Annotated in this window: 235 protein-coding genes and 1 tRNA gene (1 of these 236 only partly in view); 125 read left to right on the forward strand and 111 right to left on the reverse strand. The window is 66.6% G+C overall.

The features are described 5' to 3' along the window. Positions 1-172: 172 nt before the first annotated feature. Genes LH19_RS23090 through LH19_RS23105 form a run of 4 tightly spaced genes read left to right on the forward strand, consistent with a single transcriptional unit; the run spans position 173 to position 4,055 of the window. Positions 173-499: a hypothetical protein gene (locus tag LH19_RS23090; RefSeq protein ID WP_145923578.1), complete on the forward strand. Its 327-nt coding sequence runs from the start codon at positions 173-175 to the stop codon at positions 497-499. Positions 500-541: 42 nt separating this feature from the next. After that, complete coding sequence (locus LH19_RS23095; protein ID WP_158514475.1) at positions 542-1,786, forward strand: radical SAM protein; 1,245 nt, start codon at positions 542-544, stop codon at positions 1,784-1,786. Further along, a complete protein-coding gene (locus LH19_RS23100) occupies positions 1,783-2,973 on the forward strand; it encodes a cupin domain-containing protein (RefSeq protein ID WP_054732033.1) in 1,191 nt (396 codons plus the stop codon). Before LH19_RS23095 ends, LH19_RS23100 begins: the two co-directional genes overlap by 4 nt. A gap of 32 nt (positions 2,974-3,005) precedes the next feature. After that, on the forward strand, positions 3,006-4,055 hold the full coding sequence (locus tag LH19_RS23105; RefSeq protein ID WP_054732034.1) for a sulfotransferase family protein: 1,050 nt from the start codon (positions 3,006-3,008) through the stop codon (positions 4,053-4,055). Positions 4,056-4,061: 6 nt separating this feature from the next. On the opposite strand, the gene LH19_RS23110 is transcribed toward LH19_RS23105, so the two are convergent. Genes LH19_RS23110 through LH19_RS23120 form a run of 3 tightly spaced genes read right to left on the reverse strand, consistent with a single transcriptional unit; the run spans position 4,062 to position 8,362 of the window. Further along, on the reverse strand, positions 4,062-5,018 hold the full coding sequence (locus tag LH19_RS23110; protein WP_054732035.1) for an alpha/beta hydrolase: 957 nt from the start codon (positions 5,016-5,018) through the stop codon (positions 4,062-4,064). Continuing rightward, complete coding sequence (locus tag LH19_RS23115; protein ID WP_054732036.1) at positions 5,012-6,100, reverse strand: DUF2817 domain-containing protein; 1,089 nt, start codon at positions 6,098-6,100, stop codon at positions 5,012-5,014. Before LH19_RS23115 ends, LH19_RS23110 begins: the two co-directional genes overlap by 7 nt. A gap of 3 nt (positions 6,101-6,103) precedes the next feature. Beyond that, the gene (locus LH19_RS23120; protein WP_082396081.1) at positions 6,104-8,362 is read right to left on the reverse strand and encodes a TonB-dependent receptor; all 2,259 of its coding nucleotides are present in this window, start codon (positions 8,360-8,362) and stop codon (positions 6,104-6,106) included. Positions 8,363-8,536: 174 nt separating this feature from the next. Between LH19_RS23120 and LH19_RS23125 the strand changes: the two genes are divergently transcribed. Together LH19_RS23125 and LH19_RS23130 are read left to right on the forward strand one after the other, a co-directional pair. Next, positions 8,537-9,457 carry an alpha/beta hydrolase gene (locus tag LH19_RS23125; protein ID WP_054732038.1) on the forward strand — a complete coding sequence of 307 codons (921 nt, stop codon included), beginning with the start codon at positions 8,537-8,539 and terminating at the stop codon, positions 9,455-9,457. 65 nt (positions 9,458-9,522) lie between these two features. After that, a complete protein-coding gene (locus LH19_RS23130) occupies positions 9,523-10,182 on the forward strand; it encodes a TetR/AcrR family transcriptional regulator (protein WP_054732039.1) in 660 nt (219 codons plus the stop codon). On the opposite strand, the gene LH19_RS23135 is transcribed toward LH19_RS23130, so the two are convergent. Beyond that, the gene (locus LH19_RS23135) at positions 10,179-11,027 is read right to left on the reverse strand and encodes an alpha/beta fold hydrolase (protein ID WP_158514476.1); all 849 of its coding nucleotides are present in this window, start codon (positions 11,025-11,027) and stop codon (positions 10,179-10,181) included. The genes LH19_RS23130 and LH19_RS23135 overlap by 4 nt on opposite strands. 227 nt (positions 11,028-11,254) lie before the next feature. Continuing rightward, the gene (locus tag LH19_RS23140; RefSeq protein ID WP_054734191.1) at positions 11,255-12,616 is read right to left on the reverse strand and encodes an oxygenase MpaB family protein; all 1,362 of its coding nucleotides are present in this window, start codon (positions 12,614-12,616) and stop codon (positions 11,255-11,257) included. Between the two features lie 70 nt (positions 12,617-12,686). Between LH19_RS23140 and LH19_RS23145 the strand changes: the two genes are divergently transcribed. After that, positions 12,687-13,373: a CerR family C-terminal domain-containing protein gene (locus LH19_RS23145; protein ID WP_054732041.1), complete on the forward strand. Its 687-nt coding sequence runs from the start codon at positions 12,687-12,689 to the stop codon at positions 13,371-13,373. 87 nt (positions 13,374-13,460) lie between these two features. On the opposite strand, the gene LH19_RS23150 is transcribed toward LH19_RS23145, so the two are convergent. Next, a tRNA-Arg gene (locus tag LH19_RS23150) sits at positions 13,461-13,537 on the reverse strand. A 106-nt stretch (positions 13,538-13,643) separates the two neighbouring features. On the opposite strand from LH19_RS23150, the gene LH19_RS23155 reads away from it, so the two are divergent. Then, positions 13,644-14,705 (forward strand): YeiH family protein, encoded by a 1,062-nt coding sequence (locus tag LH19_RS23155; protein ID WP_082396085.1) that lies wholly within the window; start codon positions 13,644-13,646, stop codon positions 14,703-14,705. Positions 14,706-14,734: 29 nt separating this feature from the next. Here the strand turns inward: LH19_RS23155 and LH19_RS23160 are convergent, their stop codons facing one another. Next, positions 14,735-15,529, reverse strand: a complete 795-nt coding sequence (locus LH19_RS23160; RefSeq protein ID WP_054732043.1) for a zinc-ribbon domain-containing protein — start codon at positions 15,527-15,529, stop codon at positions 14,735-14,737. Between the two features lie 169 nt (positions 15,530-15,698). Here LH19_RS23160 and ftsE point away from each other — a divergent pair, with 169 nt between their 5' ends. Genes ftsE through LH19_RS23180 form a run of 4 tightly spaced genes read left to right on the forward strand, consistent with a single transcriptional unit; the run spans position 15,699 to position 18,610 of the window. Beyond that, entirely contained in the window at positions 15,699-16,427 is a 729-nt protein-coding gene (gene ftsE, locus LH19_RS23165) for a cell division ATP-binding protein FtsE (RefSeq protein ID WP_054732044.1), read from the forward strand. Continuing rightward, entirely contained in the window at positions 16,424-17,341 is a 918-nt protein-coding gene (locus LH19_RS23170) for a cell division protein FtsX (RefSeq protein ID WP_054732045.1), read from the forward strand. The genes ftsE and LH19_RS23170 overlap by 4 nt, the downstream gene beginning before the upstream one ends. Further along, positions 17,338-17,868 carry a YdcF family protein gene (locus LH19_RS23175; protein ID WP_054732046.1) on the forward strand — a complete coding sequence of 177 codons (531 nt, stop codon included), beginning with the start codon at positions 17,338-17,340 and terminating at the stop codon, positions 17,866-17,868. The genes LH19_RS23170 and LH19_RS23175 overlap by 4 nt, the downstream gene beginning before the upstream one ends. Positions 17,869-17,878: 10 nt before the next feature. Beyond that, positions 17,879-18,610, forward strand: coding sequence for a lysophospholipid acyltransferase family protein (locus tag LH19_RS23180; protein WP_082396088.1), 732 nt, complete (start codon positions 17,879-17,881; stop codon positions 18,608-18,610). Positions 18,611-18,617: 7 nt separating this feature from the next. Here LH19_RS23180 and LH19_RS23185 read toward each other — a convergent pair whose 3' ends face one another. Both LH19_RS23185 and hisC read right to left on the reverse strand, forming a co-directional pair. Then, complete coding sequence (locus tag LH19_RS23185) at positions 18,618-19,523, reverse strand: prephenate/arogenate dehydrogenase family protein (RefSeq protein ID WP_054732047.1); 906 nt, start codon at positions 19,521-19,523, stop codon at positions 18,618-18,620. Next, complete coding sequence (hisC, locus tag LH19_RS23190; protein ID WP_054732048.1) at positions 19,520-20,635, reverse strand: histidinol-phosphate transaminase; 1,116 nt, start codon at positions 20,633-20,635, stop codon at positions 19,520-19,522. Before hisC ends, LH19_RS23185 begins: the two co-directional genes overlap by 4 nt. A gap of 79 nt (positions 20,636-20,714) precedes the next feature. Here hisC and metX point away from each other — a divergent pair, with 79 nt between their 5' ends. Together metX and metW are read left to right on the forward strand one after the other, a co-directional pair. Then, complete coding sequence (gene metX / locus LH19_RS23195) at positions 20,715-21,836, forward strand: homoserine O-acetyltransferase MetX (protein WP_054732049.1); 1,122 nt, start codon at positions 20,715-20,717, stop codon at positions 21,834-21,836. Position 21,837: 1 nt separating this feature from the next. Next, positions 21,838-22,425 carry a methionine biosynthesis protein MetW gene (gene metW / locus LH19_RS23200; protein WP_054732050.1) on the forward strand — a complete coding sequence of 196 codons (588 nt, stop codon included), beginning with the start codon at positions 21,838-21,840 and terminating at the stop codon, positions 22,423-22,425. 123 nt (positions 22,426-22,548) lie between these two features. Here metW and LH19_RS23205 read toward each other — a convergent pair whose 3' ends face one another. Next, positions 22,549-23,190: a TetR/AcrR family transcriptional regulator gene (locus tag LH19_RS23205; protein ID WP_054732051.1), complete on the reverse strand. Its 642-nt coding sequence runs from the start codon at positions 23,188-23,190 to the stop codon at positions 22,549-22,551. 203 nt (positions 23,191-23,393) lie between these two features. Between LH19_RS23205 and LH19_RS23210 the strand changes: the two genes are divergently transcribed. Next, positions 23,394-25,682, forward strand: coding sequence for a TonB-dependent receptor (locus LH19_RS23210; protein WP_054732052.1), 2,289 nt, complete (start codon positions 23,394-23,396; stop codon positions 25,680-25,682). 60 nt (positions 25,683-25,742) lie between these two features. Here the strand turns inward: LH19_RS23210 and LH19_RS23215 are convergent, their stop codons facing one another. Genes LH19_RS23215 through hemC form a run of 5 tightly spaced genes read right to left on the reverse strand, consistent with a single transcriptional unit; the run spans position 25,743 to position 30,701 of the window. Then, the gene (locus LH19_RS23215; RefSeq protein ID WP_054732053.1) at positions 25,743-26,873 is read right to left on the reverse strand and encodes a CaiB/BaiF CoA transferase family protein; all 1,131 of its coding nucleotides are present in this window, start codon (positions 26,871-26,873) and stop codon (positions 25,743-25,745) included. 1 nt (position 26,874) lies between these two features. Continuing rightward, entirely contained in the window at positions 26,875-28,077 is a 1,203-nt protein-coding gene (locus LH19_RS23220; RefSeq protein WP_054732054.1) for an acyl-CoA dehydrogenase, read from the reverse strand. Between the two features lie 47 nt (positions 28,078-28,124). After that, positions 28,125-29,042, reverse strand: a complete 918-nt coding sequence (locus LH19_RS23225) for a mitofilin family membrane protein (RefSeq protein WP_054732055.1) — start codon at positions 29,040-29,042, stop codon at positions 28,125-28,127. 19 nt (positions 29,043-29,061) lie between these two features. Further along, positions 29,062-29,751 (reverse strand): uroporphyrinogen-III synthase, encoded by a 690-nt coding sequence (locus LH19_RS23230; protein WP_054732056.1) that lies wholly within the window; start codon positions 29,749-29,751, stop codon positions 29,062-29,064. After that, entirely contained in the window at positions 29,748-30,701 is a 954-nt protein-coding gene (gene hemC / locus LH19_RS23235) for a hydroxymethylbilane synthase (protein ID WP_054732057.1), read from the reverse strand. Before hemC ends, LH19_RS23230 begins: the two co-directional genes overlap by 4 nt. 114 nt (positions 30,702-30,815) lie before the next feature. Here hemC and tsaD point away from each other — a divergent pair, with 114 nt between their 5' ends. The 3 genes from tsaD (at position 30,816) to LH19_RS23250 (ending at position 34,442) form a co-directional block, all read left to right on the forward strand. Next, entirely contained in the window at positions 30,816-31,850 is a 1,035-nt protein-coding gene (tsaD, locus tag LH19_RS23240; protein WP_054732058.1) for a tRNA (adenosine(37)-N6)-threonylcarbamoyltransferase complex transferase subunit TsaD, read from the forward strand. Then, positions 31,847-32,839, forward strand: coding sequence for an NAD(P)H-dependent glycerol-3-phosphate dehydrogenase (locus tag LH19_RS23245; RefSeq protein WP_054732059.1), 993 nt, complete (start codon positions 31,847-31,849; stop codon positions 32,837-32,839). The genes tsaD and LH19_RS23245 overlap by 4 nt, the downstream gene beginning before the upstream one ends. Before the next feature lie 76 nt (positions 32,840-32,915). After that, positions 32,916-34,442: a lipopolysaccharide biosynthesis protein gene (locus LH19_RS23250; protein WP_054732060.1), complete on the forward strand. Its 1,527-nt coding sequence runs from the start codon at positions 32,916-32,918 to the stop codon at positions 34,440-34,442. Here LH19_RS23250 and LH19_RS23255 read toward each other — a convergent pair whose 3' ends face one another. Together LH19_RS23255 and LH19_RS23260 are read right to left on the reverse strand one after the other, a co-directional pair. Beyond that, positions 34,443-34,700, reverse strand: a complete 258-nt coding sequence (locus LH19_RS23255) for a hypothetical protein (RefSeq protein ID WP_054589641.1) — start codon at positions 34,698-34,700, stop codon at positions 34,443-34,445. 55 nt (positions 34,701-34,755) lie between these two features. After that, positions 34,756-35,754, reverse strand: coding sequence for an adenosine kinase (locus tag LH19_RS23260; RefSeq protein ID WP_054732061.1), 999 nt, complete (start codon positions 35,752-35,754; stop codon positions 34,756-34,758). A 109-nt stretch (positions 35,755-35,863) separates the two neighbouring features. On the opposite strand from LH19_RS23260, the gene LH19_RS23265 reads away from it, so the two are divergent. After that, positions 35,864-36,547, forward strand: a complete 684-nt coding sequence (locus LH19_RS23265) for an EI24 domain-containing protein (RefSeq protein WP_082396090.1) — start codon at positions 35,864-35,866, stop codon at positions 36,545-36,547. Then, on the forward strand, positions 36,544-36,924 hold the full coding sequence (locus LH19_RS23270) for a hypothetical protein (protein ID WP_054732062.1): 381 nt from the start codon (positions 36,544-36,546) through the stop codon (positions 36,922-36,924). The genes LH19_RS23265 and LH19_RS23270 overlap by 4 nt, the downstream gene beginning before the upstream one ends. A gap of 13 nt (positions 36,925-36,937) precedes the next feature. On the opposite strand, the gene queG is transcribed toward LH19_RS23270, so the two are convergent. Beyond that, complete coding sequence (gene queG, locus LH19_RS23275; protein ID WP_054732063.1) at positions 36,938-37,990, reverse strand: tRNA epoxyqueuosine(34) reductase QueG; 1,053 nt, start codon at positions 37,988-37,990, stop codon at positions 36,938-36,940. Positions 37,991-38,057: 67 nt separating this feature from the next. Between queG and LH19_RS23280 the strand changes: the two genes are divergently transcribed. The 6 genes from LH19_RS23280 to map all read left to right on the forward strand — a co-directional run bounded on the left by LH19_RS23280 (position 38,058) and on the right by map (position 43,204). Further along, positions 38,058-39,008 carry an ABC transporter ATP-binding protein gene (locus LH19_RS23280; protein WP_082396093.1) on the forward strand — a complete coding sequence of 317 codons (951 nt, stop codon included), beginning with the start codon at positions 38,058-38,060 and terminating at the stop codon, positions 39,006-39,008. After that, positions 39,005-40,279 carry an ABC transporter permease gene (locus LH19_RS23285; protein ID WP_054732066.1) on the forward strand — a complete coding sequence of 425 codons (1,275 nt, stop codon included), beginning with the start codon at positions 39,005-39,007 and terminating at the stop codon, positions 40,277-40,279. The genes LH19_RS23280 and LH19_RS23285 overlap by 4 nt, the downstream gene beginning before the upstream one ends. A 72-nt stretch (positions 40,280-40,351) precedes the next feature. Next, positions 40,352-41,608 carry a cytochrome P450 gene (locus LH19_RS23290; RefSeq protein ID WP_054732068.1) on the forward strand — a complete coding sequence of 419 codons (1,257 nt, stop codon included), beginning with the start codon at positions 40,352-40,354 and terminating at the stop codon, positions 41,606-41,608. Between the two features lie 58 nt (positions 41,609-41,666). Continuing rightward, positions 41,667-42,155, forward strand: coding sequence for a peptide-methionine (R)-S-oxide reductase MsrB (msrB, locus tag LH19_RS23295; protein WP_145923579.1), 489 nt, complete (start codon positions 41,667-41,669; stop codon positions 42,153-42,155). 70 nt (positions 42,156-42,225) lie between these two features. Beyond that, positions 42,226-42,432, forward strand: coding sequence for a ParD-like family protein (locus LH19_RS23300; RefSeq protein ID WP_054732072.1), 207 nt, complete (start codon positions 42,226-42,228; stop codon positions 42,430-42,432). 1 nt (position 42,433) lies between these two features. Further along, entirely contained in the window at positions 42,434-43,204 is a 771-nt protein-coding gene (gene map / locus LH19_RS23305; RefSeq protein WP_054732074.1) for a type I methionyl aminopeptidase, read from the forward strand. 207 nt (positions 43,205-43,411) lie between these two features. Here map and LH19_RS23310 read toward each other — a convergent pair whose 3' ends face one another. From LH19_RS23310 to LH19_RS23350, 9 genes are all read right to left on the reverse strand, one after another. Then, positions 43,412-46,186, reverse strand: coding sequence for an MSCRAMM family protein (locus LH19_RS23310; RefSeq protein ID WP_054732076.1), 2,775 nt, complete (start codon positions 46,184-46,186; stop codon positions 43,412-43,414). Between the two features lie 30 nt (positions 46,187-46,216). Beyond that, positions 46,217-47,044, reverse strand: coding sequence for a fimbrial biogenesis chaperone (locus tag LH19_RS23315; RefSeq protein ID WP_054732079.1), 828 nt, complete (start codon positions 47,042-47,044; stop codon positions 46,217-46,219). A 201-nt stretch (positions 47,045-47,245) separates the two neighbouring features. Then, positions 47,246-47,743, reverse strand: coding sequence for a DUF4402 domain-containing protein (locus LH19_RS23320; protein WP_054589656.1), 498 nt, complete (start codon positions 47,741-47,743; stop codon positions 47,246-47,248). Positions 47,744-48,004: 261 nt separating this feature from the next. Beyond that, on the reverse strand, positions 48,005-48,967 hold the full coding sequence (locus LH19_RS23325) for a ParB/RepB/Spo0J family partition protein (RefSeq protein ID WP_054732080.1): 963 nt from the start codon (positions 48,965-48,967) through the stop codon (positions 48,005-48,007). Next, entirely contained in the window at positions 48,968-49,750 is a 783-nt protein-coding gene (locus LH19_RS23330) for a ParA family protein (RefSeq protein ID WP_054732082.1), read from the reverse strand. Beyond that, complete coding sequence (gene rsmG, locus LH19_RS23335) at positions 49,747-50,418, reverse strand: 16S rRNA (guanine(527)-N(7))-methyltransferase RsmG (protein WP_234716013.1); 672 nt, start codon at positions 50,416-50,418, stop codon at positions 49,747-49,749. Before rsmG ends, LH19_RS23330 begins: the two co-directional genes overlap by 4 nt. Continuing rightward, positions 50,415-52,286 carry a tRNA uridine-5-carboxymethylaminomethyl(34) synthesis enzyme MnmG gene (mnmG, locus tag LH19_RS23340; RefSeq protein ID WP_054732084.1) on the reverse strand — a complete coding sequence of 624 codons (1,872 nt, stop codon included), beginning with the start codon at positions 52,284-52,286 and terminating at the stop codon, positions 50,415-50,417. The genes rsmG and mnmG overlap by 4 nt, the downstream gene beginning before the upstream one ends. 75 nt (positions 52,287-52,361) lie before the next feature. Continuing rightward, entirely contained in the window at positions 52,362-53,681 is a 1,320-nt protein-coding gene (mnmE, locus tag LH19_RS23345; protein WP_054732086.1) for a tRNA uridine-5-carboxymethylaminomethyl(34) synthesis GTPase MnmE, read from the reverse strand. 8 nt (positions 53,682-53,689) lie between these two features. Next, a complete protein-coding gene (locus LH19_RS23350) occupies positions 53,690-53,989 on the reverse strand; it encodes a DUF6489 family protein (protein ID WP_054732088.1) in 300 nt (99 codons plus the stop codon). A gap of 105 nt (positions 53,990-54,094) precedes the next feature. On the opposite strand from LH19_RS23350, the gene LH19_RS23355 reads away from it, so the two are divergent. From LH19_RS23355 to LH19_RS23365, 3 genes are read left to right on the forward strand one after another with little or no spacing between them, the layout of a single operon-like run. Beyond that, positions 54,095-54,802 carry a dienelactone hydrolase family protein gene (locus tag LH19_RS23355; protein WP_054732090.1) on the forward strand — a complete coding sequence of 236 codons (708 nt, stop codon included), beginning with the start codon at positions 54,095-54,097 and terminating at the stop codon, positions 54,800-54,802. Next, entirely contained in the window at positions 54,799-55,197 is a 399-nt protein-coding gene (locus LH19_RS23360) for a nuclear transport factor 2 family protein (RefSeq protein ID WP_054732092.1), read from the forward strand. Before LH19_RS23355 ends, LH19_RS23360 begins: the two co-directional genes overlap by 4 nt. 9 nt (positions 55,198-55,206) lie before the next feature. Next, complete coding sequence (locus LH19_RS23365; RefSeq protein ID WP_054732094.1) at positions 55,207-56,784, forward strand: FMN-binding glutamate synthase family protein; 1,578 nt, start codon at positions 55,207-55,209, stop codon at positions 56,782-56,784. Here the strand turns inward: LH19_RS23365 and LH19_RS23370 are convergent. The 6 genes from LH19_RS23370 to hemE all read right to left on the reverse strand — a co-directional run bounded on the left by LH19_RS23370 (position 56,781) and on the right by hemE (position 61,219). Then, positions 56,781-57,182 (reverse strand): DUF1489 family protein, encoded by a 402-nt coding sequence (locus LH19_RS23370; RefSeq protein ID WP_054734203.1) that lies wholly within the window; start codon positions 57,180-57,182, stop codon positions 56,781-56,783. The two genes, LH19_RS23365 and LH19_RS23370, sit on opposite strands and share 4 nt — an antisense overlap. A gap of 77 nt (positions 57,183-57,259) precedes the next feature. Continuing rightward, the gene (locus LH19_RS23375; protein ID WP_082396369.1) at positions 57,260-57,922 is read right to left on the reverse strand and encodes a TerC family protein; all 663 of its coding nucleotides are present in this window, start codon (positions 57,920-57,922) and stop codon (positions 57,260-57,262) included. Positions 57,923-57,981: 59 nt separating this feature from the next. Further along, positions 57,982-58,275, reverse strand: a complete 294-nt coding sequence (locus LH19_RS23380) for an antibiotic biosynthesis monooxygenase family protein (protein WP_054732096.1) — start codon at positions 58,273-58,275, stop codon at positions 57,982-57,984. A 9-nt stretch (positions 58,276-58,284) separates the two neighbouring features. Continuing rightward, positions 58,285-59,541, reverse strand: coding sequence for a transcription termination factor Rho (rho, locus tag LH19_RS23385; protein ID WP_037557490.1), 1,257 nt, complete (start codon positions 59,539-59,541; stop codon positions 58,285-58,287). A 198-nt stretch (positions 59,542-59,739) separates the two neighbouring features. Continuing rightward, on the reverse strand, positions 59,740-60,189 hold the full coding sequence (locus LH19_RS23390) for a CopD family protein (RefSeq protein ID WP_054732098.1): 450 nt from the start codon (positions 60,187-60,189) through the stop codon (positions 59,740-59,742). Between the two features lies 1 nt (position 60,190). Beyond that, positions 60,191-61,219, reverse strand: coding sequence for a uroporphyrinogen decarboxylase (gene hemE, locus LH19_RS23395; protein ID WP_082396095.1), 1,029 nt, complete (start codon positions 61,217-61,219; stop codon positions 60,191-60,193). 351 nt (positions 61,220-61,570) lie between these two features. On the opposite strand from hemE, the gene LH19_RS23400 reads away from it, so the two are divergent. The 12 genes from LH19_RS23400 to LH19_RS23455 all read left to right on the forward strand — a co-directional run bounded on the left by LH19_RS23400 (position 61,571) and on the right by LH19_RS23455 (position 70,026). Further along, positions 61,571-62,383, forward strand: a complete 813-nt coding sequence (locus LH19_RS23400; protein ID WP_054589669.1) for a pyruvate, water dikinase regulatory protein — start codon at positions 61,571-61,573, stop codon at positions 62,381-62,383. Then, positions 62,380-62,979, forward strand: coding sequence for a Maf family protein (locus LH19_RS23405; RefSeq protein WP_054732100.1), 600 nt, complete (start codon positions 62,380-62,382; stop codon positions 62,977-62,979). The genes LH19_RS23400 and LH19_RS23405 overlap by 4 nt, the downstream gene beginning before the upstream one ends. Beyond that, positions 62,976-63,791, forward strand: a complete 816-nt coding sequence (gene aroE, locus LH19_RS23410; RefSeq protein WP_054734211.1) for a shikimate dehydrogenase — start codon at positions 62,976-62,978, stop codon at positions 63,789-63,791. Before LH19_RS23405 ends, aroE begins: the two co-directional genes overlap by 4 nt. After that, the gene (gene coaE, locus LH19_RS23415) at positions 63,788-64,411 is read left to right on the forward strand and encodes a dephospho-CoA kinase (protein ID WP_054589670.1); all 624 of its coding nucleotides are present in this window, start codon (positions 63,788-63,790) and stop codon (positions 64,409-64,411) included. The genes aroE and coaE overlap by 4 nt, the downstream gene beginning before the upstream one ends. A 19-nt stretch (positions 64,412-64,430) precedes the next feature. After that, complete coding sequence (gene dnaQ, locus LH19_RS23420; protein ID WP_054732102.1) at positions 64,431-65,129, forward strand: DNA polymerase III subunit epsilon; 699 nt, start codon at positions 64,431-64,433, stop codon at positions 65,127-65,129. A gap of 47 nt (positions 65,130-65,176) precedes the next feature. Continuing rightward, entirely contained in the window at positions 65,177-65,749 is a 573-nt protein-coding gene (gene hpf, locus LH19_RS23425; protein WP_054589672.1) for a ribosome hibernation-promoting factor, HPF/YfiA family, read from the forward strand. Positions 65,750-65,902: 153 nt separating this feature from the next. Next, entirely contained in the window at positions 65,903-66,367 is a 465-nt protein-coding gene (locus LH19_RS23430) for a PTS sugar transporter subunit IIA (protein ID WP_054589673.1), read from the forward strand. A 139-nt stretch (positions 66,368-66,506) separates the two neighbouring features. Further along, entirely contained in the window at positions 66,507-66,842 is a 336-nt protein-coding gene (locus LH19_RS23435; protein WP_054732104.1) for a DUF1491 family protein, read from the forward strand. A 196-nt stretch (positions 66,843-67,038) separates the two neighbouring features. Continuing rightward, positions 67,039-67,707, forward strand: a complete 669-nt coding sequence (locus LH19_RS23440; protein ID WP_054732107.1) for a cell wall hydrolase — start codon at positions 67,039-67,041, stop codon at positions 67,705-67,707. A 92-nt stretch (positions 67,708-67,799) separates the two neighbouring features. Beyond that, entirely contained in the window at positions 67,800-68,444 is a 645-nt protein-coding gene (locus tag LH19_RS23445; RefSeq protein WP_054732108.1) for a DUF4136 domain-containing protein, read from the forward strand. Further along, positions 68,441-69,550 (forward strand): M14 family metallopeptidase, encoded by a 1,110-nt coding sequence (locus LH19_RS23450; protein WP_054732110.1) that lies wholly within the window; start codon positions 68,441-68,443, stop codon positions 69,548-69,550. Before LH19_RS23445 ends, LH19_RS23450 begins: the two co-directional genes overlap by 4 nt. Continuing rightward, complete coding sequence (locus LH19_RS23455; RefSeq protein WP_054732112.1) at positions 69,547-70,026, forward strand: GNAT family N-acetyltransferase; 480 nt, start codon at positions 69,547-69,549, stop codon at positions 70,024-70,026. Before LH19_RS23450 ends, LH19_RS23455 begins: the two co-directional genes overlap by 4 nt. Before the next feature lie 74 nt (positions 70,027-70,100). Here the strand turns inward: LH19_RS23455 and LH19_RS23460 are convergent, their stop codons facing one another. Next, a complete protein-coding gene (locus LH19_RS23460) occupies positions 70,101-70,562 on the reverse strand; it encodes an Hsp20 family protein (protein ID WP_201258395.1) in 462 nt (153 codons plus the stop codon). A 188-nt stretch (positions 70,563-70,750) separates the two neighbouring features. Between LH19_RS23460 and gpmA the strand changes: the two genes are divergently transcribed. Next, complete coding sequence (gene gpmA, locus LH19_RS23465; protein WP_054732114.1) at positions 70,751-71,437, forward strand: 2,3-diphosphoglycerate-dependent phosphoglycerate mutase; 687 nt, start codon at positions 70,751-70,753, stop codon at positions 71,435-71,437. A 133-nt stretch (positions 71,438-71,570) separates the two neighbouring features. On the opposite strand, the gene LH19_RS23470 is transcribed toward gpmA, so the two are convergent. Then, complete coding sequence (locus tag LH19_RS23470) at positions 71,571-73,661, reverse strand: TonB-dependent receptor (RefSeq protein WP_145923581.1); 2,091 nt, start codon at positions 73,659-73,661, stop codon at positions 71,571-71,573. Positions 73,662-73,892: 231 nt separating this feature from the next. Between LH19_RS23470 and LH19_RS29535 the strand changes: the two genes are divergently transcribed. After that, entirely contained in the window at positions 73,893-74,756 is an 864-nt protein-coding gene (locus tag LH19_RS29535) for a DUF3857 domain-containing protein (protein WP_234716015.1), read from the forward strand. Between the two features lie 138 nt (positions 74,757-74,894). Continuing rightward, the gene (locus tag LH19_RS29540; RefSeq protein ID WP_234716016.1) at positions 74,895-75,926 is read left to right on the forward strand and encodes a hypothetical protein; all 1,032 of its coding nucleotides are present in this window, start codon (positions 74,895-74,897) and stop codon (positions 75,924-75,926) included. 9 nt (positions 75,927-75,935) lie between these two features. On the opposite strand, the gene dapD is transcribed toward LH19_RS29540, so the two are convergent. Both dapD and LH19_RS23485 read right to left on the reverse strand, forming a co-directional pair. Continuing rightward, positions 75,936-76,778: a 2,3,4,5-tetrahydropyridine-2,6-dicarboxylate N-succinyltransferase gene (gene dapD / locus LH19_RS23480; protein ID WP_054732117.1), complete on the reverse strand. Its 843-nt coding sequence runs from the start codon at positions 76,776-76,778 to the stop codon at positions 75,936-75,938. After that, complete coding sequence (locus LH19_RS23485) at positions 76,775-77,452, reverse strand: pyrimidine 5'-nucleotidase (protein ID WP_054732119.1); 678 nt, start codon at positions 77,450-77,452, stop codon at positions 76,775-76,777. The genes dapD and LH19_RS23485 overlap by 4 nt, the downstream gene beginning before the upstream one ends. Positions 77,453-77,601: 149 nt before the next feature. Here LH19_RS23485 and LH19_RS23490 point away from each other — a divergent pair, with 149 nt between their 5' ends. Next, positions 77,602-78,900: a metal-dependent hydrolase family protein gene (locus LH19_RS23490; RefSeq protein ID WP_054732121.1), complete on the forward strand. Its 1,299-nt coding sequence runs from the start codon at positions 77,602-77,604 to the stop codon at positions 78,898-78,900. On the opposite strand, the gene LH19_RS23495 is transcribed toward LH19_RS23490, so the two are convergent. Then, a complete protein-coding gene (locus tag LH19_RS23495; RefSeq protein ID WP_054732123.1) occupies positions 78,901-79,401 on the reverse strand; it encodes a DNA-deoxyinosine glycosylase in 501 nt (166 codons plus the stop codon). Between the two features lie 304 nt (positions 79,402-79,705). Between LH19_RS23495 and rpsL the strand changes: the two genes are divergently transcribed. The 29 genes from rpsL to LH19_RS23640 all read left to right on the forward strand — a co-directional run bounded on the left by rpsL (position 79,706) and on the right by LH19_RS23640 (position 97,454). Next, on the forward strand, positions 79,706-80,077 hold the full coding sequence (gene rpsL / locus LH19_RS23500) for a 30S ribosomal protein S12 (protein ID WP_037515637.1): 372 nt from the start codon (positions 79,706-79,708) through the stop codon (positions 80,075-80,077). Between the two features lie 73 nt (positions 80,078-80,150). Beyond that, positions 80,151-80,621 (forward strand): 30S ribosomal protein S7, encoded by a 471-nt coding sequence (gene rpsG, locus LH19_RS23505; protein WP_033074359.1) that lies wholly within the window; start codon positions 80,151-80,153, stop codon positions 80,619-80,621. 93 nt (positions 80,622-80,714) lie between these two features. After that, complete coding sequence (gene fusA, locus LH19_RS23510) at positions 80,715-82,808, forward strand: elongation factor G (RefSeq protein WP_054589685.1); 2,094 nt, start codon at positions 80,715-80,717, stop codon at positions 82,806-82,808. Positions 82,809-82,926: 118 nt separating this feature from the next. Next, a complete protein-coding gene (gene tuf / locus LH19_RS23515; protein WP_054732125.1) occupies positions 82,927-84,120 on the forward strand; it encodes an elongation factor Tu in 1,194 nt (397 codons plus the stop codon). A gap of 147 nt (positions 84,121-84,267) precedes the next feature. Next, the gene (rpsJ, locus tag LH19_RS23520) at positions 84,268-84,579 is read left to right on the forward strand and encodes a 30S ribosomal protein S10 (protein WP_003042199.1); all 312 of its coding nucleotides are present in this window, start codon (positions 84,268-84,270) and stop codon (positions 84,577-84,579) included. Positions 84,580-84,854: 275 nt separating this feature from the next. Further along, positions 84,855-85,628, forward strand: a complete 774-nt coding sequence (rplC, locus tag LH19_RS23525) for a 50S ribosomal protein L3 (RefSeq protein WP_054590453.1) — start codon at positions 84,855-84,857, stop codon at positions 85,626-85,628. A 2-nt stretch (positions 85,629-85,630) separates the two neighbouring features. Beyond that, positions 85,631-86,257, forward strand: coding sequence for a 50S ribosomal protein L4 (gene rplD, locus LH19_RS23530; RefSeq protein WP_054589687.1), 627 nt, complete (start codon positions 85,631-85,633; stop codon positions 86,255-86,257). Next, entirely contained in the window at positions 86,250-86,558 is a 309-nt protein-coding gene (locus LH19_RS23535) for a 50S ribosomal protein L23 (protein ID WP_054589688.1), read from the forward strand. The genes rplD and LH19_RS23535 overlap by 8 nt, the downstream gene beginning before the upstream one ends. Positions 86,559-86,579: 21 nt before the next feature. Beyond that, positions 86,580-87,416: a 50S ribosomal protein L2 gene (gene rplB, locus LH19_RS23540; RefSeq protein ID WP_054589689.1), complete on the forward strand. Its 837-nt coding sequence runs from the start codon at positions 86,580-86,582 to the stop codon at positions 87,414-87,416. 3 nt (positions 87,417-87,419) lie between these two features. Further along, the gene (gene rpsS, locus LH19_RS23545; protein ID WP_037556370.1) at positions 87,420-87,695 is read left to right on the forward strand and encodes a 30S ribosomal protein S19; all 276 of its coding nucleotides are present in this window, start codon (positions 87,420-87,422) and stop codon (positions 87,693-87,695) included. After that, a complete protein-coding gene (rplV, locus tag LH19_RS23550; RefSeq protein ID WP_054589690.1) occupies positions 87,695-88,075 on the forward strand; it encodes a 50S ribosomal protein L22 in 381 nt (126 codons plus the stop codon). The genes rpsS and rplV overlap by 1 nt, the downstream gene beginning before the upstream one ends. A gap of 1 nt (position 88,076) precedes the next feature. Next, the gene (gene rpsC, locus LH19_RS23555) at positions 88,077-88,784 is read left to right on the forward strand and encodes a 30S ribosomal protein S3 (protein WP_054589691.1); all 708 of its coding nucleotides are present in this window, start codon (positions 88,077-88,079) and stop codon (positions 88,782-88,784) included. A gap of 11 nt (positions 88,785-88,795) precedes the next feature. Beyond that, a complete protein-coding gene (gene rplP, locus LH19_RS23560; RefSeq protein WP_054589692.1) occupies positions 88,796-89,227 on the forward strand; it encodes a 50S ribosomal protein L16 in 432 nt (143 codons plus the stop codon). Between the two features lie 4 nt (positions 89,228-89,231). Further along, positions 89,232-89,435 carry a 50S ribosomal protein L29 gene (rpmC, locus tag LH19_RS23565; protein WP_054589693.1) on the forward strand — a complete coding sequence of 68 codons (204 nt, stop codon included), beginning with the start codon at positions 89,232-89,234 and terminating at the stop codon, positions 89,433-89,435. 11 nt (positions 89,436-89,446) lie between these two features. Further along, on the forward strand, positions 89,447-89,737 hold the full coding sequence (rpsQ, locus tag LH19_RS23570) for a 30S ribosomal protein S17 (RefSeq protein WP_037556374.1): 291 nt from the start codon (positions 89,447-89,449) through the stop codon (positions 89,735-89,737). A gap of 58 nt (positions 89,738-89,795) precedes the next feature. Further along, a complete protein-coding gene (gene rplN / locus LH19_RS23575; protein WP_011543078.1) occupies positions 89,796-90,164 on the forward strand; it encodes a 50S ribosomal protein L14 in 369 nt (122 codons plus the stop codon). Positions 90,165-90,166: 2 nt separating this feature from the next. Then, on the forward strand, positions 90,167-90,484 hold the full coding sequence (gene rplX / locus LH19_RS23580) for a 50S ribosomal protein L24 (protein ID WP_054589694.1): 318 nt from the start codon (positions 90,167-90,169) through the stop codon (positions 90,482-90,484). Continuing rightward, entirely contained in the window at positions 90,477-91,055 is a 579-nt protein-coding gene (gene rplE, locus LH19_RS23585) for a 50S ribosomal protein L5 (protein ID WP_054589695.1), read from the forward strand. The genes rplX and rplE overlap by 8 nt, the downstream gene beginning before the upstream one ends. A 49-nt stretch (positions 91,056-91,104) precedes the next feature. Then, complete coding sequence (gene rpsN / locus LH19_RS23590) at positions 91,105-91,410, forward strand: 30S ribosomal protein S14 (protein ID WP_054589696.1); 306 nt, start codon at positions 91,105-91,107, stop codon at positions 91,408-91,410. 12 nt (positions 91,411-91,422) lie between these two features. Further along, positions 91,423-91,827, forward strand: coding sequence for a 30S ribosomal protein S8 (rpsH, locus tag LH19_RS23595; RefSeq protein ID WP_054589697.1), 405 nt, complete (start codon positions 91,423-91,425; stop codon positions 91,825-91,827). Beyond that, positions 91,827-92,360, forward strand: coding sequence for a 50S ribosomal protein L6 (gene rplF, locus LH19_RS23600; RefSeq protein WP_054589698.1), 534 nt, complete (start codon positions 91,827-91,829; stop codon positions 92,358-92,360). The genes rpsH and rplF overlap by 1 nt, the downstream gene beginning before the upstream one ends. Positions 92,361-92,363: 3 nt before the next feature. Further along, positions 92,364-92,717 carry a 50S ribosomal protein L18 gene (gene rplR / locus LH19_RS23605; RefSeq protein ID WP_054589699.1) on the forward strand — a complete coding sequence of 118 codons (354 nt, stop codon included), beginning with the start codon at positions 92,364-92,366 and terminating at the stop codon, positions 92,715-92,717. A gap of 2 nt (positions 92,718-92,719) precedes the next feature. Next, on the forward strand, positions 92,720-93,418 hold the full coding sequence (gene rpsE, locus LH19_RS23610) for a 30S ribosomal protein S5 (RefSeq protein ID WP_082396098.1): 699 nt from the start codon (positions 92,720-92,722) through the stop codon (positions 93,416-93,418). Between the two features lie 4 nt (positions 93,419-93,422). Then, the gene (gene rpmD / locus LH19_RS23615; RefSeq protein ID WP_054589700.1) at positions 93,423-93,608 is read left to right on the forward strand and encodes a 50S ribosomal protein L30; all 186 of its coding nucleotides are present in this window, start codon (positions 93,423-93,425) and stop codon (positions 93,606-93,608) included. Positions 93,609-93,615: 7 nt separating this feature from the next. Continuing rightward, on the forward strand, positions 93,616-93,822 hold the full coding sequence (locus LH19_RS23620) for a DUF1737 domain-containing protein (RefSeq protein ID WP_054589701.1): 207 nt from the start codon (positions 93,616-93,618) through the stop codon (positions 93,820-93,822). Positions 93,823-93,868: 46 nt separating this feature from the next. After that, positions 93,869-94,393 (forward strand): 50S ribosomal protein L15, encoded by a 525-nt coding sequence (gene rplO, locus LH19_RS23625; RefSeq protein ID WP_082396100.1) that lies wholly within the window; start codon positions 93,869-93,871, stop codon positions 94,391-94,393. A gap of 215 nt (positions 94,394-94,608) precedes the next feature. Continuing rightward, positions 94,609-95,982: a preprotein translocase subunit SecY gene (gene secY, locus LH19_RS23630; RefSeq protein ID WP_054732127.1), complete on the forward strand. Its 1,374-nt coding sequence runs from the start codon at positions 94,609-94,611 to the stop codon at positions 95,980-95,982. 60 nt (positions 95,983-96,042) lie between these two features. Then, complete coding sequence (locus LH19_RS23635) at positions 96,043-96,702, forward strand: adenylate kinase (RefSeq protein ID WP_054732129.1); 660 nt, start codon at positions 96,043-96,045, stop codon at positions 96,700-96,702. Positions 96,703-96,761: 59 nt separating this feature from the next. After that, positions 96,762-97,454, forward strand: a complete 693-nt coding sequence (locus LH19_RS23640) for an SRPBCC family protein (protein ID WP_054732131.1) — start codon at positions 96,762-96,764, stop codon at positions 97,452-97,454. A gap of 7 nt (positions 97,455-97,461) precedes the next feature. On the opposite strand, the gene LH19_RS23645 is transcribed toward LH19_RS23640, so the two are convergent. Beyond that, positions 97,462-97,989 (reverse strand): YceD family protein, encoded by a 528-nt coding sequence (locus LH19_RS23645; RefSeq protein ID WP_054732133.1) that lies wholly within the window; start codon positions 97,987-97,989, stop codon positions 97,462-97,464. Then, the gene (locus LH19_RS23650; RefSeq protein ID WP_054732135.1) at positions 97,986-98,516 is read right to left on the reverse strand and encodes a ubiquinol-cytochrome C chaperone family protein; all 531 of its coding nucleotides are present in this window, start codon (positions 98,514-98,516) and stop codon (positions 97,986-97,988) included. Before LH19_RS23650 ends, LH19_RS23645 begins: the two co-directional genes overlap by 4 nt. A gap of 449 nt (positions 98,517-98,965) precedes the next feature. Here LH19_RS23650 and LH19_RS23655 point away from each other — a divergent pair, with 449 nt between their 5' ends. Further along, the gene (locus LH19_RS23655; RefSeq protein WP_145923667.1) at positions 98,966-99,439 is read left to right on the forward strand and encodes an outer membrane protein assembly factor BamE; all 474 of its coding nucleotides are present in this window, start codon (positions 98,966-98,968) and stop codon (positions 99,437-99,439) included. A gap of 90 nt (positions 99,440-99,529) precedes the next feature. On the opposite strand, the gene LH19_RS23660 is transcribed toward LH19_RS23655, so the two are convergent. Continuing rightward, positions 99,530-101,794, reverse strand: a complete 2,265-nt coding sequence (locus tag LH19_RS23660) for an NADP-dependent malic enzyme (RefSeq protein ID WP_054732139.1) — start codon at positions 101,792-101,794, stop codon at positions 99,530-99,532. 280 nt (positions 101,795-102,074) lie between these two features. On the opposite strand from LH19_RS23660, the gene mutS reads away from it, so the two are divergent. From mutS to LH19_RS23675, 3 genes are all read left to right on the forward strand, one after another. Next, positions 102,075-104,675 carry a DNA mismatch repair protein MutS gene (mutS, locus tag LH19_RS23665; RefSeq protein WP_054734223.1) on the forward strand — a complete coding sequence of 867 codons (2,601 nt, stop codon included), beginning with the start codon at positions 102,075-102,077 and terminating at the stop codon, positions 104,673-104,675. Continuing rightward, on the forward strand, positions 104,672-107,431 hold the full coding sequence (locus LH19_RS23670; RefSeq protein WP_054732141.1) for a [protein-PII] uridylyltransferase: 2,760 nt from the start codon (positions 104,672-104,674) through the stop codon (positions 107,429-107,431). Before mutS ends, LH19_RS23670 begins: the two co-directional genes overlap by 4 nt. Positions 107,432-107,532: 101 nt before the next feature. Next, positions 107,533-108,660 carry a dipeptidase gene (locus tag LH19_RS23675; RefSeq protein ID WP_054732144.1) on the forward strand — a complete coding sequence of 376 codons (1,128 nt, stop codon included), beginning with the start codon at positions 107,533-107,535 and terminating at the stop codon, positions 108,658-108,660. 74 nt (positions 108,661-108,734) lie between these two features. Here LH19_RS23675 and pheT read toward each other — a convergent pair whose 3' ends face one another. From pheT to LH19_RS23690, 3 genes are all read right to left on the reverse strand, one after another. Next, complete coding sequence (gene pheT / locus LH19_RS23680) at positions 108,735-111,131, reverse strand: phenylalanine--tRNA ligase subunit beta (RefSeq protein WP_054732146.1); 2,397 nt, start codon at positions 111,129-111,131, stop codon at positions 108,735-108,737. Then, the gene (gene pheS, locus LH19_RS23685) at positions 111,128-112,228 is read right to left on the reverse strand and encodes a phenylalanine--tRNA ligase subunit alpha (RefSeq protein WP_054732148.1); all 1,101 of its coding nucleotides are present in this window, start codon (positions 112,226-112,228) and stop codon (positions 111,128-111,130) included. The genes pheT and pheS overlap by 4 nt, the downstream gene beginning before the upstream one ends. A gap of 143 nt (positions 112,229-112,371) precedes the next feature. Continuing rightward, positions 112,372-113,283 carry a helix-turn-helix domain-containing protein gene (locus tag LH19_RS23690; protein ID WP_234716017.1) on the reverse strand — a complete coding sequence of 304 codons (912 nt, stop codon included), beginning with the start codon at positions 113,281-113,283 and terminating at the stop codon, positions 112,372-112,374. 377 nt (positions 113,284-113,660) lie between these two features. On the opposite strand from LH19_RS23690, the gene LH19_RS23695 reads away from it, so the two are divergent. Beyond that, on the forward strand, positions 113,661-114,185 hold the full coding sequence (locus LH19_RS23695; protein ID WP_145923582.1) for a hypothetical protein: 525 nt from the start codon (positions 113,661-113,663) through the stop codon (positions 114,183-114,185). A gap of 81 nt (positions 114,186-114,266) precedes the next feature. Here the strand turns inward: LH19_RS23695 and rplT are convergent, their stop codons facing one another. The 5 genes from rplT to LH19_RS23720 all read right to left on the reverse strand — a co-directional run bounded on the left by rplT (position 114,267) and on the right by LH19_RS23720 (position 117,059). Further along, positions 114,267-114,632: a 50S ribosomal protein L20 gene (gene rplT, locus LH19_RS23700; protein ID WP_054589714.1), complete on the reverse strand. Its 366-nt coding sequence runs from the start codon at positions 114,630-114,632 to the stop codon at positions 114,267-114,269. Positions 114,633-114,645: 13 nt separating this feature from the next. Beyond that, positions 114,646-114,849, reverse strand: coding sequence for a 50S ribosomal protein L35 (gene rpmI / locus LH19_RS23705; RefSeq protein WP_037555449.1), 204 nt, complete (start codon positions 114,847-114,849; stop codon positions 114,646-114,648). Positions 114,850-114,965: 116 nt separating this feature from the next. Then, positions 114,966-115,316: a GFA family protein gene (locus LH19_RS23710; protein WP_054732153.1), complete on the reverse strand. Its 351-nt coding sequence runs from the start codon at positions 115,314-115,316 to the stop codon at positions 114,966-114,968. A gap of 20 nt (positions 115,317-115,336) precedes the next feature. Further along, positions 115,337-116,119, reverse strand: coding sequence for a histidinol-phosphatase (gene hisN, locus LH19_RS23715; protein ID WP_054732155.1), 783 nt, complete (start codon positions 116,117-116,119; stop codon positions 115,337-115,339). Between the two features lie 4 nt (positions 116,120-116,123). Further along, the gene (locus LH19_RS23720; protein WP_054732157.1) at positions 116,124-117,059 is read right to left on the reverse strand and encodes a ribose-phosphate pyrophosphokinase; all 936 of its coding nucleotides are present in this window, start codon (positions 117,057-117,059) and stop codon (positions 116,124-116,126) included. A 145-nt stretch (positions 117,060-117,204) separates the two neighbouring features. On the opposite strand from LH19_RS23720, the gene LH19_RS23725 reads away from it, so the two are divergent. From LH19_RS23725 to rpmG, 4 genes are all read left to right on the forward strand, one after another. Continuing rightward, entirely contained in the window at positions 117,205-118,869 is a 1,665-nt protein-coding gene (locus LH19_RS23725) for an NAD+ synthase (RefSeq protein ID WP_054732159.1), read from the forward strand. A 35-nt stretch (positions 118,870-118,904) separates the two neighbouring features. Further along, entirely contained in the window at positions 118,905-120,215 is a 1,311-nt protein-coding gene (locus LH19_RS23730) for a glutamate--tRNA ligase (protein ID WP_054732160.1), read from the forward strand. Positions 120,216-120,360: 145 nt separating this feature from the next. Then, complete coding sequence (locus tag LH19_RS23735; protein WP_054732162.1) at positions 120,361-121,095, forward strand: energy transducer TonB; 735 nt, start codon at positions 120,361-120,363, stop codon at positions 121,093-121,095. 218 nt (positions 121,096-121,313) lie between these two features. Beyond that, the gene (gene rpmG, locus LH19_RS23740; protein ID WP_003042331.1) at positions 121,314-121,481 is read left to right on the forward strand and encodes a 50S ribosomal protein L33; all 168 of its coding nucleotides are present in this window, start codon (positions 121,314-121,316) and stop codon (positions 121,479-121,481) included. Between the two features lie 261 nt (positions 121,482-121,742). Here rpmG and LH19_RS23745 read toward each other — a convergent pair whose 3' ends face one another. Then, complete coding sequence (locus LH19_RS23745) at positions 121,743-122,705, reverse strand: patatin-like phospholipase family protein (protein WP_054732164.1); 963 nt, start codon at positions 122,703-122,705, stop codon at positions 121,743-121,745. Positions 122,706-122,987: 282 nt separating this feature from the next. Between LH19_RS23745 and LH19_RS23750 the strand changes: the two genes are divergently transcribed. Both LH19_RS23750 and LH19_RS23755 read left to right on the forward strand, forming a co-directional pair. Next, the gene (locus LH19_RS23750) at positions 122,988-123,326 is read left to right on the forward strand and encodes a P-II family nitrogen regulator (protein WP_054590471.1); all 339 of its coding nucleotides are present in this window, start codon (positions 122,988-122,990) and stop codon (positions 123,324-123,326) included. Between the two features lie 17 nt (positions 123,327-123,343). Next, complete coding sequence (locus LH19_RS23755; RefSeq protein ID WP_054734228.1) at positions 123,344-124,681, forward strand: ammonium transporter; 1,338 nt, start codon at positions 123,344-123,346, stop codon at positions 124,679-124,681. A 343-nt stretch (positions 124,682-125,024) separates the two neighbouring features. Here LH19_RS23755 and LH19_RS23760 read toward each other — a convergent pair whose 3' ends face one another. Continuing rightward, positions 125,025-125,501, reverse strand: a complete 477-nt coding sequence (locus tag LH19_RS23760) for a hypothetical protein (protein WP_054732166.1) — start codon at positions 125,499-125,501, stop codon at positions 125,025-125,027. After that, on the reverse strand, positions 125,498-125,872 hold the full coding sequence (locus LH19_RS23765; protein ID WP_054732169.1) for a VOC family protein: 375 nt from the start codon (positions 125,870-125,872) through the stop codon (positions 125,498-125,500). Before LH19_RS23765 ends, LH19_RS23760 begins: the two co-directional genes overlap by 4 nt. A gap of 97 nt (positions 125,873-125,969) precedes the next feature. Between LH19_RS23765 and LH19_RS23770 the strand changes: the two genes are divergently transcribed. After that, entirely contained in the window at positions 125,970-126,512 is a 543-nt protein-coding gene (locus LH19_RS23770) for a winged helix-turn-helix transcriptional regulator (RefSeq protein WP_054732171.1), read from the forward strand. Here the strand turns inward: LH19_RS23770 and LH19_RS23775 are convergent. The 11 genes from LH19_RS23775 to LH19_RS23820 form a co-directional block, all read right to left on the reverse strand. Then, positions 126,509-128,095 carry a GMC family oxidoreductase gene (locus LH19_RS23775; protein WP_054732173.1) on the reverse strand — a complete coding sequence of 529 codons (1,587 nt, stop codon included), beginning with the start codon at positions 128,093-128,095 and terminating at the stop codon, positions 126,509-126,511. The two genes, LH19_RS23770 and LH19_RS23775, sit on opposite strands and share 4 nt — an antisense overlap. Positions 128,096-128,283: 188 nt before the next feature. After that, the gene (locus LH19_RS23780; protein ID WP_054732175.1) at positions 128,284-129,198 is read right to left on the reverse strand and encodes a sterol desaturase family protein; all 915 of its coding nucleotides are present in this window, start codon (positions 129,196-129,198) and stop codon (positions 128,284-128,286) included. Continuing rightward, the gene (locus LH19_RS23785; RefSeq protein ID WP_234716018.1) at positions 129,191-129,757 is read right to left on the reverse strand and encodes a hypothetical protein; all 567 of its coding nucleotides are present in this window, start codon (positions 129,755-129,757) and stop codon (positions 129,191-129,193) included. The genes LH19_RS23780 and LH19_RS23785 overlap by 8 nt, the downstream gene beginning before the upstream one ends. Then, complete coding sequence (locus LH19_RS23790) at positions 129,754-130,188, reverse strand: TIGR01244 family sulfur transferase (protein ID WP_054732177.1); 435 nt, start codon at positions 130,186-130,188, stop codon at positions 129,754-129,756. Before LH19_RS23790 ends, LH19_RS23785 begins: the two co-directional genes overlap by 4 nt. Before the next feature lie 68 nt (positions 130,189-130,256). Then, the gene (recQ, locus tag LH19_RS23795; RefSeq protein WP_054732179.1) at positions 130,257-132,032 is read right to left on the reverse strand and encodes a DNA helicase RecQ; all 1,776 of its coding nucleotides are present in this window, start codon (positions 132,030-132,032) and stop codon (positions 130,257-130,259) included. Positions 132,033-132,205: 173 nt separating this feature from the next. Further along, positions 132,206-133,846 (reverse strand): YbaL family putative K(+) efflux transporter, encoded by a 1,641-nt coding sequence (ybaL, locus tag LH19_RS23800; protein ID WP_054732181.1) that lies wholly within the window; start codon positions 133,844-133,846, stop codon positions 132,206-132,208. 98 nt (positions 133,847-133,944) lie between these two features. Continuing rightward, positions 133,945-135,759 carry an ABCB family ABC transporter ATP-binding protein/permease gene (locus LH19_RS23805; protein WP_054732183.1) on the reverse strand — a complete coding sequence of 605 codons (1,815 nt, stop codon included), beginning with the start codon at positions 135,757-135,759 and terminating at the stop codon, positions 133,945-133,947. 48 nt (positions 135,760-135,807) lie between these two features. Next, positions 135,808-135,957: a hypothetical protein gene (locus LH19_RS28875; RefSeq protein WP_156344061.1), complete on the reverse strand. Its 150-nt coding sequence runs from the start codon at positions 135,955-135,957 to the stop codon at positions 135,808-135,810. Positions 135,958-136,064: 107 nt separating this feature from the next. Then, positions 136,065-136,640, reverse strand: a complete 576-nt coding sequence (locus LH19_RS23810; RefSeq protein ID WP_145923583.1) for an LptA/OstA family protein — start codon at positions 136,638-136,640, stop codon at positions 136,065-136,067. After that, positions 136,637-137,275: an LPS export ABC transporter periplasmic protein LptC gene (gene lptC / locus LH19_RS23815; protein ID WP_054732186.1), complete on the reverse strand. Its 639-nt coding sequence runs from the start codon at positions 137,273-137,275 to the stop codon at positions 136,637-136,639. Before lptC ends, LH19_RS23810 begins: the two co-directional genes overlap by 4 nt. Before the next feature lie 15 nt (positions 137,276-137,290). Next, positions 137,291-137,908, reverse strand: a complete 618-nt coding sequence (locus LH19_RS23820) for a ribonuclease D (protein WP_054732187.1) — start codon at positions 137,906-137,908, stop codon at positions 137,291-137,293. A 261-nt stretch (positions 137,909-138,169) separates the two neighbouring features. Here LH19_RS23820 and LH19_RS29725 point away from each other — a divergent pair, with 261 nt between their 5' ends. The 5 genes from LH19_RS29725 to LH19_RS23845 all read left to right on the forward strand — a co-directional run bounded on the left by LH19_RS29725 (position 138,170) and on the right by LH19_RS23845 (position 146,000). After that, positions 138,170-138,961, forward strand: a complete 792-nt coding sequence (locus LH19_RS29725) for a cold-shock protein (protein WP_054732189.1) — start codon at positions 138,170-138,172, stop codon at positions 138,959-138,961. A gap of 332 nt (positions 138,962-139,293) precedes the next feature. Next, a complete protein-coding gene (locus tag LH19_RS23830) occupies positions 139,294-140,352 on the forward strand; it encodes a retroviral-like aspartic protease family protein (protein ID WP_054732191.1) in 1,059 nt (352 codons plus the stop codon). A gap of 18 nt (positions 140,353-140,370) precedes the next feature. Further along, a complete protein-coding gene (pdeM, locus tag LH19_RS23835) occupies positions 140,371-141,087 on the forward strand; it encodes a ligase-associated DNA damage response endonuclease PdeM (protein ID WP_054732193.1) in 717 nt (238 codons plus the stop codon). Positions 141,088-141,247: 160 nt separating this feature from the next. Further along, positions 141,248-144,064, forward strand: a complete 2,817-nt coding sequence (locus LH19_RS23840; RefSeq protein ID WP_054732196.1) for a TonB-dependent receptor — start codon at positions 141,248-141,250, stop codon at positions 144,062-144,064. Positions 144,065-144,176: 112 nt separating this feature from the next. Beyond that, positions 144,177-146,000: a cation:proton antiporter gene (locus LH19_RS23845; protein WP_054732198.1), complete on the forward strand. Its 1,824-nt coding sequence runs from the start codon at positions 144,177-144,179 to the stop codon at positions 145,998-146,000. On the opposite strand, the gene holA is transcribed toward LH19_RS23845, so the two are convergent. The 4 genes from holA to LH19_RS23865 all read right to left on the reverse strand — a co-directional run bounded on the left by holA (position 145,997) and on the right by LH19_RS23865 (position 150,776). Further along, positions 145,997-147,028 (reverse strand): DNA polymerase III subunit delta, encoded by a 1,032-nt coding sequence (gene holA, locus LH19_RS23850; RefSeq protein ID WP_054732200.1) that lies wholly within the window; start codon positions 147,026-147,028, stop codon positions 145,997-145,999. The genes LH19_RS23845 and holA overlap by 4 nt on opposite strands. A gap of 6 nt (positions 147,029-147,034) precedes the next feature. After that, a complete protein-coding gene (gene lptE / locus LH19_RS23855; protein WP_054732202.1) occupies positions 147,035-147,583 on the reverse strand; it encodes an LPS assembly lipoprotein LptE in 549 nt (182 codons plus the stop codon). Positions 147,584-147,712: 129 nt separating this feature from the next. Next, positions 147,713-150,262 (reverse strand): leucine--tRNA ligase, encoded by a 2,550-nt coding sequence (leuS, locus tag LH19_RS23860; protein WP_054732204.1) that lies wholly within the window; start codon positions 150,260-150,262, stop codon positions 147,713-147,715. A 49-nt stretch (positions 150,263-150,311) separates the two neighbouring features. Then, positions 150,312-150,776 (reverse strand): DUF3576 domain-containing protein, encoded by a 465-nt coding sequence (locus tag LH19_RS23865; protein ID WP_054590468.1) that lies wholly within the window; start codon positions 150,774-150,776, stop codon positions 150,312-150,314. 277 nt (positions 150,777-151,053) lie between these two features. Between LH19_RS23865 and LH19_RS23870 the strand changes: the two genes are divergently transcribed. Next, positions 151,054-151,767, forward strand: a complete 714-nt coding sequence (locus tag LH19_RS23870; protein WP_054589755.1) for a hypothetical protein — start codon at positions 151,054-151,056, stop codon at positions 151,765-151,767. Here LH19_RS23870 and LH19_RS23875 read toward each other — a convergent pair. Further along, a complete protein-coding gene (locus LH19_RS23875; RefSeq protein WP_054732207.1) occupies positions 151,764-152,348 on the reverse strand; it encodes a thiamine phosphate synthase in 585 nt (194 codons plus the stop codon). The two genes, LH19_RS23870 and LH19_RS23875, sit on opposite strands and share 4 nt — an antisense overlap. 59 nt (positions 152,349-152,407) lie before the next feature. Here LH19_RS23875 and LH19_RS23880 point away from each other — a divergent pair, with 59 nt between their 5' ends. Next, positions 152,408-153,070: a YggS family pyridoxal phosphate-dependent enzyme gene (locus LH19_RS23880; RefSeq protein ID WP_054732208.1), complete on the forward strand. Its 663-nt coding sequence runs from the start codon at positions 152,408-152,410 to the stop codon at positions 153,068-153,070. Positions 153,071-153,074: 4 nt separating this feature from the next. Here the strand turns inward: LH19_RS23880 and chrA are convergent, their stop codons facing one another. Further along, on the reverse strand, positions 153,075-154,268 hold the full coding sequence (chrA, locus tag LH19_RS23885) for a chromate efflux transporter (protein WP_054732211.1): 1,194 nt from the start codon (positions 154,266-154,268) through the stop codon (positions 153,075-153,077). A gap of 133 nt (positions 154,269-154,401) precedes the next feature. Beyond that, entirely contained in the window at positions 154,402-154,908 is a 507-nt protein-coding gene (locus LH19_RS23890) for a DUF4402 domain-containing protein (RefSeq protein ID WP_054732213.1), read from the reverse strand. Between the two features lie 101 nt (positions 154,909-155,009). On the opposite strand from LH19_RS23890, the gene LH19_RS23895 reads away from it, so the two are divergent. The 5 genes from LH19_RS23895 to LH19_RS23915 all read left to right on the forward strand — a co-directional run bounded on the left by LH19_RS23895 (position 155,010) and on the right by LH19_RS23915 (position 160,663). Further along, positions 155,010-156,083: a type III polyketide synthase gene (locus LH19_RS23895; protein ID WP_054732215.1), complete on the forward strand. Its 1,074-nt coding sequence runs from the start codon at positions 155,010-155,012 to the stop codon at positions 156,081-156,083. Then, the gene (locus LH19_RS23900; protein ID WP_054732217.1) at positions 156,080-156,793 is read left to right on the forward strand and encodes a methyltransferase domain-containing protein; all 714 of its coding nucleotides are present in this window, start codon (positions 156,080-156,082) and stop codon (positions 156,791-156,793) included. Before LH19_RS23895 ends, LH19_RS23900 begins: the two co-directional genes overlap by 4 nt. Beyond that, complete coding sequence (locus tag LH19_RS23905) at positions 156,790-157,887, forward strand: NAD(P)/FAD-dependent oxidoreductase (protein WP_145923584.1); 1,098 nt, start codon at positions 156,790-156,792, stop codon at positions 157,885-157,887. The genes LH19_RS23900 and LH19_RS23905 overlap by 4 nt, the downstream gene beginning before the upstream one ends. 91 nt (positions 157,888-157,978) lie before the next feature. Then, positions 157,979-158,386, forward strand: coding sequence for a peptide-methionine (R)-S-oxide reductase MsrB (msrB, locus tag LH19_RS23910; RefSeq protein WP_054732219.1), 408 nt, complete (start codon positions 157,979-157,981; stop codon positions 158,384-158,386). A 171-nt stretch (positions 158,387-158,557) separates the two neighbouring features. Beyond that, on the forward strand, positions 158,558-160,663 hold the full coding sequence (locus LH19_RS23915; RefSeq protein WP_082396106.1) for a transglycosylase domain-containing protein: 2,106 nt from the start codon (positions 158,558-158,560) through the stop codon (positions 160,661-160,663). Here LH19_RS23915 and LH19_RS23920 read toward each other — a convergent pair. Genes LH19_RS23920 through LH19_RS23930 form a run of 3 tightly spaced genes read right to left on the reverse strand, consistent with a single transcriptional unit; the run spans position 160,660 to position 162,468 of the window. Beyond that, positions 160,660-161,391: a M48 family metallopeptidase gene (locus tag LH19_RS23920; RefSeq protein WP_234716019.1), complete on the reverse strand. Its 732-nt coding sequence runs from the start codon at positions 161,389-161,391 to the stop codon at positions 160,660-160,662. The two genes, LH19_RS23915 and LH19_RS23920, sit on opposite strands and share 4 nt — an antisense overlap. Beyond that, the gene (locus LH19_RS23925) at positions 161,372-161,818 is read right to left on the reverse strand and encodes a YcgN family cysteine cluster protein (protein ID WP_054732223.1); all 447 of its coding nucleotides are present in this window, start codon (positions 161,816-161,818) and stop codon (positions 161,372-161,374) included. The genes LH19_RS23920 and LH19_RS23925 overlap by 20 nt, the downstream gene beginning before the upstream one ends. Positions 161,819-161,820: 2 nt before the next feature. After that, the gene (locus LH19_RS23930; protein ID WP_054589746.1) at positions 161,821-162,468 is read right to left on the reverse strand and encodes an SCO family protein; all 648 of its coding nucleotides are present in this window, start codon (positions 162,466-162,468) and stop codon (positions 161,821-161,823) included. 81 nt (positions 162,469-162,549) lie between these two features. Here LH19_RS23930 and LH19_RS23935 point away from each other — a divergent pair, with 81 nt between their 5' ends. From LH19_RS23935 to LH19_RS23950, 4 genes are read left to right on the forward strand one after another with little or no spacing between them, the layout of a single operon-like run. After that, positions 162,550-163,173 carry an ankyrin repeat domain-containing protein gene (locus tag LH19_RS23935; RefSeq protein WP_054732225.1) on the forward strand — a complete coding sequence of 208 codons (624 nt, stop codon included), beginning with the start codon at positions 162,550-162,552 and terminating at the stop codon, positions 163,171-163,173. Between the two features lie 57 nt (positions 163,174-163,230). Continuing rightward, positions 163,231-164,508 (forward strand): 3,4-dihydroxy-2-butanone-4-phosphate synthase, encoded by a 1,278-nt coding sequence (gene ribB / locus LH19_RS23940; protein ID WP_054732227.1) that lies wholly within the window; start codon positions 163,231-163,233, stop codon positions 164,506-164,508. After that, complete coding sequence (gene ribH, locus LH19_RS23945) at positions 164,508-164,933, forward strand: 6,7-dimethyl-8-ribityllumazine synthase (RefSeq protein WP_054732229.1); 426 nt, start codon at positions 164,508-164,510, stop codon at positions 164,931-164,933. Before ribB ends, ribH begins: the two co-directional genes overlap by 1 nt. Then, positions 164,926-165,555: a hypothetical protein gene (locus LH19_RS23950; RefSeq protein ID WP_054732231.1), complete on the forward strand. Its 630-nt coding sequence runs from the start codon at positions 164,926-164,928 to the stop codon at positions 165,553-165,555. The genes ribH and LH19_RS23950 overlap by 8 nt, the downstream gene beginning before the upstream one ends. Before the next feature lie 41 nt (positions 165,556-165,596). Here the strand turns inward: LH19_RS23950 and LH19_RS23955 are convergent, their stop codons facing one another. Beyond that, the gene (locus tag LH19_RS23955) at positions 165,597-166,682 is read right to left on the reverse strand and encodes an alkene reductase (RefSeq protein WP_054732233.1); all 1,086 of its coding nucleotides are present in this window, start codon (positions 166,680-166,682) and stop codon (positions 165,597-165,599) included. Between the two features lie 112 nt (positions 166,683-166,794). On the opposite strand from LH19_RS23955, the gene LH19_RS23960 reads away from it, so the two are divergent. From LH19_RS23960 to LH19_RS23985, 6 genes are read left to right on the forward strand one after another with little or no spacing between them, the layout of a single operon-like run. Beyond that, positions 166,795-167,706, forward strand: coding sequence for a DMT family transporter (locus LH19_RS23960; protein ID WP_082396111.1), 912 nt, complete (start codon positions 166,795-166,797; stop codon positions 167,704-167,706). Next, complete coding sequence (locus LH19_RS23965; protein ID WP_054732236.1) at positions 167,706-168,377, forward strand: COQ9 family protein; 672 nt, start codon at positions 167,706-167,708, stop codon at positions 168,375-168,377. Before LH19_RS23960 ends, LH19_RS23965 begins: the two co-directional genes overlap by 1 nt. A 54-nt stretch (positions 168,378-168,431) precedes the next feature. Next, positions 168,432-168,713 carry a FeoA family protein gene (locus tag LH19_RS23970; RefSeq protein ID WP_082396114.1) on the forward strand — a complete coding sequence of 94 codons (282 nt, stop codon included), beginning with the start codon at positions 168,432-168,434 and terminating at the stop codon, positions 168,711-168,713. Then, entirely contained in the window at positions 168,710-170,575 is a 1,866-nt protein-coding gene (gene feoB / locus LH19_RS23975) for a ferrous iron transporter B (RefSeq protein ID WP_054732239.1), read from the forward strand. The genes LH19_RS23970 and feoB overlap by 4 nt, the downstream gene beginning before the upstream one ends. 32 nt (positions 170,576-170,607) lie before the next feature. After that, positions 170,608-171,159, forward strand: coding sequence for a single-stranded DNA-binding protein (gene ssb / locus LH19_RS23980; RefSeq protein ID WP_054732242.1), 552 nt, complete (start codon positions 170,608-170,610; stop codon positions 171,157-171,159). A 13-nt stretch (positions 171,160-171,172) separates the two neighbouring features. Continuing rightward, positions 171,173-171,643, forward strand: coding sequence for an MmcB family DNA repair protein (locus LH19_RS23985; protein WP_054732246.1), 471 nt, complete (start codon positions 171,173-171,175; stop codon positions 171,641-171,643). Positions 171,644-171,649: 6 nt separating this feature from the next. Here LH19_RS23985 and LH19_RS23990 read toward each other — a convergent pair whose 3' ends face one another. From LH19_RS23990 to LH19_RS24015, 6 genes are all read right to left on the reverse strand, one after another. Further along, entirely contained in the window at positions 171,650-172,006 is a 357-nt protein-coding gene (locus tag LH19_RS23990) for a hypothetical protein (protein WP_054732249.1), read from the reverse strand. Next, positions 172,003-172,629, reverse strand: a complete 627-nt coding sequence (locus LH19_RS23995) for a riboflavin synthase (protein ID WP_054732252.1) — start codon at positions 172,627-172,629, stop codon at positions 172,003-172,005. Before LH19_RS23995 ends, LH19_RS23990 begins: the two co-directional genes overlap by 4 nt. A 7-nt stretch (positions 172,630-172,636) precedes the next feature. Further along, positions 172,637-173,581 carry a bifunctional diaminohydroxyphosphoribosylaminopyrimidine deaminase/5-amino-6-(5-phosphoribosylamino)uracil reductase RibD gene (ribD, locus tag LH19_RS24000; protein ID WP_054734247.1) on the reverse strand — a complete coding sequence of 315 codons (945 nt, stop codon included), beginning with the start codon at positions 173,579-173,581 and terminating at the stop codon, positions 172,637-172,639. Between the two features lie 29 nt (positions 173,582-173,610). Beyond that, a complete protein-coding gene (locus LH19_RS24005) occupies positions 173,611-174,084 on the reverse strand; it encodes a hypothetical protein (protein ID WP_234716020.1) in 474 nt (157 codons plus the stop codon). Positions 174,085-174,340: 256 nt separating this feature from the next. Then, a complete protein-coding gene (locus LH19_RS24010) occupies positions 174,341-174,802 on the reverse strand; it encodes an acyl-CoA thioesterase (RefSeq protein WP_054590460.1) in 462 nt (153 codons plus the stop codon). Positions 174,803-174,811: 9 nt separating this feature from the next. Beyond that, a complete protein-coding gene (locus tag LH19_RS24015; protein ID WP_054732257.1) occupies positions 174,812-176,650 on the reverse strand; it encodes an aminopeptidase P family protein in 1,839 nt (612 codons plus the stop codon). 81 nt (positions 176,651-176,731) lie between these two features. Here LH19_RS24015 and LH19_RS24020 point away from each other — a divergent pair, with 81 nt between their 5' ends. The 3 genes from LH19_RS24020 to LH19_RS24030 all read left to right on the forward strand — a co-directional run bounded on the left by LH19_RS24020 (position 176,732) and on the right by LH19_RS24030 (position 180,423). Further along, a complete protein-coding gene (locus tag LH19_RS24020; RefSeq protein ID WP_082396116.1) occupies positions 176,732-178,882 on the forward strand; it encodes a S9 family peptidase in 2,151 nt (716 codons plus the stop codon). 141 nt (positions 178,883-179,023) lie between these two features. Beyond that, positions 179,024-179,443 carry a helix-turn-helix domain-containing protein gene (locus LH19_RS28880; RefSeq protein ID WP_158514477.1) on the forward strand — a complete coding sequence of 140 codons (420 nt, stop codon included), beginning with the start codon at positions 179,024-179,026 and terminating at the stop codon, positions 179,441-179,443. Continuing rightward, positions 179,440-180,423: a S41 family peptidase gene (locus LH19_RS24030; protein ID WP_054732266.1), complete on the forward strand. Its 984-nt coding sequence runs from the start codon at positions 179,440-179,442 to the stop codon at positions 180,421-180,423. Before LH19_RS28880 ends, LH19_RS24030 begins: the two co-directional genes overlap by 4 nt. On the opposite strand, the gene LH19_RS24035 is transcribed toward LH19_RS24030, so the two are convergent. The 6 genes from LH19_RS24035 to LH19_RS24060 form a co-directional block, all read right to left on the reverse strand. Next, entirely contained in the window at positions 180,411-181,019 is a 609-nt protein-coding gene (locus LH19_RS24035) for an HAD family hydrolase (RefSeq protein WP_054732269.1), read from the reverse strand. The two genes, LH19_RS24030 and LH19_RS24035, sit on opposite strands and share 13 nt — an antisense overlap. Before the next feature lie 97 nt (positions 181,020-181,116). Then, positions 181,117-181,242, reverse strand: coding sequence for a type B 50S ribosomal protein L36 (gene ykgO / locus LH19_RS24040; protein WP_003046794.1), 126 nt, complete (start codon positions 181,240-181,242; stop codon positions 181,117-181,119). Positions 181,243-181,438: 196 nt separating this feature from the next. Then, positions 181,439-182,908 carry an RNA polymerase factor sigma-54 gene (gene rpoN / locus LH19_RS24045; protein WP_054732272.1) on the reverse strand — a complete coding sequence of 490 codons (1,470 nt, stop codon included), beginning with the start codon at positions 182,906-182,908 and terminating at the stop codon, positions 181,439-181,441. Positions 182,909-182,922: 14 nt separating this feature from the next. Further along, positions 182,923-183,735 carry an LPS export ABC transporter ATP-binding protein gene (gene lptB / locus LH19_RS24050; RefSeq protein WP_054732275.1) on the reverse strand — a complete coding sequence of 271 codons (813 nt, stop codon included), beginning with the start codon at positions 183,733-183,735 and terminating at the stop codon, positions 182,923-182,925. Positions 183,736-183,850: 115 nt separating this feature from the next. Next, complete coding sequence (gene pgmG / locus LH19_RS24055) at positions 183,851-185,233, reverse strand: phosphoglucomutase/phosphomannomutase PgmG (RefSeq protein ID WP_054732278.1); 1,383 nt, start codon at positions 185,231-185,233, stop codon at positions 183,851-183,853. A gap of 19 nt (positions 185,234-185,252) precedes the next feature. After that, complete coding sequence (locus LH19_RS24060) at positions 185,253-186,074, reverse strand: division plane positioning ATPase MipZ (protein ID WP_054732281.1); 822 nt, start codon at positions 186,072-186,074, stop codon at positions 185,253-185,255. A gap of 86 nt (positions 186,075-186,160) precedes the next feature. On the opposite strand from LH19_RS24060, the gene panC reads away from it, so the two are divergent. Further along, positions 186,161-187,003, forward strand: coding sequence for a pantoate--beta-alanine ligase (gene panC, locus LH19_RS24065; RefSeq protein ID WP_054732285.1), 843 nt, complete (start codon positions 186,161-186,163; stop codon positions 187,001-187,003). Between the two features lie 137 nt (positions 187,004-187,140). Beyond that, positions 187,141-187,455 (forward strand): SEL1-like repeat protein, encoded by a 315-nt coding sequence (locus tag LH19_RS24070; protein ID WP_054589726.1) that lies wholly within the window; start codon positions 187,141-187,143, stop codon positions 187,453-187,455. On the opposite strand, the gene LH19_RS24075 is transcribed toward LH19_RS24070, so the two are convergent. Genes LH19_RS24075 through LH19_RS24090 form a run of 4 tightly spaced genes read right to left on the reverse strand, consistent with a single transcriptional unit; the run spans position 187,452 to position 189,997 of the window. Next, positions 187,452-188,600 carry a GNAT family N-acetyltransferase gene (locus LH19_RS24075; RefSeq protein ID WP_054732288.1) on the reverse strand — a complete coding sequence of 383 codons (1,149 nt, stop codon included), beginning with the start codon at positions 188,598-188,600 and terminating at the stop codon, positions 187,452-187,454. The genes LH19_RS24070 and LH19_RS24075 overlap by 4 nt on opposite strands. Before the next feature lie 8 nt (positions 188,601-188,608). Next, positions 188,609-189,073: a RidA family protein gene (locus LH19_RS24080; RefSeq protein ID WP_054589724.1), complete on the reverse strand. Its 465-nt coding sequence runs from the start codon at positions 189,071-189,073 to the stop codon at positions 188,609-188,611. Positions 189,074-189,086: 13 nt separating this feature from the next. Beyond that, on the reverse strand, positions 189,087-189,728 hold the full coding sequence (locus tag LH19_RS24085) for a hypothetical protein (RefSeq protein ID WP_054732292.1): 642 nt from the start codon (positions 189,726-189,728) through the stop codon (positions 189,087-189,089). Next, the gene (locus tag LH19_RS24090) at positions 189,725-189,997 is read right to left on the reverse strand and encodes a DUF3572 family protein (RefSeq protein ID WP_054732294.1); all 273 of its coding nucleotides are present in this window, start codon (positions 189,995-189,997) and stop codon (positions 189,725-189,727) included. The genes LH19_RS24085 and LH19_RS24090 overlap by 4 nt, the downstream gene beginning before the upstream one ends. An 89-nt stretch (positions 189,998-190,086) precedes the next feature. On the opposite strand from LH19_RS24090, the gene LH19_RS24095 reads away from it, so the two are divergent. Then, positions 190,087-190,449: a response regulator gene (locus LH19_RS24095; RefSeq protein WP_054732297.1), complete on the forward strand. Its 363-nt coding sequence runs from the start codon at positions 190,087-190,089 to the stop codon at positions 190,447-190,449. A 97-nt stretch (positions 190,450-190,546) separates the two neighbouring features. On the opposite strand, the gene LH19_RS24100 is transcribed toward LH19_RS24095, so the two are convergent. The 11 genes from LH19_RS24100 to LH19_RS24150 all read right to left on the reverse strand — a co-directional run bounded on the left by LH19_RS24100 (position 190,547) and on the right by LH19_RS24150 (position 198,232). Further along, positions 190,547-191,248: an endonuclease/exonuclease/phosphatase family protein gene (locus LH19_RS24100; protein ID WP_054732300.1), complete on the reverse strand. Its 702-nt coding sequence runs from the start codon at positions 191,246-191,248 to the stop codon at positions 190,547-190,549. A gap of 69 nt (positions 191,249-191,317) precedes the next feature. Next, positions 191,318-191,530, reverse strand: coding sequence for a putative signal transducing protein (locus LH19_RS24105; RefSeq protein ID WP_054732304.1), 213 nt, complete (start codon positions 191,528-191,530; stop codon positions 191,318-191,320). Then, positions 191,530-192,096, reverse strand: coding sequence for a pyridoxamine 5'-phosphate oxidase family protein (locus LH19_RS24110; protein WP_054732307.1), 567 nt, complete (start codon positions 192,094-192,096; stop codon positions 191,530-191,532). Before LH19_RS24110 ends, LH19_RS24105 begins: the two co-directional genes overlap by 1 nt. Positions 192,097-192,130: 34 nt before the next feature. Then, positions 192,131-192,697, reverse strand: a complete 567-nt coding sequence (locus LH19_RS24115) for a DUF924 family protein (RefSeq protein ID WP_054732309.1) — start codon at positions 192,695-192,697, stop codon at positions 192,131-192,133. 120 nt (positions 192,698-192,817) lie between these two features. After that, positions 192,818-193,222 carry a hypothetical protein gene (locus LH19_RS24120; RefSeq protein WP_054732314.1) on the reverse strand — a complete coding sequence of 135 codons (405 nt, stop codon included), beginning with the start codon at positions 193,220-193,222 and terminating at the stop codon, positions 192,818-192,820. 93 nt (positions 193,223-193,315) lie between these two features. Next, positions 193,316-194,530 carry a hypothetical protein gene (locus tag LH19_RS24125; protein ID WP_054732317.1) on the reverse strand — a complete coding sequence of 405 codons (1,215 nt, stop codon included), beginning with the start codon at positions 194,528-194,530 and terminating at the stop codon, positions 193,316-193,318. A 71-nt stretch (positions 194,531-194,601) separates the two neighbouring features. Then, positions 194,602-194,973 (reverse strand): hypothetical protein, encoded by a 372-nt coding sequence (locus LH19_RS24130; protein WP_054732320.1) that lies wholly within the window; start codon positions 194,971-194,973, stop codon positions 194,602-194,604. 1 nt (position 194,974) lies between these two features. Then, the gene (tldD, locus tag LH19_RS24135) at positions 194,975-196,417 is read right to left on the reverse strand and encodes a metalloprotease TldD (RefSeq protein ID WP_054732323.1); all 1,443 of its coding nucleotides are present in this window, start codon (positions 196,415-196,417) and stop codon (positions 194,975-194,977) included. 237 nt (positions 196,418-196,654) lie between these two features. Continuing rightward, entirely contained in the window at positions 196,655-197,209 is a 555-nt protein-coding gene (locus tag LH19_RS24140) for a DUF4402 domain-containing protein (RefSeq protein WP_158514478.1), read from the reverse strand. 82 nt (positions 197,210-197,291) lie between these two features. Further along, the gene (locus tag LH19_RS24145) at positions 197,292-197,726 is read right to left on the reverse strand and encodes a hypothetical protein (RefSeq protein WP_145923587.1); all 435 of its coding nucleotides are present in this window, start codon (positions 197,724-197,726) and stop codon (positions 197,292-197,294) included. Positions 197,727-198,028: 302 nt separating this feature from the next. Further along, positions 198,029-198,232, reverse strand: a complete 204-nt coding sequence (locus tag LH19_RS24150; protein WP_054589786.1) for a zinc-finger domain-containing protein — start codon at positions 198,230-198,232, stop codon at positions 198,029-198,031. 131 nt (positions 198,233-198,363) lie between these two features. Between LH19_RS24150 and ku the strand changes: the two genes are divergently transcribed. Together ku and ligD are read left to right on the forward strand one after the other, a co-directional pair. After that, complete coding sequence (ku, locus tag LH19_RS24155) at positions 198,364-199,254, forward strand: non-homologous end joining protein Ku (RefSeq protein ID WP_054732335.1); 891 nt, start codon at positions 198,364-198,366, stop codon at positions 199,252-199,254. A 146-nt stretch (positions 199,255-199,400) separates the two neighbouring features. Then, positions 199,401-201,917, forward strand: coding sequence for a DNA ligase D (gene ligD / locus LH19_RS24160; RefSeq protein ID WP_054732337.1), 2,517 nt, complete (start codon positions 199,401-199,403; stop codon positions 201,915-201,917). A 200-nt stretch (positions 201,918-202,117) separates the two neighbouring features. Here ligD and LH19_RS24165 read toward each other — a convergent pair whose 3' ends face one another. The 4 genes from LH19_RS24165 to LH19_RS24180 all read right to left on the reverse strand — a co-directional run bounded on the left by LH19_RS24165 (position 202,118) and on the right by LH19_RS24180 (position 205,849). Then, on the reverse strand, positions 202,118-202,480 hold the full coding sequence (locus tag LH19_RS24165; RefSeq protein WP_054732340.1) for a DUF779 domain-containing protein: 363 nt from the start codon (positions 202,478-202,480) through the stop codon (positions 202,118-202,120). Between the two features lie 53 nt (positions 202,481-202,533). Continuing rightward, positions 202,534-204,057, reverse strand: coding sequence for an aldehyde dehydrogenase (gene adh / locus LH19_RS24170; protein ID WP_054732343.1), 1,524 nt, complete (start codon positions 204,055-204,057; stop codon positions 202,534-202,536). 142 nt (positions 204,058-204,199) lie between these two features. Next, entirely contained in the window at positions 204,200-205,153 is a 954-nt protein-coding gene (locus LH19_RS24175) for a GAF domain-containing protein (RefSeq protein ID WP_054734253.1), read from the reverse strand. Between the two features lie 180 nt (positions 205,154-205,333). Further along, positions 205,334-205,849 (reverse strand): helix-turn-helix transcriptional regulator, encoded by a 516-nt coding sequence (locus tag LH19_RS24180; RefSeq protein WP_145923588.1) that lies wholly within the window; start codon positions 205,847-205,849, stop codon positions 205,334-205,336. Positions 205,850-205,981: 132 nt separating this feature from the next. On the opposite strand from LH19_RS24180, the gene LH19_RS24185 reads away from it, so the two are divergent. After that, positions 205,982-206,725 (forward strand): COG4705 family protein, encoded by a 744-nt coding sequence (locus LH19_RS24185; RefSeq protein ID WP_054734256.1) that lies wholly within the window; start codon positions 205,982-205,984, stop codon positions 206,723-206,725. Further along, on the forward strand, positions 206,715-207,482 hold the full coding sequence (locus LH19_RS24190; protein ID WP_054732349.1) for a transporter: 768 nt from the start codon (positions 206,715-206,717) through the stop codon (positions 207,480-207,482). The genes LH19_RS24185 and LH19_RS24190 overlap by 11 nt, the downstream gene beginning before the upstream one ends. A gap of 10 nt (positions 207,483-207,492) precedes the next feature. On the opposite strand, the gene LH19_RS24195 is transcribed toward LH19_RS24190, so the two are convergent. From LH19_RS24195 to typA, 3 genes are all read right to left on the reverse strand, one after another. Then, the gene (locus LH19_RS24195; RefSeq protein WP_054732352.1) at positions 207,493-208,047 is read right to left on the reverse strand and encodes a pseudouridine synthase; all 555 of its coding nucleotides are present in this window, start codon (positions 208,045-208,047) and stop codon (positions 207,493-207,495) included. Next, positions 208,044-209,657 (reverse strand): NAD(P)/FAD-dependent oxidoreductase, encoded by a 1,614-nt coding sequence (locus LH19_RS24200; RefSeq protein ID WP_054732355.1) that lies wholly within the window; start codon positions 209,655-209,657, stop codon positions 208,044-208,046. Before LH19_RS24200 ends, LH19_RS24195 begins: the two co-directional genes overlap by 4 nt. 84 nt (positions 209,658-209,741) lie before the next feature. Next, a complete protein-coding gene (typA, locus tag LH19_RS24205) occupies positions 209,742-211,574 on the reverse strand; it encodes a translational GTPase TypA (RefSeq protein ID WP_054732358.1) in 1,833 nt (610 codons plus the stop codon). Positions 211,575-211,759: 185 nt separating this feature from the next. Here typA and LH19_RS24210 point away from each other — a divergent pair, with 185 nt between their 5' ends. Genes LH19_RS24210 through LH19_RS24220 form a run of 3 tightly spaced genes read left to right on the forward strand, consistent with a single transcriptional unit; the run spans position 211,760 to position 214,759 of the window. Next, positions 211,760-212,383: a GbsR/MarR family transcriptional regulator gene (locus tag LH19_RS24210; protein ID WP_234716021.1), complete on the forward strand. Its 624-nt coding sequence runs from the start codon at positions 211,760-211,762 to the stop codon at positions 212,381-212,383. Beyond that, a complete protein-coding gene (locus tag LH19_RS24215) occupies positions 212,370-213,755 on the forward strand; it encodes a cytochrome ubiquinol oxidase subunit I (protein WP_201258396.1) in 1,386 nt (461 codons plus the stop codon). Before LH19_RS24210 ends, LH19_RS24215 begins: the two co-directional genes overlap by 14 nt. Then, the gene (locus LH19_RS24220; RefSeq protein WP_054732364.1) at positions 213,752-214,759 is read left to right on the forward strand and encodes a cytochrome d ubiquinol oxidase subunit II; all 1,008 of its coding nucleotides are present in this window, start codon (positions 213,752-213,754) and stop codon (positions 214,757-214,759) included. The genes LH19_RS24215 and LH19_RS24220 overlap by 4 nt, the downstream gene beginning before the upstream one ends. Positions 214,760-214,939: 180 nt before the next feature. On the opposite strand, the gene LH19_RS24225 is transcribed toward LH19_RS24220, so the two are convergent. Next, the gene (locus LH19_RS24225) at positions 214,940-215,590 is read right to left on the reverse strand and encodes a 5'-methylthioadenosine/S-adenosylhomocysteine nucleosidase family protein (protein WP_054732367.1); all 651 of its coding nucleotides are present in this window, start codon (positions 215,588-215,590) and stop codon (positions 214,940-214,942) included. Between LH19_RS24225 and LH19_RS24230 the strand changes: the two genes are divergently transcribed. The 3 genes from LH19_RS24230 to LH19_RS24240 all read left to right on the forward strand — a co-directional run bounded on the left by LH19_RS24230 (position 215,580) and on the right by LH19_RS24240 (position 218,649). Further along, positions 215,580-216,614 (forward strand): bile acid:sodium symporter family protein, encoded by a 1,035-nt coding sequence (locus LH19_RS24230; RefSeq protein ID WP_234716022.1) that lies wholly within the window; start codon positions 215,580-215,582, stop codon positions 216,612-216,614. The two genes, LH19_RS24225 and LH19_RS24230, sit on opposite strands and share 11 nt — an antisense overlap. A 77-nt stretch (positions 216,615-216,691) precedes the next feature. After that, entirely contained in the window at positions 216,692-217,903 is a 1,212-nt protein-coding gene (locus LH19_RS24235; RefSeq protein ID WP_054732370.1) for a toxic anion resistance protein, read from the forward strand. A gap of 14 nt (positions 217,904-217,917) precedes the next feature. Beyond that, positions 217,918-218,649, forward strand: coding sequence for a hypothetical protein (locus LH19_RS24240; RefSeq protein WP_234716023.1), 732 nt, complete (start codon positions 217,918-217,920; stop codon positions 218,647-218,649). Here the strand turns inward: LH19_RS24240 and LH19_RS24245 are convergent. Then, positions 218,646-220,049, reverse strand: coding sequence for an FAD/NAD(P)-binding protein (locus LH19_RS24245; RefSeq protein WP_234716024.1), 1,404 nt, complete (start codon positions 220,047-220,049; stop codon positions 218,646-218,648). The two genes, LH19_RS24240 and LH19_RS24245, sit on opposite strands and share 4 nt — an antisense overlap. After that, positions 220,046-220,939 (reverse strand): TauD/TfdA dioxygenase family protein, encoded by an 894-nt coding sequence (locus tag LH19_RS24250; protein ID WP_054732378.1) that lies wholly within the window; start codon positions 220,937-220,939, stop codon positions 220,046-220,048. The genes LH19_RS24245 and LH19_RS24250 overlap by 4 nt, the downstream gene beginning before the upstream one ends. A 319-nt stretch (positions 220,940-221,258) precedes the next feature. On the opposite strand from LH19_RS24250, the gene LH19_RS24255 reads away from it, so the two are divergent. Then, positions 221,259-221,918 carry the 5' portion of a DNA alkylation repair protein gene (locus tag LH19_RS24255; RefSeq protein WP_054732382.1) on the forward strand. The gene runs 447 nt beyond the window's last position, so the window shows 660 of its 1,107 coding nt (coding positions 1-660); the start codon lies at positions 221,259-221,261; the stop codon falls past the right edge of the window.

Raw genomic sequence — 221,918 nt, forward strand, 5'->3', positions numbered from 1 at the left:
CGACAACAGATACGGCACAGGCTGGCCGGCGCCCGATCGATAGGGACGCCAGCGATCCCGCGCCCGCATCGTCGGCCGAATAACCGCTGTCCGCTACCCAAGCAAAACCCGCCGTCTGTCGACGCGTGCCCTTTCGCGCGCGGGCAAATCCCTATGCACAAGGAGAATGGAAATGGCTGGAAAACATGACGCCGACAAGCTCAAGACATTGGCATCGGTCTCGACCGAGCGCCGCAAGCTGATCGGCCAGGCGATTATCGACGGGCTGATCTCGCCCGGCGAAGCCGCCTTCTCGCCCGTCGCTGCCGACCCCGATTATAATCAGGGTCAGGGCGGCTACACCCAGAAGGGCGGCGACCACAAGCAGGGCGGCGGCGACTATAACCAGTCGCAGGCGCTCACCAACATCCGCGATCTCGTCACCAACGTCATCCAGCCGGGCAATGTCGTTCAGCCCGGCAATGTCGCAGGCGGCGTGACGCGCGGCGGCGGCGGCTGATCGCGCTCGCTCCCATGATCTCAAGACGATGAAGGATTGCTCGTGAACCAGCAACTCGGCATCGCTCCGGCGGCGGACACCCTTGTCCGTCGCCGCGAGTGGCGGGCCAGCCAGCCCGATTCGATCGACGCGCTTCAGGTCGTCTACAAGGTGGCCGAGCGCTGCAACATCAACTGCAGCTATTGCTATTATTTCCATATGGGCGACGAAACGCCGCTCGAACGCCCCGCCTATGCGCCGCATGCGGTGACCGAGCGGCTGGCGCACTGGATGGCCGACGGCTGCGCCGAACTGCGCATCCCGCACGCCAAGCTCGCCTTCCACGGCGGCGAGCCGGCGATGATCGGCGCCGACGCGTTCGGCAAGGCGTGCCGGACGCTGCGCGACGTGATCGAACCCGTCGCGACGCTGTCGCTCGCGATCCAGACCAACGGCGTGCTGCTCGACGAACGCTGGACCGACAGGTTCATCGAACATGCCGTCGGCGTCGGGATCAGCATCGACGGCCCGCAAGCCGCCAACGACCGTTTTCGGCTCGACAAGCGCGGCCGGTCGACCTTTCAGCGCAGCGAGGATGCGATCCGCCGCCTCGTCGCCGCGCGCCCCTATGGCGCGCCGCTGCCCTCGACGATCAGCGTGCTGCACAGCGCCAACGACTATCGCGACATCTATCATTATCTGCGCGATCTGGGGGTCGAGGAACTCAATTTCCTGCTCCCCGACCGCAATGTCGACGATACCGCCTTCCGCGCCTCGGACGAAGCGGCCGACTATGGCCGCTGCCTGTCCGAAATCTTCGACGCCTGGCTCGCCGAGGACAATCAGGCGGTGCGCATCAAGTTCATCGACCAGACGATGGTCCATTTCCGCGCCAACGTGACGCCGGGCGCGATCTTTCGCCGCGGCCGCAAGAGCAATCAGGTGGTGATCGCGCGCAGCGACGGCACGGTGGCGATCGACGACAGCTATATCCCGGCGCTCGACTGGTACAGCCGCGCCCCGGTGCGGCCGATGGCAACGCATTCGCTGCGCGATTTCCTGGGCAATCCGATCTTTCAGGAGATCGAGACGACTGCGAACAGTATCCCCACCGGCTGCCGCGACTGCCGCTGGCGCGACATGTGCCGCGGCGGCGACCTCGAAAATCGTTTCTCGGCCGCGAGCGGCTTCGACAATCCGTCGGTCTATTGCGGCGCGTACAAGGGCCTGTACGCGACGGTTTGCCAGCGGCTCGTCGAAGGCGGCTATCCCGCCCATCTCGTCACAGAAAAATTCGGTGCCCTATGATCCACGACCAGACCGCGGCATGGCTGTTCCATCCGCTTTCGACCGACCGCTTCCTGTCCGACTTCTGGGCGAAGGAGCATCATGTCGTCCGCCGGGGCGACCCCGGCTATTTCGCCGGGCTGTTCAGCGCGCAGGCGCTCGAGGAGTTCCTCGAATATGGCCGCCCCGACCCCGCCGGTGTCCGGCTGGTCAAGGGCAAGGAGAAAAAGGAGCTCGCCGCCTATCGCCTCGGCAACGGCGCGATCGACATGGTTGCGCTGCGCAACGATTTCGCGGCGGGCTTCACGATCATCCTTAACGGGCTCGAACGCTATGTCGGCGCGGTCGCGGCGCTGGCGCGCTCGCTGGAGGTCGAACTCAACTTCGAAACGCAGGTCAACGCCTATATCACCCCGCCCGGATCGCAGGGGTTCCTGCCGCATTATGACGATCATGACGTCATCATCCTGCAGATCGAGGGGTCGAAGCGCTGGCATATCTATGAGCAGGAAGGCGACGTGCCCGCCAGCGAGTTGCAGCAGCGCGAGCTGTTCGTCGGCGAAGACCTGTCGCCCGCGACGCAATTGATCCTTCGCGCCGGCGACGTGCTCTACGTCCCCCGCGGCCGCGTCCATGCCGCCGAAACGCTCGACGAGACGTCGATTCACCTGACGCTCGGCATCCATCCGCCGAACATGCTCGAACTCGTCAAGGCGGCGCTCGACACGATGGCGATCCGCGACGACCGGGTGCTCGAACGGCTGCCGCCGCGCTATCTCAACGATCCGGCGCAGCGCGCCCGCCTTGCCGGGCTGGCGCGCGAGCTGGCGGCGATGATCGACGACCGCGCGATCGGCGATGCGGTCGGCGCGATCGAAGACAGCCTACTCCGCCGCGGACGCTGTCCCCCCGCCGGCCGGCTGGTCGACGACGTCACTGGCAGCGGCAGCATCACCGAGGCGAGCCGACTCGCGCGCAACCAGCCGCTCTATGCCCGCGTCATGGCGCTGCCCGGCGGGGTCGGGCTGCAATTCGCGCAGACTCTCGTCACCGCAGACAGCAACCACCGCGATGCGATGCTGTTCCTGTCGCGACAGAAAGAGCCGTTCCGCGTTGCCGAGATCCCGGGCATATCGGCGGGCGAACGGACGGACCTTGCGCGCAAGCTGCTGGTCGACGGGTTCCTCGTCCAGATGCCTGCGGACTGACGATGCACGGGCTCGCATCGTCATCCCGAGCCATGATCGGTGATAGGGCGGCGATCGATATCGGTCTTCTGCTCGCCGGCCTCGCGGGCGAGGCGGAGACGGCGGCGCGGCTCGGGATTCACCCGGCGGAATTGCGCGAACTGCTCGACGGATCGGCATTGTCGCGCTGCACGATGATGCCGGTCGGGGTCGGCGATAATCTCGATATCCGTTTCCTCGATATGGCGGGCGAAGCGTTCGATGCACCGACCTTCGACGACAGCGTCGGCCGCGCAAGGTCGCGGGCCGGTGGGCGCCGGACGTTCAGCCTGCCGGCCAACGCCATCGCTGGCGCCGAGCCGCCGCGTGCCGCCCCGGACGGCATCATCCTCCACGTCGGCCGCTGCGGCTCGACCCTCCTTTGCAATCTGCTGGCGAGCGGCGGCGACTGGGTCGCGCTGCGCGAACCCGAATGTCTGAACAGCCTCTTCCTTGCCCGCGCCGCGACGCGCGATCCGGCCGCGATCGATCGAATCGACACGCTGGCCGGGCAGTTGGCGGGCTGCCTCGCCCACGCCGTGCGCCCACGCAAATCGCTCGTGAAGCTCAGTTCGTGGACGACCCCGCTCGCCGCGCCGCTGCTGGCGCGCTTCCCCGGCACCCCGGTCATCGTCGTCGTTCGCGACCCCTGGCAAACGGTCGCCTCCTTCCTTGCCGAACCGCCGCACTGGTATGGTCCCGCCAGCGCGCAGCTCGCGGCAAGCGAAAGGGCCGGCGCGGTCCGGTTCTTCGCCGAAGCCTGGCGAAGCACGGTCACGGCCGCGCGGTGCCTGCCCGGCAAGCGCATCATGTTCGTCGATTATGAGGATATCGTCGGCAACCCCGCTGCAACCCTCGCCAAGCTCCGCAGCCATCTGGGCGACGATGGCCCGCCGCTCGCCCCGGCCGCGCTGGAAGCGACGCTGGCATCCTATTCCAAGGCCGCGTCGGCCGAGGTGTTCGACCCGTCGGGAAAGCACCGGCGCGCGGTTCTGGCCCCCGATCTCGCCGAAATCGTGACCGCGGTCACCGCCGGCGAATCGCTTGGCTGTCGATGCCGCTGAAGACACTCATCCGGGATCGCAATCCGGCGTGGCGGCGGATCCTGCGGCAACGTCGGCCGTCACTTGCCGATATATGCCGGGCCGGACGCGGTGCACCGATCGCAAGCCGGCCGAAATTGCCCGCGCCGCGATGGACACATGATCTTCGTTGTTCATGATCTCGCAGTCGAACCGCGTGCCCGGCCACTGCCGCAGCGCCAGTTGCTCCGCACACCATGTCACCGCGCTGCCGAAGCCGCAAAGCGCATTGTCGCGGCTCGTGCCGACCTCCTCCTTCCCGGCGCAGATGAAAATGTCCGCCGCCAGATCGCCATGCACCGAAGCAAATTCGGCCTCGGCGCGTTCGATCGATCCGGGCGCGGTCCTGAGGCTCGGGCTGATCGCAACATAGCGCGAGAAGGGCGAACCCGCGTCGAAGAGCGCGCGCAAAGCGAAATGTCCGCCAGCCGAATCGCCGATCAACGTGTGGCGCGCGGCCAGATCGACCGGATAGTGCGCCGCCAGACCAGGCAACAGGTCGTCGCGCAGAAACGCCAAGAAACGCTCGTAACCACCGGCCCGCATCCGCAGATCGCCCCGGCCCTCGACCGATTTGAGGTGCCCGAAAATCTCGTGCAGCCGCAGACCGAGGTCGTCGGTCATGTCCCACGGGCCATGAAAATCGAAGTTGCGGCGCGCATAGAAGCTCGCGAAACCCTCCTGCTCCGGATAGCCGACACCCACGACGATCGACGGCGGCAGCGGGCTGGCGACGCTCGCGAAGCGGCCGTGGACGACCGTTTGCACGATGTCGAACAGCAGGTTGCCGTCCACCGCGAGGATGACCGGCAGGCGCGCGTCGTCCGGCACATTCGCCGGCATCGATACGTCGATCGCATAATCGCCGAGGCCCGCCGCCTCGACCGTGAACTGGTCGTGCCGCTGCGGAACGAATGGACACGGGTCGATGGCGGATATCACCATGCCAGCAACCCGGCGAGCATCTGCGCCTGCGCCGCGCAGCCGTTGGCGACCGCCCGGCTGCGCCAGACCGGATCGGCCGGGCAGAGCCGGTCCATCATCACCGCACGCAACGCTTCGCGCTGCTCCGCCGATCCCTTGCCGAACTTCAACCAGCGGTCGATCCGCAGCGCGTCCGTCACCTTTTCATTGTCGTATGTGCCGACCTCGATCGCGAGCCCCGCGCATTCGGCCCACGGCACGGCACCGGGTAGCCAGGCCGAGAAGAGCCCGGTGTAGGACGGGGTGACCCCCGCAGCGCCATCGAACGCCGCCGCCATCGTCGCGCGCGCCTCTTCCCCGAGCCAGTCGAACACCCGCGCATGGTGCGGCGAGGCGGGATCGTGGACACAGATGTGGCAAAGCTCGCCATAGGCGCCGAGGCCGGTGTGCCATTCGGCGAACGCCAGCTTTCGCGTGTTCCGGAGCATCTGCGGCAACAGCTCCGACACCGCCTCGTTCGACCAGGCCGGCGCTTGTCCGCCGAAGTTCATGCCCTGCGGATTTTCGAACTGCCCGCCGGTAAAGCCGCTCAGAAAATCCGCCCAGCCATGTTCGGCGACGATGCGGTCGCGCATCGCGGTCCAATCGATCGTCGCCTCGTTCCAGTCGTCGGGGCACAAGGCCTGGTGCAATTTCCGGTAGACCGGGTTCGCGGGAAGCCCCGCGGCGAAATCACGGAAATTGCGGTTGAGATCGATATTGGCCTCGTCGGTGCGCGACAGGTGCGAAAAGCCCCACGGGTTGAGCGCGTGGAGCAGGACGATATTGGCACCCGCCGGAACATCCAGATTGTCCAGATATGCGAGCTGGATCGCCGATCCCGTATAGCCTTCCTGTCCGTGCGTCCCCGATATCAGCAGCAGCGTCCGCGCGGCGTCGGGGTCGCCGAACACGGCAAGGTCCATCGCCAGCGCCTCGCCGCTCACGCCCGTCCGCGAGGGATGCGCCCGTGAAAGCAGGCGCGCGCCGCGACGTTGGGCAAGCGTCAGAAACTTGCCGCGCGCCTCGGCATAGCTCGCGCTGAAGGCCTGACTGGCGTCCATCGATCAAAAACGCTTGCTGATAGCGGCGCCGATCGTCCGGGGGCGCTGGACGGCCACCAGATTACTCGCCAGCGTCGTGGCGCCGAGTTGCGCGCGCTCGTCGCCGAGGTTGCGGACGAAGAGGCTGAACTCCCAGTCGTCGACCCGCACCCCGCCACGCAGGTTGACCAGCGTGTAGGACGGCAGGACATATTGCGCATAGACGAGGCTGCTCTGGAAACCCGAATAGCGTTTGCCGACGAAATTCGCGGACGCGCCGACGAAACCTTCCGCATCGCCCATCGGCCATTCGTAATCCGCCGACAAAGAACCGCTCCATTTGGGGTTCATCGGCATCGGGTCGCCCTTGGTGCCCAGCCCGCCTGGGATCGTTTCGTTGAGCTTGGCATCCGAATAGGCGAAGCTGCCCGACAGCGTCAGTCCGTCGGCGGGCTCGAGGCGCAGCGACGCCTCGACGCCGCGGCTCGTCGCGCTGCCGCCGTTGGTCTGCCCGTTGATTCCGTTCGCGATCGTCAGGATCTGGATATTCTTCCAGTCGATATTGTAGAGGCTGAGGTCGAAAAAGCCGCGCCCCTCCCAAAAGCTCGTCTTGACCCCCAGCTCGTAATCATAGGTCGTGTCAGGCTCGAAGGTCGTCGGCAGGCCGGGCACGATGATGTTCGGGCCGCCGGGGCGGAAGCCCGTCGCGAAGCGCGCATAAACCATGCTGCGCGGCGAGAATTTATAGCGGACGCTGGCAAGGTAGGTGACGACGCTGTCGCTGTCCTTCGCCAGGCCGGAGTCGGCAGGGGTCGGCGAGAAGCCGAAGTCGCCGAACAACGCGTTGAGCGCCGCCGCGTCGCTGCCCGAATAGAGCTGACGATAATCCTGATCGATGAACTGCACCCGGATGCCGCCGGTGATGTCGAGTTTGGGGGTGGGCGACCAGGTCGCGTTCCCGAAGCCCGCATATTCGGTGTAGTGCGTCAGCAGGTCATAGCGGACCAACGGCGAGAGATTGCCGGGACGCGGCCGGCCATTTTCGTCGTAGGACGAGACGACCTGCGCGTTCTGCGATTTCTCATGATTGTAGAACAGGCCGACGACCCATTTGAACGAGCCGTCGTCGGGCGAGGTCAGGCGCAGTTCCTGCGTGATCTTGTCGGTACCGAGTTCGACCGACACCGCCGGATTGGCCGGGGTCGGCAGCGTCACCCCGCCATAAAGCGGCAGGAAGTTCACGACGATGGCGCCCAGCCGTGCGGCGGTGAAGTCGACCAGATTGCGCGAATCCAGATTCTGGTAGCTGGTGATCGACGACAGGGTTGCCCAGTGCAGATCGGCGTCGACGTTCAGCGCGACCATGTTGAGCTTGCTGTTGTAGACCGGCAGTACGGCATCGTTGTTGACGAGATCGCCAGCCGCCGGCCGCTGCGTCGCCGGGTTGTAGACGACCAGATCCTGTTTTGATTCGACGCGCGAATAGAGGTCCGAAATCGTGACCCTGAGATCGGGCGTAAGCTCTGCCGCGAGCGCGATCCGGCCGCCGTAGGATTTGCGGTTGTTGAAATCCTCCCGGCCCGCCGCGACATTGTCGACGAAACCGCCGAGCGCGCTACCGAAGCCCCCAATCTGGAGCGCGACGCGGTCGGTCGCGAGCGGCGTGTTGACCATGGCGCGGAGCGTGCCGCCGAGTTCGCCTTTGCGTGTCGTCATGCCCTCGGCAAAGAAGCTGCCTTCGGTCTCGCCAAGATTTGGCTGTTTCAGGACATAATTCACGATGCCGCCGAGCGTGCTCGATCCATAGAGCGTGCCTTGCGGGCCGCGCAGCACCTCGACCTGCGTCAGCAGCGAGGGATCGAGTTCGGGCATATAGGAGCCGCCCGCGGCGCCGAACGCCGCCGGGCCGACCGGCGCGCCGTCGATCTGCAGCCCGACGGTCGAATTGCCGTCGTTGCCCGAGGTGATCCCGCGAATCGTCAGCGAGCCCGACCCGATGCCGCCCGCAATCTGCAGGCCGGGCGCCGACGCGCTCAAATCGCGGAGCGTGACCGCGCCGGCGGCCTGGAGTTGGTCGGCGCTCACGGCGGTGACGGCGACCGGGACGTCGCTCAATTTCTCCGAGCGCTTCTGCGCCGTCACGACGATTTCGCTGTCGTCGTCCGCCGATGCCGCAGAACCGGCGGACCTATCCTGCGCCCACGCAGCGCCGCCGGCCGCAAGCGCCGCCAAAGCGGCGCCGCAGCCGAACATGGTTTTCCACATAGCTGTCCGAACGATCATCTTGCGAGCTCCCTCCACCCGATCGGCGCTCGAGCCCGGATATTCACCCGCCCTGGCACCGAATCCATCCTATGCCCGCCGATTCTCTCGACTGCACAATTGTGCACTACACGATTGTGCATATTTTGCAAGCGGTCTATTCGAGTCGGGCAACAGACCGAAAGGCAATCCGACATGAGCGAATATTGGCACTCCTCCTCGCTGCCCGCGGCAACCGTTCCGATGAGCGGCCAGATCGACTTCCGCTCGGGGCTCAATGGGCGCGATTATTGCGTGCAGATCGCCTTCCCGGCCGGGGCGCCGCCCGAAGGCGGATATCCCGTGCTCTATGTTGTCGACGGCGACATGCACTTTCCGGCCTTTGTCTCCACCGCACGCATCCGCAGCCATACGCTCGAACTCGAACCGGCCGTTGTCGTCGGCATCGGCTATCCCGAATCGCGATCCGACCTCCTCGCCTGCCTCCAGCGCCGCAATGCCGATCTGACGCCGACGCAGGCGAGCAGCGAAGAGCAGGCGGGCATTTCCCGTCAGCTTGGCGGGCTCGCCGTCGATCGCTTCGGCGAGGCTGACATTTTCCTCGACATCATCGAAACCGAGATCAAACCGCGCGTCAGCGAACTGGTCCCGGTCGCGGCCGGACGCGACATACTGTTCGGACACTCGCTCGGCGGCATGTTCACGCTTCACGCACTTTTCACACGCCCGGCAATGTTCTCGACCTTTCTCGCCCTCAGCCCGTCAATCTGGTGGGACGGACAAGCGGTGCTGAAGGGCGAAGCCGGTTTCGTGCACCGGGTCCGCACGGGCGAAGCTGCCCCGAGGGTGTTCGTCGGCGTCGGCGAGCATGAGCAAGACCCCTCCTACATTCCCCAGATGCCGGCCGAAGCCGTGCTCCAGGCAGCGATGGTCGACAACGCGCAAAGCCTTGCCGAACGACTGGCGGCGGTCGAAGGTGCGGCGGGATATCGAGTCGAATCCAGGCTGTTCGCAGGCGAAACCCACACCGCCGTCGCAACGACCGCCATCAATGCGCTGCTCGACTTCGCCTTGCCCGGCCCGACGCCCAGGGCCCGCGCCGCGCTGGCAGCCTGAGGCTTGTGCCGGCGCGGCTCCGGTGCGAAAGCCGCAACACAAGACGAGAGAGGAATTGTCCGCCCGTGCCTGCGCTGCCTGCCGAGAACGCCCCGATCGACGATGCGGCCCAGCCGCTTTCGAAGGGCAAGGAGCGGCTGCTCGAAGCCGCGATCGAATTATTCGGCCGCGACGGGTTCGACGGCACCTCGGTTCGCGCGGTTGCCGACCGTGCGGGCGTCTCCTTTGCACTGATCCGCGTCGCCTTTGGATCGAAGGAAGGCCTCCGTGACGCGGCAGAAAAGATGGTCTTCGACGAGATATTCCGCCTCTCGACCTTCACCGGTTTCGTCAGCTCGTCGGACGAGGTGATCGGCTTTATCCGCGATCAGGCCGAACAATTCCGGCAGCTCAAGCCGAAGCTCGCCTTCATCCGGCGCTGCATCCTCGAGCAGCGGCCGGCGGCGAACGACTATATCCGCCGGATGATCGATCATCTGCGGGAGAACGGCATCTATCGCCTCAACCAGCAGCTTCCGGAGGATAGCTGGCTGCAGGATCCGATCCGCATGATCATGATCCGGCTCGGCTATTTCCTGCTGTCGCCCAATATCGAGCAACTGATGGGCGTCGACCTGATGTCGATGGAAGAAATTGAGCGCACTAACAGGGGCGAGGTGCGCCTGTGGCAGCTTATCGAAGCAGGCCTCCAGTTCGAGGCGATGCAGGCGAAAGGCAAAGCCTAGGCAGCGAGGAACGCCCGCATCGCCTTATCGGCCCCGTCGGGATCGTCGCGGTGCACGCCGTGCCCCGCATTGTCGAACACCAGCAACTGCGCCAGCCCGGCCGGGATTGCCGCCGCCATATCCTCACTGCACGGCACCGGCGTGATCGGGTCGTGCCGCCCCGCGAGAATGAGCGTCGGGCAGGCGATGCGCGCAAGAGCCGGCAATTGGTCCATCGTCCGCATCTCGCCGAGAAAGAAATGGCGCGCGACCTCGTGCCGGATGATCGCGCGGTCGCGGGCCGCCGCTGCGTCGGGATCGGCGGTGGTATTATAGAGCGGGATGCAGACGGAACGATATTCCTCCATCGCCGCATCGTCGGCTGTCGCAAACACGCGCTCCGCCACCTCCCGCGCATGGGCGCCGCCACGTTCCTCCATGATCGCATAGGTCGCGCGCAGGTCGAGCTTCGCCGCAGTCGAGGACAGGATCAGTTTTGCCGGATGATCGGGAAACTGGATGGCATAGGACATCGCGACCATCCCGCCGAACGAGACCCCGAATATGACGGGCTTTTCGATCCCGAGCGCTTCGCAGAAGGATTTCACATCCCTGCCCCACTGCCGCAATGTCCAGCTATCGGGCGCCCCGCTCGACCGTCCGTTGCCGCGATGATCGAGATAGACGACCTGATGCGTATCCGCATAGCGATCGAAATAGGGTCGCATCGGCGAATGATCGAAACCCGGCCCGCCGTGCAGCACGATCAAGGTGGGGCGCGCCTCCATCCGGCCTGCGGCGGCGTGTAACCCGGGCCCGGCGACATCGAAGAAAAGTCGGGCGCCTTCCACATTGACAATCATCATCACCTCCAATCGCTGCCGAAAAACCATATGCACAATTGTGCATAATGGCTAGCAAATTGTGGAGGTACTATCCGCGGGGGCGCCGAATGGCGCGAAGCCGGCAGGGCGTTTGCGAAGGAATGGCGGGCTCAGTCGCTTCCCCAAGCCGACGCCGATCCGGCGAAGAAGGCTCGCATTGGCGGTAAAGATATCGATGGCTGCAAAGATCGAAGCCGTTCCCCAGGCCCTTACAGTGGGGAAGGGTCGGCGGCGAGATCGCCTGCCCCCTGCCGCGAGCGATAGCTTGTGGCATCTGTCGTGAAGTGCGCCTTGCCATAACCGGCGAGCTGTTTTTCGATTTTCGCCACCAGCCGCCGGTCGGCAATATCGCGCAATCCCGGCAGCCGCGATGCCAGAGCGAAGAGCCCGATGCGGGCCGCCACGAAAGCTCCGGCAGCGCCAGCCACGATCAGGTCGCCGACGCCGATATCGACGCCGATCGCTGCGGCCTTGGCCCGGTCACCGCCCATGAAGCTCCGCAGGAAAAAGAGCTTCGCCATCGCCCGCTCGAAGAAGGCATGCACCGTTTCGGCGAGGCTATCGCTCGCCCGGAGGTCCGCGGCCATCGTCGCCCGCAAAAGCTCGCCGCAAATATTGTCGTCATAGTCCTGGCGCAGCGTCGCGGCACGGGTCGACATCAAGTCGACGATGCCCTGAGGGGTATCGGCAAGCAGTTCTTCGGGAAGGCCGAGCAGGAAGCAGCGATAACGGGCAAGCTCGACACGCGCGCGCTCTTCGCGGGTAAATTCGGTCCGCCCCTCGGCAATCATCTTGTACGACAGCAGAAAAATCGGAATCAGTCCGGCGGGCATCTGGTCGACCTGCGGAATCGGGAAGCCGTAGACGCGTTGGTCCCAGTCCCCGGGCCGCCGCAAGATGTTGGCCCGCACCATCGAATGCATCAGACGCACCATCGCGGCCGCCTTGAACCCCGGCCCGTACCGCTCCAGCGCGCCCGGAAGGACCGATGTCGAGAAGAAGGTGGCGGTCTCCTTGACCCGCCGGCCGGCGGTCTCGCTCGACAATGTGTTGGTGATCGCCATCGGCAGCGCCGAATATTTGTTCATGAACGTCGCAATGAAGGCGCCGCGAATGATGAAGGGCCCGAAATTGGCGGCGGAGTTCCGGTCTATCCGCGCGCCCTCCTCCACCAGTGCCATGTCGACCCAGTCGGGCTTGCGCTCCATGTCGGCGATAAAGGCAGCGAGTTCGGGCGGTGCCCCGGCCACGCTTTCGACGCCGCTGTCGCAAGCCTGGACGAGCATGTCGACGAGCGCGCGAAAGCCATATTGGCGCATCAGCGCGGCATAGGCGTCGGCGACCAGGTCGCCCATCATCGAATAGGCGCGGATCACCTCGACGCGCTCGCGATTCGACAGGATGGCCTGACGCTGCTTCTCGGTCGCCTCGCCAAGCTGCGTCACGTCGCCCGGCTGGTCGGCGAAGCGCTCCGGCACGACGGTAAAATCGAAGGAGCCGTACATGCCGGGATTCACGGCCTTCTGCGATTCCACTTTTGCCCAGAGGCTTTCCGTCGCAAGCTCGCTCATCGAGATTCGTCCTTCCATTCGGTTCCCGGATGATATGTATCATTTGATAGAAATTCAAGCAGGTTCAGCAATGCCACCCTCGACCGGGAAAAATACCCAGAAAACTGCCCCCATACGTTCGACCGACGGTGGCTATCGCAAGGGCGAGGAAACGCGGGTGCGCATTCTGCACGCGGCGCTCGCGGCATTCGGCAGCAAGGGATTTGCGGCTGTGACGACGCGCCAGATTGCCGAATCGGCCGGTACCAACCTGCCCGGACTCACTTATTATTTCGGCAACAAGGAAGGGCTCTATCTCGCCTGCGCGCATGAAATCGTCGCCTCTTTCCGCCGCGGCATCGGCGCCGTCGGCGAGGCGGCCGGCGGCGCATTGGCGCGGCCATTGGCGCGCGAGGACGCGGCAGGGCATCTCAAACAACTCTTCGCGGCGCTCGCGCATTTCCTCTTGTCCGAAGCGGGAGCCGAGGATCGCGCGATGTTCGTCCAGCGCGAAATGACCAGCCCCGGGCCGGCGTTCGAAATCCTCTACGCCGATCTATGGCAGCCGGGCATCGAACTCGCGGCGGCCCTTTTGGAGCGCGCTGCGGGAGGGCGCCTCTCGACCACGGACAGCAGGGTTCGCGCCGTGATGATGATCGCCAGCCTGACCGGTTTCCGCTCGGGACAGCGCGTCGTTGCCCGGACCGCGGGCGACGATGATCACGTCGCGCAAATCACGGCCGCTCTCAACGAGCAGATCGACGCGTTCTGCCGTTAGAATAGCGCTTGGCGAAACGCAGGGCAGCGAATTCGAACCCCGAGCCTGCTGCCGAGAGCCATTTAAAGCAATAAAATACCGAGGTAATGGCGCACCCGAAGGGATTCGAACCCCTGGCCTCTGCCTTCGGAGGGCAGCGCTCTATCCAGCTGAGCTACGGGTGCCGGTAGAGCGCGGCCTCTAGCAAGCCTGCAGCGCGCCAGCAATGGCCTATCGACCGGACCGCACAGATGTGCCAAGCCGAGCCGCGAAACGGGACCCGGAACGCGCGTGAAAGCATCCGAACAGCATTGGCCGATGGCCGCCGACCTGTATGGCGAGATGCAGCTCGAAGCGCATCCGCCCGCACGCCATCGTTGGCGCGACTATCTGCCCGGAGTGCTCGTCACCGCGATCGCCGCGCTCGCCGCCGCCTGGCTTGCCGATCATTATGCCGCGCCGATCGTGCTGATGGGACTGCTGATCGGGCTCGCGCTCAGTTTCCTGTCGCAGGATGCACGCACCCACGCCGGGCTCGACCTGATGTCGCAAACCGCGTTGCGGATCGGCATCGTTCTGGTCGGCGCACGCGTCACCGCGCAGCAGCTTGCCGAACTCGGGCCGCTGCCCTTCGCGCTGCTCCTCATCATCATGCTCGCGGTGATCGTCGTTACCGTCTCGACCGCGCGGCTGTTCGCGCAGGACCGCCATGCCGCGCTGCTGGCGGGCGGCGCCACCGCGATCTGCGGCGCGTCGGCGGCGCTCGCGCTTTATTCGCTGATCGGCGACAAGCGCGTCGATCAGGCGCGCTTCACGCTGACGCTGGTCGGGATCACCGTCGCGAGCGCGCTGGCGATGACGCTCTATCCGGTGCTCGCGGCGCAGCTTGGCCTGACCGATGCACAGGCGGGTTTCCTGATCGGCGCCTCGATCCACGACGTGGCGCAGGCGATCGGCGGCGGCTTCTCCTTCTCGCCGCAAGCGGGCGAGGTCGCGACGATCGTCAAGCTCGCGCGCGTCGCGCTGCTCGCGCCGATGCTGATGCTCGTCGCGCTATGGCTCGGCCGCAGCGGCGAAAGCGACGGAAAGATCCGTATCCCGCTACGCCTCCCGTGGTTCATTGTCGGCTTTCTCGCCGTCGCCGCGGTCAATTCGCTCGTCGCGATCCCGAAACCGGTGCAGGGCGCCGCCGCCACCGGCGCGCAGGCGCTGCTCCTGCTCGCGATCGTCGCCACCGCGATGAAGGCGCGGCTGCACCTGCTGCTCGATCAGGGATGGCGCAGTTTCGCGCCGATCATCGTCGCGACGCTGACCAGCTTCCTGCTCTCGCTCGCCGCGGCGCTCAGCCTGTGACGCCGCGACGTCACACTAAATAGCGGAAATCATTCTTTCGGGAGCGCCCAGCTTACCGTGAGCTGCGTTGCCCGGCGCGGGATGTCGAGCTTGGCCTCGCTGAAATTGACCTTCTCGTTCGGCGGCAGCATGCGCACCGGCGGCTTGATCGTCCAGCTATAGACGATCGTCCCCTGCGCATCGCGCAGCTCGGCGAGGATCGGCGGCACGCGCTGTTCGCGGTCGGTCGGGTTGATGATCACCCCCGACGCGGCGAAATAGATCGTCCCGTCGGCGAGTTCGCGATGGTCCTGATTGGGCGGGAGCTCGATCACGAGGTCGGGCTCGTCAGCCATGCCCGGAATGCCGAGCCCCTGTGCCCAGCCCGGCAGCCCGAACCAATAGAGCGCGCCGGTGGCGGCGATCATCAGCACCGCGGCACTCGCGGCGATCAGCGTCCAGCGCTTCGCCGGATTGCGCCGCGGGCGCCGGAAAGGCAGGGGCGCCTCGCTCGCAGCAACCGCCGGGGCGGGCCGCGGCGCGGGTTCGGCGGCAAAGGCCTCGGGCGGCGGCGCCGGAGCCGGTTCGACGACCGGGGTGGGCGCGGGGGGCGGAGGCTCGACCGGGGGAGGAGAAGCCGGAGCTGCCGGGGCCGGCGCCGATGCAGTAGGCGCGGCTTCAGCCGGCGTCGCACTCGTGACCGGCGGTGCCACCGTCGCCGCGGCGGCGGGTTCCTGGAACCAGCTATGCCGGCAATTGGCGCATCGGACGGTGCGGCCATTGGGTCCGATTGCCGTATCGGGCACGACATACCGCGTATGACAGGACGGGCAGGCAAGGATCATGCGTCACTCTAAACACGCTGATTCGCACCGTTGCAAGCGCCGCGTCGCGACAGCGAGGTTACTCCCCACTTTACCTCGCCCGGCAGCCGTGTAACAGGCAGCGAATGAGCGCCGCAGCGCCCCCGAACCTTATTCCGACGCCCGCGCGGCCTGACGCGCGCGTGACGCCATGACCGACGCCCTCAGCCCGCGCCCGGGCGGCGCGATGGTCGAATTCAACGGTGTCGGGCTACGCTACGGTCCCGATGCCGAAGTGCTTTCGGACATCAGCTTCAACCTTCAGCCGGGCAGCTTCTATTTCCTCACCGGCGCTTCGGGCGCGGGCAAGACCTCGCTGCTCAAGATGCTCTATCTCGCGCAGCGGCCGAGCCGCGGCATCGTGCGGCTGTTCGGCGAGGATCTGGTCAGCATGCCGCGCCACCGCCTGCCCGGCTTTCGCCGCCGTATCGGCGTCGTCTTCCAGGACTTCCGCCTGATCCCCCATCTGTCGGCGCGCGACAATATCGCGCTGCCGCTGCGCATCGCGGGGGTGAGCGAAGAGGATCTGTCGGGACCGGTTGGCGAGATGCTGAGCTGGATCGGCCTCGACGAACGCGCCGATGCGCGCCCCGCGACGCTGTCGGGCGGTGAGCAACAGCGCGTCGCGATCGCGCGCGCGGTGATCGCGCGGCCGCAATTGCTGGTCGCCGACGAACCGACGGGTAACGTCGATCCCGACATGGCGATGCGCCTGCTCGGGCTGTTCGAGGCATTGAACCGCCTCGGCACGACCGTCGTCGTCGCGACCCACGATATCCATCTGATCAGCCGTATCGACAATGCGCAGATGATGCGGCTCGAAAAGGGGCGGCTCGCCGATCCGACCGGCGCGCTGCGCTATCCGCCGAATCGCGCATGATCATCCCCCGCGTTCCCGTCCAGCACCGCCGCCTGCTCCCCGACCGCCGCCTGTCGGGACCGACGCCGTGGGTCATCGCGATATTGATGATGCTGACCCTGCTTGCCGCCGCCGCCGGGGTCGGCCTCGCGCGCTCGGCAAATGCGATCGGCAGTGCGATCGCCGGCCGGGTGACGGTGCAGATCGTTACCGCCAATCCGGTGGCCCGCGCCGAACAGGCGGCGGCGCTCCGCCGCCGCGCCGCCGCGCAATCCTTTGTCCGCTCGGCGCGCAGCGTCGACCAGCAGGAACTGCGGGCGACGCTCGGCCAGTGGTTCGGCGGCGAGGACGGCGGCGCGGGGGGCGACGACCCGGTGCTGCGTTCGCTGCCCCTGCCCGCATTGGTCGATATCGACTTCGTCGGCGAGGATCGCGCCGGGCATATGGAAGCGCTACGCACGCTCGTCGCCCAGGAAGCCCCCGGTGCGCGCATCATCCCGCACGCGGAATGGCTGGGGCCCGTCGCGCGGCTGATCCGCAGCCTCGCGTGGGTCGCGGGCGCCCTCGTGCTGCTAATGACACTCGCGAGCGCCGCCGTCGTGATCATGACCGCGCGCGCCGCGCTCGGCACCCATTATGCGACTATCGAGATGCTGCACCTGATCGGCGCGACCGACCGCCAGATCACCCGCCTGTTCCAGCGCCGCATCGCGATCGACACCGCTTACGGGATCGCGCTTGGCAGTGTCGTCGCGGCGGCGATCTTGCTGTTGATCGGCTGGCAATGGTCGGGGGTCACGTCGGGGCTCGCCGCGACCGCGTCGCTGGGTCCGGCGGGCTGGGCGCTCTTGCTGGCGTTGCCGCTATTGGCTATCGCGCTCGCAGCCCTGACGGCGCGCCAGACCCTGCTCGCCGCGCTCAAGAAGATTTTATGATCAAGCGCCTGCTTTCCCTCCTGTTCCTGGCCTGGGTGCTCGGCTTCGCATGGTTCGCGCTGCTGCTGCCGCTCCCCGCCAAGGCCGAAAAGACCGACGCCATCGTCGTCCTCACCGGCGGCCCGGGCCGGATCGACCGCGCGCTCGAGCGGCTCGAGGCGGGCGACGCCAAGCGCCTGTTGATCAGCGGCGTTGCGCGCGAGGTGAAGCCCAGGGAGCTCGCCGCCGAATATAAGCGCCCCGAAGAATTGTTCGATTGCTGCATCGCACTGGGTTTCGAGGCCGAAGACACGCGGTCGAACGCGACCGAAGTGGCGACATGGGTTGCACGGCGGGGCTACAAGAGCATCCGCCTGATCACCACCGACTGGCATATGCGCCGCGCCGAATATGAGATCGGCCGCGCGATCGGCGACAAGGTGACGATCCTTCCCGATGCGGTACGCAGCCAGCCCAATTTCGCGACATTGTTCCGCGAATATCATAAATATCTCGCGGGGCTGGCGGGCGGGCTGCTCGGCCTGTAAACGCCCTTTCGTGCGCTACACCATCGCCCTCCTCCGCTCGATCCTGTTCTGGCTGCTGTTCGTCCTGATGAGCAGCTTCAGCTCGATCGGCGCGGTGATCTCGCTGCCGGTCTCGCACAAGGCGACGATCTGGTTCGTGCGCATCTGGGCGCAGTTCCACCGGCTGATCTGCCGCTTCGTGCTTGGCCACAAGATCGTCGTCGATGGCGAGATGCCCGACATTCCCGTCCTCTATGTCTTCAAGCATGAAGGCGCGTTCGAGACGATCGAGCAGCCGGGACTCTTCAGGCATCCTGCGGTGTTCGCCAAGGAACAATTGTTCAATATTCCCGTCTGGGGGCAGGCGGCGCATTTCTATGGCCTGATTCCGGTCGACCGCGACGGCGGCGGCAAGGCGATGCGCGCCATGCTGAACGCTGCCAAGGCCGCGCTCGCCAAGGGCCGCCCGCTGGTGCTGTTCGCCGAAGGAACACGCATTCCGCATGGCGAAGCGCCGCCGCTGCGCTCGGGCTTCGCGGGCATCTACCGCCTGCTCGGCGTGCCGGTGATCCCCGTCGCGGTGAACAGTGGCATCGCCTATCCGCCGCGCCGCTGGGTCAAATGGCCGGGGACGATCACCTACAAGATCGGTGAAACCATCCCCGCCGGCCTGCCGCGCGAGGAGGCCGAGGACCGCGTGTGGCGCGCGATCAATGCGCTGAACCCGCCCGAAGCGCTGCTGGCGGGCAAGGCTTCGGCCTGAATCGCCCTTAGTGTTTCCGCCCGAAGTCGGGCGCGGCGTCATCCTGTCCCTGCTCGATGATCGAACGGCGGATCGCGCGCGTCCGCGTGAACCAGTCCTCGAGCTTGCCGGCATCGCCGCGGCGGATCGCCTGCTGGAGCACGGTCAGATCCTCGTTGAAGCGCTGCAGCGTCGCGAGCACCGCTTCCTTGTTGGCGAGGAAGACGTCGCGCCACATCACGGGATCGCTCGCCGCGATGCGCGTGAAGTCGCGGAAACCGCCCGCCGAATATTTGATCACCTCGCTCTCGGTCACTTCCTCGAGCTCGCTGGCCGTGCCGACGATCGTATAGGCGATGAGGTGCGGCAGGTGGCTGGTCACCGCGAGCACCATGTCGTGGTGCGCCGCGTCCATCGTCTCGACCCGGGCACCGAGCGCCTGCCAGAAACCGGCGAGCGCCGCGACGGCATCCTCGGGCGCACCGGCGCCCGGGGTGACGATGCACCAGCGGCCCTCGAACAGGCTCGCGAACCCCGCTGCCGGACCGCTGTTCTCGGTCCCTGCGACCGGGTGCGCCGGAATGACGATATGGCCGGGCAGCGCGGCGCCGAGCGCGGCGGCAACCCCCGCCTTCGACGAACCGACGTCCGAAATGATCACGCCGTCGCGGAGGCCCGGCGCCACCGCGCGCGCCGCATCGGCCATGCCGCCGACGGGGACGGCAAAGATGACGAGGTCGGCGTCGGCGACCGCAGCGGCCGGCGCATCGGCGATTATGTCACAGAAGCCGAGTTCGCGTGCGATGTCGCGCACCTCGGCCTTGGCGTCATGGCCGACGACCGTCACCTGCGGCAACCGCTCCTTGACGGCGCGCGCGACCGAGGAGCCGATCAGGCCCAACCCGACGATGGCGACGCGCTCTATCGCCATCAGCCGTTCAGCGCGGCGCGGATCGCCGCCGCGAGCCCGCGCGTTTCATCCTCGGTGCCGATCGTCATGCGCAGCGCCTGCGGAATTCCCTGCCCCGGCAACCAGCGGACGATATAGCCCGCCTCCATCAGCCGGTTATAGACGGTCTCGGCGCTCGTCTCGCCCTCGAACAGCACGAGCAGGAAATTGCATGCCGACGGCACGACGCGAATCCCGTGATTGCCGAGGCTTTCGAGCTCGCCGGTCAACCACGCCCGCCACTTCGCATTATGCTCGCGGCTGTGCGTCACGAAGTCGTCGTCGCCGAGCGCCGCGACCGCCGCGGCCTGTCCGGCGCGCGTGACGTTGAACGGCAGGCGGATCCGGTGCAGCGCCGAAATCACCTCCGCCGCCGCATAGCCCCAGCCGATGCGCTCGGCGGCAAGCCCGTGAATCTTGGAAAAGGTGCGCGTGACGAACACATTGGGCTGCGTCTTCGCGAGCTCGAGCCCGCCATCGTCCTCGGCCTCCGACAGATATTCGCTATAGGCCTGATCGATCACGAACAGGACATTCTTCGGCAACCCGGCATAGAGGCGCGCGACCTCTTCGCGCGTCGCGAGCGTGCCCGTCGGATTGTTCGGGTTGGCAAGATAGACGACGCGCGTCTTGTCGGTCACCGCGGCGAGCAGCGCGTCGACGTCGGTCGCATAATCGCGGTCGTCGGCCTCGACCGGCACCGCGCCGACCCGGCGCGCAGCGATCTCGTAGACCGCAAAGCCGTAACGGACATAGAGGATCTCGTCCCCCGCCCCGGCATAGGTTCCCGCGGCGAGGTGGAGCAGTTCGTCCGACCCGTTGCCGCAGATCACCCGCTCCGGGTCGAGCCCGAATTTCGCCGCGATCGTCTCGCGCAACTGGGCCGAACCCGGATCGGGATAACGCGACAGCGCGTCGGAAGCCGCCTGCGCCGCCGCGAAAGCGGCGCGCGCCTTTTCGCCAGTGCCGAGCGGATTTTCGTTCGCCGAAAGCTTGATGAGGGGACGACCGTCGGCACCCGCCGACTTGCCCGGCACATAGGGCGCGATACCGCTGATCCACGGCTTGGGGGTGAGGATGGCGCTGCTGTCGGTCATGCGGCGCCGTTTAGCGGCTGCACGCGCCAAGTCCAGCGCATTGACAGCACTCCCGCACCCGCTTAGCCCCGCGCCTGTCATGGCGAGCCTGCTCCACCAGATCCAGCACCAGAGCGTGACGATTGCCGCGCCGCTGCCGCTCGACAGCGGACAGATCTTGCCGTCGGTGACGATCGCCTATCAAAGCTATGGCACGCTCGCCGCCGACCGGGCGAATGCGGTGCTCGTCTGCCACGCGCTCACCGGCGACCAATATGTCGCGAGCGACCATCCCGCGACGGGCAAGCCCGGCTGGTGGGCGCGCATGGTCGGCCCCGGCAAGCCGATCGACACCGACCGCTATTTCGTCCTCTGCGCCAATGTGCTCGGCAGTTGCATGGGGTCGAGCGGCCCCGCGAGCCCCGATGCGGCGACCGGCGCGCCGCTCGGCATGCATTTCCCCGTCATCACTATCGCCGACATGGTGCGCGCGCAGGCGATGCTGCTCGATCATCTCGGCATCGACCGCCTGCATGCGGTCGTCGGCGGCTCGATGGGCGGGATGCAGGCGCTCGCGTGGACCGCCCATTATCCCGAACGCCTAGGCTCGGCGATCGTCATCGCCAGCGCGGCACGCCATTCGGCGCAGAACATCGCGTTCCACGAAGTCGGGCGGCAGGCGATCATGGCCGACCCCGACTGGCAGGACGGCCAATATTACGGCAGCCGCCGCGCCCCGGCCAAGGGCCTCGCGGTCGCCCGGATGGCGGCGCATATCACCTATCTTTCCGAAGCGGGGCTGACCGAGAAGTTCGGCCGCCGCCTGCAGGCGCGCGACATCAAGAGCTTCGGCTTCGACGCCGATTTCCAGATCGAATCCTATCTGCGGCACCAGGGGCTCGCCTTTACCGACCGCTTCGACGCCAACGCCTATCTCTATATCACGCGCGCGATGGACTATTTCGACCTCGCCGACGCGCACGACGGGCGGCTCGCCGGTGCCTTCACCGGCGCGAAGGATGTGCGCTTCACACTCGTCAGCTTCGACACCGACTGGCTCTATCCGACCGCCGAATCGCGCCGCATTGTCCAGGCGCTGCAAAGCGTCGGCGCGGCGGCGAGCTTCGTCGAGCTGTCGGCGCCGTTCGGGCACGACTCGTTCCTCCTCGACGTCCCCGCGCTCGACCGGCTCGTCGCCGGCGCCCTCGGCAGCGGCGGCTGACATGGCGCTGCGCCCCGACCTTGCGATCATCGCCGGCGCCGTGCCGTCCGGCGCGCGCGCGCTCGACATCGGTTGCGGCGACGGCGAGCTGATGGCGGCGCTGCGCGACAAGGGCGTCGACGCGCGCGGGCTCGAAATCGACCCCGCGAACGTCACCGCGGCGATCGCGCGGGGCCAGTCGGTCGTGCAGGGCGACGCCAACCGCGACCTCGCCGACTATCCGGGCGACGCGTTCGACTATGCGATCCTGTCGCAGACGCTGCAGACGACCGAGCGTCCCGACCGCGTCGTCGACGAGCTGCTGCGCATCGCGCCGCGCGCCTTCGTCAGCTTTCCTAATTTCGCGCACTGGCGCATCCGCCTCGCGCTTTTGTGGGGCGGACGCATGCCGGTGACGCGGCTGATCCCGGTCGCCTGGTATGCGACCCCCAATATCCACCATGTCACGGTCAGCGATTTTCGCGACCTGCTGCGCGAAAAGGGCATCGCGGTCGAGGCGGCATGGTATCTGTCGGGCGACAAGCCGACGAGCGACGCCGCCGCAAGCTGGCGCGCGGAACATGCGATTTTCCTGATTTCGCGTACTTAAATCCCCTTCCGCTTGCGGGAGGGGCAGCGAGGCTTGCGAGCTTGCTCGCTCGTCGCAGCGGGGCGGGCGAATGCGACGTCGCTGCCCACCCCTAACCCCTCCCGCAAGCGGGAGGGGAACAATCTAATCCTGCTTCTTCAGCCCATTCGCGAGCAGGTCGTTCGCTATGCGCGCGATCTCGGCGATGTCGGCGTCGGCGTCCCACAATCCGTAGCGCATCCCGAGAAAGACGTTCATGCCGCCGATCGCCCAGGCATGGACCTCGCCGACGTCGGCGCGAATCTCGCCGCGCGCGGCGCCGTCCTCCAGCCGCTGGCGGACGCGCGCCACGGTCGTTTCATAATGGCGGCGATAGCTGGCGTAATCGACGAACTCGGCCTCGTCGATGATCCGGTAGATTTCCTTGTGCTCGCGCACGAAGCCAAGGAAGGATTCGAGCCCGATGCGTTCGGCGCTGATCTCGTCGGGTGCCGCCTGCACCAGCGGCGTGACATGGTCGCGCAACTGTTCGCTCATATAGCGGACCAGCGCCTGGAAGATTTCGTCCTTCGAATCGAAATAGGTGTAGAAGCTGCCGAGCGCGGTCCCGGCACGGCGGGTGATCGCGCTGATCGAGGCATCGTGAAAGCCGCGCTCGCCGAACTCTATCGCCGCAGCGTCGAGCAGCTTGCGCAAGGTGCGCCGCCCGCGTTCGGTGCGCGGCGTCTTGTCCGGATTGCCCGCCTCGGCTGCGGTATCGCCTGTCGCGACATGCGGCTGATCCATCTGCCTCGGTCCTTCCCCGCTCTTCCGCCCCGCTTCGCCATCGTGGCTTTTCCGCACCAGTGGCAAGCAAAAAACGCGCGATCGACATTCCAAGTTGAAACTTGGTTCATGTTTCATTATTGGCTGGCGCGCGGCTTGGCAAGACCGGGCACGATAAAAGCAAGCGGGTGGCGAGGGGTCACCCCCGACATGGGAGAGTTTTCATGCGTCCTTTCGCCCGCGGCCTGCGCAGCGCCGTCCTCGCCTCGACCACGCTTTCGATGCTCGCCTTCGTCCCGGCCGCTTTCGCGCAGGACGCCGCCGATGACAGCGCGACCGCCGATGTCGGCGGCGAAGAGATCGTCGTAACTGCCCGCCGCACCGAAGAACGGCTCGAAACCGTTCCCGTTTCGGTATCGGCCTTCTCCGAACGCGCGCTCGACCGCATCCAGGCGTCGGACACCACCGGGCTGCAGGGCGCCGTCCCCAATCTCAACGTCGTGCAGGGCCGCGGTTCGTCGAACGCGACCAACATCTATATCCGCGGCATCGGCCAGCCCGACGCGCTGCAGACCTTCGATCCCGCGGTCGGCGTCTATGTCGACGATGTCTATTACAGCCGCATCCGCGGCACCCAGCTCGACCTGCTCGACCTCGAACGCGTCGAGGTGCTGCGCGGGCCGCAGGGCACGCTCTATGGCAAGAACACGATCGGCGGCGCGCTGAAAGTCGTCACCCGCAAACCCGGCCAGACCTTCCGTGGCGGCGTTTCGGCCGCCTACGGCTCCTACGACCAGTTCGAGATCAAGGCGTCGGCTTCGGGTCCCGTTTCGGACACGCTCGCCGCCGGCTTCGCGGTGATGCGGGCGAAGCGCGACGGCTATGTCGAGGATGCGGTGCTCGACCGCGATTATAACGACAAGGACACGATCGCCGCGCGCGGGGCGCTGGCCTTCACCCCCAGCGCCGATTTCCGCCTCGACGTCTCGCTCGACTATACGCGCGACGACGCGTCGCTGACCGTCGGCCAGCCGCTCAATTCGCTGACCTATCTGATCGGCGGTGGCACCGCCCTTGCGCTGCCGACCAACCCCGATCCCAAGGACTATGACTTCACCGGCCGCACGACGCCCAGCCTGCCCAATTCGACCAAGCTGCGCCACTGGGGCACCAGCGCGGCCGCCGCGTGGAACGTGACCGACGATCTCCAGCTGAAGTCGATCACCGCCTATCGCCGGCTCGTCACCAAGGATTATGTCGATATCGACGCGACCGAGCTTGAGATGGGCGACGTGTTCGTCGGCGTCTGGCAGAAACAGTTCAGCCAGGAATTGCAGCTCAACTATACCGGCGAGCGGCTGCAGGCGGTCGGCGGGCTCTATTATCTGAAAGAAGATATCGCGTCGCATCAGGAGGCCTATGCCGACGACCTGATCGGGCCGCTGCTCGGCAACCCGACTTTCCTGCGGACGATCGACGATACGCTGACGACGAAAAGCTACGCCGCCTATGCCAATGCCAGCTTCGCGGTCACCGATGCGCTGCGCATCTCGGCGGGCCTCCGCTATACCGACGAGAAGAAGGATTACTGGCGCACCACCTCGACCTTCTCGACCAGCCCGCTGCTGACCAGCGTCGTGCCCTATGTGTTCGCGCGCAAGCAGAGCTGGGACGACTGGTCGCCGATGGCCTCGATCGACTATCGCTTCACCGACAATCTGATGTTCTATGCGCGCGCCGCCAAGGGCTTCAAATCGGGCGGCTTTAACGGCCGCGCGAACAGCGCCGCCGAATCGACCGCCTATGCGCCCGAGAAAGTCTGGTCGTACGAGGCTGGGTTCAAGGGATCGGTCGCCGACATCGCGCGCTTCAGCATCGCGGTGTTCCACAACGACTATAAGGATTTCCAGGCGCGTGTGTCAGGCATCGACACCGACCCGAACACGGGGCTGCCGGTGCCGGTGCTGAGCGTGCTCAACGCGGGCAAGCTGCAGATCCGCGGCGCCGAACTCGAACTCGCGCTCACTCCGGCGACCGGGCTGCTGCTCGACACCCAGATCGGCTATCTCGACGCCGAGTACAAGGAATTCGACGACGCGCGCTTCCCCGACGGCAGCCGCGCCTTCCAGCGCCCCGCCTTCGCGCCGAAATGGACGATGCGCTTCGGGGCGCAATATGAGGCCGATCTCGGCGGGTCGGGTTTCCTGACGGTCGGCGGCCAGACGCGCTATCGCTCGACCACGGCGCTCGCGGTCGACAACACCTATATCGTCGGCACCGTCGGCACGACGACCGAGATCGAGGGGCTGTTCCAGCGCGGCTACTGGCTCCACGACGCCCGCATCGTCTGGGAAGACGAGGCGCGCAAGTTCAGCCTTGGCCTCTATGGCCAGAACCTCTCGGACAAGCGCTACAAGACCGATGGACAGGATTTCTCCAGCATCGGCAGCATCCGCACCGTCTATTACGGCGCGCCGCGCACCTTCACCGTGCGCGCCGGCGTCAAATTCTGATCGACCGGAAAAAGGGAACGGAAAAAAGGGGAAAGGGGCGTCCGTAACGGCGCCCCTTTTTTATGTGCCGAGCCGCGGCGCGCCGGTGGCCGCAACCATACGCTCGCCGTCGATGACGATCGGGCTCGCGACGCCGTCGATCGACGCGCCTTCGGGACGGAAGCGCAGACCGCGCGCGACGACCTGCGGATCGGCGAAGACCCCCGCCATGTCGTTGATCGGTCCCGACGGCACGCCCTCGGCCTCGAGCGCCAGCGACAGCGGCTGCGCGTCCCACGCGGCGATCTTTGCCGCGAGCAGCGGGATCAACTCGGCACGGTTGGCGAGCCGCGCGGCATTATTGGCAAAACGCGGGTCGTCGCCCCACTCGGGCACCCCCAGGATTGCGCAAAGCTTGCGATACTGGCTGTCGTTGCCGACCGCGATGACGAGCTGGCCGTCGGCGGTCGCAAACACCTGGTAGGGCACGACATTGACGTGGCCGTTGCCCATCCGCTTGGGCACCACGCCGCTCGCCAGATAATTGGCGGCCTGATTCGCGAGCACCGCGACCTGACTATCGAGCAGCGCCATGTCGATATGCGCGCCGCCCCCGTCGCTATCGCCCGCGACGTCACGGCGTCGCAGCGCGGCGAGGATCGCGACCGTCGCATACATGCCGGTGAAGATGTCGGCATAGGCGATACCCGCCTTTTGCGGCGCGCCGTCGGGTTCGCCGGTCAGCGACATGAAGCCGCTCATCGCCTGGACGATATAGTCGTAGCCGGCGCGATGCGCATAAGGGCCGGTCTGCCCGAAACCGGTGATCGAGCAGATAATCAGCCGCGGAAAATCGGCACGCAGCCGCGCCGGGTCGAGCCCGTATTTGACGAGCCCGCCGACCTTGTAATTCTCGATCACGACATCGGCATCGGCGAGCAGCGCGCGCACCTCGGCCTGCCCCTCGGGACTGGCGATGTCGATCGCGACGCTCCGCTTGCCGCGGTTGCAGCTATGATAATAGGCCGCGCCAAGCGCTTCGCCGTCCGGTCCGGTCACGAAGGGCGGCCCCCATTCGCGCGTATCGTCGCCGGCGCCCGGCCGCTCGACCTTGGTCACCTCGGCGCCGAGGTCGGCGAGCAGTTGACCGCACCATGGCCCGGCAAGCACGCGCGCCAGCTCAACGACGCGCAGACCTTCCAGCGGCTTCATCTCAGGAAAAAGCGGCGATGCCGGTGATCGCGCGACCGAGAATCAGCGCATGGACGTCGTGCGTGCCCTCATAGGTGTTCACCGTCTCGAGGTTCACCGCGTGGCGGATGACGTGATAGTCGGCCGAAATGCCGTTGCCGCCGTGCATGTCACGCGCGACGCGCGCGATATCGAGTGCCTTGCCGCAATTGTTGCGCTTCAAAAGGCTGATCGCGTCGGGGACGAGCCGCCCGTCGTCGATCAGCCGGCCGACGCGCAGCGCCGCCTGCAGCCCGAGCGAGATTTCGGTGAGCATATTGGCCAGTTTCAACTGGACGATCTGGTTTGCCGCGAGCGGGCGACCGAACTGCTTGCGCTCCAGCGTGTAGTTACGCGCGGCTTCATAGCAGAATTCGGCGGCGCCCATCGCGCCCCAGCCGATGCCGTAGCGCGCGCGGTTGAGACAGCCGAAGGGACCCTTGAGACCCGAGACATGCGGCAGCAGCGCGTCCTCGCCGACCTCGACCCCGTCCATCACGATCTCGCCGGTGATCGAGGCGCGCAGGCTCACCTTGCCCTCGATCTTCGGCGCCGACAGACCCTTCATGCCCTTTTCGAGGACGAAGCCGCGGATCGCGCCGTCATGCGCTTCCGACTTCGCCCAGACGACGAAGACGTCGGCGATCGGCGAATTGGTGATCCACATCTTCGCGCCCTTGAGGCGATAGCCGCCTTCGATCTTCTCGGCGCGGGTGCGCATGCTGCCGGGGTCGCTGCCCGCGTCGGGCTCGGTCAGGCCGAAGCAGCCGACCAGCTCGCCCGAGGTGAGTCCGGGCAGATATTTGCGCTTCTGTTCCTCGCTGCCATAGGCATTGATCGGGTGGATGACGAGCGAGCTCTGCACCGAGCAGGCCGAGCGATAGCCCGAATCGACGCGTTCGACTTCGCGGGCGATCAGGCCGTAGCTGACATAATTCAGCCCCGCGCCGCCATATTCGGGGTCGATCGTCGCCCCGAGCAGGCCGAGCGCGCCCATTTCGGACATGATCTCGCGGTCGAACCGCTCGTCGAGGAAGGCCGAGGTGACGCGCGGCAGCAATTCACCTTCGGCATAGGCGCGCGCGGCGTCGCGGATCATCCGCTCCTCTTCGCTCAGCTGGTCGTCGAGCTGGAGCGGGTCGAACGGGTCGAGCGCCTCGATGCGCTGCGGATCAGCCAAGGCCATGGTCACGGGCTTTCTTCAGAAGGCGAGCCGCCCTGCCGGGCGACGCACTAGGGGGTTTCGGTCGGTGCCGGTTTGCGCCCGGCCATCGCAGCAGCCGGGCTGTCGCGCGGCTCCAATATCGCTGCGGTCTCGATGAGGTCAAGCGCGCGACGCGCCTCGTGATAACGGCGCGCGTCGATCAGCCACTCGCCTGCAGCCTCGGCACCCGGCATCGCCTCGACCTCGGCGATCGCCTTGTCGACCTGCCCGGCCGCCAGATAGCGGCGCGCGCGATCGAGCCGTTCGGAGGCGCGCGTCGATTGCGTTCCCGCCGGCCGCACCGTGAACAACTCGCTGATCTCGCGGCGAAACCCGGTCCACAGGCTGCCGTCGCCGTCGCTGCGTCCGACAAGCTGCGGGGCGAGCGTGTCGAGATCGCTGCGCAACTGCTCCAGCGTCACCGGCTCGCGCGAGGTGTCGATGATCGTCTTGACAGCATTGGGCTGATCGTCGCCGAAGCGCAGGCGGAGCTGCGCGTCGAGATAGCCGAGCGACAGACCGCGATCGAGCGCCCGGCGGACGGCAAAGGCGACAAGCAGCCCTTCGGCCCGCGACGCATTGCCCGATGCCGATTCGGCTTCGAGCGTGATCCGCGACAGCCGCTGTTCGAGTTCGGCAACCCGCGCTGCCAAGGCATTCGCGCCGTCGACCGGCGCCACCACCATCGCCGGCTGCCCGGCCGCCGCTTCGGCCTCGGCCTGCTCGGCAAGCCCCAACGCGCCGGCCACCGCCGGCGTGTCGATCACCTTCGTCAGCGGCGTCTTGTCCTTGCCGTCGGCGAGCAGGCGATTCATCGCCCAGCCGCCGCCGACCACGCCGATCAGGAGCAGGATGAACGCGCCGATGGCGAGCGTCCGGAACGATAGCCGTCTCACCGGAGCCTCGCCGCCGATCGGCGAGGACGTGTCGATGCTGTCGATTGCCATGTGTCTCTTTCGAACGACCCTATTTGCCCCCCTTGTGGCACAAAGCATGCGCCTCTGCCAACATCGCGGCGTCATCGGGGCGCCCGGCAACGGCAATTTCCGCCCACCCGCTTCCCGCTGCGGCGGCCGCTTTCGCGCTGATCGCTACCAGTTTCAAATGCTTATGCGCCGCGCCGGCCAGATTAGCGATCCGCGCCGCGCCGCGCGCCGAATGGGCGAGCAGCACCGCCGGCGCCGCGAGCAGCGCATCCCATCCGGGCGGCGGCGGCACCGGATCGACGGCATAGCAGGGAACAGGCACCAGCGCCGCGCCACGCGCGTCGAACGCCGAACGGTCGCGGCCGCAAAGCCACAGAATGCGGGTAATGCCCTCCGATACCATGGCGTCCAGCAGATGCTGCGCGTCGCTGTCGCCCGCCGCCGCGACCGACAATCCTGCCGCTTCGGCCGCCTGCGCGGTGGCGGCGCCGACGGCATGGACGGGCAACGTCGCAAGGCGGGCGAGTTCGGGACCGGCAAGCCGCACCGCCTGCGCGCTGGTCACCAGCATGGCATCGAAATCCGCCACGTCCGGCGCCGTCCAGGCCAACGCATGCGCCTCGAACAGCGGCATAGGCCGCGCATCGAGTCCCAGCGCCCGCGCCCGTTCCACCGTCGCCGCGCCGCCCGGATCGGGCCGTGTAACAAGCAGCGGCAGGCCCGCCGTCATGCCGCGAACAGACTCCGCACCGCCTCGGGCGCTTCGTCGAGCAGCCGGCGCGCCAGATCCGCGGCGGCTGCGGCATCGCTGACCAGCGCGTGCCCGGCGACATGCTCGGCGCCGTCTTCCGAATAGATTTCGGCGTCGAGCCGTAGCGTGCCGTCGTGCCGCCAATGCGCATGCGCCGCCACCGGCGAGCGACAATCGCCGCCAAGCCCGGCCAGAAACGCCCGCTCGGCAGCGACTGCCGCGTGTGTCGCCGCATGGTCGACCGCCGCAAGCAGCGCGCGGGTCGCGGCATCGTCGGCGCGGCATTCGATCCCGATCGCGCCCTGCGACGCCGCGGGCAGCAAGAGGTCGATCGGTATCACCTGGCCGACTTCGTACATCCCCAGCCGGTCGAGCCCCGCCGCCGCGAGCAAGGTCGCATCGACGTCACCCGCCGCGAGCTTGCCGAGCCGCGTCGCGACATTGCCGCGCAGCAGCGTCGTTTCGATATCGGGGCGTAGCCGCCGGACCTGCGCCGCGCGGCGCGGGCTGCTTGTCCCCAGCCGCGCGCCCTGCGGCAGCTCGGCGATCGCCGTCCCATCGATCCCGTCGCGGACGACGAGCCGGTCGCGCGGATCGGCGCGCTCGAGCATCGCGATAAGGGCAAAGCGCGGATCGCGCAGCGTCTCGACATCCTTCAGCGAGTGTACCGCTATGTCGATCTCGCCCGCGTCGAGCGCGGCGTCTAGTTCGCGCGTCCACAGCGCCTTGCCGCCGACCTCGGCGAGCGCGCGGTCCTGAATCCGGTCGCCGGTCGCGGTCATCGGCACGATTTCGAGCGCCGCGAGGTCGAGGCCGTGTGCGGCGACCAGCGCGGCGGCGGCCATATTCGCCTGCGCCAGCGCGAGCGGCGAGGCGCGCGTGCCGATGCGCAGCGGGCGGGCGGGGGTGGGAAGCGGGATCGAAGCCATATCCCCCGCTAGAGCATTTCCCGAAAAAGTGGGAACCGGTTTTTGGGCAGGAAATGCTCCGGAGGCTTCACTTGCCCTCGCGACAAAGGGGCGGGTAAAGGGACGCGCGACAATATGACCCTGATCCTCGGCCTCGAATCGAGCTGCGACGAAACCGCGGCAGCGCTCGTCGACAGCGACCGGCGCATATTGGCGCACCGTGTCGCGGGACAGGAGGCCGATCACGCGCCCTATGGCGGCGTCGTGCCCGAGATTGCGGCGCGCGCGCATGTCGTCCGGCTCGCGCCGATCGTCGCCGGCGTGCTGAAGGACGCCGGCGTCACCCTCGCCGACATCGACGCGGTCGCCGCGACCGCCGGGCCGGGGCTGATCGGCGGGGTGATGGTCGGCCTCGTCACGGGCAAGGCGCTGGCGCATGCCGCGAACAAGCCGCTGATCGCGGTCAATCATCTCGAAGGCCATGCGCTGAGCCCGCGCCTCGCCGATCCGGCGCTCGAATTTCCCTATCTGCTGCTGCTCGTCTCGGGCGGCCATTGCCAACTCCTGCTCGTCAAGGGCGTCGGCGATTACCGCCGGCTTGCGACGACGATCGACGACGCCGCCGGCGAAGCCTTCGACAAGACCGCCAAGCTGCTCGGCCTCGGTTATCCCGGCGGGCCCGCGGTCGAACGCGTCGCAAGGGATGGCAACCGCCAAGCCGTACCGCTGCCGCGCCCGCTCGTCGGCAGCGCCGAGCCGCACTTCTCCTTCGCCGGGCTCAAGAGCGCGGTCGCGCGCGCCGCCGCATCCGGCGCGCACAGCGTCCCCGACCTCGCCGCCTCCTTCCAGCAGGCGGTGGTCGACTGCCTCGTCGATCGCAGCCGCATCGCGCTGGGCGCCTGCCCCGAAGCGACCGCCTTCGTCGTCGCCGGCGGCGTCGCCGCGAACGGCGCGATCCGCGATGCGCTGACCGGTCTCGCCGCGCGTTTCGACAAGCCCTTCGTCGCGCCGCCGCTCTGGCTTTGCACCGACAATGGCGCGATGATCGCCTGGGCCGGTGCCGAGCGTTTCGCGGCCGGGATCACCGACGACCTCGGGGTCGCGGCGCGCCCGCGCTGGCCGCTCGATCCCGCAGCCGAGGCGGTGCGCGGCGCGGGAGTGAAAGCATGACGTCATATTCGAACTTCGGTGTGGTCGGCGGCGGCGCTTGGGGTACCGCGCTCGCGCAACTGCTCGCCGCCGAAGGCGCGCCGGTCCGGCTCTGGGCGCGCGAGGCCGACGTCGTCGCAGCGATAAACGCCGATCATCGCAACCCGCTGTTCCTTCCCGATGCCGCGCTGTCGCCTTCGCTGACCGCGACCGGCGACCTCGCCGACCTCGCCGCCTGCGACGCGCTGCTCGTCGTCGTGCCGGTGCCGTTCCTCCGCGCGGTGCTCGCCGAACTCCCGGCGGGCGACGCGCCGCTGATCCTGTGCAGCAAGGGGATGGAGGCCGGCAGCTTTGCCTTTCCGATCGACATGGCGCGCGAGCTTGCGCCGGGGCGGCCGCATGCGGTGCTGTCGGGGCCGACATTCGCGCATGAGGTCGCCGCGGGCCTGCCGACCGCAATCACCCTCGCCGCCGACGATGCCGCGGTAGCAGTCGATATCGCGCGCGCGCTCGCCCGGCCGCATTTCCGTCCCTATGCCTCGACCGACGTGATCGGCGCCGAAATCGGCGGCGCGATCAAGAATATCCTCGCGATCGCCTGCGGTATCGTCGACGGGGCCGGGCTCGGGCTCAACGCGCGCGCGGCGCTGATCAGCCGCGGTTTCGCCGAAATGACGCGCTTCGGTCTGGCGCGCGGCGCGGCGGCCGAAACGCTCGCCGGGCTCGCCGGTCTCGGCGACCTCGTCCTCACCTGCACCTCGGCCAACTCGCGCAACTTTGCGCTCGGCCAGGGGCTCGGGCGCGGCGAAGCCGCCGCGACATTGATGGCCGACCGCCGCACCGTAGCGGAAGGGGCGTTCAGCGCCCCGGTCGTCGCAGCGGCCGCGCATGCGGACGGCATCGACATGCCGATCACCGACGCCGTCGCGCGGCTGGTCGCCGGCGAAACCCGTGTCGCCGAGGCCGTTCAGGCATTGCTCAGCCGCCCGCTGCGAACCGAGGGCCGGTGACGCCCTACATTCAATTGCCTGCCCTTCCCCGCCGCGCTAGAACGAGGCGCGGGACGCAGCAGAAGGGGCGCGAGGCTTGAGCCAGACGGACAGCGCAGCCGCGCCCGATTCGGCCGACACACCGCGCGACGCCGATACCGCCGCGCTCGCCAAGGGCGGGCGCACCAATTTGCTCGGCTTCATCATCCGCCTCGTCGCGCGCCTCCCCTTCCTCTACGTCGCGGGCCGCTGGTACGGTCCCGAAGCGGTCGGCCGCTTCGCCTTCGCGGTGCTCGTCATCGAACTCGTCGCGCAGCTTGCGACGCTCGGGCTCAAGCGCGGCCTCGCCGAGCAATTGAGCGCGCCGGGCGCCGATCACCGCATCGTCGTGTGGGACGGCATGTTCGTCGCCTTCCTCGCGTCGGCCGCGGGATCGGCGCTGCTTTTCGTCTTGCCGCAACTGATGTTCCCGGCGGGCGACCTCGACGGCACCGACCGCTGGATGGCGCTGCTCGTTTTCGCGATCGCCGGCACCGACATCGCGCTTGCCGCCTGCGCCTACCGCTTCGATATCGGCGCAACGGTGCGCGCGCGCGCGATCGTCGAACCGTGGGTGATCAGCGCCGCCGCGGCGGGATTCTGGTTCGTGTCGGTCCGCGACGGGCTGATGCTGTCCTACGCCGCCGCGATGGTCGGCGCATTCCTGACCGCGCTGATCCCGATGATCCGCCACTATGGCGGCCCCGGCGTCTGGCGCCCGCATCCGGCGCATCTGATCACAGTTGCGCGGCGCAACGCGCCGCTCGCCGCCGCCGATGCCATCGAATGGGGCACCCGCCGCCTCGACCTGTTCATCCTCGGCCAGTTCACCTCGCCGACGATCTACGGCATCTATTATATGGCGCAGCAGGTCGCCTCGCTGCCGCAGAAGCTCAAGACCAGCTTCGAGCCGATCCTCGGCCCCGTCATAACGCGCAATCTCGCCGAAAATCGCCTTGCCGCCGTGGCGGCGCAGGTCAGCCAGGTCGGCTTCTGGATCATCGCCGCGCAGGCCGGCGTCGCGCTCGCGCTCGGCATCCCGGGCGAAGCAGTGATGGGCCTCGTCGGACCGCAATTCGTCAGCGGTACCGGCGCGCTTGCCTTCCTGCTCGCCGCCGAGGTCGTCGCCGCGACCGCCGTCGTCAGCGAAGCGGCGCTCGTCTATGTTGCACGCCACCGCAATCTCGCGATCAGCCTCGCGACGCTGGCGCTACAGGCCGTCCTCAGCGTTGCCCTCATCCTGATCGCCCAATCGATGGGGTTGCACCCCATTTATTATGCCGTCGCGGTCGCCGCCGCGCTGATGCTCGCGCTCGGTTTCGCGTCGGTCGTCAAGGCCCGCCTGCTCGCGCATATCCTGAAGGCGCCGGTCAACAGTCTGCGCTGGGCGCTCGTCTGGGCCACCGCAGGCGCCGCCGCGCTCGGCTGGGGCGCGACGCAGCTTCCCGAATGGGCGGAGCTCTTGATCGGCGTGCCCTTCATCCTCGGCATCTATGCCTGGCTGATCTGGACGCGCGGTTTCGGCCCCGCCGACCGGGCGCTGTTCAAGAAGCACCCGGCGACGGCGGAAACCCCGGCAAGCTGATTATTTCACCGCTTCCTGTGCGGCATCGCCGACATTTTCGGCGGCATCGCCGACCTTTTGCGCCGCTTCGGTGATCGCGCCGCTCTCTGCCTTATCGTTGGCGAGGAACTGGAAGGCAAAGAATCCCGCGATCACGATCGCGACAAGCAGGATCAGGCCAAGCCCCATCCCCCCACCGCGCCGGGGCTCGCGGTCGATGACAGTGGTGGTGTGCGTCGTCCCGTCGGGATCGCGCGTCGTGTGGATTTCATCGGCCATAAGAATTCTCCTATGCTGGATGGCGCATAGGACGCGTCAACGCCGATGAAGGTTCCTATCCCAACCGCGCCGCGACCTTGGCCTTGAGGTCGGTCTGCGCCCGCGGGCCGACCTGCGCGATGATCTCGCGCGCGCAGACGGCGCCCATCGTCAGGCAATCCTTGAGCGAACGCCCTTCGGCGAAGCCCGACAGGAAACCCGCCGCGAACAAGTCGCCTGCGCCTGTCGTGTCGACGACCGTTTCGATCGGTTCGGCACCGACCGCAGTGCGTTCGCCATCCTGCAGCGCGATCGCCCCGTCCGAGCCGCGCGTCACCACGAGCAGCGGCACCTGCGGCGCGATCTTCGCAACCGCCGCCTCGAAATCGTCGGTTTCGGCAAGTGCCTGGATCTCGACCTCATTCGCGAACAATATGTCGAACAGCCCTTCGGCGATCAGTTTGCGGAAATCGGCGCCGTGGCGGTCGATGATGAAGGCGTCCGAAAGCGTGAAGGCGACCTTGCGCCCCGCACCGCGCGATACGTCGATCGCCCGCCGCATCGCCGCGCGCGACAATTCGGGATCCCACAGATAGCCTTCGAGATAGAGGATTTCGGCATCGGCGATCCACTCCTCGTCGATCATCGCCTGTTCGAGCAGGTGACTGGCGCCGAGGAAGGTATTCATCGTGCGCTGGCCGTCGGGCGTCACGAGGATCAGGCAGCGCGCCGTCGGCGCGCCTTCCGTCAGCGGCGGCGTTTCATAGGCGACACCGAGCGCGCGGAGGTCGTGCGTGAAGACATGGCCAAGCTGATCGTCGGCGACCTGCCCGATGAACGCGCAGCGTTCGCCCAGCACCGCCATGCCCGCAAGCGTGTTCGCCGCGCTGCCCCCCGATACCTCGACCGCCGGCCCCATCGCCGCATAGAGGCGCTCGGCCTCCGCCGCGTCGATCAGCCGCATCGAGCCCTTGGTGAGTCCTTCGGCCTCGATGAGGCTGTCGTCGGCGCGGGCGAGAACGTCGACGATCGCATTGCCGATGGCGACGACGTCGAAACGAGCAGTGGAGGCCATGAAATTTCCTGTCCGGGAGAGAAAAGCTGCGCGGGCCTTTACGGGTGGCAGCACGGCAGTGCAAGCGTGCGCGCTTGACGCAGCGCCCGTTCGCGCGCCATTCACGCCCATGACCCGCGCCGTTCACGCCCTGCTTCTGGCGCTTCGCGACCTGCCGCAGCCGCGCGTGCTCCGCATCCTCGCGCTCAGCCTCGCGCTGACCCTGCTGATCTTCGCGGCCTCCGGTACGGGGCTTTTCTTTGCCGCCCGCTGGGGCCTCGCGCACTGGCAATGGCTGGGCGAGGCCGGGACCGACATGGCGGGGCTGTTGATCATCCTGCTGCTGATCGCGGGAAGCTGGCTGCTGTTCCGCGCCGTCGCGATCGTCGTTGTCGGGCTGTTCGCCGATGGTATCGTCGCCGATGTCGAGGGGCGCCATTATCCCGCCGCGGCGGCGCAGGCCGTGGATGTCGGCTGGCGACAGAATATCGCGCTTGCCCTCGCCTCGCTGGCGCGGCTGATAGGCGGCAACCTGCTCGCCCTGCCGCTCTACATCCTCTTGCTCGTCACCGGCGTCGGCACCGTCCTGCTCGCGCTGGCGGTCAACGCGCTGCTGCTCGGCCGCGACCTCGAGGCGATGGTGCTGGCGCGCCATCCCGCGCAGCCGCGCTTCGACCGCGCCGCGCGCTGGTCGCTCGGGCTGCTGTCCGCCGCAAGCTTCATGGTGCCCGTCGCCAATTTGTTTGCGCCGATATTGAGCGCCGCTATGGCCGTGCACATGCTGCACCTGCGGAACGGGGACCGACTGACATGATCCAAAGCCACCGCCTGGCCGCCATCGCCGGGCTCGCGCTGACCCTCGGCGCCTGCGCCGGCCCCGCAATTCCGCGCCCTTCGACGCCGCCCGCCGTGACCGCCCCCCCGCCGACGGTGGTCAAGCCGGTGCAGAACAATGCGCTGATCGGCAACAGCGCCGATGCGATCGGCCGCATGTTCGGCAAGCCGCGGCTCGATGTCACCGAAGGTGCAGGACGAAAACTGCAATTCGCCGGCACGGCGTGCGTCCTCGACATTTATTTCTACGCGGCGCGCGCCGGCGCCGCTCCGGTCGCAACACATGTCGATGCGCGGACGCCCGACGGCCGCAACGCCGAAGTGAATAGCTGCGCGCAGGCGCTGCAACAGCGTTAGGATCGCGCCGCCGTCATGACGCCAGCTCGGCGAGCGCCCACGCCGCGGCATCGGCAACCATCGGCGATTCGTCCGAAGTAAGCTGCTGCAATATCCCGCGAAACCCCGGATCGCCGCTGTTGCCGGCAGCGATCGCGGCGTTGCGCACCATCCGGTTGCGGCCGATCCGCTTGATCGGCGATCCCGCAAAGACCTGCCGGAACCCCGCGTCGTCGAGCGCCAGCAGGTCGGCGAGCGCCGGAGCCACCAGTTCGGCACGCGGCAGGAAAGCGCGATGCGCATGCGCGGTTTCGGCAAACTTGTTCCACGGACAGGCAGCCAGGCAATCGTCGCAGCCATAGATGCGGTTGCCGATCCCGCGCCGCAGCTCTTCGGGGATCGGCCCGTCATGCTCGATCGTCAGATAGGAAACGCAGCGGCGCGCATCGAGCCGGTAAGGGGCGGGAAAGGCGTTGGTCGGGCACGCGTCCTGACACGCCGAACAGCTCCCGCACGTATCGCGCCCCGGCGTCGACGGCGCGAGGTCGAGCGTCGTGTAGATGGCACCGAGGAACAGCCAGCTGCCATGGTCGCGGCTGACGAGGTTGGTGTGCTTGCCTTGCCAGCCGAGCCCCGCCGCGGCCGACAGCGGTTTTTCCATCACCGGCGCGGTATCGACGAACACCTTGACCTCGGCGTCCTTCACCTCGGCGACGAGCCAGCGCGCCACTGCCTTGAGCGCCTTTTTGACGACGTCATGATAGTCGCCGCCCTGCGCATAGACCGAAATGCGTCCGCGGTCGGGCACGCCCTCCAGCGCGAGCGGATCGTGCGCCGGGGCATAGCTCATGCCGAGCGCGATCACCGACCGGACCTCGGGCCATAGTCCGGTGGGCGAGCCGCGCTGCGCCGCGCGGCTTTCCATCCAGATCATGCTGCCGTGGCACCCGTCGGCGAGCCACTGGTTCAGCCGCGCCGCCGTCTGCGGCGCCGCATCGGCGCGCGCGATGCCGAACGCGACGAAGCCGTGGGCGCGCGCGACATCGGCGAGTCTTTGCTCCAGTGAAGGCAAGGCTTCCGCAACCATTGGCGCTCTATACGCGAGCCGCCTTGCCGTGCCATAGCTTGCAGGTGAGAAGATCGGGGACCCGGGTTTGAACGATTACAGCGTCGAGGCGAACGGCCTCACCAAATATTTCGGCGATTTCAAGGCGGTCGATCATGTCAGCCTCGCGGTGCCGACGGGCAGCATCTACGGCGTGCTCGGCCCCAATGGCGCGGGCAAGACGACCAGCCTCAGGATGACGCTCGGCATCATCGACCCCGACGCGGGCACGAGCCGCATCTTCGGCACGCACCGGCCGCAATCGGTGCGCCACCGCATCGGCTATCTTCCCGAAGAGCGCGGCCTCTATCCCGGCATGAAGGCGCGCGAGGCAATCGCCTTCATGGGCGCGCTGCGCGGGCTCGACTGGTCCGAAGGCCGCCGCCGCGCCGCCGCCTTCATGACCGAACTCGGCCTTGAGCGCGTGATCGACGAAAAGATCCGCAAGATGTCGAAGGGCATGGCGCAGATGGTCCAGCTCATCGGCTCGATCGTCCACGCCCCCGACCTGATCGTGCTCGACGAGCCTTTCTCGGGGCTCGACCCGGTCAATCAGGAACGGCTCGAAATGCTGGTGCGGCGCGAACGCGATCGCGGCGCGACGATCCTCTTTTCGACCCATGTCATGGCGCACGCCGAACGCCTCTGCGACCGGATCGCGATCATCGCGCGATCGCAGCGGCGTTTTGAGGGCACGGTTGACGAGGCGCGCGCGCTGCTGCCGATGCAGGTCCGCTACACGCCGCGCACCGACGGCGACGCGGCGGCCGCGCTGCTCCCCGCCGGCGCCGAGCGCAAGGGCGAGGCGTGGCATTTTGCGATCGAGGAGGCCGATGTCGAGCCGCTGCTGGCGCGGATCACCGCGAGCGGGCATGGCGTCGCGGGCCTGTCGATCGCGCGGCCCGGGCTGCACGACGCCTTCGTTCACATCGTCCGCCAGGTCGACGCCGGCTTCGACGCGACCCCCGAAAAAGACGCCATCGAGGAGGCGGCCGCATGAACGCCTTCCTCAAGAATATGTTCGTCATCGCGCGCCGCGATTTTCTGGCGATCGTCGCGACGCCGACTTTCCTCCTGTTCCTGCTCGCGCCGCTCTTCATGATCGGGATGGGCGCGGTGGGCGGCATCGGCGCCTCGCAGCTTGCCGACAGTGCGCGCGGCAAGGGCCGCATCGTCGCGATCGTCGCCGCGGGCGATGTCGAGGATCTGCGCGCCGCCGACGACCGTCTGCGCGAGGCACTCCCACGCGGCGAACGTCCGGTGACGCTCGAGATCCGCGTCGCCGGCGCCACGCCGGCCGATCCTTTCGCGATCGCACAGGAGAAAGGCGCCGACACCTACGCCGTGCTGTCCGGGCCGCTAGGCAAACCGCAGATCGTCGAGCGCGAGGCGGGGAGCAGCGCCGGGCGCTATCTCGCGCTGCTCGCGAGCGATGTGCTGCGCGACCGCGCCGCAGGGTCGGTCGCGCCCGCCGCGCCGCAATTCCAGAGCATCCGGAGCGGCGGCACGAGCATCGCGGCGCAGCAGTCGATGGGCTTTGCCGCGGTCTTCGTCATCTTTCTCGTTACCCTGCTTCTCGCTGGCCAGACGGTCGGCTCGCTCGCCGAGGAAAAAGGCAACAAGGTCATCGAAATCCTCGCCGCCGCGGTGCCGCTCGAAAGCGTCTTCCTCGGCAAGCTGCTCGGCATGCTCGGCGTCGCGATCCTGTTCCTCAGCTTCTGGGGCGTCGTTGCCGTCGCCGGCGGGTTCGTCGCGACGGCGCAGATGGACCCTGCCGCGCTCGCCGCCGCGAGCAAGCCGGCGGCCGCTCTCGCTGCCGCCCCCGCGAGCGGCTGGGGCTTTTTTCTCGGCATCGGGGTCGCCTATTTCATCATGGCCTTCCTGCTCCTCGGCTCGGTCTTCCTCGGCGTCGGCGCGCAGGCGAGCACGGTGCGCGAAATCCAGATGCTCAGCCTGCCGATCACCATCTTCCAGGTCGGCATGTTCAGCCTGTCCGCCGCCGCCGCGAGCGCGCCGGGCACCGGGCTCGCGCATTTCGCCCAGATTTTTCCCTTCTCCTCGCCCTTCGCGATGGCGGCGCGCGCCGCGACCGACGGCGACAAGGCAGTCCACCTGCTCGCGCTCGGCTGGCAGGCGATCTGGGTCGCGCTCGTCGTCTGGCTGTCGGTGCGCCTGTTCCGCGCCGGGGTATTGAGCAGCGGCGCGAGCTGGAAATTCTGGCAGCGGACGCGGCGCGCAGCGGCCACGGTGACGCCGGACGCGCTCGATTGACAAAGCTGTAAATAGTGGCATTCTGAAACGGAATCGGCCGCGCCAGACGGCCTTTCGACAGAGGAGCGCCCCATGGCCACCGTCATCCGCGAAACCCCCGCCGACCCCCATCCCCTCGACCTGTCGCGCGCCGACCTGTGGCGCGAGGATCAATGGCAGGAACCGATGCGCCAGTTGCGCGCCGAATCGCCGATCTATTATTGCGAGGATTCGAAGTTCGGCCCCTATTGGTCGGTGACCACCTACAAACCGATCCAGCATATCGAGGCGCTGCCGAAAATCTTCTCCTCGTCGTGGGAATATGGCGGCATCACCGTCGCCGGCGACGGGATCGAACATCTGAAAGAGGGCGAAATCCCGATGCCGATGTTCATCGCGATGGACCCCCCGCAGCACACTGCGCAGCGCCGCACCGTCGCCCCCGCCTTCGGCCCTTCCGAAATCGAGCGTATGCGCGCCGACACCCAGGCGCGCACCGCGGCGCTGATCGACACGCTGCCGGTCGGCGAAGCCTTCGACTGGGTCGAGCGGCTGTCGATCGAACTTACGACCGACATGCTCGCGATCCTGTTCGATTTCCCGTGGGAAAATCGTCACAATCTGACCCGCTGGTCCGACGCACTGGGCGATATCGAAAGCTTCAACACGCTCGAGGAACGCCAGCAACGCCTCGCCACTGCCTTCGAAATGGGCGCCGCGTTCAAGGAATTATGGGATCACAAGGCGAAGAATCCCGGCAAGCACGACCTCATCTCGATCATGCTCCAGTCCGACGCGATGAACCACATGAGCCATGAGGAATTCATGGGCAATCTCATCCTGCTCATCGTCGGCGGCAACGACACGACGCGCAATTCGATGTCGGCCTATGCCTATGGTCTCCATTGCTTCCCCGAAGAGCGCGCGAAGCTCGAGGCGAACCATGATCCCGACCTCGCGGTCAACGCGATGCACGAGATCATCCGCTGGCAGACCCCGCTCGCGCATATGCGCCGCACCGCGCTCGAAGACACCGAATTGTTCGGCCACCAGATCAGGGCGCGCGACAAGATCGCGCTCTGGTATGCGTCGGCGAACCGCGACGAGAGCGTCTTCCCCGACGGCGACCGGATCATCGTCGACCGCGAGAACGCCCGGCGCCACCTCGCCTTCGGTTATGGCATCCACCGCTGCGTCGGCGCCCGCGTCGCCGAACTGCAGCTCACGAGCCTGATCTCCGAAATGCAGAAGCGCCGCCTGCGCGTGAATGTCCTGGCGGAGCCCGAGCGCGTCAACGCCAGCTTCGTCCACGGCTATCGCCACATGCAGGTCGAACTCGAGCGCTATTGACGGCGGTCACAGCCGGGCCCATCTCAGCGCGGTAACAGGGGGCATGAGGAGCCCTTCGATGATCGAACGCCGCTATCTGCTTTCCGGTCTCGCGCTCGGCGGTGCACTTATCGCCGCGCCGCTGCTGTTCGCCAAGCCCGGCAAACGCCCGCTCGCCGAACCCGGCTGGCGGCTTTCCGACGCCGAATGGCAAAAACGCCTGTCGCCGCTGGCGTATCGCGTGCTGCGCGAAGCGGCGACCGAACGCCCCTTCACCAGCCCGCTCGACAAGGAAAAGCGCAGCGGCACCTTTGTCTGCGGGGGCTGCGCACTGCCGCTCTATTCGAGCAAGACCAAGTTCGACAGCGGCACCGGCTGGCCGAGCTTTTGGGCGCCGCTGAAAGGCGGAATCGCCACGTCGACCGACCATGAGCTCGGCTATCCGCGCACCGAAGTTCATTGCAAACGCTGCGGCGGCCATCTCGGCCATGTCTTCAACGACGGGCCGAAACCGACCGGCAAGCGTTATTGCATGAACGGCGCGGCGCTCGCTTTCCGCCCGGCCTGACGCGGCGCATTGACGGGATAATATACGAAGCATATACGCTTCATATATTCACTCTCTTGAAGGGCCTGCGATGGGAATCGTGAAAATCGACGAAGCGTTGCACGAGGATGCACGCCGGGCCAGCACCGTGATGTGCCGCTCGATCAACGCGCAGGCCGAATATTGGATGAAAATCGGCATGCTGGCCGAGGCCCATCCGACGTTGTCATTCAACCAGATCGTCGCGATGCAACTGGGCGCGGCGCAGGGCAGCGCAACCGAACTCGCGGCCGCCTGACATGGTCAAGACGCCCGACGAGCTGGCGCTGATGCGCATATCGGGCAAGCTGCTCGCGTCGGTGTTCGAAATGCTCGACGGGATCGATCTCGCCGGCCGGTCGACAATGGAGGTCAACGACCTTGTCGAGGATTTCATCACCGTCGACCTCGCCGCGCGGCCCGCGAGCAAGGGTCAGTACGGCTTCAAATATGTCCTCAACTGTTCGATCAACCACGTCGTCTGTCACGGCGTGCCCGACGCGCGCGCGATCATCCGCGGCGGCGACATCATCAACCTCGACATCACGCTCGAAAAAAACGGCTTCATCGCCGATTCGAGCAAAACCTATATCGTCGGCGAGATCCCGCCCGCGACGCGCCGGCTGGTCCGCGTCGCACAGGAAGCGATGTGGCAGGGCATCGCGCAGGTGCGCCCCGGCGCGCATCTTGGCGACATCGGCTTCGCCATCGAGCGCCATGCGAAGAAGCACGGCTATTCGGTCGTCCGCGACTATTGCGGGCACGGCATCGGCCGCGAGATGCACGAGGAGCCGTCGGTACTCAACTTCGGGCGGCGGGGCACGGGCATGAAGCTGCGCGAGGGCATGGTCTTCACGATCGAACCGATGATCAACCAGGGCACGCGCAAGGTCTCGACCGAAAAGGACGGCTGGACGGTGGTCACGAACGACCGCAAGCTCTCGGCCCAGTTCGAACATACGGTCGCGGTGACCGGCGACGGTGTCGAGGTGCTGACCCTGCGCAGCGGCGAAAAAGCAATGGCGGCGTAGCGACGGCTCTGGGGTGGTGAGCGGACGTTTCCAACTTTTGTCATCCCCGCGAAAGCGGGGACCCAGAGTAGTGTAAACCCGCCCTGGGTTCCCGCTTTCGCGGGAATGACACAATTGAGGAATTCCAAACGACTTACGTCCACTCCCGGCCGTTTGCGGACATAAGGAAATAACCGTCCGCTCTCCACCCCAAAGGCTGCCTTCATTTCACCCTCCGCCGTCCGTCGCTTCCGGCGGCCCGCGTGCGCTGGTCCCGCCGTCTTGCACTGCATCGCCCTGCACCGCGGCGGCGCTGCGCACCGGCTTCAGCGTCAGCGTTCCCAGCCGTACCCGCGGGCCGGCCTTGCCCGGTACCGCGCTCAATGCAAAACCGGGATCGAGCCGCAATGCCGCCGCCGCTGCTTTCGCCAGCCGCACCGTATAACGTCCGTAAGCGACGCTTTCGAAAAGAAAATATCCGTCGAACTCGGTGAGCGTCGTTGCGCGCACGCGGCCTTCGGCGTCGACAAGTTCGAGGCTCAGCCCCTCGATCGCATTGCCGCCGTCGCGCATCGCGACACCCTCGATCTCGCCCGCCGCGGTCATCGGCAAAACGACGCGCGTCGCGACGCCGGGGCGCGGCGTGACGACGACGCCGGGCAACGCCGCCTGGATATAGGGATCGGGCAAGCTGCCGGCATCGATACCGATCATCACCGGACGAAACGGTTCGAGCCCGTCGATCGCCGCACGCCCGTCCTTGCCGGTCGCGGCATCGACAAAGGCGGTACCGGCGGTCAGCGGTACGTCGGCCAAGGCAGCTTCGCCCGGCTGGCGGATGCCGTCGCCATTGTCGTCCATCCACACATCGGCGATCACCTGACCGCGACCGCCGAGTTTCTCGCTCGACATCCGCCAACCGCCGCCGCTCGCTCTGGGCCCGAAGCTGAAGGCAAGCGACAGCGACGCCGCGACCGAACCGTCGCTGGCCACTTCGCCAAATCCGGTAAGCTGCAACGCCTTGAAACGGCGCGTATAGCCGATCCCGGCGCGCGCGCGCGCGAGGCCGCGATCATAGCCCAGCTCGGCGCGCCATTCGGCATCGCCCTTCCCTGCCCATTCGGCGATCATCGTCATCCGCGAATCGGCGTTGGCGCCCGACAGCGCAAAGCGCGCCTCGCCACGCAGGCGGACGCGCCCGATGCGGGCATTGGCGAGCAGGCTGGCGGTCAGATTGTCGGGCGGGTCGGGCCCGACCGGCACCTTGGTCCGTGTCCAGTCGAGCTGGCCGGTAAAGGTGAGTGCGCGAAAGCTCGCCGATGCACGCGCCGAGGCTTCGAGGGTTGAAATCCCTGAGCGCCGGTCGGTCTTCGCTACGTCGAAATGCAGCGGCAGCACCGTTCGTCCGAGCTTCACCGACTGATCGACCGATATCTGATATAGCCCATTGATATTGTTGATGAAACGATCCGACACGAAACCGCCCCAGCCGCGCATCGCGTCGGCGCGGACATAGGTTTCGCCGAACCCGGCCAGCCAGCTTGCCCGGACGGCGCTGCCGCCATCGTCCGCATAGCTTCCCGCGACCTCGAGCAGCGTCGGGCCGATCGAACGGCGCAGCGCGACCTCGCCATAGTTGCGGCGGATGTTTTCGATCATCAGGCTGTGAAAATAACCGGCGACCGACGTCCGCGTGTCGAGTCCGCGCTCGATCCCCAGCGTGCCGCGCCAGCCACGCTGCCAGGTCTGCCGCCGGTTGCCGAATTCGATCAGGTCGGCATTTTCCTGCGCGACGCCGGCCCAGTACCAGGTCTCGCGCGGCGGGATCGAATCCATGCCCACCTGCACCTGCCGGATTTCGCGCCTGACCTGCCCCTGCGGACCGTAGAGCACGATCTCGAAGCGGTTCGCGCCATATTGTAGCGGCACGTCGAGAAATTCGTAGCGCCCGTCGCCATCGGGGCTGGTGAAGGCCAGCAATTGCCCGTTGCGATAAAGTTCGGCATCCCAGCCCGCCGGCAGGTCGCCGCGAAAGCTCGTCTTGTCGAAACTGTCGGGACGCTCGACCGGGCGGTTGGTCAGCACCGCGCCGCGTCCCGGCGCCGACTGCGCGACCAGCCCCGTCGACAGCAGGCTGACATCGCCGAGAGCATAATGCGTGGCTTTGAGCGGCCCGAGCAATTGCCCCGCCGGATCGGTGCGATAGAGCCGCATCCGCAGGCTGTCGGGCACCCCCTGATCGTCCGACGACAGTCGCGCGTCGAAGCTTTGCCCCAGCACCTCGCCCGCCGCGAAAATCTCGTATCGCGCCTGGACATGATTGCCGCCGCGCTTGTCCGCGACGACGCCGGCCGACGCGACGACATCGACCGAGGGCGTCGCCCACATCTGATACGGCCGCGTCGCCTGCGGCAGGCTGGCAAGGTCGAAGCTCGCCTGCGGACGGATTCCGGCCGCGCGCGCGCGGCGCTCGGCGGCAAGCTGGAAGGGCAGCTTTTCCTTGGCGTCGATACGCAGCACCGCGTTCGACAGGTCGGCCGCGATCGGCACGCCAAGCCATTTGCCAAGGCTGTCCAAATCGACGCACCAGCCCGCGGGCGTATCGCGGATCGTCGTCGGGGCGAGCTTCATGCTCGCGCTGCCGACCCGTACCTCGCCCGTTTCGCGGTCGATCATCAGGCTGCGCCGCTCGTCGAACACCCAGCCGGTTGCGCGGCGCAACTTCTTGTCGACGCGTACCGCGAGGTCGAGCGCGAGCACCATGTCGGCAAGGTCGACGCACACCCCCTGCGGCGTCTGGTAGCCGCGCACCCCGTCGCCGAGCCGGTACTGGCCCGAACGAAGGTCGAACAGCCAGCTATCATCCTCGTTCGGCGCCCAATTGTCCGCCCCGACCGCAACCGGCGCCTTGTCAAAGGCATGCGCGCCGGAAGGGACGAGCCCGACCAGCGCCAGCCCGGCGGCGAGCGCCGGAAAATATCGGGACAGGGCGGCGCGGATCATGGCTGCGCCCGCAGTTCGGCCTTGCCCGGCCTATTTCACCACCCTGTCGGCCTGATCGATCGTCTCGCCGCCGATCTCACGATCCTCGCTATAGCGGATATGCACCGGGCCCTTGAGCTTCGCCGCGAGTTCGGGGGGGACGCGCAGCGACACCTTGCGCGCGCCGACCTCGGGATAGACCGCGATGCCGCGCGCGAGGAGCAGCGGCTCGGGCAGCCCCGGCCGCGTCACCTCGATATCGCCATAGACCGAGCGACTGCCCGTGCGCGTCAGGTCGAAATTGAATGCCGGGCCGTCGCTGCCTTCGCTGACCCACGCGTCGCCGATCACCGCCTCGGCGCCAAGGTCGCCGACGCGAACGATCACCGGGATGGTGATGCCATAGATCGGAGTCAGCGCAATGGAGACGCCCTCACCCGACGGCTTCGCCGCATCCGCCGCCGGCGTCGCATCGGGCACGGCGCGGAAGAGCATGTGCGCGCGATATTCGCCCGCCGGCGTGCCCTCGGGAACCCGCACCCCGACGCGGATCACCTGCGGCTGGTTGGGGAGCAGCGAAACGCGCCGCGGGCTGAAAGCGATCATCGCCAGCGCCGTCTTTTCGGCGTCGTTCGCATCGTCCTCGGCAATCTCGTCGAGCCCGCCCGCCGCGGTCATCCGCTTGATTTCGAGGCTGATGCGATAAGTCGCGGCCTCGGCACCGATATTGTTGAGCACGACCTCGGTCCCGCGCGACCCGTCGAGGACGAGGCGCGTCGGCGCGACGAGAAGGTCACCCGAAGCTGCAGCAGGAACAGACAGCGCGGCGCTGCACGCAGCCGCGAAAGACAGGCCGAAGCCCTTCAGAAAGCGCATCATTCACGATCCCCACAATCGTTATCCGGCGCAGTCCCCACCGCACCGTTGGTCCGCTTCCTGCCTGCCCCAACATGGTTGATATTTTGCTAATCACGACCGCCGCATCCGCGCCGCAGGCACGAAAAGGGCCGCCGGACCCGCGTCCGGCGACCCTTTGTCATCCGGCGAAGCGCGCTTCGCCGTCCCCCCAAAAGTGAAAGCTTATTGGTAGTTGGCGGTGACGTTGAACGTTCCCGAATAGTCGCCCGACGCCTGGTTGGCGCCGACGCTCAGCGTGCCGCCGACCTGGAAGCTGCCGCCGGTCGCGCCGAGCGTCACGCTCGTCGCCGAATAGCTGAGCGTCGAGCTCATCGTGCCGCCGAGCGAGCCGTTGAGCGTCACCGACGAATCGCCGCCGACAAGCACCACCGCACCATTGGTGCCGGCGATGTTGAAATTGGCGGCCGTCGTCGTACCGGTGCAGGTCAGACCCGCGCCGCAGGTCGCCGCGCCGGCGGTCGACACCGCAACGGTCGAGGCAGTCGCGCCGCTGATGATCGTCGCAAACTGCAGATCGCTGGTGTTGGTGAGCGTGATCTGGCGCAGGATCTTGGCCTTCGCCGTACCCGTGGCCGTCGCCGCCTGCGCCGCCGAAGCGTTCATGGCGAGAGCAGCAATCGCGGCACCCAGAAGGGCGCGCTTCATTCCAAAGTTGCGCATATGATTTGGTCCCTTGAACTCGATAAACCCACAATCGAATGGAAATCCCACCCCATTCACGGGCCTCTCTAACGGCGACCGGTTCAGCTTTTGCCAGCAAGCATGGTTAACAGCGCGATAAGGATTGGCGCACAATTTCTATAATAAGGCAAGTAATTCAATATCTTATGCCATATTTAACCACGATATGCCGCGAGTCCGCTTGGCGCTGACGGCCCACGCTGGCACAAATCGGAGCGCCGGCCGACGTTCGCGCAAGCGTCAGATCGATTCGCCCGAAAGCCGCTGGCAGATCATGTCGAGCTGGTCGAGCGAGGCGAATTTGAGCGTCAACGCGCCCTTCCCTTCCCCGGCATATTGGATCGCAACGCCGATGCCGAGCAGTTCGGACAGATGGCGTTCGACCGCGACGATATCGGGGTCGCGCCCGCCGGCGCCGTCGATGCTCTTATACTCGAGCGGTGCCTTGCGACCGCCCCCCTTCTCCGCCCGGACAAGCGCCTCGACCGCGCGCACCGACAGGCCATCCTTGACGACCTTGCGCGCAATCTCCTCGGCCGCCGTGGCGCCGATCAGCGCCCGCGCGTGCCCCATCGCCAGCGACCCGTCGCCGACAAGGTCCTGCACGCCCTGTGGCAGGTCGAGCAGGCGCATCAGGTTCGCGACATGGCTGCGCGACTTGCCGACCAGCTTGGCCAGCGCTTCCTGGCTGTGCCCGAAATCCTCGATCAGGCGGCGATAGGCGGTCGCCTCTTCGATCGCGTTGAGGTCCTGCCGCTGGATATTCTCGACCAGCGCAATCTCATAGGTCGCAGCGTCGTCGAGTTCGCGCACGAGCGCGGGAATTTGGTGCAGTCCGGCGCGCTGCGCCGCGCGCCAGCGCCGTTCGCCGGCGACGAGCTGATATCCCTGTCCATCGGGAGCGGCGCGCACGATGATTGGTTGCAGCAGGCCGCGCGCGCCGATCGAATCGGCGAGTTCGGCGATCGCCGCTTCGTCGAAATGGCGCCGCGGCTGGCCGGGCAGCGGGCGAATCGATCCGACCGCGATATGCTGGACTGCGTCGCCGGCAGCGGGTGCCGGCTTGGCGGCACCCGGGCTCGCCAGCACCGGCGCCTCGACCGCCGCATCGCCGAACAAGGCGTTCAGCCCGCGCCCCAGCCCCGACGGCCGCTTGCGCACCGGCGCGCCATCCTTTTGAACTTCGTCTTTATTATCAGTCATTTAGGCTGCCTTGCGAATATTCGGCAGGCGGTCGATCAGCTCGCGGGCCAGCGCGATATAGGCGGCCGAGCCGGTGCAGCGATGATCGTAGATCAGCGCGGGAAGCCCGTGGCTCGGCGCCTCCGAAAGCCGGACGTTGCGCGGAATCACCGTTTCGAACACCACCGGGCCCAGGCATTCGCGCACATCGTCGGACACCTGATCGGTCAGCCGGTTGCGGCGATCGAACATCGTCAGCGCGACGCCAAGGATCGACAATTGCGGATTGAAGCGCCCGTGGACGCGTTCGACCGTCGTCAGCAACTGGCTGAGGCCCTCGAGCGCAAAAAATTCGCATTGCAAGGGCACGATCAGCGATTCGGCGGCGATCAGCGCATTGAGCGTCAGCATGCCGAGCGACGGCGGGCAATCGATCAGGCAAATGTCCCATTGCCCCGCCTCGGCGCTCGACAAGGCCTGCTGCAGCCTGTGCAGGCGGTCGCCATATTCGATCAGCTCGATCTCGGCGCCCGATAGATCGACTGTCGCCGGGACGATATAGAGCCGCGGCACCGCGGTCGGAATCGCGCATTCGGCGAGCGTCGCGTCACCGCGCAGCAGCTCGTAACTCGAACAGTCGCGCTGCGACTGCTTGATCCCGAGCCCGGTCGAGGCATTGCCCTGCGGGTCAAGATCGATGATCAGCGTCCGCCAGCCGGTTGCCGCCAGCGCGGTGGCGAGATTGATCGCGGTGGTCGTCTTGCCGACCCCGCCCTTCTGGTTCGCCACGGCAATGCGGATCATCGCTTTCCTCGCTGTTTTGCGCCGATCTTGCCCTCGCCGACCAATATCTGGCTTTCGGCGTCGGTGCGGCTCTGTTCCACGTGGAACAAACTCTGCCATGCTTGGGGCAACAACGCCAGTTCCTTAACCGCATTTCGCCCTTTTGGCAGCAACCAGCGCGTCGATTCGGTGGAAAAACGGGCGGACAAGTCGATCAACCGGTCGAGCGGTGCGAACGCCCGCGCGCTGATCGTCGCTGCGGATCGCGTTTCGACCCGCTCCAGCGGCGCTTCGACAACCTCGACATGCCGGAGGTCAAGATCCGCAGCCGCCGCACGCAGAAAATCGCACCGGCGCTTGCGCGATTCGACCATCATCATGGGCCGCTCGCTCAGGATCGCGACGACCAGCCCCGGCAGCCCCGGCCCGCTACCGAGGTCGATCCAGAGCCCGCCGCCTTCGCGCTCGTCGAGAGCGAGCAACTGTGCGCTGTCGGCTATATGACGCACCCACAGCGTCGGAACCGTCGAGGCAGCGATCAGATTCTGCCGGGCATTTTCGGCCACGAGCAAGTCTGCGAAGCGATCGAGCCGCGCCCATTGCGTCTCCGTCGGTGCGAAACACGCGTCGATCCAGGCGCGCGCGGCGTGTTCATTTTCCAGCAGCGCCGTTGCTCCGCCGTCGCTCACGCGGCGCGCCGCCGGCTATGCACCATGATCGCGGTCAATGCCGCCGGCGTGACACCGTCGATTCGCGACGCCTGGCCCAATGTTTCGGGGCGCGCCTTCGACAGGCGCTCGACCATCTCGCGCGACAATCCGCCAATCGCGCCATAATCGAGCGACGCGTCGAGCATGATCGCTTCGTTCGCGGCGAGCGCGCGCAGCTCGGCATCCTGCCGCGCGATATAGGGCGCGTAATGCGCGTCCTCGGCGACCTCCGAAAGAATGGCCTCGCCAATCGACGCCAGCCCGGGCGCAAGCTGCGCGAGCGTCTCCATCGTCACCCCCGGGTAGCGCAGCAGGTCGATCCGCTTGCGCGCGATTCCGTCGCCGGGCAGTGCCAGCCCGATCGCGGCATAATCGGCCGTCGCGACGGGCGCGGCGAGCAGCGCTTCCGCGTCTGCGCGCGCCGCCGTGCGCGCCGCGAACAGCGCGGCGGTCGCGGGCCGCACCAATCCCAGCTCGATACCCTTCGGCGTCAATCGCGTCGCGGCGTTGTCGGCGCGCAGCCGCAAGCGATATTCGGCGCGCGCCGTTAGCATACGATAGGGTTCGGTCACCCCCTGCAGGACAAGGTCGTCGACCATCACGCCGATATAGGATTCGGACCGGTCGAGAATCATCGGTGCTCGCCCCTGCACCGCGAGCGCGGCATTCGCCCCGGCGATCAGGCCCTGCGCTGCCGCTTCTTCATATCCGGTCGTGCCGTTGATCTGCCCCGCGCACCAGAGCCCCGGCACCGCGCGGACCTGCAAGGTCCGGTCGAGCGCGCGCGGGTCGATATGATCATATTCCACCGCATAGCCCGGAACGACCATCTCGACCGTTTCGAGCCCCTCCATCGTCCGCAGCATCGCGAGCTGGACGTCGGCGGGGAGCGAGGTCGAAATGCCATTCGGATAGACCAGATGCGTGTCGAGCCCCTCGGGTTCGAGAAACACCTGATGACCGTCGCGATCGGCGAAGCGATGAATCTTGTCCTCGATCGACGGGCAATAGCGCGGGCCCGCCGCGCCGATCGCCCCGGTGAAGAGCGGCGAGCGGTCGAGATTGTCGGCAATGATGCGATGCGATTCGGCATTCGTCCGGGTGATCGCACAGAAGATTTGCGGCACCGTCCGCTCGCTGTTCCACGTGGAACAGGTCCAGCCTGCGCTTTCGGCGCTGTCCGATGGCTGTTCGGCGAGCCGCGCCCAGTTGATCGTCCGTGCGTCGAGCCGCGGCGGCGTCCCCGTCTTGAGCCGCGCCATCGGAAGATTTGCGCTGCGCAACTGGTCGGCGAGCCGATGGGCCCCGGCCTCGCCGATGCGACCGCCTTCCATCCGCTCCTCGCCGCGAAACAGCCGCCCGCCGAGGAAGGTCCCCGTCGCGAGCACGACCGCCGGCGCGACCAGCGCGGTCCCGTCATCAAGGTCGAGACCTTCGACCCGCGCGCCGTCGGCCGACAGGCGAAGCGCCGCCGCCTCGCCCGCGACGACGGTGATGCCATCCTCGGCGGCAAGCAGCGTCTGGATCGCCTCGCGATAGAGTTTGCGGTCGGCCTGGATGCGCGGCCCCTGCACCGCCGCGCCCTTCGACGCGTTGAGCATCCGGTAATGGATCGCGGCGCTGTCGGCGGCACGCGCCATCCAGCCGTCGAGCGCATCAACCTCGCGCATCAGATGGCCTTTGCCGAGTCCGCCGATCGCCGGGTTGCACGACATCGTTCCGATCAGCGCCGGGTCGAAACTGACGAGGGCGACGCGCGCGCCGAGCCGCGCCGCCGCAGCGGCGGCCTCGGTTCCGGCGTGCCCACCGCCGACGACGATGACATCGAAAGTTGCGCGATCCTGCATGATTGCGGCGCCTTTACCGCAAAGCGCGACGCAAATCCACCGCGCTGCGACCGATGCGATGTTTCACGTGGAACATCATTTCCCGATGCAGAAACGCCCGAACAGGGCGTCGAGCATGTCCTCGACTCCGGCGCGCCCGGTGATGCGGTCGAGCGCCGCGCCGGCGAGCCGCAGCCGTTCGGCGAGCAGGATCAGATCGCTCGCCTCGCGCGACCCTCGCACGATTGTCAGCCAGTCCCTTGCTTCGGCGAGCGCGACGCGCTGGCGCTGGCGCAGCGCGGCCTCGCCTTCGCGCGGCAGCAGGGTGCGGGCGATATCGACGATCCGCCGGTGCAGGCCGTCCATCCCTGCCCCCGTCGCCGCTGACAGCGTCAGGTCGCAGCGCGACGCGGCCGCTTCGGCTTCGGCGTCACCCTGCCAGCGGTCGGCCTGCGCCGCGACGATCACACGGCGCGGATGCGAAGGCGCCGCGTCGGGCGTGCCGAGCCACAGCAGGATATCCGCCCCTTCGACCGCCTGCTTTGCGCGATCGATCCCGATCGCCTCGATCGCATCGGCACCTTCGGCGCGCAGCCCCGCCGTGTCCGAAAAGCGCATCGCGATCCCGTCGAGTGCCAGCGGAGTTTCGATCACGTCGCGCGTCGTTCCTTCGATGGGCGACACGATGGCCAGCTCGCGCTGCGCCAAAGCGTTGATCAGCGTCGATTTTCCGGCATTCGGGGGCCCCGCGATCACTACCGATAACCCCTCGGCGATCACTTCCGCCGCCGGCCGCGCCAGCCATTCGCCAAGCTCCACCGCCAGCGCGTCCATCCCCGATATCAGCCGCTCCGCGACAACTTCGCCAACTTCGACATCATCCTCATCGGCGAAATTGAGTTCGGCTTCCGCCGCCGCCATCAATCCCAGCAATCGCTCCTGCCATTCGGCCACCGCACGCGAAACATGACCGTTGACCATGGCGAGCGCCTGGACGCGCTGGCTTTCGGTCTCCGCCGCCAGCAGGTCGGCGAGCCCTTCGGCTTCGGCGAGGTCCATCCGGCCATTGAAAAAGGCCCGGCGGGTGAATTCGCCGGCTGCGGCGCGGCGCATCCCGGGCATCGTCGCCAGCACCGCTTCGACCGCCGCGACGACCGCGCGGCCGCCGTGAAGATGAAGTTCGGCCAGATCCTCGCCGGTCGCGGTCGCGGGGCCCGGAAACCACAGTAACAGCGCGCGATCGAGCGCCTGGTCATCGCCATCGCGAAGATCGGCCAGCACCGCGCGGCGCGGCGCGGGCAGCCGCCCGGCGAGCCGCTTCAGTGCTGGCCCCGCACCAGCCCCGCTGATGCGCACGACCGCAATCGCCGCCGGCGGAACCCCGCTCGACAGCGCAAATATCGTATTTTTTTCAATGTCTTCGATCAGCTCTTGCGGCTCCGCGCCGGCTTGTCGGCGTCATCATCCTTGTCGGCGGACTTCGCGGCCCCGCCCATCAGCCCACCACCGAACTGACCGAGCAACGACTGGACGAGACCGAGGCCGCTTTCGCCCATCGGGACCCAGCTCTTGACCATCGTCTGCACCATGTCCGGAGTGATCCCCTTGGCCATCAACTCCTTGACCCGGCTCAGATAAATATCGTGCAGCGGCTCGAGGTCGGGCAGGCCGACCAGCCGCCGGGCCTCTTCGGGGGTGCAATCGATCTCGATATTGAACTTCATCGCCTGTCTCCGCCCCGAAATGCCGGTTAGCCGCTTGAGCCCTGCTCCGCGCACCGCTAGCTTCGCGCTTTCACCGCCAAGAAGCAAGAGTCAGGAGAGCTCCCCATGTCAGACACGCCCGCGACGAACACCATCATCCCAGCGCTCGACGGTGAAGGCGATATTCCGGCCTATGTCGCGCGTCCCGATGCGGACAGTTCGCGTGCGATCATCGTCATTCCCGAGATTTTCGGCGTCAACGCCGGGATCCGCAAGAAATGCGACGATTGGGCGGCCGAAGGCTATCTGGCGATCGCGCCTGACATCTTCTGGCGCTTCGCCCCCGGGGTCGAGCTCAACCCCGATATCGAGGCCGAATTGCAGGAAGCCTTCGGCTATTTCGGCCAATATGATGCCGACGACGGGGTGAAGGATATCGAAGCGGCGATCCGCTGGCTCCACGGTCAGGGCGCGACGAAGGTCGGCTGCGTCGGCTTCTGCCTCGGCGGGCGGCTTGCCTATATGGCCGCGGCGCGCACCGATGTTCACGCGTCGGTCGGCTATTATGGCGTCATAATCGACCAGATGCTGAACGAGAGCCACGCGATCGCGCATCCGCTGATGCTCCACATCCCGACCGAAGACCATCTGGTCGATCACGACGCGCAGAAGCGGATTCACGCCGGGCTCGACCCGCATCCGAAGGTGACGATCCACGATTATCAGGGTCTCGACCACGGCTTCGCCGCAACGATGGGCAACCGCCGCAACGAAGCGGGCGCCCAGCTCGCCGACGGCCGTACTCGCGCCTTTTTCGCCGAGAATCTCGCATGAGCGCGCAGGCGGGTCTCGCCGCCTGGCATGACTATATGGCGGGCGGCGGCGACCCGCAGGCACTCAAAGACCTGCTCGCCGAGGATGCGGTGTTCCACTCGCCCGTGGTCTACACGCCGCAGGCCGGACGCGACAAGGTGTTCGCTTATCTGCATGCGGCGAGCCATGTGCTCGGCGGCGAGAATTTCCGCTATCTCCGCGAAATCGTCGACGGCAATCAGGCGATGCTCGAATTCGCCAGCGAGCTCGACGGTATCCAGATCAACGGCGTCGATATCATCCTTTGGAACGACGAAGGAAAAATAAGCGATTTCAAGGTGATGGTTCGTCCGCTCAAGGCGATCAACAAGGTGTGGGAAAAGATGGCGGCGATGCTTGCGGCGCAGGCCGGCTAAAGCGATCTCGTGCTGCGCTGGGCCGCCTTTCCCGTCCTGATCGCCGCAGCGGCGTTCGCGGGCTGGTGGGGTCCGGCGCGCTGGACGCTGCTGCTGTGGATCCCGCTGCTCCTCGTCGCATTCTATGATGCGGTGCAGCGCCGGCATTCGCTGCGCCGCAACTTCCCCCTGATTGCGCGCATCCGCTGGCTGTTCGAAGCGCTCCGGCCGTTCCTCTACGCCTATGTCGTCGAAAGCCCGCTCGAGGGCCGGCCGTTCGCGCGCAGCGAACGCGACCTCATTTACGCCCGTGCCAAGGGCGATCTCGATGCGCATCCGTTCGGCACCGAACTCGACGTCTATTCGGACGAATATGAGTGGATGAGCCACAGCATCGCCCCGGCAATGGAAAGCGACCGCACGCAGCGCGTGGCGGTTGGCGGATCACAATGCACCCGGCCCTATGCGGCGGCCCTGCTCAACATTTCGGCGATGAGTTTCGGGTCGCTGGGCGCGAAAGCCATCGAGGCGCTCAACCTCGGCGCGAAGCTCGGCGATTTCTACCATGATACGGGCGAAGGGGGGCTCAGCCCCTATCATCGCCTGCACGGCGGCGACATCGTCTGGGAACTGGGCAGCGGCTACTTCGGCTGCCGCGACGATGCCGGGCGCTTCGACCCGGTGCGTTTCCAGGAGGTCGCGCAGGCCGATCAGGTCCGGATGATCGAGATCAAGCTGAGCCAGGGCGCCAAGCCCGGCCACGGCGGCGTGCTGCCCGGACCCAAGGTCAGCGCCGAAATCGCCGCGACGCGCGGCGTGATCGAAGGCCATGACTGCATCTCGCCCGCCGCGCATTCGGCCTTTGCGACGCCGGTCGAGCTGGTCGAATGGGCCGCACGGCTGCGCGAACTGTCGGGCGGTAAGCCGGTCGGCATCAAATTGTGCGTCGGGCAGCCGCACGAGATTTATGCCGTCATGAAGGCGATGATCGAAACCGGCATCCGGCTCGACTATATCGTCGTCGACGGCGCCGAAGGCGGGACGGGCGCGGCACCGGTCGAATTTTCGAACAGCCTCGGCATGCCCTTGCGCGAGGGACTGATCTTCGTGCGCAACGCGCTTGTCGGTTGCGGGCTCAAGGAAGAGGTGCGGCTCGCCGCGTCGGGCAAGGTCCATTCGGGTGCGGGCCTCGCGGTCAATTGCGCGCTCGGCGCCGACTGGTCGAACGCCGCGCGCGCCTTCATGTTCTCGCTCGGCTGCGTCCAGTCGCTGAAATGCCATACCGACGAATGCCCGACCGGGGTCGCAACGCAGGATCCGGGCCGCCAACGCGGGCTGGTGGTCGAGGACAAGGCGGCGCGCGTCCGCCGCTTCCAGGCCGCGACGGTGTCGGCGCTGTGGGATATTACCGCGGCGATGGGACTCGACACGCCTTGGCAAATCCAGCCGCATCACCTGAGCGAACGGCTCAACTCGGCGCGATCGGATTCGATCGACCGCATCTATAATTTCTATCCGCGCGGTGTGCTGCTCGACGATCCCGATTCGGTGCGCAGCGCTCGCTACTGGAAGATGGCGCGCGCCGGCAGCTTCCGGGCGGCGCTCTAGATCAGGCTGAGTTCGGCGAGCTCGCGGTAGAGTTCGGGCGGCAGGTCGGAAAGTCCATCGCCAGCATCGACCCCTTTCGGCGCATCGCTGTCGGCGAGATAGCGCCAGCCCTGATGCGCCCGTTTCGGCTGCGGATGGATCCGTTCCAGCTCGGCGACGCAAACGATATCGACCCGACCGTCGCTGCGGTCCTCGAAACGCAAGATCGCGACGCGCGCGACCAGCGTATGTTTGACGATGAAATGCAGCTTGCCGCCGATCAGTTCGTCGGCGCGCTTGGGTTTGAAGCGCGTCGTAAAACGGATCTCGCCATCTTGCGCATAATTGGCGATCCGCGCTTGCAACGCAGGATAGTCGGCACAGCCGACGGCAACGCGGGTCATGTGAAGCCGGGACACGATTGTCACATGGGTAGCCGACAAGAAAAAAGCCAGCCCCTCACGGAGCCGGCTCTTTCATTTCAGGCTGAAGACGATCAACCGAACAGCGTTCCGATCCCGACGCCGGGATCGACCCAGCCTTCGTAGATCATCTTGACCGCGACATAGAGGATCACGGCAAGGCCGATGTAGGCGATCCAGCGGTACCGCTCGATATATTTGGCGATGATGTTGGCCGCGACGCCCATCAGCGCAACGGCGACGATCAGGCCGACGATCATGATGCCGGGGTGGTCGCGCGCCGCGCCGGCGACCGCGAGCACATTGTCGAGGCTCATGCTGACATCGGCGACGGCAACCGCCCAGGCGGCGGCGGCAAAGCTCTTGGCCGGTTTCAGGCCCGAATGTTCGTCGCCTTCGACCTCGGGCGAACCCGCCGAGTGGGCGCCTTCGCGCAGTTCGCGCCACATCTTCCACGCCACCCAGACGAGCAGCAGGCCGCCGACGAAGATCAGCCCGACAATGCCCATCAGCTGCTGGACGACCAGCGCGAACGCCACCCGCAGTACCAGCGCCGCGAGCACACCGATGACGATGACCTTGCGCCGTTGGTCGGCAGGCAATCCCGCGGCCAGCGCGCCGACGACGATCGCATTGTCGCCCGCCAGCACGATGTCGATCATCAGCACCTGCAGAAACGCCGACATCGCGGCCGGCGAACCGATATTACTGAAATCATTGACGATATGCTGCCACATTTCGCCGGGCGAACCGAAACTCGGCGCAGCAGAAGCCGCGTGGGTCAAAAATTCCAATATCACAGCGGATCTCCGAAATAGCCGACCTCTGGCATAGGGTCATAAAAGTGATGCAGCAATGCCCGCCACTGCCGGTAACGATCCGATTGCCGGAAGCCATCCCGATGATCTTCGACCGACCGCCACTTCACCAGCAGCAGATAGGCCTGTCCGGTTGCCACCGGGCGACGGATTTCAAGCGAGATAAAGCCCGGCGACGCTTCGATCAGCGGCCGTGCATCGGCCATCGCCGCCTCGAACCCGGCTTCGCATCCGGCACGCACCGGAAGCAATGCGTGTTCGAGGACGGCCATGAAGCAGGCTTACTGGTTCATGCTGTCGAAGAAATCCTCGTTGGTCTTCGAATCCTTGATCTTGTCGAGCAGGAATTCCATCGCGTCGACGGTGCCCATCTGCATGAGGATACGGCGCAGCACCCACATTTTCGACAGCTTGTCCTTCTCGACGAGCAGCTCTTCCTTGCGGGTGCCCGACTTGCCGACGTCGAGCGACGGGAAGATGCGCTTGTCGGCGACCTTGCGGTCGAGAACGATTTCCGAGTTACCGGTGCCCTTGAATTCTTCGAAGATCACCTCGTCCATGCGGCTGCCGGTATCGATCAGCGCGGTCGCGATGATCGAGAGCGAACCGCCCTCCTCGATGTTGCGCGCGGCGCCGAAGAAGCGCTTCGGGCGCTGGAGCGCGTTGGCATCGACACCACCGGTCAGCACCTTGCCCGACGAGGGAACGACAGTGTTGTAGGCGCGGCCGAGGCGGGTGATCGAGTCGAGCAGGATGACGACATCCTTCTTGTGCTCGACGAGGCGCTTCGCCTTTTCGATCACCATTTCGGCGACCTGGACGTGGCGCGTCGCGGGTTCGTCGAAGGTCGAGGAGACGACTTCGCCGTTCACGCTGCGCTGCATGTCGGTGACTTCCTCGGGGCGTTCGTCGACGAGGAGGACGATGAGGTAAACCTCGGGATGATTGTCGGTGATCGCCTTGGCGATATTCTGCAGCAACACCGTCTTACCGGTGCGCGGCGGCGCGACGATCAGCGCGCGCTGGCCCTTGCCCTGCGGGCTGACGAGGTCGATGACGCGCGCCGACTTGTCCTTCACCGTCGGGTCGACCGTGTCGAGCGACAGCTTCTGGTTCGGATAGAGCGGGGTGAGGTTGTCGAAATTGACGCGGTGGCGGACCGCTTCGGGGTCGTCGAAATTGACCTTGATCAGCTTGGTCAGCGCGAAGTAGCGTTCGCCGTCGCGCGGGGCGCGGATCTCGCCTTCGACCGTATCGCCGGTGCGCAGGCCATATTTGCGGACCTGGTTCGGCGAGACATAGATGTCATCGGGGCCGGCGAGATAATTGGCGTCCGACGAGCGCAGGAAACCGAACGAGTCCGGGAGAACCTCGATCGTGCCCGACCCGATGATTTCCTCGCCCTCTTCGGCGAGTTCTTTCAGGATCGAGAACATCAGGTCCTGCTTGCGCAAGGTCGATGCGCCCTCGACGCCCAGTTCTTCCGCCATTTCGACGAGCTGGGCGGGCGCTTTGGTTTTGAGTTCTTTAAGATGCATTGGATGGATTCCAGATAGGTATTCGGGAGAAAAATCAGACGTAATCTTGTTGCACCGCTGGGGTGCCTATCCGGCCGTGGGACGACCGTTTCGATAGCATCGGCGCGGCAAGCGCGCCGCCCGCATGGAACGGGGTTGAATCGCCCCTATAACCGGCCCGGGATCAAGTCAATCGGGCTGAGCCGGGGCGAATATTGGTCAGGGGCGCACGACGACGAGGATGACGATGATCGCCGCGGCAACGCCGGGCACTTCGTTGAGCATCCTCAATTGCTTCTCGGTCAGCGGCCGCTCGCCCTTTTGGAGCTTCTTGAAATAGCCGATCATCCAGCCGTGATAGCCCGACAGGGCGATCACGAGCAGCAGCTTGGCGATGAACCAGCCCTCGCGCCAGTAATTGCCGTTGAACGCGAGCAGCAGGCCGAGGATCCACACGATCACCAGCGACGGGCCGAGGATGATCCGCCGCAACCGGTCCTCGCGCTCGATCCACTTCTTGTCCTCGTCAGAACCGACGGGGGCCTGATGATGATAGACGAAGAAGCGCGGCATCATGAACAGGCCGGCCATCAGAAAGATCACGAAGATGATATGCGCGGCTTTGATCCAAAGCATCGTCGCCCCCAGAAATCCTGCCCAGTCTGCCATATTATCCGCCGCGAACGCGTTTGATCAGATGTTCGACATGGGCGATCGGCGTGTCGGGCACGATGCCATGGCCGAGATTGAAGATATGGGGGCGATCGGGGAAGGCCGCAAGGATGCGGTCGATCGCGCTATCGAGCGCCGCACCGCCCGCGACGAGCGCCAGCGGGTCGAGATTGCCCTGCACCGGCAGATGGGGCGGCAAGGCGGCATCGGCCCAGGCCGGATCGACGGTTTCGTCGAGGCCCACCGCATCGACCCCGGTCTCGCGCGCATAGGCGGCGAGTTTCCCGCCGGCGCCCTTCGGAAAACCGATCACCGGCGTATCGGGATGCAGCGCCTTCAGGCGGCGGACGATTTCGGCATTGGGTGCAATCACCCAGCGCTCATATTGCGCCGGCGACAGGCTGCCCGCCCAGCTGTCGAACAATTGCACCGCATCGACGCCATTCTCTATCTGTCCCGAAAGATAGGTGATCGACAAATCGACGATCGCATCGATGATCGCCTGAAACGCTTCGGGATCGCCGAAGGCCATGCGGCGCGCCGCCGCCTGATCCTTCGACCCCTGCCCCGCCACCATATAGGTCGCGACCGTCCACGGGCTTCCTGCGAAGCCGAGAAAGGTCGTCTCGGGCGGCAGCGCGGCGGCAACCCGCGCGACGGTCGCATAAACCGGATCAAGCCGCTGGTGGGCGGCGGCGAGTGACGTCAGGGCGCTGTCGACAAGCGGCGGCGCGAGCCGCGGCCCCTCGCCGGCCTCGAACCACAAATTCTGGCCGAGCGCATGCGGGATGACGAGAATGTCCGAAAAGAGGATCGAGCCGTCGAAACCGAAGCGCCGGATCGGCTGCAACGTCACTTCGGCGGCAGCTTCGGGATCGTAACAGAGTTCGAGGAAACCGCCCTTGGTTTCGCGAAGGGCGCGATATTCGGGAAGATAGCGTCCGGCTTGGCGCATCAGCCACAGGGGCGGACGCTCCTGCCGCGCTCCACGCAGCACTGCCAGCAAGCTCTTCGGTGACGCCTTCACGCGGCCCCTCTTTCTCTCTTCATATATATATTTAAAGATAATTGTGGTGGTTTGTAGGTCGGCGGACAACGCGGCTTTAGGCGGCGGCGCCCCTTTTGCCAACAGCTTGACTCTGCCCTGCATGGGTGAGGTCGCGGAGTCGCCGGCCGCTATCCTCCTAATTCACAGCCTGTGGATAAGAGTCGTCGCTTGTGGATAAGCGACGGAGCGGAATCGACACGGCGGGGGATGAATCCCGGCTGCCCAATTCATCCCTGCGCTTATGCCAAAACTTATCTACAGGGGGATATTTGTCGTTGCAGACCCGATCCGGGATTGCCTTTTTCCGCGGATTCCCGCCATGGTGGCGCGATGGGCCGACTTCATCTGCACCTCATATCCGATTCCACGGGCGAGACGCTCGAAAATATCGCCAAGGCAGCGATCGCCCAGTTCGACGATGTCGAGGTGGTGCGGCATTTCTGGCCGATGGTGCGCTCGGAATCGCATCTTGACCGGATCATGGCCGAAGTGCAGGCGAGCCCCGGCATGATCCTCTTCACGCTGGTCAACGGCGAGCTCCGCGTCAGTCTCGAACGCCGCGCCAGCGCGCTCAACCTGCCGACCGTCGCGGCGCTCGATGCGGTGACCGACGCACTGTCGCGGATGCTCGGGCAGGAAGCGAAAGCGCGGCCCGGCCGCCAGCATGCGCTCGATGCCGCCTATTTCGCGCGTGTCGAGGCGATCCAGTTCACTGTCGCGCACGACGACGGCATCGGCTGGGAGAATTGGGAACAGGCCGACATCGTCCTCGCCGGGGTCTCGCGTACCTCGAAGACGCCGACGAGCATCTATCTCGCCAATCGCGGATACAAGACCGCGAATATCCCGATCGTCCCCGAATCGCCGCCGCCGCAGGCGCTCTACCATCTCAAGCGGCCGATGGTCGTCGGGCTCACGACCGGACTCGACCGGCTGGTGCAGGTGCGCCGCAACCGGCTGCTCTCGCTCAACCAGGCGCCCGAGACGAGCTATGTCGACGACGAGCGCGTCAAGGCCGAGCTCGCCTATGCGCGGCGGATGTTTGCCGACAATGGCTGGCCGGTGATCGACGTGACGCGCCGCTCGATCGAGGAGACGGCGGCGGCGGTGATCAAGCTGGTCGAAGATCGCGGCGCCGCATGACCCAGCTTCTTCTCGCTTCGCAAAGCAGCGGCCGCGCCGCGATGCTCCGCGCCGCCGGGCTCGACTTCGAAACCACCGCGGCGCATGTCGACGAGGAAGCGCTCACCGCATCGTTGCTCGCCGCCGGCCAGACGCCGCGCAACATCGCCGACGCGCTTGCCGAGGCGAAGGCGGTCAAAATCTCGTCGCGCCTGCCCGGGGTGACCGTGATCGGGGCCGATTCGACGCTCGCGCTCGACGACGGTGCGATGCTGACCAAGCCCGAAAGCCCCGAAGACGCGGCCGGTCATCTCCGGCGCATGGCGGGTGCGCGCCACCGGCTGTTCAGCGCCGCCGTTGCCGCGCGCGACGGGGCGCCGGTGTGGCGCGCGATCGGCGAAGCGAAGCTGTGGATGCGACCCTTGTCGGAGGCCTTCATCGCCGACTATGTCGCGCGCGAATGGGACAGCATCCGCTGGACCGTCGGATGCTATGAAATCGAGGGAGCGGGCGTGACGTTGTTCGATCGGGTCGAAGGCGATCCCTGGACCATCATCGGCATGCCGATGCTGCCCTTGCTGGCGTGGCTGCGCGCGACGGGATTGGCGCCGTCATGAGCAAGCCTTATGCCGAAGTGATCGGCGATCCGATCGCGCATTCGAAATCGCCGCTTATCCATAATTTCTGGTTAGATGTGCTGGGAATTCCCGGAGACTATCGGCGCTTTCATGTACTAGCCGATGAGCTTCCCGACTATATTGCTGGAGCTTGTGCTGACGCTGATTGGCGCGGCTGCAACGTCACCATACCGCACAAGGTTGCGGTGATGGATTTGGTCGACGATCCCGGCAACATCCGTGGCACGATTGGCGCGATGAACACGATTGTGCGTCAGCCCGACGGGTCGGTCATTGGCACCAACACCGACGCGGCGGGTTTCTATGCGCCGCTCGCCGAACTTGACCTCGAAGGCGCGCCGGTGGCCGTCGTCGGCGCCGGTGGGGCGGCGCGCGCGGTGCTGTTCGCGCTTGCCCGCGCGAAGGTCGGTCATGTCACGATCCTCAATCGCAGCCCGCTGAAAGCCATGGGCCTGCTCGCGACCTTCGGGCTCAAGGGCGATGTCGTCGGTCTCGACGCCGCGCTGCCGCCGGTATCGCTGCTCGTCAATTCGAGCAGCCTCGGCATGACCGGACAGCCGCCGCTCGACCTCGACCTGTCGCCGCTGCCCGGGGAAGCGATCGTCTACGACCTCGTCTATTCGCCGCTGCAAACCGGCCTGCTGAAGGCGGCCGAAGCGCGCGGGCTCGATAGCGTCGACGGGCTCGACATGCTGATCGGCCAGGCGGCGCTGGCGTTCGAATTGTTCTTCGGCGCGCCGCCGCCCGAAGGCCGCGATGACGAGCTTCGCGCCTTGCTGGTCGCAGCATGACGCATCGCCCGCGCCCCGGTTCGCGGCTCCGCCGTCCTTTCGTCCTCGGCCTCACCGGCTCGATCGGCATGGGCAAGTCGACCGCGGCGGCGATGTTCGAACGCGAAGGCGTGCCGGTGTTCGACGCCGATGCCGAGGTGCACCGGTTGCAGGGGCCCGGCGGCGATCTCGTCGCGGCGATCGAGGCGCGCTTTCCCGGCACCACCGGGCCGGGCGGCGTCGACCGGCAAAAGCTCGGCGGCCGGGTGCTCGGCAACACGCACGAACTCGCGGCGCTGGAGGCGATCGTCCATCCGGCGGTCGGCAAGGCGCAGCGGCGATTCCTGACGAAGCACCGCGCGCGCGACGTCGTCGTGCTCGACATCCCGCTGCTGTTCGAAAAGGGCGGCTGGCGCAGGGTCGGCGCGATCGCGGTGGTGTCGGCGCCGGCGTGGATGCAAAGAAAGCGCGTCATGCGCCGTCCGGGCATGACTGCGGCGAAGCTCAAGGCGATTCGCCGCCTGCAGGTGCCCGACCGCGTCAAACGATCGCGCGCCGATTTCATCATCGAAACGGGCCGTCCCAAAAGCGAGACACACCGCCAGATTCGCTTCATCGCCTCTTGTTTCCGCGCCCGATAGGGTCCAGATTGAGGCTTCGATGCGAGAGATTATCTTCGATACCGAAACCACGGGGTTCGATCCCAAAACCGGGGACAGGCTGGTCGAAATCGGGTGCATCGAACTGGTCGACCGCCGTGAGACGGGCCAGAGCTTCCACGCCTATTTCAATCCCGAACGCGACATGCCCGCGGCCGCCGAAGCGGTGCACGGCCTGTCGATCCAGTTCCTGTCCGACAAGCCGCTGTTCGCGAGCCGCGTCGACGAGCTGCTCGAATTTCTCGGCGACGCGCCGCTGATCGCGCACAATGCCGTGTTCGACTTCGGGTTCGTCAACGCCGAACTGGCGCGCGCCGGCCGGCCGGCGCTCGACATGGCGCGTATGTGCTGCACGGTCCAGATGGCGCGGAAACTCCACCCCGGTGCGAAGCACAGCCTCGATGCGCTCTGTACGCGCTACGGCATCGATCGCAGCCACCGCGTCAAGCACGGCGCCTTGCTCGACGCCGAACTACTCGCGCATCTTTACATCGAAATGACCGGCGGGCGGCAGATCGGGCTCGGGTTGGCCGCCTCGCCTGCCGCTGTCCCGGTCGCTGCGACTGCCGCCGCCGCCCCGCGCACCGGCGCGCGTCCGTTTCGCGAACCCCGCCCCCATGTCGCATCGGCCGCCGAACTCGCGCGCCATGCCGAATTTGTCGCAGGGCTGAACCAGCCGCTGTGGCTCGATACGGTGTGATGACTTCTCCCTGATGTCATCGCGCCGGCCATAGAAGGAGAAGAAAAATGGAAATCCGCGTCTCTGGCCACCAGATCGAAACCGGCGAAGCGCTCCAGGCGCATGTGTCTGACCGGATGAACGCGATTGCCGACAAATATTTCTCGCGCGCGATCGGGGCGCACGCGACGTTCGGGAAAGGGCCGCACGACAGTTTCCAGTGCGATATCGTCGCGCATGTGATGCAGGGCCTCGTGCTCAAGGGCCACGGCCAGGCGCAGGACGCGCACGTCGCGTTCGAGGGTGCCGCCGAGCGCATCGAAAAGCAGCTCCGCCGCTATATGCGACGGTTGAAGGATCATAATGGCGCGGGCCACCCGTCGCCGACGATCGACGAGATCGAGGATAATGCGAGCTATATCGTCTTCGACGGCGGCGGTGAGGAAGACGATGCCGGCGACGCGCCGGCGATCATCGCCGAAACGCGCGTCGACATCCCGACCAGCAGCGTGTCCGATGCGGTGATGATGCTCGACCTGCGCGACACCAATGCGCTGCTTTTCGTCAACAGCAAGACGGGCTCGCACAACATGGTCTATCGCCGTCGCGACGGGACGATCGGATGGGTCGAACCGCAATAGGGCTGGATTTTCTCTGCCAACCGGCATAAGGGCCGCGCCCATCAACGCCCTATGCCGCTTTGGCTGGGTTCCGGCACGACCGATCCGCGATAGATTGCCCCCAAGCTGAATCCGGGCGGCAATCCCGGCGGCAATATAGATTTGACCAGAGCGATGAACCTGTCTTCCCTTCTTTACCCCGCGACCGTGCGTGCGCATGTACAGCTCGATTCGAAAAAGGCGCTTTTCCCCTTTCTCGGCGATCTCGCGAGCCGCTCGCTCGGCCTCGATGCCGGCGAAGTCAGCGAAGCGCTCCTCGAACGCGAACGACTCGGCTCGACCGGCTTCGGTCGCGGCATTGCGCTGCCGCACGCCAAGATGGCCGACCTGTCGGGCGTCCGCGGCCTGTTCCTGCAACTTGCGCGCCCGATCGATTTCCAGGCGGTCGACGGCTTGCCCGTCGACCTGCTGTTCGTGCTGCTGTCGCCGCTCGATGCCGGCGCCGACCATCTGAAGGCGCTCGCGGGCGTGTCGCGGATGCTCCGCAACGACAGCATCGCCGACCGGCTGCGCGGCGCGAAAAGCGACGAGGCGCTTTATGCCTTGCTCGCCGACGGCGAAACGCGTGACGCGGCGTAGACTGGTCCACTGACGTGGATACGGCACCGGCCCGCTCCCCCACCCGGCCTCCCCTAGGATACTACGATAGGGAGGCCGGGTGGGGGAGCGGGCCGGTGCCGTATCGTTTCAGCGAAGCTGAAACGGAGCACAGACTCCTATGACGCGGCTTACCAGCCGCTTTCTCGTCGACCTGCTCTTGCGGCAGACCGAAGCCGCCGGTGGCTTCGCCGCGATTCTCGCGCGCGGCGACGAAACCTCGGGCGTCATCCTCATCCAGTGTAGCGATCGTGGACGCGCCGGGCCCTTGCTCGAGCGGCGTTTTTCGCCGTCCGGCTATGTGTGGGAGGCAGTGGGGCCGGCCGATGACAGCGATGGTGAATCGCGCGAAAACTATCAAAAACGGCGGCGAAAGGCCGATCCCGATCTGTGGCTGGTCGAACTGGATATCGCAGATGCGCCACAACTCGTCGCGGAGTGGGCCGCGTTAACTTGACTCTGTTGCGCCGCAACATAGGTGGCGCGCATTCGATAACGCGTAGGTCGTTCCGCGGGTTGCACTGCCTTTTGCATTGCCCCGGAAAAACGGTTCGGACACGCAGTCGGACGATGACCGACAGGCGATAGCCGGACAATAGTCCCCCGCCTGTGTTGAGAGGTTCGGTTCATCGGCCGCACTTTTGACGGACACTATGAGTCGCATTCTGAACGTAGCCAGCGTGGCTGCCGTCGGCATGACTGCCGCCACCATGCTGCTTCTGGCGGAACCCGGTTTCGCCAGCGACCTGGCCGCAGAGGCCAACCTCCCCGCGATCAGCCTGCCGGGCATCGATGTGCCCGCCACGGCCGAAACGGCGGATCTGTCGGCCGCAAGCGAAGAGCTGGCCGCACAAGACAGCGATCACGAGGACGATCAGACCGTTGCCGCGCCGAAGCAGGCGCCGGTGACCGCCGAATCGCTCGCCGCGCTCGTCGACGCGACGCCGAATCCTGCCACCATCGATCCCGAACTGCGCTGCCTTGCCGGCGCGGTCTATTTCGAATCGCGCGGCGAATCGCTCGTCGGCCAGCTCGCGGTCGCGCATGTCGTGATCAACCGCGCCAAATCCGGCCGCTTCCCCACCAGCCTGTGCGGCGTCGTCCATCAGAAAAGCCAGTTCAGCTTCGTGCGCGGCGGCAAGATGCCCGCCGTCCGCAATGCCGCGCAGTGGGACAATGCGGTCGCGATCGCCCAGATCGCCCGCGACGGCAGCTGGAAGAACAACGCGCCGGGCGCGCTCTTCTTCCATGCCCGCCACGTCTCGCCGGGTTGGCGCAAGACGCGCATCGCGCAGATCGACAACCATATCTTCTATCGCTGAGGCGATTCGCTCCTCCCTGCGGTAAAGCCGTGGGGAGGAAGCCCCGCATCCCGTTCATTGCCAGGCCATCTATTTGGGCGCATGACGTGCGGATGAAGCTTCATCTTTCTGCCGCCATGCTTTCGGCCATGGCGCTCACGCTCGGCGGCTGCGCGACGGCCGTGCCGCCGGTCGAAGTCACCCGATTCCATTCGGCTGCCCCGACTGGCTGGGCGGCGGGGACGCATTATGTCGTCGACACCGTACCGCTCGGCGATGCAGCGGCGCCAGATGGAGTTGGGGTCGGCGCGAGCGGGCCGTCGCTCGAATGGGACAGCTACCGTGCCGCAGTCGAACGCCAGTTGCAGCTTCAGGGCTTCGTTCCCGCCGAAAATGGCGCCCGCGCGCCGCTCAAGGTGCGGATCGGTTTCGACCGCGCCGACCGCAACGCCGGGGTCGGCAAACGCTCGCCGGTGTCGGTCGGTGTCGGCGGTTCGACCGGCAGCTACGGTTCGGGGGTCGGGCTCGGCATCGGAATCAACCTCGGCGGCGGCGGCTCGAAATGGATGCTCGACCTGCAGCTTGCGGTGCGCATCGACGATGCCGCGACCGGGCAGGCGTTGTGGGAAGGCCGCGCGCTGACCGCCGTGTCGGCGAAAGCGCCGGCGGCACAGCCGTCGCTCGCGGCGGCGAAATTGGCCGATGCCCTATTCAAAGGCTTCCCCGGCGAATCGGGACGCACTATCACGGTCAAATGACCATCACCATCAACGCCGCTTTCGACAGCGGCAATATCGTCGTGGATGCCATCGACGGCACGTCCGCCCGTCTGTCGATCCGCAAGGACCGCGATTCGGATTTCTTCCAGTGGTTCCACTTCCGCGTCGGCTGCGCGGTCGGCGATGCGCTCGAGCTGGCGATCGCCGGTCTCGCCGATTCGGCCTATCCCGACGGCTGGCCGGGTTATGCTGCCTGCGCCAGCTATGACCGCGAAAACTGGTTCCGCCTCGATACGGGTTATGATGCGGACACGCTGACGATCCGCCACACCGCCGAAAGCCAGATCATCTGGATCGCCTATTTCGCGCCCTATTCGATGGAACGGCACCACGACCTCGTCGCTTCGGTCGCCGAATGCGAGGGCGTGACCTATCGCTGCCTCGGCACCAGCCTCGAAGGCCAGCCGATCGACTGTCTCGAACTCGGCACCGGCGACACGCAGGTCTGGCTCTATGCGCGCCAGCACCCGGGTGAGAGCATGGCCGAATGGTGGATGGAAGGCGCGCTCGAAAAGCTTACCGATCCGGCCGATCCGCAGGCGCGTTCGCTGCGGCAGAAATGCCGCTTCCACATCGTCCCGAACATGAATCCCGACGGCTCGCGCCGCGGGCATTTGCGCACCAACTATGCGGGCGTGAACCTCAACCGCGAATGGGATAATCCGACCGCCGAACGCAGTCCGGAGGTCTTGTGCGTGCGCAGCGCGATGGACGAAAGCGGCGTCGACTGGGCGATGGACGTCCATGGCGATGAAGCGATCCCGGCGGTCTTCCTCGCGGGGTTCGAGGGCATCCCGTCGCTGAAGCCCGGGCAGATGGAAAAATACAAGGCGTTCCAGACCGCGCTCGCGGCGAATACGCCCGATTTCCAGGTCGAGCTCGGTTATGTCGAATCGGCACCCGGTCAGGCGAATCTCGCCATGTCGACGACGCAGCTCGCCGAACGCTTCGGCGCGGTGACGATGACGCTCGAAATGCCGTTCAAGGACAATCGCGACCTGCCCGACCCGGTCGCCGGCTGGTCGCCCGAGCGCTCGAAGCTGCTCGCGCACGCCTGTCTCGCGACGCTGGACCAGATGCTGTGAGCGGGCAAGCGGACGGGGCCTGGCGGATCGTCGAAGACGATCTGTCGGGCGCCCCGATCCGCGCGTTGCTCGAACAGCATTTTGCGGGCATGCTCGCCAGTTCGCCGGCGGGGAGCTGTCATTTCCTCGATTTCGAGGGACTGCGCGCCGGGGGCGTAACCTTCTGGTCGATCCACCGCGACGGCGAGCTTGCCGGATGCGGCGCGCTCAAGCAACTCGATGCCGGTCATGGCGAAATCAAGTCGATGCGCACCGCCGACGCCTTTTTGCGGCAGGGGGTCGCGGCACGGATGCTGGAACATGTCGTCGAAACGGCGCGGTCGCGGGGGCTCGCACGCCTGAGCCTCGAAACCGGATCGGGCCCGACGTTCGCGCCTGCGCTGGCGCTCTATGCGCGTCACGGCTTTGAAGAATGCGAACCCTTTGCCGACTATAAGCCCGATCCGTTCAGCCACTTCATGACGCGCGCGCTCTAGACAGCAAAACGGGGCCCGGAAGGGACTCCGGACCCCGTTCGAACGTCCCGCGGGACGTGGCGGCCGAAGGTGCGTTACGCGGCCTTCTTGCCGGGTTCGATCAGCGTGGCGGTGCCGCCGCCGATCGCGATCTTGTGCGGCTTCATCGCTTCGGGCACCTCGCGCACGAGGTCGATGGTGAGCAGCCCGTCGGCGAGGTCGGCGCTGCCGACGCGCACGAAATCGGCGAGCTGGAAGCGGCGCTCGAACGCGCGGGTCGCGATGCCGCTATAGAGCAGCTTGCGCTCCTCGCCTTCCGGGGCCGGTGCCTTGCGGCCGCTGACGCTGAGCATGTTCTGCTGCGCGGTGATGTCGATTTCGTCGGCCTTGAAGCCGGCGACCGCGACAGTGATCCGGAAATGGTCGTCGGCCACCTTTTCGATGTCGAACGGCGGATAATTTTCGGCGCCCGACCCACCGGTCTCGAGGAAATCGAACAACCGGTCGAAGCCGACGGTCGAACGGCGATAGGGGGTCCAGTCGAAGCTGTTACGCATGGTCATTCCTTCCTTGATAAGCGAAGTCACGGGACCGCGGCCGATGGCTGCGATCGCCACCCGGCCCCGTGTCGGCGGCCGGATGCGATCAATCTGGTAGCCCCTGAAACCATTTCAAGAGGGGCGTTGGCGTTCGGCGAAAAGCCGCGCTAAAGGGCGGCGACTCTCCTCCATCAGAAGGACCCGAAATGCCCCAGCTCATCCTCATCCGTCACGGCCAGTCGCAGTGGAATCTCGAAAACCGCTTCACCGGCTGGTGGGATGTCGACGTTACCGAAAAGGGTGCGGCCGAGGCATGGGCGGCGGGCGAACTGATGAAGGAAAAGGGCATCGCCCCCGACCTCGCCTTCACCTCGGTGCAGACGCGCGCGATCAAGACGCTCAACCTGGCGCTCGAGGCGATGGGGCGTTTGTGGCTGCCGGTGACCAAGGACTGGCGTCTCAACGAGCGCCATTATGGCGGCCTCACCGGCCTCGACAAGGCGGAGACGGCGGCGAAGCATGGCGACGAGCAGGTGAAGATCTGGCGCCGCAGCTTCGATATCCCGCCGCCGCCGCTCGATGCCGGCTCGCCCTATGAACTCGCCAGCGACCCGCGTTACGCCGGCATCGCGATCCCCTCGACCGAGAGCCTGAAGGATACGATCGCCCGCGTGCTGCCCTATTATGAAGCGGCGATCGTACCGCAGCTTGCGGCGGGCAAGACGGTGCTGATCTCGGCGCATGGCAACAGCCTGCGCGCGCTCGTCAAGCATCTGTCGGAGATTTCGGACGCCGACATCACCGGGCTCGAAATCCCGACCGGCCAGCCGATCGTCTATGATCTCGCCGACGATCTGAGCGCGAAGGAACGCTATTACCTCAGCGAACGCTGAGCGTTTCTTCCAATTACGTGGAAGGCGGCGCCGGCCCGCTCCCCCGCCCAACCTCCCATAGGGTACTATGGTCGGGAGGTTGGGCGGGGGAGCGGGCCGGCGCCGCCTCGTTTCGGCATAGCCGAAACGAAAATCAAAGCGCCCCACTCACGGTAAACTGGACCCCCTGCCCGAATTTGCGCCGGCGGTTTTCGACGAAGGCGACCGGGCCGTCGCGGCGATCGACGAATATCGTGCGGTCGAGCGCGTCGATCTGGTCGGCGAGGTTGCGGAACGATGCGCGGACCGTGAATCCGGCGACATTCTTGTGCTCGATATAGGCGGTCACGAAATGGTGGCGCCGATATTCGTCCTCGATCGAATCGAGCCGCAGGTTCGGGCTGTAGCGTTCGCGGAAATAGCCGGCGCCCCATGCCAGGTCGGTGCCCGGGACATCGTGGCGCAGGCTGAGGTCGATCACATGCTCCTGCCCGAAGCTCTGGTCGCGCCACCGGCCGTTCAGCGGGTCCCGCACGCGGTTGCGGCGCCAGGTGATATCGCTGTTGATCCGCGCGCCCTTCCACCCCAGCCGGTCGAGCAGCAGGGTCGCCTTCGAACTGACGCGATAGAGATGCGCGGGCGGCAAATTGCCGCGGCCTTCGGTCGTCGGCGACAGCGGGATCTGGTCGACGATATCCTCGGCATAGGCATAAGCGACGGCGAGCGAGGCGTTGCCCCACGCGCCCATGTCCTGCACGACCTCCAGCTCGGTACGGTTGAGGATCGGCGGCACGAGCCGGCCGTTGCCGCCATTGCCCTGCCCGTTCGCGACGTCGACCGAGCTCGCGAAATCGAGAAAATTGAGCTGGTCGACGCGGCGCTGGACGTGCCAGTTGACCGTCGTTTTCGGCGACAGTTTCCATGCGAGCGCGATCTTGCCCTTTGGCCGGACGAAGCGGCGCGTCAGGCCGTCGGGCCCCGACGAGGTGAGCTCGCTATATTCGGCACCGAGGTTGACCTGCGCGGTGAGGTTCGGCGCGAGCGAGCGCCCCCAGGTCAGCGAAGCCTCGCCGCGTTTCTCCTCGACCTTGGTCTGTTCGCCGCCGAAGATGACCGGTTGGAAGCTGCCATCGGGGCGGAGCGTTGCATATTCGGCGTCGACGTCGAGCGTGTTGTACGCGCCTTCGAGTGCGATCTGCCAGTCGGTGCCGCCCGCGGTGCGCCAGCCATATTCGCCGCGCAGGATCGCTTCGCCTTCGTCGGCGGTCTGCTTGAAACGTTCGCCGCTCCGCCCGCCGATTTCGCGATCGACGATGAAGGTATCGGCGAAGGGGCTATGTTCGAAACGATAGAGGCTGATCAGCTTGAGCCGGCCCTTGCCGAGGGCGAATTCATAATCGCCGCCGATGTCGAAATTATGCTCGTCCTCGCTGAACCGGAAATCCTCGTCGACCCGGCCGGCGCCGGGCTGGACCGAGGTGCCGCGCACCGCATCGTCGAGAATCTGCAACTGGCCGCCGAGGTTGAAATTCCACTTGTTGCCGTTGGCGGTGGTGCGGGACAGTGCCGCCGACAGACGCGGGCTGTCGAAATAGCTGTGCATATGCTCGTCGCGCGTGAACAGCAGCACGCCGTCGCCGTCGTAAACGCGTTCAGGCCCCCAGCCGCCCGCGCGCGTCGCCTCGTTTTTCAGGCTGAGCGTCAGGTCGGTGCCGCCGAGCTTGCCGCTGGTCGAAATTTCGCCATTGAACCAGTTGTCGCGGATGCGCGGCCGCAGTTCGGGTTGCCAGCGGACCGTCGTCTTGAAACCGCCCGCGCGTTTTCCCGCAACGAGGACGATATTGGCAACCTGCCCGCTGAGCCCCGGGACGCTCAGGCTCGCGCCGTCGACGATATCGATCCAGGCGACATCGCTGGCGGCGATGCGCGACAGCGCGGCGCGGGCGTCGGTCGTCTTGTTGGCGATCCGCTCGCCGCCGATCAGCACATTCTGGGTCGCCGCGCCGAGCCCGCGGTCGCCGCCGTTGGTCCCGGTGACGATCAGGAAGCCCGGTACCTTTTCGACCATGTCGAGCGCGGTGCGCGGAGCGAAGCGCCTGAAATCCTCGGGGGCATAACGCTGCGCGCGCCTGGCGTCGGTCGCGACGGCCGGTGCGGCATCCCCCGTCGCTTCCTGCGCAGCCGCGGGGGCGAACGGCCACAAGGCCGCAATGGCAAACGATGTTCTCCCGATACCGGCCGGCATGCTTCCCCCCTCGTGACGGCTGCCGAAACAGGACGGCGCCACAATCGCGAATAATTCGCAATAAACCCCGTCACGCGCCAATGTCTACCAATGCGCCGCAGTCTTCGACGAGTGGGACGAGCGCATGGCGTTCGCCCGACGAACGTCGGTCCGGAATGGACGCTCCCCTTCCGGTCTTTTCTTGCATCGTGCGGAATTCCCGACATTATTGCCCCAGCAATGGGGGTTATCATGCGCATTCCGGGTTCGATACTGCTTGCCGCCGTGCTGACGCACGGGGCAGCGATGGCAGAGGACGGGCAAATTCAGCGCGGGCCCGCGCCGGGGTGGGTCGTTCCGTCGGAACTGATGCCGGTTCCCGACGATGCCGACGGGCTGGTTTTCGTGCGGCGCCAGGACGCGCTGATCCATCTCGATGGCGAGGGGCAGGCGCAATATCTTGGCTACCGGATGCGACTTCTCCACCCGAATGCGTTGCAGGCCGGCAATATATCGATCGCGTGGAATCCGGCCTCGGGCCCGCCGATCGTGCATCTGGTCAAGGTCCACCGCGCGGGCGAGACGATCGACGTGCTCGAAAAGGCCTCGTTCGAAATCCTCCGCCGCGAGGATCAGCTCGAGGCCGCGAAACTCGACGGCATCTTGACCGCGGTGCTCCGCGTTCCCGACCTGCGCGTCGGCGACGAGCTGGAGGTGGGGTTGACCACCCGCGTCAGCGATCCGACGCTGGGCCATAACGATGCGGGGCTGCTGTTTCTGGGGCCAAGCCCGGCGCCCGGCCGCTATCGTCTGGGTCTGAGCTGGGACAAGGGGCTGAAACCCGGGATCAGGATGACGCCCGATATGGCGACCGCCGCGCGGACGAGTGACAGCGGCGTCGATTTTTCCTTCGACAATCCCCCGATGCTGGCCCCGCCGAAGGATGCGCCGGCCCGCTATCAATGGCAGCGGATCGTCGAGTTCACCGATTTTGCCGATTGGGCCGCGATATCGCGGCACTTCGCCCCGCTGTACACAAAGGCTGCGGCGATTCCCGACGGTTCGGTGCTGGTTGCCGAAGCCGGGCGTATCGCCGCGGCACATCCGCGTTCGTAGGACCGCGCGGCCGCCGCGCTCAAGCTGGTCCAGCAGGATGTCCGCTATATCTACGTCGGGCTCGGCAACGGCAATCTCACCCCGGCCACCGCCGAGGAGACATGGCAGCGCCGCTACGGCGACTGCAAGGGCAAGACCGTGCTTTTGCTGGGTCTGCTCGCCCGGCTCGGGATCGAAGCCGAAGCCGTGCTCGTCAACAACAGCGGCGCGGACGACGGCCTCGACGAGCGGCTGCCGAACGCCGGCATGTTCGATCATGTCCTCGTGCGGGCCCGCATCGATGGCAAGGTCTACTGGCTCGACGGCACGCTGCCGCCGGTCGTTCCGCCCGCTCTTTCCCCTGCCTTGCCCTATCGCTGGGTGCTGCCGTTGACCGCGCAAGGTGTAGCGATCCAGAATCTGCCATGGCGTCCGGCATCGCGGCCCGACGAAATCACGCTTGTCGAAATCGACGCGCGGGCGGGTTTCGACAAGCCGGCGCAAGTCACGAACACCACCATCGTCCGCGGCCTGACCGGGCTGCAGCAGCAGGTGCAGATGTCGGGTCTGACTCCTGACCAACTCCGCAATATCATGCGCCAGCAGCTCGTCGGCGAGACATGGCAGACGGTCGACGACGTCAAATGGCGCTATGACCAGAAAGCCGAAGCAAGCGTCATGACGATCCGCGGAACGTGGCAGGTCGACTGGGACGACGACGGGAACGGCGGCAAATCGCTGGCGCTGCCGGGCGGCGGTTTCAGCCCGCCCGAACGGCGCGTGCGGCCGGCGGACCAGAATCAGGACCTGCCCTATTATAACGCACCCGACTATGATTGCCGGGTGACGACGCTGCGGCTGCCGTCGACGACCGGCGCGTCGAACTGGACGTTCAAGTCGGGATACGACACGCATATTTTCGGCAGAAATTATTACCGGGCGTTCGACGTTCGCGACGGGGCGATCCGGATGATCCGCGGACTGCGCGTCGAACGCCAGGAAATCGACGCGGTCAGCGCGCGGCGGGACAATGCCCGGATTGCTGGCTTCGACAACAGCATGGCGTGGGTCTTCTACAATCCGGAAGGCGGCGGCACGCCCGATCCCCAGCGGAAGATGGTGCCCGCGACCTACGACATCGACTGGGCGGCCGATATCGTGCCCTGTGTTTCGGAGGCCGCCAAACCCTGACCGGGGGCGTCAGTCCCTCAGCAGCTCGTTGATACCGGTCTTGGCGCGCGTCTTGGCATCGACGCGCTTGACGATCACCGCGCAATAGAGCGACGGGCCGGGGCTGCCGTCGGGCAGCGGCTTGCCCGGCATCGCGCCCGGGACAACCACCGAATAGGCGGGCACTTCACCGATGAACACTTCGCCCGTCGCGCGGTCGACGATCTTGGTCGAGGCGCCGAGATAGACGCCCATCGACAGCACCGCGCCCTCGCGCACGATCACGCCTTCGGCAACCTCGGCACGCGCGCCGATGAAGGCGCCGTCCTCGATCACCACCGGGCCGGCCTGCAGCGGTTCGAGCACGCCGCCGATCCCGGCGCCGCCCGACAGATGGACGTTGGCGCCGATCTGTGCGCAGCTTCCGACCGTCGCCCAGGCGTCGACCATCGACCCCTCGCCGACATAGGCGCCGATGTTGACGAAGCTCGGCATCAATACCGCGCCCTTGCTGATAAAGGCGCCGCGGCGGACGATCGATCCGGGGACGGCGCGGAAACCGGCGGCGCGAAAGCGGTTCTCGCCCCAGCCGGCGAATTTCGAGGGGACCTTGTCCCACCAGTGCCCGCCGCCTGCGCTGCCCTCGATCAATTCCATGTCGTTGAGCCGGAACGACAGCAGCACGGCCTTCTTCAGCCACTGGTTGACCTGCCAGGTGCCGCCAGCATCGCGTTCGGCGACGCGGAAGCTGCCGTCGTCGAGTCCGGCGAGCGCGGTTTCGACCGCATCGCGCACGGCGCCCTGGGTCGTCAGGCCCAGCGTGTCGCGGTCCTCCCAAGCGGCTTCGATCGTCGTCTGCAGGTCGGTGCTCATGAAATTCCCCAAGGTTGCGGCAAATCGTCGAGCCAGTCGGCAATGTCGGTCGCGTGGAAATCGACATGGTCTGGCAGGTGGTCGCGATGGCCGCTTTCGCTGCCATTGTCCAGCCACACGGTGGTCATCCCCAGCAGCTTGGCGGGGGTCAGGTTGCGCGCCATATCCTCGACGAACAGGCTGTTCGCCGGATCGACGCCGAGGTGCGCGATCATCGCGGCATAAGCGGCCGGATCGGGCTTGGGCATATATTGCGTGATGCGGATGTCGCAGATGCCATCGAACAGGTCGGCAATCCCGCGCGCCTCCAGCACGCGCGCCGCATAATCGGCATCGGCGTTGGTGAAGATCAGCTTGCGGCCCGGCAGGCGCTCGAGTCCGGCACGCAGCCGCGTGTCGGGCGCGATGCGGTCGAGCGCGATGTCATGGACGTCGACGAGGAAATCTTCGGGGTCGACGCCGTGGTGGCGCATCAGCCCGGCCATCGTCGTACCATGGTCATGGAAATATTGCTTCTGCACCCGCCGCGCCTCGACCGCGTCGACGTCCAGCAGGCGCATGATGAAGGCACCCATGCGTTCGTCGATCAGGTCGAACAGCTTCGCCGACGGCGGATAGAGCGTGTTGTCGAGATCGAAGATCCAGCTGTCGATATGGTCGATGCGCGGGGCCATGGCGCGGCGCATAGTGGCCCGATGAGCCGGGGGCAAGCCGCACGGCCTTACCCCTCCGTCACCCCGGGCTTGACCCGGGGCCCGCCTTCCCCTTCAAAACAGGCAGACCCCGGTTCAAGTCCGGGGCAACGATACAGGGGGACGCCGAAATGAAACCGAGGATCTTCTTCCCGCTCGTGCTGCTCGGCAGCACGCTCGCCCTGCCTGCTGCCGCGCAAGCGACGCGCACGGTGATCCACGCTGGCCACCTGATCGCCGAACCGGGCAAGCCGGCAAAGGGCGCCGCGACGATCGTGGTCGAAGGCGGAAAGATCGTTTCGATTGCCGACGGACATCAGCCGGCCGAAGCCGGCGCCACGCTGATCGACCTCGGCGACAAATATGTCCTTCCCGGGCTGATCGACAGCCATGTCCATCTGACCAGCGACGCCGGCGGGATTGCCGGGCAGCTCGAGGATGTAACGCTCAGCCCTGCGGCGCAGGCGTTCAATGCCGAGGTCAACGGGATGAAGACGCTGCGTGCGGGTTTCACCACCGTCCGCAACCTCGGCGATGGCGACGGTGCGACGCTGGCGCTGCGCGACGCGATCCTCGCCGGCAAGGTGCGGGGGCCGCGGATCGTCGATGCGGGCGCGTCGATCTCGGGCAGCGCGGGGCATATGGACGGGTCGCTCGGCTATCGCGACGAGCTCCGGCCTTTCTTCGCCGGTGCCGGCAATACCTGCAACGGCGCCGACGACTGCCGCCGCGCGGTGCGGCTCCAGATCGGACGCGGCGCCGACGTGATCAAATTCGCTTCGACTGGCGGGGTCAACAGCCGCATCGGTGCGGGCCTCGGCAAGCAGATGTTCGACGACGAGGCGCAGGCGATCGTCGATACCGCGCATCTGTTCGGCAAGAAGGTCGCGGTGCACGCGCACGGCGCCGACGGCATCCGCCTCGCGCTTGCGGCCGGCGCCGATTCGATCGAGCATGGCACGATCCTCGACGAGGCGACGACCGCGGCGTGGGCGAAGTCGAAGGCCTATTATGTCCCGACGCTGTCGACGGTGAACGGTTACAAGGAACGCCTCGCCGCCAATCCGGGCGCCTATGAACCCGACGTGCTTGCGAAGATTCAGTGGCGCATCTCGATTACCGGCAAGAGCCTGCAGCAACTCGTCCCCAAGGGCGTGCGCATTGCCTTCGGTACCGATGCCGGCGTGTCGAAGCACGGCCGCAATGGCGACGAATTCGAACTGATGGTCCAGCACGGCATGACCCCGGTCGAGGCCTTGAAGGCCGCAACGGTGAACGCCGCCGACCTGCTCGGCCTGTCGGACCAGATCGGCACCATCGCGCCCGGCAAGAGCGCCGACATCATCGCCGTCGCAAGCGACCCGGTCGCCGATGTGCGCGTGCTCAAGCAGGTCGATTTCGTGATGGCGCGCGGCGAGGTGGTCGACTGACTAACCGGCAAGCGCCGTGCGCAGATGGAGCCACAACGGGAGTTTGGTGGCGTAGCCCATCGTATTCGCGGCGCTGCTCGACGGGAGGTCGAGCAGCGCGATGCCGCCGAGCGGCGGCAATTGCTTCCGTCCGATCGCCGCCGCCTTGCCGCCGTTGAAGGCGATCATGCCGAGGCCGGGCAGGGTGGCGACGAGCGCCGCGAGGTCGTGCGGCTCGGCTTCGCGGATCAGCGAATCGCTGCTCGTCTGCCGCCGGGCGGTCCGGATCACGTCCCACAGCCCCACCCTCGCCTTGCGGAGCGAGGCCAGCCGGTCGTCATAGGGCATCGCCGCGAGCGGCTGGCCCACGACCTCGCCGACCAGCCGCCAGAACTGGTTCGTCGGATGCGCATAATATTGCCGCTCGGCGAGCGACCGCGCGCCGGGCAGGCTGCCGAGGATCAGCAGCCTTGTGTCGGGATACACATGCGGTGCAAAGCTGGCGTGGCGGACGGCGGGCATGGCCCCCGATAGCCCGCCCGGACCGGCGCAACAATATTGCCCGCCTCTTGACCGCAGAGGGAATCGGGTCTAGGGGCCCGCTCGACCGAAAAGGGCGGTTTGCCGTCCCTTTCAGTTACAACAGCGCTTGAACATTGCTGGCGCGGATGGAGCCTCCGGAAGATCTTGTGGGTCTGCCGGGGTCTTTTGCTGTTATCAGGTCGGCCGTTTTCCGCCGTTTTTGGCGGGTATCGGCCGGAGCTTCATCCACCGCGGTACAGTAACCGTTCGCTCCGATGGGCGGACATTTAAAGGTGAAGCATTCATGCCCACGATCAACCAGCTGGTCCGCAAGGGCCGGACTCCCCAGAAGGTGAAGTCCAAGGTCCCGGCGATGGACGCAAACCCGCAGAAGCGCGGCGTTTGCACCCGTGTCTACACGACGACCCCGAAAAAGCCGAACTCGGCGCTCCGCAAGGTTGCAAAGGTCCGCCTGACCAACCAGCGCGAAGTCATCACCTACATCCCCGGCGAAGGCCACAACCTCCAGGAACACAGCGTCGTGCTGATCCGCGGCGGTCGTGTGCGCGATCTTCCCGGTGTGCGTTACCACGTCCTGCGCGGCGTGCTCGATACGCAGGGCGTGAAGGACCGCAAGCAGAGCCGTTCGAAGTACGGCGCGAAGCGTCCGAAGTAAGGACCGCTTTTTCGGCTATTTGATCATCCCGCGACGCTCCGGCGGCGGGATGCTGTTGTAAAAGGAATTACCCATGGCTCGTCGTCGTCGTCCTGAACGCCGCGAAATCCTGCCCGATCCCCGTTTCGGGGATGTCGTGCTGTCGAAATTCATGAACAGCGTCATGCTGGACGGGAAAAAGTCGGTCGCCGAAAGCATCGTTTACGGTGCGCTCGAGTCGGTCGAAGCCCGTGCCAAGAAGGAACCGCTGGGCGTGTTCCACGAAGCGCTGGCGAACATCCGCCCGAACATCGAAGTCCGCAGCCGCCGCGTCGGCGGTGCGACCTATCAGGTTCCGGTCGAGGTCCGTCCGGACCGTGCGCAGGCGCTCGCGATCCGCTGGCTGATCACGGCGGCGCGCAACCGCAGCGAAACCACGATGGCCGCACGCCTGTCGGGCGAACTGCTCGACGCGTCGAACAACCGTGGCAATGCGGTGAAGAAGCGCGAAGACACGCACCGCATGGCGGAAGCGAACCGCGCTTTCAGCCACTACCGCTGGTAATCGGCGCGACGCTTCGGCGTCTCGCAATCGCAACAAAACTTCCTATATCGGGGGCGGCCCCAAAGGCCTCCCCCCAAATCCAAGGAAAAGATCATGGCACGCAGCCATCCGCTCGAACGCTATCGCAATTTCGGTATCATGGCGCACATCGACGCCGGCAAGACCACGACGACCGAGCGCATTCTCTATTACACCGGCAAGTCCTACAAGATCGGCGAAGTCCATGACGGCGCCGCCACCATGGACTGGATGGAACAGGAACAGGAACGCGGCATCACGATCACGTCCGCGGCAACCACCTGCTTGTGGAAGGCCGAAGAGGGCAATGGCCCCGAGCATCGCCTGAACATCATCGACACCCCCGGCCACGTCGACTTCACCATCGAAGTCGAGCGTAGCTTGCGCGTCCTCGACGGCGCGGTTGCCGCGTTCGACGGCGTTGCCGGCGTCGAGCCGCAGTCGGAAACCGTGTGGCGTCAGGCCGACAAATATCGCGTGCCGCGCATGTGCTTCATCAACAAGCTCGATCGCACCGGCGCGAACTTCTATTATTGCGTCCAGACGATCATCGATCGTCTCGGTGCGGTCCCGGCCGTCCTCTATCTGCCCATCGGTGCGGAATCGGACTTCAAGGGCCTCGTCGACCTCGTCAACGAACGTGCGATCATCTGGAAGGACGAAAGCCTCGGCGCCGAATTCTTCTATGAAGAAATTCCCGCCGACCTCGTCGACAAGGCCGCCGAATATCGCGAAAAGCTCGTCGAACTCGCCGTCGAACAAGACGACGATGCGATGGAAGCCTATCTCGAAGGCAACCTGCCCGACGTCGCGACGCTGAAGGCGCTGATCCGCAAGGGCACGCTCGGTCAGGCGTTCGTGCCTGTGCTCTGCGGCTCGGCGTTCAAGAACAAGGGCGTCCAGACGCTGCTCGACGCGGTCGTCGACTATCTGCCCTCGCCGCTCGACATCGAAGACGTGCAGGGTGTGAACCCCGACACGAACGAACCCGATTCGCGCGCGACCGCCGACTCGGCGCCGCTCTCGATGCTCGCGTTCAAGATCATGAACGACCCGTTCGTCGGTTCGCTCACCTTCGCCCGCATCTATTCGGGCACCCTGACCAAGGGCAGCTACCTGAACTCGGTCAAGGACAAGAAGGAAAAGATCGGCCGTATGCTCCTCATGCACGCCAACTCGCGTGAGGACATCGAGGAAGCGTTCGCCGGCGACATCGTCGCGCTGGCGGGCCTCAAGGAAACCACCACCGGGGACACGCTCTGCGCCGCCAACGCGCCGATCATCCTCGAGCGGATGGAATTCCCCGAGCCGGTCATCGAGCTGTCGGTGGAACCGAAGACCAAGGCCGACCAGGAAAAGATGGGCATCGCGCTCAATCGCCTCGCCGCCGAGGATCCCTCGTTCCGCGTGTCGACCGACCATGAATCGGGCCAGACGATCATCAAGGGCATGGGCGAGCTTCACCTCGACATCCTCGTCGATCGCATGAAGCGCGAGTTCAAGGTCGAAGCGAACGTCGGCGCGCCGCAGGTGGCGTACCGCGAATCGCTCGCGAAGCCGGTCGATGTCGACTACACCCACAAGAAGCAGTCGGGCGGCTCGGGCCAGTTCGGCCGCGTCAAGGTCAGCGTCGCCCCCGGCGAACGCGGTTCGGGCATCACCTTCATCGACGAGATCAAGGGCGGTAACATCCCGCGCGAATATATCCCGTCGGTCGAAAAGGGCATGCGCGAGTCGGCCGAAAACGGTCACATGATCGGCTTCCCGATCATCGACTTCGAAATCAAGCTCACCGACGGCGCCTACCACGACGTCGACTCGTCGGCGCTGGCGTTCGAAATCGCGGGCCGTGCGGCGATGCGCGAAGTGGCGGCGAAGGCCGGCATCAAGCTGCTCGAACCGGTGATGAAGGTCGAAGTCGTGACTCCCGAGGAGTTCATGGGCGACGTGATCGGCGATCTCAACAGCCGCCGCGGCCAGATCCAGGGCACCGACAGCCGTGGTAATGCCCAGGTGGTTGAAGCGATGGTCCCGCTTGCCAATATGTTCGGGTACGTCAACCAGCTGCGTTCCTTCACCCAGGGCCGCGCGCAATACTCCATGCAGTTCTCGCACTATGAAGAAGTGCCGAACAACGTGGCCGAAGAAGTGAAGGCCAAGATGGCCTGACGGGTTGCAGCCGCGCGGACTTGCGCCGCGCGGCAAGACCCTCTAAGGGCGGCGCCTGATTCAGCAGGCTCGTCCACGACTGATCAACGCAAACACTGAACAAGAAGGTTGTTACATCATGGCCAAGGCTAAATTTGAGCGGACGAAGCCGCACTGCAACATCGGCACCATCGGTCACGTCGACCATGGCAAGACCTCGCTGACCGCAGCGATCACCAAGGTGCTCGCCGAAAACGTCGCCGGCAACGCCGCCGTCGACTTCGCGAACATCGACAAGGCTCCCGAAGAGCGCGAGCGCGGCATCACCATTTCGACCGCCCACGTCGAATATGAAACCGACGGCCGCCACTATGCGCACGTCGACTGCCCGGGTCACGCCGACTATGTGAAGAACATGATCACCGGTGCCGCCCAGATGGACGGCGCGATCCTCGTCGTGTCGGCCGCTGACGGCCCGATGCCGCAGACCAAGGAACACATCCTGCTCGCGAAGCAGGTCGGCGTTCCGACCATGGTCGTGTTCCTCAACAAGGTCGACCAGCTCGACGATCCCGAACTGCTCGAACTCGTCGAACTCGAAATCCGCGAAGAACTTTCGAAGCGCGACTTCGACGGCGACAATATTCCGATCATCGCCGGTTCGGCGCTCGCCGCGCTGGAAAGCCGCGACGACAACATCGGCAAGGACGCCATCATGAAGCTGATGGCTGCCGTCGACGAGTGGATCCCGCAGCCGGAACGTCCGCTCGACAAGCCCTTCCTGATGCCCATCGAAGACGTGTTCTCGATCTCGGGCCGTGGTACGGTTGTCACCGGCCGCGTCGAAACCGGCATCGTCAAGGTTGGTGAAGAAGTCGAAATCGTCGGCATCAAGGACACCAAGAAGACCGTCGTCACCGGCGTCGAAATGTTCCGCAAGCTGCTCGACCAGGGCCAGGCCGGCGACAACATCGGCGCGCTGATCCGCGGCGTCGGCCGTGAAGAAGTCGAGCGTGGCCAGGTTCTGGCAAAGCCCGGCTCGATCACGCCGCACACCGAGTTCACCTCGGAAGTGTACGTCCTGTCGAAGGACGAAGGCGGCCGTCACACGCCGTTCTTCGCCAACTATCGTCCGCAGTTCTACTTCCGCACCACCGACGTCACCGGCGAGGTCATCCTCCCCGAGGGCACCGAGATGGTCATGCCGGGCGACAACGTCCAGCTGTCGGTCAAGCTGATCGCCCCGATCGCCATGGACCCGGGTCTGCGCTTCGCAATTCGCGAAGGCGGCCGCACGGTCGGCGCAGGGGTTGTCGCGACGATCACAAAGTAATATAGGGCCGCGAGCCGCGCGATTCGGACCGATTCGCGCGGCTCGTAGCTTAAAGGTTTTTGATGGCCGGACCGGCTTCCTGATGGGGGCCGGTACAGGCCATTTCGGCTCTTTCGCATCGTTAGACGGGATTCGACTGGAACAGTCATGGAAACGCAGAATATTCGCATTCGCCTGAAGGCCTTTGATCACCGCGTGCTCGATCAGGCCACCACCGACATTGCCGATACGGCCCGCCGTACCGGAGCGCTTATTCGCGGCCCGATCCCGCTTCCGACGCGTATTGAAAAATTCACCGTGAACCGCGGTCCGCATGTCGACAAAAAGTCGCGCGAGCAGTTCGAGGTGCGTACCCACAAGCGGCTGCTCGACATCGTGCAGCCCACCCCGCAGACGGTCGACGCGCTGATGAAGCTCGACCTCGCTGCCGGCGTGAACGTCGAAATCAAGCTGGCGTAAGCCAGCATGCCCCGCGAGAGCGGGGCCTCTATCGGCAGGACGGTTCGCCGCCTGCATCACGATAGGGTGGATACCGCCGGACCGCCTCGTCGGAGGCATCATGGTCCGGGCTGCGTCCCCCGTCTCGCCGCTTCTCCTTCGGGATGGCGGCACCTCAGCCCGGACGGGGCGATGCATCGAAATTTCGGGCTGGGAGGGTTCCGTCGAGACGTGTCTCGATGGGTCCCGCAAGCCGTGCGGAATGGTCCGCCCGGCCTCTGTTGAGGAGTATGATCATGCGTACTGGCGTGATCGCGAAGAAAATGGGGATGACCCGCCTGTTTCAGGACGACGGCCGCCACGTGCCCGTCACCGTCCTGAGCCTCGAAGGCTGCCAGGTCGTCTCCGTGCGCGATAAAGAACGTGACGGCTATGTGGCCGTTCAGCTCGGTGCTGGCTCGGCCAAGGCGAAGAACGTCGCCAAGCCGCAGCGCGGTGCCTATGGCAAGGCCGAAGTCGAGCCCAAGGCGAAGCTCGTCGAATTCCGCGTCGCTGACGACGCGACGCTCGACGTCGGCGCCGAACTGTCGGCCGACCATTTCGTTGCCGGCCAGATCGTCGACATCCAGGGCGTGACCCAGGGTAAGGGCTTTGCCGGTGCGATGAAGCGCTGGGGTTTCGGCGGTATGCGCGCGACCCACGGTGTTTCGATCAGCCACCGTGCGCATGGTTCGACCGGTAACCGTCAGGATCCGGGCCGCGTCTTCAAGAACAAGAAGATGGCCGGCCACATGGGCGCCCGCAACCGCACCCAGCAGAATCTCGAAATCGTCCGCACCGACGTCGAGCGCGGTCTTCTCTTCGTCAAGGGCTCTGTGCCCGGTTCGAAGGGCGGCTGGCTGCTCGTTCGCGATGCGGTGAAGCTGCCGCGCCACCCCGAGGCCCCCTATCCGGCGGGCATCAAGAGCGCGGCCAACAGCAACGAAGCCCCGGCTGACGCGCCGGTCGAAACGCCGGTCGAAGAAACCGTCGTCGACACCGCGGCCACCGACGGCGCACAGGAGTCCTGATCATGAAGGTCAAGGTACAGACCCTCGATGGCAAGGCTGGCGCCGACATCGACCTTAACGACGACGTCTTCGGCGTCGACGCCCGCGCAGACATCCTGCACCGCGTCGTGGCCTGGCAGCTCGAAAAGCGCCGCGGTCCGGCTCGCGCCGCCCGCGAACGCAGCGATGTGTCGCGCACCGGCAAGAAGTTCGGTCGCCAGAAGGGCGGCGGTACGGCTCGTCACGGCGATCGCAAGGCGCCGATCTTCATCGGCGGCGGCAAGGCGCATGGTCCCCGGGCCCGCACCTTCGGCCACTCGCTGAACAAGAAGATCCGCACCCTCGGCCTGAAGATGGCGCTCAGCGACAAGGCGAAGGGCGGCAAGCTCGTCGTTCTCGACACGCTCGAGCTCAAGGACGCGAAGACCAAGGCGCTCGCCGGCAAGCTCGGCAAGATGGAACTCGGCAACCGCGCGCTCTTCATCGACGGTGACGCGGTGCACGCCAGCTTCGCCATGGCCTCGGCCAACCTCATCGGTGTCGACGCGCTGCCGGCCATCGGCGCCAACGTCTATGACATCATCCGTGCCGACACGCTGGTCCTGACCCGCGCGGCGGTCGAAAAGCTGGAGGCCCGCTGCAATGGCTAAGGCAAAAACAGTCGACGCGCGTCACTATGACGTGATCCTCGCGCCGGTGATCACCGAAAAGTCGACGCTGCTCAGCGAAAACGACGCGGTGGTGTTCAAGGTCGCGAACGACGCGACCAAGCCCGCGATCAAGGCCGCCGTCGAGGCGCTGTTCGATGTCAAGGTGGTCAGCGTCAACACGCTCGTCACCAAGGGCAAAACCAAGCGCTGGAAGGGCAAGCCCTACACCCGCAGCGACGTGAAGAAGGCGATCGTTCGCCTGGCCGCCGGCCAGTCGATCGACGTCACGACCGGCGTCTGATTGTAGGAAGAGGCAGAGAAAATGGCACTTAAATCCTATAATCCGACCAGCCCCGCGCAGCGCGGCCTGATCCTCGTCGACAAATCGTCGCTGTGGAAGGGCAAGCCCGTCAAGGCGCTGACCGAAGGCAAGCGCAAGACCGGTGGCCGCAACAACAAGGGTCATGTGACCTCGCGCGGCATCGCTGGTGGCCACAAGCAGAAGTACCGCTTCATCGACTTCAAGCGTCGCAAGTGGGACATGCCGGCCACCGTCGAGCGTCTGGAATACGACCCCAACCGCACGGCGTTCATCGCGCTCGTCAAGTACGAAGACGGTGAGCAGACCTATATCCTGGCGCCGCAGCGTCTGGCCGTTGGCGACACCGTCGTCGCCGGCAAGAAGACCGACGTGAAGCCGGGCAATGCGATGGAATTGTCGCAGATGCCGGTCGGCACGATCGTCCACAACATCGAGATGAAGCCGGGCAAGGGCGGCCAGATCGCCCGTTCGGCGGGCACCTACGCACAGGTCGTCGGTCGTGACCGCGGTCTCGTCATCGTGCGTCTCGGTTCGGGCGAACAGCGTTACATCCGCGGCGAGTGCATGGGCACGGTCGGCGCGGTGTCGAACCCCGACAACCAGAACACCAACCTGGGCAAGGCCGGCCGCAACCGCTGGCTCGGCAAGCGTCCGCTGACCCGCGGCGTCGCCAAGAACCCGGTCGATCACCCGCACGGCGGTGGTGAAGGCCGCACCTCGGGTGGCCGTCATCCGGTTACCCCGTGGGGCAAGCCGACCAAGGGTGCCCGCACGCGCCACAACAAGTCGACCGACAATATGATCATCCGGTCGCGTCACGCGAAGAAGAAGAGGTAAGCCATGGCTCGCTCGGTCTGGAAGGGTCCGTTCGTCGACCTTCATCTCCTCAAGAAAGCCGAAACGGCCCAGGACGGCGGCAGCTCTGCCCCGATCAAGACCTGGTCGCGTCGGTCCACCATCCTGCCGCAGTTCGTCGGGCTGACCTTCAACGTCTACAACGGCCGCAAGTTCGTGCCGGTGTCGGTCAATGAAGACATGGTCGGCATGAAGCTGGGTGAATTTGCGCCGACGCGCTTCTTCCCTGGTCACGCGGCCGACAAGAAGGGCAAACGCTAATGGGCAAGGAAAAGTCCCCCCGCCGCGTTGCCGATAACGAGGCTCTCTCGGTCGGCACGCAGATTCGCGGCTCGGCGCAGAAGCTGAACCTCGTCGCCGCGCTGATCCGCGGCCGCAAGGTCGAAGACGCGATGAACGTCCTCGCTTTCTCGAAGAAGGCGATGGCCGTCGACGTGCGCAAGGTTCTCGCCAGCGCCGTCGCCAACGCGGAAAACAACCACAACCTCGACGTTGACGCGCTGGTCGTCAAGGAAGCGAGCGTGGGCAAGTCGATCTCGATGAAGCGCTGGCACGCTCGCGGCCGCGGCAAGTCGACCCGGATCGTCAAGCCGTTCAGCCGCATCCGCATTGTCGTGCGCGAACAGGAAGAAGAGGCGTAAGATGGGCCAGAAGAGCAATCCGATCGGCCTGCGCCTGCAGGTCAACCGCACCTGGGACAGCCGCTGGTTCGCCGAAGGCCAGGACTATGGCCGCATGCTTGTCGAGGATCTGAAGATCCGCAAGTTCGTGTTCAAGCACCTGCCGCAGGCCGCGATCTCGAAGGTCGTCATCGAACGTCCTGCGAAGCTGTGCCGCGTGTCGATCTATGCCGCCCGTCCGGGCGTCATCATCGGCAAGAAGGGCGCCGACATCGAAAAGCTGCGCAAGCAGCTCGGTGCGATGACCGGCAGCGACGTGTCGCTGAACATCGTCGAGATCCGCAAGCCTGAAGTCGACGCCAAGCTCGTCGGTCAGGGCATCGCCGACCAGCTCGAGCGCCGCGTCGCCTTCCGCCGCGCCATGAAGCGCGCCGTCCAGTCGGCGATGCGTCTCGGTGCCGAGGGCATCCGCATCAACTGCGCCGGCCGTCTCGGCGGCGCGGAAATCGCGCGCACCGAATGGTATCGCGAAGGCCGGGTGCCGCTGCACACGCTGCGCGCCAATGTCGACTATGCCGAGGCCGAAGCCCACACCGCCTATGGCGTGTGCGGGATCAAGGTCTGGATCTTCAAGGGCGAAATCCTTGGTCACGACCCGATGGCGACCGACCGTCTGATGCTCGATGCGCAGACGACCGGTGTCCGTCCGGCCCGTGAAGATCGCCGCTAAGGACTGCTGAGATGCTGCAACCGAAAAAAACCAAGTTCCGCAAGGCCTTCAAGGGCCGCATCCATGGCAATGCCAAGGGCGGTACCAGCCTGAACTTCGGCTCCTACGGGCTGAAGGCGATGGAACCCGAGCGCATCACCGCGCGCCAGATCGAAGCGGCTCGCCGCGCGATCAGCCGTGCGATCAAGCGTCAGGGTCGCCTCTGGATCCGCGTTTTCCCCGACGTCCCCGTGTCGTCGAAGCCTGCCGAAGTCCGCATGGGTAAGGGCAAGGGTTCGCCGGAATTCTGGGCCGCGCGCGTGAAGCCGGGTCGCATCCTGTTCGAACTCGACGGCGTTCCGGGCCCCGTGGCCGCGCTGGCGTTCGAACGCGCCGCGATGAAGCTGCCGATCAAGACGAAGGTTATCGCCCGCCTCGGCGATACCTCGCATCTGGAGGGTTAAGGACATGGCCAAGACCGAAGATTTCAAGGCCAAGACCGACGACCAGCTCGCCGAACAGCTTGGCGAACTGAAGCGCGAGGCGTTCAACCTCCGCTTCCAGGCGGCCACCGGCCAGCTTGAAAAGGCCTCGCGCGTCAAGGAAGTGCGGCGCTCGATCGCCCGCATCAAGACGCAGCAGACCGAGCGTTCGCGCTCGGCCGCGAAGTAAGGAGACTATCGATGCCGAAGCGCATTCTGACCGGCACGGTGGTGTCCGACAAGGGCGACAAGACCGTCGTGGTGAAGGTCGAACGGAAGGTGAAGCACCCTCTGTACGGCAAGATCATCCGCCGCTCGAAAAAATATCACGCCCACGATGAGGACAACGCCATCAAGGCTGGCGAAACCGTCCGCATCGAGGAAACGAAGCCGATTTCGAAGCTGAAGACCTGGAAGGTGCTCGACAAGGTCGATACCCACAGCAAGCCCAAGGGCGCCGCCCCGGCTGCTCCCGCCGCGGCCGAAGGCTAAAGAGTTTCACGGAACCGCCGGGGCATCCCGGTAGGCCAAGGAAGAAGGAAATGCATCGATGATCCAGATGCAGTCACAATTGGAAGTCGCCGACAACAGCGGCGCGAAGCGCGTCCAGTGCATCAAGGTGCTCGGCGGCTCGAAGCGTCGCACCGCCGGCGTCGGCGACGTCATCGTCGTGTCGATCAAGGAAGCCCAGCCGCGCGGCAAGGTGAAGAAGGGCGACGTGCATCGCGCCGTCATCGTCCGCACCGCGAAGGATGTGCGCCGCGCCGACGGTTCGGTGATCCGTTTCGACAGCAACGCCGCCGTGCTCGTCAACAAGAACGAGGAGCCGATCGGCACCCGTATCTTCGGCCCCGTCGTCCGCGAACTGCGCGGCCGCGGCTATATGAAGATCATCAGCCTGGCGCCGGAGGTGCTCTGACCATGGCGAACAAGATCAAGAAGGGTGACACGGTCGTCGTCCTGTCCGGCAAGGACAAGGGCAAGACCGGCGAAGTGACGCAGAGCCTGCCGAAGGACGGCAAGGTCGTCGTCGCCGGCGTCAATGTCATCACCCGCCATCGCAAGCCGAACCAGCAGAATCCGCAGGGCGGGCTCGAGCGCAAGGAAGCGCCGCTGTTCGCGAGCAAGGTCGCGCTGGCCGATCCCAAGACCGGCAAGCCGACGCGCGTTCGCTTTGAAACCAAGGACGGCAAGAAGGTCCGCGTGGCCGTGAAGTCCGGGGAGACGATCAATGGCTGACAATTACACCCCGCGCATGCGCAAGCGCTATGACGATGTGATCGTCAAGGCGATGACCGAGAAGTTCGGTTACAAGAATGCGATGGAAGTGCCGAAGATCGAGAAGATCACGCTCAACATGGGCGTGGGCGACGCGGTCCAGGACAAGAAGAAGGTCGAGATCGCCGCTTCGGAAATGGAGCTGATCGCGGGTCAGAAGCCCGTCGTGACCAAGGCGAAGAAGTCGATCGCCCAGTTCAAGCTGCGCGAAGGCATGCCGATCGGCTGCAAGGTCACCCTGCGCCGCGAACGCATGTACGAGTTCCTCGATCGCCTGATCACGATCGCCATGCCGCGCATCCGCGACTTTCGCGGCGTGTCGGCGACGAGCTTCGACGGCCGTGGCAACTATGCCATGGGCCTGAAAGAGCAGATCATCTTCCCCGAGATCAACTATGACCGCATCGACACGGTGCGCGGCATGGACGTGATCGTCACCACCACCGCCCGTACGGACGACGAAGCCCGCGAACTGCTCAAGCTGTTCGGCTTCCCCTTCCCGATCGAAGCGCAGGAAAAGGAAGCCGCCTGATCCTTCGGGACCGGGCAGGCTCTTTCAAGAAGGAAAGAGAACTTAAGTCATGGCGAAACTGAGTTCGATGAACAAGAACGAGCGTCGCAAGAAGCTGGTGAAGAAATATGCCGGCCGTTATGCGAAGCTGAAGGCGATTGCGGCGGATACGTCGCTCGACGATGGCGAGCGCCTGATCGCGCGCCTCAAGATGGCGGAAATCCCGCGCAATGGTAACCCGACCCGCATCCGCAACCGGTGCGAGCTGACGGGGCGCCCGCGCGCTTATTATCGCAAATTCCGGCTGTGCCGTATCCAGCTCCGCGATCTGGCCAACAAGGGCCTGATCCCCGGTGTTGTGAAGTCGAGCTGGTAAGGGACTGACAAGATGGCAATGACCGATCCCCTGGGTGATATGCTCACCCGCATCCGCAACGGCCAGCAGGCGAAGAAGGACAGCGTCCTGACGCCGGCTTCGACGCTGCGCGTCCGCGTTCTCGATGTTCTCCAGCGCGAAGGCTATATCCGCGGCTACAGCGAAGAAGCGCTGGGCGCGAAGGGCCAGCACAAGGGCATCCGCATCGAGCTCAAATATTTCGAAGGCCAGCCGGCGATCCGCCACGTGGCCCGCGTCTCGAAGCCGGGCCGCCGCGTCTATTCGGGCTCGAAAGAGCTGCCGATCGTGCGCAACGGCCTTGGCATCACCATCGTGTCGACCCCGCGTGGCGTTCTCTCGGACGCCGAAGCCCGCGAGCATAATGTCGGCGGCGAAGTGCTGGCGGAGGTGTTCTGATGTCGCGCATTGGTAAAAAGGCAGTGGCAATCCCGGGCGGCGTCACCGCCGCGATCGACGGCGGCCAGCTGTCGGTCAAGGGTCCCAAGGGCACGCTGGCGATGCCGCTGTCCGACCTCATCAACTATGAAGTCGGCGAAGGCAGCATCTCGGTGCAACCCGCGAACAGCACCCGCGAAGCGCGGGCGTTCTGGGGCATGCAGCGTACGCTGGTCCAGAATCTGATCACCGGCGTGACCGAGGGCTTCACCAAGGTCCTCGAAATCACCGGTGTCGGCTATCGCGCTAACTCGCAGGGCAAGACGCTCAAGCTGCAGCTCGGCTACAGCCACGATGTTGATTTTGCCGTGCCCGAGGGCATCGAGATCAAGACGCCGGATAACACGACGATCGAGATCAGCGGTATCGACAAGCAGAAAGTCGGCCAGGTCGCGGCGGAAATCCGCCGCTGGCGCAAGCCCGAACCCTATAAGGGCAAGGGCATCAAATATCGCGGCGAGTACATCTTCCGCAAAGAAGGCAAGAAGAAGTAAGCCATGGCACATCTCACCTCTTTCCAGAAGCGCCGTCAGCGCGTTCGTACCGCCCTCCGCCAGCGCGCCGCCGGCCGCCCGCGTTTGTCGGTGCACCGTTCGGGCCGTCACATCTATGCGCAGCTCATCGATGATGCCGCCGGCAAGACGCTGGCCGCTGCTTCGACGCTGGACAAGGATGTCCGCGGCAAGACCGGCGCCACCACCGCAGCCGCGGCCGATGTCGGCAAGCGGCTCGCCGACGCCGCCAAGAAGGCGGGCGTGACGCAGGTCGTGTTCGACCGCGGCGGCTTCCTGTTCCACGGGCGCATCAAGGCGCTGGCCGACGCGGCTCGCGAAGGCGGATTGGAGTTCTGATTATGGCAGACGAAGTACAGAACGTCGAAGGCGCTCCCGAAGCTGCCCCCACCGAAGGCCAGGCCCCGCGCCGCGGCCGTGGCGGCGGCCGCGATGGCGGCCGTGGTGGTCGTGAAGGTGGCCGTGGCCGCCGCGACGACCGTCGTCCGCGCGACGAAGAGGGTGGCGAAGAGCTGATCGAAAAGCTCGTCCACATCAACCGCGTTTCGAAGACCGTGAAGGGCGGCAAGCGCTTCGGTTTCGCCGCGCTCGTCGTCGTCGGCGACGGCAAGGGCCGCGCCGGTTTCGGTCATGGCAAGGCGCGCGAAGTGCCCGAAGCCATTTCGAAGGCGACCGCTGCCGCGAAGAAGGCGATGATCCGCGTTCCGCTGCGCGACGGCCGCACGCTGCACCATGACGGCCGCGGTCATTTCGGTGCGGGCAATGTGACGCTGCGTTCGGCGCCCGCCGGTACCGGCATCATCGCCGGTGGTCCGATGCGCGCCGTGTTCGAATCGCTGGGCGTTGCCGATGTGGTGACCAAGTCGGTCGGCACCTCGAACCCCTATAACATGATTCGCGCGACCTTCGAGGCGCTCGGCGAACAGACCAGCCCCAAGTCGGTCGCGCAGCGTCGCGGCAAGAAGGTTTCGGACCTGATCAAGCGTGGCGGCGCGTCCGACCGCGCAGCCGAGGCGGAAGCCGCGGCGGTGACGGAGTAAGACAATGGCCGACAAGAAGATCAAGATCCGCCAGATCGGTTCGCCGATCCGTCGTCCGAAGAGCCAGCGCGCCATCCTGACCGGCCTCGGCCTGGGCAAGATGCGCCGCGAGGTCGAACTGGTCGACACCCCGGAAGTGCGCGGCATGATCCGCAAGCTTCCCCACATGGTGGAAGTCGTCGAGGGCTAAAGCCGCGATGAAGCTCTATCGCCTGTTGACCGGTCCCGACGACAGCGCTTTCTGCGCGCGGGTCGAGGGACTGCTCAACCGGGGATGGCAGCTTCATGGCAGCCCCTCGATCACCAGTGTCGATGGCCGCGGCTATGTCGCCCAGGCCATCGTGATGGAAAAGGCCGGCGACTATCCCGGCTTTCAGCCATCGAGTGAAATCGAACCGGATTGAAATTTTCGATCCATAGCGCGACCACAGCGAAAGCGAGTGCAAAGACATGACGATCAAGCTTAACGAACTTCGTGACAATGATGGCGCCCGCAAGGGCCGGATGCGCGTCGGACGCGGCATCGGCTCGGGCAAGGGCAAGACCGCCGGCCGCGGCCAGAAGGGCCAGAAGGCACGCAGCGGCGTCGCGATCAACGGCTTCGAGGGCGGCCAGATGCCGCTCCACATGCGCATCCCGAAGCGCGGCTTCAACAACATCTTCGGCAAGGACTTTGCCATCGTCAATCTGGGCATGATCCAGAAGCTGGTCGATGCGAAGAAGCTCGATGCCAAGGCCGTGATCGATCACGCTGCGCTCAAGGCGGCTGGCGTGGCACGCGGCGGCAAGGACGGCGTCCGCCTCCTCGCCAAGGGTGAACTCACCGCCAAGCTGAATTTCGCCGTTGCCGGCGCGTCGAAGGGCGCGATCGAGGCGGTCGAAAAGGCCGGCGGCAAGGTCGAGCTTCCTGAAGTCAAGGAAGCAGCGCCCGAAGGCAAGAAGGCCCAGCGTCGCGCCAAAGCCAAGGCCGAGTAAGATTTCGCGAGGGGCGGTTCGAAAGGACCGCCCCTTGCCACATGGCGACAGTTGATCCCCCCTTCGCTCGCAAGGCTCGATGCGAAGGCGGGCGCGGCCTGTATCGACGAGCTGCGTCGTTAAATAGGCCTTTCCCCTTGCGCTTCGGGTCCTCCGAACGCACATAGGCGCCGGGTCGCGGGGGGCGCGGTCCGGAATATCCGAGGAAGATACCCATGGCCTCTCGCGCCGACCAGCTTGCATCCAACCTGAACTTTTCGAAGTTCGGCCAAGCGACCGAACTCAAGCGGCGAATCTGGTTCACGATCGGCGCGCTGATCGTTTTCCGTTTCCTGTCGTTCGTGCCGCTGCCGGGCGTCGACCCGGTCGCGCTGTCGCGGCTTTACGATCAGGCGGCGTCGGGCGGTATCCTCGACATCTTCAACACCTTCTCGGGCGGCAGCCTCGAGCGCATGAGCATCATCGCGCTCGGCGTCATGCCCTACATCACGGCGTCGATCGTCGTCCAGCTCGCCTCGGCGCTGTCGCCGAGCCTCGCCGCACTCAAGAAAGAGGGTGAGAGCGGGCGCAAGAAGCTCAACCAGTACACGCGCTACGGCACCGTCGCGCTGACCGCGATCCAGGGCTATTTCATCGCCGTCGGCCTTGAAAACCTCGGCCAGAGCCAGGGCATTGCCGCGGTCGTCGACCCGGGGATGATGTTCCGCATCGGCGCGGTCATCTCGATCGTCGGCGGCACCTTGTTCCTGATGTGGCTCGGCGAGCAGATCACCAGCCGCGGGATCGGCAACGGTGTTTCGCTGATCATCATGGCGGGCATTCTTGCCCAGCTTCCGCGCAGCTTCGCGCAGATGTTCACGCAGGTCCGCGAAGGCTCGATGGGCGGCGGCACGATCGTTGCGGTGCTCGGCGGGGCGATCGCGATCATCGCCTTCATCAGCTTCATGGAACGCGCGCAGCGCCGCGTCCTCGTCCAGTATCCGAAACGCGCGACGCAGCGCGGGGTGATGCAGGCCGACCGCAGCCACCTGCCGCTCAAGGTCAACACCGCGGGCGTCATCCCGCCGATCTTCGCCTCGTCGCTGCTGCTGATGCCGCTCACCGTCACCCAGATGATGGGCAATAATGTGAAGGGCGACACCGCCTGGGGCGATTTCCTGATCACCCTCAACCAGTATCTCGCGCACGGCCAGCCGCTGTATATGGCGCTCTATGCCGCGGGCATCATCTTCTTCTGCTTCTTCTACGTCGCGGTCGTCTTCAACCCCGAAGAAACCGCCGACAATCTGAAGCGCCAGAACGGCTTCATCCCCGGCATCCGCCCGGGCAAGAATACCGCCGCCTATCTCGACCATGTGCTGACGCGCATCACCGTGATCGGCGCGGCCTATCTCGCGGCGATCTGTCTGGTGCCCGAATATTTCATCGCCGGATCGGGCCTGCCCTTCCAGCTTGGCGGCACCAGCCTGCTGATCATCGTCAACGTGACGATCGACACGATCAGCCAGATCCAGAGCCACATGCTCGCGCATCAATATGGCGACCTGATCAAGAAGGCCAAATTGAAGGGCGGCGTTGCGCGGCGTTGATCGCCTCGCTACGGCATCCTGCGACAGCTATCCCGTGACTGGGCAACAACAGGGGCTTCCATGACGCTCAACATCATTCTGCTTGGCCCGCCGGGGGCGGGCAAGGGTACGCAGGCATCGCGCCTCGAGGACGAGCATGGCATGGTCCAGCTCTCGACCGGCGACATGCTGCGCGCCGCGGTCAAGGCGGGCACGCCGATCGGGCTGCAGGCCAAGGCGGTGATGGACGCGGGCGAACTCGTCTCGGACGAAATCGTCTCGGGCCTGATCGGCGAAAGGCTCGACGAACTGGGCAGCGACACGTCGGTGATCTTCGACGGCTATCCGCGCACTGCGGCGCAGGCCGAATCGCTCGACGAAATCCTGAGCGCGCGCGGCCGCAAGCTCGATCATGTCATCGAGCTGCGGGTCGAAGAAGACGCGCTCGTGGACCGCATCACCGGACGCTTCTCGTGCGCCAAATGCGGCGAGGGGTATCACGACCGTTACAAGCTCCCCAAGGTGGACAATGTTTGCGACGCTTGCGGGAGCAGCGAATTCAAACGCCGCCCCGACGATAATGAGGAAACGGTGCGCACCCGCATGGCCGAATATCGCGCCAAGACTGCACCGATCCTGCCGATCTACGAGGCGCGCGGCATCGTGACCCATGTCGACGGCATGGCGCCGATCGACGAAGTCAACGACGCGATCGAAACGATCCTCTCGACCGCAGGCTAACCGGCCCTCTGGTCACTGTCCCGGCCGCCCGCTATGCTGGCGGCGAAGGGGACAGGGGCATGCATTCGAAAATCCATTGGGCCGCCGCGCTTTCGCTTGCGGCGGTCGTCGCGCAGCCGGCAGGCGCAAAGGTGATCGACCAGAGCGAAAACGGCTTTACCGTCGCGCATACCGCGCAGGTTGCAGCGACGCCTGCCGATGTGTGGAAGATGCTCCGGACGCCCGACAAATGGTGGTCGAAGGAGCATAGCTGGTCGGGCGATGCCGCCAATTTCTGGCTCGATTCGCAGGCCGGCGGCTGCTTCTGCGAGAAATTGCCCGATACGGGATCGGGTCTTGGCAGCGTCCAGCACGCGCGGATCGTTTTTGCCAAGCCGAACCAGATGCTGCGCTTGTCGGGCGCTTTTGGTCCGCTGCAGGGCGAGGCGCTGAACGGCACGCTGACGGTACAGATCAAGCAGACGCCGACCGGATCGGCGATCCGCTTCGACTATGTCGTCGGCGGCTATATGCGCTTCAAGGTCGGCGACATCGCGCCCGCGGTCGACGGCGTGATCGGTGAGCAGCTTGCGGGGCTCGCGAAAGCGCTCGGCGGCGCGCTGCCACCGTCGCGCGACGAAAAGGCCGCGGCCGACGCCGACAAGCAAAAGCCTGGGACCGATGCCAACGAGGCCCCGGCCGACGAAGGGCCCGGCCTCGACGATGTCGCGGCCGATCTGGCGAAAGACGACGAGGTCGTGGCGCCGCGCTAGGCGCCGGTCAGGACGCGGGTTTGCCGCGCAGCTTGGCGAGTGCCGCGAACGGTCCCGCCGCCCCTTCGCTCAGCACGCCCTTCTCGGCGAGGATGCGGTCGGCGTCGGGGTGGCGCGGAAAGGGATCGAGCCCGAGTGAAAGCGTTTGCACGGCGGCCTCGCCCAGATCGATCCGGTCGCCTTCGAGCGGCAATATGTCGCAATCCGCGTCGCTGATCTCGATTTCCTCTTCGCTCGCCGCCGCATCGACGTCGCGCAGGAATTTCAGATCGAAACTTTCGGTCAGGCTCGCCGGCACCGGCAGGTCGGTCGCGGCGCAGCGCTGGACGAGTTCGGCGCGCACCTCGCCGCGCGCCGCAATGCCGCCGGCGACGGCTCGCACCTCGGCGGTCACCGCGAAGGAGGCGAGTTCAACGAGATCGAGCCGTTTCGCGATCCGTTCGCGGGCTTCGGCGTCGGCTTCGATCGCAATCGTCTTGCCGTGCGCGGCATCGGCCAGCGTGACGATGTGCGAAAATTCGGGATCGGCGTTCAAGCGGAGCCCCCGGGCAGGCGGTCGGCGACGATCAGTTCGGCAACGGGTGTCGCGGCCAGCGCCGCACGCTGCGCAGCAACCTGCGCCGCGACATAGGCCAGCCGGTCTTCGCCGGGCGCGTCGCCGCGCCACAGGTTGCGGACCAGCGCGGCACGCAGCTCGCCCGACCCGTCGGCTGCCTTATAGGCGCCAAGGCGGCCGCCGAGCGCGCCGACCATCCGTCCGATCTGCTTGCCGACGACCATGTCGCCGAAACCGATCTGGCGCATCTGTCCGTCCATGTCCGATACGAAGAGTTCGGTGAGTTCGACGCCGGCGCGAACGGCATCGGGATCCTCGTCGATACGGTGGAGGACGAGGGCGAGGATCAGGCTGACCATGTCGAAACGGCCGTCCAGCGTATCGGGAACGCCGCCCTCCTCATACCAGTGCGGTTGGCGCGCGGTGGCGACGACGGCGTTCCAGAGCGGGCGGCGCGCCTCGCGCGGGTCGGGATCGGATTTGAAGAGTTTGCGGAGCGAGATCATGTGGATTCGCTTAGGCCCAATCGGTGCGGCCGAAAAGGGGGCAGGGTCCAAACCCCTATCTTGCAGGTTCGAGGTTTGAAGCGATTTTGTTCAGGGCAAGGAAGCAAGACGAAGGCATATGAAAATATTCCAAGGCTTGCTGACGCAGCCTTGGGCAAAATCGGTCAAATCCCGAAGGGACGTCGAAATGGCTTCGATCTTGGGCCCGCGCGGCCTTGCGGGTAGCGATGCTACCCGCGGCGCCCACCCGAACCCAATATCTTTGCCATTTCGACGCCTCGAACCTGCAAGATAGGGGTTTGGACCCTAGTCAGCTTCTGGCAAGCTTTGGCGCGGCACAAGCGGCTTGTGCGCGGCGTCCGCTTGCGGTTAAGAGGCGCGAGAGCATGCGCGGCCGCTGCGAAAGACAGGCGGGCAGGCGCAACGGAGATTGTCGAATGCGGAATTTCATGCCCAAGCTTCCTGCCTCGCGCGCGCGCCTGCTTGCCGTCGGACTGATGGTCGCGCTGACCGCGAGCGGATGTACGCAGATGAAGGGGCGGCAGGGTTATGTCGTCGATCCGGTGCTGACGCAGGCGATCACGCCCGGCGTCGACAATCGCGAGTCGGTCGAAAAGACGCTCGGACGTCCGACCTTCGTCGGCCAGTTCAGCAACAATGAATATTATTATGTATCGCGCGAAACGCGGCAGCTCGCCTTCGCCAATCCGCGCCCGATCGCACAGCAGGTGCTGCGTGTCCGCTTCGATCCCGCCGGCAATGTCGCGGCGGTCGACAAGACCGGGCTCGAACTGGTGAGCAAGCTCAACCCCGAAGGCGACAAGACCCCGACGCTGGGCCGCCATCGCAGCTTCTTCGAGGATATTTTCGGCAATATCGGCGCTGTCGGTGCGCCGGGCGCCGGGGCGCCGCCGGGACAGTAAAGGCTCCGTCGCCCCCGCGAAGGCGGGGGCCGCAAGCAGGCTGGTACTACGCCGATAGCGGCCCCCGCCTTCGCGGGGGCGACGATCGAATTACTGCGCGATCCCGCCGGCCGCGAGCACGGCGAGCGTGACCAGATCGGATGCGGTCGATGCCATCGTTGCGACCTGCACCGGCTTTTCCATGCCGACGAGCATCGGGCCGATCACCGCGCCGCCGCCGAGTTCGCGCAGCAGCTTCGCCGACAGATTGGCCGACTGCAGCCCCGGCATCACCAGCACGTTGGCCGGGCCCGACAGGCGGCAGAAGGGGTAGTTCTTCATCACCTTCTCGTTCAGCGCGACGTCGGGCGCCATTTCGCCTTCATATTCGAAGCCCGGGTTCCGCTGGTCGAGGATCGACACCGCATCGCGGATATTGTCGAGCCATTCGCCCGGCGGGTTGCCGAAGGTCGAATAGGAGAGAAAGGCGACGCGCGGCTCGTGCCCCATCCGCCGCGCGACCTGCGCGGTGCGTTCGGCGATATCGGCGAGCATGACGGCCGACGGCCGTTCGTTCACCGTCGTGTCGGCCATGAAGATCGTGTGATGCTGGTCGACAAGGACGTGGATGCCGAAGGGCGTCTTGCCCTCGGCATGGTCGATCACCCGCCGCACTTCGCGCATCGTCTGCGAATAGGTGCGCGTCGTGCCGGTGATCATCGCATCGGCGAGGCCGAGCTTGAGCAGCAATGAGCCGAAGATGTTGCGATCGCGGTTGACCATGCGTTCGGCATCGCGGCGAAGATAACCGCGCCGCTGCAACCGTTCGTAGAGCATGTCGACCATCTGCGGCACATGCGGCGAATTGACGCTGTTGTGCACCTCGAACGATTCGGCATCGGCGACGCCCATCGCGCGCAATTTGTCGTGCAGCCCTTCGCGCCCGACGAGCACCGGAATGCCGTAACCGCCGTCGCGGAACTGGATCGCGGCGCGTAGCACGACTTCCTCTTCGCCCTCGGCAAAAACGACGCGCTTCGGGTTCGACCGCGCGGCTTCATAGGCGAGCGTCAGCACCGACGTCGTCGGGTTGAGCCGGGCGCGGAGGCGGGTGCGATATTCGCCCAAATCCGCGATCGGCCGCTGCGCGACGCCCGTCTGCATCGCCGCTTCGGCGACCGCGGCGGGAACGATTTCCATCAAACGCGGGTCGAAGGGCGAGGGGATGATATATTCGGGGCCAAAGCTCGATGCGCGTCCGCCATAGGCCGCGGCGACTTCCTCGGGCACCTGCTGGCGCGCGAGGTCGGCAATGGCGTAGGCCGCCGCGATCTTCATCTCTTCGTTGATCGCGGTCGCATGGACGTCGAGCGCGCCGCGGAAGATGAAGGGGAAGCACAGCACGTTGTTGACCTGGTTCGGATAGTCCGAACGCCCGGTCGCGATGATCGCGTCGGGTCTTGCGGCACGAGCATCGGGCGGCGATATTTCGGGATCGGGGTTCGCCATCGCGAAGATGATCGGCGCCGGCGCCATGTCCTTGACCATTTCGGGCTTGAGCGCCCCCGCGGCCGAGAGGCCGAGGAAGACGTCGGCACCGATCAGCGCTTCGGTCAGGTTGCGCGCTTCGGTCGGCACGGCATGCGCCGACTTCCACTGGTCCATGCCTTCGGTCCGGCCTTGCCAGATCGTGCCCTTGCGGTCGCACATGATGACATTTTCGTGCCGCACGCCCATCGCCTTGATCAGCGCGGTGCAGGCGATCGCGGCCGCGCCCGCGCCGTTCACGACGACCTTGACGGTCGAAAGGTCGCGCCCGGTCAGGTGACAGGCGTTGATCAGGCCCGCGGCAGTGATGATTGCGGTGCCATGCTGGTCGTCATGGAACACCGGGATGTTCATCTTTTCCTTCAGCGCCTGCTCGATGATGAAGCAGTTCGGCGCGGCGATATCTTCGAGGTTGATGCCGCCGAAGCTCGGTTCGAGCAGCGCGACAGCGTCGATGAACGCCTGCGGATCTTCGGTATCGACCTCGAGGTCGATCGAATCGACGTCGGCGAAGCGTTTGAACAAGACCGCCTTGCCTTCCATCACCGGCTTCGAGGCGAGCGCGCCGAGGTTGCCGAGGCCGAGGATCGCGGTGCCGTTCGAGATCACCGCGACCAGATTGCCCTTGATCGTATAGTCATAGGCCTTGGCCGGGTCCGCGGCGATCGCGTTGACCGGAACGGCGACGCCGGGCGAATAGGCAAGGCTGAGGTCGCGCTGCGTCGCCATCGGCTTCGACGCGACGATCTCGATTTTCCCGGGCCGGCCATATTCGTGGTAGAGCAGGGCCTCGCGGTCGGAAAACTGCACCTTGCTGCCACTATCCATCGTCTATCCTCTCCTCTGATCCACACGACGCGCGCCCGATCTCTTTCCTAGACCCGGTTTCGGCATTGCCGAAACCATAATCCATACCGGTCCACTCGCTATGGCTTACCCCCAGGAACATTAATCCCCTAGCGTCACCCGGGCCGATTGTAACCGCGAATGTTGCAGGCGCATGCCTTGCCATGTCGCCCCCAATCACTAAGCAGGGCGAATGCCCGCGACCGCCCCGAAACCTGCCAACAGCAACGCCGCACCCGCCGCCCATCCCGCCGCAACGCCGATGATGGCCCAATATTGGTCGCTGAAGGACAAGGCCGGCGATTGCCTGCTCTTCTATCGCATGGGCGATTTTTTCGAGCTGTTTTTCGACGATGCCAAGGCCGCGGCGGCGACGCTCGACATCGCGCTGACGTCGCGCGGCGAACATGGCGGCGAACCCGTGCCGATGTGCGGCGTGCCCGTCCACGCTGCCGAATCCTATCTGGCGCGGCTGATCCGCGCCGGCCACCGCGTCGCGATCGCCGAACAGGTCGAAAGCCCCGCCGAGGCCAAGGCGCGCGGCGGGTCGAAAGCGCTGGTGGCGCGGGCGATCGTCCGATTCGTCACCGCCGGCACGCTGACCGAGGAGAGCCTGCTCGAGGGACGCAGCGCCAATCGCCTCGCCGCGATGGCCGAGGTCGGCAGCGACGGCGAGGTCGCGATTGCCGCCGCAGATATCTCGACCGGACGTTTCGAGGTCGTTGCGGTACGCCGCGAGGCGGTCGATGCCGAACTCGCACGGCTCGCGCCGTCCGAACTGCTGGTGAGCGAGGCGGCGGAGGCGCCGGTCGCGGGCGCGCGGCAGATCGTGCGGCGGCCGGCGGGTGAATTTGCCAGTACCGCGGGGCAGAAACGGCTCGAAGCCTTGTTCGGCGTCCAGACGCTCGACGGCTTCGGTACCTTTTCGCGCGGTGAAATTGCCGCGATGGGGGCGATTGCCGCCTATCTCGATCATGTCGGGACCGGTTCGGCGGTCTTTCTCCAGCCGCCACTGCGCGTCTCAGCCTCGGATCGCATGGCGATCGACGCCGCGACGCGCGAAAGCCTCGAACTCGTCCGCACCATGGCCGGCGCCCGCGACGGTAGCCTTCTCGGGACGATCGACCGAACCGTGACTGCGGCGGGGGCGCGGCTGCTCGCCGACGACCTCGCGAGTCCGCTCACCGACAAAGGCGCGATCCTCGACCGGCTCGACCTGGTCGACAGCCTTGCGCGCGATGCGCTGTGGCGCGGCGAGCTGCGCGCGACCCTGCGGGCACTCCCCGATGCCGGACGCGCGCTCGGACGTCTTGTGGCGGGACGCGGCGGCCCTCGCGACCTTGCGCAGCTCCGCGACGCGCTCGGCGGGGCGCGGCTGCTCCGCGCACATCTCGCGCGCCGCGCCGATCTGCCGCCGCTCCTCGCGCGGCTGCTGCCGGGGCTCGACGGCCATGGCGCGCTCGTCGACGAACTGACGCGCGCGCTGATCGAAACGCCGCCGGTCGACGCCGCGCAGGGCGGCTATATCGCCGAGGGTTACGATCATGCCCTCGACGCGCTGCGCGAAACGGCCCGCGACGGACGCAAGGCGATCGCGGTGCTCGAGGCGGGCTATCGCGACCGCACCGGCATCGCGTCGCTCAAGATTCGTCACAATGGCGTGCTCGGCTATCATGTCGAAGTACCGGCGAAGCACGCCGACGCGCTGATGGCGCCCGACTCGGGCTTCACCCATCGCCAGACGCTCGCGGGAGTCGTCCGCTTCAATTCGGCGGATCTCCACGAGGCGGCGAGCCGGGTGACGCAGGCGGGCGTCCACGCGCTCGGGGCGGAGGCGGCGCATCTCGAAACGCTGACCGAGCAGGCGACGCAGCGGTGCGAAGCGATCGCGGCATCGTGCGACGTGCTCGCGCGGATCGACGTCGCTGCGGCGCTCGCCGACCATGCGATGAGCCACAACTGGTGCCGCCCCGACCTCGCCGACGAGCCCTGTCTCGACGTGAGCGGCGGCCGCCATCCGGTGGTCGAGGCGGCGCTCGCGAAATCGGGCGAGCGCTTCGTTCCCAACGACGTCTCGCTGTCGGAAGCCGACCGGCTCTGGCTCGTCACCGGCCCGAACATGGGCGGTAAATCGACCTTCCTCCGCCAGAACGCGCTGATCGTCGTGCTTGCGCAGGCGGGTGGTTTCGTGCCCGCTGCGACCGCGAAGCTCGGCTTGGTCGACCGGCTGTTCAGCCGCGTCGGGGCGAGCGACAATCTGGCCCGCGGGCGCTCGACCTTCATGGTCGAAATGGTCGAGACCGCCGCGATCCTTGCGCAGGCGACCCCGCAAAGCTTCGTCATCCTCGACGAGGTCGGGCGCGGCACCTCGACCTATGACGGGCTCGCGCTCGCCTGGTCGGTGGTCGAAGCGGTGCACGAGGTCAACAAGTGCCGCTGCCTGTTCGCGACCCATTATCACGAGCTGACGCGGCTCGCCGAAACGCTGACCGCGCTGTCGCTCCATCACGTCCGCGCGCGCGAATGGCAGGGCGATCTGGTGCTGCTCCACGAGGTGGCAGAGGGTCCCGCCGATCGCAGCTATGGCCTTGCCGTCGCGCGGCTCGCCGGAGTACCGGCGGGGGTGGTCAAGCGCGCCGAGGCGGTGCTTGCGAAGCTCGAGGCGGGACGCCAGGCGACCGGCGGGCTCGCCGCCGGGCTCGACGACCTGCCGCTGTTCGCCGCGACGCTCGCCGCCGCGCCGGTGGCGACCAGGGATGCGCTGCGCGAGGCGCTCGGCGCGATCGATCCCGACGCGCTCGCGCCGCGCGAGGCGCTCGACGCGCTTTATACGCTCAAGCGGCTGTTGGCGGACGAGGCATGAGCGACCTGTTCGACAATCTCGACCAGCGCCGCGCGATCATCGACCGGCGCGAGCTGGCCGGGCGGCTCGATGCGATCGCCGCCGAGAACAGCGATCCCGGCGTACGCCGCCGCGCGATGGTCGCGCTGCTCAGGGACGCGCTCGACAAGGGGCGGAGCGAAATCGAACACCGGCTGCTCGCCCATCCCTCGTCGGGGCGGCTTGCGGCGAGCGCCACCGCCTTCCTGATCGACCAGATCGTCCGCCTCAGCCACGATTTCACCGTCGGCCACCTTTATCCCGCCGGCAACCGTTCGGCGGGCGAGCGGATCACGTTGATTGCGGTCGGCGGCTATGGGCGCGGCGAAATGGCGCCGCACAGCGACATCGACATCGGCTTCCTGACCCCGTTCAAGCAGACGAGCTGGACCGAGCAGGTGATCGAGGCGCAGCTTTACACGCTCTGGGATCTCGGGCTGAAGGTCGGCCATTCGAGCCGCTCGATCGACGAGATGGTGCGCGCCGCGAAGGACGATCTGACGATCCGCACCGCGCTGCTCGAAGGGCGCTTCATCTGGGGCGACCGCGACCTCTACGATCAGGCGTCGGCGCGCTTCGATGCCGAGGTCGTCGCCGGCAATGCACGCGCCTTCGTTGCCGACAAGCTTGCCGAGCGCGACGAGCGGCACAAGCGCATGGGCGATTCGCGTTACGTCGTCGAACCCAATGTGAAGGAAGGGAAGGGCGGGCTCCGCGACCTCCACACCCTGTTCTGGATCGGCAAGTTCATCCACCGCGTGCGCACCGTTCCCGAACTGGTCGATGCGGGCCTGCTTTCGGCGCGCGAACTTCGCCAGTTCGCGCGCGCCGAGAATTTCCTGCTCGCGGTGCGTTGCCACCTCCACGTCCTCGCCGGGCGCGCCGAGGACCGGCTGACCTTCGACTTCCAGCCCGAGATCGCGCGCCGGATGCAGTTCGCCGACCGCCCCGGCAAGAGCGCGGTCGAGCGCTTCATGCAGCTCTATTTCCTCCACGCCAAAAGCGTCGGCGACGTCACCGGGACTTTCCTCGCGCATCTCGACGACCAGCTTGCGGCGCGCGGACGGCGTTTCCTGCCGACGATCCGGCGGCGGCCGGGCAAGCTCAACGGCTTCGTCCTCGACCGCGGCCGGCTTGCCTTGCCATCGGACGATTTCTTCCAGCAGGACCCGGTGCGGCTCGTCGAGATCTTCGCGCTCGCCGACAAGCACGGGCTCGAAATCCATCCGCAGGCGATGCGGCAAGCGCGCCACGATGCCAAGCTGATCGAAACGCAAGGGGTGCGCCGCAATGCGCGCGCCAACGAACTGTTCCTCGACGTGCTGACCAGCCCGCGCGATCCCGAAACGGTGCTGCGCTGGATGAACGAAGCCGGGGTGTTCGGCCGCTTCGTGCCCGATTTCGGCCGCGTCGTCGCGCAGATGCAGTTCGACATGTATCATCATTATACGGTCGACGAGCATACGATCCGCGCGATCGGCCTGTTGTCCGATATCGAGCAGGCCCGGCTGAAAGACGATCACCCGCTGTCGACCGCGATCATGGGACAGCTGCAGTCGCGGCGCGTCATCTATTGCGCGGTGCTGCTCCACGATATCGCCAAGGGGCGCGGCGGCGACCATAGCGTGCTTGGCGCCGAACTTGCTTTGCGGGTGTGCCCACGGCTGGGGCTGACCCCTGCCGAGACCGAAACCGTTTCGTGGCTCGTCCGCTATCATCTTCTGATGTCGGCGACCGCGTTCAAGCGCGACCTTGCCGATTTCAAGACGATCCTCGATTTCGCGGGGCAGGTGCAGTCGCCCGAGCGGCTCCGCCTGCTGCTCGTGCTCACGGTGGTCGATATCCGTGCCGTCGGCCCCGGCGTCTGGAACAGCTGGAAACGCCAGTTGCTCACCGAGCTGTTTGACGCCGCCGAGGAAGTGCTGCGCCTTGGGCACAAGCAGAAGGGCCGCGAATCACGGATCGCGGGCAAGAAGGAAGCCGTCGCCGCGCTGCTCCGCCTCGACGAGAAAGCTTTCGCCAAACTCGCGCGGCGCCTGCCCGAAAGCTACTGGATCGCCGAATCGGTCGAGGTCATCGCCGCCAACCTGATCCATATCCAGCAGGCCGGGAACGCCCCGCTGCATATCGCCGCGGTGCCCGACGACGATCGCGGCGCGACGCTGGTGATGGTGCTTGCCGCCGACCATCCGGGGCTTTTCTATCGCATCGCCGGGGGCATCCACCTTGCGGGCGGCAATATCATCGACGCCCGCATCCACACGACACGCGACGGACTGGCGCTCGACAATTTTCTTGTCCAGGATCCGCTGGGACGGCCTTTTGCCGAGGCCGAGCAGATCGTCCGGCTGACCCGGGCGATCGAGGATGCGCTCGCCAACCGCCACCGGCTGCTGCCCAAGCTCGAAGCGCGGGCGTTGCCGCGGACGCGTGCCGAGGCGTTCCGTGTCGTTCCCAATGTCTTTATCGACAATAAGGCTTCGAACCGTTTTACGGTGATCGAGGTCAATGCGCAGGACCGCCCGGCGCTGCTCAACCAGCTTGCCTATGCGCTGTTCCAGTCGAAGGTCACGGTGCATTCGGCGCATGTCGCGACCTATGGCGAGCGTGCGGTCGACACCTTCTATGTCACCGACCTGATCGGCGACAAGATCGACGGCGCGGCGCGGGTCAAATCGCTCGAAAAGCGCCTGCTCGAAGCCGCGACAAGCCAGAGCGAAGACGCGGTCGCCGCCTAAAGCGATAGTTTTTCTGGTCATTCAGGCCAGTTTTTCTGCGCGTTGACCTTCCTCAGCGAGAGATTTAGCCACGCTGGCAATAGAAAATCGAGGAGGGTCATATGCCGGATTTCTCACGCCGCCAGCTTGTCGGCAGCGCCTTGGCCGCGACGGTCGCAGCGCCCTTCATCAGCCGCCCGGTCCGCGCCGAGAGCGCGGCCTATCCGCCGCGCACCTATCCCAAGCGCGTCGTCGATCTGGTGAACGAGGCGCTGGTGATCGACATGTTGCACCCGATCCTGATCGACGAGGGTCCGGCGCCGATGACCGACAAGCTCGCCGAGGAATATCGGACGAGCGGCGTCAACGCGATCCTGCAGGGGGTCGGCATCCGCGACCCCGAAGCGCGCGATCAGGTGCTGTCCTATTATGCGCTGTGGGGCCATTATGTGCAGGTCAACAGCCATGTCTTCACCGGCGTCGACAAGATGGCCGACATCCTCCGCGCCAAGCGTGACGGCAAGGTCGCGGTGATCATGGGCATGCAGAACGCCGACCATTTCCAGAAGGTCGAGGATGTCGAATTCTTCTACAAGCTCGGCCAGCGCGTCTCGCAGCTTACCTATAACTGGCAGAACCGCCTCGGCTCGGGCTCGACCGAGCGCGTCGACGGCGGCATCACCGACTATGGCGTGGCGATCATCGAGGCGATGAACAAGGTCGGTATGCTGATCGACGTGTCGCACAGCGGCGACAAGACGACGCTCGACGCGATCGAGCTGTCGCCGAAACCGATCGCGATCACCCACAGCAATTGCCGGGCGCTCAACAACCATCCGCGGCTCAAGACCGACGAGGCGATCAAGGCGCTCGCCGCCAAGGGCGGTGTGTTCGGCATCGCGGGGGTGCGCAACTTCGTGACCGCGCAGGAACCGACGACCCTGCCCAATATCGTCGATCATATCGACCATGCGGTGAAGCTGGTCGGGATCGAGCATGTCGGGATCGGCAGCGACCTCGACAATCACGGCTATGACGACATGCCGCCCGAGTTGCAGAAGGCGATGAAGGGCATGCTGAAGTCGAGCTACGCCTGGCGCGACAAGATCGACACCGACGGTTTCGACCATCCGCGCCGCATCTATGACCTGACCGAGGAACTGATGCGTCGCCGCTATTCGAACGACAATATCAAGGCGATCCTCGGCGGCAATTTCCAGCGCCTGCTGACCGCGACCTGGGGCGGGTAGAGGCAAACAGCGCTATATTATCGTCATCCCGGCCTGCGCCGGGATGACGAATATAGAATGACGTGAGGGGCATATTACCCTCGCAGCACCGCCCCCAGTTTTGCCGCCGCCGCGACCACCTTGTCGGCAATCGCCTTCAGCTCCGCGTCGGCAAAGCTTTTTTCCACCGGCTGCAATTCGACCTCGACTGCGAGGCTGACCTGGCCTTCGGGCACGCCCTGACCGGCAAAGCGGTCGAACAGCCGCGCCTCGACGATGCTCGCCTTGTCGGCGGCGCGGATCGCGCGCACCAGATCGGCGGCGGCCAGCGTCGCGGGGGCGAGGAAGGCGAAGTCGCGGCGCACCGATTGCAGGGCGGGCGGTGTAAAGGCCGGCCGCGCCGGCCCGCTCGCGCGCTTCGCCGGGATCGCATCGAGGAAGATCTGCACCGCCATCACCGGCCCGTCGACGTCGAAACCGCGGGTCAGCGCCGGGTGGAGCGCGCCGAATTCGGCGAGCACCGCCTTGGGGCCGAGCCGCAGCGTCGCCGACTGGCCCGGATGCCAGATTTGCCCGGCGGCGACGGGCTCCATCACCTGCAGCCGGTCGGCGGGGGCCCCGGCGGCCTCGAGCAGCGCCAGCGCCGCCGCCTTGGCGTCGAAGGCGTCGAAGGGTGCGGCCTTGCCCGTCTGCCAGCCGCGCGCGCTTCGGTCGCCCGCCATCAGGACGGCGAGCGTCGGACGTTCGGCGTCGGCAAGATAGCGGCGACCGATCTCGAACAGCCGGATGCTGTCGGCGCCGCGATGCTGGTTGCGCTGTGCCGCGGCGAGCAGGCCGGGGAGCAGCGACGGGCGCATGACCTTCAGATCCTCGCTGATCGGGTTGGCGAGCGTCCAGGTGCCGCCGCCGAAGGGCGCGGCGTCGCGTTCGCTGACGAACGACCAGGTGACCGCTTCGTGGAAGCCTGACGAGGCCGCGGCGCGGCGCAGGCGGCGTTCGAGCAGCTGGTCGGCGGTCGCGGTCGGTTTGGCGACCCCGTCGCTGCGCGGCAGCGGCGTCGAGGGGATCGCGTCGAAGCCGTGGATGCGCGTGACTTCCTCGACCACGTCGGGGGCGCCGTCCATATCGCGGCGCCAGCTCGGCACCGCGACCTGCCAATGCGTGCCCTGTTCGATGATGCCGAAGCCAAGCGCGGTGAGAATGTCCCGCTGGCGCTCGGCATCGATGGCGATGCCGCCCAGCGTTTCAGCGCGGGCCGGATCATAATCGATATGGTGCGTCCCGACCGGCGGCGTGCCGGCGCGGGTGATCGCCGAAGGCGTGCCGCCGCAGATCGCGAGGACATGGCCGGTGACGATCGCCGTCGCATCGTCGAGGAAGGCGGGATCGACGCCGCGTTCGAAGCGGCTGCGCGCGTCGCTGGTCAGGCCGAGCGCCTGCCCGGTGAGCGCGATGCGCTCGGGGGTAAAATAAGCGATTTCGATCAGGACGTCGGTCGTCGTCTCGCTGCACCCGCTATGTTCGCCGCCCATGATGCCCGCGATGTCGTGGACGCCGCTGCCGTCGGCGATCACCGTCATCGTGCCGGTGAGCGTGTACTCCTTGCCGTTGAGCGCGGTGACCATCTCGCCATCCTTGGCGCGCCGTGCGACGAGCGCGCCATCGAGCTTGGCACGGTCATAGATATGGCTCGGGCGGCCGAGGTCGAACATCACATAGTTGCTGATGTCGACGAGCGCCGAGATCGAACGCTGCCCGACCGCTTCCAGCCGGCGGCGCATCCATTCGGGGGCCGTGCCGTTCGTGACGCCGCCGATCGTGCGGCCGTAGAAGGCGGGACAGCCCTCGGGATCGTCGGTCCGGATTTCGGTTGCAGGCGCGCCTTCGCCGGCGATCGTCGGGACGTCGAGCGGCTTCAATGTGCCGAGCCCGGCGGCGGCGAGGTCGCGCGCGATGCCGCGCACGCCCATGCAGTCCTGCCGGTTCGGGGTGATCGAGATGTCGATCACCGGATCGCCCGCACCCGAATAGTCGGCGAAAGCGGTGCCGACCGGTGCGTCGGCGGGTAATTCGATGATGCCGTCATGATCGTCGCCGAGTTCGAGCTCGCGCGTCGAACACATCATGCCGTTCGATTCGACGCCGCGTACCGCCGCGACCTTCAGCTCCATGCCGTTCGCCGGCACGACCGCGCCGGGCAGTCCGAGCACGCCGACGAGGCCGGCGCGCGCGTTCGGGGCGCCGCAGACGACGGTGAGCGGGATACCCCCATTCACCTCTGGGCCGCTGTCGACGGTCAGCACCTGCAGCTTGTCGGCCTGCGGGTGCTTCTCGGCGGTCAGCACCCTGGCGACACGGAAGCCCGCAAGCTTTTCGGCCGGATTTTCGACGCCTTCCACCTCGTGACCGATGCGGTTGAGGGTCGCGATGACGTCCTCGACGGCGAAATCGCCGTCGAGATGTTCGCGGAGCCAGTCGAGGGTGATCTTCATGCCGAAATCCCCCCGCTCAGCGTCGGCACGCTCAGCGCGCCGAACCCGTAATGCGACAGCCACCTAAGGTCGCCGTCGAAGAAGGCGCGGAGGTCGTCCATGCCATATTTGAGCATCGCCAGCCGGTCGATGCCGGCGCCGAAAGCAAAGCCCTGCCATTCGTCGGGATCGAGCCCGCAATTGGCGATGACGCGGCGATTGACCATGCCGCTGCCGAGCAGTTCCATCCACGCATGGCCTTCGTCGTCGCCGTTGCCGCCGACGATGCGGCGGCCCTTTTCCTGTTTATAGCCGACGTCGACCTCCGCCGAGGGTTCGGTGAAGGGGAAGTAGGAGGGGCGCAGGCGCAGCACGATGTCGTCGCGCTCGAAATATGCCTTGAGGAAGGTTTCGAGCGTCCATTTGAGGTGGCCCATATGGATGCCGCGATCGATCACCAGCCCTTCGACCTGATGGAACATCGGCGTGTGCGTCGCGTCGCTGTCGCTGCGATAGACGCGGCCCGGCGCGATGATGCGGATCGGCGGCTCCTGCGCCATCATCGTGCGGATCTGCACCGGCGAGGTGTGGGTGCGCAGCAGCATCGCGCGGCCCTCGGCATCGTTCATCTGCGCCGGGAAATAGAAAGTGTCGTGCATCGCGCGCGCCGGATGCGTTTCGGGGATGTTGAGCGCGGTGAAGTTGCGCCAGTCGTCCTCGATTTCGGGGCCGGTCGCGACCGCGAAGCCCATGTCGGCGAAGATTTCGGCGAGCTCGTCCATCACCTGGCTCACCGGATGGACGCTGCCGAGCGGCTTCGCGTCGGCGGGCAGCGTCATGTCGAGCCGCTCGGCGGCGAGCTTCGTTTCGAGCGCCGCGCCCTCGAGCGCCGCCTTGCGCGTCGTCAGCGCGGCGGTCACCGCCTCGCGCAGGCCGTGGATTGCGGGACCCTGCGCCTGACGTTCCTCGGGGCTCATGCCGCCGAGCGTCTTCAAGAGCGCGGTGATGCTGCCGGCTTTTCCGAGCGCGCCGACGCGCAGCGCCTCGATCGCGTCGAGGTCGGCGGCGGCCGCTATGTCGGCCACGAGCCGCGCCTGCATCGCCTGAAGTTCGCTCATCGTCGTTCGTCCTGCTCCGGCGCGCCTGTGGCTGCCGGCCTGTCTGTTTCGTTATTGCCGGATACGGCGGCTGCCCGCGCGCGCCCGCCCGCCGCTTGCACCGAAGACGCGGCGCCGGTCAAGCCTCCAAGCTGGCCTGAGGGCTAGTCCGCCGGCTTGTGCAGCCCCTGCACGGCCGCTCCCGCCGCCGCGGCGCGCGCGAAAGCAGCGGCACCGAGGATCGGTTTGGGGCGTGCCGCATAGGCCCGCGGGCTCATCCCCATGAAACGGCGGAAGTCGCGGGTGAATTGCGCCTGGTCATAATATTGGTGGTCGAGGGTATCGATCCACGCCATCGACGGATCGAGCATGAAGCGCCCCAGCGACCGCAGGAAACGCTGGCGTCGCAACAGCAATTTGGGCGGAAAGCCGAAAGCGCGATGGCTGAGGCGCTCGACCGTCCGTTCGGAGAGCGCGAGCTTCGCCGCGAGATCGGCGACGCTGGCGAGGTCGTCGTCGACGAGCGCGCGATGCGCCGCGACGATCGCGGGGTCGTCGCGCGGCGTTCCCGCGAGCAGGCCGACAAGATGGCCGTCGATCAGCGCGGCGGCGGCATCGACGTCATTGATGCGCGGCAGCGCGTCGGTCAGCGGCGCGAAGGCGGCGAAGGCCGGGTGCGCTGCGCCGTCGCAAAACCGGTCGGCAAGTTCGGCGGCCGGGAGCGCGAAATATTTCGCCCAGCCGGCGGGCAGGATACCGATTCCCCACGCGCGCATGTTGCCCGCCGCGAAATAGCTCGCCTTGCTCGTCGGGCCGGTCGCGACGAAGGGCGGGGCGGGCACCGCCGGGGCGCCACCGACCCCGGCGAGCGGCGCCTCGCCATCGATGAAGCGCATGTTCGCCCATTCGGGATGCAGATAATCCTCGACCCGCGTTCCGGCGGGAAGGGTGATCTCGGTCAGATAGATGGTGCTGACATAGGGCTTCAGCGCTTCGGATAGCGGGAAGAAACGCGTCACGATCCGCGCGCCGGCGTCCTCTCCCGGATTGTGGATCGCGTCCTTCATGACGTCCATGCTTGCGGCGCCTCACGCAAAAAAACAATAACCTAAGGCACCTTCGTGTCGGGTTCTTACAATTCTTGTCATGATTGCGACGGCATATGTCACCCCATCGGCGCGCTGCCCCGTGTAGAGCGTCAGGGAAACTTCCGCCGGCCGCAAGCTTTCTGCGACCCACGGCAACCGGTTCGGAGGGAGGGGGGCGATGTTCGCATCGTCGGAACGGCGCGAGGGCCTTGCCTTCGCGCCGTTCCTGTTTTTCACTGCCGCCGGCATTCGGCTCGCCGCGTCCGTTGCACGGGCCGGCAGCATGCTATTTGGTGCGGCCCCGTCCGATGCGGCACGGGTGGCTTGCTGTTTGACAGGAGCCTCTCATGTCCAAGCTTTCCGGCTTGCCCGCCGCGCTGTTCCTTGGCTGTGCAGCCGTGACTGCCGTCCCTGCCGTGCAGGCGCAGGGACCGGCTGCTTCGTGGACCGCCGGTACCAAAGTTTACGACCAGAATGGCGAAGAGGTTGGCCGGATTGTCAAAGTGGTCGGCGACAGGATCGCGGTCGGGATCGGCGCCAGCGGCCTCGTGGTCCCGAAGGACGCTTTTGTGACGACCCCGAAAGGTCCGGCGCTGAAGGCGTCAAAAGACAAAATTGTCGCGGTGCTGAAGCAGGCCGAGGCCGATGCGGCGGCGGTCGACGGGGCGTTGAAGCCAGGGGCGGAGGTTCGCAGCGCCGATGGCGCCGCCGTGCTTGCTACGGTCAAGTCGATAGCGCCGCAGGGGGCGGTGCTGGCCACCAAGGACGGCAATATCACGATGCCGCGCGCCGCATTTTTCCTGTCGAAAAAAGGCTTGGCGGTGAAGGTGAACGAGAAGCAGTTCGTCGACGGGGTCAGGGCGGCACGCGCAGGGAAGCAGGGCGGATGAGACGCCTCGCGCGGGGGGCCGTCAACGAAAAAGGGCGGCCCCGCAGGACCGCCCTTGTTTCTTTGCTTCGGCTGGAAAGCGTCAGGCTGCCTTGGGCAGCGCCGCCTTCGCCTGCGCGATGATCGCGGTGAACACGCCGCCTTCGTTCATCGCAAGGTCGGCCATGACCTTCCGGTCGAGTTCGATCCCGGCCAGCTTCACGCCGTGCATGAACTGCGAATAGGTCAGGCCTTCGGCGCGGACCGCGGCGTTGATGCGCTGGATCCAGAGCGCGCGGAAGCTCCGCTTCTTTACCTTGCGGTCGCGGTAAGCATATTGGCCGGCCTTTTCGACCGCCTGCTTGGCGACGCGGATGGTGTTCTTGCGACGGCCATAATAGCCCTTCGCCTGGTCCAGGATCCGCTTGTGCTTGGCGTGCGTGGTGACGCCGCGTTTGATGCGTGACATGGTCTAGCGCTCCTTACTTCAGGCCGTAGGGCGCCCAGAGGCGCACATGGGCCGCGTCCGAATCGCTGAGCACGCTGGTGCCGCGGTTGGTGCGGATATATTTCGAGTTATGCGAAATCAGGCGGTGGCGCTTGCCGGCGACGCCGTGCTTCACCTTGCCCGAGGCGGTGAATTTGAAGCGTTTCTTCACACCGCTCTTGGTCTTCATCTTGGGCATTTTGGTCTCCTTTTGAAGTCCGTTTGCGTATCGGCCTGGCAGCCCTTTCAGCCAGCCGGTACAATCGGAAGCGGCGCGCCTAGACGGATTCGCCCGGAATTGCAAGCGCGGGAGGCTTAAAAGCTCGCCCCGTCGACCTTCTGGATAGTCAGCGCGTCGAGATCGGCGGCGGGGACGCAGCGCAGGTTGACCGCCGCCATCTTCGCGCCGTCGGGGCCGGTGCCGACCGAAAAGCTCTGGCAGCCGCAGGCCGTGCAGAATTGATGGTCGATATTATGCTTGTTGAACGTGTACGACGCGAGGCTGTCGGCGCCGCTGTCGAGCCGGAAGCGGTCGATCGGAACGAAGGTCAAAAGGAAACCCTTGCGGCGGCAGTGCGAGCAGTTGCAACTCATCGCCTCGCCCGGAATGTCGCCCTCGACCGTGTAGCTCACCGCGCCGCAGTGACAGCTTCCCTCATATGCCATGGCGTCATCCTTCCTTGCGATCAGTGGTTGCAGGCGAGTCCTTCGATAACGTCCTCGAGCCGCGCGGGATCCCCGAGCGCGATGACATGGCCCGCGCTGTCGGCATTCAGCGGATCGCCGTTCCAGTCGCACATCGTTCCGCCCGCCCCCTCGACGACCGGCACCAGCGCGGCGAAATCGTGGAGCTTCAGCCCCGCCTCGACGACCATGTCGATATGGCCGCTGGCGAGCAGCCCGTAATTGTAGCAGTCGCCGCCGAAGACCATGCGCTTGTGCGAGGTCTTCGCGGCGAGCGCCATGAAATGCTCGCCGTCGTGATCGCTGAAATATTGCGGCCCGGTGGTCGCGAGCACCGCCTCGCCGAGCGTGCGGCAGCTCCGCGTGCGGACCGGCCGGCCGTTGAACAAAGTCGGCTGCCCGACGGCGCCGACCCAGCGTTCGCCGGCGATCGGCTGGTCGATGATGCCGAGCACCGGCCAGCCGTCCTGCAGCAGCGCGATCAGCGTGCCGAAGATCGGGCGCCCGGCCATGAAGCTGACGGTGCCGTCGATCGGGTCGAGCACCCATTGGCGGCTCGCCTCGGTGCGCTCGGCGCCATATTCCTCGCCGATGATGCCGTCGCGCGGCGCTTCGGCGTCGAGCAGGCGGCGCATCGCGGCTTCGGCGGCACGGTCGGCCTCGGTCACCGGCGAGGCATCGGCCTTAGCTTCGTGGGCCCAGGCCGAGCGGAACAGCGGACGGATCGCGGCGCCCGCCGCATCGGCGAGGCGATGGGCGAGGGCGATGTCGGATTCGAGCGTCATGCGATCAGTCGAACAGCGATGAAACGCTCGATTCGTCGGCGATGCGCTTGATCGCCTCACCGAGCAGCGGCGCGACGGTCAGCGCGCGGACCTTGTTGCTGTCGTTGACCGCGTCGGTCGGCTGGATCGAATCGGTGATCACCAGTTCGGTCAGCTCGCTGGCATCGACGCGCGCCACCGCGCCGCCCGACAGGACGCCGTGGGTACAATAAGCGACGACGCCCTCGGCGCCTGCGGTCTTCAATGCCGCGGCGGCGTTGCACAGCGTGCCCGCCGAATCGACGATATCGTCGATCAGGATGCAGAAGCGGCCCGACACGTCGCCGATGATGTTCATCACCTCGGATTCGCCGGCGCGTTCGCGGCGCTTGTCGACGATCGCGAGCGGGGCGTTGTCGAGGCGCTTGGCCAGCGCGCGGGCGCGCACCACGCCGCCGACGTCGGGCGACACGACCATCAGATTCTTGTCGCCGAAGCGCGCCTGAATGTCGGCGCTCATCACCGGCGCCGCGTAGAGATTGTCGGTCGGGATATCGAAGAAGCCCTGAATCTGCCCGGCGTGGAGATCGATCGCGAGGACGCGGTCGGCGCCCGAGGTGGTGATCAGATTGGCGACGAGCTTGGCCGAGATCGGGGTGCGCGGGCCGGGTTTGCGGTCCTGACGGGCGTAACCGAAATAGGGGATGACCGCGGTGATGCGCTTCGCCGAGGCGCGGCGCAGCGCGTCGGTGAGGATCAAGAGCTCCATCAGATTGTCGTTCGCGGGGAAGTTCGTCGGCTGGACGATGAAGACGTCCTGACCGCGGACATTTTCGTGAATTTCGACGAAGACTTCCTCGTCGGCGAAGCGGCGCACGCTGGTGTCGGTGAGCGGCAGTTCGAGATAGTCCGCGATCGCGCGGGCCAGCGGCAGGTTGCTGTTGCCGGAGATGAGTTTCATGGGGTGCGAAGCCCTTTCGCGCGGGGTGGGATTGCGGGCCCCCTTAGCCAGCGGGGGCGGATAGGGGAAGGCCAATCTTCAGCCTGATTGTCCGCTGGTCACGCCGGTCGTTGCAATCGCCGCCCACGCGCGTATGGCTCGCGCCATGACTGCTGCCGATACGCTCACCATCGTTCTGGCCCAAATGACGCAGGCGGTCGGCGATCTTGCCGCCAATGCCGACGCGATGCGCGGCGTCCGGGCGCGGCACCGGCGAGCCGACCTGATCCTCTATCCCGAGCTGCAACTGATCGGTTATCCGCCCGAGGATCTGGTGCTCAAACCCGCACTGGCCGAGCGCGCGGCAAAGCTGCTCGCCGAACTCGCCGCCGATACCGCCGACGGCGGCCCGGCGATGCTCGTCGGGTCTGTCGAGCGGGACGGAGACAGTCTCTATAATATCGTCGCGCTGCTCGACGGCGGAAAGATCGTCGCGACGCGGCGCAAGCACGAGCTGCCCAATTACGGCACCTTCGACGAAAAGCGCGTCTTCGCACCGGGGCCGCTGCCCGACGTCGTCGAATGGCGCGGGGTCAAGCTGGGGCTGCCGATCTGCGAGGACGGCTGGCTGCCGACGGTGTGTAAGCATCTGGCCGATCAAGGGGCCGAACTGCTGATCTCGGTCAACGGCAGCCCGTACGAGATCGACAAGGACGACCGCCGCCTGACGCAGGTGTTCCGCAGCCGCGTCGACGAGACGAACCTGCCGCTGATTTTCCTCAACCGGATCGGCGGGCAGGACGAGCTGGTGTTCGACGGCTGTTCGTTCATCCTCAATGCCGATGGTTCGACCGCACATCGGCTGACCGACTGGGAGCCCGAGGAGCGCGTGACGCGCTGGACGAAAGGTGCTGGCGGCTGGACCTGCGACGCGGGGGCGATCGCCGAATGGGAAGCGCATCCCGCCGACATTTATAGTGCGATGATCGTGAGCCTGCGCGATTATGTCGAACGCAACCGCTTCCCCGGCGTCGTGCTCGGCCTGTCGGGGGGGATCGATTCGGCGATCTGCGCGGCGATCGCCGCCGATGCGCTCGGCCCCGACAAGGTCTGGTGCGTGATGCTGCCGAGCCGCTTTACCAGTCGGGAAAGCCTCGACGACGCGGCCGGCTGCGCCGCGATGATCGGCTGCAAGCTCGATACGATCCCGATCGTACCCGCGGTCGAAGCGTTCGACGCGATGCTCGCGGGCAGCTTCGCCGACCGCGACGTCGATATCACCGAGGAAAATGTCCAGTCGCGCATCCGCGGCGTCACGTTGATGGCACTCAGCAACAAATTCGGCCCGATGCTGCTGACGACCGGCAACAAGAGCGAGATGAGCGTCGGTTACGCGACCATCTATGGCGACATGGCCGGCGGCTACAACCCGCTGAAGGATGCGTACAAGATGACCGTCTTCGCGCTCGCGGCGTGGCGCAACGCGAATATCCCGCGCCTGTCGCGCAACCCCGTGACGCCGGTGATGCCGGCGAACATCGTCACCAAGCCGCCGAGCGCCGAGCTGCGCCCCGACCAGAAGGACGAGGACAGCCTGCCGCCTTATGCCGATCTCGACCGCATGCTCCACATGCTCGTCGAGGAGGAAGCGAGCGTCGACGATGTGGTGGCGAAATATGGTTTCGACCGCGACGCGGTGGTGCGGATCGAGCGCTTGCTGATGCTCGCCGAATATAAAAGGCGGCAGGCACCGCCGGGGGTCAAGCTGTCGACGCGCAATTTCGGACGCGACCGGCGCTATCCGATCACGCACGGGTTCCGCACCGCCTGATTCGCCATCAGCGCGAAAAAGGTTATAGGCGCGCCATGACCGTCACCACCCGCTTCGCCCCCTCGCCGACCGGCAGCCTGCATGTCGGCAACGTCCGCACCGCGCTCCACAACTGGCTGTGGGCGCGGAAACATGGCGGCCGCTTCCTGCTGCGCATCGACGACACCGACCTCGGGCGGTCGAAAGAGGAATATGTCGAGGGCATCCGCGCCGACCTGGGCTGGCTGGGGCTCGACGTCGATGGCGAGGAAAGGCAATCGGCGCGCTTCGACCTCTATGAGGCCGAATTTGCGAAGCTGCAGGCGGCGGGGCGCGTCTATGCCTGTTACGAGACGCCCGAGGAACTCGACATCCGCCGCAAGATATTGCTGTCGCGCGGGTTGCCGCCGGTTTACGAACGCAAGCCCGACGGTGCGCCGGTGCCCGACGGCATCGCACCGCACTGGCGCTTCCGGCTTGATCATGACGCGCCGATCGAATGGACCGATATGGTTCGTGGGCCGCAGCATTTCGATCCAAAGACCATGTCCGATCCGGTCGTCCGCCGCGCCGACGGAAGCTGGCTTTACCTGCTGCCGAGCGTGATCGACGATATCGCGATGGGGATCAGCCATGTGGTGCGCGGCGAGGACCATGTGTCGAACACCGCGGCGCAGATCCAGATGTTCGACGCGCTGGGCGCGACACCGCCCGCCTTTGCGCACGAGGCGCTGCTCGTCGGCACCGAAGGCAAATTGTCGAAGCGGCTCGGTTCGCTCGGCATGGCGAGCCTGCGCGAGGAGGGCATCGAGCCGATCGCGCTCGTCGCGCTGCTCGCGCGGCTGGGGACAAGCGACCCGGTCGAGCCGGTGACCGATGTCGCCGCGCTGGTCGAGAGCATCGATTTCGCGCGCTTCGGCCGTGCCCCGGCGCGCTTCGACGAGGCCGAACTCGCGCTGCTCAATCAGAAGATATTGCACCACACCGGCCATGCCGCGGTCGCCGGCCGGCTGCCCGCCGCGATCACGCCCGCGCGCTGGGAAGCGATCCGGCCGAATCTGGCGACGGTCGCCGAAGCGGCCGAGTGGGTCGCGGTGTTCGACGGGCCCTTTACGCCCCCGGCCGCGGAGGCGGCCGACCGGCCGGTGCTCGCCGCCGCGGCTGCCGCGGCGCCCGGCATCGACTGGGGCGCCGACCCCTGGCACGCGCTGACCGGCGCCGCGAAAGAGGCGACCGGCGCCAAGGGCCGCGCGCTGTTCCTGCCGCTGCGCCGCGCGCTGACCGGGCGCGATCATGGTCCCGATATGGGCGAACTGCTGCCGCTGATCGCGAAGGATCAGGCGGTGGAGCGGCTTTCCGCCGGCTGATCCATCGCGCTCGATCGTGGCGGACTTTGCCGATCAGGCCGCTTGACAATATCTGTAACGTTATATTATCTCATTGCTATGGCTTGGCCGATAGCGGCGGTCGATACGCAGCGGGGCCGGGTCACCCAAGGCAAGGAGAGATGCCATGACCCTGATACCCATGATTTCGGCGCTCGCCGCGACGCCCCGCACGGCGCCGGCACCCGCCGGTCCATTGATGCTTTCGCCGCGCGACAGCTATGGCGCCGGTAACCGACACCGTCCTGTCGCCGCGCTGCTGGCCGTCGGCCTGCCCGCCGCGCTGGTCGTCGCAGTCGCGCTGTCGCCGATGATCATCAAGGAACCGCCGCGCACGGCGGACAAGCCCTGGACGACCATTTTCCTGCCGAAGCCCGACAAGCCCGAGCCGCCGAAGCCCAGAGCCGAGCCGCAGACGCAGCCGAGGACTTCGCAGCCGACCGAAACGGTCGACCCCCTCGTCGATACGACGCCGATCCGCGATGTCTTCGTCGATAAGGGACCGGTCGTGATCGATCCGCGGCCCTTGCCGCCGGGCCCTCCCGTTTCGGTCGATCCCCCGGCCCCGCCGAAGCTGGTGCTCGCACAGCTCGATTCGCGCTATGCCGGATCGTTCCAGCCCGAATATCCGGCGCGCGAGCAGCGTGGCGGGATCGAGGGCGTGGTGACGGTGCGGGTGCTGATCGGCACCGACGGGCGGGTGAAGGCGGTCGAACAAGTGAGCGGCGGCAATCCCGCCTTCTTCGAAGCGACGAAGCGGCGCGCGCTGGCGAAATGGCGGTTCAAAGCCGCGACGCGCGGCGGGGTCGCCGAGGAAAGCTGGAAGGAAATGACCGTGCGCTTCCAGATCAGGAACGGCTGACCCGGTATTCGGGACCCCTCCCGGGCGGGCGGCCGGGTGCCGTCCGCCCGCTCCTTTTGCTTGACAGTGACGCCGAATCCCGTCAGAGGCGCGCGGATAGTTGGGGGCGGCGCCTGCGCGCGGCCCTCTCTGTTTTTTCAGAGCAGCAGCCGGGGCCCGCGTCCCGCCGCATCGTCCGCCCCGGCGGCAGGTGCGAAGATTTTTCGAGGAACAGGGCCATGGCCAAGCCGACGACCGTCAAGATCAAGCTGGTGAGCACCGCCGACACGGGCTTTTTCTATGTGACGAAAAAGAACCCCCGCACGATGACCGAAAAAATGTCGGTGCGGAAGTACGACCCGCGTGCGCGCAAGCACGTCGAGTTCAAGGAAGCCAAGATCAAGTGACGCATTTTCCCGTGCGCTGATGGCGCGCTGTGTGAAAATGCATCGTCCCGGACGTGATCCGGGATCCAGAAGGGCGGCGATTGCGCCGCCCTTTTTCGTGCGTGGCGCATGAGGGAGCCCGGGGTGAGAAGCGGACTTACCTCCCCCGCTTTCGTCATCCCGGACTTGATCCGGGATCCATGACGACGGCGCAGCTATGGATCCCGGATCAAGTCCGGGATGACGAATGAAAAAGGTCCGCAACCGACCGCTTCCCGCCGTTCAACTCAGCAGCGGTTCCAGCGCCTCCCATTCGCGCTCGACGGCGCGGCGTCCGGCGTCGATCGCGGCGCGGATTTTCGCGGGATCGAATTCGAGCGTTTCGGAAAATTCCGCCTCGGGCTCGATGATCCGGATCGGCGCGAAGCGATAGCGCGATATCTGGACGTCGAGCGGGCGGAGGATGCGCGCCGCCTGCGCGCCGCCGATGCCTTCGGACTGGAGCACGCGAAGCTGCGCCTCGCGCGCCGCGATCAGATCGTTGATCAGCGCCGCGCCGGCGAGGTCGTTCGCCGATACCTCCGATTGCAGGATATCGACCGCGCGCAATCCGATCTTGATCAGATTCTTGTACGTGCGGATGGGCCCCGGCTGCGGCGCGGGCGAGGCGCGGACCGCGATGACGCCGCGCGGGTTCATCTCCAGCGCTGCGCTGAGCGGCGTCACGTCGCGTACCCCGCCGTCGACCCATTGTTCCTCTGTGCCGTCGCTGGCGCGCGTCTTCAGCGGATCGAAGAAGAGCGGCATCGCGCAGCTCGCATAGACCCAGTTGTGGATGCCGGGCACGCTTTCGTCGATGCTGCGATAGGTGCCGGTGCCGAGGTTGACGACGCCGAGCAGCAGCTTGCGCCCGGCGGTGCGCAATTTTTCCTCGTCGGCGAAATCCTTGAGCAGGCGTTTCAGGGGCGCGGCGTCGTAGATCGCATTCTCGCCGAGGATGCCGCCGACGACACCGAGCGGCCGTTCCTTGTAGATCGACGCATTGCCGCGAAGCCCGAGCCAGGTGTCGAGCAGGCGCGGCACATCGTCCTGTGCGACCCCCAGCGCCTGAATCGCGCCGGTCGAGACGCCGGCGACGATGTCGATCCGGACGCCGCGGTTGACGACGAGTTCGTGGACGACGCCGACCTGGAACGCGCCCTTGGCGCCCCCGCCGCTGAGCACGATTGCGAGACCGCCTGCCATGTCCGCCTCTCCTTTTCGGAAGGGGACAGTCTACCGCATATCGGACGTGCCGCGAAGGGGAAGGTTCGGCGCTGGCGCTGCCGACGGGATGGCCGCTCCGGGACGGGGGCAGCGACCGAGCTGCACAAAAAATAGGCATAGCGTTGCTCAGCCTGCCCATTTGACGACCGTTTCCATCAAGGCGGGACCGCAAATCTTCACAAAATGTCAATTCTTCCCGCCCGCGCGCAATTTGGCACGGCTGTTGCACTGCAACATTGGCAGCAAGCAGAAGGGGGCATCATGAAGCTGATCCTGGCTATCATCAAACCGTTCAAGCTCGACGAGGTGCGCGAAGCGCTCACCGGGCTGGGTATCGCCGGCATGACCGTGACCGAGGTCAAGGGGTTCGGCCGGCAAAAGGGGCAGACCGAAATCTACCGCGGCGCCGAATATGCGACCAACATGGTCCCGAAGGTGAAGATCGAACTCGTCTGCGACGACGCGCTCGCATCGCGGGTGGTCGAAACGCTTCAGCAAAGCGCCGGCACCGGTTCGATCGGCGACGGCAAGATCTTCGTCCTCGACGTGGGTCAGGCGGTGCGCATCCGCACCGGCGAGACCGGCGAGGCGGCTCTCTAATGACGAAGGGGGAAAATATGACGTTCGCAAAGAAGATTGCGGCCGGCGCCGGGGCCACGGGCCTCGCGCTGTTCGCCGCGCTGCCCGCTTGGGCACAGGAAGCCGCCGCCGCGGCGCCCGAACCCGTCGTCGACAAGGGCGACACCGCGTGGATGATGATGTCCACCGTGCTCGTGCTGGCAATGATCCTGCCCGGCCTCGCGCTGTTTTACGGCGGCCTGACGCGCACCAAGAACATGCTCTCGACGATGACGCAGATCGGCGCGCTCGCCTGTCTCGCGATGATCGTCTGGGTTTGCTACGGCTACGGCCTCGCTTTCGGGCCCGAAGGCAATGCCTTCATCGCCTGGGGCAAGTTCTTCCTTGCCGGCGTGACGCCCGACAGCCTTGCCGACACGTTCAGCGACGGCTTCAAGCTCCCCGAATATGTGTTCATCAGTTTCCAGATGACCTTTGCCGCGATCACCCTCGCGCTCGTCATCGGGGCGACGGTCGAACGCATGAAATTCTCGGCGGCGCTCGTCTTCGGCCTGATCTGGCTGACGATCGTCTATTTCCCGATCGCGCACATGGTGTGGGCGGCCGGCGGCCTGTTCTTCGAAATGGGCGCGCTCGATTTCGCCGGCGGCACCGTGGTGCACATCAACGCCGGTGTCTCGGCGCTCGTCGCCTCGCTGATCCTCGGCAAGCGCATCGGCTACCAGAAGGAAATCATGGCACCGCACTCGCTGACGCTGACCATGGTCGGCACCGGCCTGCTGTGGGTGGGCTGGTTCGGCTTCAACGCCGGTTCGGCGCTCGAAGCCAATGGCTCGGCGGCACTCGCGATGATCAACACCTTCGTCGCCACCGCTTCGGCCGGCCTGTTCTGGATGATCGCGGAAAAGGTCGCCGGCCACAAGCCTTCGGCGCTCGGCTTCTGCTCGGGCATCATCGCGGGCCTCGTCGCCGTGACGCCGGCCGCGGGCAATTCGGGACCGTTCGGCGCCATCGTCCTCGGCGCCGTCGCTTCGCTGATCTGCTTCTATGCGGTGACCGTCCTCAAGCCGAAGCTCGGCTATGACGACGCGCTCGACGCCTTCGGCATCCACGGCATCGGCGGCATCGTCGGCGCGATCGGCACCGGCATCGTCTATGCGCCGAGCCTCGGCGGCCCCGGCGGCGACGATTTCGCCATCGGCCCGCAGCTGGTGACGCAGATCTCCGCGGTTGCCGCGACGATCGCCTGGGCCACCGTCGGCACCGTGATCGCAGTCTACATCGCCAAGGCGCTCACCGGCCTCCGGGTTTCGGAAGAGGTCGAACGCGAAGGGCTCGACCTCGGCGAACATGGCGAGCGTGCCTATAATATCTGACGAGACAGGATACCCGCCGCCGCGCTCTCTCCTCTTTCAAAAGGGCGGCGGGATCCTACCGGGGTTCCTCCTGCGAACCACTGGCCGGGGCTTGTCCCCGGCCTCTTTTTTTGACCTTTAGTGGCCGGAACGGCCACGGGCCCGGGGCTTGTCCCCGGCCTCTTTTTTGTGCGCCGGAGAGCCAAGCGGCAAAGCGAAATTACCCCTTTCCAACATGACATTAATGTGGCATTCATTGCGTCAACAGTTTCAGGAGGGGAGAGCCTGAAAGGCTGGGCCGGGACGCAAGTCCCGGCCCTCTTTTTTTGTGCGCAGCATGTGCATCACAAAGAAACGGCGGTTTTCAGACCTTGTTGCGGCGATAGTGCAGCACGGCAAAGACGCGCCAACCGCCGTCCGGCTGCAGGATCGAATCGCTGACGGTCAGCGTTCCGTCCGTATCGAGCGCATAGGTCGAGCGGCCGATCTCGACATCGGCGCTGCCCCAATGCGTCCACCAGACCGGCCCTTCGATGCCCCCCGAAACGGGGCGCGTACGGCCATAGCTGTCGGACCATTTGCCGTGCAGCCGGCCCTCCGCGTCGAGACTATATCCCGCCTCCGCCGAATAGCGCACCGGCGGCGTTCCATCGATGCTCAGGCGATAGACGAGCGACGTCGCGCCGCCTTCGCCGGGCGCAATCGCCAGCGTCGCGGTCGCCGGCTTGCCGAACGCTTCGCCCGCCCCGCTCCAACTGCCGTGCCAGGCGGCGAGCGATGGCGATTCGGCAGGCGCCGCCGGCGCGATTAGCGCCGCCACCGCCCACCAGAGCGGCGTCATGCCGCCATCTCGGACTGCGAGAACATGAAGGCGTTGCCGTCGGGATCATAGAAGGTGATCAGCTTCACCAGTCCGGGGATATGCTGGATGTCGCCATCCTGCCGCACGCCTTCGGCATCGAGATGCGCCTTCGCCGCGTCGATGTCGGCGACCTCGAACACATTGGTCGCGCCGCCACCCTGCGTCACGCTTTCGACCTCGCTGAGCCCGACGTTGACCCCCGCCATCGGCGTCGCCAGTTCGCACCAGCCGATTTCGTCGGCGCGGTAGAGCAGCTTGCACAGCATCACCCGCTCGTACCAGGCGATCGACGCGGTCATGTCGCGGACCCCCATCGAACAGGTGAGTTCTGATCCGATCTGAAGCGCCATGTCGTTCCTCCCGTTGCCGGAGGGCAATCGACCATGGCGGGAATCATCCGGCCCATATCGCTTGCCCCGATAGTCCGGTTTGTATAGTTAGTTGCAAATGCGGTCAACCATAGCCGATCCCTTGCTTGTCCAGCTTGGCAGCCATCGCTGGCTCGTGCCGCTGCTCGCCGATCTGGCGGCCCACCGCGGCGCGCGCTTCGTCGAGCTGGTTCACCGGCTGGGACTGCCGCGCGACAGCCTGACGCGCACCCTCGACGCCGCCGCGGCGCTCGGCTGGGTGCAGCGCAACCCCGGGCACGGCCACCCGCTGCGCCCTGAGTATATCCTCACTGAGGCGGGCCAGTTCGCCGCCACGCGCGCCGCGACGATCGCCGCGGCGCAGCGCGCGATCGGCCTGCCCCCCGGGGCCGCGACGCGCTGGGGCCTGCCGCTCGTCGCCGGGATCGGCGCCGGGCACGAGCGCTTCAACGCGCTGTCGCGCCTGCTCGCCCCCGCGACGCCGCGCGCGCTGTCGCAGGGCCTAACCGCGCTCGGCAGGCATGGGCTGGTGACGCGCGAAATCCTCGACCTGCGCCCGCCGGCGAGCTGCTATGAACTGACCGGAAGCGGGCGTTTGCTGGCGGTGGCCTGCGCGGCCTAGGCGAGCGCCGCCCTCACGAAGTCGGCGGCGCGTTCGCCGATCATGATGCTCGGCGCGTTGGTGTTGCCGCTGACCAGCCGCGGCATGATGCTCGCGTCGGCGACCCACAGCCCGTCGACGCCGTTCAGCTTCAGCGCCGGATCGACCACCGCATCGGCGTCGCTGCCCATCCGGCACGTGCCGACGGGGTGATAGACGGTATCGGCGCGGCTGCGGATCAGCGCGTCGAGCGCGGCATCGTCGCCCAGATCGACCGGATGGCGGTCGACCCCGGCATAGTCCGACAGTGGCGGCGCCGCAGCGATGCGGTGCATCATCCGCACCCCCGCCCGCAAGGTCGCCATGTCGCGGTCGTCGGTCAGGAAGCCCGGATCGATCAGCGGCGCCGCAGCGGCATCGGGGGACGCCAGCGTGACCGACCCGCGGCTTTCGGGACGCAGCACGCAGGCGTGGCAGGAAAAACCATGCCCCTTCACCTTCGTCCGGCCATGGTCCTCGAGCATCGCGGGAACGAAATGATACTGGATGTCGGGCGCGGGCAGGTCGGGGCGCGATTTCCAGAAGCCGCCCGCCTCGGCGAAGCAGGTCGTCATGATCCCGGTGCGTTTCGTCCGATGCTCGAAGATCGCCTTGACCATCCGCCAGGTGCCGCCCGTGCTGTCGCCGAACGGGTCGGTCGAGCGCGTCTCCCAGCTCGAAACATAGTCGATATGGTCCTGCAGGTTCGCGCCGACGCCGGCCCGGTCGAGCGCGACGTCGATGCCCTTGTCTTTCAGATGCGCGCCCGGCCCGATCCCCGACAGCATCAGGATTTGCGGGCTGTTGAAGGCACCCGCCGACAGGATCACGCCGCCGCGCGCGCGCAGCGTCTCGCGCTTCGCTCCCCGGCGGATGACGACGCCGGTCGCCCGGCCATCCTCGACGACGATCTTTTCGACCAGCGCGCCGGTGCGGACCGCGAAATTGCCATGCGCGCGCAGCGGCTCGACATAGGCGCGCGCCGCCGACCAGCGCTCGCCCGCTTTCTGCGTTACCTGATAGAGGCCGAAGCCTTCCTGATGGGCGCCGTTGAAATCCGGGGTGCGCGGCAGTTGCAGCGCCGCGGCGCTCTCGACGAACCGCCGGCTGGTCACATTGGTCCAGCGCTGGTCCATGACATGGAGCGGGCCGTCGGCGCCGTGCCATTCGTCGGCGCCACGCTCGTTGCCCTCGCTGCGCCTGAAGAAGGGCAGCACGTCGGCGTAGCTCCACCCCGTCGCCCCCAGCGATGCCCACTGGTCGTAGTCGAACGCGTGGCCGCGGATATAGACCATCGCGTTGATCGCGCTCGACCCGCCGAGCCCGCGGCCGCGCGGCTGGTAGCCGATCCGGCCGTTCAGCCCGCGCTGCGGCACCGTTTCGTAGCGATAGTTGGACGTATCGGGGATGAAGGGCATGAAGCCCGGCGTCTTGACCCGGATCGTGTCGTTCCGCCCGCCCGCCTCGACCAGGCATATGCTGCGCTCGCCGTCTTCGGCAAGCCGCCCCGCCGCCGCGCTCCCCGCGCTGCCGCCGCCGATGACGATGATGTCGAACTGATCCATGCTCCGCGCTCTCCCTCGCGCCGCCCGCCGGCGGTCGTCCGGATGCTTACATGAATGTCATTAGGGGGAGTGGCAAGAGCGAGATCGCATAGTTCAACGTCACCCCGGACTTGATCCGGGGCCTGCCTTGTTTTGAAGAAAGAAAAGGCGGGTGCCGGGTCAAGCCCGGCATGACGGCAAAGGGAGAATTACTCCGCCGCTTCCTCGACCGGCCGTCCCGCCGCCCAGCGTTCCTTGATCATCGCGCTCGTCGCGCGGCTGCCATCGTGGCTCCAGCCGGGCTCGCGCCACATATAGCCGAGCTTGTGCCGCCACGGCGCGTGCCAGACGTCCTTCGCGATGCCGACCCATTCGTGGACCGCAGCCCACAGGATGTTGAAGCTGCCGAGCTGCTTGACGATCCCATAGCGCACCGGCTCGTCGTCGCGTTCGGCGACGAAGCTGCCGAACATCTTGTCCCAGATGATGAAGACCCCGGCATAGTTGGCGTCGAGGTAGCGCGGGTTGACGCCGTGATGGACGCGGTGGTGCGACGGGGTATTCATCACCGCCTCGAACCACTTGGGCAGCCGTTTGATCGCTTCGGTATGGATCCAGAACTGGTAGATGAGGTTGAGCCCGGCGCAGAAAAAGACCATCGCGGGCGGAAAGCCGATCAGGAACAGCGGCAGGCGGAACAGGAAGGTCAGGCTGAAAAAGCCCGTCCATGTCTGCCTGAGCGCGGTCGACAGATTATAATGCTGCGAGCTGTGGTGGATGACATGGCTCGCCCAGAACCAGCGCACGCGGTGCGCGCTGCGATGGAAGGCGTAATAGGCCAGGTCGTCGAGGAAGAAGCAGAGGATCCACGCCCACCACCAGCTTTTGAACTCGATCCCGATGTCGAACAGCCGATATTGATAAACCCAGACCGACATGCCGATCACCGCCGCCCCGACGAGCGCGCCCGCGACCTGACTGACCGTCCCGAGCATCAGCGACGTCAGCGTGTCGCGCGTCTCGTAGCGGCTCCTGTCGCGCCGCAGCGAGAGGATCATCTCGGCGATCAGCAGCAGGATGAAAGCGGGGACCGCATAGACGACGGGATCGGGAAGCTCAGGCACGGTTGATTGTCCCTTCTGACGAAGGGACTGCGGCACCGGCCCGCTCCCCCGCCGCCTGAGGCGACGCGGGGCGCCGAGGGCCTCCCATTTCAGGATACTCTGTGGGAGGCCGGGCGGGGGAGCGGGCCGGTGCCGCCGCGTTCGGCTCTGCCGAACGCCCCGAAAGCGTTCGCATCCGCGATGCCCACATCCCCGCATCCTTTCCCAGTTGCAGCGTCACCGCGCCGAAGGTCTTCTCCGGCATCGTCAGCGTAAGGAAATCCTTGTCGAGCCGCCCCACGACGCTGGCGTCGACCGGCCGCGCCGCAAAGAAATTGCCGTGCGCGCGCACCAGCATCATTCGCCCCTCGGCATTGCGCACGATCGCGGCAAAGCCGGCGCGGTCGCGCGCGACCTCGACGCCATGAAACCCGGCCTCGGCCTCTTCGGCAAGGCGGATCGCATGATCGGCATCGGCGATACGCGGGTCGGCGCCGAGGCCCATCCGCTTGACCAGCCAGGCGACGAAGATCACCGCGACGAGCGATGCGCCGAGCTGGATCAAAGCGGCCTGATTCATTTTTCCCCCGCGAGCGCGTCCAGCATCGGCCGCAGCCCCGACAGATCGTAACCCGCCTTCGCCGCCGCATCGACGATAGCGTCGACATCGTCGCCGGCGCGGGCGCGGGTCAGCGCCCAGAGGTGTGTCGAGCGCGTGCCCGAACGGCAGTAGGCGAGGATCGGTCCCGTCGCGTGCGACAATATCTTGTCGAGCGCGTCGATCTGCGCATGGCTGAACCCCGCATGGCCGACCGGGATCGCCGCATAGGCAAGTCCCTCGGCCGCGGCGGCGTGGGCGATATCGTCGCCCTGCGGCGCCGAGGGCTCTTCGCCGTCGGGACGGTTGTTGAGCACCATCGCAAAACCTTGCGCCTTGGCCTCGGCGACATCTTCGATGCCGATTTGCGGCGCGACGCTGAACTGGGCGGACAGGGGACGAAAATCGCTCATGACCGCGATCTACTCCTACCGCCCGCGTGCTGACAAGCGTGAAGGTGAAGCAGCGCTTGGCGCGTGCGTCAGAACTGGCGGATCACGTTCAGAAACGCGTCGCCCCAAGCCTCGAGCTTCTTGCCGCCGACGCCGGGAATATCCGCCAGCGCGCTGCGCGTCGCGGGACGTTCGCTCGCCATCGCGCGCAGCACCGCATCGTGGAAGATCACATAGGGCGGCACCCCCGCCTCGGCGGCGAGTTCGCGCCGCATCGCCCGCAGCGCATCGAACAACGGATCGCCGACGGGGTTCGCCGCGGCGCGATCGGCCCGCCCCGCACGCTGCATCCGCTTCGCGGGCGGTTCGGCGATCAGCACCGGCAGTTCGCCCTTCATCGCCGCGCGGCCGGCGGGACCGAACATCAGCCCGCCATGCTCGGTGGTCGCGAGGACTTCGCGCGCGACGAGCGTGCGGACAAGCGGCTTGATCAGCCGCGCCTCCTCGCCCGCGACGATGCCGAACACCGACAGCTTGTCGTGCCCGCGCTGGGCGATGCGTTCGTCGCTCTTCCCGGTCAGCACCGCCTCGACATGCCCGGCGCCGAAGCTCTGCCCGGTGCGATAGACCGCGCTCAGCAATTTCTGCGCGAGCACCGTCGCATCGACCTGGCGCGGCGGATCGAGGCAATTGTCGCAATTGCCGCAGCGTTCGGGCGGGGTTTCGCCGAAATGGCGAAGCAGCAGCGCGCGGCGGCATTCGACCGTCTCGACGAGCGCGCCGAGCGCATTCAGCCGGGCCCGCTCGCCCGCGATGCGCGCCTCGGGCAGCTCGCCGAGCCGCATCCGCGCGCGCGCGAAATCCTCGGCGCCCCACAGCATCAGCGCTTCGGCAGGGTCGCCGTCGCGCCCGGCACGGCCGGTTTCCTGATAATAGCTTTCGATCGACTTCGGCAGGCCGGCGTGCGCGACGAAGCGCACGTCGGGTTTGTCGATCCCCATGCCGAAGGCGACCGTCGCGGTGACGATGCCGTCCTCCGACGCGACGAAATCATGCTGGACCTGCGCGCGCCGTTCGGGGTCGAGCCCGGCGTGATAGGCGGCGACGCTGCGCCCCGTCGCGGCGGCGAGTTTCGCCGCCATGCGCTCGGTCCCGTCGCGCGTCGGGCAATAGACGATGCCCGGCCCCGGATTGGCGGCGATGAAGTCGGTGAGCTGCTTTGCCGGACTGACCCGCGGGGTGACCCGGTAGCGGATATTCGGGCGGTCGAACCCTGCGAGCACCAACCCGTCGGCCGGGATGCCGAGCTGGATCAGGATATCATCGCGCGTGTGCCGGTCCGCCGTCGCGGTGAGCGCGAGCCGCGGGACATCGGGGAAGGCGTCGAGCAGCGGGCGAAGCAGGCGGTAATCGGGACGGAAGTCATGCCCCCATTCGGACACGCAATGCGCCTCGTCGATCGCGAACAGCGCCGGGCGCCGGGCGTCCATCAGCGACCGGAACCCCTCGCCCGTCGCACGTTCGGGCGCAATATAAAGGAGGTTGAGCTGGCCGTCGCGATACGCCTGCCGCGTGTCGGCGAAATCGGCATCGACGCTGGTCAGCGACGCGGCGCGGATCCCCGCCGCGCGCGCGCCGCGGAGCTGGTCGTGCATCAGCGCGATCAGCGGCGACACCACGACGACGCAGCCGTCGAGCGCGACCGCGGGAAGCTGGTAGGTCAGCGACTTTCCCGCCCCGGTCGGCATCACCGCAAGCGTCCGTTCGCCCGCCATGACGCGGCCGACGACTTCCGCCTGCTTGCCGCGGAAGGCATCGAAACCGAAAGTCGATTTAAGCAGGGGGAGGAGCGCGTCGACGGGCATCGGAGGGGGCGATAGGGAAGATGGCGATGCGGGGGAAGTCCCGATCTCGTCAATATTGGGAGCGAACACCCAACCTTGTCATCCCCGCGAAAGCGGGGACCCAGAGCAGGCGCCGGCTGACCTCGCTCCTGGATCCCCGCTTTCGCGGGGATGACGAAGGTGGGCGTGATGGGCTAGCCCCGCGCCAGCAGCGCCCGTTCGGCCATCCGTGCCGCCGTTTCGCGTTCGGCCATCACGACATGGTCGGCACCGCGGCGGACGAGGTCGTTCACCTCCTCGTCCGAATGCGCGCGCGCGACGATGACCAGCTTGGGATTGATCGCGCGGGCGCGGCGGACGATCGCGCCGGCCTCGACCCCCTCGGGGATCGCGATCAGCAGGGTCGAGGCGGTGTCGAGCCCGGCCTGGCGCAGCACGCTTTCGCTCGCGGCATTGCCGACGATCACCATCGCGCCCGCCGCCCCGGCGGCGGCGGCCATGTCCTTCTGGTCCTCGATCACCGTCAGCGTCTCGCCGCGTCCGCACAGCAGTTCGCCGATATGGCTGCCGACGCGGCCAAAGCCGATCAGCACGGTGCGCGCGGGCTCGGCCGCCACCGCCTCGACATCGGCGTCGCCGTCGGCCGCGGGCGCCTCCTCCGACCGGATGCGCCGCACCGCGAGAGTGAAGAAGAGCGGGTTGAACAGGATCGACAGGATCGATCCCGCGAGGATCAGGTCGCGCGCCTCGGCCGGCATCACCTTCAATCCGACACCGAGCCCGGCGAGGATGAAGGAAAATTCGCCGATCTGCGCGAGGCTGACCGACACCGTCAGCGCGGTCTGGTTGGGGTGGCCGAAGGCGCGGACGATCGCCCATGCCGCGAGCGACTTGCCGAACACGATGATCGCGACGGTCGCGATCACCGGCCCCGGCTGCTCGACGAGCACCTTGGGGTCGAAGAGCATGCCGACCGAAACGAAGAACAGCACCGCAAAGGCGTCGCGCAGCGGCAGCGTTTCCTCGGCGGCGCGGCGGCTGAGTTGCGTCTCGCCGAGGATCATCCCCGCGAAGAAGGCGCCGAGCGCAAAGCTGACGTCGAACACCACCGCCGCGCCGAACGCGACGCCGAGCGCGATCGCGAGCACCGCAAGGCGGAACAGCTCACGCGAACCGGTGTGCGCCACCCAGTGCAGCACCCACGGCAGGATGCGCCGCGCGACGACCAGCATGAAGGCGACGAACCCCACGACCTTGAGCGCGACGATCCCCGCCGACTGGAGCAGGCTCGCCGAGCCGCCCTCATCGCCGCGCCCGCCGAACAGTGCGGGGAGGAGGACGAGCGCGAGCACCATCGCCAGATCCTCGACGATCAGCCAGCCGACCGCGATGCGGCCCTTTTCGGTTTCGACCATGTCGCGCGCCTGCAGCGCGCGCAGCAGCACGACGGTGCTCGCGACCGACAGCGCCAGCCCGAACACGGCGCTGCCCGCAAGCGACCAGCCGAGCCACAGCCCGAGCCCGATGCCGAGGCCCGTCGCGACCGCCATCTGGACGATCGCCCCCGGCACCGCGATCTTTCGCACCGAGAGCAGGTCCTTCAACGAGAAGTGCAGTCCGACGCCGAACATCAGCAGGATGACGCCGATCTCGGCCAGCTGCATCGCCAGCCCGGTGTCGGCGACGAAGCCGGGCGTGAACGGCCCGACCATCACCCCGGCGAGGAGATAGCCCGCGATCGGCGATATCTTCAGCCGGTGCGCGAGCGCGCCCATCAGGAAGGCGACGCCGAGGCCCGCGACCACGGTGCCGATCAGGGTGGTGTCATGCGGCATATTCCCCTGCGTAAGGGGGGGAGGTGCGGGGGGTCAACCCAACCCGACCAATTTAGTTACGATTGACGGAGCGCGCCCGTCGAGCGGCGCGACGGCGACTAAACCGTCCCCTCTTCCTTCTCCGCCTGCTGACGCGCCCACATGTCGGCGTAGAGCCCGCGCATCGCGAGAAGCTGGTCGTGCGTGCCGGTTTCGGCGACGCGGCCCTTTTCGAGCACGATGATCCGGTCGGCGCCCGTTACCGTCGACAGGCGGTGCGCGATCACCAGCGTCGTGCGGCGCTCGGCGATGCGGTCGAGCGTGTCCTGGATCGCCGCCTCGGTGCGGCTGTCGAGCGCGCTCGTCGCTTCGTCGAGGATCAGCAGCGGCGGATTCTTGAGCAGGGTGCGCGCGATCGCGACGCGCTGTTTCTCGCCGCCCGACAGCTTGAGCCCGCGCTCGCCGACCTCGGTGTCATAGCCCTGCGGCAACAGCGCGATGAAGGTGTCGATCGCCGCGCCCCTGGCCGCCGCCGCGATGTCGTCGGCGCTCGCGTCCTCGCGGCCATAGGCGATGTTATAGCCGATGGTGTCGTTGAACAGCACCGTGTCCTGCGGGACGATGCCGATTTCGGCGCGCAGGCTTTGCTGCGTCACCTGCGAAATATCCTGGTCGTCGATCGTGATCCGGCCGCCCTGCGGGTCGTAGAAGCGGAAGAGCAGCCGCGCGATCGTCGACTTGCCCGCCCCCGACGGCCCGACGATCGCCAGCGTCTCGCCCGCCCCGACCGCAAAGCTCACCCCGTTCAGGATCGTGCGGTCGGGTTCGTAGCCGAAGACGACATTCTCGAACGCCACCGCGCCGCCGTTCACGACGAGCGGCCACGCGCCTTCGACGTCGCGGATTTCGGGCGGCGTGTCGATCAGGCGGAACATCGCCTCCATATCGATGAGGCCCTGCCGGATGACGCGATAGACCATGCCGAGCATGTCGAGCGGGCGGAAAAGCTGGGCGAGCAAGGTGTTCACCAGCACGACGTCGCCGACCTTATACTCGCCGGTCGACCAGCCCCACACCGTATAGGCCATCGCGCCCGCCATCGCGGCGTTGGTGATGAAGCTTTGCCCGACGTTGAGCCAGGCAAGGCTGTTCTCGCTCTTCACCGCAGCGCGTGCATATTGGTCGGCGACGTCGCGATAGCGCGTCGCCTCGCGCTCTTCGGCGCCGAAATATTTGACCGTTTCGTAATTGAGCAGGCTGTCGACGCTGCGCCCGACGGTTAGCGTGTCGAGGTCGTTCATGCGGACGCGCAGCGCGTTGCGCCAGTCGGTGACCTTGCGCGTGAAGATGATGTAGAGGATCACCATCAGCGCGGTCGCGCTGGCGAGGCCGAAGCTGAACTTGCTCCAGAAAATGACGAGCACCGCGACGAGTTCGATCACCGTCGGGGCGATGTTGAACAGCAGGAAATAGAGCATCGTGTCGATGCTCTTGGTCCCGCGCTCGATCACCTTGGTGACTTCGCCGGTGCGCCGCGCGAGGTGGAAGGGCAAGGACAGCGCATGAAGGTGGGTGAAGGTCGCGATCGCGAGCTCGCGCGTCGCATCCTGCCCGACACGCTCGAACACGACGTTGCGGAGATTGTCGAACAGCACCCCGGCAAAGCGCGCGCCGGCATAAGCAAGCACCAGCCCGATCGCGAGTGCGACGCCTTCCTCCATTCCCGGCGCCATGCGGTCGATCGCGGCGCCGTAGAGGAAACCCATCGATAGCTGCACGCCTTTCGACGCGAGCACGATCAGCGCCGCGGCGATAATGCGGATCTTGTGTTCAGTATGCCCCGCCGGCCACAGATAGGGCAGGAAACGCTTCAGCGTCGCCAGAACGGGCGGTTCGCGGCTGGCGTCGGCGCTGGTGGAGGTATCGGGCGGCATGCGCGCCCCATGTAGGGACGCGCGGCGCTTACGCCAAGCGCCGAACGGTCAGCGCGATTCGCGGTATCCCGATCGCTGCATGATACGGTCGATCAGCCGGCGTTCGCCGGGCGTCGGACCGGGAATCACCGGCGCGCCGGGATTGTCGCGATAGCGGGGCAGGGGACGCCGCGGCGGGGCGATCGGCGGGATGCGCATGACCTTGATGCCTTTTCAGCGCGGTATCGCCCCCTTGGCACCGCGGGTGGTTGGTCCCCGCGTCCTGCCTGTCCCGGCGATGCTTTCCGCCCTACCAAAAGGCGTGGTTACTGCTTTCTTTCCGGTACCGTGAAGGTGCCCGTCACGCGCCCGCCGGTACCGCCCTGCACCGGATTGCCGTCGGGCCCGCGCGCGGCGCCGCGGCCGTCGACCGTCGCGCGGCCGCTGTTCAGGTCGATCACCAGCCGCCCGCCGTTCAGGCGGTTGCCGCGCTGGGTCAACTGGACATTGCCGACCATCGTGATCAGCCGCCGGTCGAGGTCGTAGATCGCGACATTGCCCGATGCGCGTTCGTCGCCCTTGACCACGGTCACCCCGCCGGTTGCGTCGAGCCGGTTGACGTCGGTGCCGCCCGAGCGGGTATAGGCGACGGTCATCCGCGGCGCGGTGACCGTCAGCCCGGCCTGCGTCACGCGGACGTCGCCCGCCAGCACGACGCGGTCGGCGCGGTCCTGCACCTCGATGCTGCCCGCGGCGAAATCGACCGGGGCGCTGCTGTTATGATTGGCGAGCGCCTGCGCCTGCGCGGTATCGCCGGCGCCGGTCGAAACGAGCGCGAGACCGGTGAGCGCAAAGGAGGCGCCCGCGATCGCCATGCTCTTCATGGTCCAGAGGCGGTTCATTTGAGCACTCCCTGATTGATCCTGAGCCGCGCGTTGCCCGACAGGCGGACGATCCGCTGGTCGAGATCGGCCGATAGCTGGTTGGCCGAAAACGGCCCGATATTCAACGCGCCATTGACCCCGCCGCGCCCGACGAGGCTGCGGCTCTTGAGGTCGATCGCGACATTGCTGGCGTCGATGCGATAGCCGCCGGCGCTGCGCACCTTCACCGTTCCCGGGACGTCGACCTTTTCGGTGTCCATATTATAGGCGCCGTTCGCCGCGGCGATCGTCGCGGGGCCGTCGGCAAGCTTGATCGCGCCCGACAGCTCGTTCATTTTCACGATCGGTTCGGCGCTCGACTGCTGGACCGCGCTGCCCGCGAGCAGGGCGAAGGGCTGTCCCTTGGCATCCTGGCCACGATATTCGGCGCGCGTCACCTTCATCCGCTCCTTCGCCACCTCAACCTTGTCCTTGGCGAGCAGGAAGCTGATCTCGGTGCGCTGGGTAAAGGGCGAGAAGATCAGGATCGCGGCGACGACGCCGATGACCAGCGGCAGGCCATAGCGCAGGATGCGCACGACCTTGTCGTGGCTCGACCCGCTGGCCGCCCACATCCGGCGCATCGTGCGATCAAGGTCGGCGCGTTCGGACATCCGCGAATCGCTTCCTTACGTGTGCGCGAAGATGTCGACCTCGGGCCAGCCAGCCAGGTCGAGCGCCGCGCGCGTCGGCAGGAAATCGAAACAGGCCTGCGCCAGCTCGGCGCGTCCCTCGCGCGCCAGCCGGGCGTCGAGCACCTCCTTCATCGCATGCAGGAAGCGGACGTCGCTCGCCGCATAGTCGCGCTGCGCCTCGCTGAGTTCGTCGGCGCCCCAGTCGCTCGACTGCTGCTGTTTCGACACGTCCTGGCCGAGCAATTCGCGCACCAGTTCCTTGAGCCCGTGGCGGTCGGTATAGGTGCGTACCAGCTTCGAGGCGATCTTGGTGCAATAGACGGGCGCGGTCACGACGCCGAGCGCGTGCTGCAGCGCGGCGATGTCGAACCGGGCAAAATGGAACAGTTTCAACCGGTTGGGATCGGTCAAGATCGCCTTCAGCACCGGCGCGTCATAGGCGCTGCCGGGTCCGAAGCGGACCAGATGCTCGTCGCCCGTCCCGTCGCTGATCTGGACGAGGCACAGCCGGTCGCGCAGCGGGTTCAGACCCATGGTCTCGGTATCGATGGCGACGGCGCCGGGGCCCAGCACCCCTTCGGGCAGATCTTCTTCGTGGAAATAGACGCTCATCCGCCCGCCTTAGGCCAAGCGGCCGCGCCGCTCAATGACTGGTTTGCGCCCGCCTGCGCGACCCGCCCGAAGGCCACGGCAAAGCGTGGTAATCGCGCAACAGCGGCTTGAATTTTCTGTTCGCAGGAGCCCTGCAAATAGGTTATATATTGCGTTCTTGGCGGCACGGGGCGAGTCTGTGCCCGTGGTGAACTGCGTCCCCGTCCGGCGCAAAGAGCCGGCTGAATGGGTGATGGACGAACCGAAAGCGACTATTAGACTATGAGTTTCAACAAGGATCGCCGCGGCCAGCGGGGGCGCGGCAAGCGCGATGATTTCGGCAATTTCGACAGCTTCGAACCTGCACCCTATGGCGGCGACAGCTATGGCGGCGGACGCGGCGGCTTCGGCGACCGCGATCGCGGTGGTTTCGGCGGCGGTGACCGTGGCGGCGGCTTCGGTGGCGGCGATCGCGGCGGCTTCGGCGGCGGCGGCGGTGGTGGCGGCTTCGGCGGCGGACGCGGCGGCGGCATGCCGGCGCAGGTCGTCGGCGAAGGCAATGGCACGGTTAAATTCTTCAACCCGTCGAAGGGCTTCGGCTTCGTCGCCCGCGACGACGGCGGCGAGGACGTGTTCGTCCACATCAGCGCGGTCGAGCAGGCGGGGCTGCAGGGCCTCGCCTCGGGCCAGCCGCTCGGCTTCACGCTCGTCGAACGCAACGGCAAGGTGTCGGCGATCGACCTCAAGATCGAAGGCGAGCCGCTGCCGATCGAGGAATTCGCTCCGCGTCGCGACGATCGCGGCGGCCCCGGCGGCGACCGTCCGGGCGGCGCCCGCGGCCGGCGCCAGCTGACCGGCGAACGCACCTCGGGCACGGTGAAGTTCTTCAACACCACCAAGGGCTTCGGCTTTATCGCGCGCGATGACGGGCAGGCCGATGCCTTCGTCCACATCAGCGCCGTCCAGCGCGCCGGCATGGCGGGCCTCGAAGAGGGCGACCGCGTCGCCTTCGACATCGAGGTCGACGATCGCGGCAAGTTCGCCGCGGTGAACCTGCAGCCGCATCAGGATTGACGGCGGCACAAGCAAAACGGAAAGGGCGGCCTCGGGCCGCCCTTTTTGTTTCGGCTCCGCGTGGCCGGCCCCGGAATGCCCGAGTGACGGCTTCGGGGTGGGAAGCGGACGTTTCCAACTTTTGTCATCCCCGCGAAAGCGGGGACCCAGAGTAGTGTAAACCCGCCCTGGGTTCCCGCTTTCGCGGGAATGACACAATTGAGGAATTCCAAACGACTTACGTCCACTCCCGGCCGTTAGCTGCCGCAACCGGCCCCTCGCACCCTCTCTGCAATCGCTTGCCGCAAACCCCCGGGAGGCGTAGATTGGCGCAAAATACAGAGGATGCCGCCATGACCCGTGTTGCCGTGCGTTCGCCGTTTTGGGCCCTGCTGCTCGCCACGCCGCTGTTGCTGGGTTCGACCCAGCCCACCGCCGCCCCGCCGGCGTCTGCGTCGGCCCCGGTGCCGCACCCTGCCGACATGGTTGCGAACCCCGCCACGACGGGCGAGGTCGTGCCGTTCATCCAGCCTTTCGACCTCGACGCGACGCGGCGGATGGCGGTGCCGGTGATGGTCGGCGGACAGGGGCCCTTTTCCTTTCTGGTCGATACCGGCGCCGAACGGACGGTGATCGCCCGCGAACTCGCCGACCGCCTCGGCCTCGCCGAGGGCGCGAAGCTGCGCCTCGCGACGATCGGCAGCTCGGCGATCGTGCAAAGCTACCGCGTCGCGGCGCTGCAGATGACCGACCTCAGCCTGTCGCCGTTCGAGGCGCCCGCCTTCTCCGGGCGGCATATCGGCGCCGCGGGGCTGATCGGGGTCGACATGCTCGAGAAGCGCCGCGTGCTGATCGACTTTCGTGCCGAGACGATGGAGATTCTCGATTCGCGGCCGCGCGCGAAGCCGATCATCCACGACGACGACGCGATCGTCGTCACTGCGCGCAACATGGCGGGGCGGCTGATCCTGTCGGATGCGCGGATCGACGGCAAGCGCGTCGACGTGATCGTCGACACGGGGGCGCAGACCAGCGTCGGCAATCTTGCGCTCCAGCGGCTGGTCGCCGCGCGGCGCCAGAACCGCGTGCCCTTTTTCCCGACCGTGCTCAATGCGGTATCGGGCGAGGCGGTTCCGGCGATGCGGACGGCGATCAAGCGGATCACGATCAACGGCGCCGAGGTGAGCGACCTGCCGGTCAGTTTCGCCGATTCACAGGCGTTTCGCGCGCTGAACATCGAAAACCGGCCGGCGCTCCTGCTCGGCATGGACAGCCTGGCCTTGTTCGACCGGGTCGAGATCGATTTCCCGAACAAGCGCGTCGTCTTCGACCTGCCGAGCCGGGCCGACCGCGAAACGCGGCAGCGCTTTGCCGCGACCACCCCGACGAGGACGCTTGTGGCGAGCCGGTGAGCTTGCCATAGCGGCGCCATGCCGCCGCCGCCCGTCCTCGATTTTGCCGGCCACCAGTTCGTCGCTTTCGCCGATCGCGCGCTGTTCTGGCCGCGCCACGGCGCGCTGATCGTCGCCGACCTGCATCTCGAAAAGGCGAGCTGGTACGCGGCGCACGGCCAGCCGCTGCCGCCCTATGACAGCCACGACACGCTCGACCGGCTGGCGCGGCTCGCGGCCGAGACCGGTGCGCGCGCAATCTGGTGCCTCGGCGACAGCTTTCACGACCGCGACGCCGCAAGCCGGATCGTACCGGCGGTCGCGGGGCGGCTGCACGGCCAGGCGGCGGCGACAAAGCTGCTGTGGATCGCGGGCAATCACGACGGGCTTTCGGGCGGCGCGTGGGGCGGCGAGGTCGCCGACGAGCTGGCGATCGACGGCATCGTCCTGCGCCACCAGTGCGATCCTGCCGAAACGCGGCCCGAAATCAGCGGCCATTTCCACCCCAAGGTGCGGCTGACGATTCGCGGGCGCGGCGTCGCCCGCGCCTGCTTCGCCGGCGATGCGCAGCGGCTGATCCTGCCCGCCTTCGGCAGCCTGACCGGCGGGCTCGATGTCGAAGACCCCGCCATCGCCGGAAATTTTTCCGGCGGGTACCGCGCGATGCTCGTCGCGCAGGGCCGGCTGCTCGCCTTTCCCTGCCGCGGCCGGCCGGGCGATGACGCTACGGCAAGCCGTATCGCAGTCGGCGCCTGAGCCGCAAAACTCGCCCGGCAGAGCTGCCGCCGCCTGTGACCAAAAAGCATCACCGGTCAAAAAATGACGTAAAAGCGTGGGGTTGCGCTGGATCGGCATCGGTCTTCGGTTAAGATCGCCCTCCAACAAAAATAATTAAATGTTGAGAGGAGTGCCCACCATGAAATCATCTTCCCTTCTTGCTGCCCGATTGCTGCGGAGCAGCGCGCTCGGGCTTTCGATTGCCATCGCCGCGACCGCCGTCCCCGCTTTCGCGCAGGATGCCGCACCGCAGGACGAAGCCACCGACGACAGCGGCGACGCGCCGATCGTCGTCACCGCACAGGGCCGTTCGCAGCTCCTGTCCGACGTGCCCGTCGCGATTTCGGCGGTCAGCGCCGAGACGCTGCAGAACAGCGGCGCCAACGACATCCGCCAATTGAACCAGGTCGCGCCGTCGCTGCTCGTCTCCTCGACCGGCAGCGAAGCCAATGGCTCGGCGCGTATCCGCGGTATCGGCACCGTCGGCGACAATCCCGGCCTCGAAAGCTCGGTCCCCGTCTTCATCGACGGCGTCTATCGCTCGCGTTCGGGCATCGGGCTCAACGAACTCGGCGAGATCGACCGCGTCGAGGTCCAGCGCGGCCCGCAGGGCACGCTCGGCGGCCGCAACTCGTCGGCCGGCCTGATCAGCATCTATTCGAAAAAACCGAGCTTCGAATTCGGCGCCACGGGCGAAGTGACCTATGGCAATTACGACTATTGGCGCCTCGGCGGCAGCGTCACCGGCCCGATCACCGACACGATCGCTGCGCGCCTCGACGGCGTCTGGGTAAAGCGCGACGGCTTCTACAAGGACACGACGAACAACACCGACGTCAACGACCGCGATCGCTACTTCCTGCGCGGCCAGTTGCTGTTCGAACCGACCGACGCGCTGTCGATCCGGCTGATCGCCGACTATACCTATCGCGACGAGAAATGCTGCGCCGCGACCTATATCGACAACAGCGTCAATCCCTATATCGGCAACCTCAACAACCCCGGCGTCCCGGCCACCGACATGACGAACAATATCACGCAGGTGCTGATCGACCTCGGCCAGCCGGCGGGTGCGTTCAATCAGGGTTACAGCCGCAACATCTCGGTCAGCCCCGGCCGCAGCTTCGCCGGCAAGACCAAGGATTACGGCTTTTCGGGCCAGATCGACTGGGATCTCGGCGGCGCGACGCTGACCTCGATCACCGGCTACCGCGAATATCGCTCGGGGCAGGCGGGCGACCTCGACTATGGCGCGGTCGACATCCTCTATCGCGCGGACAGCAAGGACGCCTATCGCCAGTTCCACACCTTCACGCAGGAACTGCGCCTGCAGGGCGAGGCGTTCGACGGCAAGCTCGACTGGCTCGTCGGCGGTTTCTACGCCAATGAAAAGCTGACGGTGCGCGACAACCTGCGTTTCGGCAGCGAATATGGCAAGTTCGCGTCATGCCGCCTCGTCACCGGCTCGACGCTGGTGCCGCTCTATGACCCGACGTCGGCCAATTGTATCAGCCCTGCGGGCCAGTTCGCGCTGACCAACGATCTGCTGCCGCTGCCGCCGGGAGTCGGGTCGCTCATCCTCGCCGGCGTCAACAATCTGGCGTCGATTTCGGACAAGGGCAGCATCAACGACGTCTATCGCCAGAACGACCGCAACTGGGCGCTGTTCACCCACAATATCTTCCACATCACCGACAAGCTCGATTTCACGTTCGGCGTCCGCTACACGAACGACCGCAAGAAATTCAACGCGAGCTTCACCAACGACAACACCGCCTGCGTCGCCAACCAGGCGCTGTTCGAACCGCTGCTCGGCACGCCGCTGGCCGCCACCGCCGCGGGCATTTTGGGCCTGAGCTGTCAGGGCAACTCGACCTCCGAACTCGACGGCGTGTCGATCAACGACAAGCGCAGCGAGGATGAATGGACCGGGACCGCGATCCTGTCGTACAAGCCGGTCGACGACCTGATGCTCTACGCCAGCTTCTCGCGCGGCTACAAGGCGGGCGGTTTCAACCTTGATCGCTCGGCGCTGAAAAACCCGGTGATCCTCGGCGCCAACCCGAGCTCCAGCTTCGCCGCAGTCGGTGGCGCACAGGCGTTGGTCGGCAATCTCCAGTTCGATCCCGAACTGGTGAACAGCTATGAAGTCGGCGCCAAATATTCGACGGGGCCGTTCGGCGTCGGGCTGACGTTGTTCCGCTCGGACTTCAAGAATTTCCAGCTCAACACGTTCAACGGCAGCGTCTTCATCGTCCAGACGGTCAATGGCTGTTCGGCCGACCTGAACGGCGGCGACCGCGACCAGAGCAAGTTCCCCGGCGCGCCGAACTACAATCCCGGCGCCACGGCGAGCGGTGCCTGCAATCCCGACGACGTGAGCTGGGGCGTGCGCACCGAAGGTTTCGAACTCGAAGCTTCGTTGGTCCCGGCGCGCAGCTTCCGCATGACCGCGGGCCTCACCTATGCGAACACCAAATATCGCAGCAATCTGGTGGGCAACAAGTCGGGCGCCCCGCTCGATCAGGCGCTGCGCCTGCTGCCGGGCAACAATCTGTCGAACGCGCCCGAACTGGTCGCGACCGGCAGCATCACCTGGACCCCCGAACTGGGCGGCAGCGGGCTGACCGGGCTCGTCTATATCGATGGCCGCATGACCAGCGATTACAACACCGGGTCCGACCTGTTCCCGCAGAAGGCGCAGGACGGTTATGCGATCTTCAACGCCCGCGTCGGGCTTCGCGGTCCCGACGAGAAATGGGGCGTCGAACTCTGGGCGCAGAATATGTTCAACAAGAAATACGCCCAGGTTGCTTTCAACTCGCCGTTCCAGGAAGGCGCGACCTCGACGACCGCCGCTTTCGCCGACCCGCAATATCCGGGCGGCCGCCAGATCTTCTCGCAGTTCCTCGCCGAACCGCGGACCTATGGCGTGACGCTGCGCGGCAAGTTCTGATCGCGTTACCGAGCTAAAAAAGCCGCCCGCCCTCCCACCGGAGGCGCGGGCGGTTTCTTTTTCGTAAAAGTTTTTCCGGAACCTTTCCCGGAGCATGGCATAGGCTGATCGCATGTTCGCGATCGACTCCCTGCTCGTCAAAATCGCCCTGATCGGCGTCATCGGCATCGGCGCCCAATGGGCTGCCTGGCGCACCGGCAAGCCGGCGATCGCGCTGATGCTCGTCGCCGGCATCCTCGCCGGGCCGGTGCTCGGCCTGATCGATCCCGAACGCGATTTCGGCGCCTTGCGCGAACCGATCATCAAGCTCGCGGTCGCGGTCATCCTGTTCGAGGGCGGGCTCAGCCTCAAGTTCCGCGAGCTGCGCCACGCGGGGATCGCGGTCTTCATGCTCGTTGTCGTCGGCGTGCCCGTCGGCTGGGCGCTCGGCACCGCCGCCGCTTATTATGGCGCCGGGCTGCCGTTCGAGCTCGCGGCGCTGTTCGGCGGCATCATGGTGGTGACGGGACCGACGGTGATCATCCCGATGCTCCGCTCGCTGAACATCACGCCGCGCGTCAAGCATATGCTGAAATGGGAAGCGATCGTGAACGACCCGATCGGCGCGCTGCTCGCGGTCGGCATCTTCGCCTATATCACCCATGGCGGGGCAGAGGCGAACACCATCGGCATCGCCACCGATGTCGTCGCGGCGAGCCTGCTCGCGGTGATCATCGGCAGCGCCGCCGGCTTCGCGCTGACCTTTGCCTTCCCGCGCGGCTGGGTGCCCGAATATCTGAAGGCGCCGGTGCTGCTGACGACGGTGATCGCGGTGTTCGTGCTCTCCGACCTCATCATGCACGAAACCGGCCTGATCACCGTCACTGTGATGGGGGTCGTGATGGCGAACCGCGAAACCTATTCGAGCCATATGCTGATGCGCTTCAAGGAGGACCTCACCGTCCTCCTCGTCTCGGGCGTCTTCATCATCCTGTCGGCGACGCTCGACTGGAGCGTGGTACAGAATTTCCAGTTCCGCTTCCTGCTCTTCCTCATCCTGCTGCTGTTCGTCGTCCGGCCGCTGACGATCATGACCGCGCTTCTCTTTACCCGCATCCCGTTCAAGGAGCGGCTGTTCGTCGCGTGGATCGCGCCGCGCGGTATCGTCGCGGCGGCGGTCACCGGGCTCTTCGCGCTGCGCCTGTCCGACTATGGCGTGCCCGGGGCCGAGGCGCTGGTGCCGCTGTCCTTCGCGGTCGTCATCGCGACGATCTTCGCGCACGGTTTCACCGCCGCACCCTTTGCGCGCTGGCTGGGGCTCGATCGCGGCAAGGGCGACGGCGTGCTGCTCGTCGGTGCCAATAGCTGGACGATCGCCTTCGCCGAATTCATCAAGGGGCAGGATCGCAAGGTCCTCGTCGCCGATCCCAGCCAGCTCGCGCTCCGCCGCGCCCGGCGCGCCGACCTGCCCGTCTATCATGGCGACATATTGGACGAGGTGCGCGAGGATCATCTCGACCTCGGCGAATATCAGCAACTGATCGCGGCGACCGACAACGACGCCTATAATGCGCTGATCTGCAGCGAGCTGGCGGCGGAAATCGGCCACGACCGCGTCAGCCGAACCGTCGGCGAATCGCGCGCCGGCCATGTCCGGCGCGGCCGCGTCTTCACGCTGGCGGGAACGCCGATCGAGGAACAGCTCGACCGGTTGCAGGCAGGCTGGACGTTCAGCCGCACCCGGATCACCGAGGTGTTCACTTACGCCGATTATGCGCAGCGGATGAAGGCGTCGGGCGGCGACAGCCTCGCGGTCGTCAAGCCGTCGGGCGACCTCATGATCTTCTCGGCCGGGCACCGACCCGGCGTCGAGGCGGGCGATACGATCTGGACCTTCGTCCCGCCCGACGCGCCGAAACCGCGCAAGGCAGCAGCCGAAGCCGTCGCAGCGGGCTAGCGAGCGCGCGCCGCCTGGTGCGCGATGTCGGTCATCAGCTTGCGGAACAGCACCGCGCCCGCGGTCCCCGAAGCCTTGAGCGCGCGTTCGCAATCGAGCAGCCGGCTCATCAATCGCGCGACGCGCACCGAATCCCAGATATGGAGCTGCGCCGTCACCGCGTCGCGTTCCTTCCAGAAGACGCCGCTGCTCTTGGCGGCCACGACCGTCGCGGGATGCGCACCGGCATCGACCTCCGCCCTCAGGCGGGCGAGTTGCATCGCGCGGATCGCCAGCGCGCGGATGATGCGGATTTCGGCGACGCCGACCGCCGCGGCGGTCGCCAGCATGACGGGCAGCTCGCGCACCTTGCCGCCGAGCGCGACATTGATGCACTCGCTGACATCCTCTTCGTGCGTCGCGGCGCCCAGCGCGGCGATGTCGGCGGCGGTCACCTGTCGCTGCCGGTCGCGCCCCGCGTCGAGATAGAGCGCGATCTTCTCGATCTCGCGCCGCATCAGCGCCTGATCGCCCGACACCAGGTCGACGAGCAATTGCGCTTCCGAATTGGCGATGCGCAGCCCCTGTTCCTCGGCGGCGCCCATCGCGATGCCGACCAGCGCGCGGCGGTCGGGCTGGTAACAGATGGCGGCGACGGCGCTGTCCGACGCCTCGACCAGCTTGACCAGTTTCGACTTGGCGGTGACCGACGCGCCGGTCGCGACCACCGGGTTGATCGCATTGTCGGCGGCGAGCAAAGCCTCGACCGCCGCGACGCTGTCGTCGCCGCTGCCGGAGATTTCGAGCCGGATCACCCGCGCGGGTGAAAACAGCGACATCGACGCGGCTTCGGCGGCGAGCAGCGACGGGTCCTGCGAAAGCTGGGCGCCCGTCAGATCAAGCCGTTCGGCATCCTTGCCCGCGAGACCGATCAGATGCCCGGCAACGGCCGCCATCGTCGCCTCGTCGGGACCGGTCAGCAACGTGAAGCGCACCGCGGGATCGAGGCGCGAAAGGCGTTCGAGTTCGGCGGGTTTGACGGTTTTCATCGCCAGCTAGGGCGATGGCGGCGTCGTCGCAGGCGCCGCAGCCGGGGCGGCGCCGCCGCGGTCGGCAAACACCGCGAGCCGCGCGACGATCTGGTCGGCAACCCCCGAGGCGAGCCGTTCGAGCGCCGAGCTTTCGGCGGCGATCGTCGCATATTCGCTGCCGACGACGTCGATCCCCGCGTCGGCGGCGGCGGTCGCATCGAGCAGCACTTCGCCGCTCGCCGCATCGACGAGCTGATAGCGCGCGCGCAAGGTGCGGCGTTCGCGCGTCACCGCATCGTCGGCGCGGACGCCGAAGCCGGTGATCGAATCCTCGAGCCGGACGTCGAGCCGCAGCCGTTTGCCCTGCCCGCGCCCGCCCTCGGTCGCGACGAAACGGTCGCGTAGCGCGTTGCGGACGAGCCAGCCCGAATGTCCCTCGATCGGCGCGACGTCGATATCGGCGAGCACCGTCGCCACCGCCCCCTTGCTGCCGTTCGCGTAGAGCGGACGCAGGCCGCAGCCGCCGATGGTCAGCGAGGCGGCCACGAGGGCGGAGATCAGAAGGCTGCGCATAGCTTAGATGTGACCTAGATATCCGTTCGTGTCGAGCGAAGTCGAGACACCCCGAAGGCGTGCACGCCCGATGGGCATCTCGACTTCGCTCGATGCGAACGGGGAAGGAAAGATCCGTTCAGACCCATCTTACGGTACGATATTGACCAAACGGTCGGGGACCACAATCACCTTCTTCGGTGTCGCGCCCGCGAGCAGTTCGACGATGCGCGGGCGCGCGAGCGCCGCGGCTTCCACCGCATCCTTGTCGAGGCCTTTGGCGAGCGTCATCGTATCGCGCAGCTTACCCGCCATCTGGATGGCGATTGTCACCTCGTCATCGACGAGCAGTGCCGGATCGGCGGCGGGCCACGCCGCATCGGCGATCATCGCCGTCGTCCGCTGGCCGGCGGGCAGCGCCGCCCATGCCTCTTCGGCAAGGTGCGGCATCATCGGCGCGACGAGCAGGATCAGCGTCCGGCACGCCTCGGCGCGGGTCGCCGACGGCTTCGCCTTTTCGATCTCGTTCGCGAGCGCATGGATCTTGGCGACCGCCTTGTTGAAGCCCAGCGCCTCGACATCGGCGGCGACGCCCGCGATCGTCTGGTGCAGCTTGCGCGCGAGGTTCATATCCTCGCCGCCGTCGCCGCTATTTTCGGTATCGCCGAACAGCCGCCACAGCCGCTGGACGAAGCGCCACGCACCCTCGATGCCCGCCTCGCTCCACGGCAGGTCGCGCTCGGGCGGGCTGTCGGAGAGCATGAACCAGCGCACCGCGTCGGCGCCATATTGGTCGAGGATGGCGTCGGGATCGACGACATTCTTCTTCGACTTCGACATCTTGATCACCCGGCCGACATCGACCGGCGCGCCATCGGCTTCGAGCGTCGCGCCATCGGCGGTGCGGGCGATCTCGTCGGGGGTGAAGAACAGCGGCGGCAGGCCTTCGCCCTGCGCGCGGCTGTAGGTTTCGTGCGTCACCATGCCCTGCGTGAACAGGCTGGCGAACGGTTCCTTGATGTCGATCATCCCCAGCTTGTTCAGCGCGCGCGTCCAGAAGCGCGCATAGAGCAGGTGGAGGATCGCATGTTCGATGCCGCCGATATACTGGTCGACGGGCAGCCAGCGGCGGATCACCTCGGGATCGAACGGCTTGTCTGCCGGCGCCGACGCGAAGCGCAGGAAATACCAGCTCGAATCGACGAAAGTGTCGAGCGTGTCGGTCTCGCGCACCGCCTCGCCGCCGCACGACGGGCATCGGGCATGCTTCCAGGTCGGATGGCGGTCGAGCGGGTTGCCGGGGACCGAAAAATCGGCATCCTCGGGCAACACGACGGGGAGCTGGTCCTTCGGAACCGGCTGCAGGCCGCACGCGTCGCAATGGATGAAGGGGATCGGCGTGCCCCAATAGCGCTGGCGCGAGACGCCCCAGTCGCGGAGGCGCCACACCGTCGTGCCCTTGCCCCAGCCCTCATGCTCGGCGCGCGCGATGACGGCGGCCTTCGCCGCGTCGATCGTCATCCCGTCGAGGAAATGGCTGTTCACCAGCTTGCCGGGGCCGACATAGGCCTCGTCGCCGTGGAAAACCTGCCCCGTCTCGTCGCCGTCGGCGATCACGCGGTGGACGGGCAGGCCGTATTTGCGCGAGAAATCGAGGTCGCGCTGGTCGTGCGCCGGGCAGCCGAAGATCGCGCCGGTGCCATAATCCATCAGCACATAATTGACGACCCACACGGGCAGGTGCCAGTTGGGATCGAGCGGGTGCTCGACCGATATGCCGGTGTCGAAACCCAGCTTCTCGGCGGTGTCGATCTGTTCGGCCGCGGTGCCCTGACGCCGGCATTCCTCGATGAACGCCGTCAGCTCGGGCGAATCCTTCGCGAGTTTTTCGGCGAGCGGATGGTCGGGCGAGATCGCCGCGAAGCTCGCGCCATAGAGCGTGTCGGGGCGCGTCGTGAAAACGTCGAAGCCGACCGCGCCGCCGGCCAGCCTGAACGAGAATTCCAGCCCCTGCGATTTGCCGATCCAGTTTTCCTGCATCAGGCGGACCTTGTCGGGCCAGCTATCGAGGCCGCCCAGCCCTTCGAGCAGTTCGTCGGCGAAATCGGTGATCTTCAAAAACCACTGCGACAATTTCTTCTTCTCGACCAGCGCGCCCGAGCGCCAGCCGCGGCCGTCGATCACCTGCTCGTTGGCGAGCACGGTCATGTCGACCGGGTCCCAGTTGACGTAGCTTTCCTTGCGCGTGACCAGCCCCGCCGCGAACAGGTCGAGGAACAGCGCCTGCTCCTGCCCGTAATAATCGGGTTCGCACGTCGCGAGCTCGCGGCTCCAGTCGATCGCGAGGCCGAGGCGTTTCAACTGGCCGCGCATCGCGGCGATATTGTCGCGCGTCCAGCCGCCGGGGTGGACGCCCTTTTCCATCGCCGCATTTTCGGCGGGCATGCCGAACGCGTCCCAGCCCATCGGGTGGAGGACGTCGTGCCCGGTCATGCGCTTGAAGCGCGCCAGCACATCGCCCATCGCATAGTTGCGGACATGGCCCATATGGATGCGCCCCGACGGATAAGGGAACATCTCGAGGATATAGGCCTTCGGCTTGTCGCCCGATTCATTGGTCGCAAAGCTGTTTGCGGCGTCCCATGCCGCCTGCCAGCGGGCATCGGCAGCCAAAGCGCCAAAGCGCGTTTCGCGGGTCATTTTTCTGCTACCCCGTTTTGTCTAGTCTGGCGCGATCCGCGCCTCTCGATCAGCCTTCGATGGCGCCGCGGCGCAGGTCGCGGGCGCGGGTGAGGATGATTTCCTCGAGCTTCTGCACCGTTGCCGCCTGCACCGGCGCATCGACCCATACGCCGCCCTGCGACACCTGACGCGACGCGGCGACGCGCAGTGCATCGGCGCGCAGGTCGCGATCGAGGATCGACACCGTCACCTTCAACCGCTCGCCCGGATTCTGGGGATTGGCGTACCAGTCGGTGATGATGACGCCGCCCGACGAATCGGACGAAAGCAGGGGCATGAACGACAGGGCATCGAGCGAGGCGCGCCACAGATAGGCGTTGACGCCGATCGTCGTCACCTGGCTCGCGGCCAGATCGGCTCGCGGCCGTTCCTTGCCGCCGCCGCAGCCCGCAAGGCCGAGCGCCGCGACGCCGAGCAGCGCGAGCGTGGCCGGACCGCGACCGGACGTGGCAAGAACCGAAAGCTTGAACATGCCGAAATACCTTATCTTGGGCGCCGCCGGGCAGAAGAAAATCCGGCCGCGCATACGGGAATTTCCAGCGTCTCTATCGCCCTTGCCGCCGTCCGGCAAGCGCGGCAATTTTGCGCTCGCGGCCATTCATGCACCGCTCATGCGGGCGCGAAACTGTGATCATCGCGCAACAACTCGGTGAAAAGCTGGCCTGGTGCGATTAATCGGTGTGGAATCACTGGCAATATCGCCGGACTCGTCCTATCTCCGACTCGATTGGGGATGGAGTCGCAGAGCAATGGCGCGGAAACCGCGACATTTTTGGAAAGCCGGTCTCGTCGCTGCGGCGGCGATTTCGCTTGCGTTGCCGCCGGCACTGGCGGCGATGACGCGTGCCGACCGCATCCGTGACACCGCCCTTTCCGAAACATTGCTCGGCCAGTTCACGCCCGCTTCGGGCGACCCGCGCCTGATCGCGCGTTATTCCAAGATGTCGGCGGAAGCGCGCCGCAGCTTCATCTTCACCCCCGCGATCACCGACGACAGCCGCAAGAACCGCGCGATCACCGTCGTGATTCGCTCGCGCGACGACAGCTCGAGCGCGGCGCGCACCGCCGCCATCGCCAGCGGCCGCACCACCCCGGTCGCGATCGCGCCGGTCGCCTATAACCTCGGCGCTTCGGTCGGGTTCGAGAAATTCGTCACGCCGCAGCTCCCGCGCGGCACCGACCTCAGGAACCTGCCGGTCGCACGCGCGCCCGAACAGGCCGAGAAGAAGTCGCGCTTCGCGACGAAGATGCTGACGCGGCCGAGCGATCCCGCCGGCGCGACCGACCGCCTCACCGCGCCGGGCAACGACCAGACGGTCGATGTCGTCAGCAGCTATCGCCTGACCAAGAATATCGATGTCACCGCCGGCGTTCGCTATCGCAGCGACGACCGCGTCGAGCCGCTGACCGATTCGCGGCGCGACAGCCAGGCGGTCTACGTCGGAACCGCGTTCCGCTTCTAAACCCGGCGCTTCGCCGCCTTTTCCACCCATGCATCGATCGCGGCCCAGCCCGGTATCCCGCCTGCGCGTTTGAGCTTGCGCGCGCGTGCCGGGGTCATGCCGCCCAACGCAACCGGCCGGGCGCCCGTCAGCCGCGCGAGCCGCAGCCACGCCGCCACGCCGAGCGCGGGGGCACCCGGATGCGAGCGTGTCGGGTGGAGCGGCGAGATGAAGACCACCTCGGCCCCGGCGCGGCGGGCGCGGCGCGCCTCGCGCGCGTCGTGAACCGGCATGGTGAGGATCAGGCCGAGCCGGCGCGCGCGCGCTGCGTCGCGGGCCAAGTGCTGGCGCAGGTGGACGCCGTCCATGCCCCAGCGCCGCGCTTCGGCAGGCGATCCGGCGAGCAGCAGCACCAGCCGCCGCGCCCGCGCGATCCGGATCAGCCGCCGCGTGAGGCGCCAGCGCTCACCCTTCGCGAGACTGTCGTGGCGCAGCACGATGCCGCTGCCGGGCGGCAACCGCGCCGCCAGCGCCGCTATATCCTCCGCGATCCGTTCGTCGCTGAACAGCCATTGGCTCGGCAGGGGGTGGCGCCCGGTCATCGCGCTTTCTATAGGCGCGTCGCGGGCGCACGCAACGCGCCGCCGAGGCAGGATGATTTATGAACGAAGCGGCAGACAGGCTGGCCGGTGTCGAGGCGGCCATCGCGGGCGCGGCAAGCCGCGCGCAGCGGCGCGCAGGCGACGTCACCTTGATCGCCGTGTCCAAGACCCACGACGCGGACGCGATCCGCCCGCTGATCGCCGCCGGGCAGCGCCACTTCGGCGAGAACCGGGTGCAGGAAGCCGCGGCGAAATGGCCCGCGCTGCAGCGCGAAACGCCCGGCATCGCGCTCCACCTGATCGGCCAGCTTCAGTCGAACAAGGCCGAGGAAGCGGCGCTGCTGTTCGATGCGATCCATTCGGTCGACCGCTCGTCGCTCGTGCAGGCGCTCGGCAAGGCCTGCGCCAGGGCCGGCCGGCAGCCGCTATTGTTCGTCCAGGTCAATATCGGCGACGAGGAGCAGAAGGGCGGCTGCGCGGTCGCCGATCTTCCGGGGTTGCTGGCGGAGGCAACAGAAGCCGGGCTGAAGATCGAAGGGCTGATGGCGATCCCGCCCGCCGAACTCGAACCCGCGCCCTATTTCGCGCTGCTCGACGAACTCGCCGAGCGCCATGGCCTGCCGCTGCGCTCGATGGGGATGAGCGGCGATTACGAAACCGCGGTGATGCTCGGCGCGACGCATGTCCGTGTCGGGACGGCGCTGTTCGGATCGCGGGAATAGACGTCTACAGGAGCAGCCAGCCCGCAACGGCCCCGCCCGCGACGACCGCCGGGGTGACCCACGCGCCTTTCAAACGCCAGACCGCCGCCAGCGCCAGAGCGAAGAGTATCACGGCAAGGAGCGTGTCGGGGACGCGTGCGTCGGTCGCCGCGCCGAGCTGGAAGAAGGTCGCGGCGATGATCCCGACGACCGCCGCCGCGACGCCCGCCAATATCCGGTGGAGGGCCGGATTTTCGACCACCGCCTCCAGCCGCTCGAACAGGATCAGCGAAAAGGCGAAGGCGGGCAGGAACATCCCCGCGGTGATCGCGAGCGCGCCGCCGACCCCGCCGGCCACATAACCGACGAAGGTCGCGAAGATGACGAGCGGCGCCGGCAGCACACCGGCCAGCGCGATCCCGTCGAGAAAGGTCGCATCGCCGATCCAGCCGCGCCCCACCGTGTCGGCGCGAACATAGGGAATCGCCGTATAGGCGCCGCCGAAGGTCAGCAGTCCGCCCTTCAGACCGGCAACGAACAGCGCCGCGAGCGTCACCGGCGCTCCCGTCTCGATCGCGGCGTCTGCGCCGGGCATGGCGATCAGGCGCGCGGCGACGGCGACCGCGACCGCCGCAGCCAGGGTTATCGCTGCCAGCATCGGCCGATGCGAGCCGGCATAGACCAGCCCGCCGGCGACGAGCGGGATCCAGAACGGCACCCCGGCCAGCGTCGCGAGCAGGCAGGCGGCTGCGATTACTGCGAGCAGCCAGTCCTCGACGATATGCTGGCCGATCCGCACGACGGCGCGCAGGATGATCGCCAGCACGGCGACCTGCACCCCCAGCAGCACGCCCGATAGCCCCGCGTGGTCCGCGACCCATGTCGTATAGAGCCACCCCGCCAGCAGCATCAGTACGAGGCCGGGGAGCATGAAGCCCAGCCCCGCGAGCAGACCGCCGATCCGGCCCCGCGCCACCATGCCGAGATGCACGCAGAGTTCATGGGCTTCGGGTCCGGGCAGGACTTGCAGCACCGCGAGCAAGCGGTTGAAGCGCGCCGGGTCGATCCAGCGCTCCTCCTCGACCAGCGCCTGCCGGATCATCGCGATCTGTGCGACCGGCCCGCCGAAAGCGAGAGCGCCGAAGCGGAGGAATTTCAGGAACAGCGCCGCGAGGCCGAGCTGCGATGGACGAGATTCGGGAAATTGATCGGTGGCCATAAACGCTCCGTGCGCCGCAGATGCGGCGGGATGGAGCGGACTTGGACGGGCACCGTCTGAACGGGCGTCCGCGTCGGCCCGTTGCGGCCATATCGGCGAAAGCATGGCGCCGAGTCAACGCCCGGCTGGCGCACTATTGATATTCGACCGTCACCGGAATCCGCCCGCGATAGTCGCCGTCGTCGAGCGCGGCGATCTGCAGCCGGCCGCCGAAACGGAATTGCAGGCGCCCGTCGGGACCGAGCCGCGGCGCCGCCGCAAGGTCGGTGGCGAGCCCGGTGACGCGGGCGCGGCGGCCATTGCCCCCTTCGAGCTCGATCGTCGCGGGCAGGATGACGCGCACTTCTGCCCCCGGCGCGCCGCGCACCGTGACGGTGCCGGTCAGCGAAAAGCCGCCGAGGTCGACGACATCGCCGCCGAGGCGGCGCGCGCCCGATACCGGATCGACCTCGATCGTACCGCCCATCGCCCCGACCGCGACGCGGCCCATGTCGAGCTGGGTTTCGACATCGATGCGCAGCGGCGTTTCGGCCTGGCGAGTCGATGCCGTGCCCTTCGTCGCGTCGGGGGCGCAGAGCAGGCACTGCGCCGTCGCCGCGGACGGCAGGGCGAACAGGGCCAGGCAAAGGAAAAGGCGCATTTTCACAGACCTGCGCCTATCATTTCATGGTTAAGCCTGCGTAAAGCCGGTACGGCGCCAATTCGCTGGCCAGCCCCCTGCTTTTGGGTCACACCCGCGCGATGAACAGCTCCCCGCCGCCCGTCCGGCTGAACGCCCTCGCCACCGCTGTCCCGGATCACGACATCCACCGGCCGTTCATCGACTGGGCGACGCCGCGCCTCGCCGATACGCGCCTGCGCGCGCTCTTCGCGCGGATGGCGGCGCGGTCGGGGATCGAGCATCGCTGGTCGGTGCTGCCGCCGACCCCGGCGGGCGGCTCGCCGGTCGCGCCCGGCGGCTTTTACGACGTTCCCGGCCTGCCGCCGACCTCGGCGCGCATGGCGGCCTATGCGCAGCACGCGCCCGACCTTGCGATGCAGGCGGTCGGCGCGCTGGGCGACGCCTTCGATCCGGGGCGCATCACCCATCTCGTTACCGCAAGCTGCACCGGCTTCGTCGCGCCGGGGATCGACCAGATCCTCGCGCGGCGGCTCGGCCTGTCCGCCACCGTCGAGCGCGTGCTGATCGGCTTCATGGGCTGTTACGCCGGGATCACCGCGCTGCGCACCGCGCGCCATATCGTGCGATCCGACCGCGAGGCGGTCGTGCTCGTCGTCAGCGTCGAACTGTCGACGCTCCACCTCAGCCTCGCCGACCAGCCCGAACCGCTGCTCGCGATGCTGCAATTCAGCGACGGCGCCGCGGCGGGGATCGTATCGGCCGCGCCGGGCGGAATTGCACTCGGCGAGGGAGCCAGCCTTGCGCTGACCGACAGCGAGGAACTCATCCGCTGGGACATCGGCGACAAGGGGTTCGAAATGGTCCTGTCGGGCGAGGTGCCGGGGCGGCTGCGCGAAGCGCTCGCCGCCCCCGGCGCGCAGCAACTGCTGTTCGGCGACGCGGGTCCGCCGCCGCTGCTCGCGGTGCATGCCGGCGGCCGTTCGGTGCTCGACGCGGTCGAACATGCGCTGGCGGTTCACCCCGAAGCGCTCGCCGACAGCCGCTCGGTGCTGTCGCGCTTCGGCAATATGTCGTCGGCGACGATCCTCTTCGTCCTTGCCGACATGATGGCGCGCGGCGCGACGGGGCAGGGGATTGCGATCGCTTTCGGCCCCGGCCTCGCCGCCGAAGCGATCCGTTTCGCCGCGTCATGAACCCCTTCGCGAGCCTTGGCACGCCGATCGAACGCGAGGAGGAAATGGACGCGGTCGAACTGCCGCCCGAACGTTATGCCAGGGTTCTTGCCGACCTGTCGCGGATCAACGCGCTGACCATGGCGCCGCGCCCGACGCTGGGCTTTCTGGAGCGGGTCCGGGCGCGCGGGACCGGCGCCCGGCCGTGGCGCATCCTCGACGTCGGCTTCGGGGCCGGGGACATGCTCGCCCGCATCGCGCGCTGGGGCGACCGGCGCGGCGTCGCGCTCGAGCTTGCCGGGGTCGACCTCAACTCCAAAAGCGCCCCCGTCGCCGAGGCGCGGCTTGGCGGGCGGGCGCGCCTGATCACCGGCGATTATCGCGATCTGGCGGGGCAGGGGTGGGATATCATCCTATCGAGCCTCGTCACCCACCATATGACGCCGGATCAGCGCACCGGGTTCCTGCGCTTCATGGATGCCGAAAGTGCGCGCGGCTGGCTGGTCAATGACCTCCACCGTCAGCGCCTGCCCTTCATGGGCTTTCCGCTGCTCGCGGTGCTGGCGCTCGCCGACCCGATCGTGCGGCGCGACGGGCAATTTTCGGTCGGGCGCAGCTTCCGCCGCGCCGAATGGCAGGCGATGCTCGCGGCGGCGCTGCCCGAAAGCGCCGGCGCGTGCCGGATCTTCCGCAGCTTTCCCTACCGGCTCTGCGTCGAGCGGATCCGGTGAGCGAGGCGATCGTGATCGGCGCCGGGCCCGCGGGGTCGGCGGCGGCGATCGGATTGGCGCGCGCGGGCGCGAAGCCGCTGCTGCTCGAACGGTCGCGCGAGACCGGCGATGCGCTGTGCGGCGGCTTCCTGAGCTGGCAGTCGCTCGCGCGGCTCGAAGGGCTCGACATCGACCCCGCTTCGCTCGGGGGCCAGCCGGTCGCGCGGGTGCGCCTGTTCGCGGGCGCGCGCCGGAGCGAAACGATGCTGCCCGCCCCCGCGCTCGGGGTTTCGCGCCGCCGGCTCGACACCGCGCTGCAGGCGGCAGCCGAGCGCGCGGGCGCCGGCCTCGAACGCGGCGTCCATGCCACCGCGATCGGTGACGGCGCGGTGCAGACGCGCGACGGCGCCAGCCTCGCCGCGCCGTCGCTGTTCCTCGCCGCGGGCAAGCATGGCTTTCGGGGGTTTCCGCGCGATCCCGCCGCATGGCAACGCCGCGACCCGGTGATCGGCCTGCGCCTGCGGCTCCCCGCGCATCCCGCGCTCGACCGGCTGGTCGGCGACGCGGTCGAGCTTCATCTGTTCGATCGCGGCTATGCCGGGCTGGTGCGGCAGGAGGACGGCAGCGGCAATCTTTGCCTCGCCGCGCATAAATCGCGGCTCGACGATGCCCGAGGCGATCCCGCCGCGCTGCTCCGTGCGCTCGGCGACGCGCATCCGGCGCTCGGCGAGCGGCTGGCGCACGCCGACTGGATGCGCAATGTCGATGCGATCGGCCATGTCCCCTATGGCTGGCGCGCGAGGGCCGGCGAACCCGGCCTCTTCCGCCTCGGCGATCAGGCGGGGGTCATCCCCAGCCTTGCGGGGGAAGGCATGGGCCTTGCCTTCGCCAGCGCCGACGCGGCGGTGGCGGCATGGCGCCGCGGCGGCCCCGGTGCCGCGCCCGTTTTCCAGCGGCGGCTGGCAAACCGCATGGCACGGCCCTTCGCACTCGCGAATATCGTCTGGCGCGCGGGTGAAAATCCCCGCTTTGCCGGTGGTGTGATCTCGCTCGCAGCCTCGCTGCCGCGGCTCGTGCAATGGGTATCGCACGCAACGCGCATCCGGGGCGCTTGAGCGGCTTCCCCTTGCCGCCCGGCGCTTTCGGTCCGATATTGTCGGCAACGATGGCTCCCGGGATCGGGACGCCTGAAAAGGAGCTTTCCGCATGACCGATCCGAACACCGAAAAGACCCTCGACCCGATGGCGCATCATGTGCTGCGCGAGGGCGGTACCGAACGCGCCTTCACCGGCAAATATACCGACCACAAGGGCGACGGCATGTACCGCTGCGCCGGCTGCGGCGCGCCGTTGTTCGACAGCCGCACCAAATATGACAGCGGTTCGGGCTGGCCAAGCTATACCGCGCCGGCCGAGGGTGCGGCGGTCAGGGAACTCAGCGATACCAGCCACGGCATGGTCCGCACCGAAGTGCGCTGCGCGACCTGCGAAGGCCATCTCGGCCATGTCTTCCCCGACGGCCCCGGGCCGACCGGGCTGCGCTATTGCATCAACAGCGCGGCGCTTGACTTCGCCGACCGCGGGCAGGATGACGCAAGCACCGGCAAAGACTGAACCTCTTCGCCGGGGGGCTGACGATCAAGGGCCGCAGACAGGGCGCGGCGAGGGAAGGAAAACAACGCTTTGCGCCGCGAACGACAGCAGGCATCGTCGGGTAAATCATCATCTGCGGGCAAAGGCAGCGGCGCGTCCCCGAAGGGCGAGCCGCCGCGCTGGCGCGTGTGGATGCGCCGGCTCATCCGCTGGGGACTGGGCCTCGCGCTCGTCGGCGCGGTCGCGGTCGCGGTCGCGGTCGGCATCGCGGTGCAGCGTATCCCGAGCTTCGAGGAACTCAAGAAGTCGCCCGCCGGCCAGACGATCCGCATCCATGCCGCCGACGGCACCGTCTTCCTGTCGCTCGGGCCCAATTACGGGCGCTGGCTGACCCTGCGCGAGACGCCGCAGGTGATGCAGGACGCGATGGTCGCGGTCGAGGACCGGCGCTTCCGCTATCATCCCGGGGTCGATCCCGTCGGCATGGCACGCGCAGCGGCGGTCGCGGTGAAGAATCGCGGCAGCGGCCGCCGCCTGCAGGGCGCCTCGACGATCACCCAGCAGCTGGCGCGCAACATCTTTCTGTCGAACAGCTACACCTGGACGCGCAAGATGCGCGAAATGGTCCTCGCACTGGCGCTCGAATGGAAATTCTCGAAGGACGAGCTGCTCGAACTCTATCTCAACAAGGTTTATTTCGGCGGCGGCAGCTATGGCATCGACGCCGCCTCGCGGCGCTTCTTCGGGCATAGCGCGACCGAAATGTCGCTCTCGGAAGCGGCGGTGGTCGCGGGGCTGGTCAAGGCGCCGTCGCGCTATTCGCCGACCGCCGACGCGCAGGCGGCGCTGGGCCGCGCCGGGGTCGTGCTGAGCGTCATGGTCGACGCCGGGGTGATCACGCAGGCACAGGCGGATAGCGCCGAGCCTGCCAACGTCCAGCTGGCGGCGGAAACGGGGCAGAACAGCGCGCGCTATTTCACCGACTGGGCGCTGCCCCAGCTCGACATGCTGATCGACGAGGGCAGCGAGGCGCTCGACGTCTATACGACGATCGACCTCGGTATGCAGCGCGCGGCAACCGCATCGATCCAGGCCAATGTGCCGAAGGGCGTGCAGGGCGCGCTGGTTGCGCTCGACCGCGACGGCGCGGTGCGCGCGATGATCGGCGGCACCGACTATGTCACCTCGAACTACAACCGCGCGACGCAGGCGCTGCGCCAGCCGGGGTCGGCATGGAAATTGTTCGTCTATATGGCGGCGCTCGAATCGGGCTATAAGGTCGACGACGAAGTGGTCGACGAACCGGTGACGATTAACGGCTGGTCGCCGCGCAACTCGTCGGGACGCTTTTCGGGCGCGATGACGCTGCGCACCGCCTTCGCCTATTCGGTCAATACCGTCGCCGCCAAACTGGGCGACGAGGTCGGCTTTTCGGCAGTCGCCAACATGGCGCGCCGCTTCGGGATCACGACGCCGGTCAACACCCACCCGTCGATGGTGCTCGGCAGCGCCGAGGTGCGCGCGATCGACATGACCGCCGCCTTCGCCGCGGTGGCGCGCAAGGGCGTGTCGGTGCAACCCTATGGCATCACCAAGGTTACCACTGCCGACGGCCGTCTGCTCTACCAGCGTCCAGCGGAGCGCGGGCAGGTCCTGGTCGACAACTGGGTCGCCGCGGGCATCACCGACCTCCTCCAGACCGCGGTTGCGACCGGCACCGGCAAGGCGGCGCAGATCGGCCGCCCCGTCGCGGGCAAGACCGGCACGACGTCGAGCAACAAGGACGGCTGGTTCCTCGGTTTTTCGAGCGGCATCACCACCGGCGTCTGGATGGGCCGCGACGATGCGAAACCCGTCGGCGGGCTGCAGGGCGGCCGTGCGCCGGCCAAGGCCTTTGCCGATTTCATGCGCGTCGCGGTCGCGCGGCGCCCGGTCGAGGCCTTCGATACCGAGGTCAAGCTGCCCGAATGGCAGCTCGAGGAAGAGGATGACGCCTATTTCGGCGCCCCCGAAGAAGGCGGCGGCGGGCTGACCGACGAGAATGGCATGCCGATCGAACTGCCCTATGACAGCCGCCCGCCGCAGGGCGATGCGCCGCCGGCGGCGCCGCCGCAGGACGACGGGCCGGTGCTCAACCAGCAGTGGATCGAGGAGCAGACAGGCCGGCGCCCGCCGCCCGAAAACGGCGCTGCGCCCAAGGCCCCACCGCAGACGAAAGCGCCCGCACAGCCGAAGGTCGTGGTCCCACCCGTGGTGAAGGCACCCCCGCGCGAACCGGCGCGGACCGACGGCAACTAGGCCGTAAACCGGTAGCGGTGCAGCCCGCGCCCTTCGCGGCGCAGCCAGCCGCGCGCCGCGGCGACATCGCCGTCGTGCAGTTCGTCGACCAGCGCGTGGAAGTCGGGGCCATGGTCCATGTGCCGCAGATGCGCGACTTCGTGCGCCACGGTGGCGCGGCGCACGTGCGCGGGCGCCATCACCAGCCGCCAGCTATAGCGCAGGTCGCCGGTCGCGGTGCAACTGCCCCAGCGGCTGCGCGGATCGCCCACGCCGACCCGGCCGACTGTCAGTCCGGCGCGCGCGGCGATCTCGCGGCTTTCGCGCTCCATCAGCGCCAGCGCCTCGCCCTTCAGCCAGCGCTCGACGCGCCGCCCGACGGTTTCGCGCGGCCCGCCGAGGATGAGCGCCTCATCGTCCAGCCGCACCGCGCGCGGCGCCGCTGCCGACCAGTCGATACGGCGGAGGGCACCGAAAACGGGGACCGCCGCACCGGGCCCGACAAGCACCGGCAGCGCCGCCTTGCCGACCTGTTCGGCGAGCCACTCCTGCTGTTCGCTCGCCCATTTGAGCGCGCGCGCGGCGTTGGCGCGGCGCGGCAGGGTCAGGCGCAGTTCGCCGCGCGGCGCGTCGAACACCAGCCGGTAACGGCGCGACTGCGCGTGATGGACAAGCCGCACCGGCCAGGCTTCGTCGCCGACCAGGATGTGCGGGCCCTCTGCCCGGAAATCAGACGACGCGTTCGACAAGATGATTCTCGAGCGGCCCGGCCATATCCTCGCTGACCGTCCAGCCGACGATCGATTCGCCGGCGCGGTGGACGGCATCGCGGTCGCCGCAAACCAGATAATGCCAGTCGGGCAAGGGCTCGCCTTCGGCGCGCAGGCGATAGGCGCAGGTCTGCGGCAGCCATTCGATGCCGTCGACCTTGGCCTTGGTCAGCGTCAGGCAATCGGGGACGTGGCGGCGGCGATGCTTGTAATCGCCGCAGCGCGCGGTCTGGAGATCGAGCAGCCGGCACGCGACGTTGGTCGGATAGATGCGGCCGGTGTCTTCATCCTCCAGCTTGTGCAGGCAGCATTTGCCGCAGCCGTCGCACAGCGCCTCCCACTGGCCGGCGTCGAGGCTGGCGAGCGGCGCTTCCCAGAAGGGGGGCTGCGATGTCGCCCCCGCCATGGTCACTTGACCCACTTCGCCAGCTCGGCGGCGACCTTGTCGGGCGCGCCTTCGTCGGGATCGGTCGACGGGTCGTCGAGCGGCACGAGCGCCAGCGGCTTGCCGTCGGGGTCCATCAGGAAGGCCAGCTGGCTGTGCGCCATCAGATAGCGGTCGGGGGCCGATCCTTCGACCTTGTGATAGGTGACGACATAGGCCTTTGCCACTGCCGCGATCTGTTCGGGCGTGCCGGTCAGTCCGAGCAGGCGCGGGTGATAGCGTGCCACGAAGGGCTTCAGCGCTTCGGGCGTGTCGCGCGCCGGATCGACGGTGATGAAGAGCGGCGCGACCTTGGCGCCGCGCGCGGCATCGGCCTTTTCGAATTGCGACAGGCCGCGCATCAGCTTTTGCAGATCGACCGGGCAAATGTCGGGGCAGAAGCTGTAGCCGAAATAGACGAGACGATATTTTCCGGCGAAATCGCTGTCCTTGACCGTCTTGCCATTCTGGTCGGTCAGCGTGAACGGGCCGCCGATCCGCGCCCCTTCGAGCGGCGGCTTCGCGGCGGGCGGCGACGCGGCGGGACCGCCGCATCCGGCAAGCGCCGCGGTAAAGAACAGCAGCAGGCTTGAACGGACAAGCTTTTGTCCCATAATTGCGATATTCATCATGCGGCCAGCCTTGGTCGGCTAGCCGCCGAAAATCAACCTTTGCGTCGCATCGCGGCGCACACCGCCAGGGGTCGCCCGAATATGTTCCGACGCGTGAAATTCCGTTTCATCGCACCCTTGCTCGCCGTGGCCATCGGCGCCGGGGCGTTTACCGCGTCGCCGGCGCTCGCGCAGTTCCGCGGCGGCTTTGCGTTCCTGCAGGCGGTCGAGAACCGCGACGGCACCAAGGCGACCGACGCGCTGAAGGACGACGCGACGCTCGTCAACACCCGCCACCCCGACCGCGGCGAGACCGCGCTGGCGATCGTCACCAAACGCCGCGATACGAGCTGGCTGCGCTTCCTGATCAGCAAGGGCGCCGATCCTTCGATCGCCGACCGGCAGGGGGTGACGCCGCTGATGCACGCCGCGCTGCTCAATTATGTCGATGGCGCGCAGGAATTGCTCGATGACAAGGCGCCGGTCGACCAGGTCAACCGCCGCGGCGAAACCGCGCTGATCCTTGCCGTGCAGGCAAAAAATGCGGCGATGGTCCGCCTGCTCGTCAAAAACGGTGCCAACGCCGACAAGGCCGACCATATCGCCGGCATGTCGGCGCGCGACTATGCCAAGCGCGACGACCGGACCGGGCAATTGCTGGCCCTGATCGACTCGAAGCCCGATGGAGTGCCGCGTGACAATAGCGCGGTGTTCGGACCGAAATGATAGGGCCAATGTGATTGCTTGATTGACAATCACATTTCAGTGTGAGACACCCTCGGCATGTCTACACAGCTCATCGACCGCATTCGCGGCATCGTCGACGACGGGACCATGTCCCGTTCGGGTCTTGCGCGCGCCGCCGGCCTGCACGCCAACAGCCTGCGCGACCTCGATTCGCCCGGCTGGAACCCGACGGCCGAGACGCTGCGCAAGCTCGAAAACTGGCTCGCGAACGGCAGCGACCTGTCGCCGATGGCCAGTCCCGAGGAAATCATTGCCGAGGCGCGCAACGGCCGCATGTTCATCCTCGTCGACGACGAGGATCGCGAGAATGAGGGCGATCTGGTCATCCCGGCGCAGATGGCGACCCCCGATGCGGTTAATTTCATGGCGACGCACGGCCGCGGGCTGATCTGCCTGACCCTGACCAGGGCACGCGTCGACCTGCTCGGGCTCGAGCTGATGAGCCGCGCCAACGGCACGCGCCACGAAACCGCGTTCACCACCTCGATCGAGGCGCGCGAGGGCGTCACCACCGGCATTTCGGCCGCCGACCGCGCCCGCACCGTCTCGGTCGCGATCGACGGCGCCAAGGGCCGCGACGATATCGTCACCCCCGGCCATGTCTTTCCGCTGATCGCCCGCGACGGCGGCGTGCTCGTCCGCGCCGGCCATACCGAGGCGTCGGTCGACATCGCGCGCCTCGCCGGGCTCAACCCGTCGGGCGTGATCTGCGAGATCATGAACGACGACGGCTCGATGGCGCGGCTCGACGACCTCATCCCCTTCGCGCGGCGCCACGGGCTGAAGATCGGGACGATCGCCGACCTGATCGCCTATCGCCACCGCAACGACCGGCTGGTCGAATGCGTCGCCGACGAACCGTTCGAATCGGATTATGGCGGCGACTGGCGGCTCAAATCCTATCGCAACAAGATCGACGGCAGCATCAACATGGTACTCCAGAAGGGCGCCGTCGATCCCGACGGCGTGACGCTGGTGCGCATGCATCCGGTGTCGCTGCTCGACGATCTGATGGGCCGCCCCGGCGCACGCAAGCGCCGCCTGCAACGCTCGATGGACGCGATCGGCGAAGCCGGATCGGGGGTCATCGTCCTCCTGATGCGCCCGCTGCCCGGGTCGGCCGAGGCCGAAGCGACACCGCCGCCGAGCGGCGGCATGGACCTCAGGACCTATGGTATCGGCGCCCAGATTCTCGCCGACCTTGGCGTCCATGCGATGGAACTGCTCACCCCCTCGCACAACAATCTCGTCGGCCTCGAAGGCTATGGCCTGTCGGTCGTCGGCGAACGCTCGATCCCCGGGGAGGCCGCATAATGGCGCATGTGCTGATCGTCGAAGCCCGCTTTTACAGCCACCTCAACGACATGCTGATCGATGGCGTGAAGAGCGCGCTCGAGGCCGAAGGACATAGCCACGAGACGGTGACCGTCCCCGGCGCGCTCGAAGTGCCGGCCGCGATCTCGCTCGCCGCCGACAGCGGCCGCTACGATGCCTATGTCGCATTGGGCGTCGTGATCCGCGGCGAAACCTATCATTTCGAGGTGGTCTCGAACGAAAGCGCGCGCGGCATCATGGCGCTGACCCTCGACGGCCTCGCGATCGGCAACGGCATCCTCACCGTCGAAAATGAAGAACAGGCGCTTGCGCGCGCCGACAAGACGCGCAAGGATAAGGGCGGCGAAGCGGCGAAGGCTGCGCTCGCGATGCTGGCCCTGAAGGAACAATTCGGCATTGGCTGATCGACTGCCCCCCAGCCGCTATTCCGTCGTCGAGCGCGGCGGGCGGCTGGTGGTCATCGACCGGGAGACGGGACAGACCCCGCTCAGCGCCGCCGAGCGCATGGATATATACGACCGCAAGATGGGCATCGAGCCGATGCGGCCCGTCGCGCGCGAACCTGCCCCCGAAGCGGCGCCCGCCGCAAAAACCCCGCCGACCCGTACGCCGCCGCCGACCGCGCGCGCCGGCAACCGGATGGAGGCCGCTGTCGCGGCGATGAACCGCAAGCAACCGTGGCAGGACAAGCCCAAAGCCGCCGCCGCTCCACCGCCGGCCCGGATTCCGGCGCGTTCGCCCTCCTCTACCGCCGCCGCCGCTGGCGGCCGCAAGACCATCGTCACCGGCAAGTGGTGGGATGCGAAGGGCCCGCGCACGATCGAGCTCGGCAAAAAGGGCCAGCAAGCGCTGACCGGCGGCTTCGTAACGATAGCGGTCGTCTTCATCATCGCGTCGGTCATCGCGCTGTTCAACGCGCCGGTGATTTTCTTCGTCGGGGCCTTCCTGCTGTTCCGCTTCGGCGGCAATATCCTCGGTCCCATCGGCGCGGGGATTGTCGACAAGGCGCTCGCCGAAAAGGGGTAAAAAAGGCGCCGCCCCTTGCGGGAACGGCGCCTTTCGGACCCTCAGGCCGCGACCAGCGCGGGATAGTCGGTGTATCCTTCCGCGCCTGGCGAATACCAGGTCTGCGGATTGTCGGCGGCCCATTCGGCGCCGGCGCGGATGCGTTCAACGAGGTCGGGGTTGCCGATGAACGGGCGGCCGAAGGCGATGGCGTCGGCCAAACCGTCCGCCAGCGCTTGCTCGGCGAGCGCGACGTTATAGTCGCTGTTGAGGATCAGCGGTCCCTTGAAGGCCTGCCGGATCGCCGGCGACTGCTTCGGCACATCCGTCTTGCCAAAGGTCCCGTCAGGGCCCGGCTCGCGCAGTTCGAGAAAGGCGATGCCGAGCGCATCGAGCGCCGCGGCGGCGGCCGGGAACAGCGTTTCGGGCGCGCTGTCGTCGACGCCCTGCGTTTCGCCGTTGGGCGACAGGCGCACCGCAACACGGTCCTTGCCCCAGACGCCGATCAGCGCCTCGGTCACTTCGCGCAGCAACCGGATGCGGTTCTCGACCGGGCCGCCATAATCGTCGTCGCGCAAATTGCTGCCGTCGCGCAGGAACTGGTCGATCAGATAGCCGTTCGCGCCGTGGAGCTGGACCCCGTCGAAACCGGCGCGCTTCGCATTTTCGGCCGCCTTGACATAATCGCCGATCAGCCGCGGAATCTCGTCGAGGCGCAGCGGGCGCGCCTCCTCGAGGTCGCGGCGCCCGACCGGCGTGTGCGCGCGGCCGGTGCCCGTCGTCGCCGAGGCCGAGACCGGCTGCTTGCCGTCGTTGAACACCGAATGGACGAGCCGCCCCATGTGCCAGAGCTGCGCGACGATGCGCCCGCCCGCCGCGTGCACCGCCTCGGTCACCGGCTCCCAGCCCTCAACCTGCGCGTCGGTCCAGAGGCCGGGCGCGCTCGGCCAGCCGAGACCCTCCTGCGAAATCCCCGTCGCTTCCGAAATGATCAGCCCCGCCGAGGCGCGCTGGCGGTAATAATCGCGCGCCAGTTCGTTGGGGACGAAACCCGGCCCGGCCCGGCCACGCGTCAACGGCGCCATGATGATGCGGTTCGGCGCCGCGATGGCGCCCAGCGAAATCGGATCGAACAGCGATGCGGTCATATTTCCTCCATCTGTCACTTTCCCCGCGACGGCCCGCCGGGCTGCCGCTATGCGCCCGAAGCTATGGACGCCCGGGCGCCAAGGCAATGGTGGGTAGCAAAAGAAAATCTAAATGACAGCGAAGATCGAAGGCATCGATGGCGCGGACGGCGCGCCGCTGCGTGCAGGCCGCTGGGGTTTCGCGGCGCTGTTATTCGGCAACATTGCGCTGTCGCTGGGCGCGATGCTCGTACGGCTCGCCGATACCGGCCCCGTCGCCTCGGCCTTCTGGCGCCTGCTCCTGGCGCTGCCCCTGCTGGCGCTGTTTGCATGGCGCGAAGCGGGCGGACGGGTGCCGCCGCGCGGCGCGGTGATCGTTGCAGCAGGCGCAGGGGTATTCTTCGCGCTCGACCTCGCCGCCTGGCACGTCGGAATAGTCCAGACCAAGGTCGCGAACGCAACGCTGTTCGGCAACAGCGCCAGCCTGTTCCTCATTCTGTGGAGCATTTTCCTGACGCGTAGCCTGCCGCGCGGCTGGCAGGCGCTTGCCATCCTGCTCGCCTTTGCAGGCTCGGCGCTGCTGATGGGGCAAAGCTATGAACTGTCGCCCGACTATCTGGTCGGCGACCTGCTCAGCCTGCTCGCCGGGGTGCTCTATACCGTCTATGTCATCCTGATGCAGCGCGTGCGCGGTACGCTCGCGCCGTGGACCGCGCTCGGCATCTCCTCCTTCTTCAGCGCCCCCATCCTGCTCGGCGTCGCGCTTGCCCTCGGCGAATCGGTCATGCCGCATAACTGGACGCCGCTGATTCTGCTCGCGCTGACCAGCCAGGTCATCGGGCAGGGGCTGATCATCTGGTCGCTGCCGCGCTTCTCGCCGCTCGTGCTCGGGCTGACCCTGCTCGTCCAGCCGGCGTTCGCCGCTTTCGCGGGCTGGTGGGCCTTCGGAGAAACCCTCGGCCCGATCGACCTTTTCGGCGGGATGATGGTCGGGGCGGCGCTGGTATTGATCCGGTTGCCGAGCCGCACCGCGCAGCCTATCTGATGGCTATGGCTTCCATCCTGCCCGCCGATCCCACCCTCGACGAGATTCGCGCTGCGCTCGCGCCGCTGATTGCCGGGAATGCCGCGTTCGACGGTTTCGGCGACGCCGCGCTCGTCGGAGCCGCCGCGCGGGCCGGCGTCGATCCCGACGTCGCACGGCTCGCCTTTCCCGGCGGCGGCCGCGATATGGTCGACGCATGGTTCGCCGACATCGATGCGCGCATGGCGGCGAAATGGCCGGCGGAGAAGCTGGCGACGCTGAAGATTCGCGAACGTATCACGACGCTCGTCGAAACGCGCATCGACCTGTTGTCGCCCGATCGCGAATCGCTGCGCCGCGCGCTGGCGCTCCTCGCGCTGCCGGGCAATGCGCCGCACGCCGCAAAGCTCGGCTGGCGCGCCGCCGACCTGATGTGGCGCCTCGCGGGCGATACCGCGACCGACTATAATCACTACAGCAAGCGCGCGATCCTGGGCGCCGTCTACGCCTCGACGATGGCGGTGTTCCTCAATGACGACAGCGACGGTTTCGCCGATACCCGCGCCTTCCTTGCGCGGCGGATCGACGCGGTGATGCGCTTCGAGGGCTGGAAACACCGCCGCGCCGCGAACCGCATTGCCCGACCCAGCCTCGCCCGCTTCGTCGGCCGCCTCCGCTACCCGGGGCGCTGATCGGCTCCCGATAAAGAACTGGCGTCAAGCGATTGTTATTGATAATCGCTCGCAATGACTGCTGCACTTGAACATTTGCTGGACCGGGCGCCGCTGGGCGTCGCGGTGCGGATCGCGCGTATCGACTGGAATGCCATGTCCGCCGACGAGGGGCGCCGCCTGCGCGAATTCGGTCTGATGGAAGGGGTCGAAATCACCCCCCTGCACCGCGGCAGCATCTTTTCGCGCGACCCGCTCGCGCTCGCGGTCGGGCGGATGCGCGTCATCATTCGCGCGCGGCAGGCAGCGATGATCACCGTCGAAGCGGCCGCCGGGGACGAAAGGCGAAGCGCATGACCGGCGCCATCCCGTCGATCGCGCTGGTCGGCAACCCCAATGCCGGCAAATCGAGCCTGTTCAACGCGCTGACCGGCGCGCGGCAAAAAATTGCCAATTACCCGGGCGTCACCGTCGAACGAAAGGCGGGGCATGCCAGTTTCGCCGACGGCCGTCCGATCTCGCTGATCGACCTGCCCGGCAGCTACAGCCTGACCCCGGCGAGCCCCGACGAGGCGGTGACGCGCGACGTCATCATGGGCCGCCAGCATGGCGAGCAGCGCCCCGATGCGCTGGTCGTCGTGCTCGATGCCGCGAACCTCGACAACCATCTCTGCTTTGCGCTCGAACTGATCGCGCTCGGCCTGCCGACCGTCGTCGCGCTCAACATGCTCGACCTTGCCGAGCGCGACGGGCTGACGCTCGACCCGGCACGGCTCTCGGCCGAACTCGGCGTCCCCGTCGTCCCGACCGTCGCGGTGCGGCGGCGCGGCCTGACCGAGCTGCTCGCCGCGCTCGACGAGGCGATGCGGACGCAGGTGCCGCGCACCGATGCCGCCGCCGCGGCGCCGGCCGCCGACAAGTCGCTGCACCAGCGCGCCCGCGCCATTTCGCGCGCCGCGACGCTTGCCGAAACGCCGGTGCGCCGCTGGACGCAGCGCGTTGATGCGGTGGTGCTCCACCCGGTCGCGGGCTTTGCGATCCTGCTCGCGCTGATGTTCGTGATGTTCCAGGCGGTCTATGCCTGGGCCGGCCCGCCCGCCGACGCACTCGAGGGCCTCGTCGGCACGGCGCAGCAATGGGTGGTCGCCAACCTCCCCGAAAATTTCCTCCGCGACCTTGTCGTCGAGGGGCTGCTCGCGGGCGTCGGCGCGGTCGTCGTCTTCCTGCCGCAGATCCTGATCCTCTTCCTCTTCATCCTCCTCCTCGAAGCGTCGGGCTATATGACGCGCGCCGCGTTCCTGATGGACGGGCTGATGGCCAAGGTCGGATTGTCGGGACGCGGTTTCATCCCGCTGCTCTCCAGCTTTGCCTGCGCCGTTCCCGGGATCATGGCGACGCGTGCGATTCCCGATGCGAAGGACCGGCTGACGACGATCCTGATCGCGCCGCTGATGACCTGTTCGGCGCGATTGCCGGTCTATGCGCTGATCATCGCCGCCTTCATCCCCGATCGCGGCGTCGGCGGCACGAGCATCGGATTGCAGGGGCTGGTGCTGTTCGGTCTCTATCTTGCCGGCATCGTCGGCGCGCTCGCCGTCGCCTTCGCGCTCCGCCGCACGGTGGCAAAGGGCGACGCCGCGGGCTTCATGATGGAAATGCCGCGCTACCAGATGCCGCAGTGGCGCGACATCGCGATCGGCCTGTGGCAGCGCGCATGGATCTTCCTCCGCCGCGCCGGGACGATCATCGCGATGACCACCGTCATCCTGTGGCTGCTCCTGAGCTTCCCCAAGGCGCCCGCAGGCGAAAGCCAGGTCGAATATAGCGTCGCCGGCCGCATCGCGAGCGGGCTGGAGGTCGCGGTCGCGCCGATCGGCTTCAACCACGACATCGCGCTCGCGCTGATCCCGGCGATGGCGGCGCGCGAGGTCGCGGTGTCGGCGATGGCGACCGCCAACGCGATCGACGCGGGCGACGACGAGGAGGCGATGGCCGAATCGCTCGGCGAACGGCTGCAGGGCAAATGGAGCCTCGCCACCGCGCTCGCCTTTCTCGCCTGGTTCGTCTTCGCGCCGCAATGCATTTCGACGATCGCCATCACCCGGCGAGAGACCAACGGGTGGAAATGGCCCATGTTCATGGTTGGCTATTTGTTCCTGCTCGCCTATGCCGCAGCAGGTATCACTTACTGGACAGCCGTCGCCTTTGGCCTAGGCTGATCCTCCCAACTTTTGAGCGGAGCGGAGCGGCGATGGCTGGCAGCGTCAACAAGGTAATTTTGATCGGCAATCTCGGCGCCGATCCCGAAATCAAATCGTTCCAGAACGGCGGCAAGATCGCCAACATCCGCATCGCGACCAGCGAACAGTGGAAAGACCGCATGTCGGGCGAGCGCAAGGAGCGCACCGAATGGCATAATGTCGTCGTCAACGGCGACGGGCTGGTCGGGGTGGTCGAGCGTTACCTGAAAAAGGGCTCGAAGGTTTACATCGAAGGGTCCTTGCGCACCCGCAAGTGGCAGGACCGCGACGGCAACGACCGCTACACGACCGAAGTCGTGATTGCGGGCATGGGCGGCACGCTGACCATGCTCGACGGCGCCCCCGGCGGCGGCGGTTCGCGCGGCGGCGATAGCTGGTCGCAGGGCGGCGGCTCGTCGGGCGGCTGGGATCAGGGCGGCGGTTCGGGCGGAAGCTCGGGCGGCGGCGGTTCGGGTGGCGGCTGGAACCAGGGCGGCGGTGGCGGCTCGGGCGGCGGACGCCCGCCGTTCGACGACGATCTGGACGACGACGTCCCCTTCTGAGGATTTCTGAGCGATGGCGAGTGACCTGCTGACCGCCGCGGACGTCGCGCGCGGCGTATGCCGGCTGTTCGCGCAGCAGGGGCTGGTCGCGATCCCCGAGGTGCCGCTGCCCAACGGGCGGCGCACCGACCTCACCGCCATCGACGCGAGGGGCAATATCACCATCGTCGAGATCAAGGTCAGCCGCGCCGACCTGCACGGCGACGGCAAATGGCCCGACTATTGCGACTGGTGCGACCGTTTCTATTGGGCGCTCGCGGCGGGGCTCGACCCCGCGATCCTCGAAACCGAGGGCTACCGGCCCGAAAGCTCGGGGCTGATCGTCGCCGACCGCTATGGCGCCGCAGTCGTGCGCGAAGCCGCGAGCTGCAATCTCGCCCCCGCCCGGCGCAAGGCCGAATTGCTCCGCATCGGCCGCCTCGCGATGCGGCGGTCGATGCTCGCGGCCGATCCCGAACTGGCGGCGGGGTGGATGGAAGGCTGAAGCGGCTCAGCGCGGCTCGGTGCGCTCGTAATGGACGCACCAGGCGAGCGCAGCGCCCGATAGTCCCGTCCACAGGATCAGCCCGACCCATATCCCCCCGCCCATCAGCAGCGGCATGGCAATCAGGACAAGCGCGAGCGCGAATGACCCCAGCGCGACACGCAGATAGTTTTTGAGCGGACGCTGCGTCTGCGTTTCGACATGTTCGACGGCAAAGCCGAGGGCAACAATGATCGCGGTCAGCGCGATGCTGAAAAGATCGATCCCGTGGCGCAGGAAATTCAGCAGGAAAAGCACGGCGGCGGCCAGCCACACCGTATTTCGCCAACGCATGAAGCGCGGCGCGGGCGAGCCCGCCTTCATCCCCGCGCCTGCATCCGCGCGAGATAGCGCGCGAGGATATCGATCTCCAGATTGACCGGCCGCCCGGCCGCCGCTTCGTCGAGCGTCGTCATCGCCTGCGTGTGCGGGATGATGTTGAGCGTGAAATGCGCCTCGCCGTTCGGCTGGTCGGTTACTTCGTTGACCGTCAGCGACACGCCGTCGACGGTGATCGAGCCCTTGGGGGCGATATGCGGCGCCAGCGCGGCGGGGGCGGCGACGGTGACCGTGATGCTGTCGCCGATCGGCTCGACCGACACGATGCGGCCGATATCGTCGACATGGCCGGTGACGATATGCCCGCCGAGTTCGTCGCCGATCTTCAGCGCCCGCTCGAGGTTGAGCCGGCGCCCCTGATCCCACATGCCCGGCGCGGTGCACGCGAGCGTTTCGGCGCTCGCGTCGATCGCGAACCAGCCCGCCGGTCCGTTGCTGCCCTGATCGACGCCCTTTTCGACGACGGTCAGGCAGGCACCCGAACAGGCGATCGACGCGCCAAGGTCGATGCTGTCCACATCATAGGCGGTTTCGATGACGAGCCGGGTGTCGCCGCGATCCTCGCGGCTGCGAATGGTGCCGATGTCGGTGATGATTCCGGTGAACATAGGGTCCTCAAATTGTCCTGATGCGCTCGTAGACGTCGAGCCGGTCGCTGCCAAGCAGGCGGCTGTCGACAAGCCGCCAACGGCCGTGGGCATCGGCAAGGTCGGTCAGCCCGATGTCGCCGAGCGCCGGGCGGCCGCCGCCGATCAGCACCGGCGCGCGATAGAGCAGCAGCCGGTCGACGCGGTCGGCGGCGAGAAAGGCCGATGCCGCCCTCGCGCCGCCCTCGACGAGCAGCGAATCGACGCCCTCGACCGATTCGGGCGCAGCAACGGCGGTCCAGCCCGCGGGCGCGCTTCCCGACGTCAGCAGCAATTTTTGCGGGCTGCGACCTTCGAGACCCGGCAAGCGCACGTCGAGCTTCGGCGCATCGGCGTCGAACGTACCGCGGCCGACAAGGATCGCCTGATGCTGTGCGCGTTCGAGGTGGCCGTGCGCCCGGGCGCGGTCGCCGGTGATCCAGCGGCTCGCGCCGTCGGCGAGCGCGATACAGCCGTCGAGCGAGGTCGCGAGCTTGAGCGTCACGAACGGCCGCCCTTCGGCCCGCCGCGTCCACCATGGGGCCATCGCGCGCCGCGCCTCGGCCGGCAGGACATTGAACAGGACGTCGATCCCCGCGTCCTGCAGCCGCGCGATTCCGGCACCGTCGGTGCGCGGATCGGGGTCCTGCGCCGCGATCACCACGCGCGCGACGCCCGCGGCGATCAGCAGGTCGCTACACGCCGGACCGCGGCCGCCGGCATGGGCGCAAGGTTCGAGGCTGACATAGGCAGTGGCGCCGCGCGCGGCTTCGCCCGCCGCCGCGAGCGCCACCGCTTCGGCGTGCGGGCGCCCGCCGGCCGCCGTCCAGCCGCGGCCGACGACCCGCCCTGCCTGCACCAGCACACATCCGACATTGGGGTTGGGCGCCGACTCCGGCCGGCCGCGCGACGACAGCGCGATGGCGGCCGCCATCCAGTCGGCGTCGGCGGGCGGACGCTGCATCAGCGCCGGGGTTGATCCGCGGGAGCGGGCGGCGCCCCGCGCGCGGCGCGTTCGGCCAGCGTCGAGCGCGCCTGCGACGGCGCGGGCTTTTTCTTCGCCGCCGCCGCTTCTTCCGCACCGAGCGTTTCGCGCGTCACCTTGTCGGCCTCGCTCGAATCATATTCGATCCCCATGCTGTCGGCGAAACGCTGGTATTCGGCGCGCTTTTCGGCGTTGCGGCGCGTCGTCTCCTTGGCGCGCGCGACCCAGTCGGCGCGAATCTCGGCCTCCCCGCGCGTCGCCTTCCAATTTTCGAAATAGATGATCTGCGGCTTGGGCTTTTCATACGGGATCAGATATTCGGACACGCCGTGGAACACGACCCACGTCAGCGCCACCGCGACGCCCCATATCGCCCAGCGGTGCGGGCGCGGCTCGCGGATATAGCTCCAGAAATCGGCGACGCCGCCGCCGACATCCATATTGTTGAACATTCCCATGACGCCAATTTAGGCGATGTCGCGCCGATTTGCGAGAGGGTCGAAGATTGCGCGAAACGGCGCTCGCGCCCAATGGCGATTGCAAAAAATGCAACTGCGGATGTTCTTTTCGCAGTTGCGAAATTCATTGTGCACTGCAATATCACACTTGCCTTTTAGGCATCCTCTCCCAAAACTTTCACGGGCCACCCACGGGTGGCCCTTTTTTTTCGACCTTTTTGGTTGAGAGGGTCGATCCGGCTCGTCCGAATCAATCTTGCGACGGGGTTCGCGTTTCGAATCGCCTGACTTCGGCGATGAAGCTTCCCGGCAGCGGGGTTGGCTGGCCGCTGTCGGTATCGAGATGCGCATAGCTGATCTCGATGTCGGTCAGCCGTTCGGTCCCGCGGAAAATCCCGCAATGCAAGGTGAAGCTCGTCCTTCCGAAGCGGCTGACCCGCGCCGCGATGGTAATCAGTTCGTCGAGCCGCGCCGGCGCGTGATAGTCGATCTCGCAATGTGTCTCGCGAATATCTGTACCATATTGGTTAAAGTACGGCCCGGGCTGCCCTTCGCCGAGCGCGCGGAAATATTCGGTCACGCCGATATCGGCATAGACGAGATAATTGGCGTTGAAGACGATGCTCTGCCCGTCGATCTCGTTGAACCGCACCCGCACGCGCTCCTGCACGCGGAAGTCGGCAAGCGGTACGTCGCTGCGAAGACCGGTCATGCCCGCGCCTCAGGCCGCAAGCGCCGTCGGGGCGCGATCGATCGGCGCACAGGCGGCGGCAAGCCATTCGCGGTCGGCACCGTCCATCGCCGCGCCCAGCTTTTCGAGCACCTCGGCGTGATAGGCGTCGAGCCAGTCGGCCTCGGCCGGCGACAGCAGCGCCGCATCGACGAGGTCGCGTGCGATCGGCGCGAAGGTGATCGTCTCGAACGCCAGCATATCCTCCTCGGCCCCGTCGATGCGGACCGGAACCACGATGACGAGATTCTCGATACGGATGCCGAAGCTGCCCGCCTTATAATAGCCGGGCTCGTTCGAAAGGATCATGCCCGCGTGGAGCGCCTCCTCGGTGCCCGCCTGCCCGCCGGCGGGCTTGGCGATCCGCTGCGGCCCTTCGTGCACCGCCAGATAGGTGCCGACGCCGTGCCCGGTGCCGTGGGCATAATCGACCCCGTCGGCCCACAGATATTGCCGCGCGAGGATGTCGAGCTGGCTGCCGCGCGTCCCCTTGGGAAAACGCGCCGTCGCCAGCGCGATATGGCCCTTCAGCACCTGCGTGAAGCGGCGGCGCATTTCGGCGGTCGGCGTGCCGATCGCGATCGTGCGCGTGATGTCGGTGGTGCCGTCGTCATATTGCCCGCCCGAATCGACGAGGTAGAGCGTGCCGGTTTCGACCGCGCGGTTCGTCGTTTCGTCGACCTTGTAATGCGGCAAGGCGCCATTGGGTCCCGCGGCCGAGATGGTGTCGAACGACAGATCGCGGAGCGCGCCACTCGCCTCGCGATATTCGCGCAGCTTCGCCGCGGCGCCAAGCTCGTCGAGTCCGCCCTGCGGTGCGACCTCCGCCATCCATTTCAGGAAACGCGACACCGCGACGCCGTCGCGCACATGCGCAGCGCGGGTGCCGTCGAGCTCGACGTCGTTCTTGATCGCTTTCGGCAGCACCGCCGGGTCGCGGTGGCGTTCGATCGTCGCACCGGCGGCTTCGAGCGCGGTGAAGATCGCCGCGACGGCGCGGTCGGGATCGACGGCGACCTTCTTGCCCGCCAGATCCGCAAGCGCCGCCTCAAACGCTTCGCGATCGTGGATACGCACGCTGTTGCCGAGGTGCGCGCGCACCGCGTCGGTGACCTTTTCGGGGGCGACGAACAGGTCAGCGGTCGCATCGGCATGGAGCAGGGCAAAGGCGAGCCCGACCGGCGTGTGGCTGACGTCGGTCCCGCGGATGTTGAAGGTCCAGGCGACCGAATCGAGCGCGGTCATCACCGTCGTGTCGAGCCCCTTCGCCCTCAGCCAGTCGGCAATGACCGCGCGCTTGTCGGCGGCCGCCTGCCCGGCGAGTTTCGTGTCGTACACCGTGACCACCGCATCGCTCGGCGCCGGCTGGTCGTCCCACGCCGCGTCGAGCGGATTCGCGTCGACCGCGACGAGGGTCGCGCCCTTCGCCGCCAGCGCCTTTTCCAGCCCGCGAGCCCAGTCAATGCTGTGGAGCCACGGGTCGTAGCCGACCTTCTGCCCCGCGCTGACGTTGGCGCCGAGCCATTCGGCGACGCTCGACTGCGGCACCCCGACATAGTCGAACAGCGTCCCGTCGACCTGATCGCGGACCTGCACCGTATAGCGGCCGTCGACGAACACCGCCGCCTTTTCGGGCAGCACCGCCGCCGTCCCCGCCGAGCCGCCGAAGCCGGTCAGCCACGCCATGCGCTGCGCATATTCGCCGACATATTCGCTCATATGCTCGTCGCTGATCGGCACGACGAAACCGTCGAGGCCGCGCGCTTTCAACTCGGCGCGCAGGCGGGCGAGGCGCTCGGCGTGGATAGTGCCGGGGACGGGGCTGGACATGAGCTGTTCCTTGTTCCTACATCGCGGCAATCCCGCCCATCGGGGCGACACCGCGGGAGTTTTGTGATGCGCGCTATTTGGATGTTTCTGGCCGCAATTGCCACCCCGCTTGTCGCGGCCCCGGGCGCTTTCGCCGAAGAGAAAGAGACTGCATTGACCAGCACCACCCCTGCCCTGCCCGCCGCGCCGGTCGCGGACAAGCGTCCGCACGAGATGACGTTGCACGGCAAGACCCTGTCCGATCCGTACCACTGGCTGCGCGACGAAAGCTATCCGACGGTCGATGACAAGGATGTCCTCGACTATGTGAAGGCCGAAAATGCCTATTTCGACGCCGCGATGAAGCCGCATGCCGCGCTGGTCGAAACGCTGTTCCAGGAGATGAAGGGGCGGATCAAGGAGGCCGATTCCTCGGTGCCGCAGAAGGACGGCGACTGGGTGTACTGGGTCGAATATGAGGAAGGCGCCGAGTACAAGAAATGGTATCGCAAACCCGTCGCGGGCGGCGAACCGGTGCTGATCCTCGACGAGGTCGCGATGGCCGACGGCAAGGAATATTTCCGCCTCGCCGACGTGTCGATCAGCCCCGACGGCAGGCTGATGGCCTATGCCTTCGACGACAATGGCTCCGAACGGTTCGAGGTGCGCTTCAAGAATCTGATGACGTGGGAGGATCTGCCCGACGTCATCCCCGGCACGCTGTCGTCGCTCGTCTGGACCGCGCAGGGCGACGCGCTGCTCTATGGCCTCGCGAACGAGAACTGGCGCACCGACAATGTCCGGCTGCACAGGCTCGGCACGCCGGTCGCCGACGACAAATTGCTCTACAAGGAGGATGACATCGGCTTCGGCGTCGGAATCGGCAAGACCGCGGCCGACAATTATATCGTGATCGCGACGGGCGATAACGAAACGAGCGAGGTCTACCTCCTCCCCGCCGACAATCCCGAAGCGAAGATGCAGCTCGTCTCGGCGCGCCAGAAGGGCCGCGAGTACAGCGTCGATGAGCGCGACGGCACGCTCTATGTCTACACCAACGACGAGCATCCCAACTTCCGCGTCGCGACCGCGAGCGTCAAGGACCCGGGCAAGTGGACGACGCTGATCCCCGGATCGGACCACAGCTACATCACCGGCGTATCGGTGTTCCGCGACTATTTCGTCCTCGAATCGCGCGAGGACGGGCTCGATCAGGTCGATATCCGCAAATATGATGCGCCGCTGACCCCGGGACGGATCCAATTCCCCGAGGCGACTTATGTCGCGGGCCTCGGCGACAATCCCGAATATCATCAGGACAAGCTCCGCCTCGACTATGAATCGATGGTCACCCCCGACACCGTCTATGACTATGACCTCGCGAGCGGAAAGCTCGAGACGCTGAAGGTGCAGGAAATCCCTTCGGGTTACGATGCGACGCAATATATAACCGAAAGGGTTAATCTGCCCAGCCGCGACGGCAAGACGATGATCCCCGCCTCGCTCGTCTACAAGAAGGGGACGAAGCTCGACGGCAGCGCGCCGATGCATCTTTATGCCTATGGCTCATATGGCTACCGCGTCCCGCCGGGCTTTTCGACGACGCGGCTCAGCCTCGTCGATCGCGGGATGATCTATGCCATCGCGCATGTCCGCGGCGGCGACGACATGGGCCGCGCCTGGTATCTCGCGGGCAAGACGACCGAACGCAAGAACAGCTTCAACGACTTCATCGACGTCGCCAAGGGGCTGATCGCGAAGAAATATACCGCCGCGGGCAAGATTTCGGTCGAAGGCCGCTCGGCAGGCGGGCAGGTGATGGGGGTCATCTACAACGAGGCACCCGAACTGTGGGGCGCGGTGCTGGCGGGCGTGCCCTTCGTCGATGTCATCAATACGATGGTCGACGAAACGCTGCCGCTGACCCCCGGCGAATGGCCCGAATGGGGTAATCCGATCACCGACAAAGCCGCTTTTGATTACATGCTGAGCTACAGCCCCTACGACAATGTAACCGCGAAGGCCTATCCGCCGATGCTCGTGTCGGCGGGGCTCAACGACCCGCGCGTGACCTATTGGGAACCCGCCAAATGGGTCGCCAAGCTGCGCGCAACACGCACCAACGACGCGACCTTGCTGCTACGCACAAACATGGGCGCGGGCCACGGCGGCAAATCGGGCCGCTGGGGCGCGCTGCGCGAGGATGCCGAAGAGTTCGCCTTCGTGCTGACGCAGCTGGGGGTGGAAAAATAATCCTGACGGCTCGCATCGCCAGCTGACCGCCGACGCGTCGGGGCGCTGCCTACAGCAGCTGTTGCATCGGCGACATATAATATATAAGCACTTATATATATGAACTATCGATCGGGCTTGGGAACACGATTGCGCCTGCTGGTGGCGGCGCTCGACGACGCCGTCGAGCAGGCGTATCGCGACGCCGGACTGAATTTCCGGCCGCGCTTCTACCCTTATTTCCGGCTGCTCATGGCACGCGACTCGGCATCGGTCGGCGAATGCGTCGCGGCGCTCGGCTTCACCCAGCCCGCCGCGACCCAGACACTGCAAACGATGGTTCGCGAAGGCCTGATCGAATCGGTGCCCGCCCGCGACCGGCGGGAGCGGCGCTTCATTCTCACCCCCGCGGCGCGCGCGATGATCCCCGATCTCGAAGCGGCATGGGCCGCCACAGCCGGTGCCGCGCGCGCACTCGATGCGGCGCTGCCACAACCTCTGGGCGCGACGGTCGATGCCGCGCTCGAACAACTCCAACGCCAGTCGTTTGGCGATCTCATCAAGAAGGAACGCGCACGATGATACGTGCCCTGCTTTTTCTGGCGCTCGCCTGCCTTGCGCTGCCCGCCGCGGCCCAGCCGATCAGCGCCGCCGACCGCGGTCGAATGATCGACGAAATCGCCCACCTGCTCGCGACGCGCTATGTCGATGCCGACAAGGGGCAGAAAATGGCTGGCGAACTGCGCAAGGCGAAAATGCAGTGGAGCGACGTCACCGACGGCCCCGCGCTCGCCAAGGCGTTGACCGACTGGCTGCGCCAGGCTTCGGGCGACGGTCATTTCGCGGTCGATTACAGCGCCACGCCGATCCCCGTCGAAGGCGGCGAAGAGGCCTTTCTCGATGCCGAGATCGAGCGTTATTACGGTGCCCAAGTTAATCATGGCGTGCAGAAGATCGAACGCCTCGACGGCAATATCATGTTGATCGACCTTCGCGTCTTCCCGCCCCCGGCGCTCGGCGGCGACGTCGTCGGCGCAATGATGACCGTCGCCGCGCAGGGCGATGCGCTGATCATCGACCTGCGCAAAAATGGCGGCGGCATGGAAACGGTCGATACGATCATCGGCCAACTGGTGCCCGAGGGATCACCGCTCAGCGGCAGCTTCGACCGTCCGAGCGGCAAGACGACGGCGCACGTCTCGCCGGCGCCGCCCAAGGGACGCCGGTTCGGCGACACGAAACCGCTCTATATCCTGACCAGCAAGCGCACCTTCTCGGCAGCCGAAGCGCTCGCCTACGACCTGCAAGCGCTGAAACGCGCGACGATCGTCGGCGAAGTCACCGGCGGCGGCGCGAACCCGTTCGAATATCGCCGCGTCCACCCGCATTTTGCCCTGAGCCTGCCCGAGAAGCGCTCGGTCAATCCGATCACCGGAACGAATTGGCAGGATGTCGGGGTCAAGCCCGATGTCGCGGTCCCCGCCGACCAGGCGCTCGAAACCGCGCTATCGCTCGCGAAGGAAGCGCTCGGTAAAGCATCCCACGGCGGTCAGGGCAAATAGCCGCGCGCGCCGAGGTCACGTTCCAAATCTGCCGCGCCGCGGAAGCGATGCCCCGCGATCCCGACCGATTCGGCGCCCGCGACATTCGCCGCGACATCGTCGATGAACAGCGCCCCCGCGGGGTCGATGCCGAATCGATCGATCGCAAGGCGGTAGATCGCCGGATCGGGCTTCAGCAGCTTTTCGGTGCCCGAAACGATGATGTCGCGGAAGCGGTCGAAGATCGGCTGGGTCGGGCGGAAAGCTTCCCAGAACTCGTGCCCGAAATTGGTGATCGCGAACAAGGGCACGCCCGCCGCGTCGAGCCGTTCGACCAGTTCGAGGCTGCCGGGCACCGGCCCCGGAATCGTCTCGTTGAAACGCGTCGCATAGGCGTCGATCAGCGCTCCATGCCCTGGAAATTCTGCCTTCAGCTCGGGCAGCATCTCGGCGAGCGGCCGCCCCGCGTCGTGCTGGAAATGCCATTCGGGCGTCACGACATGCGTTACGAACCATTCGAGTTCGTCGCGGTCGGCGATCAGCTTGGCGAACAGATGGCGCAGGTCCCAGTCGAAGAGGACGCGGCCGACGTCGAAGATCACAGATCGGCGAATCATGGCTGCTCCGGACACGCGAAAGCGCCGCCGGAAGCATCCGACGGCGTCACGCTGGCTCGCAAATGCGCGCGGGGCGGGAAACGCCCCGGCAGGGCCATCAGCCCTGGCGCGCCTTGAAGCGGCGGTTGGTCTTGTTGATCACATAGGTGCGGCCACGGCGGCGGATAACGCGATTATCCCGGTGGCGGTCCTTCAGCGACTTCAGGCTGTTGCGAATCTTCATGATCTCTGTCCGTAAATCTTGGCGTGTTGACGCGAAGCGGCGCAACTATGGGGAAGGGCGGAAAAAGTCAACCGGCTACCGCGCCAAATTCCTCACTTTCCGTTCGCATCGAGCGAAGTCGAGATGCCCCTCAGTATGGCGCCATCCCGATGGGTGTCTCGACTTCGCTCGACGCGAACGGGATTGGGGGGATGAACTACCCCGCCAGCGCCTTTTGCCGCCGCCGCTGCACCGACGAGCCATAGCCCATCGCCTCGCGATATTTGACCACGGTGCGCCGCGCGATGTCGTGGCCCTCGGCCGACAGCTTTTGCGCGATCGTCTCGTCGGAGAGGATCGCGCGTGCATCCTCGGCCTCGATCATCGCCTTGATCCGGCTCTTCACCGCCTCGGCCGACACCGCGCCGTCGCCCTCGGTCGCCGAAATCCCCGACGAGAAGAAATATTTGAGCTCGAACAGCCCGCGCGCGCACGACAGATATTTGTTGCTGGTGACGCGACTGACGGTCGATTCGTGCATGCCGATTTCCTCGGCCACCTGGCGCAGCGTCAGCGGCCGCATATGCGCGACGCCGTGGAGGAAAAAGCCCTCCTGCTGCTTGACGATCTCGCTCGCGACCTTGACGATCGTGCGCTGGCGCTGGTCGAGCGCGCGCACCAGCCAGTTGGCGCCGGCAAGCTGTTCGGACAGCCACGCCTTGCTCTTCGCCGCCGCGCCTTCGGCCAATTCGCTGTAATAGCGGCGGTTGACGAGCAGGCGCGGCAGGGTGCCGCTGTTGACCTCGACCGCCCAGCCCTTCGCCGTCTGGCGGATATAGAGGTCGGGCACCACTGCGGTCGCGGCGTCGCCGCCAAAGCGCAGCCCCGGCTTCGGGTCATAGCTTCGCAATTCGCGGATCATGTCGGCGAGATCTTCGTCATCGACGCCGCAAATGCGTTTTAACTGGGGGAAGGCGCCCTTGGCGACGAGGTCGAGGTGCGCGATCATCGTCGCCATCGCAGGGTCGTAACGGTCGGCCTCGCGCGCCTGGATCGCGATGCATTCGGCAAGGTCGCGGCCGCCGACCCCCGACGGGTCGAAGCCCTGAACACCGGCCAGTACGGCTTCGACCAGCGCGAGCGGGACGCCGAGCCGCTGGGCAAGCTCGCCAAGGTCGGCGCGCAGATATCCCGCTTCGTCGATCAGCGCGACGATCTGTTCGGCGATCATCGCCTCGATCCCGCCGAAGCGTTCGCCGACCTGCGCGAGCAGGTGGCCGTGCAGCGTCGCGTCCTCGCCCGCAAAGCTGTCGAAATCAATGGCTTCGCTATCGCCGCCCGACAGGCCGACGCTGTCGCTCGCGCTGTCGTGATGAAAGCGTTCCTCGGCGAAATCGACATCGAGGTCGTCGCTGGTGCCGCTGTCCGATGCGAGCGCCTGATCGGCGTCGAGCGCCGCAGCTTCGGTTGCAGGCGCATCCTCGCCGGGGCCGGTATCCGGGTCGCCCGCGCTCCCGTCGCTATCGGCCGACGCCGTGTCGAGCAGCGGATTGCCTTCGAGCGCCTCGGCCAGATAGGCTTCGAGTTCGAGGTTCGACAGCGCCAGCAGCTTGATCGCTTGCTGAAGCTGCGGCGTCATCACCAGCGACTGCGACTGGCGGAGATCGAGGCGCGGACCCAACGCCATCAGAGGCTAGTCAATCACAAAGAGAAGCCCTCGCCGAGGTAGAGGCGGCGCACCTCGGGGTCGGCGACGAGCTCTTCGGGCGAGCCGGCAAGCAGCACCTTGCCGTCGTAGATGATGCAGGCGCGGTCGACGAGGTCGAGCGTCTCGCGGACATTATGGTCGGTGATCAGCACCCCGATGCCGCGCGTCTTCAGATCGGCGACAAGGTCGCGGATGTCGCTGATCGACAGGGGGTCGATGCCCGCGAAGGGTTCGTCGAGCAGCATGATCGACGGATTGGCGGCGAGCGCGCGGGCGATTTCGGCGCGGCGCCGTTCGCCGCCCGACAGCGCCATCGCCGCTGAATCGCGCAGCCGCGTCAGCCCGAATTCGTCGAGCAGTTCCTCGAGCCGCCGCTCGCGTGACACCTTGTCGGGCTCGCTGAGTTCGAGCACCGCGCCGATATTCTGCTCGACCGTCATGCCGCGAAAGATCGAGGTTTCCTGCGGCAGATAACCGAGCCCGAGGATCGCGCGGCGGTACATCGGCAGCGCGGTGATGTCGGCACCGTCGAGCATGATGCGCCCGGCATCGGGCTTCACCAGCCCCATGATCGAATAGAAGCAGGTCGTTTTGCCCGCGCCATTGGGACCGAGCAGGCCGACGACCTCGCCCTTGCCAACCGATAACGATACGTCGGACAGCACGACGCGCTTGTCGTAGCTTTTGGCAATCGAGATGACCGCAAGCCCGTTGCCCGCCGCGGCATCTTCCTGGACATGCGCGGTGTGCTCGGCAACGCCGTGATCGCCTTCGGAGAGCGTCGTCGCAGCGGATTCGTCGGTCATAGGCTGGTGGTTTCCATGGCTACCCTCGAGCGGGCGTTACCCCAGCGACGCCGCCAAGGTCAATCTGGCAAGATTTTTGCAGGGACGAATTGCCCGTCCCGCGGGCGCGAAGGATTCAGTGCCCGGCTTGCGGCTCGCGCGCGATCCCCGACTGCGCAAGCTGGTCGTCGATCGCCGCGAGCAGCCGCGCGAGCGCGGCATCGTCCTTTGCCTCGGCACGCGCAACGAGCACGTCCTGCGTGTTCGACGCGCGGAGCAGCCACCAGCCGTCGTTGGTCAGCACGCGCGCGCCGTCGGTGCGATCGACCTTTGCTCCCGCGGCCACAAGCCGGGCGAGAACCTCGTCCACAATGGCGAATTTGCGCGCCTCGTCGACCTGAAAGCGCAGCTCGGGCGTGTTGACCATCGGCGCCATTTCGCCGCGCAGCGCCGTGATGCTCTTGCCGAGCACCGTCGCCGCCTCGATCAGCCGCACCGCCGCGTACGGTGCGTCGTCATAGCCGTAATAGCGGTCGGCGAAGAAGATATGCCCGCTCATCTCGCCCGCCAGCGGGCTGCCGGTTTCCTTCATCTTCGCCTTGATCAGGCTGTGCCCGGTCTTCCACATCAGCGGCGTGCCGCCCAAGCCGGCGATACGGTCGAACAGCGCCTGACTGGCCTTCACATCGGCGATCACCGTCGCGCCCGGCATCTCGCGCAGCACCGCCGCGGCATAGATTTGCAGGAGCTGGTCGCCCCAGACCACGCGGCCCTCACCGTCGATCGCGCCGATGCGGTCGCCGTCTCCATCGAAAGCGACGCCGAAATCGAGGCTCTTCTCGGCGACCAGCTTGCGCAGGTCGGCCAGATTCTTCTCCTCGGTGGGATCGGGATGGTGGTTCGGGAAATGGCCGTCGATGTCGGTAAACAGAAGGTGATGCTCGCCCGGCAGGCGCGCGGTGAGCTTTTCGATGACGGTGCCGGCGGCGCCGTTGCCGGAGTCCCAGCCGATGCGGAAGGCGCCGCCGGCGAACCCCTCGACCAGCCGGTCGACATAGGCGTCGACGATGTCGATGCCTTGCGACGTGCCCTCGCCGGACTCCCAGTCGCCGGCGGCGGCCATCGTGCCGATTTTCTGGATGTCGGCGCCGAAGAACGGACGCCCCTGAAACACCATCTTGAAGCCGTTATAGTCGGGGGGATTATGGCTGCCGGTTATCTGTATACCGCCATCCACCTCCTCGGTTGACGCGGCATAATAGAGCATCGGCGTCGGCCCCAACCCGACGTTCAGCGCGTCGATCCCCGCGGCGTTGATCCCGGCGATCAGCGCATCTGCGAGCATCGGCGACGACAGCCGCCCGTCGTACCCGACCGCGATCCGCTTGCCGCCCGCGCGCGCGATCAAGGTCGCGAAGCTGCGGCCGATCGCATAGGCGTCTTTGTCGGACAGCGTGTCGCCGACGACGCCGCGGATGTCATATTCGCGGAGCATCGTCGGGTGGAAGATGTGGGCCATGCGACGATGCTCCTAAAAATCAGGCGGCGGCGAACAGGTCGCCGTCGGGATGCAGGCGCTCGCGCGCCGGAAGGTTCAAACCGCCCATCGCCTCGCGCAATTCCTGCCGCGCGACGACATGGCCGATCCCCATGCCGCCGAGATGCGCCTTGTCGAGCAGTGTCAGCCCGGCGGGAAACAACTCGCGATAGATGACGCGCTCGCCGAGCCCCGGGATGACGCGAAAGCCGACGCGGCGCGACAATTGGGTCAGCGCCTCGCCGACGCGGCGCATATTGTGCGCGTCGACATGCTGGAGGCGGTTGCGCAGGATGATCCAGTCGATCGTCCGCCCGTCGGTCTTCGCGCGCGCCTTGCGGGTGTCCCAGATCAGTTCGGAGTAAAAGCTGGGGCGGACGACCTGAAAAGTTTCGGGATCGACCTGTCCGATCAGGTCGAAGTCGATGAAGCTGTCGTTGATCGGCGTCACCAGCGTGTCGGCGCTGGTCGCGAGGTGGCGCGCGAAGACGTCGTCGCGGCCGGGCGTGTCGGCGATAAAATAGTCGGCGCCTTCCGACAATCGCGCGACCTGCGCGTCGAGTTCGTCGAGCGTCGTTCCCTCGAACACCTCGAAGTGCGGGGTCGGCAGGTCGATGCCGCGGCGCTTCGCAGTCTGTTCGCGATTCTCCAGATAGCGGTGAAAGGTGCGCTGACGCGGATCGAGGTCGAGCCCGGCGACCCGCCAGCCCTGACTCGCCAGCGCGACCGCGAAATGGACGGCGCAGGTCGACTTGCCGGTGCCGCCCTTTTCATTGGCAAAGATGATGCGATGCGGGGCGGGGGGCGACGCTTGGGTCGTCATGGGCGTTGCGATTTTCCTGTTGGCGGCGCATGGGAGCCGCACGGGGTGGCGTGTTCAGCGCCGCCAATATCGGAGGGCGGGCAAGGGTGCAAATCATCCGTGATATCGCCACGCTTCATCGTGCCGTTACGGCACTGAAGCAGGGCAGAAAGAGCGTCGCGCTGGTGCCGACGATGGGCGCGCTGCATGCGGGGCATCTGTCGCTGGTCCGCATGGCGCGCCGCGTCGCCGACCATGTCGTCGTGTCGATCTTCGTCAATCCGACGCAGTTCGGGCCGAACGAGGATTATGCCGCCTATCCGCGCGACGAGGCGCGCGATGCCGCGCTGCTGGTCGAGGAGGGGGTCGGCCTGCTGTGGGCGCCCGACGTCGCCACCATGTACCCTGCCGGGCACGGCACGCATATCGAGGTCGCCGAACTGGGCGCCGATTATTGCGGCGCCGCGCGCCCCGGCCATTTCGATGGCGTCGCGACCGTTGTCGCCAAATTGTTCAATCAGGTGCGGCCCGACGTCGCGATCTTCGGCGAAAAGGACTGGCAGCAGCTCGCGATCATCCGCCGCATGGCGCGCGACCTCGATTTCGCGCTCGACATATTGGGCGCGCCGATCGCGCGCGATCCCGACGGGCTCGCGCTCTCGTCGCGCAACGCCTATCTGTCGAAGGAACAGCGCGGCGCGGCGGCCGCCTTTCCCGACGCGCTGAAGACCGCAGCCAAGGCGATCGCCGGCGGCGCCGATGTTGCCGCGAGCCTCGCCGCGGCCGAGACCGCAATCGTCGCGGGCGGCTTCGACAGCGTCGATTATGTCGCGCTCGCCGACGCCGCCAGCCTCGAACGGCTCACGACATTTCGCGAACCCGCCCGGCTCCTCGCCGCGGCGCGGATCGGCAAAACGCGGCTGATCGACAATTACCCGGTCGGGGGTTAACGGAAAAATCCTCGCTTTTCTGCCGCTTCCGGACTTTATCCCCGAAAAAGTCGCGCCATCGTTAACGCTTTGTTGACCATAAGCCGCAAGGTTGGACCCCGAGGTCTCCATGTGGGGTGGAGGCAAAGGGGGTTATCATGGCAAACAGTCTGAAGTCTGCCCAGTATCTGATCGAAAGCCGGCTGCTCGACGCCGCCCGCGGCGACGCCAATGCCTATTTCGATCTCGGAATCGCTTTCTCGACCGGCACCGGCGGGGTCGATGTCGACCTCATCCAGGCGCATAAATGGTTCAACCTCGCAGCGCTCGGCGGCAACAAGGAAGGCCAGCAATGCCGCGCCGACCTGTCCGACGAAATGAGCCGCGACGAAATCGCCGAAGCGCAGCGCCAGGCGCGCGCCTGGCTCGACGAGACGGCCCGCCGTCCCGCCGCCCGCCGCTTCGCGGCCTAATCCTTCCGCCTGAAGGGCATATGCCCTTCGAGCCATTCCATCTCCGTTTCTTCGGCGCGGCGCTCCTGTTCGAGGAAATCTGCGACCGCGCGGCGAAATCCCGGGTCGGCGATAAAATGCGCCGACCAGGTCGCGACCGGTCCGTAACCGCGCGCCAGCTTGTGGCCGCCCTGCGCGCCCGCCTCGACCCGGCTGAGGCCGCGCGCGATCGCCATGTCGATCGCCCGGTAATAGCATAGCTCGAAATGCAGATAGGGGATGTCGACGAGGCAGCCCCAGTAGCGGCCGTACAGCGTATCGGCGCCGACGAAATGCATCGCCCCCGCCACCGGCTGCCTATCGTCATAAGCGAGGACGAGGACGATCCGGTCGGCCATGCGCGCGCCCATCAGGTCGAACGCTTCGCGCGTCAGGTAAGGATGCCCCCATTTGCGCGCGCCGGTGTCCTGATAAAATTGCCACATCGCGTCCCAATGTTCGGGGCGGAGCGCGTCGCCGGTGAGCTCCTCGATCCGCAGGCCTTCGACCGCGCGGGCGCGTTCCTTGCGAAGCTGCTTGCGCTTCGCCGAGGTCAGCGTCGCGAGAAAATCGTCGAAGCTCGCATAGCCGGCATTGGCGAAATGAAACTGGATGTCGCGGCGGACCAGCCAGCCCGCCGCCTCGAACAGCGGCATCTGTTCGGGCGCCACGAAAGTGGCGTGCGCCGACGACAGCCCGTTCTGCCGCACCACCGCCTCGGCGGCGCGGATCAGCAGCACTGCGTCGCCGTCGTCCGACGCCAGCAGCCGCGGCCCGGGCACCGGCGTGAACGGCGCCGCGATCTGCAGCTTCGGATAATAATCGCCGCCGGCGCGCGCCCAGGCGTCGGCCCAGCCCTGATCGAAGACATATTCGCCCTGGCTGTGCGACTTGAGATAGGCGGGCGCCGCGGCGACCAGCGCCCCCACCGCATCCTCGACGAGCAGCGGCGCTGCCTGCCAGCCGGTGCCCGGCCCGACGCTGCCCGATTCTTCGAGCAGCGACAGGAAATCATGCCCGACGAAGGGATTGCGGCCGCCCGCCAGCGCGTCCCACGCCGCCGCGTCGAGCGCGGCGACGCCGCTGCCGAGCGAGATGGTCCGGGCGGGCGGGTCGGCTTCGGCCACCGGCGTCCTTAAGCGGACTTCACCGCGACGATCGCGTCGACCTCGACCGCGGCGCCGAGCGGAAGCACCGCGACGCCGACCGCGCTGCGCGCATGGCGGCCGGCTTCGCCGAACAAAGATTCCATCAGTTCCGACGCGCCGTTCGCGACCTTCGGCTGCGCGGTGAAGGCGGGGTCGCTATTCACATAGACGCCCAGCTTCACGATCTTTTCGACCCGCGACCAGTCGCCGTCGACCGCGCGGCCGATCTGCGCGACGAGCATCAGCGCGCAGCGGCGCGCGGCGTCATAGCCCGTCGCTTCGTCCATGTCGGTGCCGAGCCGGCCGGTCACGACCTGTCCGTCGCGGAACGGCAATTGCCCGCTGATGTGGAGCAGCCCGCCCAGCTCGACGGCGGGCACATAGGCGGCGACCGGCGCCGCAGGCTTGGGGAGTTCGAGGCCGAGTTCGGCGAGCTTGGCGGCAATATCCATGGGTCTGTCCTTCTTAAACCGGTTCGGGGGCCGGGGCGGGGATGTTTTCGGCAAGCCGCGCCAATATCCAGCCCTGCGCCTCTTTCCAATCGTCGATTCGCGCGTGGGCATGTTTCGCCGGCGCAATCTTGTCCGCAATCGCCGGCTCGCCGACCAGATGCAGCCGCCACACGCCGGGCGCCTCGATCGCGACCGACTGATGATGGCCGGCAAGGTCGTCGATGAACACCGCAACCGACGGCCGGTATTCCTCGATCAACCGCCGCACGGGTTCGCCCTTGCCGCCGCGGCTGCCGATCACCGGCGCATGAAAGCCGTGCGCGGCGAGCTGGTCGATCCGCCCCTGCTGATGCTCGGGGCCGACGTTGGTCAGCACGACGATATCGGCCTGCTCGGCGATCGCCGCCATCGCGGCGAGGGCACCGGGGATCGGGTGCTGGCGGCTCATCTCGGCGCGGAAAAACCCGTCGAGCAGCGGCCACACCTCGGCCGCCTCCAGCGGCGTGCCGCATTCCTTGCGCTTCAGCGCACCCGCAAAACTCGCATCCTCCATCCGGAACAGCACGCCATGTTCGGCGTCGACCCATTCGGCGAAGGGAACGACCATGTGCATCAGCACCTCGTCGCAGTCGGTGATCACCAGCGGGCGGGTCATGCCATTGTCCTTTCATCGCCTTCCAGGCGGCGCGCGGCGGCAGCCAGCGCTTCGGGTTCGATATCGAGTGCGCCGGCGCAGGCGACAAGGTCGGGCTCGTGCGCCGTCAGAAAGCCGAGGATCGCCGCCAGCGTCGCCCGCTGCCCGAGCGATTCGCGGAGCGCCGCCGGGGTAAGCCCGGTCATGCCGAGCAGCCGCTCGGCACGCGGTTCGTCGGTCAAGATCCAGCCCAGCACCTGCAGCGCCAGCGCTTCATCGGCTTCCTGCAACTTGCATATCCTTCGTCGGCGAGGCGATTGTTTCCGCGGCCCGATTCGCCTAAACGGTCCGCGGACGCAAGGTGGGGAAGCGAATAATCATGGGCAAGACCATCCTGGTCGTCGAAGATAATGAGCTCAACCTCCGCCTCTTCTGCGACCTCCTGAATGCCCATGGCTATAGCGCCCACCCCGTGCGCGACGGCCGCGACGCGCTGGCGAAAGCGCGCGAGATTTCGCCCGACCTCATCATCATGGATATTCAGCTGCCGCATGTCAGCGGGCTCGAACTGATCGGCCAGATGAAGGCCGACCTGACGCTGCGCGCCGTCCCGATCATGGCGGTCACCGCCTATGCCGGCAAGGGCGACGAGGACCAGATCCGCGCCGCGGGCGCCGAGGCCTATGTCTCGAAGCCGATTTCGGTGATCAAGTTCATCGAAAGCGTCGGCGCCTTCGCCTGAAACCAGATCTGGAAAACGGTACCTGCGCCAACGGCCGAAGGCAGATATTGCCTCCATCGTCATCCCGATAGCCAGGCCTGTCGTGCCGCCTGCGCGGTTATCGGCCAGCCTTGGCGAAGCGCGCCCAGATCGGCAGATGGTCCGACGCCCGCGCCGCGAGCGGGCTGCGGTGAACCCCGGCCTCGACCGCCTCGAGATCGGGCGAGGCGAAGATGCGGTCGAGTTTCGCCACCGGGCGGCGGCTGTGAAAGCTGTGCCCGGTATCGACCAGCCGGTGCCGGGCGCCGAAATCGCTCAGGCAGCCGCCCGACGCGCGCCATTCGTTGCAATCGCCCATCAGAATCGTTGGCAGTTCCTCGCCCTCGGCGACATGGTTCAGGATCGCGCGCGCCTGCTGGCGGCGGCGCAGCCCCGAAATGTCGAGGTGCATGCCGACGACGCGCAGCCGTGTGTCGCCGAGGCGGACCGTCGCCGCGACGGCGCCGCGCGGTTCGAGCGTCGGCAGGTGGAGGGCATGGCTCTCCTCGACCTCGGCGCCCTTGCGGACGAGCAGCGCATTGCCGTGCCAGCCGATGGCATAGGGGCGGCCGTCGAGCAGGTCGACCGGGACATAATCGCTATGCTCGGCGAACATGTGCGGCGGGATCGCGCTCGCGCGGGTGCCGAAACGCCGGTCGGCTTCCTGCAGCGCGACGATGTCGGCGTCGAGCTCGCCGAGCACCGACAGCACCCGCCCCGGATCGCGGCGGCGGTCGAGCCCGATGCCCTTGCGCATATTGTAACTGGCGACCTTGATCATGGGAGAGGGCGGCTGCTTTCCTTGGCTTGTCTTGCGATCAGGACGAACGGGCCGCCGATTCGGTTGCGTTCATCGCGCGTCGAACTCGGCGAGCAACGCCTTTGCTTCGTCCAGATCCTCGTCGAGTACCATCAGCCGCACCGGGATGAGCAGCCCGACGCTTTCGGCGATGTTCATCCCCGCGTCGAAACACACGGCATGCACCCCGGCGCTTTCGAGGCGGCCGCGCAGCAATTCGGCCTCGGCACCGTTCGGCAGGCGGATCAGCTCGACGAGCGCCATCAGGCGGGATCGCCAGTGATGAAGCGATCGGTCGGCCGCGTCGGCAGCCCGTCGATGCTGCGGTCGCGTTCCTTGAACTTTTCGACCCACAACACCGGGTCGGCCTGCCGGTGATATTTCTGCAGCGTGTCGCGTTCGTGGCTGAGTTCCATCATCGGCACGCCCCAGCCGCAGCTTGTCTGAACGCTTGTCACATCGATGACAAAGATCTGGCGGGTGCCGGGGAGCAGCGTGAAATGTGCCGCGACCGCCGCCCAATCGGCATCCTGCGGCAACACCGCGCGCCCGCGGCCATAGATGCGCAGGATCAGCGCGCTGCGGTCGAAGGCGCAGAACATGATCGTGATCCGCCCGTCCGCGGCAAGATGCGCGTGCGTTTCGTTGCCCGATCCGCCGAAGTCGAGATAGGCGACCTGCGTTTCGGACAGGGTGCGAAAGGTATCGGCATAGCCCTTGGGCGACAGGTTGATCCGCCCCTCGGCCGCGGCAGTCGCGGTGAAGAAGACCGGCTGTTTCGCGATGAAAGCGATATGCTTGTCGGTCAGCGTCTCGGTGAATTCGGCCATCGTCGGGGCTCCGCAAGGGTTCGCACCGGCTCTATCACCAATTCTTGCCCTCTTCTATCGCGGCTTCCTCGCCGGGGCGCGACGCGCGGCCGAGCGCGGCGTTGCGGTGCGGGAAGCGGCCGAAGCGGTCGACGATATCGAAATGCTTCTGTGCATATTCGAGGAAAGAGGGATCGGCGAGCTGCGCCATGAGGCGCAGCGATTCGCGCTGGTCGGCGATATCCTCGCTATGTTCGAAGGGCAGATAGGCGAAGACGCGGCGGTCGTCGTTCCAGTCGCGGTCCCAGCCGCGTTCGACGACCCCGCGCGCGATCGCGACGGCGAGGCTGTCGGTGGCAAAGGCTTGGGCGTCGCCGCGGTGCAGGTTGCGCGGCACCTGATCGAACAGCAGGATCGCCGCGAGCGCGGTCTCGGGGTCGGTCAGGAAACTCGCGGCGGGCAGCGAGCGCAGCGCAGCGCGCCAGTCCTGTACCAGCGCGCCCAGTTCGGCATCGAAACCGGGGCCGCCGCCGAACCAGTCGTCCATGCCGTGCGCATCAAACCAGAAGGCGAGCAATTGCCGCGCCCAGTCGGCGGGGGGAGCGATATTTTCGTGAGGCAAAGCCGATCCTTCATATACATCGTCATCCCGGCGAAAGCCGGGATCTCAACCTAACGATTTTTCGCCACGAAGAGATCCCGGCCTCCGCCGGGATGACGGCAGATAGTTTGGAGCGGGCTTCTACTCCGCCTTGGCGCGGCGATAGGGCACGAACTCGCCGAGCGAAACGAAACCGCTGTACATATGGCTCGTGCGGTCGCGCAGTTCGACGGTGTCGATGCTGCAAAGCTGGCTGCCGGTCAGCTTGGTCACCAATATATCGTCGTCGTTCAGCGTCTGCGCGCCGCCCTTGGGGCGGTTGACCCACAGCGTGCTGCCGACGCGATAGACGATCGCGGTCTTGTCGATGATCTGGCTGCTGCTCACCGAGGAAAGCGGGATGCAATCCTGCGGCGCGCCCGCAACGCGGCCGTCGAGCAATTTCTCGAGCTTCGCTTCGGGGGCGAGCTTGTCTTTCGCCGCGGCGACGCCGGGCGCGGCAGCGACGGCAACCGCGGCAAGGATGGTGAAAATCAGCGGACGCATGATACGACTCCTGTACTTCGTAACTCAGCTCCCCGCATTTTCCTTACGCCCTGCCGCGTGAACCGCGGCTGACTGACAGCCGCACGTCGCCGGTCAGCAGGCGCCGTCGGGAAGCGGGATGCCGAGCGGACCCTTGCATTTCTTCTTCTTGGGCTTTTCGGCGGGCGCACCGTCATCGCTGCCACCGCCCATCGCGCCGCCCATGCCGCCGAAATCGGCGCCGATCAGCAGCATCGTGTGCGAACGGAAACGCACTTTCGCGGTCCAGTCGATGTTCCACACCGCATTGCCCGCGGGCTTCGGCGGATAGGAGAAATTGGCCTCGGGCCCGAAGGCGTTGAGATTGCCGACCAGCATTTCACCCGACGCCTTCTTGACCTCGGCGGGGATCTGGCAGCTTGTCTGCGACGGCGGCATCACGATCTTCTTGGTGATCAGGTTCGCGACGGTCGCTGGCGGCAACCAGTCCCACAGCCCGCCGCCGAATTCCTTCGTCGCGCTGCTCGTCCACCACACGACGTCGCCGCCGCTGCCGGCGCGGTCCATGCCGCCAAAGGCCCAGGCCGCGTAACCCGTGGCGGGCTGGAGCGCGCCCCAGCGGATCATCACCGACCCGTCGGGCTGGATCGCGGTCGACGCCTGCAGGCCGGGCATATAATCCTGCGCGAGGGTGAAATTGATGTCGGAGCCATAATTGCTCGCGATCCGGTGCGCCCCAAGCAGCGACGATCCCGACGAGGGCTGCTTGCCCTTGCCGTTCGGCCAGTGGGTATAGGAACGGCTGTTCGCCGCCGACACTTCGCGGATGATCGGCACCGCGGTCGACATCAGCCCCGGCGGCATCTGTCCCGCGGCGACCTTGGCGAAGTCGATGATCACGGGCTGCCCCGGGCCCGCCTTGGCGCCGCAGCCCCAATAGAGGAGCAGGCGGCCCTTCGGCCGTTCGAAATCGCCGGGCATGTCGGGCGTCCCGCGTTCGGGCGCGATCAGCGGCAGCGACTTGCCGACCTTGGCCTGCGGCTGAAAGAAATGGTCGCCCTTCGGCGGCGGCGCGGTCGGCGCGTCGTTCGAACCGAGGCGGAGGTCGAGCGTATAGGCGACCTTGCTTGCCGGATCGCCGCCGAACATCATCCCCATCGCCCCGCCGATGCCGCCCTTGCCGCCGCCCATTGCGGCGAACCCCGACATCGTCGCGACGTCCATCTCGTAACGTTCCTTGGGTCCGGTCGATTTTTGCGCCGACCCCGGAACGGCGGCGAGCATCGCGGCAATCGCGGCGACGGAAACGAAACGCAGACTCGAACGCATGATAATCCCCCTCTTGCAGGGGCATGGCCCCGCGGATGATGCGACCCGATTCTTCGGTATGTTTGAACGAGCTATAGACGCGGTGCGGGCGAAGGCCAAGTGAGGCGGATCACAGGCCGCTCGCCCCGTAGCTCGGCGATCTCTGCCATCCGTCCGCGGACGATGCCCCGGCGGACATAGCGGGCACAGCCCGGATCGGTGTCGATTGCGGCCTGGGTCAGCCGACGGAAACCGGCGTGCGCGAGGATCAGGCGATGCGCCTCATCGATTGAAACGCCGAAGACCGACCGGACGATCTTGACCAGTTCGAACCAATTGGCAGGCCGATCCGACAAGTCGTTCCATGGCCTGCGGCTTCGGTACATATCCTCGATGACATCGAACGCCGGGTCGGCGGCACGCTGGCGATTATAGAAATCGGCAGCAGCGGGCCACTCGCTCACGTCAGGCCGTCCCGCCCACCGTCAGCCCGCTGACCAGCAGCGTCGGCTGGCCGACCCCGGCGGGGACGCTCTGGCCGCCTTTGCCGCAAATGCCGATGCCCTCGTCGATTGCCATGTCGTTGCCGATGCCGGTGACCTTGGTCAGCACGCTCGGCCCGTCGCCGATCAGGGTCGCCCCCTTGATCGAGTCGCCCAGCTTGCCATTCTCGATCTTGTACGCCTCGGTGCAGGAAAAGACGAACTTGCCCGACACGATATCGACCTGTCCGCCGCCGAAGCTCTTGGCGAAAATGCCGTTCTTGACCCGGCTCAGCAGTTCGGCGGGATCGTCGTTGCCGCCGCGCATGAAGGTGTTGGTCATCCGCGGCATCGGCGCGTGCGCGAAGCTTTCGCGGCGTCCGTTGCCGGTCGGCTCGACGCCCATCAGGCGCGCGTTGAGGCGGTCCTGCATATAGCCCTTCAAAATGCCGTCCTCGATCAGCACCGTCTCGCCGGTCGGCGTGCCTTCGTCGTCGATGCTGAGCGAGCCGCGGCGGCCGCCGCCGACCGGGCTTTCCATCGCGCCGTCGTCGACGACCGTCACGCCGGGCGCCGCCACGCGCTCGCCGATGCGGCCCGAAAAAGCGCTGGTGCCCTTGCGGTTGAAATCGCCTTCGAGCCCGTGGCCGACCGCCTCGTGGAGCAGCACGCCGGGCCAGCCGGGGCCGAGCAGTACGGTGAATTCGCCCGCGGGGGCGTCGACCGCGCGAAGGTTGACGAGCGCCTGCGCCAGCGCCTCGTCGATGGCGCGGTTCCACTGCGCTTCCTCGAACAGATGATCGTACATGTACCGGCCGCCGAGCCCGAAATAGCCGCTCTCGCGCCGCCCGTTCTCCTCGACGACGATCGAGACGTTGAGGCGGACGAGGGGGCGGATGTCGGTCGCGAGGAAACCGTCGGCGCGGACGATCTCGACCACCGACCAGCTCCCGGCGAGCGCGACCGAGACCTGCACGACGCGCGGATCGCGCGCCCGTGCGGCGGCATCGACCTGCTGGCACAGCTCGACCTTCTTCGCGAAGGGGATGAGGTCGAGCGGGTTCGCCTCGTCATAAAGATGGCGGTTGGTGCGCGGCGGCGGCCCGGCGGGGGCCTGCGTCGCCGGGTCGAGCAGGGCGAGCGTCTCGGCGGCGCGGCGAATCGCGCCGGCACTGACGTCGCTCGCGTGCGCAAAGCCCGTCATCTCGCCCGACACGGCGCGCAGGCCGAAACCGGCATCGGTCGAATAATCGGCGGTCTTCAGCCGCCCGTCGTCGAAACCGAAGCTCTCGGTGGCGCGATATTGCAAGTAAAGCTCGCCGTCGTCGGCTTTGGCGAGCGCCTCGCGCGCCAGCTTCTGCGCCAGATCGGGGTCGAGCGCGTCGGCGCGGTAGAGAAAGCGGCGGGGGTCGGTGGGGCTTGTCATCACGCAGATATAGGGGCGCGAGCCATCGACGCAAAGGCCCGTTCGCAGCGAGGCGATAGCACGCGGGCCGGGCTGTCGGTTTTGGGGTAGGGAGCGGACGTTCCATACCCCAACCTTCGTCATTCCCGCGAAAGCGGGAACCCAGTGTGGGGTAAGCCGACGCACGCTCTGGGTTCCCGCTTTCGCGGGAATGACGAAGTTAGGAACGTCCGCTTTCGCCCGTCAGCGGACACTGATCTAGAGATAGTTTACGGTCAGCGTGAACGTCCCGCTGTAATCGCCGTCGGGCTGGTTCGCCGGAACGGTCAGCGTGCCGCCGATATAATAGGTCTGCACCCCGCTCGGCAGCAGCGTCGAGCCGAGCAGCGCGATGCCGCCGCCGCTGGTGCTCGCGGCGCGGACGAGGCTGGCGGTCATCGTCGGCGCGCCGCCGCCGGCGCGCGCCAGCGTCACCGACGTGCTGCCCGAAACGGTGATCAGCAGGATGCCGCCGGTGCCCTGAAAGACCGCGCGCTGCGCGTCGTTGCCGACCGGCGACACGCCGCCGCTCGTCGTGCGCGCGCCGGTCAGGGCATTGACGGTAACCGTGCCGCCCGTCGCGCCGCTGACCAGCGTCCCGAAATCGAGATCGTCGGTCTTGATCAGCGTGTTCGGGCGGACGATCGCCGCATTGGCGGTGACACTGGTATCGGCCGCGCTGGCCGGCACGCACAGCGCGGCACCCGCCGCCGCCATGCCGATGGTCAGGGCGCGCGCGGCGCCCCGACAGTTTCTGGTCCCTCGAATCCCCACGATTCTGCTCCTGTCTGGCACAGACCATGCCAGCCGGACCTTCATCGAGGATGCACGGGCGTGGTAAAAAACGCGTTTACCCTTACTCGCACGGATACCAGCGGCCATCGGATGCGCGATAGCTGTCGCTCTTCACATCGTAGGTGCCATAGCGGTCCTCGCAATATTCGCGGCGCTGGCGTTCCTTCTTCTTCTTGTTTTCGCTGCTGGCGATCGCCGCGACAAGGCCGCCGACCACAACCGCGCCGACCGCGCCCGCCACGACGCCGTCCTTCTTGGCATCCTTGCGCTTCTTGCGCTCCCATTCGCGGCGATCGCGGTCGCGGTCGCGATCGCGATCACGGGCGTGGCGATCCTTGCGGTCGTAGCGGTCCTTGTCCCAACGCGCGCGCTCACGTTCGCGTTCGCGCTCGCGATCACGTTCCTGCTCGCGCTCGCAATTCACCCGGCTTCTTCCGTCGAGACCGCGGCAGGTGCGGACGCTCTCCCAGCTCTGGGCGGCCGCCGGCGCACTCACCGGCACAAACGCCACGATATAGGCCAGGGCTCCGGCGGACAAAGCCAGACGACGACAAAGGGATGCCACGTTTTTCTCCATTCTGATCGGTTCAGGAGAAAGCATTTCTCCTTCCGGCGGTAAGACACCGGCGCATGGAGACACCCCCACCAAAAAAGTGCGGGTTGCGTTTGACGCGTTTCGTCGCGGCGGCGGCATCGCCCCGCGCGGACGGGCGCGAATCTCAAGTGAGCGGAGAATTGGCGCGGTGGCGTCCGCTGGGCAGCGTCAGGGTTGAAGCTGGGATGGCTCCCCGCCGGCGCCTAGCCTTTATCGGCGATCCCGCCGATGAGGATGAAGCGGCGGTCGCAATAGCCGCAGTCGGCAAAGCCTTCGTCGGTATCGATCTCGAGCCACACGCGCGGGTGGCCGAGCGCGGCGTCGGCCAGTCCGTCGCCGGTCCCGTCGCAGGCGATACGGGTCTTGGGCGTGCGGATCGTTTCGGGGGCGGGGGCTGCGTTGCTCATCGAGCGCGCCCATAGCAAGCGGCGAAGGCCGCCGCAATCGGCTGAAATTCGATTCCGGTGCTTCGGGAACGCGCCGCGCCGCCATGCATTGGGACTCGCGGGGGAGCACCGGCCCGCAGCAGAGGTGAATCATGGCCGCACGCGCTTATTGGAAGGGACAGATCCGGCTCGCGCTGGTGTCGATCCCGGTCGAAATCTATCCGGCGACCAAATCGGGCGCGGCGATCAGCTTTCGCCAGATTCACGAACCGAGCGGCAAGCCGGTCAAATATGAAAAGATCGTCCCCGGCATCGGCCCGATCGACACCGACGACATCGTCAAGGGCTACGAAATGTCGAAGGGCAATTACGTCCTGCTCGAAGAGGACGAGATCGAGGCGGTGAAGCTCGAGAGCAAGCGCACGCTCGAACTCGTCCAGTTCGTCGGCACCGACGAGATCGACGTCCTCTATTACACCAAGCCCTATTATGTCGTCCCCGCCGACGAGCTCGCCGAAGAGGCCTATATCGTGCTGCGCGAAGCGCTCAAACGCACAAAGAAGGTCGGGCTCGGCCAGTTGTCGCTGCGCGGGCAGGAACAGCTCGTCGCGCTCCGCCCGTGCGGGCGCGGGCTGGTGCTCGAAGTGCTGCGTTACGCCGACGAGGTGAGCAAGGCGGCGAATTATTTCCGCGACGTCGGCACCGGCAAGCCCGACGCCGACCTGCTCGACCTCGCCGAAACGCTGATCGGCAAGAAAAGCGGCAAGTTCGACGCGTCCGACTATCATAATCACTATGTCGACGCGCTGAAGCGCGTCATCGCGAAGAAGGCGAAGGCCAAGGGCAGGAAGATTCTCGAGGATGTCGAGGAGCCCGCCGCGATCGATCGCGGCTCGAACGTCATCGACCTGATGGCGGCGCTGAAGGCGTCGGTCGAGGGCAAGAAAAAGCCGCCTGCTACCGCCGAAAAGAAGGCACCGGCGAAGAAAGCTGCGGCGAAGAAGGCACCCGCGCGAAAGGCGCCGGAACGCAAGCGGGCATAGGCAGTGCCCGAGGCCCCCCTTGAACTTTTCCTGTCGTCATCCCGGCGAAGGCCGGGATCTCGCCGGTGCGTACCATCGCGAGGTCGAGATCCCGGCCTTCGCCGGGATGACGAAGTAGGCGGTGCTGGTCGCGGAGGTCGGCCCTGATGGCGCGCGCCGATCCTCTTGCCCGATATAATGCCAAGCGCGACTTCAAGCTTACCCCCGAACCGGCGGGGAAGGTCGAAAAGGGAGCCGGCAACCGCTTCATCGTCCAGAAGCACGACGCGACGCGGCTCCACTATGATTTCCGGCTCGAAATCGACGGCGTGCTCAAAAGCTGGGCGGTCACCAAAGGCCCGAGCGCCGATCCGGCCGACAAGCGTCTCGCGGTGCGCACCGAAGACCATCCGATGAGCTACGCCGATTTCGAAGGCGTCATCCCCAAGGGCGAATATGGCGGCGGCACGGTGATGCTGTGGGATCGCGGTACCTGGGCGCCCATCGCGGGCAAGAGCGCGAAGGATATCGAAAAGGGCCATCTCCATTTCACCCTCGACGGCGACCGGATGAAGGGCGAATGGCTGCTCGTCCGCATGAAGCCGCGCCCGGGCGAGAAGCGCGAGAACTGGCTGCTGCGCAAGGTCGACGATGCTTTTGCCGGGGGTACCGACGACCTGGTGGGGCGCCGGCTCACCAGCGTGCTCACCGACCGGACGATGGCCGACATCGCCGCCGACAAGGGCGGCGAACAGTCGCTGCAGGGCGCGAAAGGTGCGGCTTTCGCGAAGAAGATGGCCGCCGCCGCCGCACATAACAAACAGGTCGCCAAACCCGTCGCCAAGCCGAAGGCAAGCGGCAAGCCGCCGAAATTCCGCCCGCTCCAGCTCGCGACGCTCGTCGATGCGGTGCCGACCGGGAACGGCTGGTTCCACGAAATCAAATATGACGGCTATCGCGCCGAAATTGCCGCATCGGGGGGTGACGTCCGCGTCTTCACGCGCAACGGTCTCGACTGGACCGACAAGTTCGCCCCGCTTGTCCGCCACATCGCGGCGCTCGATCTGCCGCCGTGCCTGATCGACGGCGAGATCGTCGCTTATGGCAAGGACGGCAATCCCGACTTCTCGGCGCTGCAGGCGGTGCTGAAACGCGGTCACGGCGCGCAGGACGAGGCGACCGCGCTGCATCTTTTCGCCTTCGATCTCATCGAACAGGACGGCAAATCGCTCGCCAAACTCGGCAATCTCGAACGCAAGGAACGGCTCGAAGCGCTGCTCCGGGGCGCCCGGCCCCCGATCGCGGTCGCCGATCATGTCATCGGCGCCGGTGAGACGCTCTATGCCGCGATGTGCGGCGCCGGGCAGGAGGGCATCATCTCGAAGCGCGCCGACGCCGCTTATTCGGGCCGCCGCTCGAAAAACTGGGTGAAGGTCAAATGCACCCGCCGCCAGGAGTTCATCCTCGTCGGCTGGAATCCGTCATCGGCGAAGGGCCGCGCCTTTGCCTCGCTCCTCCTCGCCCAGCGCGAGAAAGGCAAGCTCGTCTACAAAGGCAATGTCGGCACCGGTTTCGACGCCGCGATGATGGCCGACCTTGCGAAGAAATTTGCGGCACGCGAACGCAAGACGGCGCCGGTCGACGTCGATGCGGCCGTCGCGCGCAAGGTCCATTGGCTGAAGCCCGATCTGGTCGCCGAAATCGCCTTTGCCGAATTCACGGCGGGCGGCTCGGTGCGCCATGCCAGTTTTCTCGGCCTGCGCCGCGACAAGGAGGCGAAAGAGGTGACCCCCGAAAAGCAGCAGCCGGCGCCCGAGCCGGCGAGCGACGTGACGATCAGCAGCCGCGACCGCGTGATCTTTCCCGAGGCCAAGGCGACCAAGGGCGATCTCGCCGACTATTACGCCGCGATCGCGCCGGTGATGCTGCCGCACATGGCGCGCCGCCCGATCAGCCTCGTCCGCTGTCCGCAGGGGCGCGCGAAAAAATGCTTCTTCCAGAAACACGACAGCGGTTCGTTCGGCGACCATGTCCACCACATCCCGATCCGCGAGAAAGACGGCGGGCACGAGGATTATCTTTATGTCGACGACGCCGACGGCATTCTTGCCTGCGTCCAGATGGGGACGATCGAGTTCCACGGCTGGGGCAGCCATGCGGGCGCGCTCGAAAAGCCCGACCGCATGGTTTTCGACCTCGACCCCGACGAGGGGCTCGCGTTCGCCGATGTGAAAAAGGCCGCCGCCGACATCCGCCGCCAGCTCGCCGACATCGGCCTCGTCAGCTTCGCGATGCTGTCGGGCGGCAAGGGCGTCCATGTCGTCGTGCCGCTCGATCCGGGGCATGACTGGGATGCGCACAAGGATTTCTCGAAACGCTTTGCCGAGGCGCTCAGCCTCGCCGAACCCGACCGCTATGTCGCGACGATGAGCAAGGCGAAGCGCAAGGGGAAGATCTTCATCGATTACCTCCGCAACCAGCGCGGCAGCACCGCGATCATGCCCTATTCGGCGCGCGCCCGCGAAAATGCGCCGGTCGCGGTGCCGGTCGGCTGGGATGCGCTCGCCGATATCGAAAGCGCCGGGGCGTGGACGATCAGGGATGCCGCCGCACTGCTCGAACGCGCAGGCAGCGCCGAACTCAAGGGCTGGGGGTTTGCGGGCCAGAAACTTCCGGCGCTGTAGCAGGCCGGGCGAAGAAGGGCGGCATTGGGGTGGGAGGTGGACGTTCGCTCATTTGTGTACCCCGGCGAAAGCCGGGGCCCAGAGCTATGGAAAGCTGGCCTAGCGTGAATACGCCCTGGGCCCCGGCTTTCGCCGGGGATCACGTCAGTTATGTCCGCAACCGGCCGCTGGCCCAAGCGCAGGCGCCGTAAAGCCGCGGCTTACGACTCCAGCCCCAATTCCCGCCGCTCGCTCTCGTCGAACACCCGCCCGCGGGTCAGGAACCTTTGCTCGCGGCCGTTGTCGAGGCTGAACATTCCGCCGCGGCCGGGCACGACGTCGAGGATGAGCTGGGTATGCGCCCAGGCATCGCCCTGCGCGCGGCCGATATAGACGGGCGCGCTGCCGACATCGCCAAGGTGGATATCGCCCGCGCCGATGCGGAAATCGCCCGCCGGATAGCACATCGGCGACGACCCGTCGCAGCAGCCGCCCGACTGGTGGAACAAGATGTCGCCATATTCGGCCTGAAGCTCGGCGATCAGGGCGAGGGCCGGATCGGTGGCGACAACGCGGGCGGTCATGCGGCGCCTTTCGACAGGGTGGCCCGCGCGCGGCTGCGCGCGGGCCGGGGAGGTCAGAAAAAGCCAAGCTTTTTCGGGCTGTAGCTCACCAGCAGATTCTTCGTCTGCTGATAATGGTCGAGCATCATCTTGTGATTCTCGCGCCCGATGCCCGACTGCTTGTAGCCGCCGAACGCCGCATGCGCGGGATAGGCGTGATAGCAGTTGGTCCACACGCGCCCGGCCTTGATCGCGCGGCCGAAGCGGTAGCAAGTGTTGGCATCGCGGCTCCACACCCCGGCGCCGAGGCCGTAGAGCGTGTCGTTGGCGATTTCGAGCGCTTCGGCATCGTCCCTGAAGGTCGTCACCGAAACGACGGGCCCGAAAATCTCTTCCTGGAAGATCCGCATCTTGTTGTGGCCCTTGAGCACGGTCGGCTGAATATAATAGCCATCCGCAAAGGCGCCGCCGAGCTCGGCCGCCGCGCCGCCGATCAGCACTTCGGCGCCTTCCTGCCGTCCGATGTCGAAATAGGAGAGGATCTTCTCGCGCTGTTCGGACGAGGCCTGTGCGCCGATCATCGTCGCGGGGTCGAGCGGGTTGCCCTGCACGATCGCCTCGACGCGCTGCAGCGCGCGCTCCATGAAACGGTCATAGATTTTCTCGTGGATCAGTGCGCGGCTCGGGCAGGTGCAGACCTCGCCCTGATTGAGCGCGAACATCACGAAACCCTCGATCGCCTTGTCGAAATAATCGTCGTCCTCGCGCAGCACATCCTCGAAGAAGATGTTCGGTGACTTGCCGCCGAGTTCGAGCGTGACGGGGATCAGATTCTCGCTGGCATATTGCATGATCAGCCGGCCCGTGGTCGTCTCGCCGGTAAAGGCGATCTTGGCGATGCGGTTCGACGAGGCGAGCGGCTTGCCCGCTTCCAGCCCGAAGCCGTTGACGATGTTGAGCACGCCCGGCGGCAGCAGGTCGGCGACCAGTTCGATCCACACCATGATCGACGCCGGGGTCTGCTCGGCGGGCTTCAGCACGACGCAATTGCCCGCGGCGAGCGCCGGAGCGAGCTTCCAGCAGGCCATCAGCAGCGGGAAGTTCCACGGGATGATCTGGCCGACGACGCCCAGCGGTTCGTGGAAATGATAGGCGACGGTGTCGTCGTCGATTTCGCCCAGCGAGCCTTCCTGCGCGCGGATCGCGCCGGCGAAATAGCGGAAATGGTCGATCGCCAGCGGCAGGTCGGCGGCCATCGTCTCGCGGATCGGCTTGCCGTTGTCCCACGTTTCGGCGGTCGCGAGCTTCTCCAGATTCGCTTCCATGCGGTCGGCGATGCGATTGAGGATCAGCGCGCGTTCGGCGACCGAGGTGCGGCCCCACGCGTCCTTCGCGGCGTGTGCGGCATCGAGCGCCGCCTCGATATCGGCGGCGTCCGAGCGCGCGATCTGGCCGACCGGCTTGCCGGTGACCGGCGAGATATTGTCGAAATAGCGGCCCGAACGGGGGGCGACGAACTTGCCGCCGATGAAATTGTCGTAACGATCCGCAAACGGTGCCCGCAGCGTCGCGGCGCGGTCCTGAACCAAGGCGTCCATATGTCTGTCCTCTTCCCAAATGCAGCGCCGAATCGGGACCGGCGTTGTCGGGGGCGAACATTTCACCCGCGCCGCGCAAACGAAAGCCGCCGGGATCGCGGGGCAAGCCAACCTGTCTCGCTGCCGAGACAGGTCGCGCCGGTCAGCCGCGCAGCCCCGCGCGCGCCATGCGGCGATAGAGCGTCGCGCGCCCGATGCCGAGCAGCCGCGCCGCCTCGCTGGCATTGCCGCCCGCCTGCGCCAGCGCCTGGCGTAGGATCGTCCGGTCGGCCTGTTCGAACGACGGTGCGGCCTCGCCGCCCATCAGTTGCGCCACGGGGCGCGGGCGTTCGAGCATCGCGTCGGTGACGCCCAGCCGCTGACGCGCCGCACGGCTGGCGCCGATCACCAGATCGTCGCGGTCGGCCGCCAGCAATTCCCAGCCGGCGGGCGCGTCGCCGAGGAAGATGATCCGCGCGCCCTCGAAATGGCGGCAGAAATAGTCGCGCTCGATCCGCCGCGCCGCGTCGCGGACCAGCGCGCCGACCGCCTCGGCCATCGCCGGGCCATGGTCGTCGCGGCAGCTCGACACGTCGAGCGCCGCGATCAGCCGCCCGTGCGGGTCGTGCACCGGGGCGTCCATGCAACTGATGTCGATGTTGCGGCTCGCGAAATGCTGGTCGCGGTGGATGATCACCGGCTTGTCCTCGAACAGGCAGGTCCCGATGCCGTTGGTGCCCTCCTCGGCCTCGCCCCAGCGGCCGCCGGTGACCAGCCCCGCCTCAGCAAAACCGCCCTCGTCGCCGTCGCCGATCCGATGGTCGAGGATCGCGCCGCTCGCATCGCTCAGAAAGACGCCGCAGCCCGACCGCCCGACCGCGCGGAACATCTGGTCGAGCACCGGGATCGCCACCGCCAGCAGCGGTTCGTGCGCCTCGCGCCGCTCGGCGATCGCGCGCGCATCGAGCAGCTCGCGCTTGCCTTCGGATGCGGGGTCGAGCCGGTGGTGCAGCGCCGAGCGGCACCACGACGCCGCGACCGGCGACACCGCCGCGCGGCGCGGCGAGCGCACCGTGTCGAACACCTGTTCGGCGTGCTGATGGGATGCCTCGGTCATCGATCCTCTCGCCGCCATCATGCGCTTTACCGCCGCCAGCGTCAAATCGGGTCGCGATCCGCCGCCTGCGCAATGCGCGGCTGCTCTCCTGTCTGCCAGGCCGGACAGGATATGGCGTGGTGGAGGAACGGAGGAAAGAAGTTTGTTTCTGCTTTATTCTCTTTGAGCGAGGTCCATGCTTTAGTCGACGAGAAGCAAATCCTCGATGAACAGCGACACCAGCATCGCTTGGCTGCTTACGCCTGCCTTGGCGTAGATCTGGCTGAGCTGAGACCGCACCGTGCCGGGCGCGGCGCCGCGCAGCCGAGCGATCTCGGCAACGTCACATCCTTTCAGCGCAAATAGAGCAACCTCCCCCTCCCCCGGCGTCAGGTCCCATTCGTCGAAGCGCATGGCGATATGCTCGGCAAGCGCGCCGCGTGCATTGGCAAGTGCCGTCTCCTTGCGGTTCAACTCGGCGGTCAGGCGCCGGATGTAGCGCGAGCCCATGACGACGCCCCCGAGCAGCGCCATCGCGACGATGCTTTCCATCGCTATTCCGATGCTGAGTCCGTCGCGCGCCTGCACGATCATATCGTCGATACCGTCGACGAGGAAATAGACCGCGGCAACCGCCTGCAACGCCACGATCAGGATCGGCGCGAAAAGGCTTTGATCCGATGTCAGGCGCAAGGCTCTACTGTTCGCTGGCGGCATAGGACTTTCGCTTACCTCACTGGATTTAAGCGCCTGCTTATAGGCGGGAAGGCGCCGGCGGCCTAGCTGTCGAGCGATCCCCGAAACCCTGACAAGGAGTATTCGCAAGTGTCGGATTCGTTCAAATCCACGATGACCAAGGTCCCGGCAGTGACATTGGGCTTTTGGGTCATCAAGATATTGGCAACGACGTTCGGCGAAACCGCCGGCGACACCGTCAGTATGTCGATGAACCTTGGCTACCTCGTCAGCACGGCGATCTTCGCGACACTGCTGCTGATCCTCGTTTGGGCTCAGATCAAGGCGCGGCAGTTTCACCCGTTCCTCTATTGGGCAACGATCATCGCTTCGACCACTGCGGGTACGACGATGGCGGACTTTGCGACCCGATCGCTCGGTATCGGCTACCCCGGCGGATCGTTGTTGCTGCTGGGAACGGTCCTCGCTTCGCTGGCGATATGGCATCGGGCGCTCGGTACGATTTCGGTAAGCTCCGTGTACGAACCGAAAGCGGAAATCTATTATTGGTTGACGATCACCATGTCGCAGACGCTGGGGACGGCGCTGGGCGACTGGGTCGCCGACGGGTCGCTCGGTTATCTGGGATCCGCGGTACTATTCGGTGCGCTGCTCGTCGCATTGGCGCTTGCCTATCGTTACACCGCTGTGAGCCGCGTCGGCCTGTTCTGGGCGGCTTTCATCCTCACCCGACCGCTGGGCGCCGTCGTAGGCGACTTCCTCGACAAGCCCATCGATCATGGTGGCCTCGAACTCAGCCGGGCGGGCGCATCGCTCGTGCTCGGCCTCGCGATCGCGGTCCTGATCCTGGCCCTTCCGAAGCGCGGCGCCAGCCGGGAGCTCCGGCATGCGGCGTGATGACCTGCGGCGCCGTGTCTGGCGAAGGGCTGTCGCCCAACTGTTTATCGCAATCGTGCTGATGGTCCCCACCGCCGCCTTCGCCGGGCCCCCGTTCATGACCGACGACCCGGAGCCGACGGAGGAGGGGCATTGGGAAATCTACGGACCGCTGGTCGAAATCGAAGGGCGCGGTAAAGATTTCGGCGGCGCGACGGGTATCGAGATCAACTATGGGGCGGCGCCGGATCTTCAGGTCACCGCCGGGCTGCCAATCGGCTTTGAGCATGACAATGCGGGCTGGTGCTGGGGCTCCGGCGACTTGGAGCTTTCAGCGAAATATCGCTTTTACCACGATGAAGAGGCCGGACTGTCGGTCGCGGCGTTTCCGGGTGTGACGCTGCCGACGGCCAGCAACGGCATGGGCAACGGTAAAGTCACCGCGCTGCTTCCTGTCTGGCTTCAAAAGGATAGCGACGACTGGTCGCTGTTCGGTGGCGGGGGGTATGCAATCAATCCCGGCGCCGGAAACCGCAACTATTGGACGGGCGGAGTCGCGGTTACCCGGCGCATCGACGATCGACTGCTGCTTGGCGTGGAGGCCGATCGCCAGGGCGCCGATGCTGTCGACGGGCGCGCCACGACGAGCCTCGGTATCGGGGCGATCTATCAATTGAAGGCGCCTTTCCGCATTCTCGCGTCGGGAGGACCGACGTTCGTCGACGGCGGCGGCGCGGCCGGTTTTCATACCTTCGTTGCTCTCGGCCTCGACTTCTGAATGGCGCGCATCACGGGGCCTTGCGCCACTCCCCCAGCCCCAAATCCCCAATCTCCCACGCCCCGATCCGCCAGCGCACCAGCCGCAGCGTCGGATAGCCGACCGCGGCGGTCATGCGGCGGACCTGGCGGTTGCGGCCTTCGGTGATCGTCAGTTCGATCCAGCTATCGGGCACGCTCTTGCGGTATCGCACCGGCGGGTCGCGGTCCCAGAGCCGGGGCGGGTCGATGCGACGCACCGCCGCGGGGCGCGTCGGGCCGTCGTTGAGCGTGACGCCGCGGCGCAGCGCCTCGAGCGCCGCCTCGTCGGGCTCGCCCTCGACCTGCGCCAGATAGGTTTTGGGCGTCTTGTGCTTCGGCGACGAAATCCGCGCCTGCAGCGCGCCGTCGTCGGTCAGGATCAACAGGCCCTCGCTGTCGCGATCCAGCCGCCCCGCCGGATAGACGCCGGGCACGTCGATATAGTCGGACAGCGTCGCGCGCGGCCCATCCGCGCTCTCTGTCATCCCCTTGTCGGTGAATTGCGACAGCACGCCCCACGGCTTGTTGAACAGGATCGTCGTCATGGCATCAAACTCCGCGCCACGGCCTCGGCGACCTTGATGCCGTCGACCGCCGCCGACAAGATGCCGCCGGCATAACCCGCGCCCTCGCCCGCCGGGAAAAGCCCCGCGGTGTTCAGGCTCTGAAAATCGTCGCCGCGGGTGAAGCGCACGGGCGAGGAGGTGCGCGTCTCGACCCCCGTCATCACCACGTCGGGATGGTCGTATCCCGCGATCTGGCGCCCGAACACCGGGATCGCCTCGCGCATCGCCTCGACCGCGAAATCGGGCAGGCAGGCGGCGAGGTCGGTCGGGGTCACGCCGGGGCGATAGGAGGGGACGACGCTGCCGAGCTCGGTCGACGGACGTCCTTTGAGGAAATCGCCGACGCGCTGCGCGGGGGCGCGATAGTTCGATCCGCCCGCGACGAAGGCGAGCGATTCCCAGTGCCGCTGGAAGGCGATGCCCGCCAGCGGATCGCCGGGATAGTCGCGCGCGGGGTCGATCGCGACGACGAAGCCCGAATTGGCGTTGCGTTCGTTGCGCGAATATTGGCTCATGCCGTTGGTCGCGACGCGGCCCTCCTCCGACGTCGCGGCGACGACGGTGCCGCCGGGGCACATGCAGAAGCTGTAGACGGTGCGCCCGTTCCGGCAGTGGTGCGAGATATGATATTCTGCGGCGCCCAATATGGGGTTGCCCGCGTCGGCGCCGAAGCGCGAGGCGTCGATCCACGATTGCGGATGCTCGATGCGCACCCCGATCGAAAAGGGCTTCGCCTCGACATGCACCCCCGCCGCCTGCAGCATCGCGAAGGTGTCGCGCGCGCTGTGGCCGATCGCCATGACGACGCGGTCGGCCTCGATATACTCGCCACCCGCCAGGTGCACGCCCTGGACGCGGCGCTCGCCCGCGCCGTCACTGGCGATGTCGAGCCCGTCGACCTTGTGCTGCCAGCGATATTCGCCGCCCAGCCCCTCGATCGTCTCGCGCAGGCTTTCGACCATCGTCACCAGCCGGAAGGTGCCGATATGCGGGTGCGCCTCGGTCAATATTTCGGGCGGCGCGCCCGCCTTGACGAATTCGGTCAGCACCTTGCGGTCGAGGTGCCGCGGGTCCTTGATCCGGCTGTAGAGCTTGCCGTCGGAGAAGGTGCCCGCGCCGCCCTCGCCGAACTGGACGTTCGATTCGGGGTGGAGCACGCTGCGCCGCCACAAATCCCATGTATCCTTGGTGCGCTCGCGCACGACCTTGCCGCGGTCGAGAATGATCGGGCGGAACCCCATTTGCGCGAGGATCAGCCCGACGAACAGCCCGCACGGCCCCGCGCCGACGACGACCGGGCGCTTGATGCCTTTGGGTGCTTGCGTGATGAATTTATACGCGGTGTTCGGCGTCTGCTGGACATTGCGGTCCTTGCGGAAGCGCGCGAGCACCGCGCCCTCGTCCTTCACATTGACGTCGACCGAATAGATCAGCTTGATGTTCGTCTTGTCGCGCGCATCGTTCGCGCGGCGCGCGACGACGTGGCGGATCAGCTCGCGTGGGCTGATGCGCAGCCGCCTGCAGATCGCGGCGGGCAAATCCTCCGGCGCATGGTGCAGCGGCAAGGTCAGTTCGGTCAGGCGAAGCATTGCCCGCCTTTAGGGTGCAACCCGGCAGGGGGAAACGGGATTCAAAAGAAAAGGGACGGTCATCGCTGACCGCCCCCTTGATCTTCAGGCCGCTTCCTTCTTGCGCGACGCCTTCTTGCGCTCGTGCGGATCGAGCAGCGCCTTGCGGATGCGGATATTCTTCGGAGTCACTTCGACCATCTCGTCGTCGTCGATATAAGCAATCGCCTGTTCGAGCGTCATGCGCTTCGGCGGGGTCAGGCGGATCGCGTCGTCCTTGCCCGTCGAACGGAAGTTCGTGAGCTGCTTCGACTTCATCGGGTTGACTTCGAGGTCGTCGGGCTTGGCATTTTCGCCGATGATCATGCCCTCATATAGCGCCTCGCCGGGCGAGACGAACAGGATGCCGCGCTCTTCCAAGGGGCCGAGCGCATAGGCGACGGCTTCGCCATTGCCGTTCGAGATGAGGACGCCATTCTTGCGGCCCTCGATCGTGCCTTTGTACGGGCCATATTTCTCGAACAGCCGGTTCATGATCCCGGTGCCGCGCGTGTCGGACAGGAATTCGCCGTGATAGCCGATCAGGCCGCGCGACGGGCCGCTGAAGGTGATGCGCGTCTTGCCGCCGCCCGAGGGACGCATGTCGGTCAGGTCGGCCTTGCGGATCTGCATCTTCTCGACGACCGTGCCCGAATGTTCGTCGTCGACGTCGATGACGACGGTTTCATAGGGTTCGGTACGCTTGCCGGCTTCGTCTTCGCCGTACAGCACCTTCGGGCGGCTGATGCCGAGTTCGAAGCCTTCGCGGCGCATCGTTTCGATGAGCACGCCGAGCTGGAGCTCGCCGCGGCCCGCGACGTCGAAGCTGTCCTTGTCCGCGCTTTCGGTGATGCGGATCGCGACGTTCGTCTCGGCTTCGCGGAGCAGGCGGTCGCGGATCATGCGGCTCGTGACCTTGCTGCCCTCGCGGCCCGCCATCGGGCTGTCGTTCACGGCGAAGCGCATCGACAGCGTCGGCGGGTCGATCGGCTGCGCGGCGATCGGCTCGCTGACGCTGGTGTCGGCGATGGTGTTCGCGACGGTCGCGTTGGTCAGGCCCGCGATCGCGACGATGTCGCCCGCTTTCGCTTCCTCGACGGGGACGCGGTCGAGACCGCGGAACGCGAGCAGCTTCGAGGCGCGGCCGGTTTCGATGACCTTGCCGTCCATGTCGAGCGCGTGGATCGGCTGGTTGACCTTGACGGTGCCCGACTGGACGCGGCCGGTCAGGATGCGGCCGATGAAATTGTCGCGGTCGAGCAGGGTCGCGAGGAAGGTGAAGGGCGCGTCTTCGTCGAGGCCCGGGGTCGGGACATGGCTGACGATCGTCTTGAACAGCGGCTCGAGCGTACCTTCGCGCGCATCGGGGCTTTCCGAGGCATAGCCGCCACGGCCCGAGGCATAAAGGATCGGGAAGTCGAGCTGTTCGTCATTGGCTTCGAGCGCGAGGAACAGCTCGAACACTTCGTCGAGCACTTCGGCGGCGCGCGCATCGCTGCGGTCGATCTTGTTGACGACGACGATCGGCTTGAGGCCGAGCGCGAGCGCCTTGCCGGTCACGAACTTGGTCTGCGGCATCGGGCCTTCGGCGGCATCGACGAGCAGGATGACGCCGTCGACCATGCTCAGGATGCGCTCGACCTCACCGCCGAAGTCGGCGTGGCCCGGGGTGTCGACGATGTTGATGCGCGTCTGGTCGGCGCCTTCGCCCCATTCGACCGAGGTGCACTTGGCAAGGATGGTGATCCCGCGTTCCTTTTCGAGGTCGTTCGAGTCCATCGCGCGCTCTTCGACGCGCTGGTTGTCGCGGAAGGTGCCCGACTGGCGGAACAGCTGGTCGACGAGGGTGGTCTTGCCATGATCGACGTGGGCAATAATGGCGATATTGCGCAGAGACATGCGGATTTGAGCCTTAATGGAAGGAGGCAGCGCTCGTGGCGCCGCGAAACGCCGCGCCCCTAACAGAAGCGATGCTGCGGCGCAACGAAATTGCCGAAGTTGGCAAAGGTGTCACGCAGCGTAGGGTGGCGCGCGAAGTTTCAATAATTATTGAAACTTCAGAAATTATCCTGTAGGAGGGTCGCGTGGAACCGTCCTCCGCCCCCGACTCTCTATCTCCGCCGTGCCGGCTCTCCCCGCTAGCGCAGGCGTTCGTCCTGCATTTCGGCGAGATGGGGAGTCGCTGGGGGATCAACCGCACGGTCGGGCAGATCTATGCGATGCTGTTCCTCGCCGAGGTGCCGCGCCATGCCGAGGAGATCAGCGAGGCGCTGAGCCTGTCGCGCGGCAGCGTGTCGATGGGATTGAAAGAGCTCGCAAGCTGGAAGCTCGTCCAGCTCCGCCACCTGCCCGGCGACCGGCGCGACTATTATGAAACGCCGCGCGACGTCTGGGCGATTTTCCGCACGCTGGTCGAGGAGCGCAAGAAGCGCGAGATCGACCCGACGCTGACGACGCTGCGCGGGCTGATGATGGAGCCCGCGGCCGACCCCGCCGACCGTTTCGCGCAGGCGCGCATGGCCGCGATGCACGAACAGATCGAACTGCTCACCGACTGGTACGACGAGATGCAGCGGCTCGACACCGAACGGCTGCTCCAATTGCTGCGTCTCGGCGAACGTGTGGTAAAAGCGCTCGAGTTCAAGGACCGGATGCTCGGCCGCGGGAAAGGCCAGGGTTTGAAGGAGATCGACGATGGACGCGATTGACCCGCTGATCCTCGCGCGCATCCAGTTCGCGGCGAACATCAGCTTCCACATCCTCTTCCCGACGATCACCGTCGCGCTCGGTTGGGCGCTGCTCGGCTTCAAGCTCGCCTATAACCGCACGCAAGACGGCGCGTGGATGGACGCCTATCGCCTGTGGGTGAAGGTCTTCGCGCTGAGCTTTGCGATGGGCGTCGTCTCGGGCATCACGATGAGCTTCCAGTTCGGCACCAACTGGCCGGGCTATATGGAAAAGGTCGGCAATGTCGCGGGGCCGCTGCTCGCCTATGAGGTGCTGACCGCCTTCTTCCTCGAGGCGGTGTTCCTCGGCATCATGCTGTTCGGCTTCAGCCGCGTGCCCAATTGGGTGCACACGATGGCGACGCTGCTGGTCGCGGGCGGCACGACGCTGTCGGCCTTCTGGATCATCGTGCTCAACAGCTGGATGCAGACCCCGGTCGGTTATGAAATCCGGGACGGCGTCGTCCACGCGACCGACTGGTGGGCGATCGTCTTCAACCCGTCGATGCCCTATCGTCTGACGCATATGCTGATCGCCTCGGCGCTGACCGTCGCCTTCCTGATCGCCGGGATGAGTGCCTGGCGCTGGCTGAAGGACGGCGGCGGCGAAGGCGTTCGCCGCACCCTGAAAGCCGCAGTCTATGCCGCGGCGCTGCTGATCCCGGTGCAGATTTTCGTCGGCGACCAGCATGGGCTCAACACGCTGGAACATCAGCCGCAGAAGATCGCGGCGATGGAGGCCAATTGGGAAACGCGGGGTAATGTGCCGCTCGTCCTGTTCGCTATCCCCGACAGCGAGGCCCGCACCAACCATATGGAAATCGCGATCCCGTCGGGCGCCAGCCTGATCCTGAAACATCATGCCGATGGCGTCGTCCCCGGGCTCAACGATTATGAAGGCAACCATCCGCCGGTTGGACCCTTGTTCTGGGGATTCCGGATCATGGTCGGCATCGGGGTACTGATGCTCGCGCTGTCGTGGTTCGCGGCGTGGACGATCCGGCGGCGCGGGGTCGATGCGATGCCGCGCTGGCTCGGCTGGGGGCTGGTCGCGATGACCTTCAGCGGCTGGGGCGCGACGCTGGCGGGCTGGTACGTCACCGAGATCGGGCGCCAGCCGTGGCTCGTCACCGGGGTACTCAAGACCGCCGACGCGGTCGGGCCGGTCGGCAGCGCGATGGTTGCGAGTTCGCTGACGCTGTATCTGGCGGTTTATGCGGTGCTGCTGACGGCTTATGTCGCCGTCCTCTATCGCCTCGCGAAACTCGGCAAGGCGGCGCCCGAAACCAAGCCGATGTTCCCGCTGCCGGGCGTCGCGGAAGGTCCGGCCGAAGCGCTGGAGGTCAAGCCATGACGCCCTTCTTCGACCCGTGGTGGCTGCCCGTGATCTTCGCCGGGCTGATGGGCCTGTCGATCCTGCTTTACGTCATCCTCGACGGCTATGACCTTGGTGTCGGCATGCTGACACGGCTCGAGAAGGATGAGAATCGTGACCTGATGGTCGCGTCGATCGGGCCGTTCTGGGATGCGAACGAGACATGGCTGGTGCTCGGCATCGGGCTGCTGCTCGTCGCCTTCCCGGTTGCGCACGGGCTGATCCTGACCCAGCTCTATCTGCCCGTCGTGCTGATGCTCGTCGCGCTGATCCTGCGCGGCGTCAGTTTCGAGTTTCGCGCCAAGGCGCCGCCCGAGCACAAGCAGCGCTGGGACAATGCCTTTTTTGCCGGGTCGCTGCTCACCGCGCTCTGCCAGGGCTATATGCTCGGCGCCTATGTGCTCGGCTTCGACCAAAGCCTCGCCTCGGTGCTGTTCTGCCTGCTCGCGGCATTGGGCCTCGTCGCGGGCTATCTGTTCGTCGGCGCCTGCTGGCTGATCTACAAGGTCGAGGGCGATTTGCAGAAGCGCGCGGTGCGCTGGGCCGAGGTGACTTTGTGGCTGACCGCGCTGGCGATGGCGATCATCTCGATCGCGACCCCCCTGCTGTCCGAACGGATATTCGAGCGCTGGTTCCGCCTGCCCGAGATCATTGCGCTGCTGCCGATCCCGATTGCCGCCGCGACTTTGTTCATCGGCCTCGCGATCTTCCTGCGCCGTCCGCTGCGCGCGCGGGACGAACTGTCGTGGGTGCCGCTGGCGACCGCAGGCATCCTCTTCGCGCTGGGTTTCGTCGGCATCGCCTACAGCTTCTACCCCTATCTGATCGCCGACCGGCTCGACATCTGGCAGGCGGCAGCGAGCCCCGAATCGCTCAGTATCATCCTGATCGGGGCGCTATTCGTGCTGCCGGTGATTCTGGGATATTCGATCCTGTCGCACTGGATCTTCCGCGGGAAAGCGACGCACCTCAGCTACGAGTGAGCGCGACCCAACGTGGTCCGCTTTGGGGTGGGAAGCGGACGTTTCCAACTTTTGTCATCCCCGCGAAAGCGGGGACCCAGAGTAGTGTAAACCCGCCCTGGGTTCCCGCTTTCGCGGGAATGACACAATTGAGGAATTCCAAACGACTTACGTCCACTCCCGGCCGAAACCCGCCAACCGTCAAATCGTCGCCACCAGCCGTTCGACCTCGGTCGCTGCCAGTCGGGCCGCGCGGATCAGGTTCGCCTGAAAGTCGCCGCCGCTGTCGCCGTTCGCTTCGTCGGTGACCGCCTTGATCGCGGCCCAGGGCTTGCCCAGCCGCGCGGCGGCCTGCGCGACCGCGCCGACCTCCATGTCGACGAGGGTCGCGCCGAGCGACGTGAGGTCGGCGGCGGCGTCGGGGCAGGCGACGAAGCTGTCGCCGCTGGCGATGCGCGCGTGCGGCAGGCCGAGGCCGGGATCGGGCATCGCCGAAAAATGCGCCTCGGCGGGCTCGCCCATCGGCCATTCGCCGGCGCGGTAGCGGCGAAACCGGCCGGGATGCGTCGCGCCATAATCATGCTGGAGCGCCTCGGCGAGCCAGTAGGCGCCGGGTGCCGCGCCGAGCGCGCCGCAGGTGCCGCTCATCAACAGGAGGTCGGCCTCGGCGCCCAGCAGCCCCGCGGCGAGCGCGGCGTTGACCTTGCCGAGCCCGCAGGTGGCGATGGAAAGATCGTGGCCGTGCACGATGAGGTGGCGGAGGGCAAACGGGCCCGCCTCGCGCCGTCCGCTTGCAGGAAACAGGGCGTCGGCCTCTTCGGGCAGCGCGGCGAGAATCAGGATGCGAGCCATCGTGCCGGTCTATCGCCCCGTGCAGCCTTGCCAAGCGCGCATCGCGCCGCCATCGCTCGTGCCGATGATTTCGCGTATCTTCCCCGACCGTTTCGTCCCCGTGCTGTTCGCGACGGTCCTGCTCGCCAGCCTGCTGCCGGTGCGCGGCGTGGCGGTGCCCGTTGCGCAGGGGGTCTCCACCGCCGCGATCGTCTTTCTGTTTTTCCTGAACGGCGTCCGCCTGCCGCGCGAAGAGGTGCTGCACGGCATCCGTAACTGGAAATTGCAGGGCGCCACGCTCGCTTTCTGCTTCGGCTTCATGGCGCTGCTCGGGCTCGCCGCGCAGGCGGTAACCGCGCCGCTGCTCCCCGCGACGCTCGCGTTCGGCTTCCTCTTCCTCGGCATCTTGCCCTCGACCGTCCAGTCGGCGACCGCGGCGAGTAGTCTTGCGGGCGGCAATGTCGCGGCGAGCGTTGTCGCGGCGGCGCTGCTCAACCTCAGCGGCGTCGCGCTCTCGCCTTTGCTCTTCGCGCTGCTCGCCGGGGCCGAAGGCGAGATCCATGGCGAGGCGGTGCTGCGCATCGTCTCGATCCTGCTCGTGCCTTTCGTAGCGGGACAGTTGGTTCAGCGTTGGCTGCGCCCGTGGGTGCTCGCGCATCGCGGTCTTGCGACCTTCATGGACCGCAGCGCGATCGCGATCGCGGTCTATGTCGCCTTTTCGGCGGCGGTCGTCGCGGGGATCTGGCAATTGCTCGACGGGCGCGAGATCGCGATCGTCGGTGCCGCGGTCGCCATATTGCTCGCGCTGTCCTTCGGTGGCGCATGGCTGACCGGCGGGCTGCTGAAGCTCGCGCGGCCGGACCGCATCACTTTGCTCTTTTCGGGCGCCCAGAAAAGCATCGCCGTCGGCGCGCCGCTCGCCGCGACGCTCTTCCCGCCCGCCGTCGCCGGCATGGTGCTGGTCCCGATCCTCGTCTATCATATGGCGCAGCTGATCCTGTCGGCATGGATCGCGCCGGTGCTGAATCGTTCCGCACCGGTGTAGTGCTTGAATAACACAGGTCCGCGTGCCATATAGGGATGCGGCGCCTTGGCAGACTTGGGTGCTTGGAAGGAAGACGAATGAGCGAAGCGACCGCAACGGCAACCGCGACCGACGAACTGAAGCTGACCCCGCCCGATCCCGTGCCCGTGGTCACGCCCGAAAAGGCCGCCGGTCTTGTCCCGCTGTCGACCGAGCAGAAATCGAAGCTCGAGGAACGCGTCGACGGCTTCATCGACGACCTTGTCGCGCAGGACGTCAATTCGCCCGCCTTCGGGCAAAAGGTCGACCAGATCACCAACATGGGCCGCAAGGAGATGCTGGAGGCGGCGAACCAGTCGAACCGCTTCCTCGACCGCCCGATCAAGGCGATGGACCGCGACACCGACATCGGCCAGAATCTGATCGAACTCCGCAATACCGTCGAGCGGCTCGATCCGTCGGCGAACGGCAAGTTCCTGACCAAGCGCGGCTTTTTCGACAAGCTCTTCGGCGGCAAGGTCGGCAATTATTTCGCGCAATATCGCAGCGCGCAGACGCATATCGGCGGCATCCTGACCGCGCTGGCCAACGGCAAGGACGAGCTGTTGATGGACAATGCCGCCATCGACGTCGAACGCCGCAAGCTGTGGGAAGCGATGGGCAAGCTCGAGCAGATGGTCCACATCGCCCAGACGCTCGACGAGAAACTGGAAGCGAAAGCGAACGAACTCGACGGCGTCGATCCTGCCAAGGCCAAGGTGATCCGCGAGAATGCGCTTTTCTATGCCCGCCAGCGGACGCAGGACCTGCTGACGCAAATGGCGGTGACGGTGCAGGGCTATCTCGCGCTCGATCTCGTCAAGAAGAACAATGTCGAACTGGTGAAGGGTGTCGACCGCGCCTCGACCACCACCGTCGGCGCGCTCAAGACCGCGATCACCGTCGCGCAAGCGATGACGAACCAGAAGCTGGTGCTCGAACAGATCACCGCGCTCAACACGACGACCGCGAACATCATCGACGGCACGTCGAAGATGCTGAAGGACAATACGGCGCGCATCCACGAACAGGCGGCATCGAGCACGATCCCGATGGAGACGCTGCAGCGCGCCTTCCAGAATATCTATGACACGATGGACGCGATCGACACCTTCAAGCTCAAGGCGCTCGACAGCATGAAGACGACGGTGACGACGCTGGAGGGCGAGGTCGCGAAGTCGAAGGGCTATATCGCGCGCGCCGAGGGCGCGAGCCAGGCACAGGCGAGCGTCGGCGGCGCCGACAGTCCGCTCGCCGCGCTCGAAGGCTAGGGCGGCAGATGAGCATGAGCGAAGTCGACAAGGTCCGGCTGTCGGCGGCATCGGCGATCGAACGGTCGCGCGAGCGGCGCCGCCCGATCGGCACCAAGAGCGTCGCGCTCCGCCGCCAGCACCTCTACAAGAAGCTCGGCCGGATGCTCGTCGCGGGCGGCATCGTGCTGATCGGCGCGGCGTTGTTCGGCGCGCTGATCCAGCCGCTCGGCTTCGTCGGCCTGCTCGCGCTGTTCGTGCTGCTGGTCGGGGTCGCGGTGATGTTCGGCAAATGGCCGCCCTTTCCCGAGCCGCGCCAGGCCGATTTGCCCAAGGCCGATCTGAAACAGCTCGCGGGGCGTACCGAAATCTGGCTCGAGGCGCAGCGCCCCGCGCTCCCGGCGCCGGCACGCCAGCTCGTCGACGGCATCGGGGTCCAGCTCGACCTGCTCGCGCCGCAGCTCCAGACGCTTGACGCGGCGAGCCCGGCGGCGGCGAATATTCGCAAGCTGGTGGGCGAGGATTTGCCCGAACTCGTTGCGGGTTATCAGCGCATCCCGGCGGGGCTCCGCGGCGAGGCGCATGCCGGGCGGACGCCCGACGAAACGCTGATCGGCGGGCTGAAGACGCTCGAAAGCGAGATCGGCCATGCCGCGCGGAGCCTTGCGGCGGGCGAGCTCGACAAGCTCGCGACGCGCGAGCGCTATCTCCAGCTCAAATATCAGGGGCTGGAAGGCGAAGACGCGCCGGGCGGCGGCGCCGTTTAGAGCCCTTCGCCCGCGACCCAGTGCGCGTTGACCAGCCGGCGCGCGAGCGCGCCGACCTGGATGCGGATATCGGGGACGGCGACAACCTCCCACAGATCGCCGCGCGTCATCGGCCCGATCGCAAGGATATGTTCGGAGGCGCGGCCCTTCGCGTCGACGACATGCCCGTCGCGATCGATGTCGAGCCCGAGCCGCAGCGCATCGGGACGGATGCGCCCGGCCGCGAGCATGCGGCGGACGAGCGGATCGGACGAGCGCAAGAGATCGCCCTGCGGCCCGGTGCAATTGATCATCCGCGCCGCGCGCAGCGTGGCGATTGTATCGGACCCGCGCGGCCGCCAGTCGACGGCCAGCGCATCGGGGTTGGCCCGTACCGCGGCGATCTTGCCGGCGCGGAAGACGAGCTGCCCCGACTGGACGAGCGCGTCGATGCGGTCGGCAACCGCGGGCGCGAGGCGGTGGCGGTGGACGTCCCAGAAGGGGCGGAGATGGCGGAGGAACCGCGCGCGCTTTTCGGCATCGGCCGAGGCCCACATCATCTGCGTGATCGGCCGGATCGAATCGACCGCGAGCCGCCAGTCGTGCCGGCGCGCTTCATCGCGCGCCCAGTGCACCAGTTCGGAGAGTTCGGGCGCCGGCTTTGCCAGCACCGGGCGCGGACGCGGCAGCCCGTCGAGGTGGCGATGGGGGCGAAGCCCGCGCCGTGACAGCGCGACGATCGGGCCGGAAAAGCCCTGTGCGGTGAGGCGAAGGATGACGTCGACCGCGGTCAGCCCGGTGCCGATGACCAGCACCGGATCGTCGTTTGCCAGCCCCTCGGTGAAATCGCCCGCCCAGGGATCGCCGATATAGCGGTGCGCGGGCAGCCCGGCGCCGGCGAGTCCGGGCGGGTCGTGCGGCGGCAGGTTGCCGATCGCGAGCACGGCGCGGTCGGCTTCGATCAGCCCGCCGTTGACCAGCCCCAGCGTGACCTGTCCGCTGCGCTCCTCGATATCGAGCACCTCGTCGTCGACGAGCTTCAACCGCCGGCCATAGCGCTCCATCGCCATGGCCAGCGCCTCGCGCAGATAGCGGCCATAGGTCGCGCGGGTGACGAAAGCGGTGTCGCAGCCGAGCCCGCGCGCGGCCAGCCAGTCGCAGAAATGGTCGGGGCGGTCGGCAAAGGCGCTCATATTGCCGGCGCGGACGTTGAGGAGGTGGGCGCTCTCGCTGCTGCTATAGGCGACCCCGGCGCCCATCCGGTGCCGGTCGCGTTCGATCAGCAGCACCTCGACATCGGCCTGTTCGAGCAGGTTCAGCGCGAGCATCGTCCCCGAAAAACCGGCGCCGACGATCGCGACGCGCGTCGCGGTGCGGAAACGCGGGCGCGGCGCGTGAAGTTCGGTGGTGATCAGATTCACCGGGTGACCACGTCGCCGGAAACGGTCACGCGCTCGAGCACGCGATGCTCGGGCCAATAGTCGCCGACCGCATAATGCTGGGTCGACCGGTTGTCCCAGATGCCGATCGCGTTCGGCGTCCAGCGGAAGCGGACCTGATATTCGGGCACCTTGATCCGGTCGAACAGCAGGCGGAGCAGGCTGTCGCTCTCTTCTTCGGGCAGGCCGACGATGCGGCTGGTGAAGGTGTAGTTGACGTAGAGGATCTTCTCGCCGGTTTCGGGATGCGTGCGGACCACCGGGTGCCGGACGGGCGGAAAGTCGCGGGCAAGCTGTTCGCGTTTTTCCTCCGACACCCGGCCGCCGAAGCTGCGGACGATGTCATGTTCGGCCTCCAGCCCCTCGATCCGGTCCTTCACCGGTTGCGGCAGTCCGGCGTATGCAGCGGCGGTGTCGGCCCACATCGTGTCGCCACCGAGCGGCGGCAGGATGCGCGCACGCAGGATCGACGCGATCGACGGCCGCTCGCGAAAGGTCACGTCGGTGTGCCATTTGTTATAGGCCTGAAAGGGCGCCAGCGTCGCGGCGGTGAGCTGGACGCCTTCGACACCCTCGATGCGCAGGATTTCGGGATAGCCCGCAACCGACGGGATCACAGGGTGCCCCTCCAGTTCGCCGAACAGCCGGCCGAGCCGGACATGGCTTTCGTGGCTGATGTCCTGATCGCGGAAAAAGACGACCTTGAACCGGAGCCAGGCGGCGCGCAGCAGGTCGGCCTCTTCGGACGACAGCGGCCGGTCGAGGTCGAGCCCCCCGATTTCGGCGCCGATCGTCGGGGTTGCGGGCAGGATGGCGATGCCAAGCGAGCGGGCGGCCTCGAACAGGTCGGGGGTGTCAAGCTGGGTGGCCATGAAGGCTCCTTTCGGTCGATAACGGGCGCGCTCGGTCGACTCGGATCACGTCCCGATCGGACCGGAACATAATTCAACTAAATTAATTGACAAGTCCATCGCGATGAGATGCGTCGAATGTGCGGCGGGTGACGCGCGATCCGGGCGACAGCATTGGGGCGGGAAGCTGTCGTTGCCTCCCCCGCTTTCGTCATCCCGGACTTGATCCGGGATGACGAATGGAAAAGGTCCGCCTTTTTTGGCTGCTTCCAGCCGCAACCCGATCCGCTTCCGCCGCAGCGGGACTGGCGGGAGGCGTCGTTCTCGGCCATGCAGGCTTATGGCCGACGATACCCCCGCCCCGCTGCTGAAGGACATCCTCGGCCCGCAGGCTTTGACGATCATCGCCGATGCGGGGGCGGACGTTTCGCCGCTTTTCGATCGCGCGGCCTTCCTTGCCGCCGCGTCGGACGGGCTGGGCACGCTGTCGATCATGGAGCGGGTGCGGCATATCGCCGATGCGCTCCATGCCGCGCTTCCCGGCGACTATGACGCGGCGCTGGATGTGCTGCGCGCGATGGCGCCGCGGCTGACGCACGGCTTCCAGGCGGTGGCGCTCGCCGAATATGTCGCGCGATACGGCCTCGATCATTTCGCCGCGTCGATGGATGCGCTTGCCGAGCTGACGCGCTTCGGCACCGCCGAGTTTGCGATCCGGCCCTTCCTGGCGCAGGACGCCGGCCGGACGCTCGCCGTCATGGCCGGGTGGGCGGCGAGCGACGACGAGCATGTCCGCCGCCTCGCCAGCGAAGGTTGCCGGCCGCGGCTGCCGTGGGCGGCACGCGTCCCGGCGCTCAAGGCCGATCCGACGCTGGCGGCGCCGATCCTCGAGATGCTGAAGGCCGACCCCAGCCTTTATGTCCGCAAGTCGGTCGCGAACCATCTCAACGATATTGCGAAGGACCGGCCCGACTGGCTGCTGGGCCGCCTCGCAGGCTGG

The sequence above is a fragment of the Sphingopyxis macrogoltabida genome, from assembly GCF_001314325.1.
Classification (GTDB): domain Bacteria; phylum Pseudomonadota; class Alphaproteobacteria; order Sphingomonadales; family Sphingomonadaceae; genus Sphingopyxis; species Sphingopyxis macrogoltabida.

Excerpts from the sequence above, each read along its gene's own strand:
- LH19_RS23870 (WP_054589755.1), top strand. The coding sequence starts at position 151,054 with ATGGCGCGGAAACCGCGACATTTTTGGAAAGCCGGTCTCGTCGCTGCG.
- LH19_RS23380 (WP_054732096.1), bottom strand. The coding sequence starts at position 58,275 with ATGGCCGTCCTCGAACACGCATTGCTTCCGGTGCGTGCCGGATGCGAA.
- LH19_RS23900 (WP_054732217.1), top strand. The coding sequence starts at position 156,080 with ATGAACCCCTTCGCGAGCCTTGGCACGCCGATCGAACGCGAGGAGGAA.
- rpoN (WP_054732272.1), bottom strand. The coding sequence starts at position 182,908 with ATGGCGTTGGGTCCGCGCCTCGATCTCCGCCAGTCGCAGTCGCTGGTG.
- LH19_RS23785 (WP_234716018.1), bottom strand. The coding sequence starts at position 129,757 with ATGAATCAGGCCGCTTTGATCCAGCTCGGCGCATCGCTCGTCGCGGTG.
- LH19_RS24165 (WP_054732340.1), bottom strand. The coding sequence starts at position 202,480 with ATGACCGCCCGCGTTGTCGCCACCGATCCGGCCCTCGCCCTGATCGCC.
- rpsL (WP_037515637.1), top strand. The coding sequence starts at position 79,706 with ATGCCCACGATCAACCAGCTGGTCCGCAAGGGCCGGACTCCCCAGAAG.
- gpmA (WP_054732114.1), top strand. The coding sequence starts at position 70,751 with ATGCCCCAGCTCATCCTCATCCGTCACGGCCAGTCGCAGTGGAATCTC.
- ribB (WP_054732227.1), top strand. The coding sequence starts at position 163,231 with ATGTCTACACAGCTCATCGACCGCATTCGCGGCATCGTCGACGACGGG.
- LH19_RS23315 (WP_054732079.1), bottom strand. The coding sequence starts at position 47,044 with ATGATGCGCTTTCTGAAGGGCTTCGGCCTGTCTTTCGCGGCTGCGTGC.
- tsaD (WP_054732058.1), top strand. The coding sequence starts at position 30,816 with ATGACCCTGATCCTCGGCCTCGAATCGAGCTGCGACGAAACCGCGGCA.
- LH19_RS23440 (WP_054732107.1), top strand. The coding sequence starts at position 67,039 with ATGAGTCGCATTCTGAACGTAGCCAGCGTGGCTGCCGTCGGCATGACT.
- coaE (WP_054589670.1), top strand. The coding sequence starts at position 63,788 with ATGACGCATCGCCCGCGCCCCGGTTCGCGGCTCCGCCGTCCTTTCGTC.
- rpsQ (WP_037556374.1), top strand. The coding sequence starts at position 89,447 with ATGCCGAAGCGCATTCTGACCGGCACGGTGGTGTCCGACAAGGGCGAC.
- LH19_RS23750 (WP_054590471.1), top strand. The coding sequence starts at position 122,988 with ATGAAGCTGATCCTGGCTATCATCAAACCGTTCAAGCTCGACGAGGTG.
- LH19_RS24190 (WP_054732349.1), top strand. The coding sequence starts at position 206,715 with ATGCGGCGTGATGACCTGCGGCGCCGTGTCTGGCGAAGGGCTGTCGCC.
- queG (WP_054732063.1), bottom strand. The coding sequence starts at position 37,990 with ATGGTTGCGGAAGCCTTGCCTTCACTGGAGCAAAGACTCGCCGATGTC.
- typA (WP_054732358.1), bottom strand. The coding sequence starts at position 211,574 with ATGTCTCTGCGCAATATCGCCATTATTGCCCACGTCGATCATGGCAAG.
- LH19_RS23290 (WP_054732068.1), top strand. The coding sequence starts at position 40,352 with ATGGCCACCGTCATCCGCGAAACCCCCGCCGACCCCCATCCCCTCGAC.
- ssb (WP_054732242.1), top strand. The coding sequence starts at position 170,608 with ATGGCTGGCAGCGTCAACAAGGTAATTTTGATCGGCAATCTCGGCGCC.
- LH19_RS23660 (WP_054732139.1), bottom strand. The coding sequence starts at position 101,794 with ATGGATAGTGGCAGCAAGGTGCAGTTTTCCGACCGCGAGGCCCTGCTC.
- LH19_RS24035 (WP_054732269.1), bottom strand. The coding sequence starts at position 181,019 with ATGATTCGCCGATCTGTGATCTTCGACGTCGGCCGCGTCCTCTTCGAC.
- LH19_RS24110 (WP_054732307.1), bottom strand. The coding sequence starts at position 192,096 with ATGGCCGAATTCACCGAGACGCTGACCGACAAGCATATCGCTTTCATC.
- rpmC (WP_054589693.1), top strand. The coding sequence starts at position 89,232 with ATGGCCAAGACCGAAGATTTCAAGGCCAAGACCGACGACCAGCTCGCC.
- rplT (WP_054589714.1), bottom strand. The coding sequence starts at position 114,632 with ATGTCACGCATCAAACGCGGCGTCACCACGCACGCCAAGCACAAGCGG.
- rpmI (WP_037555449.1), bottom strand. The coding sequence starts at position 114,849 with ATGCCCAAGATGAAGACCAAGAGCGGTGTGAAGAAACGCTTCAAATTC.
- LH19_RS24015 (WP_054732257.1), bottom strand. The coding sequence starts at position 176,650 with ATGTCCAGCCCCGTCCCCGGCACTATCCACGCCGAGCGCCTCGCCCGC.
- LH19_RS23880 (WP_054732208.1), top strand. The coding sequence starts at position 152,408 with ATGAACGAAGCGGCAGACAGGCTGGCCGGTGTCGAGGCGGCCATCGCG.
- LH19_RS23355 (WP_054732090.1), top strand. The coding sequence starts at position 54,095 with ATGTCAGACACGCCCGCGACGAACACCATCATCCCAGCGCTCGACGGT.
- LH19_RS24030 (WP_054732266.1), top strand. The coding sequence starts at position 179,440 with ATGATACGTGCCCTGCTTTTTCTGGCGCTCGCCTGCCTTGCGCTGCCC.
- LH19_RS23495 (WP_054732123.1), bottom strand. The coding sequence starts at position 79,401 with ATGCCCGCCGTCCGCCACGCCAGCTTTGCACCGCATGTGTATCCCGAC.
- LH19_RS24010 (WP_054590460.1), bottom strand. The coding sequence starts at position 174,802 with ATGACCGGTCTTCGCAGCGACGTACCGCTTGCCGACTTCCGCGTGCAG.
- LH19_RS23985 (WP_054732246.1), top strand. The coding sequence starts at position 171,173 with ATGGCGAGTGACCTGCTGACCGCCGCGGACGTCGCGCGCGGCGTATGC.
- feoB (WP_054732239.1), top strand. The coding sequence starts at position 168,710 with ATGACCGGCGCCATCCCGTCGATCGCGCTGGTCGGCAACCCCAATGCC.
- LH19_RS23930 (WP_054589746.1), bottom strand. The coding sequence starts at position 162,468 with ATGATGAATATCGCAATTATGGGACAAAAGCTTGTCCGTTCAAGCCTG.
- rplD (WP_054589687.1), top strand. The coding sequence starts at position 85,631 with ATGAAGGTCAAGGTACAGACCCTCGATGGCAAGGCTGGCGCCGACATC.
- LH19_RS24120 (WP_054732314.1), bottom strand. The coding sequence starts at position 193,222 with ATGCGTCCGCTGATTTTCACCATCCTTGCCGCGGTTGCCGTCGCTGCC.
- LH19_RS28875 (WP_156344061.1), bottom strand. The coding sequence starts at position 135,957 with ATGCGCATCCCGCCGATCGCCCCGCCGCGGCGTCCCCTGCCCCGCTAT.
- LH19_RS23640 (WP_054732131.1), top strand. The coding sequence starts at position 96,762 with ATGCATTCGAAAATCCATTGGGCCGCCGCGCTTTCGCTTGCGGCGGTC.
- lptE (WP_054732202.1), bottom strand. The coding sequence starts at position 147,583 with ATGCGCAGCCTTCTGATCTCCGCCCTCGTGGCCGCCTCGCTGACCATC.
- LH19_RS23995 (WP_054732252.1), bottom strand. The coding sequence starts at position 172,629 with ATGTTCACCGGAATCATCACCGACATCGGCACCATTCGCAGCCGCGAG.
- rplV (WP_054589690.1), top strand. The coding sequence starts at position 87,695 with ATGGGCAAGGAAAAGTCCCCCCGCCGCGTTGCCGATAACGAGGCTCTC.
- LH19_RS24250 (WP_054732378.1), bottom strand. The coding sequence starts at position 220,939 with ATGGCCACCCAGCTTGACACCCCCGACCTGTTCGAGGCCGCCCGCTCG.
- LH19_RS23890 (WP_054732213.1), bottom strand. The coding sequence starts at position 154,908 with ATGCGCCTTTTCCTTTGCCTGGCCCTGTTCGCCCTGCCGTCCGCGGCG.
- LH19_RS23490 (WP_054732121.1), top strand. The coding sequence starts at position 77,602 with ATGAAACCGAGGATCTTCTTCCCGCTCGTGCTGCTCGGCAGCACGCTC.
- LH19_RS23330 (WP_054732082.1), bottom strand. The coding sequence starts at position 49,750 with ATGATCCGCATTGCCGTGGCGAACCAGAAGGGCGGGGTCGGCAAGACG.
- LH19_RS23765 (WP_054732169.1), bottom strand. The coding sequence starts at position 125,872 with ATGGCGCTTCAGATCGGATCAGAACTCACCTGTTCGATGGGGGTCCGC.
- LH19_RS23650 (WP_054732135.1), bottom strand. The coding sequence starts at position 98,516 with ATGATCTCGCTCCGCAAACTCTTCAAATCCGATCCCGACCCGCGCGAG.
- rpsE (WP_082396098.1), top strand. The coding sequence starts at position 92,720 with ATGGCAGACGAAGTACAGAACGTCGAAGGCGCTCCCGAAGCTGCCCCC.
- LH19_RS23115 (WP_054732036.1), bottom strand. The coding sequence starts at position 6,100 with ATGGACGCCAGTCAGGCCTTCAGCGCGAGCTATGCCGAGGCGCGCGGC.
- ligD (WP_054732337.1), top strand. The coding sequence starts at position 199,401 with ATGGCGCGCGCCGATCCTCTTGCCCGATATAATGCCAAGCGCGACTTC.
- rplO (WP_082396100.1), top strand. The coding sequence starts at position 93,869 with ATGACGATCAAGCTTAACGAACTTCGTGACAATGATGGCGCCCGCAAG.
- tldD (WP_054732323.1), bottom strand. The coding sequence starts at position 196,417 with ATGACAAGCCCCACCGACCCCCGCCGCTTTCTCTACCGCGCCGACGCG.
- LH19_RS23760 (WP_054732166.1), bottom strand. The coding sequence starts at position 125,501 with ATGACGCCGCTCTGGTGGGCGGTGGCGGCGCTAATCGCGCCGGCGGCG.
- LH19_RS24105 (WP_054732304.1), bottom strand. The coding sequence starts at position 191,530 with ATGGCGCTCGTCGAGCTGATCCGCCTGCCGAACGGTGCCGAGGCCGAA.
- LH19_RS23730 (WP_054732160.1), top strand. The coding sequence starts at position 118,905 with ATGACCGTCACCACCCGCTTCGCCCCCTCGCCGACCGGCAGCCTGCAT.
- LH19_RS23770 (WP_054732171.1), top strand. The coding sequence starts at position 125,970 with ATGCGGTCAACCATAGCCGATCCCTTGCTTGTCCAGCTTGGCAGCCAT.
- LH19_RS24235 (WP_054732370.1), top strand. The coding sequence starts at position 216,692 with ATGAGCGAAGCGACCGCAACGGCAACCGCGACCGACGAACTGAAGCTG.
- LH19_RS23445 (WP_054732108.1), top strand. The coding sequence starts at position 67,800 with ATGAAGCTTCATCTTTCTGCCGCCATGCTTTCGGCCATGGCGCTCACG.
- LH19_RS23160 (WP_054732043.1), bottom strand. The coding sequence starts at position 15,529 with ATGATCCTTGCCTGCCCGTCCTGTCATACGCGGTATGTCGTGCCCGAT.
- LH19_RS24195 (WP_054732352.1), bottom strand. The coding sequence starts at position 208,047 with ATGACGACGATCCTGTTCAACAAGCCGTGGGGCGTGCTGTCGCAATTC.
- metW (WP_054732050.1), top strand. The coding sequence starts at position 21,838 with ATGGCGCTGCGCCCCGACCTTGCGATCATCGCCGGCGCCGTGCCGTCC.
- LH19_RS23965 (WP_054732236.1), top strand. The coding sequence starts at position 167,706 with ATGGCTATGGCTTCCATCCTGCCCGCCGATCCCACCCTCGACGAGATT.
- LH19_RS23110 (WP_054732035.1), bottom strand. The coding sequence starts at position 5,018 with ATGGTGATATCCGCCATCGACCCGTGTCCATTCGTTCCGCAGCGGCAC.
- LH19_RS24175 (WP_054734253.1), bottom strand. The coding sequence starts at position 205,153 with ATGACCGAGGCATCCCATCAGCACGCCGAACAGGTGTTCGACACGGTG.
- LH19_RS24060 (WP_054732281.1), bottom strand. The coding sequence starts at position 186,074 with ATGACGACCCAAGCGTCGCCCCCCGCCCCGCATCGCATCATCTTTGCC.
- LH19_RS24220 (WP_054732364.1), top strand. The coding sequence starts at position 213,752 with ATGACGCCCTTCTTCGACCCGTGGTGGCTGCCCGTGATCTTCGCCGGG.
- LH19_RS23205 (WP_054732051.1), bottom strand. The coding sequence starts at position 23,190 with ATGGATCAGCCGCATGTCGCGACAGGCGATACCGCAGCCGAGGCGGGC.
- LH19_RS24215 (WP_201258396.1), top strand. The coding sequence starts at position 212,370 with ATGGACGCGATTGACCCGCTGATCCTCGCGCGCATCCAGTTCGCGGCG.
- rplC (WP_054590453.1), top strand. The coding sequence starts at position 84,855 with ATGCGTACTGGCGTGATCGCGAAGAAAATGGGGATGACCCGCCTGTTT.
- rplE (WP_054589695.1), top strand. The coding sequence starts at position 90,477 with ATGGCTGACAATTACACCCCGCGCATGCGCAAGCGCTATGACGATGTG.
- LH19_RS23620 (WP_054589701.1), top strand. The coding sequence starts at position 93,616 with ATGAAGCTCTATCGCCTGTTGACCGGTCCCGACGACAGCGCTTTCTGC.
- LH19_RS23350 (WP_054732088.1), bottom strand. The coding sequence starts at position 53,989 with ATGAAGTTCAATATCGAGATCGATTGCACCCCCGAAGAGGCCCGGCGG.
- LH19_RS23225 (WP_054732055.1), bottom strand. The coding sequence starts at position 29,042 with ATGGCAATCGACAGCATCGACACGTCCTCGCCGATCGGCGGCGAGGCT.
- msrB (WP_054732219.1), top strand. The coding sequence starts at position 157,979 with ATGACCGATCCGAACACCGAAAAGACCCTCGACCCGATGGCGCATCAT.
- LH19_RS23470 (WP_145923581.1), bottom strand. The coding sequence starts at position 73,661 with ATGCCGGCCGGTATCGGGAGAACATCGTTTGCCATTGCGGCCTTGTGG.
- dapD (WP_054732117.1), bottom strand. The coding sequence starts at position 76,778 with ATGAGCACCGACCTGCAGACGACGATCGAAGCCGCTTGGGAGGACCGC.
- rpmD (WP_054589700.1), top strand. The coding sequence starts at position 93,423 with ATGGCCGACAAGAAGATCAAGATCCGCCAGATCGGTTCGCCGATCCGT.
- map (WP_054732074.1), top strand. The coding sequence starts at position 42,434 with ATGGTCAAGACGCCCGACGAGCTGGCGCTGATGCGCATATCGGGCAAG.
- LH19_RS23725 (WP_054732159.1), top strand. The coding sequence starts at position 117,205 with ATGACTGCTGCCGATACGCTCACCATCGTTCTGGCCCAAATGACGCAG.
- LH19_RS23970 (WP_082396114.1), top strand. The coding sequence starts at position 168,432 with ATGACTGCTGCACTTGAACATTTGCTGGACCGGGCGCCGCTGGGCGTC.
- LH19_RS23120 (WP_082396081.1), bottom strand. The coding sequence starts at position 8,362 with ATGATCGTTCGGACAGCTATGTGGAAAACCATGTTCGGCTGCGGCGCC.
- LH19_RS23895 (WP_054732215.1), top strand. The coding sequence starts at position 155,010 with ATGAACAGCTCCCCGCCGCCCGTCCGGCTGAACGCCCTCGCCACCGCT.
- LH19_RS23460 (WP_201258395.1), bottom strand. The coding sequence starts at position 70,562 with ATGCGTAACAGCTTCGACTGGACCCCCTATCGCCGTTCGACCGTCGGC.
- LH19_RS23735 (WP_054732162.1), top strand. The coding sequence starts at position 120,361 with ATGACCCTGATACCCATGATTTCGGCGCTCGCCGCGACGCCCCGCACG.
- rpsH (WP_054589697.1), top strand. The coding sequence starts at position 91,423 with ATGGCAATGACCGATCCCCTGGGTGATATGCTCACCCGCATCCGCAAC.
- LH19_RS24230 (WP_234716022.1), top strand. The coding sequence starts at position 215,580 with ATGCGAGCCATCGTGCCGGTCTATCGCCCCGTGCAGCCTTGCCAAGCG.
- LH19_RS23485 (WP_054732119.1), bottom strand. The coding sequence starts at position 77,452 with ATGGCCCCGCGCATCGACCATATCGACAGCTGGATCTTCGATCTCGAC.
- LH19_RS23270 (WP_054732062.1), top strand. The coding sequence starts at position 36,544 with ATGATCCAAAGCCACCGCCTGGCCGCCATCGCCGGGCTCGCGCTGACC.
- LH19_RS24020 (WP_082396116.1), top strand. The coding sequence starts at position 176,732 with ATGTTTCTGGCCGCAATTGCCACCCCGCTTGTCGCGGCCCCGGGCGCT.
- LH19_RS23310 (WP_054732076.1), bottom strand. The coding sequence starts at position 46,186 with ATGATCCGCGCCGCCCTGTCCCGATATTTTCCGGCGCTCGCCGCCGGG.
- pheT (WP_054732146.1), bottom strand. The coding sequence starts at position 111,131 with ATGAAGATCACCCTCGACTGGCTCCGCGAACATCTCGACGGCGATTTC.
- pgmG (WP_054732278.1), bottom strand. The coding sequence starts at position 185,233 with ATGGCCCACATCTTCCACCCGACGATGCTCCGCGAATATGACATCCGC.
- LH19_RS24005 (WP_234716020.1), bottom strand. The coding sequence starts at position 174,084 with ATGTTCAACAATATGGATGTCGGCGGCGGCGTCGCCGATTTCTGGAGC.
- LH19_RS23755 (WP_054734228.1), top strand. The coding sequence starts at position 123,344 with ATGACGTTCGCAAAGAAGATTGCGGCCGGCGCCGGGGCCACGGGCCTC.
- LH19_RS23925 (WP_054732223.1), bottom strand. The coding sequence starts at position 161,818 with ATGGCGGGGGCGACATCGCAGCCCCCCTTCTGGGAAGCGCCGCTCGCC.
- ftsE (WP_054732044.1), top strand. The coding sequence starts at position 15,699 with ATGACCGACGCCCTCAGCCCGCGCCCGGGCGGCGCGATGGTCGAATTC.
- adh (WP_054732343.1), bottom strand. The coding sequence starts at position 204,057 with ATGGACGCCTTGGTTCAGGACCGCGCCGCGACGCTGCGGGCACCGTTT.
- LH19_RS23955 (WP_054732233.1), bottom strand. The coding sequence starts at position 166,682 with ATGACCGCATCGCTGTTCGATCCGATTTCGCTGGGCGCCATCGCGGCG.
- LH19_RS23690 (WP_234716017.1), bottom strand. The coding sequence starts at position 113,283 with ATGGACGTCATGAAGGACGCGATCCACAATCCGGGAGAGGACGCCGGC.
- aroE (WP_054734211.1), top strand. The coding sequence starts at position 62,976 with ATGAGCAAGCCTTATGCCGAAGTGATCGGCGATCCGATCGCGCATTCG.
- rplP (WP_054589692.1), top strand. The coding sequence starts at position 88,796 with ATGCTGCAACCGAAAAAAACCAAGTTCCGCAAGGCCTTCAAGGGCCGC.
- ykgO (WP_003046794.1), bottom strand. The coding sequence starts at position 181,242 with ATGAAGATTCGCAACAGCCTGAAGTCGCTGAAGGACCGCCACCGGGAT.
- ybaL (WP_054732181.1), bottom strand. The coding sequence starts at position 133,846 with ATGCCGCATGACACCACCCTGATCGGCACCGTGGTCGCGGGCCTCGGC.
- LH19_RS29725 (WP_054732189.1), top strand. The coding sequence starts at position 138,170 with ATGAGTTTCAACAAGGATCGCCGCGGCCAGCGGGGGCGCGGCAAGCGC.
- LH19_RS24095 (WP_054732297.1), top strand. The coding sequence starts at position 190,087 with ATGGGCAAGACCATCCTGGTCGTCGAAGATAATGAGCTCAACCTCCGC.
- holA (WP_054732200.1), bottom strand. The coding sequence starts at position 147,028 with ATGAAAACCGTCAAACCCGCCGAACTCGAACGCCTTTCGCGCCTCGAT.
- rplB (WP_054589689.1), top strand. The coding sequence starts at position 86,580 with ATGGCACTTAAATCCTATAATCCGACCAGCCCCGCGCAGCGCGGCCTG.
- rpmG (WP_003042331.1), top strand. The coding sequence starts at position 121,314 with ATGGCCAAGCCGACGACCGTCAAGATCAAGCTGGTGAGCACCGCCGAC.
- LH19_RS23300 (WP_054732072.1), top strand. The coding sequence starts at position 42,226 with ATGGGAATCGTGAAAATCGACGAAGCGTTGCACGAGGATGCACGCCGG.
- LH19_RS24085 (WP_054732292.1), bottom strand. The coding sequence starts at position 189,728 with ATGACCCGCCCGCTGGTGATCACCGACTGCGACGAGGTGCTGATGCAC.
- LH19_RS24150 (WP_054589786.1), bottom strand. The coding sequence starts at position 198,232 with ATGAGCAACGCAGCCCCCGCCCCCGAAACGATCCGCACGCCCAAGACC.
- rpsN (WP_054589696.1), top strand. The coding sequence starts at position 91,105 with ATGGCGAAACTGAGTTCGATGAACAAGAACGAGCGTCGCAAGAAGCTG.
- chrA (WP_054732211.1), bottom strand. The coding sequence starts at position 154,268 with ATGGCCACCGATCAATTTCCCGAATCTCGTCCATCGCAGCTCGGCCTC.
- rplX (WP_054589694.1), top strand. The coding sequence starts at position 90,167 with ATGGCGAACAAGATCAAGAAGGGTGACACGGTCGTCGTCCTGTCCGGC.
- LH19_RS23245 (WP_054732059.1), top strand. The coding sequence starts at position 31,847 with ATGACGTCATATTCGAACTTCGGTGTGGTCGGCGGCGGCGCTTGGGGT.
- LH19_RS23960 (WP_082396111.1), top strand. The coding sequence starts at position 166,795 with ATGACAGCGAAGATCGAAGGCATCGATGGCGCGGACGGCGCGCCGCTG.
- recQ (WP_054732179.1), bottom strand. The coding sequence starts at position 132,032 with ATGCCCGTCGACGCGCTCCTCCCCCTGCTTAAATCGACTTTCGGTTTC.
- rplF (WP_054589698.1), top strand. The coding sequence starts at position 91,827 with ATGTCGCGCATTGGTAAAAAGGCAGTGGCAATCCCGGGCGGCGTCACC.
- mnmG (WP_054732084.1), bottom strand. The coding sequence starts at position 52,286 with ATGCAGGATCGCGCAACTTTCGATGTCATCGTCGTCGGCGGTGGGCAC.
- LH19_RS24185 (WP_054734256.1), top strand. The coding sequence starts at position 205,982 with ATGACCAAGGTCCCGGCAGTGACATTGGGCTTTTGGGTCATCAAGATA.
- mutS (WP_054734223.1), top strand. The coding sequence starts at position 102,075 with ATGATGGCCCAATATTGGTCGCTGAAGGACAAGGCCGGCGATTGCCTG.
- LH19_RS24180 (WP_145923588.1), bottom strand. The coding sequence starts at position 205,849 with ATGCCGCCAGCGAACAGTAGAGCCTTGCGCCTGACATCGGATCAAAGC.
- LH19_RS23135 (WP_158514476.1), bottom strand. The coding sequence starts at position 11,027 with ATGATGATTGTCAATGTGGAAGGCGCCCGACTTTTCTTCGATGTCGCC.
- LH19_RS23450 (WP_054732110.1), top strand. The coding sequence starts at position 68,441 with ATGACCATCACCATCAACGCCGCTTTCGACAGCGGCAATATCGTCGTG.
- LH19_RS24200 (WP_054732355.1), bottom strand. The coding sequence starts at position 209,657 with ATGCTTCGCCTGACCGAACTGACCTTGCCGCTGCACCATGCGCCGGAG.
- LH19_RS23210 (WP_054732052.1), top strand. The coding sequence starts at position 23,394 with ATGCGTCCTTTCGCCCGCGGCCTGCGCAGCGCCGTCCTCGCCTCGACC.
- dnaQ (WP_054732102.1), top strand. The coding sequence starts at position 64,431 with ATGCGAGAGATTATCTTCGATACCGAAACCACGGGGTTCGATCCCAAA.
- hpf (WP_054589672.1), top strand. The coding sequence starts at position 65,177 with ATGGAAATCCGCGTCTCTGGCCACCAGATCGAAACCGGCGAAGCGCTC.
- LH19_RS23125 (WP_054732038.1), top strand. The coding sequence starts at position 8,537 with ATGAGCGAATATTGGCACTCCTCCTCGCTGCCCGCGGCAACCGTTCCG.
- LH19_RS23710 (WP_054732153.1), bottom strand. The coding sequence starts at position 115,316 with ATGGCATATGAGGGAAGCTGTCACTGCGGCGCGGTGAGCTACACGGTC.
- LH19_RS23810 (WP_145923583.1), bottom strand. The coding sequence starts at position 136,640 with ATGAACCGCCTCTGGACCATGAAGAGCATGGCGATCGCGGGCGCCTCC.
- LH19_RS23820 (WP_054732187.1), bottom strand. The coding sequence starts at position 137,908 with ATGAGCGTCTATTTCCACGAAGAAGATCTGCCCGAAGGGGTGCTGGGC.
- LH19_RS23655 (WP_145923667.1), top strand. The coding sequence starts at position 98,966 with ATGCCCAAGCTTCCTGCCTCGCGCGCGCGCCTGCTTGCCGTCGGACTG.
- LH19_RS23325 (WP_054732080.1), bottom strand. The coding sequence starts at position 48,967 with ATGACTGATAATAAAGACGAAGTTCAAAAGGATGGCGCGCCGGTGCGC.
- LH19_RS23090 (WP_145923578.1), top strand. The coding sequence starts at position 173 with ATGGCTGGAAAACATGACGCCGACAAGCTCAAGACATTGGCATCGGTC.
- LH19_RS23775 (WP_054732173.1), bottom strand. The coding sequence starts at position 128,095 with ATGGATCAGTTCGACATCATCGTCATCGGCGGCGGCAGCGCGGGGAGC.
- LH19_RS24100 (WP_054732300.1), bottom strand. The coding sequence starts at position 191,248 with ATGATCAAGGTCGCCAGTTACAATATGCGCAAGGGCATCGGGCTCGAC.
- LH19_RS23170 (WP_054732045.1), top strand. The coding sequence starts at position 16,424 with ATGATCATCCCCCGCGTTCCCGTCCAGCACCGCCGCCTGCTCCCCGAC.
- LH19_RS29535 (WP_234716015.1), top strand. The coding sequence starts at position 73,893 with ATGCGCATTCCGGGTTCGATACTGCTTGCCGCCGTGCTGACGCACGGG.
- metX (WP_054732049.1), top strand. The coding sequence starts at position 20,715 with ATGGCGAGCCTGCTCCACCAGATCCAGCACCAGAGCGTGACGATTGCC.
- rpsG (WP_033074359.1), top strand. The coding sequence starts at position 80,151 with ATGGCTCGTCGTCGTCGTCCTGAACGCCGCGAAATCCTGCCCGATCCC.
- LH19_RS23990 (WP_054732249.1), bottom strand. The coding sequence starts at position 172,006 with ATGAAGGCGGGCTCGCCCGCGCCGCGCTTCATGCGTTGGCGAAATACG.
- LH19_RS23140 (WP_054734191.1), bottom strand. The coding sequence starts at position 12,616 with ATGAGCGAGCTTGCGACGGAAAGCCTCTGGGCAAAAGTGGAATCGCAG.
- LH19_RS23105 (WP_054732034.1), top strand. The coding sequence starts at position 3,006 with ATGATCGGTGATAGGGCGGCGATCGATATCGGTCTTCTGCTCGCCGGC.
- LH19_RS23935 (WP_054732225.1), top strand. The coding sequence starts at position 162,550 with ATGTTCCGACGCGTGAAATTCCGTTTCATCGCACCCTTGCTCGCCGTG.
- ku (WP_054732335.1), top strand. The coding sequence starts at position 198,364 with ATGGCCGCACGCGCTTATTGGAAGGGACAGATCCGGCTCGCGCTGGTG.
- LH19_RS23260 (WP_054732061.1), bottom strand. The coding sequence starts at position 35,754 with ATGGCCTCCACTGCTCGTTTCGACGTCGTCGCCATCGGCAATGCGATC.
- lptB (WP_054732275.1), bottom strand. The coding sequence starts at position 183,735 with ATGACCGACGAATCCGCTGCGACGACGCTCTCCGAAGGCGATCACGGC.
- LH19_RS23915 (WP_082396106.1), top strand. The coding sequence starts at position 158,558 with ATGCGCCGGCTCATCCGCTGGGGACTGGGCCTCGCGCTCGTCGGCGCG.
- LH19_RS23670 (WP_054732141.1), top strand. The coding sequence starts at position 104,672 with ATGAGCGACCTGTTCGACAATCTCGACCAGCGCCGCGCGATCATCGAC.
- LH19_RS23220 (WP_054732054.1), bottom strand. The coding sequence starts at position 28,077 with ATGGCCTTGGCTGATCCGCAGCGCATCGAGGCGCTCGACCCGTTCGAC.
- LH19_RS23400 (WP_054589669.1), top strand. The coding sequence starts at position 61,571 with ATGGGCCGACTTCATCTGCACCTCATATCCGATTCCACGGGCGAGACG.
- ribD (WP_054734247.1), bottom strand. The coding sequence starts at position 173,581 with ATGGCGGCCGCCATCGCGCTGTCGTCGCGCGGCCGGCCGGAGTCGGCG.
- LH19_RS23675 (WP_054732144.1), top strand. The coding sequence starts at position 107,533 with ATGCCGGATTTCTCACGCCGCCAGCTTGTCGGCAGCGCCTTGGCCGCG.
- ribH (WP_054732229.1), top strand. The coding sequence starts at position 164,508 with ATGGCGCATGTGCTGATCGTCGAAGCCCGCTTTTACAGCCACCTCAAC.
- LH19_RS23175 (WP_054732046.1), top strand. The coding sequence starts at position 17,338 with ATGATCAAGCGCCTGCTTTCCCTCCTGTTCCTGGCCTGGGTGCTCGGC.
- LH19_RS23145 (WP_054732041.1), top strand. The coding sequence starts at position 12,687 with ATGCCACCCTCGACCGGGAAAAATACCCAGAAAACTGCCCCCATACGT.
- LH19_RS23255 (WP_054589641.1), bottom strand. The coding sequence starts at position 34,700 with ATGGCCGATGAAATCCACACGACGCGCGATCCCGACGGGACGACGCAC.
- rpsC (WP_054589691.1), top strand. The coding sequence starts at position 88,077 with ATGGGCCAGAAGAGCAATCCGATCGGCCTGCGCCTGCAGGTCAACCGC.
- LH19_RS23845 (WP_054732198.1), top strand. The coding sequence starts at position 144,177 with ATGTTCGCGATCGACTCCCTGCTCGTCAAAATCGCCCTGATCGGCGTC.
- rpsJ (WP_003042199.1), top strand. The coding sequence starts at position 84,268 with ATGGAAACGCAGAATATTCGCATTCGCCTGAAGGCCTTTGATCACCGC.
- LH19_RS23745 (WP_054732164.1), bottom strand. The coding sequence starts at position 122,705 with ATGGCAGGCGGTCTCGCAATCGTGCTCAGCGGCGGGGGCGCCAAGGGC.
- LH19_RS23100 (WP_054732033.1), top strand. The coding sequence starts at position 1,783 with ATGATCCACGACCAGACCGCGGCATGGCTGTTCCATCCGCTTTCGACC.
- leuS (WP_054732204.1), bottom strand. The coding sequence starts at position 150,262 with ATGACCCGCGAAACGCGCTTTGGCGCTTTGGCTGCCGATGCCCGCTGG.
- pheS (WP_054732148.1), bottom strand. The coding sequence starts at position 112,228 with ATGAGCGAACTTCAGGCGATGCAGGCGCGGCTCGTGGCCGACATAGCG.
- LH19_RS23875 (WP_054732207.1), bottom strand. The coding sequence starts at position 152,348 with ATGACCGGGCGCCACCCCCTGCCGAGCCAATGGCTGTTCAGCGACGAA.
- rho (WP_037557490.1), bottom strand. The coding sequence starts at position 59,541 with ATGCATCTTAAAGAACTCAAAACCAAAGCGCCCGCCCAGCTCGTCGAA.
- LH19_RS23865 (WP_054590468.1), bottom strand. The coding sequence starts at position 150,776 with ATGTTCAAGCTTTCGGTTCTTGCCACGTCCGGTCGCGGTCCGGCCACG.
- LH19_RS23405 (WP_054732100.1), top strand. The coding sequence starts at position 62,380 with ATGACCCAGCTTCTTCTCGCTTCGCAAAGCAGCGGCCGCGCCGCGATG.
- LH19_RS23830 (WP_054732191.1), top strand. The coding sequence starts at position 139,294 with ATGACCCGTGTTGCCGTGCGTTCGCCGTTTTGGGCCCTGCTGCTCGCC.
- LH19_RS24240 (WP_234716023.1), top strand. The coding sequence starts at position 217,918 with ATGAGCGAAGTCGACAAGGTCCGGCTGTCGGCGGCATCGGCGATCGAA.
- rpsS (WP_037556370.1), top strand. The coding sequence starts at position 87,420 with ATGGCTCGCTCGGTCTGGAAGGGTCCGTTCGTCGACCTTCATCTCCTC.
- LH19_RS23635 (WP_054732129.1), top strand. The coding sequence starts at position 96,043 with ATGACGCTCAACATCATTCTGCTTGGCCCGCCGGGGGCGGGCAAGGGT.
- LH19_RS23790 (WP_054732177.1), bottom strand. The coding sequence starts at position 130,188 with ATGAGCGATTTTCGTCCCCTGTCCGCCCAGTTCAGCGTCGCGCCGCAA.
- LH19_RS23390 (WP_054732098.1), bottom strand. The coding sequence starts at position 60,189 with ATGGCAGACTGGGCAGGATTTCTGGGGGCGACGATGCTTTGGATCAAA.
- rplN (WP_011543078.1), top strand. The coding sequence starts at position 89,796 with ATGATCCAGATGCAGTCACAATTGGAAGTCGCCGACAACAGCGGCGCG.
- LH19_RS23360 (WP_054732092.1), top strand. The coding sequence starts at position 54,799 with ATGAGCGCGCAGGCGGGTCTCGCCGCCTGGCATGACTATATGGCGGGC.
- LH19_RS23265 (WP_082396090.1), top strand. The coding sequence starts at position 35,864 with ATGACCCGCGCCGTTCACGCCCTGCTTCTGGCGCTTCGCGACCTGCCG.
- LH19_RS24080 (WP_054589724.1), bottom strand. The coding sequence starts at position 189,073 with ATGGATATTGCCGCCAAGCTCGCCGAACTCGGCCTCGAACTCCCCAAG.
- pdeM (WP_054732193.1), top strand. The coding sequence starts at position 140,371 with ATGCCGCCGCCGCCCGTCCTCGATTTTGCCGGCCACCAGTTCGTCGCT.
- LH19_RS23435 (WP_054732104.1), top strand. The coding sequence starts at position 66,507 with ATGACGCGGCTTACCAGCCGCTTTCTCGTCGACCTGCTCTTGCGGCAG.
- LH19_RS23720 (WP_054732157.1), bottom strand. The coding sequence starts at position 117,059 with ATGAAACTCATCTCCGGCAACAGCAACCTGCCGCTGGCCCGCGCGATC.
- lptC (WP_054732186.1), bottom strand. The coding sequence starts at position 137,275 with ATGTCCGAACGCGCCGACCTTGATCGCACGATGCGCCGGATGTGGGCG.
- LH19_RS23320 (WP_054589656.1), bottom strand. The coding sequence starts at position 47,743 with ATGCGCAACTTTGGAATGAAGCGCGCCCTTCTGGGTGCCGCGATTGCT.
- LH19_RS23840 (WP_054732196.1), top strand. The coding sequence starts at position 141,248 with ATGAAATCATCTTCCCTTCTTGCTGCCCGATTGCTGCGGAGCAGCGCG.
- hisC (WP_054732048.1), bottom strand. The coding sequence starts at position 20,635 with ATGACCGACAGCAGCGCCATCCTCACCCCCAAGCCGTGGATCAGCGGT.
- msrB (WP_145923579.1), top strand. The coding sequence starts at position 41,667 with ATGATCGAACGCCGCTATCTGCTTTCCGGTCTCGCGCTCGGCGGTGCA.
- rplR (WP_054589699.1), top strand. The coding sequence starts at position 92,364 with ATGGCACATCTCACCTCTTTCCAGAAGCGCCGTCAGCGCGTTCGTACC.
- fusA (WP_054589685.1), top strand. The coding sequence starts at position 80,715 with ATGGCACGCAGCCATCCGCTCGAACGCTATCGCAATTTCGGTATCATG.
- LH19_RS24225 (WP_054732367.1), bottom strand. The coding sequence starts at position 215,590 with ATGGCTCGCATCCTGATTCTCGCCGCGCTGCCCGAAGAGGCCGACGCC.
- LH19_RS23230 (WP_054732056.1), bottom strand. The coding sequence starts at position 29,751 with ATGACGGCGGGCCTGCCGCTGCTTGTTACACGGCCCGATCCGGGCGGC.
- LH19_RS23535 (WP_054589688.1), top strand. The coding sequence starts at position 86,250 with ATGGCTAAGGCAAAAACAGTCGACGCGCGTCACTATGACGTGATCCTC.
- secY (WP_054732127.1), top strand. The coding sequence starts at position 94,609 with ATGGCCTCTCGCGCCGACCAGCTTGCATCCAACCTGAACTTTTCGAAG.
- LH19_RS23805 (WP_054732183.1), bottom strand. The coding sequence starts at position 135,759 with ATGCCGCCCGATACCTCCACCAGCGCCGACGCCAGCCGCGAACCGCCC.
- hisN (WP_054732155.1), bottom strand. The coding sequence starts at position 116,119 with ATGACGCTCGAATCCGACATCGCCCTCGCCCATCGCCTCGCCGATGCG.
- LH19_RS23430 (WP_054589673.1), top strand. The coding sequence starts at position 65,903 with ATGAACCTGTCTTCCCTTCTTTACCCCGCGACCGTGCGTGCGCATGTA.
- LH19_RS24070 (WP_054589726.1), top strand. The coding sequence starts at position 187,141 with ATGGCAAACAGTCTGAAGTCTGCCCAGTATCTGATCGAAAGCCGGCTG.
- LH19_RS24125 (WP_054732317.1), bottom strand. The coding sequence starts at position 194,530 with ATGCGTTCGAGTCTGCGTTTCGTTTCCGTCGCCGCGATTGCCGCGATG.
- LH19_RS23215 (WP_054732053.1), bottom strand. The coding sequence starts at position 26,873 with ATGAAGCCGCTGGAAGGTCTGCGCGTCGTTGAGCTGGCGCGCGTGCTT.
- LH19_RS23375 (WP_082396369.1), bottom strand. The coding sequence starts at position 57,922 with ATGTGGCAGCATATCGTCAATGATTTCAGTAATATCGGTTCGCCGGCC.
- tuf (WP_054732125.1), top strand. The coding sequence starts at position 82,927 with ATGGCCAAGGCTAAATTTGAGCGGACGAAGCCGCACTGCAACATCGGC.
- LH19_RS23285 (WP_054732066.1), top strand. The coding sequence starts at position 39,005 with ATGAACGCCTTCCTCAAGAATATGTTCGTCATCGCGCGCCGCGATTTT.
- hemC (WP_054732057.1), bottom strand. The coding sequence starts at position 30,701 with ATGGCTTCGATCCCGCTTCCCACCCCCGCCCGCCCGCTGCGCATCGGC.